Annotated in this window: 186 protein-coding genes and 7 pseudogenes (2 of these 193 only partly in view); 112 read left to right on the plus strand and 81 right to left on the minus strand. The window is 71.8% G+C overall.

Features of this window, described 5'->3' with window-relative positions; translation table 11 throughout:
* The 6 genes from ACIHAA_RS01885 to ACIHAA_RS01910 all read left to right on the plus strand — a co-directional run.
* A protein-coding gene (locus tag ACIHAA_RS01885; protein WP_399811721.1) for a Gfo/Idh/MocA family oxidoreductase crosses the window boundary here: on the plus strand, positions 1 to 1,000 show its 3' portion. Its footprint begins 83 nt before the window's first position; only the last 1,000 of its 1,083 coding nucleotides appear in the window; its start codon lies beyond the left edge, outside the window; its stop codon occupies positions 998 to 1,000.
* Positions 997 to 2,238 (plus strand): hypothetical protein, encoded by a 1,242-nt coding sequence (locus tag ACIHAA_RS01890; RefSeq protein ID WP_399811723.1) that lies wholly within the window; start codon positions 997 to 999, stop codon positions 2,236 to 2,238. Before ACIHAA_RS01885 ends, ACIHAA_RS01890 begins: the two co-directional genes overlap by 4 nt.
* Before the next feature lie 64 nt (positions 2,239 to 2,302).
* The gene (locus ACIHAA_RS01895; protein ID WP_399811725.1) at positions 2,303 to 3,169 is read left to right on the plus strand and encodes a phytanoyl-CoA dioxygenase family protein; all 867 of its coding nucleotides are present in this window, start codon (positions 2,303 to 2,305) and stop codon (positions 3,167 to 3,169) included.
* Positions 3,166 to 3,819: an ATP-binding cassette domain-containing protein gene (locus tag ACIHAA_RS01900; RefSeq protein WP_399811728.1), complete on the plus strand. Its 654-nt coding sequence runs from the start codon at positions 3,166 to 3,168 to the stop codon at positions 3,817 to 3,819. Before ACIHAA_RS01895 ends, ACIHAA_RS01900 begins: the two co-directional genes overlap by 4 nt.
* Positions 3,816 to 4,544 carry a hypothetical protein gene (locus ACIHAA_RS01905; protein ID WP_399811730.1) on the plus strand — a complete coding sequence of 243 codons (729 nt, stop codon included), beginning with the start codon at positions 3,816 to 3,818 and terminating at the stop codon, positions 4,542 to 4,544. The genes ACIHAA_RS01900 and ACIHAA_RS01905 overlap by 4 nt, the downstream gene beginning before the upstream one ends.
* Positions 4,541 to 5,239 carry a hypothetical protein gene (locus tag ACIHAA_RS01910; RefSeq protein ID WP_399811732.1) on the plus strand — a complete coding sequence of 233 codons (699 nt, stop codon included), beginning with the start codon at positions 4,541 to 4,543 and terminating at the stop codon, positions 5,237 to 5,239. The genes ACIHAA_RS01905 and ACIHAA_RS01910 overlap by 4 nt, the downstream gene beginning before the upstream one ends.
* Here the strand turns inward: ACIHAA_RS01910 and ACIHAA_RS01915 are convergent.
* The 7 genes and pseudogenes from ACIHAA_RS01915 to ACIHAA_RS01945 all read right to left on the minus strand — a co-directional run bounded on the left by ACIHAA_RS01915 (position 5,229) and on the right by ACIHAA_RS01945 (position 15,294).
* Positions 5,229 to 7,103, minus strand: a complete 1,875-nt coding sequence (locus ACIHAA_RS01915) for a BTAD domain-containing putative transcriptional regulator (RefSeq protein ID WP_399811735.1) — start codon at positions 7,101 to 7,103, stop codon at positions 5,229 to 5,231. The two genes, ACIHAA_RS01910 and ACIHAA_RS01915, sit on opposite strands and share 11 nt — an antisense overlap.
* Before the next feature lie 393 nt (positions 7,104 to 7,496).
* Positions 7,497 to 8,483 carry a winged helix-turn-helix domain-containing protein gene (locus ACIHAA_RS01920; protein WP_399811737.1) on the minus strand — a complete coding sequence of 329 codons (987 nt, stop codon included), beginning with the start codon at positions 8,481 to 8,483 and terminating at the stop codon, positions 7,497 to 7,499.
* A 33-nt stretch (positions 8,484 to 8,516) separates the two neighbouring features.
* Entirely contained in the window at positions 8,517 to 9,008 is a 492-nt protein-coding gene (locus tag ACIHAA_RS01925; RefSeq protein WP_399811740.1) for an EF-hand domain-containing protein, read from the minus strand.
* Positions 9,009 to 9,239: 231 nt separating this feature from the next.
* On the minus strand, positions 9,240 to 10,397 hold the full coding sequence (locus ACIHAA_RS01930; RefSeq protein WP_399811743.1) for a magnesium and cobalt transport protein CorA: 1,158 nt from the start codon (positions 10,395 to 10,397) through the stop codon (positions 9,240 to 9,242).
* 366 nt (positions 10,398 to 10,763) lie between these two features.
* Positions 10,764 to 11,101 (minus strand): annotated as a pseudogene (locus ACIHAA_RS01935) (trypsin-like serine protease); the annotation flags it as partial.
* A gap of 325 nt (positions 11,102 to 11,426) precedes the next feature.
* Complete coding sequence (locus tag ACIHAA_RS01940) at positions 11,427 to 14,237, minus strand: AAA family ATPase (protein ID WP_399811746.1); 2,811 nt, start codon at positions 14,235 to 14,237, stop codon at positions 11,427 to 11,429.
* A gap of 217 nt (positions 14,238 to 14,454) precedes the next feature.
* Positions 14,455 to 15,294: a LuxR C-terminal-related transcriptional regulator gene (locus ACIHAA_RS01945; RefSeq protein ID WP_399811748.1), complete on the minus strand. Its 840-nt coding sequence runs from the start codon at positions 15,292 to 15,294 to the stop codon at positions 14,455 to 14,457.
* Between the two features lie 113 nt (positions 15,295 to 15,407).
* Between ACIHAA_RS01945 and ACIHAA_RS01950 the strand changes: the two genes are divergently transcribed.
* Together ACIHAA_RS01950 and ACIHAA_RS01955 are read left to right on the plus strand one after the other, a co-directional pair.
* Positions 15,408 to 17,075, plus strand: coding sequence for an AMP-binding protein (locus ACIHAA_RS01950; RefSeq protein WP_399813683.1), 1,668 nt, complete (start codon positions 15,408 to 15,410; stop codon positions 17,073 to 17,075).
* Positions 17,072 to 18,685 carry an AMP-binding protein gene (locus ACIHAA_RS01955; protein ID WP_399811751.1) on the plus strand — a complete coding sequence of 538 codons (1,614 nt, stop codon included), beginning with the start codon at positions 17,072 to 17,074 and terminating at the stop codon, positions 18,683 to 18,685. Before ACIHAA_RS01950 ends, ACIHAA_RS01955 begins: the two co-directional genes overlap by 4 nt.
* A gap of 60 nt (positions 18,686 to 18,745) precedes the next feature.
* On the opposite strand, the gene ACIHAA_RS01960 is transcribed toward ACIHAA_RS01955, so the two are convergent.
* Positions 18,746 to 19,438 carry a hypothetical protein gene (locus tag ACIHAA_RS01960; RefSeq protein ID WP_399811753.1) on the minus strand — a complete coding sequence of 231 codons (693 nt, stop codon included), beginning with the start codon at positions 19,436 to 19,438 and terminating at the stop codon, positions 18,746 to 18,748.
* A gap of 263 nt (positions 19,439 to 19,701) precedes the next feature.
* On the opposite strand from ACIHAA_RS01960, the gene gcl reads away from it, so the two are divergent.
* Positions 19,702 to 21,486, plus strand: coding sequence for a glyoxylate carboligase (gene gcl / locus ACIHAA_RS01965; protein WP_399811755.1), 1,785 nt, complete (start codon positions 19,702 to 19,704; stop codon positions 21,484 to 21,486).
* A gap of 424 nt (positions 21,487 to 21,910) precedes the next feature.
* On the opposite strand, the gene ACIHAA_RS01970 is transcribed toward gcl, so the two are convergent.
* The 3 genes from ACIHAA_RS01970 to ACIHAA_RS01980 form a co-directional block, all read right to left on the minus strand.
* Positions 21,911 to 22,156, minus strand: a complete 246-nt coding sequence (locus tag ACIHAA_RS01970; protein ID WP_399811758.1) for a hypothetical protein — start codon at positions 22,154 to 22,156, stop codon at positions 21,911 to 21,913.
* A 417-nt stretch (positions 22,157 to 22,573) separates the two neighbouring features.
* Entirely contained in the window at positions 22,574 to 23,491 is a 918-nt protein-coding gene (locus ACIHAA_RS01975) for a 2-hydroxy-3-oxopropionate reductase (protein WP_399811761.1), read from the minus strand.
* A gap of 104 nt (positions 23,492 to 23,595) precedes the next feature.
* Complete coding sequence (locus ACIHAA_RS01980) at positions 23,596 to 24,438, minus strand: TIM barrel protein (RefSeq protein ID WP_399811763.1); 843 nt, start codon at positions 24,436 to 24,438, stop codon at positions 23,596 to 23,598.
* 375 nt (positions 24,439 to 24,813) lie between these two features.
* Between ACIHAA_RS01980 and ACIHAA_RS01985 the strand changes: the two genes are divergently transcribed.
* The 7 genes from ACIHAA_RS01985 (at position 24,814) to ACIHAA_RS02015 (ending at position 30,654) form a co-directional block, all read left to right on the plus strand.
* Complete coding sequence (locus tag ACIHAA_RS01985; RefSeq protein ID WP_399811766.1) at positions 24,814 to 25,065, plus strand: hypothetical protein; 252 nt, start codon at positions 24,814 to 24,816, stop codon at positions 25,063 to 25,065.
* Positions 25,062 to 25,430, plus strand: coding sequence for a helix-turn-helix domain-containing protein (locus ACIHAA_RS01990; protein ID WP_399811768.1), 369 nt, complete (start codon positions 25,062 to 25,064; stop codon positions 25,428 to 25,430). Before ACIHAA_RS01985 ends, ACIHAA_RS01990 begins: the two co-directional genes overlap by 4 nt.
* Positions 25,431 to 25,605: 175 nt before the next feature.
* On the plus strand, positions 25,606 to 26,115 hold the full coding sequence (uraD, locus tag ACIHAA_RS01995) for a 2-oxo-4-hydroxy-4-carboxy-5-ureidoimidazoline decarboxylase (RefSeq protein ID WP_399811771.1): 510 nt from the start codon (positions 25,606 to 25,608) through the stop codon (positions 26,113 to 26,115).
* Positions 26,116 to 26,160: 45 nt separating this feature from the next.
* Positions 26,161 to 26,604 carry a hydroxyisourate hydrolase gene (locus tag ACIHAA_RS02000; RefSeq protein ID WP_399811774.1) on the plus strand — a complete coding sequence of 148 codons (444 nt, stop codon included), beginning with the start codon at positions 26,161 to 26,163 and terminating at the stop codon, positions 26,602 to 26,604.
* 4 nt (positions 26,605 to 26,608) lie between these two features.
* Positions 26,609 to 27,538 carry a factor-independent urate hydroxylase gene (gene pucL / locus ACIHAA_RS02005; protein ID WP_399811778.1) on the plus strand — a complete coding sequence of 310 codons (930 nt, stop codon included), beginning with the start codon at positions 26,609 to 26,611 and terminating at the stop codon, positions 27,536 to 27,538.
* Between the two features lie 140 nt (positions 27,539 to 27,678).
* Positions 27,679 to 29,058, plus strand: a complete 1,380-nt coding sequence (locus tag ACIHAA_RS02010; protein ID WP_399811779.1) for an 8-oxoguanine deaminase — start codon at positions 27,679 to 27,681, stop codon at positions 29,056 to 29,058.
* Between the two features lie 213 nt (positions 29,059 to 29,271).
* Positions 29,272 to 30,654, plus strand: a complete 1,383-nt coding sequence (locus ACIHAA_RS02015; protein WP_399811781.1) for a nucleobase:cation symporter-2 family protein — start codon at positions 29,272 to 29,274, stop codon at positions 30,652 to 30,654.
* 52 nt (positions 30,655 to 30,706) lie between these two features.
* Here the strand turns inward: ACIHAA_RS02015 and ACIHAA_RS02020 are convergent, their stop codons facing one another.
* The 3 genes from ACIHAA_RS02020 to ACIHAA_RS02030 form a co-directional block, all read right to left on the minus strand.
* Complete coding sequence (locus ACIHAA_RS02020) at positions 30,707 to 31,345, minus strand: hypothetical protein (protein ID WP_399811783.1); 639 nt, start codon at positions 31,343 to 31,345, stop codon at positions 30,707 to 30,709.
* A 55-nt stretch (positions 31,346 to 31,400) separates the two neighbouring features.
* Positions 31,401 to 32,054, minus strand: a complete 654-nt coding sequence (locus ACIHAA_RS02025; protein ID WP_399811785.1) for a histidine phosphatase family protein — start codon at positions 32,052 to 32,054, stop codon at positions 31,401 to 31,403.
* 215 nt (positions 32,055 to 32,269) lie between these two features.
* On the minus strand, positions 32,270 to 33,478 hold the full coding sequence (locus tag ACIHAA_RS02030; RefSeq protein WP_399811787.1) for a pyridoxal phosphate-dependent aminotransferase: 1,209 nt from the start codon (positions 33,476 to 33,478) through the stop codon (positions 32,270 to 32,272).
* 85 nt (positions 33,479 to 33,563) lie between these two features.
* On the opposite strand from ACIHAA_RS02030, the gene ACIHAA_RS02035 reads away from it, so the two are divergent.
* A complete protein-coding gene (locus ACIHAA_RS02035; RefSeq protein ID WP_399811789.1) occupies positions 33,564 to 34,190 on the plus strand; it encodes a winged helix-turn-helix transcriptional regulator in 627 nt (208 codons plus the stop codon).
* A gap of 223 nt (positions 34,191 to 34,413) precedes the next feature.
* Here the strand turns inward: ACIHAA_RS02035 and ACIHAA_RS02040 are convergent, their stop codons facing one another.
* The 3 genes from ACIHAA_RS02040 to ACIHAA_RS02050 are packed head-to-tail and all read right to left on the minus strand — an operon-like array spanning position 34,414 to position 38,031.
* Positions 34,414 to 35,205: a hypothetical protein gene (locus ACIHAA_RS02040; RefSeq protein WP_399811791.1), complete on the minus strand. Its 792-nt coding sequence runs from the start codon at positions 35,203 to 35,205 to the stop codon at positions 34,414 to 34,416.
* A complete protein-coding gene (locus ACIHAA_RS02045) occupies positions 35,205 to 36,470 on the minus strand; it encodes a VWA domain-containing protein (protein ID WP_399811793.1) in 1,266 nt (421 codons plus the stop codon). Before ACIHAA_RS02045 ends, ACIHAA_RS02040 begins: the two co-directional genes overlap by 1 nt.
* A gap of 43 nt (positions 36,471 to 36,513) precedes the next feature.
* A complete protein-coding gene (locus ACIHAA_RS02050; RefSeq protein WP_399811795.1) occupies positions 36,514 to 38,031 on the minus strand; it encodes an IucA/IucC family protein in 1,518 nt (505 codons plus the stop codon).
* Between the two features lie 85 nt (positions 38,032 to 38,116).
* Here ACIHAA_RS02050 and ACIHAA_RS02055 point away from each other — a divergent pair, with 85 nt between their 5' ends.
* The gene (locus ACIHAA_RS02055) at positions 38,117 to 39,631 is read left to right on the plus strand and encodes an IucA/IucC family protein (protein ID WP_399811797.1); all 1,515 of its coding nucleotides are present in this window, start codon (positions 38,117 to 38,119) and stop codon (positions 39,629 to 39,631) included.
* Positions 39,632 to 40,143: 512 nt separating this feature from the next.
* Here the strand turns inward: ACIHAA_RS02055 and ACIHAA_RS02060 are convergent.
* From ACIHAA_RS02060 to ACIHAA_RS02105, 10 genes are all read right to left on the minus strand, one after another.
* Entirely contained in the window at positions 40,144 to 41,301 is a 1,158-nt protein-coding gene (locus ACIHAA_RS02060; protein WP_399813684.1) for a pyridoxal phosphate-dependent aminotransferase, read from the minus strand.
* 8 nt (positions 41,302 to 41,309) lie between these two features.
* Positions 41,310 to 42,101, minus strand: a complete 792-nt coding sequence (locus ACIHAA_RS02065) for a class I SAM-dependent methyltransferase (protein WP_399811800.1) — start codon at positions 42,099 to 42,101, stop codon at positions 41,310 to 41,312.
* A gap of 273 nt (positions 42,102 to 42,374) precedes the next feature.
* Complete coding sequence (gene acnA, locus ACIHAA_RS02070) at positions 42,375 to 45,053, minus strand: aconitate hydratase AcnA (protein ID WP_399811802.1); 2,679 nt, start codon at positions 45,051 to 45,053, stop codon at positions 42,375 to 42,377.
* Positions 45,054 to 45,123: 70 nt separating this feature from the next.
* Entirely contained in the window at positions 45,124 to 46,716 is a 1,593-nt protein-coding gene (locus tag ACIHAA_RS02075) for an amino acid adenylation domain-containing protein (RefSeq protein ID WP_399811804.1), read from the minus strand.
* A 44-nt stretch (positions 46,717 to 46,760) separates the two neighbouring features.
* Positions 46,761 to 48,470 (minus strand): asparagine synthetase B family protein, encoded by a 1,710-nt coding sequence (locus ACIHAA_RS02080; RefSeq protein ID WP_399811805.1) that lies wholly within the window; start codon positions 48,468 to 48,470, stop codon positions 46,761 to 46,763.
* 21 nt (positions 48,471 to 48,491) lie between these two features.
* On the minus strand, positions 48,492 to 49,286 hold the full coding sequence (locus tag ACIHAA_RS02085; protein ID WP_399811808.1) for a hypothetical protein: 795 nt from the start codon (positions 49,284 to 49,286) through the stop codon (positions 48,492 to 48,494).
* On the minus strand, positions 49,283 to 50,665 hold the full coding sequence (locus ACIHAA_RS02090) for a hypothetical protein (protein WP_399811811.1): 1,383 nt from the start codon (positions 50,663 to 50,665) through the stop codon (positions 49,283 to 49,285). The genes ACIHAA_RS02085 and ACIHAA_RS02090 overlap by 4 nt, the downstream gene beginning before the upstream one ends.
* A gap of 32 nt (positions 50,666 to 50,697) precedes the next feature.
* Entirely contained in the window at positions 50,698 to 51,429 is a 732-nt protein-coding gene (locus ACIHAA_RS02095) for a phytanoyl-CoA dioxygenase family protein (RefSeq protein ID WP_399811813.1), read from the minus strand.
* 6 nt (positions 51,430 to 51,435) lie between these two features.
* Complete coding sequence (locus tag ACIHAA_RS02100; RefSeq protein ID WP_399811815.1) at positions 51,436 to 53,076, minus strand: condensation domain-containing protein; 1,641 nt, start codon at positions 53,074 to 53,076, stop codon at positions 51,436 to 51,438.
* A 21-nt stretch (positions 53,077 to 53,097) separates the two neighbouring features.
* Positions 53,098 to 53,688: an alpha/beta fold hydrolase gene (locus ACIHAA_RS02105; protein WP_399811817.1), complete on the minus strand. Its 591-nt coding sequence runs from the start codon at positions 53,686 to 53,688 to the stop codon at positions 53,098 to 53,100.
* Between ACIHAA_RS02105 and ACIHAA_RS02110 the strand changes: the two genes are divergently transcribed.
* Positions 53,674 to 53,817 carry a hypothetical protein gene (locus ACIHAA_RS02110; RefSeq protein WP_399811820.1) on the plus strand — a complete coding sequence of 48 codons (144 nt, stop codon included), beginning with the start codon at positions 53,674 to 53,676 and terminating at the stop codon, positions 53,815 to 53,817. The two genes, ACIHAA_RS02105 and ACIHAA_RS02110, sit on opposite strands and share 15 nt — an antisense overlap.
* 11 nt (positions 53,818 to 53,828) lie before the next feature.
* Here the strand turns inward: ACIHAA_RS02110 and ACIHAA_RS02115 are convergent, their stop codons facing one another.
* Complete coding sequence (locus ACIHAA_RS02115) at positions 53,829 to 54,803, minus strand: TauD/TfdA family dioxygenase (RefSeq protein WP_399811822.1); 975 nt, start codon at positions 54,801 to 54,803, stop codon at positions 53,829 to 53,831.
* Positions 54,804 to 55,432: 629 nt separating this feature from the next.
* On the opposite strand from ACIHAA_RS02115, the gene metK reads away from it, so the two are divergent.
* The 8 genes from metK (at position 55,433) to ssuE (ending at position 62,975) form a co-directional block, all read left to right on the plus strand.
* Complete coding sequence (gene metK, locus ACIHAA_RS02120) at positions 55,433 to 56,626, plus strand: methionine adenosyltransferase (protein ID WP_399811824.1); 1,194 nt, start codon at positions 55,433 to 55,435, stop codon at positions 56,624 to 56,626.
* Complete coding sequence (gene mtnA, locus ACIHAA_RS02125; protein WP_399811826.1) at positions 56,623 to 58,203, plus strand: S-methyl-5-thioribose-1-phosphate isomerase; 1,581 nt, start codon at positions 56,623 to 56,625, stop codon at positions 58,201 to 58,203. Before metK ends, mtnA begins: the two co-directional genes overlap by 4 nt.
* Positions 58,200 to 58,898 (plus strand): methylthioribulose 1-phosphate dehydratase, encoded by a 699-nt coding sequence (gene mtnB, locus ACIHAA_RS02130; RefSeq protein WP_399811829.1) that lies wholly within the window; start codon positions 58,200 to 58,202, stop codon positions 58,896 to 58,898. Before mtnA ends, mtnB begins: the two co-directional genes overlap by 4 nt.
* On the plus strand, positions 58,895 to 59,473 hold the full coding sequence (locus tag ACIHAA_RS02135) for a 1,2-dihydroxy-3-keto-5-methylthiopentene dioxygenase (RefSeq protein ID WP_399811831.1): 579 nt from the start codon (positions 58,895 to 58,897) through the stop codon (positions 59,471 to 59,473). The genes mtnB and ACIHAA_RS02135 overlap by 4 nt, the downstream gene beginning before the upstream one ends.
* Positions 59,470 to 60,231, plus strand: a complete 762-nt coding sequence (gene mtnC / locus ACIHAA_RS02140; protein ID WP_399811833.1) for an acireductone synthase — start codon at positions 59,470 to 59,472, stop codon at positions 60,229 to 60,231. The genes ACIHAA_RS02135 and mtnC overlap by 4 nt, the downstream gene beginning before the upstream one ends.
* Positions 60,228 to 61,043 (plus strand): S-methyl-5'-thioadenosine phosphorylase, encoded by an 816-nt coding sequence (locus tag ACIHAA_RS02145; protein ID WP_399811836.1) that lies wholly within the window; start codon positions 60,228 to 60,230, stop codon positions 61,041 to 61,043. Before mtnC ends, ACIHAA_RS02145 begins: the two co-directional genes overlap by 4 nt.
* Positions 61,044 to 61,113: 70 nt before the next feature.
* Positions 61,114 to 62,367, plus strand: coding sequence for an MFS transporter (locus ACIHAA_RS02150; RefSeq protein ID WP_399811839.1), 1,254 nt, complete (start codon positions 61,114 to 61,116; stop codon positions 62,365 to 62,367).
* Between the two features lie 44 nt (positions 62,368 to 62,411).
* Positions 62,412 to 62,975 carry an NADPH-dependent FMN reductase gene (ssuE, locus tag ACIHAA_RS02155; RefSeq protein WP_399811841.1) on the plus strand — a complete coding sequence of 188 codons (564 nt, stop codon included), beginning with the start codon at positions 62,412 to 62,414 and terminating at the stop codon, positions 62,973 to 62,975.
* Between the two features lie 119 nt (positions 62,976 to 63,094).
* On the opposite strand, the gene ACIHAA_RS02160 is transcribed toward ssuE, so the two are convergent.
* Entirely contained in the window at positions 63,095 to 64,345 is a 1,251-nt protein-coding gene (locus ACIHAA_RS02160) for an acetyl-CoA carboxylase biotin carboxylase subunit family protein (protein ID WP_399811844.1), read from the minus strand.
* A gap of 288 nt (positions 64,346 to 64,633) precedes the next feature.
* On the opposite strand from ACIHAA_RS02160, the gene ACIHAA_RS02165 reads away from it, so the two are divergent.
* From ACIHAA_RS02165 to ACIHAA_RS02210, 10 genes are all read left to right on the plus strand, one after another.
* Complete coding sequence (locus ACIHAA_RS02165; RefSeq protein ID WP_399811847.1) at positions 64,634 to 65,845, plus strand: hypothetical protein; 1,212 nt, start codon at positions 64,634 to 64,636, stop codon at positions 65,843 to 65,845.
* A 43-nt stretch (positions 65,846 to 65,888) separates the two neighbouring features.
* Positions 65,889 to 66,686, plus strand: a complete 798-nt coding sequence (locus ACIHAA_RS02170; protein ID WP_399811850.1) for a cupin domain-containing protein — start codon at positions 65,889 to 65,891, stop codon at positions 66,684 to 66,686.
* 92 nt (positions 66,687 to 66,778) lie between these two features.
* A complete protein-coding gene (locus ACIHAA_RS02175) occupies positions 66,779 to 66,964 on the plus strand; it encodes a 4-oxalocrotonate tautomerase family protein (protein ID WP_399811853.1) in 186 nt (61 codons plus the stop codon).
* A 64-nt stretch (positions 66,965 to 67,028) separates the two neighbouring features.
* Complete coding sequence (locus ACIHAA_RS02180; protein ID WP_399811855.1) at positions 67,029 to 67,823, plus strand: cupin domain-containing protein; 795 nt, start codon at positions 67,029 to 67,031, stop codon at positions 67,821 to 67,823.
* A 7-nt stretch (positions 67,824 to 67,830) separates the two neighbouring features.
* A complete protein-coding gene (gene asnB, locus ACIHAA_RS02185) occupies positions 67,831 to 69,660 on the plus strand; it encodes an asparagine synthase (glutamine-hydrolyzing) (protein ID WP_399811858.1) in 1,830 nt (609 codons plus the stop codon).
* Positions 69,657 to 70,697: a PrpF domain-containing protein gene (locus ACIHAA_RS02190; protein WP_399811861.1), complete on the plus strand. Its 1,041-nt coding sequence runs from the start codon at positions 69,657 to 69,659 to the stop codon at positions 70,695 to 70,697. Before asnB ends, ACIHAA_RS02190 begins: the two co-directional genes overlap by 4 nt.
* Positions 70,684 to 71,823: an acyl-CoA dehydrogenase family protein gene (locus ACIHAA_RS02195; RefSeq protein WP_399811864.1), complete on the plus strand. Its 1,140-nt coding sequence runs from the start codon at positions 70,684 to 70,686 to the stop codon at positions 71,821 to 71,823. The genes ACIHAA_RS02190 and ACIHAA_RS02195 overlap by 14 nt, the downstream gene beginning before the upstream one ends.
* Entirely contained in the window at positions 71,820 to 73,196 is a 1,377-nt protein-coding gene (locus ACIHAA_RS02200) for a dihydroorotase family protein (RefSeq protein WP_399811866.1), read from the plus strand. Before ACIHAA_RS02195 ends, ACIHAA_RS02200 begins: the two co-directional genes overlap by 4 nt.
* A gap of 160 nt (positions 73,197 to 73,356) precedes the next feature.
* Positions 73,357 to 74,271: a HipA family kinase gene (locus tag ACIHAA_RS02205; protein WP_399811869.1), complete on the plus strand. Its 915-nt coding sequence runs from the start codon at positions 73,357 to 73,359 to the stop codon at positions 74,269 to 74,271.
* The gene (locus tag ACIHAA_RS02210; protein ID WP_399811872.1) at positions 74,268 to 74,567 is read left to right on the plus strand and encodes a SelT/SelW/SelH family protein; all 300 of its coding nucleotides are present in this window, start codon (positions 74,268 to 74,270) and stop codon (positions 74,565 to 74,567) included. Before ACIHAA_RS02205 ends, ACIHAA_RS02210 begins: the two co-directional genes overlap by 4 nt.
* A gap of 22 nt (positions 74,568 to 74,589) precedes the next feature.
* Here the strand turns inward: ACIHAA_RS02210 and aceB are convergent, their stop codons facing one another.
* Together aceB and ACIHAA_RS02220 are read right to left on the minus strand one after the other, a co-directional pair.
* A complete protein-coding gene (aceB, locus tag ACIHAA_RS02215) occupies positions 74,590 to 76,209 on the minus strand; it encodes a malate synthase A (RefSeq protein ID WP_399811874.1) in 1,620 nt (539 codons plus the stop codon).
* Between the two features lie 252 nt (positions 76,210 to 76,461).
* On the minus strand, positions 76,462 to 77,130 hold the full coding sequence (locus ACIHAA_RS02220; protein ID WP_399811876.1) for an NTP transferase domain-containing protein: 669 nt from the start codon (positions 77,128 to 77,130) through the stop codon (positions 76,462 to 76,464).
* A 216-nt stretch (positions 77,131 to 77,346) separates the two neighbouring features.
* Between ACIHAA_RS02220 and ACIHAA_RS02225 the strand changes: the two genes are divergently transcribed.
* The 7 genes from ACIHAA_RS02225 to ACIHAA_RS02255 all read left to right on the plus strand — a co-directional run bounded on the left by ACIHAA_RS02225 (position 77,347) and on the right by ACIHAA_RS02255 (position 83,682).
* Positions 77,347 to 77,661 (plus strand): DUF5955 family protein, encoded by a 315-nt coding sequence (locus ACIHAA_RS02225; protein WP_399811878.1) that lies wholly within the window; start codon positions 77,347 to 77,349, stop codon positions 77,659 to 77,661.
* A gap of 475 nt (positions 77,662 to 78,136) precedes the next feature.
* Complete coding sequence (locus ACIHAA_RS02230; protein WP_399811881.1) at positions 78,137 to 78,667, plus strand: (2Fe-2S)-binding protein; 531 nt, start codon at positions 78,137 to 78,139, stop codon at positions 78,665 to 78,667.
* The gene (locus tag ACIHAA_RS02235) at positions 78,654 to 79,643 is read left to right on the plus strand and encodes an FAD binding domain-containing protein (protein WP_399811884.1); all 990 of its coding nucleotides are present in this window, start codon (positions 78,654 to 78,656) and stop codon (positions 79,641 to 79,643) included. The genes ACIHAA_RS02230 and ACIHAA_RS02235 overlap by 14 nt, the downstream gene beginning before the upstream one ends.
* A complete protein-coding gene (locus tag ACIHAA_RS02240) occupies positions 79,640 to 81,847 on the plus strand; it encodes a xanthine dehydrogenase family protein molybdopterin-binding subunit (protein ID WP_399811886.1) in 2,208 nt (735 codons plus the stop codon). The genes ACIHAA_RS02235 and ACIHAA_RS02240 overlap by 4 nt, the downstream gene beginning before the upstream one ends.
* A gap of 188 nt (positions 81,848 to 82,035) precedes the next feature.
* On the plus strand, positions 82,036 to 82,659 hold the full coding sequence (locus ACIHAA_RS02245) for a DUF6230 family protein (RefSeq protein ID WP_399811888.1): 624 nt from the start codon (positions 82,036 to 82,038) through the stop codon (positions 82,657 to 82,659).
* Between the two features lie 32 nt (positions 82,660 to 82,691).
* Positions 82,692 to 83,210, plus strand: a complete 519-nt coding sequence (locus tag ACIHAA_RS02250) for a DUF6114 domain-containing protein (protein WP_399811891.1) — start codon at positions 82,692 to 82,694, stop codon at positions 83,208 to 83,210.
* Positions 83,211 to 83,340: 130 nt separating this feature from the next.
* The gene (locus ACIHAA_RS02255; protein WP_399811893.1) at positions 83,341 to 83,682 is read left to right on the plus strand and encodes a DUF5713 family protein; all 342 of its coding nucleotides are present in this window, start codon (positions 83,341 to 83,343) and stop codon (positions 83,680 to 83,682) included.
* Positions 83,683 to 83,714: 32 nt separating this feature from the next.
* Here ACIHAA_RS02255 and ACIHAA_RS02260 read toward each other — a convergent pair whose 3' ends face one another.
* Both ACIHAA_RS02260 and ACIHAA_RS02265 read right to left on the minus strand, forming a co-directional pair.
* Complete coding sequence (locus ACIHAA_RS02260; protein WP_399811896.1) at positions 83,715 to 84,347, minus strand: response regulator; 633 nt, start codon at positions 84,345 to 84,347, stop codon at positions 83,715 to 83,717.
* Entirely contained in the window at positions 84,344 to 85,555 is a 1,212-nt protein-coding gene (locus ACIHAA_RS02265) for a sensor histidine kinase (RefSeq protein WP_399811898.1), read from the minus strand. Before ACIHAA_RS02265 ends, ACIHAA_RS02260 begins: the two co-directional genes overlap by 4 nt.
* A gap of 134 nt (positions 85,556 to 85,689) precedes the next feature.
* Between ACIHAA_RS02265 and ACIHAA_RS02270 the strand changes: the two genes are divergently transcribed.
* Together ACIHAA_RS02270 and ACIHAA_RS02275 are read left to right on the plus strand one after the other, a co-directional pair.
* Positions 85,690 to 86,730, plus strand: coding sequence for an ABC transporter permease (locus ACIHAA_RS02270; RefSeq protein WP_399811900.1), 1,041 nt, complete (start codon positions 85,690 to 85,692; stop codon positions 86,728 to 86,730).
* Positions 86,727 to 87,398 (plus strand): ABC transporter ATP-binding protein, encoded by a 672-nt coding sequence (locus ACIHAA_RS02275; protein WP_399811903.1) that lies wholly within the window; start codon positions 86,727 to 86,729, stop codon positions 87,396 to 87,398. Before ACIHAA_RS02270 ends, ACIHAA_RS02275 begins: the two co-directional genes overlap by 4 nt.
* A 12-nt stretch (positions 87,399 to 87,410) precedes the next feature.
* On the opposite strand, the gene ACIHAA_RS02280 is transcribed toward ACIHAA_RS02275, so the two are convergent.
* Positions 87,411 to 88,205, minus strand: coding sequence for an IclR family transcriptional regulator (locus tag ACIHAA_RS02280; protein ID WP_399811906.1), 795 nt, complete (start codon positions 88,203 to 88,205; stop codon positions 87,411 to 87,413).
* Positions 88,206 to 88,478: 273 nt separating this feature from the next.
* On the opposite strand from ACIHAA_RS02280, the gene allB reads away from it, so the two are divergent.
* The 3 genes from allB (at position 88,479) to ACIHAA_RS02295 (ending at position 92,017) form a co-directional block, all read left to right on the plus strand.
* A complete protein-coding gene (allB, locus tag ACIHAA_RS02285; RefSeq protein WP_399811908.1) occupies positions 88,479 to 89,819 on the plus strand; it encodes an allantoinase AllB in 1,341 nt (446 codons plus the stop codon).
* Between the two features lie 43 nt (positions 89,820 to 89,862).
* Entirely contained in the window at positions 89,863 to 91,023 is a 1,161-nt protein-coding gene (gene alc, locus ACIHAA_RS02290) for an allantoicase (protein ID WP_399811910.1), read from the plus strand.
* 178 nt (positions 91,024 to 91,201) lie between these two features.
* The gene (locus tag ACIHAA_RS02295; RefSeq protein ID WP_399811913.1) at positions 91,202 to 92,017 is read left to right on the plus strand and encodes an AIM24 family protein; all 816 of its coding nucleotides are present in this window, start codon (positions 91,202 to 91,204) and stop codon (positions 92,015 to 92,017) included.
* Positions 92,018 to 92,054: 37 nt separating this feature from the next.
* Here the strand turns inward: ACIHAA_RS02295 and ACIHAA_RS02300 are convergent, their stop codons facing one another.
* Positions 92,055 to 93,692, minus strand: coding sequence for an FAD-binding oxidoreductase (locus ACIHAA_RS02300; protein WP_399811915.1), 1,638 nt, complete (start codon positions 93,690 to 93,692; stop codon positions 92,055 to 92,057).
* A 68-nt stretch (positions 93,693 to 93,760) separates the two neighbouring features.
* Here ACIHAA_RS02300 and ACIHAA_RS02305 point away from each other — a divergent pair, with 68 nt between their 5' ends.
* Positions 93,761 to 94,420: a TetR/AcrR family transcriptional regulator gene (locus ACIHAA_RS02305; RefSeq protein WP_399811917.1), complete on the plus strand. Its 660-nt coding sequence runs from the start codon at positions 93,761 to 93,763 to the stop codon at positions 94,418 to 94,420.
* A gap of 108 nt (positions 94,421 to 94,528) precedes the next feature.
* Here ACIHAA_RS02305 and ACIHAA_RS02310 read toward each other — a convergent pair whose 3' ends face one another.
* The gene (locus tag ACIHAA_RS02310; RefSeq protein ID WP_399811919.1) at positions 94,529 to 95,677 is read right to left on the minus strand and encodes an ROK family transcriptional regulator; all 1,149 of its coding nucleotides are present in this window, start codon (positions 95,675 to 95,677) and stop codon (positions 94,529 to 94,531) included.
* Between the two features lie 415 nt (positions 95,678 to 96,092).
* Positions 96,093 to 97,073: a LysR family transcriptional regulator gene (locus ACIHAA_RS02315; RefSeq protein ID WP_399813686.1), complete on the minus strand. Its 981-nt coding sequence runs from the start codon at positions 97,071 to 97,073 to the stop codon at positions 96,093 to 96,095.
* Between the two features lie 538 nt (positions 97,074 to 97,611).
* On the opposite strand from ACIHAA_RS02315, the gene ACIHAA_RS02320 reads away from it, so the two are divergent.
* Entirely contained in the window at positions 97,612 to 98,784 is a 1,173-nt protein-coding gene (locus ACIHAA_RS02320) for a Glu/Leu/Phe/Val dehydrogenase dimerization domain-containing protein (protein WP_399811922.1), read from the plus strand.
* 59 nt (positions 98,785 to 98,843) lie between these two features.
* Here the strand turns inward: ACIHAA_RS02320 and ACIHAA_RS02325 are convergent, their stop codons facing one another.
* Together ACIHAA_RS02325 and ACIHAA_RS02330 are read right to left on the minus strand one after the other, a co-directional pair.
* A complete protein-coding gene (locus ACIHAA_RS02325; protein WP_399811925.1) occupies positions 98,844 to 100,007 on the minus strand; it encodes a beta-1,3-glucanase family protein in 1,164 nt (387 codons plus the stop codon).
* Between the two features lie 131 nt (positions 100,008 to 100,138).
* Positions 100,139 to 100,966: an endo alpha-1,4 polygalactosaminidase gene (locus ACIHAA_RS02330; protein ID WP_399811928.1), complete on the minus strand. Its 828-nt coding sequence runs from the start codon at positions 100,964 to 100,966 to the stop codon at positions 100,139 to 100,141.
* Between the two features lie 341 nt (positions 100,967 to 101,307).
* Between ACIHAA_RS02330 and ACIHAA_RS02335 the strand changes: the two genes are divergently transcribed.
* The gene (locus ACIHAA_RS02335; RefSeq protein WP_399811930.1) at positions 101,308 to 101,553 is read left to right on the plus strand and encodes a hypothetical protein; all 246 of its coding nucleotides are present in this window, start codon (positions 101,308 to 101,310) and stop codon (positions 101,551 to 101,553) included.
* 160 nt (positions 101,554 to 101,713) lie between these two features.
* On the opposite strand, the gene ACIHAA_RS02340 is transcribed toward ACIHAA_RS02335, so the two are convergent.
* Positions 101,714 to 102,721 carry a Gfo/Idh/MocA family oxidoreductase gene (locus ACIHAA_RS02340; protein ID WP_399811932.1) on the minus strand — a complete coding sequence of 336 codons (1,008 nt, stop codon included), beginning with the start codon at positions 102,719 to 102,721 and terminating at the stop codon, positions 101,714 to 101,716.
* 116 nt (positions 102,722 to 102,837) lie between these two features.
* Here ACIHAA_RS02340 and ACIHAA_RS02345 point away from each other — a divergent pair, with 116 nt between their 5' ends.
* The 8 genes from ACIHAA_RS02345 (at position 102,838) to ACIHAA_RS02380 (ending at position 114,133) form a co-directional block, all read left to right on the plus strand.
* A complete protein-coding gene (locus ACIHAA_RS02345) occupies positions 102,838 to 103,587 on the plus strand; it encodes a GntR family transcriptional regulator (protein WP_399813687.1) in 750 nt (249 codons plus the stop codon).
* Between the two features lie 153 nt (positions 103,588 to 103,740).
* On the plus strand, positions 103,741 to 104,745 hold the full coding sequence (locus ACIHAA_RS02350) for a sugar ABC transporter substrate-binding protein (RefSeq protein WP_399811935.1): 1,005 nt from the start codon (positions 103,741 to 103,743) through the stop codon (positions 104,743 to 104,745).
* Positions 104,742 to 105,806 carry an ABC transporter permease gene (locus ACIHAA_RS02355; RefSeq protein WP_399811938.1) on the plus strand — a complete coding sequence of 355 codons (1,065 nt, stop codon included), beginning with the start codon at positions 104,742 to 104,744 and terminating at the stop codon, positions 105,804 to 105,806. Before ACIHAA_RS02350 ends, ACIHAA_RS02355 begins: the two co-directional genes overlap by 4 nt.
* Positions 105,803 to 106,666, plus strand: coding sequence for an ATP-binding cassette domain-containing protein (locus tag ACIHAA_RS02360; RefSeq protein WP_399811940.1), 864 nt, complete (start codon positions 105,803 to 105,805; stop codon positions 106,664 to 106,666). Before ACIHAA_RS02355 ends, ACIHAA_RS02360 begins: the two co-directional genes overlap by 4 nt.
* A gap of 189 nt (positions 106,667 to 106,855) precedes the next feature.
* Positions 106,856 to 108,001, plus strand: coding sequence for an ROK family glucokinase (locus ACIHAA_RS02365; RefSeq protein ID WP_399811943.1), 1,146 nt, complete (start codon positions 106,856 to 106,858; stop codon positions 107,999 to 108,001).
* Positions 107,998 to 108,585: a sugar kinase gene (locus ACIHAA_RS02370; protein ID WP_399811945.1), complete on the plus strand. Its 588-nt coding sequence runs from the start codon at positions 107,998 to 108,000 to the stop codon at positions 108,583 to 108,585. Before ACIHAA_RS02365 ends, ACIHAA_RS02370 begins: the two co-directional genes overlap by 4 nt.
* A 128-nt stretch (positions 108,586 to 108,713) precedes the next feature.
* Positions 108,714 to 111,542 (plus strand): DEAD/DEAH box helicase, encoded by a 2,829-nt coding sequence (locus ACIHAA_RS02375; RefSeq protein ID WP_399811948.1) that lies wholly within the window; start codon positions 108,714 to 108,716, stop codon positions 111,540 to 111,542.
* A gap of 380 nt (positions 111,543 to 111,922) precedes the next feature.
* Positions 111,923 to 114,133 carry an SWIM zinc finger family protein gene (locus ACIHAA_RS02380; protein ID WP_399813689.1) on the plus strand — a complete coding sequence of 737 codons (2,211 nt, stop codon included), beginning with the start codon at positions 111,923 to 111,925 and terminating at the stop codon, positions 114,131 to 114,133.
* Between the two features lie 67 nt (positions 114,134 to 114,200).
* Here ACIHAA_RS02380 and ACIHAA_RS02385 read toward each other — a convergent pair whose 3' ends face one another.
* Positions 114,201 to 114,689 (minus strand): hypothetical protein, encoded by a 489-nt coding sequence (locus ACIHAA_RS02385; protein WP_399811951.1) that lies wholly within the window; start codon positions 114,687 to 114,689, stop codon positions 114,201 to 114,203.
* 207 nt (positions 114,690 to 114,896) lie between these two features.
* A pseudogene (locus ACIHAA_RS02390) lies at positions 114,897 to 115,717 on the minus strand (hypothetical protein); the annotation flags it as partial.
* Positions 115,718 to 116,312: 595 nt separating this feature from the next.
* On the opposite strand from ACIHAA_RS02390, the gene ACIHAA_RS02395 reads away from it, so the two are divergent.
* The 6 genes from ACIHAA_RS02395 (at position 116,313) to ACIHAA_RS02420 (ending at position 120,953) form a co-directional block, all read left to right on the plus strand.
* Positions 116,313 to 116,516 (plus strand): cold-shock protein, encoded by a 204-nt coding sequence (locus ACIHAA_RS02395; RefSeq protein WP_030664939.1) that lies wholly within the window; start codon positions 116,313 to 116,315, stop codon positions 116,514 to 116,516.
* Between the two features lie 342 nt (positions 116,517 to 116,858).
* Positions 116,859 to 118,343, plus strand: coding sequence for a DEAD/DEAH box helicase (locus ACIHAA_RS02400; protein ID WP_399811954.1), 1,485 nt, complete (start codon positions 116,859 to 116,861; stop codon positions 118,341 to 118,343).
* A 46-nt stretch (positions 118,344 to 118,389) separates the two neighbouring features.
* Positions 118,390 to 118,794: a CBS domain-containing protein gene (locus tag ACIHAA_RS02405; protein ID WP_399811957.1), complete on the plus strand. Its 405-nt coding sequence runs from the start codon at positions 118,390 to 118,392 to the stop codon at positions 118,792 to 118,794.
* Between the two features lie 49 nt (positions 118,795 to 118,843).
* Positions 118,844 to 119,152, plus strand: a complete 309-nt coding sequence (locus ACIHAA_RS02410; RefSeq protein ID WP_399811960.1) for an SCO5918 family protein — start codon at positions 118,844 to 118,846, stop codon at positions 119,150 to 119,152.
* A gap of 1,017 nt (positions 119,153 to 120,169) precedes the next feature.
* Positions 120,170 to 120,508, plus strand: coding sequence for a MerR family transcriptional regulator (locus ACIHAA_RS02415; RefSeq protein ID WP_399811962.1), 339 nt, complete (start codon positions 120,170 to 120,172; stop codon positions 120,506 to 120,508).
* A gap of 241 nt (positions 120,509 to 120,749) precedes the next feature.
* On the plus strand, positions 120,750 to 120,953 hold the full coding sequence (locus ACIHAA_RS02420; RefSeq protein ID WP_030052720.1) for a cold-shock protein: 204 nt from the start codon (positions 120,750 to 120,752) through the stop codon (positions 120,951 to 120,953).
* Positions 120,954 to 121,248: 295 nt separating this feature from the next.
* Here ACIHAA_RS02420 and ACIHAA_RS02425 read toward each other — a convergent pair whose 3' ends face one another.
* From ACIHAA_RS02425 to dnaK, 8 genes are read right to left on the minus strand one after another with little or no spacing between them, the layout of a single operon-like run.
* On the minus strand, positions 121,249 to 123,036 hold the full coding sequence (locus ACIHAA_RS02425; RefSeq protein WP_399811965.1) for an FAD-dependent oxidoreductase: 1,788 nt from the start codon (positions 123,034 to 123,036) through the stop codon (positions 121,249 to 121,251).
* Positions 123,036 to 123,299, minus strand: a complete 264-nt coding sequence (locus tag ACIHAA_RS02430; protein ID WP_067378125.1) for a UBP-type zinc finger domain-containing protein — start codon at positions 123,297 to 123,299, stop codon at positions 123,036 to 123,038. Before ACIHAA_RS02430 ends, ACIHAA_RS02425 begins: the two co-directional genes overlap by 1 nt.
* A gap of 5 nt (positions 123,300 to 123,304) precedes the next feature.
* Entirely contained in the window at positions 123,305 to 123,751 is a 447-nt protein-coding gene (gene trxA / locus ACIHAA_RS02435; RefSeq protein ID WP_399811968.1) for a thioredoxin, read from the minus strand.
* Positions 123,748 to 126,387, minus strand: coding sequence for an ATP-dependent chaperone ClpB (clpB, locus tag ACIHAA_RS02440; protein ID WP_399811971.1), 2,640 nt, complete (start codon positions 126,385 to 126,387; stop codon positions 123,748 to 123,750). The genes trxA and clpB overlap by 4 nt, the downstream gene beginning before the upstream one ends.
* On the minus strand, positions 126,378 to 126,785 hold the full coding sequence (locus ACIHAA_RS02445; protein WP_399811973.1) for a chaperone modulator CbpM: 408 nt from the start codon (positions 126,783 to 126,785) through the stop codon (positions 126,378 to 126,380). Before ACIHAA_RS02445 ends, clpB begins: the two co-directional genes overlap by 10 nt.
* A complete protein-coding gene (locus ACIHAA_RS02450) occupies positions 126,782 to 127,735 on the minus strand; it encodes a DnaJ C-terminal domain-containing protein (RefSeq protein WP_399811975.1) in 954 nt (317 codons plus the stop codon). The genes ACIHAA_RS02445 and ACIHAA_RS02450 overlap by 4 nt, the downstream gene beginning before the upstream one ends.
* A gap of 6 nt (positions 127,736 to 127,741) precedes the next feature.
* Positions 127,742 to 128,350: a nucleotide exchange factor GrpE gene (locus ACIHAA_RS02455; RefSeq protein ID WP_399811978.1), complete on the minus strand. Its 609-nt coding sequence runs from the start codon at positions 128,348 to 128,350 to the stop codon at positions 127,742 to 127,744.
* Between the two features lie 8 nt (positions 128,351 to 128,358).
* Complete coding sequence (gene dnaK, locus ACIHAA_RS02460; protein WP_399811981.1) at positions 128,359 to 130,266, minus strand: molecular chaperone DnaK; 1,908 nt, start codon at positions 130,264 to 130,266, stop codon at positions 128,359 to 128,361.
* Between the two features lie 443 nt (positions 130,267 to 130,709).
* On the opposite strand from dnaK, the gene ACIHAA_RS02465 reads away from it, so the two are divergent.
* Positions 130,710 to 132,338: a PucR family transcriptional regulator gene (locus ACIHAA_RS02465; RefSeq protein ID WP_399811984.1), complete on the plus strand. Its 1,629-nt coding sequence runs from the start codon at positions 130,710 to 130,712 to the stop codon at positions 132,336 to 132,338.
* A 340-nt stretch (positions 132,339 to 132,678) separates the two neighbouring features.
* On the opposite strand, the gene ACIHAA_RS02470 is transcribed toward ACIHAA_RS02465, so the two are convergent.
* On the minus strand, positions 132,679 to 133,569 hold the full coding sequence (locus ACIHAA_RS02470; RefSeq protein WP_399811986.1) for a LysR family transcriptional regulator: 891 nt from the start codon (positions 133,567 to 133,569) through the stop codon (positions 132,679 to 132,681).
* A gap of 266 nt (positions 133,570 to 133,835) precedes the next feature.
* Between ACIHAA_RS02470 and ACIHAA_RS02475 the strand changes: the two genes are divergently transcribed.
* Together ACIHAA_RS02475 and ACIHAA_RS02480 are read left to right on the plus strand one after the other, a co-directional pair.
* Positions 133,836 to 135,095, plus strand: a complete 1,260-nt coding sequence (locus tag ACIHAA_RS02475; RefSeq protein WP_399811989.1) for an MFS transporter — start codon at positions 133,836 to 133,838, stop codon at positions 135,093 to 135,095.
* Between the two features lie 310 nt (positions 135,096 to 135,405).
* Positions 135,406 to 135,855 (plus strand): DUF1931 family protein, encoded by a 450-nt coding sequence (locus ACIHAA_RS02480; protein ID WP_399811992.1) that lies wholly within the window; start codon positions 135,406 to 135,408, stop codon positions 135,853 to 135,855.
* A 256-nt stretch (positions 135,856 to 136,111) separates the two neighbouring features.
* Here ACIHAA_RS02480 and uvrA read toward each other — a convergent pair whose 3' ends face one another.
* Positions 136,112 to 138,580: an excinuclease ABC subunit UvrA gene (gene uvrA / locus ACIHAA_RS02485; RefSeq protein WP_399811994.1), complete on the minus strand. Its 2,469-nt coding sequence runs from the start codon at positions 138,578 to 138,580 to the stop codon at positions 136,112 to 136,114.
* 490 nt (positions 138,581 to 139,070) lie between these two features.
* Here uvrA and ACIHAA_RS02490 point away from each other — a divergent pair, with 490 nt between their 5' ends.
* Positions 139,071 to 140,246: a glutathione-independent formaldehyde dehydrogenase gene (locus ACIHAA_RS02490; RefSeq protein WP_399811996.1), complete on the plus strand. Its 1,176-nt coding sequence runs from the start codon at positions 139,071 to 139,073 to the stop codon at positions 140,244 to 140,246.
* A 36-nt stretch (positions 140,247 to 140,282) separates the two neighbouring features.
* Positions 140,283 to 142,460, plus strand: coding sequence for an FUSC family protein (locus ACIHAA_RS02495; RefSeq protein WP_399811999.1), 2,178 nt, complete (start codon positions 140,283 to 140,285; stop codon positions 142,458 to 142,460).
* A gap of 171 nt (positions 142,461 to 142,631) precedes the next feature.
* On the opposite strand, the gene ACIHAA_RS02500 is transcribed toward ACIHAA_RS02495, so the two are convergent.
* The 3 genes from ACIHAA_RS02500 to ACIHAA_RS02510 form a co-directional block, all read right to left on the minus strand.
* A complete protein-coding gene (locus ACIHAA_RS02500) occupies positions 142,632 to 143,069 on the minus strand; it encodes a DUF2267 domain-containing protein (protein ID WP_399812002.1) in 438 nt (145 codons plus the stop codon).
* 58 nt (positions 143,070 to 143,127) lie between these two features.
* A complete protein-coding gene (locus ACIHAA_RS02505; protein ID WP_399812005.1) occupies positions 143,128 to 143,523 on the minus strand; it encodes a DUF2267 domain-containing protein in 396 nt (131 codons plus the stop codon).
* Positions 143,524 to 143,629: 106 nt separating this feature from the next.
* Entirely contained in the window at positions 143,630 to 144,061 is a 432-nt protein-coding gene (locus tag ACIHAA_RS02510; RefSeq protein ID WP_399812008.1) for an Hsp20/alpha crystallin family protein, read from the minus strand.
* A gap of 129 nt (positions 144,062 to 144,190) precedes the next feature.
* Between ACIHAA_RS02510 and ACIHAA_RS02515 the strand changes: the two genes are divergently transcribed.
* Entirely contained in the window at positions 144,191 to 144,844 is a 654-nt protein-coding gene (locus ACIHAA_RS02515) for a type III effector protein (protein ID WP_399812011.1), read from the plus strand.
* Positions 144,845 to 145,314: 470 nt separating this feature from the next.
* Here the strand turns inward: ACIHAA_RS02515 and ACIHAA_RS02520 are convergent.
* Positions 145,315 to 145,506, minus strand: a pseudogene (locus ACIHAA_RS02520) (hypothetical protein); the annotation flags it as partial.
* A gap of 720 nt (positions 145,507 to 146,226) precedes the next feature.
* Between ACIHAA_RS02520 and ACIHAA_RS02525 the strand changes: the two are divergent.
* From ACIHAA_RS02525 to ACIHAA_RS02540, 4 genes are read left to right on the plus strand one after another with little or no spacing between them, the layout of a single operon-like run.
* Positions 146,227 to 147,798, plus strand: coding sequence for an ABC transporter substrate-binding protein (locus tag ACIHAA_RS02525; RefSeq protein WP_399812014.1), 1,572 nt, complete (start codon positions 146,227 to 146,229; stop codon positions 147,796 to 147,798).
* Complete coding sequence (locus tag ACIHAA_RS02530) at positions 147,795 to 148,763, plus strand: ABC transporter permease (RefSeq protein WP_399812017.1); 969 nt, start codon at positions 147,795 to 147,797, stop codon at positions 148,761 to 148,763. Before ACIHAA_RS02525 ends, ACIHAA_RS02530 begins: the two co-directional genes overlap by 4 nt.
* Positions 148,760 to 151,222 (plus strand): ATP-binding cassette domain-containing protein, encoded by a 2,463-nt coding sequence (locus ACIHAA_RS02535; RefSeq protein ID WP_399812020.1) that lies wholly within the window; start codon positions 148,760 to 148,762, stop codon positions 151,220 to 151,222. The genes ACIHAA_RS02530 and ACIHAA_RS02535 overlap by 4 nt, the downstream gene beginning before the upstream one ends.
* Positions 151,219 to 151,971 (plus strand): thioesterase II family protein, encoded by a 753-nt coding sequence (locus tag ACIHAA_RS02540; protein ID WP_399812023.1) that lies wholly within the window; start codon positions 151,219 to 151,221, stop codon positions 151,969 to 151,971. Before ACIHAA_RS02535 ends, ACIHAA_RS02540 begins: the two co-directional genes overlap by 4 nt.
* Here ACIHAA_RS02540 and ACIHAA_RS02545 read toward each other — a convergent pair.
* Positions 151,958 to 153,601 (minus strand): MFS transporter, encoded by a 1,644-nt coding sequence (locus ACIHAA_RS02545; protein ID WP_399812026.1) that lies wholly within the window; start codon positions 153,599 to 153,601, stop codon positions 151,958 to 151,960. The two genes, ACIHAA_RS02540 and ACIHAA_RS02545, sit on opposite strands and share 14 nt — an antisense overlap.
* A gap of 164 nt (positions 153,602 to 153,765) precedes the next feature.
* On the opposite strand from ACIHAA_RS02545, the gene ACIHAA_RS02550 reads away from it, so the two are divergent.
* From ACIHAA_RS02550 to ACIHAA_RS02600, 11 genes are all read left to right on the plus strand, one after another.
* The gene (locus ACIHAA_RS02550) at positions 153,766 to 161,292 is read left to right on the plus strand and encodes an amino acid adenylation domain-containing protein (protein WP_399812030.1); all 7,527 of its coding nucleotides are present in this window, start codon (positions 153,766 to 153,768) and stop codon (positions 161,290 to 161,292) included.
* Positions 161,289 to 162,380, plus strand: a complete 1,092-nt coding sequence (locus ACIHAA_RS02555; protein WP_399812032.1) for a saccharopine dehydrogenase NADP-binding domain-containing protein — start codon at positions 161,289 to 161,291, stop codon at positions 162,378 to 162,380. Before ACIHAA_RS02550 ends, ACIHAA_RS02555 begins: the two co-directional genes overlap by 4 nt.
* Positions 162,377 to 164,581: a Gfo/Idh/MocA family oxidoreductase gene (locus ACIHAA_RS02560; protein ID WP_399812035.1), complete on the plus strand. Its 2,205-nt coding sequence runs from the start codon at positions 162,377 to 162,379 to the stop codon at positions 164,579 to 164,581. Before ACIHAA_RS02555 ends, ACIHAA_RS02560 begins: the two co-directional genes overlap by 4 nt.
* Positions 164,582 to 165,316, plus strand: coding sequence for a VOC family protein (locus tag ACIHAA_RS02565; protein WP_399812038.1), 735 nt, complete (start codon positions 164,582 to 164,584; stop codon positions 165,314 to 165,316).
* 3 nt (positions 165,317 to 165,319) lie between these two features.
* Positions 165,320 to 166,687, plus strand: a complete 1,368-nt coding sequence (locus tag ACIHAA_RS02570) for an FAD-binding oxidoreductase (protein ID WP_399812041.1) — start codon at positions 165,320 to 165,322, stop codon at positions 166,685 to 166,687.
* Positions 166,684 to 172,065 (plus strand): amino acid adenylation domain-containing protein, encoded by a 5,382-nt coding sequence (locus ACIHAA_RS02575; protein ID WP_399812044.1) that lies wholly within the window; start codon positions 166,684 to 166,686, stop codon positions 172,063 to 172,065. The genes ACIHAA_RS02570 and ACIHAA_RS02575 overlap by 4 nt, the downstream gene beginning before the upstream one ends.
* Positions 172,066 to 172,086: 21 nt before the next feature.
* On the plus strand, positions 172,087 to 173,370 hold the full coding sequence (locus ACIHAA_RS02580; protein WP_399812047.1) for a salicylate synthase: 1,284 nt from the start codon (positions 172,087 to 172,089) through the stop codon (positions 173,368 to 173,370).
* Between the two features lie 3 nt (positions 173,371 to 173,373).
* Positions 173,374 to 174,969: a (2,3-dihydroxybenzoyl)adenylate synthase gene (locus tag ACIHAA_RS02585; RefSeq protein ID WP_399812049.1), complete on the plus strand. Its 1,596-nt coding sequence runs from the start codon at positions 173,374 to 173,376 to the stop codon at positions 174,967 to 174,969.
* On the plus strand, positions 174,966 to 176,750 hold the full coding sequence (locus ACIHAA_RS02590) for an ABC transporter ATP-binding protein (RefSeq protein ID WP_399812051.1): 1,785 nt from the start codon (positions 174,966 to 174,968) through the stop codon (positions 176,748 to 176,750). The genes ACIHAA_RS02585 and ACIHAA_RS02590 overlap by 4 nt, the downstream gene beginning before the upstream one ends.
* 17 nt (positions 176,751 to 176,767) lie before the next feature.
* A complete protein-coding gene (locus ACIHAA_RS02595) occupies positions 176,768 to 178,531 on the plus strand; it encodes an ABC transporter ATP-binding protein (RefSeq protein ID WP_399812055.1) in 1,764 nt (587 codons plus the stop codon).
* Positions 178,532 to 179,233: 702 nt separating this feature from the next.
* Positions 179,234 to 179,749: a GTP-binding protein gene (locus tag ACIHAA_RS02600; protein ID WP_399813691.1), complete on the plus strand. Its 516-nt coding sequence runs from the start codon at positions 179,234 to 179,236 to the stop codon at positions 179,747 to 179,749.
* Here ACIHAA_RS02600 and ACIHAA_RS02605 read toward each other — a convergent pair.
* Positions 179,745 to 180,013: pseudogene (locus ACIHAA_RS02605) on the minus strand (ABC transporter ATP-binding protein); the annotation flags it as partial. The gene ACIHAA_RS02600 and the pseudogene ACIHAA_RS02605 overlap by 5 nt on opposite strands.
* On the opposite strand from ACIHAA_RS02605, the pseudogene ACIHAA_RS02610 reads away from it, so the two are divergent.
* A pseudogene (locus ACIHAA_RS02610) lies at positions 179,930 to 180,139 on the plus strand (heavy metal translocating P-type ATPase); the annotation flags it as partial. The pseudogenes ACIHAA_RS02605 and ACIHAA_RS02610 overlap by 84 nt on opposite strands.
* 209 nt (positions 180,140 to 180,348) lie before the next feature.
* Here the strand turns inward: ACIHAA_RS02610 and rpsR are convergent.
* The 4 genes from rpsR to rpmG are packed head-to-tail and all read right to left on the minus strand — an operon-like array spanning position 180,349 to position 182,239.
* Positions 180,349 to 180,585, minus strand: a complete 237-nt coding sequence (gene rpsR, locus ACIHAA_RS02615) for a 30S ribosomal protein S18 (protein ID WP_221753952.1) — start codon at positions 180,583 to 180,585, stop codon at positions 180,349 to 180,351.
* 52 nt (positions 180,586 to 180,637) lie between these two features.
* Positions 180,638 to 181,789, minus strand: a complete 1,152-nt coding sequence (locus ACIHAA_RS02620; protein ID WP_399812059.1) for a CobW family GTP-binding protein — start codon at positions 181,787 to 181,789, stop codon at positions 180,638 to 180,640.
* The gene (locus ACIHAA_RS02625) at positions 181,789 to 182,043 is read right to left on the minus strand and encodes a type B 50S ribosomal protein L31 (protein ID WP_399812063.1); all 255 of its coding nucleotides are present in this window, start codon (positions 182,041 to 182,043) and stop codon (positions 181,789 to 181,791) included. Before ACIHAA_RS02625 ends, ACIHAA_RS02620 begins: the two co-directional genes overlap by 1 nt.
* 31 nt (positions 182,044 to 182,074) lie before the next feature.
* Positions 182,075 to 182,239 carry a 50S ribosomal protein L33 gene (gene rpmG / locus ACIHAA_RS02630; protein ID WP_221753949.1) on the minus strand — a complete coding sequence of 55 codons (165 nt, stop codon included), beginning with the start codon at positions 182,237 to 182,239 and terminating at the stop codon, positions 182,075 to 182,077.
* 70 nt (positions 182,240 to 182,309) lie between these two features.
* Between rpmG and rpmB the strand changes: the two genes are divergently transcribed.
* From rpmB to ACIHAA_RS02645, 3 genes and pseudogenes are all read left to right on the plus strand, one after another.
* A complete protein-coding gene (gene rpmB, locus ACIHAA_RS02635; RefSeq protein ID WP_399812066.1) occupies positions 182,310 to 182,546 on the plus strand; it encodes a 50S ribosomal protein L28 in 237 nt (78 codons plus the stop codon).
* Positions 182,546 to 182,851: a 30S ribosomal protein S14 gene (gene rpsN, locus ACIHAA_RS02640; protein ID WP_399812069.1), complete on the plus strand. Its 306-nt coding sequence runs from the start codon at positions 182,546 to 182,548 to the stop codon at positions 182,849 to 182,851. The genes rpmB and rpsN overlap by 1 nt, the downstream gene beginning before the upstream one ends.
* Positions 182,852 to 182,900: 49 nt before the next feature.
* Positions 182,901 to 183,176, plus strand: a pseudogene (locus ACIHAA_RS02645) (HoxN/HupN/NixA family nickel/cobalt transporter); the annotation flags it as partial.
* 141 nt (positions 183,177 to 183,317) lie between these two features.
* Here the strand turns inward: ACIHAA_RS02645 and ACIHAA_RS02650 are convergent.
* Positions 183,318 to 185,583, minus strand: a pseudogene (locus ACIHAA_RS02650) (cytochrome P450); the annotation flags it as partial.
* Positions 185,584 to 185,792: 209 nt separating this feature from the next.
* Between ACIHAA_RS02650 and pcaC the strand changes: the two are divergent.
* From pcaC to ACIHAA_RS02670, 4 genes are all read left to right on the plus strand, one after another.
* Positions 185,793 to 187,091: a 4-carboxymuconolactone decarboxylase gene (gene pcaC / locus ACIHAA_RS02655; RefSeq protein WP_399812072.1), complete on the plus strand. Its 1,299-nt coding sequence runs from the start codon at positions 185,793 to 185,795 to the stop codon at positions 187,089 to 187,091.
* Between the two features lie 153 nt (positions 187,092 to 187,244).
* Positions 187,245 to 187,880 carry an MBL fold metallo-hydrolase gene (locus ACIHAA_RS02660; protein WP_399812074.1) on the plus strand — a complete coding sequence of 212 codons (636 nt, stop codon included), beginning with the start codon at positions 187,245 to 187,247 and terminating at the stop codon, positions 187,878 to 187,880.
* Positions 187,881 to 188,033: 153 nt separating this feature from the next.
* Positions 188,034 to 188,813, plus strand: a complete 780-nt coding sequence (locus ACIHAA_RS02665) for an exodeoxyribonuclease III (protein WP_399812077.1) — start codon at positions 188,034 to 188,036, stop codon at positions 188,811 to 188,813.
* 77 nt (positions 188,814 to 188,890) lie between these two features.
* Positions 188,891 to 189,331: a DUF6278 family protein gene (locus tag ACIHAA_RS02670; protein ID WP_399812079.1), complete on the plus strand. Its 441-nt coding sequence runs from the start codon at positions 188,891 to 188,893 to the stop codon at positions 189,329 to 189,331.
* Positions 189,332 to 189,505: 174 nt separating this feature from the next.
* Here ACIHAA_RS02670 and ACIHAA_RS02675 read toward each other — a convergent pair whose 3' ends face one another.
* Entirely contained in the window at positions 189,506 to 191,074 is a 1,569-nt protein-coding gene (locus ACIHAA_RS02675; RefSeq protein ID WP_399812082.1) for an alpha/beta fold hydrolase, read from the minus strand.
* A gap of 229 nt (positions 191,075 to 191,303) precedes the next feature.
* On the opposite strand from ACIHAA_RS02675, the gene ggt reads away from it, so the two are divergent.
* Positions 191,304 to 193,112 (plus strand): gamma-glutamyltransferase, encoded by a 1,809-nt coding sequence (gene ggt / locus ACIHAA_RS02680; protein WP_399812084.1) that lies wholly within the window; start codon positions 191,304 to 191,306, stop codon positions 193,110 to 193,112.
* A gap of 69 nt (positions 193,113 to 193,181) precedes the next feature.
* Here ggt and ACIHAA_RS02685 read toward each other — a convergent pair whose 3' ends face one another.
* A complete protein-coding gene (locus ACIHAA_RS02685) occupies positions 193,182 to 195,851 on the minus strand; it encodes an ATP-dependent Clp protease ATP-binding subunit (protein WP_399813693.1) in 2,670 nt (889 codons plus the stop codon).
* Between the two features lie 541 nt (positions 195,852 to 196,392).
* Here ACIHAA_RS02685 and ACIHAA_RS02690 point away from each other — a divergent pair.
* From ACIHAA_RS02690 to ACIHAA_RS02720, 7 genes are all read left to right on the plus strand, one after another.
* Positions 196,393 to 197,235 carry a nitrilase-related carbon-nitrogen hydrolase gene (locus ACIHAA_RS02690; RefSeq protein ID WP_399812086.1) on the plus strand — a complete coding sequence of 281 codons (843 nt, stop codon included), beginning with the start codon at positions 196,393 to 196,395 and terminating at the stop codon, positions 197,233 to 197,235.
* A complete protein-coding gene (locus tag ACIHAA_RS02695) occupies positions 197,232 to 198,515 on the plus strand; it encodes an aspartate aminotransferase family protein (RefSeq protein WP_399812088.1) in 1,284 nt (427 codons plus the stop codon). Before ACIHAA_RS02690 ends, ACIHAA_RS02695 begins: the two co-directional genes overlap by 4 nt.
* A 77-nt stretch (positions 198,516 to 198,592) precedes the next feature.
* Complete coding sequence (locus ACIHAA_RS02700) at positions 198,593 to 200,152, plus strand: PucR family transcriptional regulator (RefSeq protein ID WP_399812090.1); 1,560 nt, start codon at positions 198,593 to 198,595, stop codon at positions 200,150 to 200,152.
* Positions 200,153 to 200,300: 148 nt separating this feature from the next.
* Positions 200,301 to 201,143 carry a nitrilase-related carbon-nitrogen hydrolase gene (locus ACIHAA_RS02705; protein WP_399812093.1) on the plus strand — a complete coding sequence of 281 codons (843 nt, stop codon included), beginning with the start codon at positions 200,301 to 200,303 and terminating at the stop codon, positions 201,141 to 201,143.
* Between the two features lie 118 nt (positions 201,144 to 201,261).
* Positions 201,262 to 202,665: a dihydropyrimidinase gene (gene hydA / locus ACIHAA_RS02710; RefSeq protein WP_399812096.1), complete on the plus strand. Its 1,404-nt coding sequence runs from the start codon at positions 201,262 to 201,264 to the stop codon at positions 202,663 to 202,665.
* A gap of 11 nt (positions 202,666 to 202,676) precedes the next feature.
* Entirely contained in the window at positions 202,677 to 203,699 is a 1,023-nt protein-coding gene (locus ACIHAA_RS02715) for a TIGR03842 family LLM class F420-dependent oxidoreductase (RefSeq protein WP_399812099.1), read from the plus strand.
* A 172-nt stretch (positions 203,700 to 203,871) separates the two neighbouring features.
* Entirely contained in the window at positions 203,872 to 205,401 is a 1,530-nt protein-coding gene (locus ACIHAA_RS02720; protein WP_399812102.1) for an NCS1 family nucleobase:cation symporter-1, read from the plus strand.
* A gap of 34 nt (positions 205,402 to 205,435) precedes the next feature.
* Here the strand turns inward: ACIHAA_RS02720 and ACIHAA_RS02725 are convergent, their stop codons facing one another.
* The 4 genes from ACIHAA_RS02725 to ACIHAA_RS02740 form a co-directional block, all read right to left on the minus strand.
* A complete protein-coding gene (locus tag ACIHAA_RS02725; RefSeq protein WP_399812104.1) occupies positions 205,436 to 206,134 on the minus strand; it encodes a hypothetical protein in 699 nt (232 codons plus the stop codon).
* Between the two features lie 109 nt (positions 206,135 to 206,243).
* Positions 206,244 to 206,531 (minus strand): DUF6480 family protein, encoded by a 288-nt coding sequence (locus ACIHAA_RS02730; RefSeq protein WP_399812107.1) that lies wholly within the window; start codon positions 206,529 to 206,531, stop codon positions 206,244 to 206,246.
* A 116-nt stretch (positions 206,532 to 206,647) separates the two neighbouring features.
* Complete coding sequence (locus ACIHAA_RS02735; protein WP_399812110.1) at positions 206,648 to 207,694, minus strand: FAD-dependent monooxygenase; 1,047 nt, start codon at positions 207,692 to 207,694, stop codon at positions 206,648 to 206,650.
* A gap of 132 nt (positions 207,695 to 207,826) precedes the next feature.
* Complete coding sequence (locus ACIHAA_RS02740; protein WP_399812111.1) at positions 207,827 to 208,819, minus strand: LD-carboxypeptidase; 993 nt, start codon at positions 208,817 to 208,819, stop codon at positions 207,827 to 207,829.
* Between the two features lie 226 nt (positions 208,820 to 209,045).
* Here ACIHAA_RS02740 and ACIHAA_RS02745 point away from each other — a divergent pair, with 226 nt between their 5' ends.
* From ACIHAA_RS02745 to ACIHAA_RS02760, 4 genes are all read left to right on the plus strand, one after another.
* Positions 209,046 to 210,875: a gamma-glutamyltransferase family protein gene (locus tag ACIHAA_RS02745; protein ID WP_399812113.1), complete on the plus strand. Its 1,830-nt coding sequence runs from the start codon at positions 209,046 to 209,048 to the stop codon at positions 210,873 to 210,875.
* 117 nt (positions 210,876 to 210,992) lie between these two features.
* Entirely contained in the window at positions 210,993 to 211,838 is an 846-nt protein-coding gene (locus ACIHAA_RS02750; protein ID WP_399813694.1) for an inositol monophosphatase family protein, read from the plus strand.
* A 386-nt stretch (positions 211,839 to 212,224) separates the two neighbouring features.
* Positions 212,225 to 213,634: a phytoene desaturase family protein gene (locus ACIHAA_RS02755; RefSeq protein ID WP_399812115.1), complete on the plus strand. Its 1,410-nt coding sequence runs from the start codon at positions 212,225 to 212,227 to the stop codon at positions 213,632 to 213,634.
* Positions 213,631 to 214,152, plus strand: coding sequence for an O-acetyl-ADP-ribose deacetylase (locus ACIHAA_RS02760; RefSeq protein ID WP_399812117.1), 522 nt, complete (start codon positions 213,631 to 213,633; stop codon positions 214,150 to 214,152). Before ACIHAA_RS02755 ends, ACIHAA_RS02760 begins: the two co-directional genes overlap by 4 nt.
* Before the next feature lie 473 nt (positions 214,153 to 214,625).
* On the opposite strand, the gene ACIHAA_RS02765 is transcribed toward ACIHAA_RS02760, so the two are convergent.
* Positions 214,626 to 215,621, minus strand: a complete 996-nt coding sequence (locus tag ACIHAA_RS02765) for a LacI family DNA-binding transcriptional regulator (protein ID WP_399812120.1) — start codon at positions 215,619 to 215,621, stop codon at positions 214,626 to 214,628.
* A gap of 138 nt (positions 215,622 to 215,759) precedes the next feature.
* Here ACIHAA_RS02765 and ACIHAA_RS02770 point away from each other — a divergent pair, with 138 nt between their 5' ends.
* Positions 215,760 to 216,704, plus strand: a complete 945-nt coding sequence (locus ACIHAA_RS02770; RefSeq protein WP_399812123.1) for a carbon-nitrogen hydrolase — start codon at positions 215,760 to 215,762, stop codon at positions 216,702 to 216,704.
* 85 nt (positions 216,705 to 216,789) lie between these two features.
* Here ACIHAA_RS02770 and ACIHAA_RS02775 read toward each other — a convergent pair whose 3' ends face one another.
* Entirely contained in the window at positions 216,790 to 216,960 is a 171-nt protein-coding gene (locus ACIHAA_RS02775) for a hydrophobic protein (protein WP_399812125.1), read from the minus strand.
* A 187-nt stretch (positions 216,961 to 217,147) separates the two neighbouring features.
* On the opposite strand from ACIHAA_RS02775, the gene ACIHAA_RS02780 reads away from it, so the two are divergent.
* From ACIHAA_RS02780 to ACIHAA_RS02790, 3 genes are all read left to right on the plus strand, one after another.
* A complete protein-coding gene (locus ACIHAA_RS02780) occupies positions 217,148 to 217,321 on the plus strand; it encodes a CsbD family protein (protein ID WP_399812128.1) in 174 nt (57 codons plus the stop codon).
* A gap of 309 nt (positions 217,322 to 217,630) precedes the next feature.
* Positions 217,631 to 219,097, plus strand: coding sequence for an AlkA N-terminal domain-containing protein (locus ACIHAA_RS02785; protein WP_399813696.1), 1,467 nt, complete (start codon positions 217,631 to 217,633; stop codon positions 219,095 to 219,097).
* Positions 219,098 to 219,106: 9 nt separating this feature from the next.
* Positions 219,107 to 219,589, plus strand: coding sequence for a methylated-DNA--[protein]-cysteine S-methyltransferase (locus tag ACIHAA_RS02790; RefSeq protein WP_399812130.1), 483 nt, complete (start codon positions 219,107 to 219,109; stop codon positions 219,587 to 219,589).
* 44 nt (positions 219,590 to 219,633) lie between these two features.
* On the opposite strand, the gene ACIHAA_RS02795 is transcribed toward ACIHAA_RS02790, so the two are convergent.
* From ACIHAA_RS02795 to ACIHAA_RS02805, 3 genes are read right to left on the minus strand one after another with little or no spacing between them, the layout of a single operon-like run.
* A complete protein-coding gene (locus tag ACIHAA_RS02795) occupies positions 219,634 to 220,359 on the minus strand; it encodes an SIR2 family NAD-dependent protein deacylase (protein WP_399812132.1) in 726 nt (241 codons plus the stop codon).
* Positions 220,360 to 220,418: 59 nt separating this feature from the next.
* Complete coding sequence (locus ACIHAA_RS02800) at positions 220,419 to 220,910, minus strand: NUDIX domain-containing protein (protein ID WP_399812134.1); 492 nt, start codon at positions 220,908 to 220,910, stop codon at positions 220,419 to 220,421.
* Positions 220,911 to 222,017, minus strand: a complete 1,107-nt coding sequence (locus ACIHAA_RS02805) for an ADP-ribosylglycohydrolase family protein (RefSeq protein WP_399812136.1) — start codon at positions 222,015 to 222,017, stop codon at positions 220,911 to 220,913.
* A 160-nt stretch (positions 222,018 to 222,177) separates the two neighbouring features.
* Here ACIHAA_RS02805 and ACIHAA_RS02810 point away from each other — a divergent pair, with 160 nt between their 5' ends.
* On the plus strand, positions 222,178 to 223,341 hold the full coding sequence (locus ACIHAA_RS02810; protein WP_399813698.1) for a glycerate kinase: 1,164 nt from the start codon (positions 222,178 to 222,180) through the stop codon (positions 223,339 to 223,341).
* A 155-nt stretch (positions 223,342 to 223,496) separates the two neighbouring features.
* Here the strand turns inward: ACIHAA_RS02810 and pssA are convergent, their stop codons facing one another.
* The 7 genes from pssA to ccrA form a co-directional block, all read right to left on the minus strand.
* The gene (gene pssA / locus ACIHAA_RS02815) at positions 223,497 to 224,318 is read right to left on the minus strand and encodes a CDP-diacylglycerol--serine O-phosphatidyltransferase (protein ID WP_399813699.1); all 822 of its coding nucleotides are present in this window, start codon (positions 224,316 to 224,318) and stop codon (positions 223,497 to 223,499) included.
* Positions 224,319 to 224,340: 22 nt separating this feature from the next.
* The gene (locus tag ACIHAA_RS02820) at positions 224,341 to 224,997 is read right to left on the minus strand and encodes a phosphatidylserine decarboxylase (protein ID WP_399812138.1); all 657 of its coding nucleotides are present in this window, start codon (positions 224,995 to 224,997) and stop codon (positions 224,341 to 224,343) included.
* Between the two features lie 170 nt (positions 224,998 to 225,167).
* Positions 225,168 to 226,373, minus strand: coding sequence for an acyl-CoA dehydrogenase family protein (locus ACIHAA_RS02825; protein ID WP_399812141.1), 1,206 nt, complete (start codon positions 226,371 to 226,373; stop codon positions 225,168 to 225,170).
* Positions 226,370 to 226,885: a MaoC family dehydratase gene (locus tag ACIHAA_RS02830; RefSeq protein ID WP_399812144.1), complete on the minus strand. Its 516-nt coding sequence runs from the start codon at positions 226,883 to 226,885 to the stop codon at positions 226,370 to 226,372. The genes ACIHAA_RS02825 and ACIHAA_RS02830 overlap by 4 nt, the downstream gene beginning before the upstream one ends.
* A gap of 5 nt (positions 226,886 to 226,890) precedes the next feature.
* Complete coding sequence (locus tag ACIHAA_RS02835) at positions 226,891 to 227,910, minus strand: HpcH/HpaI aldolase/citrate lyase family protein (protein WP_399812146.1); 1,020 nt, start codon at positions 227,908 to 227,910, stop codon at positions 226,891 to 226,893.
* Positions 227,907 to 229,934 (minus strand): protein meaA, encoded by a 2,028-nt coding sequence (locus tag ACIHAA_RS02840; RefSeq protein WP_399812148.1) that lies wholly within the window; start codon positions 229,932 to 229,934, stop codon positions 227,907 to 227,909. The genes ACIHAA_RS02835 and ACIHAA_RS02840 overlap by 4 nt, the downstream gene beginning before the upstream one ends.
* A 9-nt stretch (positions 229,935 to 229,943) precedes the next feature.
* On the minus strand, positions 229,944 to 230,686 hold the 3' portion of the coding sequence (ccrA, locus tag ACIHAA_RS02845) for a crotonyl-CoA carboxylase/reductase (RefSeq protein WP_399812150.1). Its footprint extends 595 nt past the window's final position; 743 of the gene's 1,338 nt are visible here — the last part of the coding sequence; the start codon falls outside the window, past its right edge; it ends in the stop codon at positions 229,944 to 229,946.

The raw sequence follows: 230,686 nt of genomic DNA on the forward strand, positions 1-230,686 counted from the left end.
CGTCGACCGCGCGGCGGACGCGGACTTCCGTGACGTCCGCGAGCTGCCGGACGCACTGGTGGCACGGATCGACGCCTGGGTCGTCTCGACGCCGACCCGCCTGCATCTGCGGACGCTCCGGCAGATCCTCACCCGTGCTCCCGCGGCGCGGGTGCTGCTGGAGAAGCCGGCCGTGATCCCGTCGGAACTCGCCGCCCTCACCCGGACGCTGGACGAGCATCCCGGTGCCCGGGTAGTGGTCAACAACGTCTACGCCCACAGCGCTCCCGTGCGCCATCTGGCCGGGACCGTACTCCGGTTGAGCGCGTCCGATCCGATCGCGCGGATCACCGTCGAGTTCACCAAGAACCGGCTGTCCGACGTCGCCGCGGGCCGCTTCGTGGACAACGACTACGGCGAAGTCGGCTACGAGTGGTTCCACATGCTGGCCATCCTGCGGGAACTCCTCAGCCCCGAGGACTACCGCGCGTATCTGGACACGCCCGGGCCGCGCATCACACGCGAGGTGCGGGTCGGCGTCGCCGGGCGAGGGCTCCCGGACATCGAACTGTACTCATCCATGTGCGGCCGGGTGGGCTTCCCGCGGCTCGCCGGTCCCTACTTCGCCTCCGCGGCCGTGCGGCACGAGATCGCGACGGGGGCCATCGGGTACGGGACCGATCTGCGCTACCGCTTCGCCGACGTCGAACTGGCCTCCGGCACACGGTGCTGCCTGGTGTACGAGCCGTACTACGCGGCCAGGGACGCCTACAAGAACACGCACGCGGTGGTGGTCTCCACGGGCACCGGCGTGGACGTCACCACGGTGGCCGAGAACCAGCTCGCGACCGCGCTCGCAGCCCAACTGCGCGCACTGACCTCGCCGAACGGCGGCACAAACCGCCTCTACCAGGCAGAACACGCCCATATGGCAAGGCTGGCCGCACAACTCGGCCCGTACGAGGCGACGGTGCCGCATCCCGCGGCACTCGCCGGAGACATGAACGGAGCAACCACATGACGATGACGCCGGATTCGGACCTCTCCACCCTGCTGCGGCTCAGCCCCGACCTCTTCTACGAGCTGGGCGACGGAGCCGCCGGAGTGGAGACGCACCGCGAGCGGATCCACCACGCGCTCCGGGACGACGCCCGGGCACGCGAACTGTTCGCCGCCGCCTGCTGCTTCGAGTCCCCCTACGGCGAGAGCTGGATCCACCAGCAGGGGGACGGCTCGCCGTATCTGTCGCTGGAGCTGGCCGCGACCGCGCTCGACCTCACCGGCTACCGGTCCCTGCTCGTACGGATCGTGCTGTCCACGTCGGCCTCGCTGCCCTACGACTACCGGGCACTGGCCGCCGAACGGCTGCTGGCGGCCGGGTTCGAGGACCACCGCGCGCTCCTGGAGGAGGCCGCCGCCGACGCGGTGTCCCCGCGCATGCGGGACCTGCGCGCCAAGGCCCTGATCCGCACCGACGGCATCGATCACCTCTTCGACATTCCCGGCCAGGTGGAGCAGCGTCTCGCCCTGCTGGCCCGCGCCGCCGAACTGAGGACGCGCGAGACCCGTTCGCTGCTCGCGGCCCGGGTCCTGGCGGGCGGTCTGCGCGAGAGCGGCAACCGCCCCGAGGCCCTGGCGTCGTCCCATCTGAGCGCGCGGGCCGAGCAGCTCATCGCCGAGGACACCGGCTGCGACATGGTCGACGCGCGGGACTACCTGGTGCCCTGGGACCAGGTGGTCCCGACCGGCGAGGTGCCGGGTGCCGAGCTGACGCTCGCCGAACTGCTCCGCATCGTTCTGCTCTGCCCGGAGTTCAAGCTTCCCGACGCGACGGTCAGACCGGCGCTGATCGCCTTCTACCGTGCGGTCCTGCGGACCTCGGGCCGGTCGATCATCGGCCTGGGCGCGGGGGTGTTCCACGTCGAGCACGGCACCGCCGCCTACCCGTCCTACTTCTATCTGGGCCGGGACGCCGTCCTGGGGAAGGGGTGCGTCGTGGACTGCGTCGGCGGCGCCGTCATCCAGCGCGGCAGCTTCCTCGGCGGCGGCTTCATGCCGATCCTCATCCACACCCACAAGCACGTACGCGCGCAGGGGGAGCCGGGGGTGGCCGAGCGCAAGCAGGTGCTGCCGTGTGTGTTCGCCGCCGAGGCGGGTGCGCGGCTCCCCATGTCCGCCATCGGCCTGTTCGAGACGGCCGACCATCTCGACACCACGGTCACCCCGTTCGCCGGGATCCGCGCACTGCCGCTGGACTGACGACGCCCGGGAAGCCCCCCCGCACCCTGCGCCGTACCCACTCGACTCGCCCCAGGAAGACGAAGTGACAGCACCGATCCCCGCTCCCCCCGGATTCGACCGCGACGAGTGGGAGACCTTCGAACGCGACGGCATATTGATCCTCGAAGACGTCCTCGGCGCCTCCGAGATCACCGCACTGCGCGACATCGTCGACACCCACGCCACCAAGACGCGCCAGGGGAACATCGTCGCCCTGGACGACCGGTTCGTGCCGCTGATCGACCATCCGCAGCACATCGGGCGGATGTTCGATGTCTACGGAGACATGCTGAAGCTCCTCTCCAGCGAGTTCTTCCGGCGCGAACCCGGCCAGACCATCCGGAACAACTGGCACTTCGACGGCCCCAGGCTGCTGCCCTTCAGTGTGTTCGGCAACCGTGTGCCCCTGCGCATCAAGGTGGGCTACTGGCTCACCGCGCTGCCCGAGAAGGACATGGGCAACCTCGTCTACATCCCGGGCAGCCACCGCTGGGACCACCTGCCGCAGTACCACACCCATGAACCCCACCCGCAGGAGAAGCGCCTGACGGTCAAGGCCGGTGCCATGACGCTCATGTGGGGCGGCCTGTGGCACCGTGTCGACGCCAACCACAGCCGGACCACCCGCCGCAACATCTTCCTGGAGTACGGCCCGTCCTGGCTGGTCGCCAGCGACCGGGTCATCACCGACCCGCGATGGGCCGCCGGGCTTCCCCGGGAACGCCGCATCATCCTGCGGGCCTACGACGACCAGAACCTGTGCGTCAAGCCGCCGGCGGAGGACGTACCGCTCTATCTGGAGCGCGGCGAGGAGCCCGCCCCGGACCCGGAAGGCGCCCGCTACGCCGACCATGTGCCGCTCGAACTGCGCAGGCGCACCACCTGGGTGGAACGGCAGACCCAGGAGTGAGCCCCCTGCTGGAACTGGCGGACCTCTGGTACGCCTACCCCCACGCGGCCGGGCCGGACCCCGTTCCGGTGCTGCGGGGGGTGAGCGCCGAGGTCCACGAAGGGGAGACGCTGAGCATCGTCGGCGGCAACGGATCGGGCAAGAGCACCCTGTTGAAGATCCTCGCCACCCTGCTGCGCCCGACCGCCGGGGAACTGCGCCACCGGGGCCAGCCGATCGGTGCCGTCCCGGCCGCGTACCGGGCCGATGTCAACTATTCCGCGGGCGCCCCGCTCGGCTTCTACCCCCGGCTCACCGCGGCGGAGAACCTCCGCTTCTTCTCCGGGCTCAAGGGCGGCAGCCTCACCTCCGGCCAGGCGGGCGGCCTGCTGGACCGGGTGGGGCTCGCGGACCAGGCCGACGTCCTCTACGCGCGGTTCTCCCTCGGCATGCGCCAGCGTCTGCACCTGGCCCGGCTGCTGCTTGAGCCCTCGGCCCTGTGGATCGTCGACGAGCCCACCAACGGCCTCGACACCGACGGGGTACGCCTGCTGGAGGACCTGCTGCGGAACACCCCGGACCGGACCAAGGTGATCGTCAGCCACGACCGGGAGTTCCTGCACCGGACCGACGCCCGCACCCTGGTGCTGAAGGAGGGGCGAGTCGTATGACGCGCTTCGCCCTCCTGCTGGTCCGGGTGCAGTGGATCGACCGCCGGGCCACCTCCTCGTTCCTGATCGGCATCACGTTGCAGACCGCGGTGCTCACCCTCGCGCTGGCCCGGCGGGCGACCGGGCCGGAACACGCCCTGGTGCTCGCGTGCCGGGCGGCCCTGCTCACCTGCGTGACCATCGTCCTGCTGTCCGCGATGTCCAGCGTCCAGAACGAGTTCCGCTACGGCACCATGGAGAACGTCCTGCTCGGGCAGGTCTCCTTCGGACGGCTGCTGGGCCTCCGGTCGGTCGCCTGCGCGGTCGTCATGTCCCCGGCGCTCTGTGTGCCGTTCGCCGGTGCGGCGGTGGCCTTTCCCTCCGTGCTCGGGCCGAGGACCCTGCTCCTTGTCGCCATGCTCTATGTGTGTCTGGCCGCGATCTGCCATCAATGCACCCTGCTGCTCTGCCAGTTCACCCGCCCGTCCGCCGCCGTCCCCTGGTTCCGGCTGGCCCTGCTCGTCGTCGGCCTGTCGGTAGTGCCCTTCCCCGGCGCCCAGCAGACGGCCCGGCTGCTGCCGACGGGCTGGGTCATCGCCTACGCGTCGGGCACCCGGGCCGCCGTTGCGGTGCCGATGTTCCTCGCCACCGTGTCCCTGTGGACCTGCGCGGTGTGGCTGACCTGCCGCGGCCGACTGCACCGCAGCATCGAACGCAACCTCGTCGACGGGCGGGCGGCGCTGTGAACACCCGCGGTCTGGCCCGTCTGCTGCTCGTCAGCCGGATACGGCAGGAGGGCGCCTCTCAGTTCCTCCTCAGAGTCGCCCCGCTGAGCCTGCTCAACATCCTGCTGCTCTTCGCGATCTTCACCACCGCGGACGGCCACGCACTCGATCTCACCACCTTGACCCTTCAGTACGGCTACTTCATCCCGCTGACCGCGTTGTCGGCAGCGGTCGGTACCTGGGAGGTGGAGCTGATGGCCGGGGTCGCGGAGGAGTTCCTGCTGCGCCCCTCCCGTGGGCTGCGGGCCCGGCTGCTCACCAGCCCGGTGGAGGCACTTCCCCCCTTCGCCCTCTTCACCGTTCTGCTCCTCCTCGCCCCGCTTCCTCTCGCCCAGCGCCTCGCGCACCTGGCGACGGCGACCGGGATGCTGGTGGTCTTCCTGCTGCTGGGCACGGCTCTCGGCTACTGCTTCGGCTTCCGGCACGAGAAGTCGGTGAACAACTTCCTGGCGTCGCTCACCTGGGTGCTCGGCTTCGGCCCCGGCCCCTTCTTCGGCGCCCGGGCGGACGGCCCGGCCCGTCTGTTCCCCGGCGGCTACTCGATGGACGGCGACTTCGGCGCGGAATGGATCAAGCTCGCCGCGTTCACCCTCCTGGCCGTCGGCCTGCTGTACTGGGGCAGCAGGCCGCGGCGGCAGCGGGCCTTCACACGGTGACGCACCGGACCCGGGGGATCCTGGGCGGCAGCGCCCGGGCGAAGGCGCGGACGAGCGGGTGGAACCGGTAGTCGCCGGGTGACGCCGACTCCAGCAGGGCCGCGTCCGTCAAGGATTCGAGCAGGGCCCGGGTCTCCTCGCCGGACAGGGAGAGAGCGGTCGCGGCGTCCCCGGGCCGGATCAGCGGCGCGTCGAGTGCGGCCAGGCGGCGCAGGGCGTCGTCCTGCCACTCGTTCAGAAGGCGGTGACTGCGTGCGAACGAGGCGGTCACCGTGGTGGGTCCATGGCCCAGTTCGCTCAGCCGCAGCCGCTCGTCCTCCAGCCGGTCCGCCAGGTGCGCCACTTCCCACGCGGGCCGTGCCGCCAGCCGGGAACCCGCTATCCGTACCGCCAGCGGCAGGTTTCCGCATGCGGTCACCAGCCGCCGCGCGGCCGGTGTCTCCCGTCCGAGACGTTCCTCGCCGACGATCCGGCCCAGCAGTTCACAGGACTCCTCGATGCCGAAGACGCCCAGGGGCGCGTGCCGGACCACCGCCAGCCCGGTCAGATGATGCCGCCGGGTGGTGACCACCACCGCACACCGGGCCGAGCCCGGCAGCAGCGGCTCGATCTGGGCGGCGTCCCGCGCGTCGTCGAGCACCAGCAGGACTGCCCGGTCCTCCAGCACGCTCCGGAACAGCCGGGCCCGGTCGGCACACTGCGGCGGGACCGCGTGCGCGGGTATTCCGAGTGCCGTGAGGAAGCCGCCCAGTGCCTCTCCCGGATCGAGTGCCTCCCTTCTGCTGCCCCGGAGATCGACATGGAGGCTGCCGCCGGGGAAGCGGTCCTTGACGCGATGCGCCACATGCACCGCGAGCGTGCTCTTGCCGACCCCTGCCATTCCGCTCACCGAGACGACCGGCAGGGCGTGCGGCGGCCCTTCGGCCAGGATGGCGCACAGTTCCGCCACCAGTGTCCGGCGCCCACTGAAGTCGCTGACATCGGGCGCCAGTTGGGCGGGCCGTACCGTGCCGCCCCCGTCGGCCCGGGAGAGCGTCCGCTTCACCGACCAGCCCTCACAGGCGAGTTCCGCCAGCGATTCGGGCAGATGCGGCGCGGCCAGCGTGCGGTCGTCGGCCAGGACCCGTTCATGCAGCGAACGCAGTTGCGGGCCGGGCTCGATGCCCAGCTCTTCCCCCAGGACCCGGCGTGCCCGTGCGAACACCGACAGCGCCTCGGCCTGGCGCCCCGCGGCGTACAGCGCCCGCATGAGTGAGCCGTAGGGGCCCTCCCGGAACGGCTGCTGCTGGGTGAACGCGAGGAGTTCCGGGATCACACGGCCGTACCGGCCCAGTGAGACATCCACGGCCATGCGCTTCTCCTGAAGGGTGAAGCGCAGTTCGCCCAGCCGTTCGCGCTCGGTCTCGGCGAACGGGCCGGGCACCCCCGCCAGGGGGTCTCCGTGCCACAGTGCCACCGCCTGCGCGAGCAACCGGGAACACTCCTCCACCCGGCTGCCGTGCTGCGCCTGCGCCGCACTGTTCACCAAGTCCTGCACACGATGGGCGTCGACATGTTCGGGATCGACCGTGAGCCGGTAGCCGTCGCCCACGGACTCCAGCAGTTCCGGCCCGACCTGACGCCGGATCTGCCAGACATGCGTGCGCAGGATCCGCGCCGCGGAGAGTGGCGACTCATCGCCCCAGACATCGGTGAGGAGCTGGTCGAGACAGACGACTGCTCCGCACCGCAACAGCAACGCGGCCAGTACCGCCTGCCGTTGAGGAGGCCCGCTCGTGACCCGGTCGCCCCCGACCTCGACGGTCACGGCCCCCAGCACCCGGAACCGCGTGGGCTCCGCCGGGCCTTGTGGAATCTTGCTCATTGACTTCGCTTTCCGTACTGCCCGAGATGATCACTCGGTTCCCCATCCGCCGCCGCTCCCGGCAGTCCCGTCCCCTCCTGGCCGGTGAGCCGTCCGACGACGTGCTCGACCCGCGGGCATGGTCACTGCCTCGTCGATGGTCCGGGTGAGCACGTGTGGACGACGTCCGTCGTCGGCGGTGGTCACCAGCCTGGTGCCGACGTCCCGGATCCGGAAGGCGGCTCCCCGAGGACACCCTCGATCATCGATCGTGCGTGGAGCCCTCGGGCACGGACCGCGCCGTTCTGGCACACGACAGGATCGCGGTAACGCTGCGTTGCCCACCAGCTATTAGCCACTGGGCCTAATGGTGAGACCCGGGACCGCAGGTTTCGATCCTCCCCGCCCGTCGGCTCAGGGCTCCCCGCAGCTCAGCAGCAGCTCGTGCCCGAGCGCGGTGAGGCTGTGACGCACCTGCCGTCCTTCACGCTCGGTGATGATCACACCGGCGGTGCGTAGCGCGGCGGCGTGCGCGGACGCGGTCGGCGCGGTGACGCCGAGGCGGCGGGCGAGTTCCGTCGTGGTGCAGGAGGACAGTCCTACGGCGTGCAGGGCGCGCACCCGTGCGGCGCTGATGAGGGTGGGCAGCCCGTGGGCGCGAGGCCCCGGTGTGTCCGCGCCCGGTGACCTGCGGACCGGGTAGCCGATCATGGCCGGGCGGTCCGGGTCGAGCAGGAGGGCGACGCCGTCCTGGAGGAAGAGGTTGGGCTGTAGTTCGAGCCCGCGGCCGCCCAGTTCGTGGGCGGGGACGGGCCAGGGCGCCGCGTACCGCAGGGTGCCGTCGTCCTGCCAGAAGAGGTGCGCATGGAGACCGTCGAGCATGGCACCCTGCCCCGCCTCGGCGTAGACCCGCAGATGGTGCATGACATCGGCCTGGAGGCGGCGCTGGATGTCGGGCCAGTCGGCGGCGAGGCAGGACCGGAAGAAGGACCAGACGGCGTCGGTGATGCGCCGTAGCTCCCGTGTCCCGCCGTCGCGCATCTCCCGGACGATGCGCGGCAGGCCGGGCGCGGAGCCGTAGAAGGCGAGGTCGCGCCGGACGAGGGGTTCGGGCAGGGCCAGCAGGGCGTCGAGTTCGTCGGTGAGCTGTCGGCGGGTGGTGTCCACGTCCGCGCAGAAGAAGTCGGGGACGGACTCGCTGTGGGCGTTGATCAGGTCGAGCAGCGGGGCGGCGCGGTGCGGCACGTTCCGCCGCACCCCGCGCCACCAGCGATCACGACGGAGCGAGCCACCGACGCAGTGGTGTTCCGATGATGCGATACCCGCGATGACGTGCATGATCGGGGATATGCCGTGCCGGACATGCGCCATGTCCTTGATGTCAAATCTGAGTTCGAGCATGGATGCGGGTGTGCTCCCAGGTGGCCCGGTGTGTCAGTCGGTGAAGACGGCGAGGAGCCACTGCTCGGGGGCCGGGTCGGGGGACGCGAGGAAGTGAAGCATCGCGGTGCGCAGGTCGGCGTTGGTGAGCGAGCCGTCGTTGTCACGGTCGAGCTTGGGGAACTCGTCGGCGGCCGAGAGGTTGTGGGCCTTGAGGTACTGCTCGAACTCGCTCTTGCCGACCTTCCCGTTCCCCTCGGTGTCCATGAGGCGGAAGGTCGCGTCCGCGGTCGCGGTGAGATAGGCGGGGATCGTGTCGACGCTCTTCCCGACCACGGCCCGTTCGATGTACGCGAGCAGCTCGTCCTTGCTCACCCTGCCGTCCTTGTTGGCGTCGGCGGCCGTGACGAGGTTGCGCACGAGGTCCGCGGTGACCGCGGTCTCCGGGCGCTGATCCTTCCGCTGGCCGTTTGAGGTGATGTAGCCGGACCTGTCGGTGTCGAGGCGGTCGAAGAGCTGGAGGACCCGCATCGTGTACGCACCCATGGTGGGCACCGTCCTTCCGTGTCGGACTTCCGTGTCGGAGTGTCGGCCAGGCCGTGATCCGCCGACGAACCTAGTGGCCGCCCGGCCCGCGGTGCGGTGGCTCAGCGCCGGGGCCACCCGAGGGGACGGACGCCGGGCCGCGCCCCCGGGCGGACGGCGTATCCGGCACCGCCGAGGCGCCTGCCGGGGTGCTGGACGGCTCCTGCCGGACCTCGTGGACGGGGCCAGGACTCAGAGCCAGTCCTTGCGCTTGAAGATGAAGAACAGACTGGTGCACACGATCGCCATCAGGACGATGGCGAAGGGGTATCCCAGCGCCCAGTGCAACTCCGGCATCTCCGTGAAGTTCATCCCGTAGATCGTTCCGACCAGGGTCGGGGCGAAGAGGATGGCCGCCCAGGAGGAGATCTTCTTGATCTCCTCGTTCTGCTCGAAGCCCGCCTCGGCCAGGGCGCGCATCTCCGCGTTCTGCTGCTGGGTGACGAGGGTGGCGTTGACCGTCAGGATGTCGGTCAGGGCCTGGCGGAAGCCGTCGACGCGTTCGCTGGTGTGGGTGACATGGTCCGCGACGTCCCGCAGATAGCGCTGGAGTTCGTCGTCCGTGCCGTACTTGGTGAAGCCCGCCATCAGGCCGTGGAGCATGCCCACCAGGGGGCGGGTCGCGCGCTGGAACTCGACCACTTCGCGGGACAGTTCGTAGATGCGGCGGGACACCTCGGGGTCGCCGCGGAAGACCTCGGTCTCGATCTCGTCGATGTCGTTCTGCACCCCGGTGACCACGGGCGCGTATCCGTCCACGACCGCGTCCAGGATCGCGTACAGCACCGCCTCCGGGCCCAGCTTCAGCAGCTCCGGCGACTCCTCCATACGGCGGCGGACGGCCGACAGGTCCGGGGCCGCGCCATGGCGGACGGTGATCAGGAAGTCGGGTCCCACGAACACATGCAGCTCGCCGAAGTCGACCTCCTCCGGGGCGTCCAGATAGCGGGCCGCACGCAGCACCACGAACAGCGTCTCGCCGTAGCGTTCCAGCTTCGGGCGCTGGTGGGCCTCCAGCGCGTCCTCCACCGCGAGCGGGTGCAGATCGAATTCGGCCGCCAGGGAGAGCAGCTCGGACTCGGTGGGCCGGGCGAGGCCGATCCAGGCCATGCCGTCCGGGTCGTCCCGCAGCTCGCGGAAGGTCTCGGCCAGCGAGTCGGGGGCGGAGATGCGGACGCCGTCCCGGTACAGGGCCGCCTGGACGACGCTGCCCGTCTCCGCCGGGTCCTGGGGTGCCGGGTCGGACCGGGAGGCCGGTGGGTCCGCGGCCGGTGGCGTCGTCGGATTCTGGGCTCGGCGCCAGACCGGCCTGCGGCCGTTGGCGGCTGGGCGGGCGCGGCGCTCGGACATCGCGGCTGCCTCCCGGGTCGAACGTACGTCTACTGATCTCGGGCAGGATATACCGGGCAAACAGTGCGGTGGTGAGGTGCGTCCCAGGATTCGGTGAGAAGGGGGAGGGTGAGGAGGGGGAGGGCGAGAGGGGTATGGGGGCTTCGGGCGTCCGGCGGCCGGAAAAGAGCCGTGGGGGGGGGCCGGGGGGGGGGGGCGGCGGCGGGGGGGGGGGGGGGCGGGGGGGGGGGGGGGGGCGGGGGGGGCCGCCCCCCCCCCCCCCCCCACCCCACCGGGTGGGTTGCGGCCCGGGCGTTGCGAACCGCTCGTGGAGGCCCGCAACGCCCCCCGGCTTCTACCTGAGGGTTGCTCAGGAGCCTGCTGGGGCTACGAGGTGACCGGTGCGGTCACCGGCGAGGAGACGGTGGTGACCCGGGTGCGGACACCGGGTGCACCGCCTCCGCGCAGCCGTTGCCCCAGGAAGTGATCCCTGCCAGGACGCCCCCGATGAACAGGGGACCGCCGCTGTCGTCCTGGCAGGTGTCCACGCCGCCGGACGGGTGTCCGGCGCAAACCATGTCGGACGTGACGCCGTCCGAACCGTAGGAGCTCTTGCAGCTGGAGTCCGGCACGACCGGGACCGTGGCGGTGCGCAGCCGCTGGGAGGAGCCGCACTTCTCCGGGGTGGCGCCCCGGCCGACGATCCGCGCCGTGGCGCCGACCGCTCCGGGCAGTGCGGCCGCGGTGGCCGTGTGGGCGGCGGCGACCACCGGTCTGGCGCGGGTGAGGCCGGACATGAGTCTCCTCGTGGGGTTGCCGGTGGGGGGTCGCACGGGTGGGGGGTGCTGCACGTCGGTGTCGGCCCGTCCCGCTCGAATGGCCGTCGAGAGGGGTGGGGACCGGCCCCGGTGTGCCCGGCGAGCGGCACGCCCTTACGCTAGAAGCCGCGCCCCTCCCTTCCCAATGAGGGAACCCCCTAAGGGAGTTGAGCAGGGATAACCCTCGGTCTGCGCGCGTAAACCGGTGGCGCGGTACGTCGGCCGAAAGCGGTCAGGCCGAGTGGTGCCCCGCCGCCAGCCGCACGATGTCCACCCGCGACCGGATGCCGAGCTTGCGGTAGACCCGGGTGAGGGTGGCCTCCACGGTCTTCACGCTGATGAACATGCGGGCCGCGATCTCCCGGTTGGTGGCGCCCTCCATGACCAGCGCGGCGACCTGCCGCTCGGTGGCGGCCAGGGTGTCCAGGGCCGCCGCGGCCAGGGGCGGCTGGGCGGCCCCGGTGACGGTGGCCGTCTCCACCTGCCGCAGCCAGGGCATGGCCCGGCAGCGGCGGAAGAGCCGGGCCGCCTCGTCGTAGGCGGAGGGGCCGGGTTTCGGGGCGCGCAGACCCGCCAGCGCATAGGCGGCCCGCGCCTCCTCCAGCCCGTGGCCCAGCTTGCCGAGCTTGTCCTGAGCGGACGTCAGCAGCCTTTGTGCGAAGTCGAGTTCGCCGCGTGCGGCGCGGGACAGTGCCTCGGCGCGGTCCAGTACCGCGAGCACGCTCTCCCGGCCGAGCCGCCGCGCATGGGTGCGGGTGGTGTCGATGACGTCCTGCGCCTCGGCCTGCTCCCCGATGCGCACCAGAGCCTCGGCGAGATCGCCCTGCCAGCGCCCCCGGGCCGGGTCGGTGACCCCGAGCCCCTCCTCCAGCTCCCGGACCCGGCGCAGCGACACCGCGGTGCCCGCCGCGTCCCCGGCCACCAGCTGGGCGTGCCCGAGGGCGGCCAGGGCCCGGGACAGATAGAGCACGTCGCCGTCCTCCTCCGCGCGCCCCACCGCCTCCCGGGCCAGTGTCAGCGCCCGCTCCACCTCACCGCCCGCGGCCTCCGCGAGCGAGGTCAGCATGGCGCTCGCCCCCTCGCCGATGCCGGTGTCCCGGGCGAGCCGCAGACTCTCCCGGGCCAGGTCCAGGGCGCGTCCGCAGTGCCCGGCCCGCAGTTCGGTCTCGGCGAGCCCGCGCAGGAAGTGCACCTCGGCCTCGGCCATCCCGCGCCGCCGCACCTCGCGCAGCAGACCGCTGATCGTCTTGCGCGCCTCGGCCAGCTGATCGCTCATGATCAGCCAGCGGAAGCGTGCGGAGCCCGCGCCGTTGTGGTCGCACGCCACCCGGGGGTCCTGCGGCTCCCGCAGGGCCCGCTTGATGGTGGCGGGCGCGTCCGGGTGCCCCATCAGGGTCTCGGCCTGCGCCTGGAAGGCCAGCGCCAGCAGCTCGCTGCGCCGGTCCCGGGCGCGGGCCGCGAGATCCGCGGCGAGCGCCCCCTCCTCCCGGGCCCGGTCGAAGTCGCCCTCCACGAGCAGCGCCCGCCAGGCGAGTTGGTAGTGCACCAGGGTGAGCAGCCGGGGATCGTCGCCCGCGTCCGTGAGCGCCTGCGGGAAGACCGCATCGACCTCGGCCATGGCGTGCCCGGCCGCGTCGATCACCACCATCCACGCCCGTACCCGGTCCGCCGGCTCGGTCGCCTGGGCCAGCACCTCGTGGGCGATGTCCCGCGCGAAGTCCGTTTCTCCCGCGGTCAGCGCGTCCTCGGCGGCCTGGAGCCGCCGTTCGTCCGCGGCGGGCACGGTGCCGGGCGGGGTGTGCCGGGCCGCCAGCAGTCCGAGTTCCGCCGCCACCGACGGCGCCCCCCGGTCCCGGGCGGCGGCCGCGGCCTCCCCGAGGCGCCCGGCCACCTCGGGGTCGGTGCCGGTGCTGGCGAGGGCGAGATGCCGGGCCCGCTCGATGGGGTCGCCGGCCGCCGACGACAGGGCCGCGTGCGCGTCCCGCCGCTCCTGTGCGCTCGCCTGCGCGTACAGGGCGGCCGATATCAGCGGATGCGCGAACCGTACGCAGGGCGCGTCCCGCTCCGTCACCAGCAGCCCGAGCGCCGCGGCCTGGGCGGTCTCCGGCTCCGCGTTCGACCGCCCCGCGGCGCGCAGCAGGGCCAGCGTGGGCCGGGCCCCGGCGCTCGCCACCAGCAGGGTGCGGCGCGCCTCCGCGGACAGCGCCTCCAGCCGGTTGAGGACCAGCGCACGCAGCGAGGTCGGCACCGGAAGCGGCTCTCCGGGGCTCGGCGGTGTGGTGCTCTCGAAGAGGGCGCGCCCCAGCTCCAGTGCGAAGAGCGGGTTGCCGCCGCTGGTGCGGTGGATGTCCCGGACGGTGGAGCGGGGCAGCCCGGTGTAGCCGCGGTGGTCGAGGAGCGCGGCGACCTGGGCGCGGGGGAGCGGTCCCACCCGGACGGCGAGGGTGCCCGGCGGGGCGGTGCCCAGATAGCGGTCGTGCTCCTGGCCCTGGGGTTCGGTGTCGGTGCGTACAGCGCACAGCATCTGCACCGGGGTGCCGCCGAGCCGCCGTGCGGCGAAGCCGAGCAGTTCGGCGCTGGCCGGATCGAGCCACTGGAGGTCGTCGGCGACGATCAGTACGGGGCCGCGGGCGGCCAGTGCCCGCAGGGTGGAGAGCACTGCGAGGCGCAGCGCGAGACCGTCCCGTTGCAGGGTGGACTCGCCGCGGCCGGTGAGGGCGGACTCCAGGGCGGTGCGCTGGGGGGCGGGCAGCCGGTCGGCGACCTCGTCGACGACCAGGCCGAGCAGGTCCGCGAGGGCCAGGAAGGGGAGATGGGATTCGGACTCGGTCGCCGAGCAGCGCAACACGGTGCGCACCGCTTCGCCGTAATCCGCGGCCAGCGAGCGCAGGACGGTCGACTTTCCTATTCCGGCCGGGCCGTGCACCAGCACGCTCCCGCCGCCGGTGAGTTGCTCATGCGCTCCCGCGAGCAGCTCCTCCCGGCCGATGACCAGGTCGGGGCGGGGTCTGGCAGGCTCCTTGAAGTCCCGTCGCACGGTCACCGCTCCCCTCCGTGTGTCGTGTCCTGGCCAATATTAGGCAACGAGGCTTTGAATTTCGGACAGCCGGTGAGGTGAGGCACATAACAAGGCGGCGGTACGAGGTAATTCTGTGGCGGCCGAATGAATGCGGCCCGGCAATCACGGAGTGCGCAAAAGGTGCGGGTGAGTGCCAATTCACCGGTAACCGGTGCAGATACTGCCAGATGGCCGCCCTGCTCTAAGGAAGCACCCCGGCACGCCGCGCGGCGACCACCGCCTCCCAGCGTGTGTGCGCCCCCAACTTCCGCATGGCGGACCGCAGATACCCCTTGACCGTCTCCGGCTGTAGCCCGAGCCGCTCCGCGGCCGCCGCATTGGTGGCACCGGCCGCCACCCAGGTCAGCACGTCCACCTCCCGCGGCGACAGCCCCGCGCTGCGTTCCGGGGGAGGGCAGCAGGCCGCGCCCGCGAGCCGCCCGCACACCGCCAGCAGCTCCGCCCGCAGCGCCGGGTCCTCGGCCCGCTGGGCCAGCGACCTGAGCGTGCCGTGCGCCTCCCGCACCTGCTCCCAGGCCGCACCGGACGGCGCCCCCGCGGGCTCCCGCACCGCCGTCGGCACCGCCCGCGCCTCGTCCCGCGCGACCAGCGCCTGTTCCACGTCCCGCGCCGCCGCCACCGCCGCGCCCAGGGTGCGGTCGCCCAGCGGCTGGGCCGTCCGCAGCGCGCCGTAGAGCACACCGCGGACCCTGCGCCGCACCACGAGCGGCACCGCGAGCACGCTCCGCAGGCCCTCCGCCGCCACCGCGCCGTCGTACTCGTGGCTGATCTGCCGCGAGGACGAGTAGTCCGTCACCGCACACGGCCGGGCCAGCGCCACCACCTTGCCGCCCAGGCCGTTGCCGGAGGCGACGGCCAGCGACCTGAGCGCCGTCGTCGTATTGCCGCTGAGTTCACTGATCCTGATCTGCGGCCGCCCGGGCTCCACCAGGCCGCCGAAGGCGACCGGCAGTCCGGTGGCGCGCCGCAGCCGCACCAGCGCCCCGCGCATCTCCAACGCCTCGGCTGCGTCTGCTGCCATGTGCCCGTCCCCTCGTCGCGGCGCACCCCCGTCCGGGGGTGGTGAGACCTGCGTCACGGATTACACGATGGTAGGTGGCTGTCCGGCAATGAGGAGGACACGTGACGGCGAAGATCGACCCGACGGACGCTTTCCGGACCGCGCGGGACTTCCTGCTCGCGCACCGGGAGGACTACGCCACGGCGTACGCGGGCTTCCACTGGCCGCGCCCGGCGCACTTCAACTGGGCGCTCGACTGGTTCGACGCCATCGCGGACGGCAATGACCGCACCGCGCTGCACATCGCCGAGGAGGACGGCAGCGAGCTGCGGCTGACCTTCCGCGAGCTGTCCGCCGCCTCCGCCCGGGCCGCCAACTGGCTCCGGGAGCGCGGCGTCCGCGCCGAGGACCGCATCCTCGTCATGCTCGGCAACCAGGCCGAGCTGTGGGTGACGGCACTGGCCGCGATGAAGCTGCGCGCCGTGGTCATCCCCGCCACCCCGCTGCTCGGCCCCGCCGATCTGCGCGACCGGGTCGGCCGCGGCCGGGTCCGGCATGTGATCGCGCGCGCCGCGGACACCGGCAAGTTCGAGCAGGTGCCGGGCGACTACACCCGGATCGCGGTCGGCGGTGCGACCGGCCCCTGGCAGCCCTTCGAGGACCTGTACGGCGCCTCCCCGCTGTTCGTGCCCGACGGACCCACCCCGGCGGACGACCCGCTGATGCTCTACTTCACCTCGGGCACCACCGCGCGCCCCAAGCTGGTGGAGCACACCCATGTGTCCTATCCCATCGGCCATCTGGCGACGATGTACTGGATCGGCCTCCGGCCGGGCGACGTCCACCTCAACATCTCCTCGCCGGGCTGGGCCAAGCACGCCTGGTCGAACCTGTTCGCCCCGTGGAACGCGGAGGCGACCGTCTTCCTGCACAACTACACCCGCTTCGACGCAACCCGGCTGATGGCCGGGATGGACCGGGCGGGCGTCACCACCTTCTGCGCCCCGCCGACCGTGTGGCGCATGCTCATCCAGGCCGACCTGACCCGGCTGGGCACCCCGCCGCGCGAGGCGGTCGCCGCCGGTGAGCCGCTCAACCCCGAGGTCGTCGAGCGGGTGCGGCAGGCCTGGGGAGTGACCGTCCGGGACGGCTTCGGGCAGACCGAGACGGCCGTGCAGATCTCCAACAGCCCCGGCCAGCCGCTGAAGACGGGCTCGATGGGCCGCCCCAGCCCGGGCTTCCGCATCGAACTGCTCGACCCGGTCACCGGGGCGCCGGGAGCGGCGGAGGGCGAGATCGCGCTCGATCTGTCGGCCCGGCCGGTCGGCCTGATGACCGGCTACCACGGCGACGCCGACCGTACGGCGGAGGCCATGGCGGGCGGCTACTACCGCACCGGTGACATCGGCTCGCGGGACGAAGAGGGATACATCACCTATGTCGGGCGGGCCGACGATGTCTTCAAGGCCTCCGACTACAAGATCTCCCCCTTCGAGCTGGAGAGCGCCCTACTGGAACACGAGGCGGTGGCCGAGGCGGCCGTGGTGCCCGCCCCGGACGCGCTGCGCCTGGCCGTGCCCAAGGCGTACATCGTGCTCGCCGCGGGCTGGGAGCCCGGGCCGGACACCGCCAAGGCCCTCTTCGAGCACTCCCGGGAGGTCCTCGCCCCCTACAAACGGGTCCGCCGCCTGGAGTTCGGCGACCTGCCCAAGACCGTGTCCGGCAAGATCCGCCGTATCGAACTGCGCGAGGCCACGGCCGCCGGGTCCGGCGACGAGTACCGCGAGGAGGACTTCCGGTGAGCGCACCGTCCTACGCCCACGGCACCAGCACCACCCCGCTGCTCGGCGACACCATCGGCGCCGATCTGGACCGGACCGTCGCCGCCCACCCCGACCGCGACGCCCTGGTCGACATGGCGTCCGGACGCCGCTGGACCTACGCGGAGTTCGGCGCCGCGGTGGACGAGGTGGCGCTCGGGCTGCTCGCCCGCGGGGTCGGCAAGGGGGACCGGGTCGGCATCTGGGCGGTCAACTGCCCCGAATGGGTTCTGGTCCAGTACGCCACCGCCCGCATCGGCGCGATCATGGTGAACATCAACCCGGCCTATCGCGCCCATGAGCTGGAGTATGTGCTCAGGCAGTCCGGGGTCGGCCTGCTGGTCGCCTCCCTGTCCCACCGGACGAGCGACTACCGCGCCCTGGTCGAGCAGGTGCGCGGCAACTGCCCCGGACTGCGCGAGACGGTCTACATCGACGACCCCGGCTGGGAGGCGCTCCTCGCGGACGGGGCCGCGGTGCCCCGCTCCCGGCTGCGGGCGGCAGAAGCCGGGCTGAGCTGCGACGACCCGGTCAACATCCAGTACACGTCGGGCACCACGGGCTTCCCCAAGGGCGCCACGCTCTCCCACCACAACATCCTCAACAACGGCTACTGGGTGGGCCGTACCGTCGGCTACACCGAACAGGACCGGATCTGCCTGCCCGTCCCCTTCTACCACTGCTTCGGCATGGTCATGGGAAACCTGGGGGCCACCACGCACGGTGCCTGCATCGTGATCCCGGCGCCCTCCTTCGACCCCCGGGCCACCCTGGAGGCGGTCCAGCAGGAGCGCTGCACCTCCCTCTACAGCGTCCCCACCATGTTCATCGCCGAGCTGAACCTGCCCGGCTTCGCGGACTTCGACCTGTCCTCGCTGCGCACCGGCATCATGGCGGGCTCCCCGTGCCCCGTCGAGGTGATGAAACGGGTGGTCGCCGAGATGCACATGCGGGAGGTGTCCATCTGCTACGGCATGACGGAGACCTCCCCCGTGTCGCTCCAGACCCGCAGGGACGACGACCTGGAGCACCGCACCGGGACCGTGGGCCGGGTCCTGCCGCACATCGAGGTGAAGATCGTCGACCCGGCGACCGGAGTGACCCTGCCGCGCGGCGCGGCCGGTGAGCTGTGCACCCGCGGCTACAGCGTGATGCTCGGCTACTGGGACGAGCCCGACCGGACCGCCGAGGCCATCGACCCGGGCCGCTGGATGCACACCGGTGATCTGGCGACGATGCGCGCCAACGGCTATGTCGAGATCGTCGGCCGCATCAAGGACATGATCATCCGGGGCGGGGAGAACGTCTACCCGCGCGAGATCGAGGAGTTCCTCCACGCCCACCCGAAGATCGCCGACGTCCAGGTGGTCGGCATCCCCCATGAGCGCTACGGCGAGGAGGTCATCGCCTGTGTGATCCCCCGCGATCCGGCCGATCCGCCGACCCTGGAGGAGCTGCGGGCCTTCTGCGAGGAGCGGCTCGCCCACTACAAGATCCCGAGCGGACTGCGGATTCTCGGCTCCTTCCCGATGACGGTGTCGGGGAAGGTGCGCAAGGTGGAGCTGAGGGAGACCTGCGCGGAGCGGCGGTAGCGCGACGGTCCGGGGGCTCGCGGAGAGGGGGCCGCGGCGAGGAGGGCCGTGGCGAGGAGGTCAGGTGCGCCCGGCGGCCAGTTCGTCGGCCAGGCCGTTCACCGGCTGGGGCGTGCCGCCGAGGTCGAGGACGAACAGCGGGACCCCTATGCGGTCGGCCGTCTCCCGGGCGTTGTCGGCGTATCCCGCCAGGGAGAAGTAGACACAACGGGCCGACTCGGACAGGGCGGTGAGCCACAGGCACTCCACGTCCCGCAGTGAGGCGGGCCGCACGGCCGGATCCACCTGCGCCAGGATCCCGCGTGCGGCCAGCCCTATCCCGTGCGGCTGCCGCTGGTCGGCGCGCCGTATGTCGCGGTAGCCGAGCCAGCGCAGATAGAGCGCGGCCGCGGTGACGGCATCGCGCGCGGAACGTATCGCCACCGGCCGGAAGGCACTCCGGGGGGCGGGGACCTCGGGCGCCGGGGGAGCGGTCTGTCCCGGCGCGCCGCCCACCGGGACGCGCAGCACGGTCCCGCAGGCGCAGCCCAGTTCCGGCTGCGGCCACTCGTCCTCGCGGTGGCAGGCGCCGCAGCGGACCGTGACCCAGTGGTCGGCCCAGGTGCGATGGGTGACGACGGAGGGCTCCCCGAGCCGGTCCAGGGGCGGGGCCACGGGGGCGCCGCAGACACAGGGGTACCGCGGTGCCGCGTAGAGGTGCTCGCGCCGGCAGACCGGGCAGCGTACGAGGACGCTCTCGGACATGGTCCTCATCCACCCCTTGTGTCGAACAGCGGTCCGCCCTGTCGGACAGCGGTCCCATCCTGCTCCCGCGGGCCCCCGCTTGTCCTCGGCTTCGCACACCGCGCGGCCCGGCTCCCCTCTCTCTTGACGGCCTTCACGACCCCGCCTACATTTCCTTCCAGATAACAGAAGTTGCTTTCCGTATTGTGGAAATATGATCGCGATGCGGCAAGAAGTGCTCACCGCGGGGCGCGACGGGAGCGCGAGTCCGACAGCCGAAGCAGGAGTACTCCATGGCTCGTATGACCGCTGCCCGCGCGGCAGTCGAGATCCTCGAACGCGAGGGCGTCAGCCACGCGTTCGGCGTCCCGGGCGCCGCGATCAACCCCTTCTACGCGGCCCTGAAGGCCTCCGGCGGAGTCCGCCACACCCTCGCCCGCCATGTCGAGGGCGCCTCCCACATGGCGGAGGGCTACACCCGCGCCCGGCCCGGCGCCATCGGTGTGTGCATCGGCACCTCGGGACCGGCCGGCACCGACATGATCACCGGGCTCTACTCGGCGACCGGCGACTCCGTCCCGATCCTCTGCATCACCGGACAGGCCCCCACGGCCGTGATCCACAAGGAGGACTTCCAGGCGGTCGACATCGCCGCCATCGCCGGGCCGGTCACCAAGATGGCCGTCACCGTCCTGGAGGCCGCCCAAGTGCCCGGTGTCTTCCAGAAAGCCTTCCATCTGATGCGCTCGGGGCGGCCCGGGCCGGTCCTGATCGATCTGCCCGTCGACGTCCAGCTCACCGAGATCGAGTTCGACCCGGAGACCTACGCACCGCTCCCCGTCCACCGGCCGAGCGCCACCCGCGCCCAGATCGACAAGGCCATGGCGCTCCTCGCCGCCTCCGAGCGGCCGCTGATCGTCGCGGGCGGCGGCGTCATCACCGCGGACGCCTGCGAATTCCTCACAGAATTCGCCGAGCTGACGGGCACTCCCGTGGTGCCGACCCTGATGGGCTGGGGCGCCCTCCCCGACGACCACGAGCTGAACGCGGGCATGGTCGGACTCCAGACCTCGCACCGCTACGGCAACGCGACCTTCCTGGAGTCCGACTTCGTCCTCGGCATCGGCAACCGCTGGGCCAACCGGCACACCGGCAGGCTCGACGTCTACACCGCGGGCCGGACCTTCGTCCACGTCGACATCGAACCCACCCAGATCGGCAGGATCTTCGCCCCCGACTACGGCATCACCTCCGACGCCCGGGCGGCCCTCGCCCTCTTCGTGGAGGCGGCGCGCGAGTGGCGGGCGGCCGGGCGGCTGCCGGACCGCGCGGACTGGGCCGCCGCCGCCCAGGAGCGCAGGGCCCGCCTCCAGCGCCGTACGCACTTCGACGACATCCCGATCAAGCCGCAGCGCGTCTACGAGGAGATGAACAAGGCCTTCGGGCCCGGGACCCGCTATGTCTCCACGATCGGCCTCTCCCAGATCGCCGGTGCCCAACTGCTGCACGTCTACCGGCCCCGCCACTGGATCAACTGCGGCCAGGCTGGCCCCCTCGGCTGGACCGTCCCGGCCGCACTGGGCGTCGCCACGGCCGACCCGGAGGCACCGGTCGTCGCGCTCTCGGGCGACTACGACTTCCAGTTCATGATCGAGGAGCTGGCCGTGGGCGCCCAGCACAGGATCCCCTACATCCATGTCCTGGTGAACAACGCCTATCTGGGGCTGATCCGCCAGGCGCAGCGCGCGTTCGACATCGACTTCCAGGTCAATCTGGAGTTCGAGAACATCAACTCGCCCGAGCTGGGCTGCTACGGCGTCGACCATGTCAAGGTCGTCGAGGGCCTCGGCTGCAAGGCGCTCCGGGTCACCGACCCCGCCGAACTGGGCGCCGCCTTCGAGCAGGCGGGAAAGCTTGCCGCCGAGCACCGGGTGCCGGTGGTCGTCGAAGTGATCCTGGAACGTGTCACCGACATCTCCATGTCGACCACCAATGACATCGGCGCCGTCGTCGAGTTCGAGGAGACCGCGACCGAGCCGGGTCACACACCCACCGCGGTCAGAACGCTCAAGGTCTGAGGCGGAGCGCTGAAGGTCTGACGCGGAGGGCTGGAGGGCCGGGGCGGAGCGCTGGAGGTCTGGAGCGAGCTGCTGGAGGGCCTGCTGGAGCGCTGAAGTCCGAGGCCCGGTGCGGTGAGGGGCGGCCCGGCGTGACTCGGGTCGCCCCTCGCGGTGTCGCTCCCGGAGAGGGGTCGGCGCGCCGCGTCCCCCGTCGTGGGCGCCGTGCCCGGGGCGCCGCTCGCCGCGCCGCCCCGACCTCTCCGGAGGGGCCCGCCGCCCCCGTGCCGGCGGGCCCCGTATGCCGATAATGTGCCCGCGCGGTACGGGAGTTGAAGCCCTCGGACCGGTGTTCAGAGGTTGACTTGAGGGTTGCGTAGGCCGCCTACGCCGGTGCGCGTAGGCGGCCCTTGTCCGTGCCCCGTGCCCCCGGCCCTGCCCCGGTCTACTCGATCTCCTTGAGGCCGTGCTCCGACAGCCCCGGCCACTCGTCCGGGCCGCCGCCCTGCCACTCGATGAGGTCGCTCTCCTCGACCTCGATCCGGTCCAGGTCGGCGAGGCGCAGGATCTCGACGACATCGTCGAGGTGGCTGGCCAGCCCCAGGGTCACCTCGCCCTCGGTCACCCGCCGGGATCCGTCCAGGGCGGGGGCGTGCACCACGATGTGCGGATGCTGCAACGACTGTTCCATGTCCTCAAGCGTCCTGCCGACGGGCCCGTTCCGCACCCCGGGCACGACAGGAGCGCCGGACACGGAGGGATCCGCGTCCGGCGCTCCCGGTGGGGCGGGTGCCGCGGCGGTGCGACGGCCTCGGGGCGGCCCTCTCTCAGGTCGGGAGGGACGCCCCGGGACCTTCACCACCGCACTGGCTCGCACTCCCCGGTTCTCGGCTCGCCTTGAACAGGAGATTCCGCCGCGGTCCCGCCACCGGACCCGCCGTGCCGAACGGCCACCCCTTGTCCGGGTCGTCCGGCGACGGGCCCGCCTTGTACTGACGTAACGTCAGAAGTGTTGTGGATGTGCAGGGTTCCGGGTGGTGTCGGCGCCTGGGCGCGACAGGACAGATGTCGGCGACGGCACCACCCGGAAGATGTGAGGGTCCCGGGCTCAGACCCGGGTGCCCGAGAGGCGCTCCACGCCCCGCAGCAGCGCCGAGTGGTCCAGGCCGCCGTCGCCCTGCGCCCGCAGGGAGGCGACGAGTTGGGCGACCACGGCGCCGACGGGCAGGGCCGCTCCCACGGAGCGGGCCGCCTCCGTGACGATGCCCATGTCCTTGTGGTGCAGATCGATCCGGAAGCCCGGGGCGAAGTCGCGGTTCAGGAAGTTGTCCTTCTTGCGGGCCAGGACCGTCGACCCCGCCAGGCCGCCGCCCAGTACCTCCAGGGCCGCCCCGAGATCCACCCCGGACCGCTCAAGGAAGACCACGGCCTCCGCGCAGGCCTGGATGTTCACCGCGACCATCAGCTGGTTGGCGGCCTTCACGGTCTGCCCCGCGCCGTGCGGACCGCACAGCACGATGGTCCTGCCCAGCGCCTCGAAGAGCGGCTTCGCCGCCTCGAAGTCCGCCCGCTCGCCGCCGGCCATGATGGACAGTACGCCCTCCACGGCACCGGCCTCGCCGCCGGACACCGGTGCGTCGAGGACGCGGATGCCCTTCTCCCGGGCCCTGCGGGCCAGCTCGACCGAGGTGCCGGGGGTGATCGAGGACATGTCGATCAGCAGGGTGCCGGGTTTCGCGTTCTCCAGGATCCCGTCGGGACCGTAGGCCACCGCCTCGACCTGGGGGGATGCCGGAACCATGGTGAAGACCACGTCGGCAGCGCGTACGGCGTCGGCGACCGAGGAGGCCGCCGTGCCCCCGGCCGCGGTGAGCCGGTCCAGCTTCTCTCGCTCCAGGGTGTGGCCGGTGACGTCGTAGCCCGCCTTGATCAGGTTCTCGGACATGGGGGAGCCCATGATGCCGAGGCCGATCCAGGCGACCGCCGGGCGGTCCGTGCGGGAGGGGGCCGGGGGTGTGCTGCTCATGAGAGTGCCTCTCCGACGGCTCTGCTGCCGTCTTGCGGGTCGGGGCTCGACGGGCGGCGCGGGGGCGGCTGCGGGCGGCCGGGCGAAGGTCTCCGTGCCGGGGTTCAGCGGGCGGCGCGGGCCGCCGGGGGCAGCCAGGCGAAGGCCTCCGCTCCGGTGCGGTCGCCGCCCGGCTTGTACTCCAGGCCGATCCGGCCGTCGTAGCCCGCCTCGGCGAGCCCGTCGAGCAGGTCCGCCAGCGGGAGCGCACCCGTCCCCGGCGCTCCGCGGCCCGGGTTGTCGGCGATCTGGACGTGGCCGGTCCTCGGGGCGTACCGCTCGATCACCGACGGCAGGTCCTCGCCGTTCATCGACAGGTGGTACAGGTCCATCAGGAACTGTGCGTTGCCGAGCCCGGTCGCCTCGTTCACCCGGTCGGCGACGGCGACCGCGGCCGCGGCGGAGACCAGGGGGTAGTGCGGTGACTCCGGCCGGTTGAGCGCCTCGACCAGGAGGATCGCGCCGATCCGGTCGGCGGCGCGGGCCGCGAGCACGAGATTCTCCAGGGCCAGCGCGTCCTGCTCGGCCGGGTCGGCGCCGTCGACGCGGTTGCCGTAGAGGGCGTTGAGCGCCGTACAGCCCAGCGATTCCGCGAAGCCGGCCGCCACCTCGACATTGGCCCGGAATTTCTCCGACTCCTCGCCCGGGACGGACAGGGCGCCGCGGTCCGGGCCCGGCAGCCGTCCGGCGTAGAAGTTGAGGCCCGTCAGCCGCACCCCCGCGGTCTCGACCGCCTTGGCCAGGGCGTCCAGTTCGTACCGCCCGGGGGTGGGGGAGTCGGTCCAGGGCCACCACAGCTCGACCGCGGTGAAGCCCGCCGCCGCGGCGGCCGCGGGCCGTTCCAGGAGCGGGAGTTCGGTGAAGAGGATCGACAGATTGACGGTGAAGCGCTGGTCGGCGAATCCCATCGGGCGGCGCTCCCTCCTTGGGTCCGTGAGTCCGTGAGTCCGTGAGTCCGTGAGTCCGTGAGTCCGTGAGTCCGTGAGTCCGTGAGTCTGCGGGTCCGTGAGTCCGTGGGTCCGTGGATTTTTGGTTCTGCGGTTCCGTGGCCTCACGGTGCATGCTGTATTCCGTATGGCGGAAACAGCTTTTTGCTTGATGGAAGGCTGGCGGTCTTCGGTGGCGCTTGTCAAGGGGTCGGAAGGGGAGCGGCTCTCGCTCCGTGTCGGTTAGGGTCACGTCGTGCCGGGCGGGTGGGAATCCGTCCCGGTGGAGACCCCGACGTGCCCTCGTCCTGGGCGATCCGGATGGCAGTGCAGCTCACGACCGTGCTTGGGGGCACCGTGCGACTGAGAGTGGAGTTCACCACCGAACCCTTCGACCTCGACGAGGCGCCCGCCCATGCGCTGGCCGCCCGTGAGGTCATCGAGGCGGCCGAACTGGACGCGGTGGACGTCGGCCCGTTCGGCAACACCGCGGTGGGCCGCGCCGAGGCGGTGCTCACCGCCGTGGACGCACTGCTGCGCTCCTCCCTGGAGGCGGGCGCCACCCGGATCTCGTTGCAGGTCAACGTGGTCGCGGAGGCGGGGAGATGACCCGGCGGGGGGACGAGCCCTTTATCGCGGCCGTGAAGCCGCTGGTCGATGCCATGGGCGGGGAGATGCTGCCCCCGGACCAGGCCGGTCCCGACGATGTGGTGCTCGTCTGGGAGGGTGCCGACGCCGTCGCCGTGCGCCTGCCGCAGCTGGCCGACTCGCTCGACCACATCCTCGCCGCCATGGAGCGCAAGCACGGGACGTCGCTGGCCGAACTGGACCGCAGGGCCAAGCAGGAGATCGTGCGGACCCTGGAGGCGCGTGGCGCCTTCGCCGTACGTCACGGGGTGGAGACCGTCGCGAGCGCCCTCGGCGTGAGCCGCTTCACCGTCTACAACTACCTCAACCGGGAGAAGAGCCCCTGACCAGGCTTTTTACCAGGCTTTATGCGCCCCTTGGGTGCCCCTGTCGGACCGACCGCCGCCCGGCATCCGGGCGGCGGTTTCTGTTACTCAGAATTTTCAACAAAGTGTTGACGGTGTTCGACGGAGGGCGTTAGCTGTTCGCAGCCCGATCAGCCCCACGGCCAGGGAGGCACCCGTGACGTCGACCCCTACGCCACCGGGCCTCGCCCGGTTCAACGCCCTGGCGGAGCAGGCGGCCTCGGCCGTCCTCCACGAGGCGTGCGCCTCCACGGCATGGGTCGCCCGGCTGCTCGCCGGACGCCCCTATCGCACCGCAGACGACCTCTGCACCGCGAGCGACACCGCCATGGCCGACCTGACCACGGCGGACCTCCAGGAGGCGATGGCCGGGCACCCGCCGATCGGCCGCCCCGCGCCGGGTGACCCCGCGTCGGCCCGGGAGCAGCGCGGTATGGCCGGTGCCTCCGGGGAGCTCAAGGCGGAGATGCTTGCACTCAATCTGGCGTACCAGGAGAAGTTCGGGCATGTCTTCCTGATCTGTGCCACCGGGAGGACCGGAGAGCAGATGCGGGACGCCGCCCGGGAGCGCCTCGGCAACGCGCCGGAGCGGGAACGGGAGATCGTGCGCACCGAGCTGGGCAAGATCAACCGTATCCGGCTCGCCCGGCTGCTCGACACCGTGTGACATCCCGCCGCCCCACCGCTCGACACCCGCCCGGAAGGGACCCGCATGAGCACCGAGACCACCGCTTCCGTGTCCACGCACATCCTGGACACCAGCGTCGGCCGCCCCGCCCCGGGCGTCACCGTCCGCCTCGGCGCCCGCCCCGGCCGGGACGTGGACTGGCAGGCGCTCGGCGGCTCGTCGACCGATGCGGACGGCCGGTGCAAGGACCTCCCGGCCCTGCCGGAGGGAACCACCCAGGTACGGCTCGACTTCGACGTCGAGGCGTACCTCGAAAGGTTCAACAGGCTCGAAAGGTCCGACGGCTTCGAAAGGTCAGAGAAGAAGCAAGCCGATACGCAGCAGGACGCCCCCGCGAATCGGGACAGCGGTCCCCCCGGAGTGTTCTTCCCCGAGGTGACGGTCACCTTCGCCGTCGTACCGGGCGAGCACTACCACGTACCGCTGCTGCTCAACCCGTTCGGCTACTCCGTTTACCGAGGGAGCTAGCTCCATGACCGTCCATTCCCGTCCTGCCCGCCCCGTGCTCCTGGGTCAGAACCAGTACGGCAAGGCCGAGAACCGAATTGTCAGGATCACGCGGGACGGCACCACCCACCACATCAAGGACCTCAATGTCTCCGTCTCCCTCTCGGGCGACATGGACGAGGTCCACTACTCCGGTTCCAACGCCAGGGTGCTGCCGACCGACACCACCAAGAACACGGTGTACGCCTTCGCCAAGGAGCACGGCATCGAGTCCGCCGAACAGTTCGGCATCCATCTCGCGCGGCACTTCGTGACCTCCCAGGAGGCCATCCAGCGGGCCCGGATCCGGATCGAGGAGTACGCCTGGGACCGGATCGAACACGCGGGCCGGGGCGAGCACTCCTTCGTCCGCACCGGCCGGGAGACCCGGCTGGCCCAGATCACCTACGACGGCTCGTCCTGGGAAGTGGTGTCGGGCCTGACCGATCTGACGGTCATGAACTCGACCGACTCCGAGTTCTGGGGCTACGTCAAGGACCGCTACACGACCCTTCCCGAGACCCACGACCGCATCCTGGCCACCTCCGTCACCGGACGCTGGCGCTTCAACTGGACCGACGACACCCAGGAGATGCCGGACTGGGAGACGTCCTACGAGCAGACGCGCGGGCATCTGCTCCGGGCGTTCGCCGAGACCTACTCCCTCTCCTTGCAGCAGACCCTCTACCAGATGGGCGCGCGCATCATCGACGGCCGCGCCGAGATCGACGAGGTCCGCTTCTCGCTCCCCAACAAGCACCACTTCCTGGTGGACCTGGAGCCGTTCGGCCTGAAGAACGACACCCCCGACGGGGCGGTGTACTTCGCCGCGGACCGCCCGTACGGCCTGATCGAGGCCACGGTGGTGCGGGACGGCTGCGAGGCGCGCATCCCGGAGGACCTCACCAACCTGTAGGCGCCCACGGGTGCCTCCGGCGGCCGGGGGCACCCTCCCCCCTCCTCCTCTCCTCCTCTTCGGCACCCGTGGCCCCGCGCCGCGGCACTCACCTCCCGGGTTCCTGCCGTGCCCTCTCCCCAGAGTGAAAAGGACGAACCATGGCCCCAGTCCAGCGCACCGTCATCGAGAACTGCGCGGTCACGACCGTGGACGCCGACGACACCGAATACCCCACGGGCCATGTGGTCGTCGCCGGAAACCGCATCGAGGCGGTCGGTCCGGGCGCCGCCCCCCAGGGCCTTGAGGGTGTCACCCGCCGTATCGACGCCTCGGGCCACCTCGTCACACCCGGCCTGGTCAACACCCACCACCACTTCTACCAGTGGATCACCCGGGGCCTGGCCACGGACCACAATCTCTTCGACTGGCTGGTGGCGCTCTATCCGGTCTGGGCCCGCATCGACGAGCCGATGCTCCACGCGGCCGCGCAGGGCTCGCTCGCCATGATGGCCCGCGGCGGGGCGACCACCGCCATGGACCACCACTACGTCTATCCGCGGGGCTCGGGCGACCTGTCCGGCGCCGTCATCCGTGCCGCCCGCGAGACGGGGGTCCGCTTCACCCTTGCCCGCGGTTCCATGGACCGCGGCGAGAGCGCCGGGGGCCTGCCGCCGGACTTCGCCGTGGAGACCCTCGACGGTGCCCTCGCCGCCACCGAGGCGGCCATCGACGCCCACCACGACCCGTCCTTCGACGCCATGACCCAGGTGGCCGTGGCACCCTGCTCACCCTTCTCCGTGTCCACCGAACTCCTCAGTCAGGGAGCCGAGTTGGCGCGTCGCAGGGGCGTACGGCTGCACACCCACGGCTCGGAGACGGTCGAGGAGGAGAAGTTCTGCCACGAGCTGTTCGGCATGGGCCCCACCGACTACTTCGAGTCGACGGGCTGGCTCGGTGAGGACGTATGGATGGCGCACTGCGTCCATATGAACGACTCCGACATCGCCGCCTTCGCCCGCACCCGGACGGGTGTCGCCCACTGCCCGTCCTCCAACGCCCGCCTGGCCGCGGGTATCGCCCGGGTCCCCGACATGCTCGCCGCGGGCGTCCCGGTCGGCCTCGGCGTCGACGGCACGGCGTCCAACGAGTCCGGCGAACTCCACACCGAACTGCGCAACGCGCTCCTGATCAACCGCCTCGGCGCCCACCGCGAGAAGGCCCTCAACGCCCGCCAGGCGCTGCGCCTCGGCACCTACGGCGGCGCCCAGGTCCTCGGCCGGGCGGCGCAGATCGGCTCCCTGGAACCGGGCAAGCTCGCCGATCTGGTGCTGTGGCGGCTCGACACGCTGGCCCATGCCTCGATCGCCGACCCGGTGACCGCGCTGGTCTTCGGCGCGGCGGCTCCGGTCACGCTGTCCCTGGTCAATGGCGTGCCGGTGGTCGAGAACGGACGGCTGCTGCATGTCGACGAGGACGCCGTCGCCCGCTCCACACGGGACGCGGCCCAGCGCCTCGCGCGGATCGCCGCGCAGGGCTGAGCAGCCGGGAACTCCGGCCGGGAGGGACGGCTCCCGGCCGGAAGCCGTGGACCCGAGCGGGGTCCACGGCGGCCGTCGCCGGGGCACGCGGGGATGCGCGTGCCCCGGAGCGGTCCGCCCCGGCGCCCGGGCCCTCCCCTCGCACCCTGACCGCCGCACCACCTCCTTGACACCCGCGTCAGATCCGACGTGCCACCGACCGGAGGAGCCGCCGTGGCCGCCCATCCCGTAGACGAGAAACTGCCCGCCCTCAAGCTGGCGACCAGCGGCCTTCAGCATGTGGCCGCCATGTACGCGGGGGTCGTCGCCCCGCCCCTGATCGTCGGCGCCGCCGTGGGACTGTCCGGCACCGAACTCACCTTCCTCACCGGCGCCTGCCTGTTCACCGCGGGCCTCGCCACCGTCCTCCAGACCCTCGGCGTCTGGAAGATCGGAGCCCGGCTCCCGTTCGTCAACGGCGTCACCTTCGCCGGTGTGGCGCCCATGACCGCCATCGCGGCCGCCGGCAAGGACCGGTCCGACGCCCTGCCCGTGATCTTCGGCGCGGTGATCGTCGCCGGGTTCCTCGGCTTTCTGGCCGCACCCGTCTTCTGCAAGGCGGTCCGCTTCTTCCCACCGGTCGTCACCGGCACCGTGATCACCCTCATCGGGGTGTCGCTGCTCCCGGTCGCCTTCGGCTGGGCCCAGGGCCCCGATCCCGCCGCCAGGGACTACGGCTCGGCGGCACACCTGGGACTCGCGGGCACCACCCTCGCCCTCGTCCTGCTGCTGCGCCGCTTCACCCGCGGCTTCGTCAAACAGATCGCCGTACTGCTCGGCCTGATCGCCGGTACGGCCGTCGCGATCCCCTTCGGCGCCGCGGACTTCGGACCCGTCGCGGACGCGGCCGTGATCGGCTTCCCCACGCCCTTCCACTTCGGTGCCCCCCGGTTCCATCTGGCGGCGATCCTGTCGATGTGCGTGGTGATGGCGGTGTCGATGACCGAGTCGACCGCCGACATGCTGGCCCTGGGCGAGATCGTCGAACGCCCCGCGGACGAGCGGACCATCGCGGCGGGCCTGCGGGCCGACACCCTCGGCTCGGCACTCAGCCCGCTCTTCAACGGCTTCATGTGCAGCGCCTTCGCCCAGAACATCGGGCTGGTCGCCATGACCCGCATCCGCAGCCGGTACGTCGTCGCCACGGCCGGCGGCTTCCTCGTCCTGATGGGCCTGTGCCCGGTGGCCGCCTCCCTCGTCGCGGTCGTGCCGCGGCCGGTGCTCGGGGGCGCCGGGGTCGTCCTGTTCGGCTCGGTGGCCGCGAGCGGCATCCAGACCCTGGTCCGGGCGGGCCTGGACCAGGACGGCAACGCCCTGGTCGTGGCCGTCTCCCTGGCCGTCGGTATCATCCCGATCACCGCGCCGCACTTCTACCACGCGTTCCCGCAGACGGTCCGGATCGTCCTGGACTCGGGCATCTCCACGGGCTGTGTGGCGGCGGTCCTGCTGAATCTGGTCTTCAACCACCTCGGCAGGGGCCAGGACGGCCGGGAGGTGACGCGCCCGATGCAGCCGGGCGAGGAGATCGCGGGAGCCCGCCCGGCGAACGCGCACTGACCGGACCGAGCCGGACTTGACTTGACCGGACCGGGACTGGCCGGCCCATGCCTCACCGCCGTCGCGGGGAGGCCAGCAGATAGCGGGCCCGGGTGCGCGGCTCCGTGTACTCACCCACCTGCCAGCCCGCCTCCTCCAGCGCGGCCGCCGAGGCGCGCAGTGCGGCAGGATCCGGCCCGTGCACGGCGACCGCCTCCGGCTGCGGGGTCGCCCGCACCCGGTACCCGTCCGCCGCGTCCCCGGTCGCCGGACGGTGCCCGGCCGCCTCCAGGGCGAGCGCCGCCGCCCGTACCAGCTGGGTCCGCTCCCAGCCGCAGGGGCGGTCCACGGCACCGTCCGGATTGGTCATCCGGCGCAGCTCCAGCAGCCCCTGCCAGGCCCCGCGCACCTCTTGCAGCCGGGCCGGTCCGGACTCCGCCCCCACCTCACCCCCGACCCGCGCGGCGAACCCTCCGGAGCCGTCGGGAGCCTCTCCGCTCGACGCGCCGGGAGGCGTCTCCGCACCGGCCCCCTCCCGTATCCGGTGCCCCGCCGGGGTCAGGAAGTGGTCGTGCGGCGGGCGGGGGTGACGGAAGGCCAGCCCGCGTCCGACCAGGGCGGCGAGCTGGGCGTCCGTCCCCCGCAGCCGCCCAGTGGCGGGATCGGCGGCATAGATCAGTCGCTGCTGTACGGCGGTCGGCGGCCGGGTCACGGGCCTGCTCCTTCCCGCAGGGGAGGACACGGGCGCGGACGTGCCCGGATCCCCGTCACTGCTCCTCGGCGGGCCCCGCTTCCCCCGCGGCGAGGGACCCATGGGAACAGTACGCGTCGGGTCTGACATTCCACCCGGCCACCACGTGCCGACGGTGTTCCGTGCCGAGACGGCTCATCGTCCCCGTGGAGAGCTGGAACAGGGCGCCCGCCGCGGGCGACAGCCCCAGCCGCCGCGCGGTCAGCACCCGCAGGAAGTGGCCGTGGGAGACGACGACCACGCTGCCCTCGCCCTCCGCCAGCGCCGCGTCGATCTTGGCGATCATCCGGTCCGCGCGCTCCCCGACCTGCTCCGGGCTCTCCCCGGGGTGCTCCGGGGGACCGGGCGCGACGCCGTCCGTGAAGAGGAACCAGTCCGGCTGCGTCCGGTGGATCTCGACGGTCGTGACGCCCTCGTAGCCGCCGTAGTCCCATTCGGAGAGGTCCACGTCGACGCGGGCGCCCCCGATGCCCGCCAGCCGGGCCGTCTCCCGCGCCCGCAGCATCGGGCTGACGAACGCCGACTCGATGTGGTGCCGGGCGATCAGCGGGGCGAGCCGACGTGCCTGCTCCCGGCCGTTCTCGGTCAGCGGCACGTCCGTCCGCCCGGTGTGCCGCCCGGAGAGCGACCACTCGGTCTCACCGTGCCGGACGAGAATGAGGTCGCCCACGGCCGTCCCCTTCCTGCTCCGCCCCTTTCCTGCCTCCGCCTCCCAGCACCGTGGCACACCCGCGCGGCGGCGCGCAGAACGGATTGGGCCAGACGGCCGCCCGCCGGTCCCGCCACAGGACGGGGGACCGGCCGACGGCAGCCGCGCCACTGGCGGTGGACGCTCAGCTCTCCTGTCGTTAGCCGCTCAGCTTTCCTGGCGGTAGCCGCTCCGCTCTACTGGCGGTAGCCGCTCAGGAAGCGCCCGATCCGTCCGATCGCCGCCTCCAGATCGTCCGCGTGGGGCAGCGTGAGCACCCGGAAGTGGTCGGGGGAGGGCCAGTTGAAGCCGGTGCCCTGGACCACCTGGATCTTCTCCCGCAGCAGCAGGTCCAGTACGAACTTCTCGTCGTCGTGGATCCGGTGCACCGCGGGGTCCAGCCGCGGGAAGGCATACAACGCGCCCTTGGGCTTCACACAGCTGACACCGGGGATCTCGTTGAGCTTGCGCCAGGCCACCTCGCGCTGCTCGTGCAGACGGCCGCCGGGCGCGGTCAGCTCCCCGATGGACTGCCGCCCGCCGAGCGCGGCCTGGATGGCGTACTGGGCGGGGGCGTTGGCGCACAGCCGCATGGAAGCCAGCATCGTCAGGCCCTCCAGATAGCTGCGCGCATGCTGCCGGGGGCCCGACACCACAAGCCAGCCGGAGCGGAACCCCGCGACCCGGTAGGTCTTGGACAGCCCGCAGAAGGTCAGGACCACCAGGTCAGGGGCGAGGGCGGCGGCCGAGTGGTGCACGGCGCCGTCGTAGAGGATCTGGTCGTAGATCTCGTCCGCGAAGACCATCAGACCGTGGCGGCGGGCCAGGTCGAGGATGCCCTCCAGGATCTCCTTCGGATAGACCGCTCCCGTGGGGTTGTTGGGGTTGATGATCACTACGGCCCTGGTGCGGTCCGTGATCTTCGCGGCCATGTCGTCGAGGTCCGGGTACCAGTCGGACTGCTCGTCGCACAGATAGTGCACCGCCTTGCCACCGGCGAGCGTGGTCACGGCCGTCCACAGCGGGAAGTCCGGTGCAGGGATGAGGATTTCGTCGCCGTCCTCCACCAGGGCCTGTACGGCCATCGAGACCAGCTCGGAGACACCGTTGCCGAGGAAGACGTCGTCCACGCCGACCTCCAGCCCCCTGGCCTGGTAGCGCTGGGCCACCGCGCGGCGGGCCGACAGGATGCCCCGCGAGTCCGTGTAGCCGTGCGCCTGCGGCAGCATCCGGATCATGTCCTGGAGGATCTCCTCCGGGGCCTCGAAGCCGAAGAGCGCGGGATTGCCGGTGTTCAGGCGCAGCACGCTGTGGCCCGCCTCCTCCAGCGCGTTGGCGTGCTCGATCACCGGGCCGCGGATCTCGTAACAGACCTCGCTGAGCTTGCTCGACTGCCGGAACTCCATGCGCCGCTTCCCTCCGCCGTCCTGGTTGCTTGGTTTTACCAAGCAGAAGCTTGGAAAGTCCAACAACGTGTCTAGACTGCGTCGTATGTCACCTCGCCGAAGCTACGACCAGTACTGCTCCACGGCCCGGGCCCTCGACGCCGTAGGCGACCGCTGGACCCTGCTGATCGTCCGTGAGCTGCTGGCCGGACCGCGTCGCTACACCGATCTGCACGCGGACCTGCCGGGCGTGAGCACGGACGTCCTGGCGTCCCGGCTGAAGGACATGGAGCGCGACCAGCTGGCCACCCGCCGCAGACTGCCACCGCCGGGCGCCGCCTACGTCTACGAACTCACCCCTCGCGGAGCCGAGTTGCTCCCGGTGATCCAGGCGCTGGGAGCCTGGGGTGCCCCCGCGCTGGCGGAGCGGAGACCCACGGACGCGGTGCGCGCGCACTGGTTCGCCCTGCCGCTGCTGCGTGCCCTGCCGGGCGAGGGACTGCTCGAAGTGCGCCTCGACGAGGGCGAGTTCCACCTGCGGCTCGGCGCCGGGAGCGGCCCGGCCTACGGCGACGGGCCCGCCCCCGAGGAGCCGGACGCCCGGCTGGCCCTGGACGCGGAGACCTGTACCGCGCTAGAAGAAGGCGTCCTGACACTCCCTCAGGCACTGGCCGAGGGGCGCCTCGTGATCTCGGGGGACAGCACCCTGGCCAAGACACTGCGCGGCGAGTGACGAAGCCGGGGGGTACCCGGACCCGACCGGGGTCCGCCGCGCCCCTTGGGCGTGACCGGGGTCCGCCGCGCCCCTTGGGCGTGACCGGGGTCTGTCGCGCCTCTAGGGCCGACCGGGGCCCCGCGCCCGTCGCAACCGGCCGGGGCCCGCCCCCCGGACATGACCGAGGCCCGCCGTGCCTCAAGGGCGCGGCGGGCCTCAAGTCCCCACAGGAGGAGGGACGTCAGGCGCCCGGCGGTATCCGTGACGGCCGTCCCGAACCGCGGGTCAGGGCGTAGCCGCCGATTCCGGCGAGTGCCGCGAGGACACCGCCGATCCCGGTCCACACCCAGCGGTCCGACCACCAGGCGGAGGTGTCGGGCCGCAGCGAGGACAGCGTGGGCGCGTCCGCCGCGGAGTCCGAGACCTTCCGCGCGATCCCCGGCACCAGCGGCTCGGACAGCGAACCGTCCACCGCCGCCGCGCCGCCCATGTCCTTGGAGTCCACCCGGATTTCGGTGCTCACCGGCAGCCCCAGATCGGCCGCGCCGAGCCCGACCGCGGTCAGCCGGACGTAGTACGTGCCCGGCAGCGGGTCGTCGGCCCAGGGCTCGGCCCAGGCGCGGACCGTGCGCAGCGTGCATGCGAGGTCGACCGAGGCCGCCCCCGGCGACGCCGTACGCGTCTGCGCCCCGTACTGGCAGGCCTGACGGCGCCGCAGGCCGTCGTACACGTCGAGCTGCCAGGTCTGCGTCCCACCGCGGGACGACGAGGGCAGCTTCACCGTCGCCTTCACCGTGGGCCGCTGCTCCGCGTCCGCGGGGAACTGCCAGTACAGGTAGTCACCCGTGGAGGCGGCGGCCGTGGCCTGCTGCCCCTGCTCGATCTCGGTCGCCGTACGGAACGAGGTGCCCGCCGAGGTGGGCGCGTCGCCGTCACCGGACGGGCTCGCCGAGGGCGAGGCGTCCGCGAGGGCCGGGGTCGCAGCGGTGCCGAGCAGCAGCGCCGCCGCCGTCAATGCCTTGACGATACGCATCAGTTGGTCCTCCAGACCGCGATCCGCCAGCGCGACAGCCAGCCCCACAGCACACCGGCGAGGAAGCCGGCCAGAACGAGGGCACCGAGCAGCCACCAGCCGCGGCCGAGGCCGAAGGAGGCCACATCGGCCGCACCGTCGGGGCCCTTCACCACATCGACCGTCAGCTCCAGCGGAAGACCGGGCGAGGTCTTCACACCGGCCGCCGGGGAGAAGGAGTTGGCCACTTCGAGGCACACCGTCTCGGCGGGCGCATTCTCGTCGTCGCTCCCGGCCTTCGGATAGCGCAGACCCGTCGACAGGACGTCCGTACGGCCCGAGCCGGTCGCCTCACCGCGGACGATCTCCCGGCCGTGCAGGGTGACGGCCCGGAGTGTCACCCCGTAGTCGGGGCCGACCTGCCGGTCGTCGGAGACGCTCACCGAGGCGCGCAGTTCCTGGCCCGGTTTCACGTCCACCCGGTAGTAGCGGTGCACCCCGAAGTCCTCGCGGTCCGTGAACAGGCCCGACTTCAGCGCGGGCGCCGAGGTGCACTGACCGCTGCCGTCCACCGCGACGGGGGTGACCACCTTGTCCGCCGTGCGGTCCACCAACTGGTTGACCTTGCCGGACAGTTCGGTCTTGTGCTGCACCGAGGTGTAGGTGCCGCCGGTGGCCTCCGCGATACAGCTGAGCTGCTTGCTCAGCTTGGTGTCCGGGACCAGGCCCAGGGTGTCGATGGTCATCCCGATCCCCTTGGCCGCGATCTCCCGGGCCACCTCGCAGGGGTCGAGCGGGGCGCAGGTGTCCTCGCCGTCGGTGATGAGGACGATACGGCGGGTGCCGTTGCCGCCGCTCAGATCGTCCGCCGCCTTCAGCAGGGCCGGCCCGATCGGCGTCCACCCGGTGGGCTGAAGCGTCGCGACGGCCGTCTTGGCGTCGGTCCGGTTCAGCGGGCCCACCGGATACAGCTGCGCGGTGTCCTTGCAGCCCGTTCTGCGGTCGTTGCCCGGATAGTTGGCACCCAGGGTCCGGATGCCGAGCTGCACCTGCTCCGGCGTCGCGTCGAGGACCTCGTTGAACGCCTGCTTCGCCGCTGCCATCCGCGAGTCGCCGTCGATGTCCCGCGCCCGCATCGAGCCGCTGACGTCGAGGACGAGATCGACCTTGGGGGCGTCCTGGGGTGTCGTCTCGTCGGCGACGGCACCGGCCGGGACGGCGATCCCGGCCGTCAGGGCGGCGAGCAGGGCGCAGACTCCCACCGCCAGCCGTTGTCTTGTGATCATCGGCGGATCTTATTGATCAATGGGGGCGCGCTTCAAAACGATCTCATTGACCCCAGGGGGCGGACGCGGGAACGAGGGGGTTGGGCAGCCCGGTCCACTGGTCGCCGGAGCGCCCCGGCGACAGCCGCATCAGCGTCAGCGCCTTGGCGGGCAGGGGCTCTTCGCGCAGCGCCGCCAGATCGGGGCCGTCCGGCAGCTCCCGTACGGCGCTCTCCAGTGCCGTCCCCAGGGCCGGCGCCCCGCCCGCCACGGCGGCCAGCGCGCCCGCGACCAGCGAGCCGAACAGCTTGCGGCGCAGCACCGCCTCCTCGTCGGTGACCATGCGGTCGGCGACCTCCGGGGCCTTGATGCCGTGCCGCGCCAGCCGGGCCGGGCTCACCCGGATGTCGGCGAGATCGCGGTAGACAAGACGCCGCGGCTCCCCGCTGGGCGAGAGCACCACCAGCAGGTTCTGGCCGTGCGCCTCCAACGCCACGCCCAGATCCAGCAGGCACAGCCCCACGGTGAGCGCGAGCCGGGTGAACGCGGCGAGCCAGGCGGGGGACGCCGGGAGCCCGGTGACCGGCAGCGCGGCCACCGGTACCACCCGTTCGCCCGCCGCCAGTTCCGCACAGCTCTCGGGCGACTCCCGCACCACCGCGGCCAGATCGGGGGAGTGGGCGCTGAACGCCCCCAGGGTGCGGGTGATGTGCAGCAGTCCGCCGGTGCGCGCGGCGACCGACTCCGCGAACTGCGAGACCACGAGCGCGGTCTCCACGGACGCGACCGAGATGTCCCGCACGGACGACGTCAGCCGCGCGCTGACCGCGGTCTTCACATGCGGCCCCCCGTCGGGCAGGGCCAGCGTGCGCAGGGACATCAACGGATGCGCGACCGGGCCCTCCTGCGCCCCCCGGCGCAGCACATGCGCCGTCTGCCAGGGATGCACCGGCACCAGCGGGCGCCCCCCGTCCCACAGCCAGTCCGGCCACTCACCGCGCAGCACGCCCTCGTCCGCCGGAACCAGGCCGAGCCGCACCAGCGGCCGGTGCTCAGGACCGTAGGCGAGCTGCTCCGCGGCCGAGAAGCCGGGCCGGGAACGGCAGTTGGGGTGGTACGGATGCCCGTCCACCACCCGCTGCTCCCACGCCCAGCTGCTCTCCGGCGCGGGCGCCTCGTGCGGCTGGGCCGCCCGCGACAGCGCCAACGACGCCGTACTGTTGTCCAGTTCGGCGGCGAACGCAGCACCGTGCGGTATGCCCAGGGCCTCCACCAGCGCCGCCGCACGGTCGTGGCCGCGCCCGTCCAGCAGCACCTCGGTGACATACGCGCCGGTCGCATACGGGTCCGCGGGCGGCCCGTGCAGCCGCCGCCCGTCCGTCAGACGGAGCACCAGCCCCTCCCGTACGGGCTCCCGGCGGGCGATCCACGGCAGCGGCTCATGGGCCAGCGCCCGCCACAGACGCGAGAGCACCGCGGCCCGCGCACCGGGCAGCGCGGCCGCGTACGCCGTGACCAGATCGGGCCGTACGTCCGCCGACTCGCGAGCCAGCGTCGTCTCGACGGAAGAGGATGGGAACACGCCGAAGCTCCTCGGATACGGGCGGTCAACTCGTGGTACCGGACCGCGGCCGACATACTGATCGCCAGTGCACCGTACGGAACGAATGGATCGCATGGATCACCTGCACCCCGGGGACCGGGTTCCCGAGCGGGCCGACGCCTACGCGGCGGCACCGCTGCTCAGCTGTCTGCTCCGGGAAGCGGCGGACCCCGCGGGCGGACAAGGCGTCCACCGGCTGCGCGCGGGCGGCCGGCTGCTCCGGGTGCACGGCGGCCGCCGCCCCCGCGACCCGGAGCTGAACACCGACGGGACCTGGCAGCCGCTCACCCACGCCGACCTGGTCAAACTCACCTCCGAGGAACTGCGCCTTGCCACCGGTCTGTCCAACCCCGAACTGCCCGGGGAGATGCTGGACAGCCGTGACGCGGTCGCCGCGATCCTGGCCGCCCGCGCCCGCGCGACCCCGCCGGACGACCCGTATGTGCGCTCCGAGCAGTCCCTGATCACCGGGCACCCCTACCATCCGGCCCCCAAGGCGCGCGGCGGCGGACCGGTCGCGAGCTGGCTGCCGTACGCGCCGGAGGCGCACGCCTGCTTTCCGCTCACCCTGCTCGCCGTGCGCGAGGACACCGTCGCCGAGGAGGGCGACACCACGGCGCTCGACGCCCTCGGCACGGCCCCGCCCGGCTACCGGCTGCTGCCCGCGCACCCCTGGCAGCTCGAACTGGTCGGCGGCCGTCCGGAGATCCGCGAAGCCTTCGCCGACGGCCGCCTGATACGGCTCGACGGCAGCGCAGGCACCGTATGGCCCACGGCCGCGATCCGCACGGTCTACGACCCCGCCGACGACCGCTTCCTCAAGTTCAGCCTGGACGTGCGGATCACCAATGACATCCGGCGGCTGTGGCGGCACGACCTGCTCGGGCTGCGCCGCACCGACGCGGCGGCGACGGCGGCCTTCGCCGCACACCGCGGCCCAGCCGTCTGGCTGAGCGACCGCGGCTACCGCACGGCCGCCTTCGCCTTCGAGGAACTGGCCGTCCTGGTCCGCGACGGACTGCGCCCCCGGCTGAGGCCCGGCGCCACCCCGCTGCTCGCCGCGGCCCTGGCCGAGGGCTTCGACGGCAGCCCGCTGGACCGGATCACCGACCCCGAGGACTGGTGGGCGGCCTATCTGCGCCAGGTCGTGCCCCCGGCCCTGGAGGTGTTCGACCGGCACGGGGTGGTGCTCGAGGCGCATCTCCAGAACACCCTGGTCGCGGTGGACGACACGGGCCTGCCCGTGCAGGCGCTGTTCCGGGACGCGGAGGGCGTGAAGCTCCTGACGGACGTGGACCGGGCGTCCGGCTGGGAACGGCTCGTCTACTGCCTGGTGGTCAACAACCTGGTCGAGGTGGCCGCCCTGCTGTCGGAACGCCACCCCGGCTGGAACCCCTGGCCCGCCGCCCGCGCCGAGCTGGCCCGGCACCCCCTCCCCGAGATCCCCGCCCTGCTGACCGCACCGGCCCTCCCCGGCAAGACCAATCTGCTGCTCCGCTGGACGGGGGCGGACGGCGCGGACGCCCGGTACGCGCCCCTGCCGAACCCGCTCGCTCACCACTGCCCCCCGGCCACCTGAACGAGGCTGCGCACCAGCGGGCTCCGCGACCCCTTCGGCCAGGCCACGACGAGATCGCTCGGCGACCGGCCGGCGAGCGGAACGCTCACCAGTCCGGCGGGCAGCGGCTGGTCCACCGGGGCGGGAGCGGACGTTCCGTTCCACCGGGCCGTCTGAAGACACTCCAGGATGGTGTGCACGGCCGGGGACGCGTCGTCCGGGCCCTGTGACGGCGACGAAGTACCGGAGCGAACCGAGGTCCACTCGGCACACGATATCCGTGCGGTATCGGAGGCACCGAGACGGACTTGAACGCCGCGGCCCACGGCGGCCCACGATGCTTCCCTGGGCCAACGCCCTGTTCGACCGGAACAGCACCCCGTTCCCCGAGGACTGCTGGCCCTACGGCATCACGGCCAACCGCACCGCCCTCGACACCTGTCTGTGCTGCCACCACGGAAGCGCTGGACACCCAAGAGGGGCGGGGTGCCCGGCCGGAGGCTCTGTCCGCCGGGCACCGGTGGGGGAGGCTCTCAGGCCCGCAGCCGGGCCACCGCCTCCTCCAGGACGGAGGCCTGCTTGCAGAAGGCGAACCGCACCTGGGTGCGTCCGGCGTCCGGGTCGTCGTAGAAGGCCTGGTTCGGCACTCCCACGACACCGCGCCGCCGGGCGAGTTCGCGGCAGAAGGCCCTTCCGTCCACGGCTCCGAGGCGGGCCGCGTCGGTGGTGACGAAGTAGGTGCCCTCGGGGCGGAACACCTCGAAGCCGGTGGCCGAGAGGCCGTCGCAGAGCAGGTCGCGTCTTCGGCGGTGGTCCGTCCTGAGCGCCGTGTAGTAGCCGTCGGGAAGGTCGAGTGCTTCGGCCACCGCGAACTGGAAGGGACCGCCACCGGCGAACGTAAGGTACTGCTTGGCCGTCAGGACCGCGGTGACGTGCTCCGGCGGCGCGGTGACCCAGCCGACCTTCCAGCCGGTGAAGGAGAAGGTCTTGCCCGCCGAGGAGATCGAGACCGTCCGCTCCCGCATGCCGGGGAACGAGGCGAGTGGAAGATGCTCGGTGTCCAGGGCCAGGTGCTCGTAGACCTCGTCGGTGACGATCAGGAGGTCGCGTTCGACGGCCAGTCGCGCGATCGACGTGAGTTCCTCCCGGTTCAGCACCATGCCGGTCGGGTTGTGCGGCGAGTTCAGCAGCAGCAGCCGCGTCCTCGGGGTGACCGCTGCGCGCAGGGCCTCGAGGTCGGGCCGGAAGTCCGGTGCGTGGAGTGTGAGGGGCACGCGGACGGCTCCGGCCATGGCGATGCACGCCGCATAGGAGTCGTAGAAGGGCTCGAAGGTGATCACTTCGTCGCCCGGCTCAAGCAGGGCGAGCATCGTGGCCGCGATGGCCTCGGTCGCGCCGGTGGTGATCAGGACCTCGGTGTCGGGGTCGTAGGAGAGCCCGTAGAAGCGCTTCTGATGGTGGGAGACCGCACGCCGCAGCTCCGGGACGCCCCGGGCGGGCGGGTACTGGTTGCCCCGCCCGTCGCGGATCGCCCGGGCCGCCGCTTCGGCGACCGGGGCCGGACCGTCGGTGTCCGGGAAGCCCTGGCCGAGGTTGATCGCCCCGGTCTCGGCAGCCAGGGCCGACATCTCCGCGAAGACCGAGGTGCCGGTGCCCCGCAGCCTGCTGCTCAGTAACGGGCGAGCGGTCAGCGGGCCGTTCACGCGTCGGTCTCGCGGTCCGCCCTGGCGCAGACGGCCCAGGTCCGGTGCGGGATCCGGAGCATCTCACCAGGGAAGGAGTCGCGCAGGACCGCGGTGAGCCGCTCGGTGAACTCCACGACCTTCTCCGGCGAGAGGCTGGCCCCGACGCCCGCGCTGGCACGGATGCGGCCGGTCCAGTCCTCGGGCGTGTAGGGGATGTCCAGGTCGAAGGAGAAGGTCTCGATGCCGGTGAACCCGGCCGAGGCGAGGTCGGTCAGCCAGCGCGGGTAGAGACCGGTTCCCCCGCCCATGGTCCAGGCGGGGTTGAAGGAGGTGATGAGCTCCTCGGTCGCAGCCACCACGTTGCCGGGGAGGGGCAGCCAGTCGAAGTGCGCAATGGTGACCAGGCCACCGGGACGCAGCAGGCGCCGGATCTCGGCGGTCGCCCTGGGGGCGTCGAACCAGTGCCAGCACTGACCCGCCGAGACGACGTCGAAGCCGGCGTCCGGCAGGCCGGTCGACTCGGCGCTGCCCACGTGGTAATCGATCTCTACGCCCGCGGCCCGGTCGAGCTGCTCGGCCTGCTCGAGGAGCGGCGCCGCGGGGTCGAGCCCGGTGACCCGGGCCCCGGCGAGGGCGAACAGCCGGGCCAGGCTGCCGGTTCCGGTGCCGATGTCGAGGATCGCCTGGTCGGGCAGTCCGATGCCGTAGGGCTTCAGCCGGTTGATCAGCTTGGGCGGGAAGCCGGCCCGGTGGCGGGTGTAGTCCTGGGCGGTCCGTCCGAAGTCCGGATGGAACTCACGGGTCATGTCATTCTCCCTGAGAGGTGTGACGGTGTGGCGGGCGCGCATCGACTCGGGCGGCTCCGGGCTCGGGTGCCGGTCCTTCCGTCTGCCCGGTGCCCTCCGCCCAGTGGGCCACCGCAGGGGCGGTGGGGCCGGTGGCCGCTGGCACGGCAGCCGGGACCGCCCGGCAGGGCCGACCTGACCGATGATCATAAACGTTGCTTCCGGCGGGCCGGACACGCGTGGGCGGCGGGCACGGTGCCCACCCACGGCGCCGGGGCGCCGACCGGGAGCCGGTCACCGCGCCGACTCCCGGACCAGGCGGCCCATGATGAAGGGCAGGACCCCGCCGACCCGCAGGTATTCCACCTCGCGCGCCGTCTCCACCGCGGCGATCGCCTCGAAGACGGTCACCGAGCCGTCCCGGTGGCGCAGCCGGACGGTGACCGGGCCGTGCGGCCGGAGCGTGGACAGCGAGCCGAGGTCCACCTCCTCGGAGCCGTCGATGCCGTAGCCCTCGCGGCTGCCGCCCTCGGGGAAGCGGAGCGGCAGGACGCCCATGCCGACGAGGTTGCTCCGGTGGATCCGCTCGAAACTCTCAGCCAGTACCGCCCGTACGCCGAGCAGGGCGGTGCCCTTGGCGGCCCAGTCACGGGCACTGCCGCAGCCGTACTCCCGTCCCGCGACGACGACCGCAGGGGTGCCGGCGGTCCGGTACCGCTCGGCCGCCTCGTGGATCGACACCAGTTCCCCGGTGGGGTGGTGCCTGGTCCAGGGGCCCTCGCGGCCGTCCGCCAGGGCGTTGCGCAACCGGGGGTTTCCGAAGGTGCCCCTGAGCATCACATGGTGATTGCCCCGGCGGGCGCCGAAACTGTTGAACTCGGCCTCGGGAACGCCGTGTCCGGCCAGGTAGCGCCCCGCCTCGCCGTCGGGTGCGATGGCACCGACCGGCGAGATGTGGTCGGTCGAGACGCTGTCGCCCAGCACGGCGAGCACCCGGGCGCCCACCACCCCGTCCGCCGGAAGGCCGGTGTCCTGCGGGTCGATGTAAGGCGGTTCGAGGATGTAGCCGGAGTCCTCCGGCCAGTCGTAGAGCTCGCCCGTGGGCGCCTCCAGTGCCTGCCAGCGCCCGTCGCCGCGGAAGAGGTCCGCGTACACGGTCTCAAAGAGTTCGGGCCCCGAGGCCGCCTGCACGACCGAGGCGACCTCGGCCGGATCCGGCCAGAGGTCGCGCAGGTACACCCCGCGGCCGTCCGGTGCCACGGCGACCGGCTCCCGGGTCAGGTCGCGGTCGACCGTACCGGCCAGCGCGTAGGCGACCACCAGCCCCGGCGAGGCCAGGTAGGCGGCCCGGACCTGCGGGTGCACGCGTCCCTCGAAGTTCCGGTTGCCGCTCAGCACGGCGACACCCGTGATGCCCTCCTCGGTGACGGCACGCGCGGCCTGCGCCGTGAGCGGTCCGCTCATCCCGTGGCAGGTGGTGCAGCCGAATGCCACCACGCCGAAGCCCAGCCGCTCCAGCGGTTCGAGCACGCCGGCCCGGTCGAGGTAGGTCGGGACGGTGCGACTGCCCGGAGCGAGGCTGGTCTTGACCCAGGAGGGCACCGTCAGGCCCAGTTCCACGGCGCGCCTGGCGATCAGACCCGCGGTGATCATCGATCCGGGATGGGAGGTGTTGGTGCAGCTGGTCAGGGCGGCGATTACCACGGCGCCGTCGGACGGACCCGGTGCGCCGTGCTCCGCGCCCGGGGTCCGCGCCCGGTCCGTGGGCCGTTTGACGGCGCGCAGGCTCTCCGGGACGGCGCTCAGCGGCAGCCGCTGGTCGGGTCGGCTCGGACCGGCCACACAGGGTTCGGCGGCGGAGAGGTCGACCACCAGCTCCTCGGCGTACTGCACGGCCGCCGCGTCGGAGCCGGTGTGGAACAGCCGCTGGGCGCGGCAGTACCGCTCCACCAGCGCCACCTGCTCCGCGCTGCGTCCGGTGGCCCGCAGGAAGCGCAGGGTCTCCTCGTCCACCGGGAAGAACGCGGTGGTGGCGCCGTAGTCGGGTGCCATGTTGGCCACCGTGGCGCGGTCGGGGACGGACAGGCCAGAGACGCCCTCCCCGGTGAACTCGACGATTGCGCCCACCACGCCGTGGGCGCGCAGCAGTTGAGTGATCGTCAGGACGAGGTCGGTGGCGCCGGTCCCGGGGCGCGGCCGGCCGGTCAGCCGGACGCCGACCACCCGGGGCGGAGCCATCAGGACCGGCTCGCCGAGCAGGACGGAGGTGGCCTCGATGCCGCCGACGCCCCACCCGAACACACCGACACCGCCCACCATGGGGGTGTGGGAGTCGGTGCCGAGGACGGTGTCGGGCCGGGCCAGCGGCCGGCCGTCGGACCCGGGCGTGACCCGGACTACCTCGGAGAGCCGTTCCAGGTTGATCTGGTGGATGATTCCCTTCCCCGGCGGTACGACCCGCAGCTCGGGGAAAGCCTGCTCGGCCCAGCGCAGCATGGTGTAGCGCTCACCGTTGCGGGCGTACTCCAGGTCCGTGTTGATGCGGAGCGCGTCGCGGGTGCCGGCCGCGTCCACCCGCACGGTGTGGTCCACCACGAGGTGCGCCGGAATCACGGGACTGACCCGCTGCGCGGGCAGGCCGCGCCGGGCCGCCGCCGTGCGCAGCGCCGCGAGGTCGAGCACCACGGGCACGCCGGAGAAGTCCTGGAGGACCACGCGCGAGGGCCGGAACGGCAGGTCGCTGGTGGGACTTCCGTCGGCGCCCCACCGGGCGACCGCGGCAACCAGCGCCGGGTCGGCCTGCCCGGTGGCGGCCAGATGGGCCGTGTTCTCCAGCAGGATCCGGGCGGTGTACGGCAGAGCGGCGATGTCCACACCGGCCGAGGCGGCGAGTGCGGGCAGCGCGTAGTGGGTCGTGTCGGGTCCGGCACCCGGCAGGGGGCTGCACAGCGGGCTGGAGGGAGGGTGGTTCACGGCAGTCTTCTCTCGCTGACGGGCGTGCGGATCTCGCTGACGGGTGTGCGGAGGGAGGGCGGGGCGGCCGTCAGGTGCCGGCCGGGCACCGGTCAACGGGCGGTCGCGGCTGGTCGGGTGACTGCGGGAGCCCGTCGAGCAGGGCCGCCTGGTCGAGCTTTCCGTTCGCGGTCCGCGGGAAGGAATCGAGTCGGCGTACGGTGGGGGGCACCATGTAGTGCGGCAGCACCTCGGCGAGGCTCCGCTGGAGCCCGGTCGGCTCGGGGGCCCCCGAGCCGCCCCGGTAGAACAGCGCCAGCCGGTCCCAGCCGCCGTCCGGGCCGGGGACGGGTATGACCGCGCACTCCCGCACCCCCGGCAGGCCGAGGGCGGTCTGTTCGATTCCGGCGGGCTCCACGCGATAGCCGGAGATCTTGATCTGCCGGTCCGCGCGCCCGAGGTAGTGCAGCACCCCGTCCGCGTTCCGGCGGCCGAGGTCGCCGGTCCGGTAGAGCAGCGTGGGGGCGCCGTCGACGTTCGCGGTGACGAACTTCTCCGCGGTCGCCTCCGGATTGCCGAGGTAGCCGAGGGCCAGGCCCTCGCCCGCGACGCAGATCTCGCCCGGGGCGTCCTCCGGGACGGGGATGCCGTCGTCGAGCAGCAGCACCGAGGTGCCGGGTACCGGACGGCCGATCGGGATGCCGTCCGCCGCCGTCCAGTCGGCCGGGCGCACCGGGCGGGTGGTGACGAACACACAGCTCTCCACCGGCCCGTAGCCGTTGACCAGCAGGATCTGCGGGTGCCGCTCCTGAAAGGCGCGCACATGCGGCACGGACAGCCGCTCCCCGCCGGTGAGGACCTGCCGGAGGCCCTCGAAGCAGTCCACGTCCTCGTCGACGAGGAGGTTGAACAGCGACGCCGTGAGCCACACAGTGTCCACCCCTGACGACTTGACCAGGTCGCGCAGGTCGTCCGAGAAGAGGTAGTCGTCCTCGACGATCACGCTGGTGCCGCCCGTGGTGAGCATGCCCCACAGTTCCAGCGCGAAGGCATCCCAGGGCACCGGCGCGGCCTGGGCCATCACCCGGCCGCGGCCGAAGTCCGCGAAGGTGCGCCCGTCGAAGAGGCGGGTGGTGGCCCGGTGCGGGGACAGGACCCCCTTGGGTTCGCCCGTCGTCCCCGAGGTGAAGAACACCATGGCGACATCCTCCGGGCTCACCGCGACGGGGTCCGGAACGGCACCGGACTCCGCCGCGGCCGAGAGCTCCGCCCCGGGCGTCCAGACCGGGACGTCCACCGACGGCTGGGCGCGGTCGGTGACCAGCAGCGGCGCGTCCAGGGCGCGCACCACGGCGCCGACCCGCTCGGACGGCCAGCGGTGGTCCAGGGCGGAGTACCCGGCGCCGCACTTGAGCACGGCCAGCAGCACGGCGACCAGCTCCGGTGAGCGCGGCAGCAGGACGGGCACCAGTCGGCCCGGGCCCACTCCGCGGGCCTGGAGGGTCGCCGCGTAGGCGTCGGCCGCGGCATCCAGCTCGGCGTAGCCGAACTGCTGCCCCTTGAACTCCAGCGCGACGGCGTCCGGCCGCTGCCAGGCCTGCCGGGTGACCGCCTGGTGGATCGTCCGCCGGGCGTGGTCCGGACGGGACACGGCGTCGGCGTGGCCGGCGGAGGGATCGGACATGGTGCCCACTTTCGAAGGAGTCGGATCGTTTCGGTGGCCGGACGTCAGGCGGCCAGCCATTCCAGCCAGGCGCCCAGCGTGAGCAGCGGGAACGCGAGCCCGGTTGCGGTGGCGTCGCCCGCGGCGATGCCGTCCAGCAGGCCGCCGAGGGCGTCCGGTCGCAGGCCCGCCGCCTCCAGCCGGTCGCGGTGCCCCGCCAGGCCGGCCCGGACCCGCGCTGCGCGGGGGCCGGTCAGCCAGTCGTCAAGGGGGGCCCGGAACGGCTTCTTCACCTCGTCGAGGAAGTGCGGCAGTTCCGTGGCGTACGCCTGCCGCAGAGCCACCTTGGTCTGGCCGTCGCGGACCAGCTCCCCGAACGGCAGGGACGCGGCGAGGGCGGGCAGCCCGCCGTGCAGGAAGGGGGTGCGCCCCTCCACCCCCTGAGCCATCAGCAGGTGGTCGGCCCGTCGCAGCAGGGGTTCGAGGCTGTGCTCGTATTCGAACTCCCTGACGACGTCGTCGACCGGGCGGCCCGCGGCGGCCGGCAGCGCGTCCAGCAGGGCGTCCCGGGCCGCGTCGTGGGCCGGGACGCCGACCAGCCCGCGGAGCAGCGCGGAACGCTCCTCGGACAGATAGAAGTCGGCGGCGTCGGCTCTCGCGCCCAGACCCAGGTAGCTGCGGTACCCGCCGAACATCTCGTCGGCGCCCTCACCGACCAGCAGGACGACGATCCCGCTCTCCCGGGCCAGCCGGGCCAGCGCCGCGTACATGGGCACGCTGCTGAGCGCGGTCGGCTCACCCAGCGACCGGACGGCATCGGGTATGCCGTCGAGCAGGTCGTCCGGGCCGAAGTCGATCGACCGGTGCCGCCAGCTCTGCCACGAGGTGCCGGGAAGCCGCAGGGCCGCCAGGTCCCGGACGCCGTCGCCGTTTCCGCGTGGCAGCACGCTCACCGTTGACAGGTCGCGCACGCCGCGCCGGGCCAGCTCGGTCGCGAGGACGGTCGAGTCGAGCCCGCCGCTCAGCGCCAGGCCGAGCGGCCGGTCGGACACCAGGACGCGGTCCACCGCGCGCGCGAGGGCGGCGCGGATCCGCTCCGGTCCGGCCGGGGTGTCCGGCCGGACCGGCGGCAGCGCCGCGGAGCCGGTCGACCACTGCTGCACCCGGCCCTCCTTGAGGAGCAACCGGGTCCCGGGCGCGACCGGTTCGATGCCCTCGAAGAAGGTGCCACCGTCCACCACCCGGCCGAACATCAGGAACTGGGTGACGGCCTCCGGCCGGACCGGGGAGGGCCCGAACAGCTCCAGCAGCGCCGGGATCTCCGAGGCCACAGCCACCCCGTCCCGGTGCCGGAGCAGATAGAGCGGCTTGATGCCCAGGGGGTCGCGGGTGACCTCGATTGCGCCGTCCGGGGTGCGGCGCAGAAGCGCGTACATCCCGTCCAGGGCGTCGGGTCCGTGCCCGTCCACCCCCTGGGCCTCGTCGAGGCCGCCCAGCGGGACGTCGACCCGGCCCTCGCCGTACCAGGCGCCCGAACCGGTCGCGTACACCTCGCCGTTGAAGGCGAACGCGGTCGCACCCGCGGGCGCGGCGAACGGCACGGTGTCGGACGCGCGGCTGCGCACGCGCAGCCGGCACATGGCGACCGCCGAGCCGCCGTCACCGACGACCCCGTAGCCGTCCGGGCCGCGGTGCAGCAGTTTTTCGACGGCCGCGGTGGCGAGGCGGTCGGCGGGCGTGCGCCCGGCCCCCGCGACAGCGGGGGCCAGGCACACACCGACAACTCCGCACACCGGTCAGGCGTCCCGTCGTGCGGAGCCGGCCTCGGCGGTGTACATCCGGGTCGCCGGGGCCTGGCCGAAGTCGGTCGCGGAGACCAGACGCAGCGCCCGCTCGCCGACCGCCGCGCTCGCCACCAGGGCCGTGATGTCCTCGTGGTCGAAGCGCTGCTCCTTGCCGCGGCCGCGGTACCACTGGAGCAGCAGCTCGGAGTCGATCTCGCCGTGCGGCAGCAGGGAGTCGGTCAGCACATCCCCGGCCGCGGAGAAGTCGATGACCTTCTTGCCGGAGTCGTAGAAGCGCTCCAGTGAGCCGCGCTCCCGGCCGGTGGTGATCATGCGCTCGTCCATCGGATAGAGCCCGAGCTTGATCGAGGCGCGGATCTGGCCGCCGTCGGCGAGCAGGTCGAGCATGCCCTCGATGCCCTTGCGGGCCTCGGTCTCGCTGAACCTGTTCACCAGGCGGTCGTTGAGGACGAAGTCCTGGGTGCCGCGCAGGTGCTCGGGCGCCGGCCGGGTGATGTCGTGCTGCAGCACCTCACAGGAGCCGGCCGGCAGGGCCGCGCGCAGGTCGGTGCACATGCGCTCGGAGAAGTCGAGGACGGTGACCACGGCACCGAGCGCGATCAGGGCCTCGACCAGGTCCTTGGTGGAGGCGCCCACGACGGTGCAGCGCGAGCCGGGCTGCACGCCGGTCGTGAAGAGAGCGATCTCCTCGTCGCTCGGCTTGGCCGTGGTCCGGCCGGACTCCCAGAAGAGGGACCCGATCAGGTCCCACGCGGTCGACTTCTCGTTGACGGTCTGGCTGGTCATGCGTTGCTCCCGAGGGGGTCGAGCAGGCTGGAGTTGTAGTCGCCCGCGAGGACGTGGTTGAGGTAGGTTCCGGCGCCACCGACGACGCGGTAGCCGTGGGACACACCGGAGGGGATGAAGACGGAGGCCGGGCTCTGCACCGCGAACACCTCGTTGCCGAGGGTCACTTCGACGGACAGGCCCTCGTAGCCGTCCTCCTCCCCGAGGAAGATGAAGAGGCTGTCGCAGTGGTGGACATGGGTGTCGACGTGGCCGGGGCCGTAGTCGTCGAGCTTCGGGATGCGCCGGGCGATGCAGTACTGCTCCGCACCCGGCACGAAGCGGTTGTCGACGAGGACGAAGCGGTCACCCGGGCCCTTGCGGTGGTAGCGCAGCTCGCTGGCAGAGATGATCTTCGGGTCGACGATCCAGTCGGTCGCCGTGCCCGACACGCCCGTCGGCCGGGTGGTGCTGGTACGTCCGAGGAAGGCGGGCTCCAGCCACTCGTACGACCCGGGCTCACGCTCGACGGCCGCGACGTGGAGCTTGGCGACATGGTGGAAGATGTCGCGGCCGACCACGGGCCTGCGGTGGTCGGGCATCGAGCGCGAGTAGGCGCCGACCCGGCGGCTGAGTTCGTTCAGCAGCGTCGGGTCGGCCAGTTGGCGCGTGCCGCGGTACTGCAAGTTGACGGCAAGAGCCGCGTAGTCGGTGATCCCGGCCCGCTCACCCAGGCCGTTGACCGACGTCGAGACCCAGGTCGCACCCGCGTCGACGGCCGCCAGCGCGTTGGCGAGCGCCAGCCCCCGGTCGTCGTGGAGATGCACCTCGATGTCGGTGGTGGGACAGAGCCGTTGCAGCTCGCCGATGCGCTCGCTGATCTGGTGCGGCTCCATGAGGCCCAGGGTGTCGGCGAAGCAGATGCGTTCGGCCCCGGCCTCGGCTGCGATGAGGTAGGCCTCGACGAGTTCGCCGGAGTCGGTGCGGCTGCTGTCCTCGACCGTGAACCGGACCCGCAGACCGAGCCTGCGGGCGTGGGAGACGGACTGCTCCACACGGTCGAAGAGTTCCTTCAGGGTGCGTCCGGGCAGCCGGGAGCGCCGGGTCACCTCGTTCACGCCGAGGAAGATGCCGACCCACGCGGCACCGGTCTTGGCGACGGCCTCGATGTCGGCCACGTCCGCCCGGGCGTGCGCCAGCACCGGGACGTCGCCTGCCGCCTCCACCACCGCGGAGACCCGCAGCAGTTCGTCGGGGCCGATGGCCGGGTGGCCGCACTCAATGGCGTCGGCACCGGAACGCACCAGCAGCGAGGCGACTTCGACACTCTGCTCCAGTGTGAAGCGGCCGTGCGCCGACTGCATGCCCTCACGCAGGGTGCTGTCGATGATGTACGTCACAAGGTCTCCTGCAGATCGTCGGTGAGCCCGGATCAGGCGGTGCCGAGGTCGGCCAGGTCGCTGAGCGGGAAGCTGTCCTTGGCGCGGAACTCGGGGTCCGAGGCGTCTGCGAAGACGACCACCATGCCGCGGCGGTCGTCCGGGGAGGTGTTGGCTGCGCTGCCGTGGGCGAAGTAGCGGTCCCACATGACGGCGTCCCCGGGGGCCAGCTCGAACTGGACCGGCTCGCGCAGGCCGTCCTCGGCCGCGTCGAGGCTGGCGTGCCAGCGGTAGTGCGGCCGGTCGCGGTGCGGGACGTGCCCGTCGGCGTGCGACTCGGGACAGCCGAACAGGCCTCCGTTGGCGGGCGAGACCGGGGTCAGCGCGAACCAGACGCTGAACGCCTTGGGGTAGGTGTACGTCCACAGCGCCTGGTCCTGGTGCAGTGCCACCTCGGTGCCGACCAGGGCGGGCTTGAGGAAGGCCGCGTGGAAGACGACGGCGGCCTGGTCGCCGATGACCTGCCGGGCCAGCTCGGTGGCACCGGTGCGGTTGAGGACGGGGCCCCAGATCTTCGGGTCGTTCCAGAGCAGACGGCGGAGCTTGCGCAGTCGGCGCACGCCGTCCGCCTCGTCGTACTCCGCCTCGTATCCGGGCGCCACGTCGTCCGCGGCGTCGAGGGTGTCGAAGAAGTCGACGGCCCGGCGGTGGTCGTCGGTGCCGAGCAGACCGGGGAGCAGGTGGTAACCGTCCCGGCGGTAGGCGTCGATGTCGATGGTGGGCATGTCTGGTCAGGTTCCTGTCTGCTGGAGAGGTAAGGAGCCGCCGGACCCGAGGACCTCGCGCATGGGCCGGTCGGGTCGGTGGGCGAGTGCCGCGACGGCGGCGAGAAATGTTCTGGCGAACTCATGGACGTATGCGTCCGTGTACTCGGACCGGTAGTGCAGTGCGGTGAACTGCAAGGCGGGACCGTCCCGGAGGAGCCACATGTGCAGGCCGGGGGAGTCGGCGGTCTCCGGCAGGGCGACCGGTTCCACCGTGAGGCCGCCGAGCCGCAGCGACCTGCCCCACAGCTCGTTGAACATGAAGTAGATGCCGGGGTCCTTGCGGAATCCGCTGGGCACCTGGGGCCACATCGCGCGGCGGACGTACCAGGCCGGCAGGTCGCCGTGCGCGGTGGCCGCGAGCGCCGTCTCGGTGACCCGGGCGACGAACCGGTCGAAGGGCAGGTCGAGATCGACGTCGGTGGTCGGGAAGACCCCGTTGGCGAACCAGCCGACGGTGTCCTGGAATTCCGGCTCCAGGCGGTTGGCGGAGCTGGTGAGCAGGGTGACCCGGGACCGGCCGGTCTGCTGGGCGACGAGCGCCTTCAGCGCCGCGATGGTGACACAGTACGGCGTCGCCCGGAGCTTGCGGCAGACGGTGTCCAGCGCCTCGCCGACGTCGGCCGGCACCTCCAGGTGCAGTGCGGCCGGGTCCGACAGCCCCTGATTGGGGCGGTAGCCGGGCAGCCGGACGGCGATCGAAGAGGGATCGTCGCCGAGTTGGGACTTCCAGTAGCCCGCCACCCGGTCGATGCGGCCGTGCTCGAAGCGGTCCCATTGTCGCGCGGACCAGTCCGTGTAGGCGCCGGAGCCGGTGAGTTCGGCAGTGCCGCCGTCGAGCCGGGCCCGGTAGGCGGCGTCGAGATCCGCGGTGAGGACGTCCAGCGACCACCCGTCCGCGCCCATGTGGTCGAAAACCAGGGCGAGGTAGGCGTCGTCGGGCGCGGCGCGCACCAGGTGCGCCCGGACCAGCGGCCCGGCGTACCGGTCGAAGGGACGGCGGACCTCAATGTCGAGTATGCGCAGGGCCTCCCCGGCGCGTTCGCCCTCGGGCAGACGGCGGACGTCCTCCACGAACAGCTCGGGCAGCGCCTCGGGCAGCACGTGCTGGCGTACGGTGCCGTCCTGCACCCGGAACACCGTGCGCAGGGAGGGGTGGTGCGCCGTGAGTGCCTGGAGCGCGCCGCGCAGCGCCGCCAGATCGAGCGGGCCGCGCACCCGGTAGGCGACGTGGAACTGGAGGGCCGGGGCGTCCGGGTCGTCGAGGCTGGACAGGACGGCCCACTCCTGGGCCATCGAGGCCCGCCCCTGGTGGGCCGCCGTGGCGGTGGCGCGGCCACTCGACGCCCCGTCGGCACTGCGTGCCTCCTCGACGCGGTCGGCGAGGTCGCGGATGGAGTCCGCGGTGAAGACCGATCTGGCCGACACGCGGACCCCGAGTCGCTCGGCGGTCCGCTTGATCACCCGGAAGGCGAGCAGGCTGTTGCCGCCCAGGTCGAAGAAGTTGTCGTCGGGGCCGATGTCCTGGGTCTCCAGCACCTCACGGTGGACTCGGAGCAGAACCTCGAGGGTGGTGTCGACGGCGGCGGAAGGTTGATGCACTGTCACGTTCAGGTCTCCAGCTCCGGGTCACCCGAGTGCGGCCTGATAGAAGTCCGAAAGGATGTCGACCGCGGAATCCCGCAGGAATGAGGTATGGCCGCCCCCGGTCAGTACGCAGGAGAATGTCCTGGTTTTCGGGCGGGAGAGCATTCTGGTGCGTTCGCCCTCCGGTACGACCGGACTGTCGCGGGCGATCACCGAGAGAACAGGTATTCCGAGAGAGCCGATGGCGTCGATCAGATGGCTGTAATCGTAATGCCATTTGAGGAAACTTGCCTCTGCCCATTCACCGGCCTCATAGCGCTCCATCAAAGGCTCGAAAGCCTGGTCGAGGAGAGCGACACTGGCAATTCTTGAAGGTCCCAGGGAAACGGCGAGGACCGCCGCGACCAACGCGCCGTAGGAATGTCCGACCACATGCACCGGGCGGGGCAGGGAGTCGGCGATCCGCTGGACGTCGGCGGCGAAGTCCAGCGGTGAATACCCCCACTCCGGAGCCGGGCTGGCGCCGTGGGCGCGAAGCGTCGGATACACCGCGAGCGAGCCCGCCGGGCACAGCGCGTCCCCGAGGGACCGCAGTGCGGTCTTGTCGTCTCCGAAGCCGTGCAGCAGCAGCATGGAGCCCGGGGCTCCGCGCCTGGTGGCGACACCGGGCACACGGTCGTGATCGAGCAGCGGGACGGACCGGACGGCTGCAAGTTCGGGCGGCGCGGCGGTCTGCTGTGGGTCTTCCCCGGGACGCTGTGAAGCGTCCGGCCTCATCCGAGCTGGGAGACGGGTCGGCCGAGGTCGGCGGGGACCGTTCCGGACGGCCACACGCCACCGCGGTAGGAGCCGGCCGCGGTCGCGCCGTACAGCGACGCGTACCCCTCGGGCAGGGCGGGGCTGCCGGAGAAGGCGAGCCAGAGACGGAGCAGCAGGCGGTCCCGTCCGCCGCCGCCCGTGAAGGCGGTCCGGGCGTGCAGGATGCTGAAGTTGTTGATCAGCTGTAGATCGCCCTCCCGCAGCTCCATGTCGAGTGCGACACCGGGGCGCTGGAGGATCTCGTCGACGGCGTCCATGGCGGCCAGCTGGCGCTCGGTGAGCCGGGGTGCGCTGTCGTGTCGCTGGGAACCGGTGATGAAGCGGCGGACGTAGCGCATCGCGAAGTGGCCGTCGGTCCGGCTGAACACGGGGATGCCGGACCACGGCTGTTCGCCGGGTTGTTCCTCGCCGCGCCGGTCGTTCGGGAAGGGCTGGTACAGCTCGGCGAGCAGGTCCGGGTTCTCGGCGAGAAGCAGGTCGTGCACCGCCTTGGAGGACGCGATGCGGCTCAGGCCGCCCGAGTGGGCGCGGCGGATGCACAGCAGTCCGATCACATCGGTGCGGTCGACGTGGAAGGGGAGTTCGGCCGAGCTCTCGTAGCCGCGCTGGACGGGGCTGGAGATGTCGGCGCCGCGGTCCTCGACTCTCCCCAGGAGGTCGCCCTTGCGGCTCTGCGAGACCGGTCGTCCGAGGAGGAGTCCGAGCAGCCAGTAGGCGGTCTCGGCCTCACGCGGGTCGTCGGCCGCCACCGGGAATCCGGTGATCACCACGCACCCGAGGCCGTCCTTGAGCCGGGAGCGGAGTTCGGCGGCGAATGCCGTGCTGTGCGGCAGGTCGGTCGGGCGCGGTGCGCCCAGGTCGGGCCGACGGTTCGCGGCTAATTCGGCACGGGCCGCCGCGATCAGTTCGGCCGCTGCCTCGGGCGGCACCGGGACCCGCCAGAGTCCCTCATCCTTCGCGAGTGTTTCCCCCGCCCATCCGTCACCTAACGGAAGGAATCTGTTCACGTCTGCACCCGTTCACTGGTGAAAATCATCATCGGAGTTGCACGGTGATTCCGAGTCGGAGTTACGTGAAGATTTCGAGAGGAGAATCGAGACCAGTTCGTGACTCCGCTGGGGAACGATAGATCGGCCCAATTGGCCCGTCCATATGACGTACGTCACTCGCCGGGGTTCTGTGGTGGGGCGTCGTCCCACGTCGATCATGTCTTGACCTCGTCAAGTCCAAGATCTACGGTGGGGCGGGAAAAGCGCCTCCCGAGTCTTGGAGAAGCTCCGGCAGGAGCGGCCGCGGGAGTACCGGGGGGTGTCACGTGCTTTGTTTGAGATCCGGGCCGCGGGTGTCCGCCGAACCATTTGCTGTGGAGTCGGCCGCCGATTGCCCTCGCATTCAGCGGGCGTTGGGCCCGCGCCGGGCCGCGCCGGAACGGTGCCCCTGAGCGGCAGACGACACCTCTGCTCCGTGACCGTCCCCGGAGCCGTCGTCATGGACACCGTTCGGCCTCGGCCCGCTCCGTCCGCCGGCGCCGCCCGGCCGCCGATACCCCAGGAGAAGCATGTCTCGCCGCCTGTTCACCTCGGAGTCCGTGACCGAGGGACATCCCGACAAGATCGCTGACCAGATCAGCGACACCATCCTCGACGCACTCCTGCGGGAGGACCCGACGTCCCGGGTCGCCGTGGAGACGCTCATCACCACCGGTCAGGTGCATGTGGCCGGAGAGGTGACCACCAAGGCGTATGCGCCGATCGCCCAACTCGTCCGCGACCGGATCCTGGAGATCGGCTACGACAGCTCCGCGAAGGGCTTCGACGGCGCCTCCTGCGGTGTCTCGGTGTGCATCGGCGCACAGTCGCCCGACATCGCACAGGGAGTGGACGGGTCCCTGGCCGTCGGCACGGACGACCTGGACCGGCAGGGCGCGGGTGATCAGGGCCTGATGTTCGGTTACGCCACCGACGAGACACCCGAGTTAATGCCGCTGCCCATCACCCTGGCGCACCGGCTCGCACGGCGGCTCTCCGCGGTGCGCAGAGACGGGACGGCTCCCTACCTCCGGCCCGACGGCAAGACCCAGGTCACCATCGAGTATGACGGCGACAGGGCCGTCCGCCTCGACACCGTGGTCGTCTCGACCCAGCACGCCGCCGACATCGACCTGGAGGCGTTACTCGCCCCCGACATCCGCACCCACGTGGTCGAGCCGGAGCTGAAGCGCCTGGCCGAGGACGGCATCGCGCTGGAGACCGACGGCTACCGCCTGCTGGTCAACCCCACCGGCCGCTTCGAGATCGGCGGCCCGATGGGCGACGCCGGACTGACCGGCCGCAAGATCATCATCGACACCTACGGCGGCATGGCCCGCCACGGCGGCGGCGCCTTCTCCGGCAAGGACCCGTCCAAGGTGGACCGTTCGGCCGCCTACGCCATGCGCTGGGTCGCCAAGAACATCGTCGCCGCGGGCCTGGCCCGCCGGGCCGAGGTGCAGGTCGCGTACGCGATCGGCAAGGCCGAGCCGGTCGGGCTGTTCGTCGAGACCTTCGGCACCGAGACCGTCCCCGTGCTGCGCATCCAGAAGGCCGTCACCGAGGTCTTCGACCTCCGCCCGGCCGCCATCATCCGCAGCCTCGACCTGCTGCGCCCCATCTACGCCCGGACCGCCGCGTACGGCCACTTCGGCCGCGAACTGCCGGACTTCACCTGGGAGCGGACCGACCGGGTCGAGGAGCTGAAGGCGGCCGTCGCGTGAACCGGCCGACGGAGGACATCCCCGAGGGCCCGTCCAGGCCGTCCATCACCTGGGACGACGGCGCCGTACTCGCCGTGGACCAGCGTGCGCTGCCCCACGCGTACCGGGTGCTGCGGCTGGAAACGGTCGACCAGCTGATCGACGCCATCCGCTCCCTGGCCGTGCGGGGCGCCCCGGCCATCGGACTGGCGGGGGCGCTGGGCGTGGCCCTGTCGGCCCACCTGCACCGGACCCGGCCCGACGGCGCGGTGGACGAGGCGGCGGTGCGCGCCGACAGCGCACGGATCGCCGCGGCCCGGCCCACCGCCGTCAACCTCGCCTGGGCCGTGGAGCGCGCGCTCGGCCGGCTCGCCGACGGGCCCGAGGCCGTCCTGGCGCAAGCCGTGTCCATGCTGGCCGAGGACGCCGCCGTGAACCGGGCTGCCGTACGGAACGCCGCCGACCTGGTGGCGACCCTCACCCCGGACCGGCCGCTGCGCATCCTCACCCACTGCAACACCGGCCGACTGGCCACCGCCGCGGTCGGCACCGCCCTCGGCACGATCCTGGAACTCGCCGCCCGCGGACGGGTCGCCAATGTCCTGGTGGACGAGACCCGACCACTGTTGCAGGGCGCCCGGCTGACCGCGTGGGAACTCGCCGAGGCCCAGGTGCCGTACCAGGTGTGCGTGGACTCTGCCGCGGCCGCCGCGATGTCCCGCGGACTGGTGGACTGCGTGCTGGTGGGCGCGGACCGGATCGCCGCCAACGGCGACACCGCCAACAAGATCGGCACCTACGGCCTGGCTGTGGCGGCCGCCCGGCACGGCATACCGTTCGTGGTGGTCGCCCCCGAGTCGACCTGGGACCGCCGACTGCCCAGCGGCAGCGGCATCCTGATCGAGGAAAGGGCGGCCGCGGAGGTCACCACGGTCGCGGGTGCGCCGACCGCTCCAGCCGACGCGGCCGTCTTCAACCCGGCCTTCGACGTCACCCCGGCCGAACTGGTCACCGCGGTCGTCTCCGAACGGCAGGTGCTCCGGCCGATGGCCGCGGCCGGGCCGCCGGAGGACGAACTCGGTGCGTGCATCACCGAGTTGCTCAGCTGCTTCCCCGACCACCCGCAGCCGGGGATCGTCTTCCGGGACCTGGCCGGTGTCTACGCCGAACCGGGCCTCCTCGGCCGGATCGCGGACCGGGTGGCCGGCACCTACGCCGGGCGGTTCGACCGGATCCTCGCCGTGGAGTCCCGTGGGTTCGTGCTCGGTGCGGCACTCGCCGTCCGGACCGGCATGCCACTCGTCCTGGCTCGCAAGCCGGGCAAGCTCCCCGGGCCCGTCCACCGGGCGTCCTACAGCCTCGAGTACGGCGACGACCTGCTGGAACTCCAGAAGGGCGCCGTCCTGCCCGGCGAGCGGGTGCTCTGTGTGGACGACGTTCTCGCCACCGGAGGCACCCTCGCGGCCACCGCCCGCCTCGTCACCGACGCCGGCGCCGAGGTGGCCGGACTGGCCGCGGTGGTCGAACTGCTCGGCCTCGGCGGAGCAGAACGCTTGTCCGCCCATAGTCTCTCGACCCTGAGCAAGGTGTCCGCATGACCGCCGCCCCCACCGGAACCACGGCCCCCTCCGACACGGACCGCCGACTCCTGGCCGGCAGCCTCGCCGGACTCTCCCTCGACCTCTACCGACGCGGCTGGATGCCCGGCACTTCCGGGAACATCTCTGTCCGGCTCCCGCAGGACCGCCGCGCCCTGATCACCGCCAGCGGGCGGGACAAGGGTGAACTGACGGCCGACGACACGGTCGTGGTGGACACGGTCAGCGGACGCGCCGTCGACCCGGGGGCGCTGCGACCGTCCGCCGAGACCTCGATCCACGCCGCCGTCTACCGGACCACCGGCGCCGGAGCCGTCATCCACGTCCACGCGCCCTACGCGACGACGGCCGCCAGCGGGGCCCGGGCCGACCGGGTGCGGCCGCTGCGGATCGAGCACTTCGAGTTGCTGAAGGGGCTCGGCCTGGCCGATCCCTCCCGGACCGATCTGCCGGTGTTCCCCAACTGGCCGGATGTGGACCGGATCGCCGGCGAGGTCGCGAGTCACCTGGAACGGACCCCGCAGGCACCGCCCGGACTGCTCATCGCCCACCACGGGATCACCACCTGGGGGCGTGACCTCGCCGAAGCCCGCAACCGCCTCGAGTGCCTGGAGGCGATCTGCCAGCTCCTGGTCCTCGGTGCCGGTCCGGCCGGACCGGTCACCGCCCACCCCGCCGAGGAGAACAGCCGATGACCCTGCTCCAGATCATGCCGGACCACGCGCCGGACGAGGTCCTGCTGCGCACGGACGACGAACACCGGATCGCGGAGGCACTGCGGGACTGTGGTGTCGCATTCCGCCGCTGGGACCTTCGGACCACGCTCACCGGGACGGAATCCTCCGAGGACCTCCTCGCGCTCTACCGCTCCGAGGTCGACGACCTGTGCACCCGGGAGGGGCTGCGGGTCGTCGACGTGGCCCAACTCCGGCCCGAACCGGGTCCGGAGTGGGAGGAGAAGGCGCGCCAGGCCCGTTCGACCTTCCTGGCGGAACACCGCCACGCCGAGGACGAGGTGCGCTTCTTCGTCCACGGCACGGGCTGCTTCTACCTCCATGTGGAGGGCACGGTCTACGCGGTCGTCTGCACGGCGGGTGACCTGCTGTCGGTTCCGGCGGGCACCCCCCACTGGTTCGACATGGGCAGCCGCCCGCAGTTCGCCGCCATCCGCTTCTTCCGGGAAGAGGACGGCTGGGTGGGCGACTTCACCGGTGACACCATCGCCGCCCAGTTCCCGGACCTCGACGCGCTGCTGGCGGCGGACGCGTGATCACGGCGAACGTACGGGCGGCCGTCCTGGACATCGAGGGCACCACCGGATCCGCCGCGCACGTGTACGACGTGATGTTCCCGTACGCCCGGGCCCGGCTGGCGGACTGGTTCGCCGACCACCGAGACGACCCGTGCCATGCCGAACTCCTCGTGGAGATAGCGGAGTCGACGGGATCGGTGGTGGACGAGAGGGAGGCCGTCCAGGTGCTCACCGCCTGGGCCGACGCCGACGCCAAGGCCGCCCCGCTCAAGCGGGTCCAAGGGCTGATCTGGGCCGAGGGCTTCGCCGACGGCACCCTCACCGGCCATGTCTACCCGGACGTACCGCCGGCCCTGCGCGCCTGGCACGCGGCCGGCATCGCCGTGTACATCTACTCCTCGGGCTCGGTGAGCGCCCAGCGCAACTGGTTCCGCCGGAGCAGCGAGGGGGACCTGTCCGGCCTGCTGCGCGGCCACTTCGACCTGGGCAACGCGGGCTCCAAAACGGAGGTCGCCTCGTACCGGAGCATCACCCGGGCCATCGCAGTGGAGCCCCACCTCACCGTCTTCCTCAGCGACCGCGTCGGAGAACTCGACGCGGCCGCCGCCGCGGGCTGGCACACGGTGGCCGTGCGTCGCCCCGAGGACCCCAGCGTGCCAACGGGTGACCACCCGCTGGTGACCGCCCTGGACCAGATCGCGCTGACCGCCCACCGGCCGGCCGCACCGGTCGGCCCGGGCTCGCCCACTTCCACAGACGAGGATTCCCCATCATGACCACAGCACCCGGCCGGGTGGCCGACATCGCGGTGATCGGTGGCAGCGGTTTCTACCAACTGCTGGACGCCACTGAGGAGATCGCGGTGACCACGCCCTACGGCGAACCCTCGGAGACCGTTTCCGTCGGCACCGTGGCCGGTCGCGCCGTCGCCTTCCTGCCCCGCCACGGCCGTGGCCACTCACTGCCCCCGCACCGCATCAACTACCGCGCCAATCTGTGGGCCCTGCGCTCGCTCGGCGTGCGCCAGGTGCTCGCTCCCTGCGCGGTCGGCTCGCTGCGGCGCGATCTGGGCCCGGGCAGCATCGTGGTCCCGGACCAACTGGTGGACCGGACCTCCGGGCGCGTCCAGACCTTCTACGAGGAGGGCGCGGTCCATGTGTCCTTCGCGGATCCGTACTGCGCCGACGGCCGGGCCGCGGTGGCCAAGGCGGCCGCCACGACGGGCGACGCCGTCACGGACGGCGGCACCATGGTGGTCATCGAGGGCCCTCGCTTCTCCACCCGCGCGGAGTCGCAGTGGTACGCCTCGGCAGGCTGGTCCCTGGTCAACATGACCGGCCATCCCGAAGCGGTGCTCGCGCGCGAACTCGGTCTCTGCTACACCTCGGTGGCCCTGGTGACCGACCTCGACGCCGGGATCGACTCCACCGAGAGCGTCGCCCAGGACGAGGTGTTCAAGGTCTTCGCCCGGCACACCGAACGCCTGCGCGGACTGGTACTGGAAGCAGTGGCCGGACTGCCTGTGCAGCGCCGGTGCGCCTGCGCCGGGGCGCTCGACGGCGTGACCCTGCCGTTCGCTCTTCCGTAGCCGCTCCGGCCCATCATCGGACCCCCCACACACACGCGTGCCCGGCACGCACGGAACGACAGGAAGACAGATGCCGCATTCCAGGACAGCGCAGCTCTGGCGGTCGGTGATACCGGAACCGGGTCCGGTCCGCGGGCTGGCCGTCGCCGCACTCACCAGCCGGGTCGGCCGCGGCCTCTTCGCCACCGTACTGCCGCTCTATCTGACCCGGTCGGTCGGCCTGCCCGCCGGTCAGGTCGGCGTCGGTCTGACGCTCGCCTCACTGGTGGGCCTCGCCGCCGGAATCCCGGCGGGCTATCTGTCCGACGTCCTCGGGCCGCGCGGGTTGAGGGTCGCCGCACGGACCGCCGAGGCGCTGCTGCTCTGCGGCTATGTGCTGCTGGACAGCTTCGCCGCGTTTCTGGTGGTGGCCTGCCTGGTGACGCTCTTCGAATCCGCGGGACTCGCCGCCGAGGGCGCGCTGATCGCCGGATCCGCGGCGCCCGAACAGCGGGTGCACACCCGCGCCTACCTCCGGTCGGTCAACAACGCGGGCTGGACGCTGGGTGCCGTCATCGCGGGTGGCGCCCTGCTGGCCGACACCACCCGGGCCTATCTGGTGGTGGTGGTGATCGCCGCGGGGTGCTACCTGGTCTCGGCGGCGGCGACGATGAGGGTGCCGGCCGTCGCTCCGGTGCCCAGGACGAAGGACGGTCCGCGCTGGGTCGTCCTTCGTGACCGCCCGTTCGTCCTGCTCACCCTGCTCAACGCCGTCCTCGGCATGAACCTCGGCCTGTTCACGGTGGCCCTGCCGCTGTTCATCACCACGCACACCAAGGTGCCGGTGGCGCTGTACTCGGTGATCGTGCTGATCAACTCGGTCTCGGCCACGGTCTTCCAGGTGCGTGCCAGTAAGGGCTCCGACACCGTGCGCGGCGCCGCCACCGCCCAACTGCGCTCCGGCATCCTGCTCGCCGGATGCTGCGGGCTGTGGGCCCTGGCCGACGGACGGTCGGTGTGGCTGGCCGCAGCCTTCCTGCTGGTCGGCGCCGGGGTGCATGTGGCGGGGGAACTGTTCCAGTCGGCCGGCGCCTGGGGGCTGTCCTTCGAACTTGCCCCCGAACACGCCGTAGGCCAGTACCAGGGGATGTTCGGGGTCGGACGCGACTTGGGGCAGATCCTCACGCCGATGGTCGCCACCACCGCCATGGTCAGCGGGGGCTGGTTCGGCTGCCTGCTCCTGGGCGCGATGTTCCTGGTCGCGGGAACCGCGGTGCCGCCTGCCGCCCGCTGGGCGGAGAACCGGATGGTGCGCGTGGGCGGCGCCCAGGAGGCCGCCGCCTGACCCTCCGCCCCAGTGACCGCACCCCTTCGGCAAAGTGAGAGTTGATGGCTGTCGTCCTGTCCGTCTCGGGAAGTCCCTCAGTGCACTCCCGCACCACCGGCCTGCTGCGCCACGCTGATGTGATGCTGTCCGCCCGGGGGCACACCGTCCTCCCGCTGGACGTCCGGACCCTCTGCCCGGACTCATTGCTCGGCACCGTCCCCGACCATCCCGAACTGGCCCGCGTCGCCGGGCTGTTCGAGATGGCGGACGGCGTGGTGATCGCCTCCCCGGTCCACAATGCGGCGTACTCGGGACTGCTGAAGTGCCTGCTGGACCGGCTCCCGCAGCGTGCCCTCGCGGGGAAGACCGTGCTGCCGCTGGCCACCGGGGGATCCACGGCGCACGTCCTCGCCATCGACTACGCGCTGCGCCCGGTGCTGTCCTCGATGGGGGCGTTCCACGTCGTCCAGGGGTGGTTCGTCCTGGACCGCTGCATCACCTTCGCCGACCGGGCGGGCGTGACCGTCGAACCCGCCGCCGAGGCCGGGCTGCGGGAGGTGGTCGATCGCTTCTCCGCGGTGCTCGACCACCGTGTGCTGCCGGCCGTCCCGGCCGACGTCGGCTGACCGCCGTGGGAACGGAAGCCGTCGGGCCGGAGGCCTGTGCCGTGGCCGTCACAGGCCTCCGGCCGGACCCGGTGTGTGCCGCGCGACCCGCGGGCGGCACACACCGACGGCTGCGGCGGTCAGTCGGCCGGGGCCGTCGGCAGGAGGTCGTCCTCCCGCCGCACCGCGACACTCGCCGTGAACCAGTCGACCAGGTCGTGCAGACGGCGGCCCAACTCGTCCTCGTCCGCCGCCGAGACCACCGCGTGCCCGGCTCGGGGCAGGTAGTCGTCGGCGCCGGTGGTCCGCAGGCTCTCGTCGACGGTGCAGAACACCGTACCGGGACGGGCCATGACCTCGTCGTGGGTCGGCATCGCCCGGAGGGGGACGCCGGGCGGAACCGGCAGGCACGCCGCGCCCATCACCACGTCGTCGGGGTGGCCGGGCTCCGCGGGCAGACCGCAGGGCCTGCCGAGCACCGCGCGGGCCCATTCGTCCCGCAGGTTCACCCGGAAGGCGCGCTGGTAGAGGTCGTCGATCCACAGGCCGCCCACCCGGGCCGCGCATTCGCCGAACACGACGTGACCGTCGGGGTCCCGGAAGGCCTCGAGGTGGAACACGCCGTCCGCGTAGTCCAGGGCGTTCAGAGCCGTCCCGGTGAGGGAGCGCATCGAGCGGTAGAGCTCCTCGTACCGGCCGGACGGAAGGGCCGTGCTCCCGATCAGTCCGCCCGTGGGCATTCCGATGACGTTCTGGTGGTACCGCGACACCCCCAGGGACCGCACCTCACCGTCGCGCACGAGTCCGTCGACGTGGAATTCGGTGCCGGGGACGTACTCCTCCAGGAGCCACGGGCCGCCACTCGCCGCGGCAGCCCGTTGCAGGCATTCCCTGAGGTGGTCGGGACCGAGCGCCACAAAAGTGTTCTGCGATCCTTTTCCATCGAGTGGCTTGAGCACCCTGGGGAATTCTAGGGAATCACAGTCGAGTGCTGCGGGGGAATCGACGGTTTCGCATGCAGCAGTCGCCACACCCGATCCGCGTACTTTCCTCTTCTGGATGAACTTGTCGCGCATGCCGAGCGCCTTCACCGCGGCTCCGCTGGTGAATCCGTAAAGGTCGGAGATGGCGGCCGCGGGTACCACGCAGAACTCCAGGACGCTGCATACGGCGTCGAATTCACTGACCCGGACATCGGCGCGGGCCAGGCCGCCGAGGATCGCCGACACGTTCGTCGGGTCGGTCACGGTCACCGTGGACACGCCTGCTGCCTGGGCCTTTGTGATGTCCTCGGGGGGAACCGCGCAGGTGACCCGGGCTCCGGCGCGGGTCAGCGCGGCCACGGCGCGAGGCATCCAGCCTATGTGGAGAATGTGGGGGAGCTGCGTCATCAATACGCTCCAGAGTTCGGGCGAAACGACTTTTCGGCGAAATCTCGATTGCCCGGTGGATGCTAACAGTCCGTCTCCTGCCGCGCCATCATGAACAATCCAAGAAATTCGCGTGACCCAGGACACAGCTGTCGCGGTATTGCTCAGCTTGAATTCTCGGGTAACTTTTCCGTCGCTGCCCGGGAAAGACGTTCGAAGGGCCACTCGCCGGAGTTGGCGGCCCCATTCCGGGATCGGACAGCCGTCGTATCGTCCGACGCCGTGCCACTGCATCGACAGGAGGACTTCGTGACCACGAAGCACGATCAGGACTCGGGTCCCGCGCTCGGTGAGGTGCTGGGCTCCTTCCGCCCGGCCGGTCCGCCGGACACCGAAGTCCGCGAGCGCCGCCGACAGCTGGCGGAGTTCGTCAGGGCCGCCGAGCCGCGGGTCCACCGGGCGCCGCCCGCCGACCGGGAGCGGATGCGCCGACTGCTGGGGTGGGACGACGAGTCGCTGCACCGGTTCATCGAATCGCCGATGGTCGTGCACACCTCGACCCACGCCAGCCTGAACGCCTACGCCCCCATGCTGGCCTTCCCCTGGTACGTGCTGCGGCTCATCACCCGGGCCACCGGGTCCGCCGACGGCGGCACGCACCTGCGCACCCTGCTGACGCACAACAACGTCACCGACAACCGCTGGAAGCCCAACGCCTGGTGGCGCAGCAACCGGAACGGCCGGCTGGTGCGCACCCAACTGCTCAGCCAGCGGCCCAAGTTCAGACACCAGGTGCTGCTGACCCAGCCCGTCCCGGAGGTCACCGCGGACGACCTCGCCCCGACGGATGCCGAGGCCCTCGAACTTGCCCGGCACGCCACCAACTTCGCCTACTTCGCCATGATCTACCGGATCTCGCTGGAGCGGCAGGTGGGGCTGCATGTCCCGGGCGGCACCGTCGAGGTGCCCATCGACATGATGAACACTTTCTCGCTCAGCCGCGGCGACTACGGCGGCTGGGTCGACGCCCTCTACACCGGCGGCTACGCGCTCCGGGGGATCGGCGCGGACAACAAGCTCGCGGACCTGCCGCGGGAGACCGCTGCGGCGCTGCCCCCGCCCGACGCCCTGGACCTCCGCTCGACCCTCATCTGCCCCAACTACATGAACCTCGGCCACGCCTACCGGATGTCGGTGAGCGCGACCATCGGCGCGGACAGGATGACCTCTTACGAGGCCGAGATGGGTGAGGTGCTGTCGCGCTTCTTCCGGACGCTCGGTGAGGAGTTCGACCGACCGCAGTTCCTGGGGGTCTCCCGCACCGAGATCGACCTGCTCGCACCACTGCCGGGCCGGCTCGTGGCGGATCTCGCCGACCAGGGCGGCCAGCCGTCGTTCCCGCTGTACGCGGCGGCCTACGGAGAGCGTCTCGTGCCCGCGCTCGACGCGGCCCTCGACCACTCGGTGGCAACCGTCGCGACGATCACCGCCCGCGCCTCGGCCGCCCCAGTACTCGGGTGAACCGGAACCCACCGTCTCCCACGCATCGAGAGGAAAAACCGCAGTGACCAGTCTTGACCAGCACGGCGTCGTCATCCGCCGCAGTGAGCTGAAGTTCATCGAGGAGGGCGGCTGCTGGGTGAGCCGCCCGGTCGGCCCCCATGTGGGCGCCGAGTTCGTCTCCGTCGACATCGTGCGCATCCCGCGCGGTGCCAGCTGGAAGCCGGATGTCTACCGGCAGGAGGAGACCACCGCCATCGTCTTCGAGGGAACCGGCACGGCGCAGGTGGGCGACGAGACCAGCCCGGTGGTCAAGGGCTCCACGGCCTACGCGCCGACGGACCTGCTGCTCACCTTTACCGCCGACAGCGACGAGATGACCGTGTACTTCTGGCGGGCGGTGCTGCCCGAGGACAGGGCCCGCAGTGCCGCCCCGACGCTCTTCAACACCGTGTACGACACCTCGAAGGGCATCCACAAGTTCGCCGGCACCGGGGAGATCGCCCCGGTGGACAACGAGCGCCGCGCCTACATGAACTTCCCGCACTGGCCCGGCAACGGGTGTGCCTACCTGTGCATCAACAGCGGCATGGGCGCGCCGGGAAACACCTTCAACATCCACGCCCACCCCGGTGCCGAGGACGCGCTGTTCGCCCTGGACGGAAGCGGGCAGTTCTTCCTCGGCGACCAGTGGCTCGACATGGAGCCCGGCGACGGCGTCTTCGCCCGCTCGGGCACCCTCCACGGCACCCGCAACCCCGACCGCCCGGGCGCTCCCGAGCTGTTCGTCTCCGTCGGCGGGCCCGTCCCGTACGACGCGGACCTCTACCGCGCGGCCGGCCTGTCGCCCGAACTCGTCTGACAGTCCAACGAGTTCACCGGTCGGGGCGCATTCGGCGCCCCGGCTGCCCAACCGGCGGCCAGCCGCCCCATCCGGAGAGAAGGTGTGTGTCCATGCCCGTCGTCACCGTGGACTGGTGGAGCGGAAGCAAGCAGGAGAGCCGGCGCGAACTCGTCGAGGAGGTCACCGCGACCGTGTCCAGGATCGCCGGCTGCCCCCGGGACGCAGTCACCGTGATCGTCCGCGACGTGGAGCAGACCCACTGGGGCAGGGGCGGCCGACTTGCCTCGGACAACTGACAGTTCAACACGGTTCAACACGACGCACGGCGGACGGCCGGTGCGTCAGGGGGAAGGCACACTGATGGCTGTTTCTGAACAGGTCGGCGCGATCGTCCGGGCGTCGGAGCTCGTCTTCCGTCCGGTGGACGGGTGCTCGGTGGCGACCGCGGTGGGCCCGGAGTTGGGCGCCGACATCGTCCGGCTCGACGTCGTCCGGGTCCCCGCGGGTGGACGGTGGGAGCCCGGCGGGTCGGCGGACGAGGAGAACGTTGTCGTCGTGTTCGCCGGGTCCGGCGAGGCGGGCTCCGGCTCCTGCCGTGCGCAGGTGGCCAGGGCCGACGCGGTCTACGCCCCCACGGGCGACCGCTACAGCCTCGCCGCGGCGGACACCGAGGGCCTGACCGCCTATGTCTGGCGCACCCGCCTGCTGCCCGACCGTACCCACGGCGCACAGCAGGAACGCTTCAGTAATCTGTGGCGCACGGACACCCAGCTGCGCGGGTTCGGCGGGACGGGCCAGGTGGCCGCGTCCGACCGGACCGCGACGATGAACTTCCTGTTCTGGCCGGGCACCGGAACCCCGCAACTGTGCCTCCACTGCGGCGTGATGCAGCCCGGAGAGTACTTCAATGTGCACGTTCACCCCGAGAGCGAAGAGGCGTTCATCGCGTTCGAGGGAACAGGGCAGATGTACCTGGCCGACCGATGGATCGACGTCTCGCCCGGTGACGCGCTGTTCGCACCGCCCGGTGTGCCGCACGGCACCCGCCACGACAACGAGGACCCGGCGGCGGCACGATTCGCCACCTGCGGCGGCCCGACCCCCTTCGACCCGGTCCTCTACCAGCGCGCCGGTGTCTCGGCGCAGGTGAGGTGACCCACGGATGTGCCGAATATACGGGCACTTCGAGGCCCAGGTCACCGCGCACGAGATGAGGACCGTCTCCGCCGTCCAACGGCACGGCGGACCGGACGCGCAGGCCCAGGCGGCCGGTCGCGGCTGGGCCCTGGGCATCAACCGGCTGGCCGTCATGGACCTGGCCGGCGGCCGACAGCCGTACCGTCTGGGCGAGCACATCACCGTGGTGTTCAACGGCGAGATCTACAACCACGCCGAGCTGCGCCGACGGCTGGTGGCCCGCGGCCACCGGATCGACGACGACTGCGATGGCTCGGTACTTCCCGCGCTCTACGCCGAGTACGGAGCCGATTTCACCGACCACCTCGACGGGATGTATGCCATCGCCGTCATGGACCTGAGGCACGAGCCGACGCTCGTCCTGGCCACCGACGACGTCGGCATGAAGCCCCTCTACTACCAGTGGGACGCCTACCGCAGGCAGCTGCACTTCTCCTCCGAACTGCCGGCGCTGCTCGCATTCCGCGGCGTGCGGGCGGCCGTGTGGGAACCGGGTCTGGACGAGTACCTCTCCACCAAGACCCCGTTCGGCGAGCAGACCATGTTCGACGGAATCCAGGTGCTGCCCCCGGCGACCACCGCACGGGTCACCCGCTCGGGCGGACTGCGCATGCACCGGCGCGCCGACCCCGCGCGTCCGGAGCCGGACACCGCCCCGGCCGCCGCTGCGGACCGCGTGCTCGCCCTGCTGCGCGAGGAGACGCACCGGCTGATCCACGCCGACGTCCCGGTGGCCGCGATCACCAGCGGAGGCCTGGACTCCAGCCTGGTGTCGGCACTGGCCGCCGAGGCCGCCGAGAACCTGCACAGCTTCAACATCGCCTACACCGGCCGGTGGCCGGGCGACGAGCGGGACTTCGCCCGCGAGGTCGCGGAGCGCAACGGCACCCACCACCATCAGGTGGAGATCGACCCGGAGACCTTCCCCGCACTGCTGCCCGATGTGGTCTGGCACCTCGGGCAGCCCAACGCCGACCCGATCACCCTCAGCACCCACGCGCTGTTCGGCGCGGTGCGCGACGCGGGTTTCACCGTGGCGCTCACCGGAGACGCGGCGGACGAGCTGTTCGGCGGGTACGACCGGATCCGCAAGGCCGCCGGGACTCCGGACGGCGAGGACTGGATCACCGGGTACGTCGATGCCCTCGCAGCGGTTCCCGCGGCACTGCGCACCGAGCTGTACTCGGCGGAGTACCGCCACTACGTCGCGGCCCGGGGTTCGGCGTCCGAACGCATCGCCGGGGAACTGGCCGCCTCGGAGCACGGACGCATGGAGACCCTGACCCGCTTCGAGGTCGGCCGGCGGCTTCCCGCCTACCATCTGCGACGGGTCGACCACCTCAGCATGTCCGCCTCGGTGGAGGTGCGGCTGCCGTTCTGCCAGCCGGCCGTCCAGCGGTACGCCCGCTCGCTCCCGTCGAGCCTGAAGATCGCCCCTGACCGGGGCAAGGACGTGCTGTACCGTGCCGCGGACGGACTGCTGCCCGAGTCGGTGCTCAACCGGCCGAAGCAGCCCTTCACCCTGCCGATCACCGCCATGATCGCTCCCGGTGCGGCGCTCCACGGCTTCGCCCGGGACGTGCTCTCGCCGACGGCGCTGCGCCGGTACGGACTGGTCGAACCGGCGCGGGTGGACCGCCTGTTCGCGGAGCAGACGGCCCGGCCGTCGGAGCGGTCGGCGCTCGCGCTGTGGGCACTGATGGTGCATCAGCTGTGGCTCGACCAGTTCTGCGCCGCCTCCGGCCCGAAGGCGGACGAGGCGGCCGATCCGTTCGGCGACGGGGCGGCCGCGTGATCGCGTACATCGCCAAGGCGGACGGTGCGCCGTGTCCGACGCTGGTGCTCGACGCCGCCGAGCTGCCCTCGGCCGAATCCGAACTGCGGCCGGTGCTCACCGGGGTGCGGAGATGGCTGGAAGCGGACGGGCACGGCGACGTGCTCAAGATCGCCCTCGTGGCGCCGTCCCCGCATCCCCTGTTCGACCTGGACTACCGCTTTGTGCAGTGCCTGCCGGACCGGCTCGACGCGTTCGACTTCCAGGGGAGCTGCGGTCATTCGATCCTCTCCTGCCTGGTGGTCGCCCACGCCCGCCACTGGACACCGCGCCCGGCGCCGGGCGACCGGGTCCGACTGCGGATCCTCAACAACGGCGATCAGGTCGTCTGCGAGGTGGACGAGTCGTGGCGGCACGGCGGCAGCTTCACCGTGTACTTCGTCCAGCCGCCGGGGAAGAGCATCACCCAGGCCCTGATGACCGGCAATCCGGTCGACCGGCTGTCGACCCCCACCGGCTCCTACGAGGTGTCGCTGGTCTCCCTCGGCAACCCCTACGTCTTCGTCGACGCCAGGGAGTTGGGGATCACATCGCGGCACGAGCTGTTCGAGGCCGGGGACGACGTCTTCGACGAGATGCTGTCGATCCGCCGCTCGACCTCGGCCCTGCTGGGCGTACCGGACACCAGCGTGTTCCCCAAGGTCGCGATGGTCGGGGGCTACACCCCCGGCCGACTGAGCGCCCGGGCCATCACGGTGCCCCGCTGGCACCCGACGCTCGCCCTGACCGGCATCACCTGCCTGGCCGCCGCGGCGACCGCCGCGGGCACGGTACCGGCCCGGCTGTTCGAGGAGACCGGGGGACAGCCTCCGCAGGTCGAGATCGAGACACCGGGCGGCCTCGCCGTCGCGACCTCCACAATCGAGGACTCCGCGCGGGGGAGGGTCCTGGAGTGGGTGAGCGTGAGCCGGAAAGAGGCCCGGATCCGGTCCGGTCCCCTTGAGATCGCACCTGCCATGACCATGCTCCCGAGGAGGCTGAACAGTGCCCTTCACTGAAGCCATCGCCCGATCCGACAGCCGCGAGGCGCTGGCCGAACGGTACGCTCCGCTGTACCGGGTCCTGGAGGCGGAAGCCGCCGCCGCGGACACCGCAGGCGAACTGCCCTGCCGGGTGCTTGACGCGCTCCGGTCCTCGGGGATCCTGGGCGCGGCCGTTCCGCGCGAGTACGGCGGCCAGGGCGGCGACGCGGTCCTGACGAACCGTCTGGTAGAGCAGGTGGCCGGACTCGACCCGTCCGTCTCCATCATCCTGTTCCAGCACTTCGCGGTCAGCGCCCGGATCACCGAGTGGGGCACAGCGGCCCAGCGCGAGCACTACCTGCCCCGACTCGCCGACGGCTCGTGGCTCGCCGCCTCCGCGTGGAGCGAGAGCGGCGCCGGAGCGGACAAGCGCAACATCGCGACCAAGGCCGTCCGCGTCGGGGACGACTGGGTCCTCGACGGCGCCAAGGCCTTCACCACCGGCGCCGGCCTGGCACAGGTGTACCTGGTCCTCGCCCAGTCCGCGGCACCGGGCGGCGGGGACCTGGTGTACGGCAGCGACGGTCAGAGTTTCTACCTCGTCGGGGCCGACACTCCGGGACTGGTCGCGGACACCAGCCTGGACCTCGTCGGCATGCGCGCCTCCGCCACGGGCTTCGTCGAACTGCGCTCCTGTCCGGTGCCGGAGAGCGCCCTGCTCGGCCCGGCCGGGAAGGCGGCGGAGATCATCGCCTCGGTGCGCGAGTCCGGGGCCACCCTGGGAGCTGTCGCCGTCGGCATCGCCGACGCGGTCCACCGGATGGCGCTTGCCAAGGCCCGCCAACAGGGCCTGACGGACAACCCGTTGACCCGCGACCGGCTCTCCGACCTGTCCGCCCGGGTGGAGAGCGCCCGGGCGGTCGTCGAGGCGGCGGGCCGGCGCGAGGGGCCGAACCCCGGCCTCACCACGCTGCGCAGCAAGGTGATGGCCTCGACCGCAGCCGAGGAGATCTGCCTCCAGGTGCAGCGCTACCTCGGCAGTGCGGGCTTTGTCGCGGGGCACCCGGTCAACCGGCTGGCCCGCGACGTCCGGGCCGTCTGCCTGATGGGTCCCACCAATGACCTCTGTCGTCAACTGATCTCCGCGGAGCAGCCGTCATGACCGAACACGAAGGACCGTACGATCTGGTGATCCGTGGTGGCCGGGTGGTCACCCCCGAAGGGGTCCGGCCGGGCACGGTCGCGGTGCGCGACGGCCGGATCGGCGCCTTGCTGCCGCCGGACGCGCAGGTCCCGGCCACCGAGACCCTCGACGCGGCTGGTCTCCACGTCATGCCCGGGGTGATCGACTCCCATGTCCACTTCCGCACTCCTGGGCTGACCCACAAGGAGGACTGGGAACACGGCAGCAGGGCGGCGGCTGCGGGCGGTGTGACGACCGTCATCGACATGCCCAACACCCAGCCGCCGCTGCACGACCCGAAGGACGCGTGGGCCAAGGCGGCGCTCATCGAGGGCAAGTCCCTGGTGGACTACCGCTTCCACATGGGTGTCGGCACCGACACCGTGGAGGTGCTCGCCGACCTCGACCCCCGGGTCGCGACCTCCGTCAAGGTGTTCATGGCGGGCCACCACACCGCCCCGCACGTCATCCACGAGCAGAAAGTGCTCGCCAGGATCTTCGAGGTCGCGGCCGACCGCGGGCTGCGGGTGGTCCTGCACGCCGAGGACGGGGGACTGTTCGACCTCCTCGACGGATACCTCCCGGCGCCCGCCAGCTACGGCGCCTACGAGCCCGCCCGCCCGCGCACCGGGGGAATCGTCGCCGTCGCCCGGGTCATCGAACTGGTCCGGGAGTACGGCACCGCCGCCCACATCCTGCACACCTCCTCGGCGGAGGAGTGCGACCTGCTCCTCGCGGCCCGGGAGGCGGGCCTGCCCGTCACCTTCGAGGCCACGCCGCACCATCTGTCCTTCACCCGCCAGGACATCACGCGCCTGGGCGCCCGTATCCGGCTCAGCCCCGCCATCCGGGAGGAACGCGACCGGGAGCGGCTGTGGGAGGCGCTCATCCACGACGGGCTCGCGACCGTGGGCAGCGACCACGCCCCGCACACCGTCGAGGAGAAGACCCGTCCGGCCGCCGACGCGCCTCCGGGACTGCCCGGGGTGCAGGAACTGCTGCCGGCCGTCTTCACGGGAATGCGGCAGCGCTGGCCGGACCGGCCCGTCGACGAACTCCTCGCCCAGCTGGCGCGGTTGTGCAGCGGGCGGCCCGCCGAACTGTTCGGTCTCGGGCGGAGCAAGGGCCGGATCGAGGTCGGGTTCGACGCCGACCTCGTTCTCTTCGACGCCGCCGCCACCTGGTTCCTGACGGCCGGGGACGTGCGGTCCAAGTGCGGCTGGTCGGCCTACGAGGGGGCGACCCTGGCCGGGCGCCCGGAGACGACGGTGCGACGCGGGGAGGTCATCTGGGACCGGCGCAGGGCCGCGTTCGGCAGCCCGAATGGCAGGTGGCTGACGGGCGACGCGTAGGCGACCGGGAGCCGGTACGGCCGTTCCCACCGGTGGGAACGGCGATACCGGCGTGCCCTGTCCGTCCGTCCCGCCTGGCTACTATGGTCACTTCATGCCGGAGGCCGAAAACAGGGGGCGTACCGCCCGTGACGGCACATGACCGATGGGGTCTGGGGAGATGCTGAGAGAGGTCACTGCCACTCGTTATCTTGAGCCTCTCCGCTCCGGTGGTTCCGTGCCCGGCGTCGTCGAGGCCGATGATCTCGGGACGTACGTCGTGAAGTTCACGGGGTCCGCGCAGGGTGTGAAGGCGCTGGTGGCCGAGGTCATCGTGGGGGAGCTGGGGCGAAGGCTGGGGCTGCGGGTGCCCGAGCTGGTGCTGGCGCACTTCGATCCGGCGATCGCCGCGCACGAGCCCCACCAGGAGGTGCGCGATCTGCTGAACGCGAGCCCCGGTGTCAATCTCGGCATGGACTATCTGCCGGGGGCGCGGGACTTCACCCCCGAGGTCGCGCGGGCCTGCACGGTCGACCCGGTGGAGGCGGGCCGGATCATCTGGCTCGACGCGCTGACCGTGAACGTGGACCGTACGGTGCACAGTTCCAACCTCATGGTCTGGCCCACGTTCGGCACCGCGCCCCCGCGGCTGTGGCTGATCGACCACGGTGCCGCTCTGGTCTTCCACCACCGGTGGGATGCCTCCGCGCCGGAAAAGCCGTACGACTTCCGCCACCACGCGCTCGGCCACTTCGCCCCGGACACGCGGGCCGCCGACGCCGATCTGGCGCCCCGGGTGACCGAGGAGCTGCTCCGGGAGATCACCGAGGAGGTGCCGGACCAGTGGCTGACCGGTGAGCCGGGGTTTGCCGCGCCCGGTGACGTCCGCAGGGCCTACGCGGACTATCTCTTCGCGCGGGTGAAGGCGTCCGGCGCCTGGCTGCCCACCGACTTCCCCACCCGGGAGGAGCTGGCCGCCGAGGAGTCCCGGCGCGCGGCACGCACCCAGCGGGGTCGGCCGGACTGGCTCAAGCGGGTACCCGACCTGCACGGAAAACCGGCGGCGGAACAGGATTGGTCGGTGCATCTGGGATGACGGACACCCCCGCGGACGCCGTGCACCGCGTCCAGATCGAGTACTGCACCCAGTGCCGCTGGCTGCCCCGTGCGGCCTGGCTGGCGCAGGAGCTGCTGACGACGTTCGAGGCCGAGCTGACCGAGCTGGCGCTCAAGCCGGGCCGGGGCGGGGTCTTTGTCGTACGGGTGGACGACGAGGTGGTCTGGGACCGCCGGGAGCAGGGCTTCCCCGAGCCCACGGCGGTCAAGCGCCTGGTACGCGACCGAGTGGCCCCGGGAAGGTCCCTGGGCCACTCGGACCGGCCGGGTCCCTGAAGTCGGCCGGAGTCGGCCGGAGTCAGCCTGCGAGCTGCTCGTAGGCCGGAAGGGTGAGGAACTCCGTGTAGTCCTCGTCCAGCGCCGTCTTCAGCAGCAGGTCGTGGGCCTGCTGCCAGTGACCGGCGGTGAAGGCCTCCTCGCCGGTCTCGGTCCGGATGGCGGCGAGTTCCTCCGCGGCCACCGTGCGGACCAGCTCGGCGGTCGCCTTCTCGCCGTTCTCGAACTGGACGCCCGCGTTGATCCACTGCCAGATCTGGGAGCGGGAGATCTCCGCGGTCGCCGCGTCCTCCATCAGATTGAAGATGGCGACCGCGCCGAGGCCGCGCAGCCAGGCCTCGATGTAGCGGATGCCGACCTGGACGGCGTTGACCAGGCCCGCGTACGTCGGCTTGGCGTCCAGGGAGTCGATGGCGATCAGCTCGGCCGCCTTGACGTCCACGTCCTCGCGCAGCCGGTCCTTCTGGTTCGGCCGGTCGCCGAGGACCTTGTCGAAGGACTCCATGGCGAGCGGGACCAGGTCGGGGTGGGCGACCCAGGAGCCGTCGAAGCCGTCGGCCGCCTCGCGGTCCTTGTCGGCGCGGACCTTCTCGAAGGCGACCTTGTTGACCTCGGCGTCGCGCCGGGACGGGATGAAGGCCGCCATGCCGCCGATGGCGTGGGCACCGCGCTTGTGGCAGGTGCGGACGAGGAGTTCGGTGTAGGCGCGCATGAAAGGCGCCGTCATCGTGACCGCGTTGCGGTCCGGCAGCACGAACCGCGGCCCGCCGTCACGGAAGTTCTTGATGATGGAGAAGAGGTAGTCCCACCGGCCCGCGTTCAGCCCCGAGGCGTGGTCGCGGAGTTCGTAGAGGATCTCCTCCATCTCGTAGGCCGCCGTGATCGTCTCGATCAGGACGGTGGCGCGGATGGTGCCCTGCGGGATGCCGAGGTGGTCCTGGGCGAAGACGAAGACATCGTTCCAGAGGCGGGCCTCCAGGTGCGATTCCGTCTTCGGCAGATAGAAGTAGGGGCCCTTGCCGAGGTCGAGCAGACGCTGGGCGTTGTGGAAGAAGTACAGGCCGAAGTCGACGAAGGCGCCCGGCACCTGCTCCCCGTCGACCAGCAGATGACGCTCATTCAGATGCCAGCCGCGCGGGCGCATCACGACGGTCGCCAGCTCGGCGTCGGGGCGCAGGGCGTACGACTTGCCCGACGCCGGGTCGGTGAAGTCGATCGACCGGGTGTAGGCGTTGATCAGGTTGAGCTGGCCGTGGACCACGTTCTCCCAGGTGGGCGCGGAGGCGTCCTCGAAGTCCGCGAGCCAGACCCGGGCTCCCGAGTTGAGGGCGTTGATGGTCATCTTGCGGTCGGTGGGGCCGGTGATCTCGACCCGGCGGTCGTTCAGCGCCTCGGGCGCGGGGGCCACCCGCCAGGAGTCGTCCGCGCGGATCGCGGCGGTCTCCGGGAGGAAGTCGAGGGTCGAGGTGAGGGCGATCTCGGCGCGGCGCTCGGCCCGGCGGGCGAGCAGCTCGTTGCGCCGGGGCGTGAACCGGCGGTGCAGCTCGGCCACGAAGGCGAGGGCCGCGTCGGTGAGGACCTCGTCCTGCCGGGGCAGGGGCTCGGCGTCGAGGACGACGGACGGCGACGCTGGTGCGGACATGAGCTGTCACTTCCTTCGGCGAGCTGATGTGGCCGCCGCGGCACGGGGTGCGGCACCGGGTGCCAGCGGCGTCCGGATACGGCGGTGAGCGCCTGGAGCGGTCAGGTGCTTCTGATCAGTGGATACTAGTTTCCTCATGGTGGAAGTTCAATGATGTGTTGACATCGAGATTCTTCGATTCGAGCGAAGGTGGCGCTCAGTGCCACCGCGAGCGCCGGGTTCGCCGGGTTCGCCCGCAGGAGGCGCCCGGCTTCACTGGAGGTGGGCCAAGTCGCCCTCGGTGTCGATGTCGTAGGGGCGGGCCACATCCCCGCACTCCACCAGCCGGACCGCGCTCCCGTGTTCCTTCAGATAGGCGCGGGCCCCCCGGTCCCCGGTCGCGGACGCCACGATTTCCGGCCAGTGGGCGGACCCGAAGAGGACCGGATGGCCGCGGACGCCTCCGTAGGCGGCCGAGGCGAGCGAGGTCTCGTCCTCGTAGGCGGCGAGCACCCGGGCCGCCGCCTCCGGGCCGATGCCGGGCTGGTCGACGAGCGAGACCAGGGCGGCCCGCGCGCCCGTTCCGGCGAGCGACCCGAGCCCGGCACGCAGCGAGGAGCCCATGCCCTCCTCCCAGCCGGGGTTGTCCACCAGGACGCAGCCGGACAGATCCGCGCGCTCCCGTACGGCATCGGCCGCCGCGCCCAGGACCACATGGACCTGCCCGCACCCCGCCGCCCGCAGCACTCCTGCCGCGTACTCCACCAGCGGCCGCCCGTGATGCAGAAGCAGTGCCTTGGGGCGTCCGCCCAGACGGCGGCCCCCGCCCGCCGCGAGGAGCAGCCCGGCGACACCGCCCCGGCTTCCCTCTCGTTCTCCCTCCCGCGCTCCCTCGCGTTGTCCGTCCAGGAGTCCGTCCCGGTCGTCTTCTCTGCGCGTCATACGTCCTGCATACCCGACCCCGGGCCGGTCGCGGGGCCTCCCGGCGCCGAATTTCGGTCCGATGGCGGTGCCCGGCGCCGGGACCGAATTTCGGCCCCCGCGCTGGCGTCCGCCGCCCCGGTGGCGTTTACTGGCCCGCACCCCTGGCGCCCGACCGGTGTCACGGGGTGCCCGGCAGCGGTACGGAGCCATGCGCACAAGGGTGTGAGGGGAGCTGTGTTGCGGAGCTTGGGGCAGGAGCTGGTGACCGGCGGCGACGAGGATTCCCGGACGCTGGGGCTGCGGACCGCGGTGTCCCGGCTGCGTCGCGAACTCGCCCTGTTACCGGTCGAGTTCACCGACCGGACCATCGCCGAGGACGAACTCGCGGTGCTCGCTGCGATGGCCGCCGGGGGTGCCCCGGAGATACCCCGTCTGCGCCGCTCCCTGCTGCTCATCGTCGGGGCGATCGGCTCGGTCAGCGCCCTCGCCGGAGGTCTCGCCGAGGTCCGCCGGGCGGTCGAACTGTTCGGGGAGGCACCGCGCGGCTGAGCCCGGAGCGCCGCCGAGGGCCGGCCGGGCGCGGTCGGGGGACGGGCGCGGCCGGGCGCGGTCGCAGGGGGCTGCGGTGCGCTGACCGAACGTGACGCCTTCCTGTTCCAGGCGGTCCACCTTCCTGTTCCGAGCGGTCCGCCTTCCTGTTCCGGACGGGCCGCCTCGCTGCTCCGAGCGGGTAGCCGTCCCGCCTCAGTCGCGACCGCCGCCGCCCAGGCCCCCGCCACCCACACCCATCGGCCGCGCTCCCGCGTCAACTCACCCTGGGGAAAACCCTGTTGAGGGCGGCCGGGCATTTCATGCCGAATACCCCGTAAAGCGTATATTTGAAAGCGGCGAGGTATCGGTGGGTGCCGGGCGCGCCCATGGCGCACGCCCGGCGCTCCCGCCCCGCGGTGCCCGACGACTCAACTCACCGGATCCGCCCCAGGAGGGGCCCGAGTCGTACCCGACCCGTCCGGAGGAGGACGCGATGAGGGACGTGGCGAGCGAACGGGACGTGGAGAAGCGTCCCGCGGTCGTGGAACGGGTCGTGACGCTGGAGGTGAACGGCCGCACCTACACCCTGCGCCTGGACACCAGGGTCACCCTGCTCGACGCCCTGCGGGACCGGCTGGGCCTGGTGGGCACGAAGAAGGGCTGCGACCAGGGGGCCTGCGGAGCGTGCACGGTCCACGTCGACGGCAGGCGAGTGCTGTCCTGTCTGACCCTGGCGGCGCAGGCCGAGGGCCGGCGGATCACCACCGTAGAGGGCATCTCCGGCGGTGACGAGCCGCACCCCGTGCAGCGGGCCTTCATGGAACACGACGGCTTCCAGTGCGGCTTCTGCACCCCGGGCCAGATCATGTCCGCGGTGGCGCTGATGGCCGAGGGAAGAGCCGGTTCCGACGAGGAGATCCGGGAGTTCATGAGCGGCAATCTGTGCCGCTGCGGCGCCTATCCCAACATCGTCGCCGCGATACGCGAGGCGGCGTCCGGGGGAGGCCGCGATGCGCACCTTTGACTATGTACGGGCCACCGGGACCCAGGAGGCGGTACGGCTGCTGGCGGACGATCCCGCCGCGTCCTGTCTGGCGGGCGGCACCACACAGCTCGACCTGATGAAGGACGGGGTCCTGGAGCCCCCGCGGCTGATCGACATCACCCGGCTCCCGCTGCACGGCATCGAACGCCGTGGCGAGGCCCTCCATGTGGGTGCGCTGGCCACCATGGAGGAGCTGGCGGCCGACCCCACGGTGGCCGAACGGCTGCCCGTGGTGCGCGAGGCCCTGCTGCTCGGCGCCTCCGTGCAGCTGAGGAACATGGCCACCATCGGGGGCAATCTGCTCCAGCGCACCCGCTGCCGCTACTTCCGTGACCCCGCGGTCCCCGAGTGCAACAAGCGTGCGCCGGGCTCCGGCTGTGCCGCGGTGCAGGGCGCGGCCCGGATGCACGCCGTACTCGGAGTGAGCGAGCGCTGCATCGCGCTGCACGCCTCCGACCTCGCCGTCGCCCTGGTGGCGCTCGACGCGGTGGTCCACATCCAGGGAGTCTCCGGACGCCGGACCGTGCCGCTGACGGAGTTCTATGTGACGGCCGACGAGAGCCCCGAGCGCGAGAACGTACTGGAACACGCCGAGCTGATCACCGAGGTCGAGATCCCGCTGCCGCCCCCGGCCGCCCGCTCCGGTTATCTCAAGGTCCGCGACCGTACGTCCTACGAGTTCGCCCTCACCTCGGCCGCGGTGGTGCTCGTGGTGGACGACGGCACCGTCCGTCAGGCCCGGGTGGGCCTGGGCGGAGTGGGGTCCAAGCCCTGGCGGGCCTACGAGGCCGAGCATGTGCTGACCGGCGCACCGGCCACGGTGGCCGTGTTCCAGGACGCGGCCGAGGCGACGATGCGCGACGCCTGGACCCTGCCGGGCACGGCCTTCAAAGTGCTGCTCGCCCGGCGCACCCTGGTGCGCGAGCTGAAGACAGTGTCAGGAGTGACGGCATGAGCACCGTCGAGAGCAGGCCGCTGATCGGGGCGGGCATCAGCCGGGTGGACGGTCCGCGCAAGGTCACCGGCACCGCCCCGTACCCGATGGACTTCAGCGTGCCCGGACAGGCCTACGGAGCCCTGGTGCAGAGCACGATCTCCGCGGGCCGCATCGTCCGTATGCACACCGGGGAGGCCGAGGGAGCGCCCGGTGTCCTCTGTGTGCTCACCCATGAGAACGCCCCGAAGGTCGGGACCGGACCGACATCGGTACTCGGCGCCTCCCCGCCCCCGCCGCTGCGCAACGACCGGGTCGTCCACCACGGGCAGCACATCGCCTTCGTGGTCGCCGAGACCCCGGAGCAGGCCACCGCTGCGGCCCGCCTGGTGCAGGCCGACTACGAGGCCACGGAGCCGCTGCTCGACCTCCAGGACCCGCGGGCCGAGCATGTCGTCGACCCCTGGGGGATGGACACCTCGCGGGGTGAGCCCGCCGCGGCGCTGGAGAGCGCCGAAGTGACCCTGCGCGCGATGTACACCACGGCGGACAACACCCACAACCCGCTCGGACTGTTCGCCACCCTGGCCGTGTGGGAGGGCGACACGCTGACCGTGCACGACACCAGCCAGTGGCCGTCGATGGTGCGCACCACCCTCGCCACGGTCTTCGGCATCCCCGAGAGCGCCGTACGGGTTCTGGTGCCCTTCGTCGGCGGCGGTTTCGGCTCGGGGCTGCGCGTCTGGCCGCATGTGATCCTGACCGCCATGGCCGCCCGGCTCACCAAGCGGCCGGTCAAACTGGTGCTGACCCGGCCGCAGATGTTCACCTCCGTCGGGCACCGGCCCAGCGGGGTGCAGTGGCTGAGCGTGGGCGTCACCCGCGACGGCGACCTCGTCGCCCTCGACCACCGCAGCCTCAGCTCCCTGAGCATGGAGGACAACGACTACGAGCCCTACACCGCGGGCACCGCCTTCGCCTACGCCTGCCCCCATGTGATCACCCAGGACCAGCAGGCCCGGATCAATGTCGCCGTGCCCACCTCCATGCGCGCCCCGGCCGAGGCGCAGGGCAACTTCGCCCTGGAGTCGGCACTCGACGAACTGGCCTGGACCCTCGGCATGGACCCCCTCGAACTGCGGCTGCGCAACCACACCGACGTCGACCCGCGCAATGGGCTGCCCTGGTCCGGCAAGGCGCTCCTGGAGTGCTACGAGGTGGGGGCGCGCCGGTTCGGCTGGTCCGACCGGATCCCCGAGCCGCGCTCCATGCGCGACGGGAACTGGCTCGTCGGCTACGGCATGGCGAGCGCGATGTTCCCCCACTTCGCCCAGCCCTGCGCGGCGCAGGCCACCGTCAACAGCGACGGCAGCGCGCTGGTGCGCAGCGCGGCCACCGACATCGGCACCGGAACGTACACCGTGATGGCCCAGCTGGCCGCCGAGGAACTGGGGCTGCCCCTGGACCAGGTCCGCTTCGACCTGGGCGACTCCGACATGCCCAACTCGACGATGGCGGGCGGCTCCGGACTGACCGGTGCGCTGGGCAACGCGGTGCACAACGCCTGCCGTCGGCTGGTGCGCTCCTTCGCGGAACTGGCGCACGGCGACGCCGAATCCCCTCTGCTGGGTGTCCCGCCGGACGGCGTGGAGTGCACCGACGGGCGGATCCACCCGGCGGGGCGCCCGGACCGGGGGGAGTCGTACGTCGACATCCTCGCCCGGCACGGCCTGTCCGAACTGACCGCGAACGGGAACAGCACCCCGCCGGACGCCGAGACCCTGGGCATGTCGCCCGCGGGCGCGTACGGCGCGAAGTTCGTGGAGGTGCGGGTCGACGCCGATCTCGGTCTGATCCGGATCGCACGGGTGGTGTCCGCGATCGACGGCGGCCGCATCCTCAACGCCAAGACGGCCCGGAGCCAGATCGTCGGCGGGACCGTCGGCGGCATCGGCATGGCCCTGTACGAGGACACCGTCACCGATCCGCGCACGGGCCGGATCGCCAACGGCACCCTGGCCGACTACCTGGTCGCCGTGAACGCCGACATACCCGAGCTGGACGTGATCTTCGTCGGCGAGCCCGACCGGGCCACCCCCACCGGCACCAAGGGTGTGGGCGAAGTCGGACTGGTCGGCATCGCGCCCGCCATCGCCAACGCCGTGTACCACGCCACCGGGAAGCGCCTCCACACGCTGCCGATCACCCTCGACGCCCTCCTCTGAAGCCGCCGGACCCGGCCGCCCGGGCACATCACCCGACTGTCCGGGCACATCACCCGACTAGGGGCCCTGACGTGCCGTCGGCCGCCGTGTCCGGACGCCTAGACTCCGTTTCCAGCCACCCGCTTCGTCTGCCCGGTCCCCGCCCGGTCCGGCACGGGCGGGGCCGCCGGCGCGACGGAGGAGGCGCCATGCCGCACCACTCCGGCAGGACCAGCTGGAAGCGGTTCGCCGCCGTGCTCCTCCCGTCCGTCCTGGCCGCCGCGGTGCTCGGGGTCGGCATGGCCGAGGGCGCGCTCGCGGCGTCCTTCTTCATCTCCGGCCAGCGCTTCGAGATCGCCGCGGACACCCTGCGCGGCCGCGGTGTGAGCATCTACCCCCTCGTCGACATCACCCGCAAGGGCACCCTGGTGCCGGTCGTGGTCCTGGGGTTCCGGCACGCCGACATCAGCAGACTCTGCCTGTCCGTGGAACTGCCGGTCCCGGGGCTCGGGCCCTACACCCTGCGGCTCACCGGCGACAGCGGGCGGCAGGTGGAGGCAGCGAACCTGTTCATCGACACGACCTCCGTGACCGCCGATCGGTCGACCGCCGACGACATCGACATCGGTGTGGCCGCGGGCTCGATCCACAAGGGGCCCATCGACCCCGGAGACAGGAATTCGCGGTTCTTCGACCCCGATGTCTTTGCCCAGCAGGCGCGTTCGGTGGTCCTGACCGATGTACGGGCGGTCTCGGTCGCCGCCTCGGCCGGCACCCTCAACATTCCCGGCCTCGACCTGCGGATCGTGCAGGGCAGCCACCGCTGCTTCTGAGCCCTCCCGCCCGCCCCACCCCAGGGAGACACGTGTTCAGGGACCCCTTCCCCTTCCCCTTCCCCTTCTCCGTCCGCCGCTTCCCCGTCCGCCGCCCGCGCCGCGCCGCAGTCGTCGGCAGCTGGCAGGCCTTTCGCGTCTGGCGGGGCGAACGCCCTTTCTGGGCCGGCCTGTTCACCGTCGTCGCGGGGCTGCCCATCATGTACTTCCCCTCCACCGGCCTCGACCTTCAGGGCGTCGTACTGGCCCTGTCGACCACATCGGGCGCCGCCTCCCTGGTCATCGGGGTGCTCCTGGTCGTGCTGGGCCTCTGCCTGTGGTTCCAGCGGCACGCGCGCGGGTTCGCCGCCGCGGCCGTCCTGCTGCTCTCCCTGGTCTCCTTCCCGCTGGCGAACTTCGGGGGGCTGTTCCTCGGCCTGCTCTGCGGCCTGATCGGCGGTTCCCTGGCATGCGCCTGGATCCCGCCCGGGGCCACCGCCGGACCGACGCCCGGGGAGGACCCGGCGGGTGCGGCCCGGCCCCCGGCGGACGCGGAGGGCGCGGGGCGGTGACGGACGGCCCTGCGGCCCCGCCGCCCCAGGGCCGCCCCCGTTGTCAGTGGCGTGCTGCATGATCGGCCCATCGGTAGTCGAGACGAATGCGTCCGTGGGGGATGCATTCGAGGGGAATGGGGAAAACGCCGTGCCGATCGCCCATCAGCAGGCCGCGGAGCACACCTTTCTGCGGCAGCTCTACGTGGACAGCTACTACCCCGACCATGTCGTCGACCGGGGCAGGGCGATCCTGCTGCGGCTGTGCGAGCGGATCGAGGCCGAACAGCCACAGGACCTGGCCGCCCTCTATGCGCTGACCCGGGCCGCGACAGAGGAGTTCAACCTGTTGCAGGCGGAGTTCGAGGCGGCCGGGAGCGAGATCGAGACGGTCGCGCGGGAGGAGATAGCCGAGGACTTCTGGTTCATCGCGTCGGCGTACGGCTTCGCGGACGCGGACATCGAGGAACTGATCGCCACCCGCGACTGGTGACCGGCGCCCGCACGGCCCGGCCGTGCCGGGGGTCAGCCCTGCCGCCGGATGAGCCCCCGCTCGCAGGCGGCCGCCACCGCGGCGGTACGGGAGTCGACGCCCAGTTTGGCGTAGATGTGCACCAGATGGGACTTCACCGTGGCCTGGCTCAGGAACAGCCGCTTGCTGATCCCCAGATTGGACAGCCCGTCCCGGACCAGTTCCAGGACCTCCAGCTCGCGGCGGCTGAGCGCGGCGACGGGCGTGCGCATCCGGTGCATCAGCCGGTCGGCGACCGCCGGGGCGAGCGCCGAGTGCCCGGCGGCGGCCGTGCGGACCGCGGCCGCCAGCTCCTCGGGCGGCGCGTCCTTGAGCAGATAGCCCGCCGCGCCCGCCTCCACCGCCGCGAGGATGTCCGCGTCGGTGTCGTAGGTGGTGAGCACCAGGACGCGTGGCGCTCCCGGACGCGCCGTGATCGCGGCCGTGGCCTCGGCGCCGTGCAGCCCCGTCCCGAACTGGAGGTCCATCAGCACCACGTCCACCCCGCCCGCCGCGGCCCGCTCCACGGCGGCCTCCGCCGTGGGAGCCTCGGCGACGACCGCGAAGTCCGGTTCCCCGGACAGCACGGCCCGCAGCCCGGCGCGGACGACGGGATGGTCGTCGGCCAGCAGCAGTCTGATCGTCATGCCGCGCTCTCCACACCCGGGCCGGGGCCGCCGTCCCCCGGCGCGGCCTCACCGTTCCCCGAGGCGGGCAGGGGGAGGGTCACCGCCAGGGCGGTGCCCTGGCCCGGCGCCGACTCCACGCTGAGCCTGCCGCCCAGGGACTCGGCGCGGGCGCGCATCGCGGGCAGCCCGAAGCCTCCGTCCCCGTCCCGGCGTACGTCCGCGGGCGCGAACCCGGCACCGTCGTCCACCACGTCCAGCGATACCGAGGTCTCCATGAAGCTCAGTGTGATCTCCACCCGGGCGGCCCGGGCGTGGCGCAGGGCGTTGCCGAGCGCGGACTGCGCGATGCGCAGCAGCGCCACCTCGTAGGGGGTCGGCAGCGCGACGGGGGTGCCGCTCACCGAGAACGCCACCACCGGGTCCCCGGCCGGGGCGCGGAGCCGCTCCAGCGCGCCCGTCAGGGAGCCGTGCTCCAGCCCGGGCGGGGTCAGGGCGCGGACGAAGCGGCGCGCCTCGGCGAGGTTGTCCTGCGCGGCCGCCCGGGCCTGTTCGATGTGCGGGCCGACCGGGGAGCCCTCGGGCAGCAGCCGCTGGGCGGCCCGCAGCAGCAACTGGATGCTGGACAGCCCCTGCGCGAGGGTGTCGTGGATCTCCTGTGCCAGCCGCTCGCGCTCGGCGAGCACCCCCGCGGTGCGCTCGGCGGCCGCCAGTTCGGCGCGGGTCGCGACCAGCTCCTCGATCAGCGCGCGGCGGCGCTCGCTCTCCCGGTACAGCGCCTCGTAGCCGAGGACCGTGGCGACCGCGACGGCCGCGCCGAGCAGCGGACCGATGAACGCGCCCGCCGTGAGCCGCTCGGTGTGCACCAGGAAGCTGGCGATCGCCGCCGCGGCGGTCGCCGCCACTGCGGGCAGGCTCCAGCGCACGGGCAGCAGATGCAGGTGGAGGAAGTAGAGCGGGAAGGCCGCCCACAGGCCGTCGGGGGAGAGGGCCAGCAGGACCAGCCAGGCCGCGCTGAGCGCCGCCAGCCAGAGGGCGGCCCGGCGCCGGGAGCGGTGCACCGCCCCGCTGAGCGCCCCCGCTGCGAACACCGCGCCCGTGCCGAGCGCCGCGGCCAGCGGGGCGGGACCGTCCGCCCGTACCGCGGCGAGGGCGAGCAGGCCCGCGAAGAGCGCGTACAGACACAGGCGCAGGGCGGTGACGGCGGGGGAGTGGGGGCGGAGGTCCATGGCCCGTCCAGCCTATGCGGACGCCCGCGCGGACCCGTCAACCGAAAGGTTGAACACCGCCTCCCCCCTACGGCCCCGAAGGAGCAGGCCTCGGTGCGATGCCCCCGGCGGCGGTGCGGGCAGAGGCTGGGACCATGTTCGTCGCATGGAGAGACCTCCGGTTCGCCAAGGGGCGGTTCGCCCTGGTGGGAGCCGTGGTCGTACTGCTCACTCTGCTCGTGGGACTGCTGTCCGGGCTGACCGCCGGGCTCGCCCGGGAGAACACCTCGGCGGTGCTCGGACTGCCCGCCGACCATCTCGCCTTCGCCGCACCGCCCGGCGGCCGCCCGGTGTCCTTCACCGACTCCTCGCTGCCGCCCGCCACCTGGCACACCTGGGCCGCACGGCCCGGCGTGGTCTCGGCGCAGCCCCTCGGCATCCGCACCCTTCAGGCGGGCGCCGGAGACCGTACGGCGGCGGTGACGGTCTTCGCGGTCCCGCCCGGCGCGGGGATCGCACCGGACGGGGTCGGCCCCGGACGGGTGGTGCTCAGCGAGAAGGCCGCCGCCGACCTGGGCGCACGGACCGGGGACCGGGTACGCGTCGGCGGCGCGGAGCAGCGGGTCGCCGCGGTCGCGGGCCGCGCCTCGTACAGCCATACGCCCGTCGTCTGGGCCGACCTGGGCGGAGCACGGGCCACCGTCGTCGCGCTGCGCACCCGGGGCGCCGACCTCGCGGCGGGCGACCGGGCGGCGGGCACCCGGACCCTGGCCACCCGGGACGCGCTCACCGCCATCGGCTCCTACCAGGCGGAGAACGGTTCCCTCCAGCTGATGCGCGGCTTTCTGTTCGTCATCTCCGCCCTGGTCACCGGCGCCTTCTTCACCGTATGGACCATCCAGCGCTCGCCGGACGTCGCCGTACTGAAGGCGCTGGGCGCCCCCACCTCCGCCCTACTGCGCGACGCGCTCGGCCAGGCGCTGGTCGTGCTGACCGGCGGGACGCTGCTCGGCGCCGGGCTGGCCGCCCTGACCGGCGCCCTGCTCTCCGGCGGTGATGTGCCCTTCGTGCTCGACGTGCCGACCCTGCTCGGACCGTCCGGGGTGATGATCGCCCTCGGAGCGCTCGGCGCCGCCCTGTCCGTCCGCCGGATCACCACCGTGGATCCCCTGACCGCCCTCGGGAGCGCCCGATGAGCCTTGTCCTCGACGACATCACCCTCAGCTACGCCGACGGAGACGCCCGGCTGGTCGCGCTCGACGGGGTGGACCTGTCCGTGCCCGCGGGCACCACGACCGCCGTCGTCGGGCCGTCCGGCTCCGGCAAGTCCAGCCTGCTCGCGGTCGCCGCCACCCTGGTCGGTCCGGACCGGGGCCGGGTCGTGGTGGCGGGGACGGAGACGGGCCCGCTCGGCCGTGCCGAGCGGGCGGCGCTGCGGCGGCGCGAGATCGGCATCGTCTTCCAGCAGCCGCATCTGCTGCCGTCGTTGACCGCGCTGGAGCAGGTGCAGGTGATGGGCCGCCTGGACGGGCGGCGCGGGACGGCGGACCGCGCCCGGGAACTGCTGGCCGCGGTGGGCCTGGAGCGGCAGGCGCACCGCAGGCCGCACCAGCTCTCCGGCGGCCAGCGCCAGCGGGTGAACATCGCCCGCGCACTGATGAACGAACCCTCGGTGCTGCTGGTGGACGAGCCGACCAGCGCCCTCGACCACGAGCGGGGAGCGGCCGTGGTCGATCTGCTGCTCGGGCTCACCCGTGAGCGCGGTGCGGCGACGGTCCTGGTGACACACGACCGCGCCCACCTCCACCGGGCGGACGCGGTACGGGAGATGCGGGACGGACGGCTGTCCGGCCGGGCCGGCTGAACCGGCGTCGTGTCAGGCGCCGGTGCCGGCCAGGACCTCGGACAGTTCCGCCGCGACCTGCTGGAGCACCGGCACGATCCGCTCCGTGGCCGCGTCGGTGACCCGGCCCGCGGGTCCGGAGATGGAGATCGCCGCGGCCGTGGGGGAGCCGGGCACGGACACCGCGAGGCACCGGACGCCGATCTCCTGCTCGTTGTCGTCCACCGCGTAGCCGAGGCGGCGCACCTCGGCGAGCGCGGTGAGGAAGGCGTCCGGGGTGGTGAGGGTCCGGTCGGTCGCGGCGGGCATGCCGGTGCGGCCGAGCAGGGCGCGCACCTCGTCGTCCGAGGCGGTCGCGAGCAGGGCCTTGCCCACGCCCGTGGAGTGTGGCAGCACCCGGCGGCCCACCTCGGTGAACATCCGCATCGAGTGCTTGGACGGCACCTGCGCCACGTAGACCACCTCGTCGCCGTCGAGCAGCGCCATGTTCGCGGTCTCGCCGGTCTCCTCCACCAGCCGGGCGAGATGGGGGCGCGCCCAGGTGCCGAGCAGCCGGGACGCGGACTCCCCGAGCCGGATCAGCCGGGGGCCGAGCGCATAGCGGCGGTTGGGCTGCTGGCGTACGCAGCCGCAGGCCACCAGGGTGCGCATCAGACGGTGGATCGTCGGCAGCGGCAGCCCGCTGCTCGCGGACAGCTCGCTGAGGCCGACCTCGCCGCCCGCCTCCGCCATCCGCTCCAGCAGGTCGAAGGCACGCTCGAGGGACTGCACCCCGCCGGTGGCGGACTTGGCGGGGGCGTCGCTGGAACTGGACGTCGACGTCGGCACGGCGCGTTCCTTTCGGGGCTGGCGGAAGGGCAGCAGCCTACCCGTCAGCCGGTTGACTCCCTGCTGGTGCATGGCTACGTTCTGCTGATCGGAATTCTAATTCCGCCCTATGGAAACGTCCAGGAGTGGGGCCGGTGTGCCCGCGAAAACGTTCCGCCCTTGACGGGGCGGGGGTGGCGGGGAAGACTTCTTCAACAGAACGTTGAAATTTCGGTCCGTGTGGTGCGCGGATCCGCGGGCCATGCGGAGCGGACGGCGCAGAGAGGGGTCCGGGTGTCCGACGCCGAGCTGGTGCTGCGGTCGAGACAGGTCATCACTCCCGAGGGCACACGCGCCGCGTCCGTCGCGGTCGCCGGGGGCACGATCACAGCCGTAGGACCCTACGACGCCGCCGTGCCGGCTGGTGTGCGGCTGGAGGACCTCGGCGACGACGTGCTGCTGCCCGGCCTGGTCGACACCCATGTGCACATCAACGACCCGGGCCGCAGCGAGTGGGAGGGCTTCTGGACCGCCACCCGGGCGGCCGCGGCGGGTGGCATCACCACCCTCGTCGACATGCCCCTCAATTCCCTGCCGCCCACCACCACCGTCGACCACCTCAGGACGAAGCAGCAGGCCGCGGCCGGACGCACCCATACGGACGTCGGATTCTGGGGCGGGGCGCTGCCCGGCAATGTGAAGGACCTGCGGCCGCTGCACGATGCGGGCGTCTTCGGCTTCAAGGCCTTTCTGTCCCCCTCCGGCGTGGACGAGTTCCCCCACCTCGACGAGGAGCAACTAGCCCGCTCCCTGGCCGAGATCGCCGGATTCGGCGGCCTCCTCGTCGTCCACGCCGAGGACCCCCGCCACCTCTCCGCGGCCCCGCAGCAGGGCGGTCCGAAGTACGCCGACTTCCTCGCCTCCCGGCCCCGGGGCGCCGAGGACAGCGCCGTCGCCCAACTGATCTCCCGGGCCCGGCAGTTCGACGCACGTGTCCATGTGCTGCATCTGTCCTCCAGCGATGCGCTGCCCCAGATCGCCGCCGCGCGGGCCGACGGCGTACGGATCACGGTGGAGACCTGCCCGCACTATCTGACCCTGACCGCCGAGGAAGTGCCCGACGGGGCAAGCGAGTTCAAGTGCTGTCCGCCCATCCGGGAGGCCGCCAACCAGGACCTGCTGTGGCGCGCGCTGGCCGACGGCACCGTCGACTGCGTCGTCACCGACCACTCACCGTCGACCGCCGATCTCAAGACGGGCGACTTCGCCACCGCCTGGGGCGGCATATCGGGGCTCCAGCTGAGCCTGTCCGCGGTGTGGACCGAGGCGCGCCGCCGCGGGCACACCCTGGAGGACGTGGTCCGCTGGATGTCCGCGCGCACCGCCCGGCTGGTGGGCCTGGACTCCCGCAAGGGCGCCATCGCGCCGGGCCATGACGCGGACTTCGCGGTCCTCGCCCCCGACGAGACCTTCACCGTGGACCCGGCCGCGCTCCAGCACCGCAACCGCGTCACCGCCTACGCGGGCCGGACCCTGTACGGCGTGGTCAGGTCGACCTGGCTGCGCGGGGAACGCATCGTGGCCGACGGCGAGTTCACCGAGCCGAAGGGCAGGCTGCTCACCCGGGACCACTGAACCGACCCGCCCCGCCGACTCCCGAAAGGACGACCTGATCACCGTGACGGCGCAGCAGCACACCGGCCCGGCCCGTTTCACCGGCGACGCGCACCCCTACGGAGGAGGCGACCCGTACGCGGACTACCGCACCGCCGACTTCCCCTTCACCCGCCACACCGACCTCGCCGACCGGCGCTTCGGCGCGGCCGTCGTCGCCGCCAACGACGAGTTCTTCGCCCCGCGGGAGAATCTGCTGGTCCCCGGGCGCGCCGAGTTCGACCCCGAGCGCTTCGGGCACAAGGGCAAGATCATGGACGGCTGGGAGACCCGGCGCCGCCGCGGTGTCTCGGCCGGGCAGCCGTGGCCCGCCGCCCAGGACCACGACTGGGCGCTGATCCGGCTGGGCGCGCCCGGTGTCGTACGCGGCATCGTCGTGGACACCGCGCACTTCCGCGGCAATTACCCCCAGGCGGTGTCGGTGGAGGGCGCGTCGGTGCCCGGCTTTCCCTCCCCGGAGGACCTGCTCGCCGACGACGTGAAGTGGACGACGCTCGTCCCGCGGACGCCGGTGGGCGGCCACGCGGCCAACGGCTTCACTGTGGCCGCCGACCAGCTGGTCACCCATCTGCGTCTCAACCAGCACCCCGACGGGGGCATCGCGCGCCTGCGGGTCTACGGCGATGTGGTGCCCGACCCGGGCTGGCTCCAGGCGCTGGGCACCTTCGACGTCGTTGCCCTGGAGAACGGCGGCCGGGTCGAGGACGCCTCCGACCTCTTCTACTCGCCCGCCGTCCACACCATCCAGCCGGGCCGTTCCCAGAAGATGGACGACGGCTGGGAGACACGCCGCCGCCGCGACCGGGGCCACGACTGGATCCGCTACCGGCTGGCGGCCGAGGCACGGATCCGGGCCGTCGAGATCGACACCGCGTATCTGAAGGGGAACGCGGCGGGCTGGGCCTCGGTCTCCGTCGCCTCCGACGACGAGGCAGGCACCGGCAGCGGTGACACGGACGGCACACAATGGCGGGAGATCCTGCCCCCCACCCGCCTCCAGCCCGACACCAACCACCGCTTCGTCCTCCCGGCCCCGGCCGTGGGCACCCGCGCCCGCCTGGACATCCACCCGGACGGCGGCATCTCCCGCCTCCGCCTCCACGGCACCCTGACAGAGGCGGGCGCCGAGACCCTGAAGGCTCGCCACCGGGAGCTGGGCGGCTGAGCGGCCTGCCCGCGGGGACGTGCGGCACGGCTCCCGGGGGTCTGCCGTACGGCCCCGGGCACGGCTCTCGGGAGCCCTGCCGTACGGTCCCGGCGGCGCCCGGTCACGATTCGGCCTCTGCGCCCGTCGATCCGGCCGTTTCCGGAACCATCCGGCTCCCTCGCGGCGTTCTCCCGGCGTGACTCTTCAGCAAGACATCGTCGGCAACGCCATGCAGATGGCGGTCGTCAACCTGTACCCGGGACAGACCGTCTACTGCGAGGCGGGAAAGTTCCTGTTCAAGACCACCAACGTCACCATGGAGACCCGTCTGTCCGGCCCGTCCGGCAGCAACGGGGGCCAGGGCCAGGGCGGCGGCAGCGGCATGGGCGGTCTCCTGCGCCAGGCCATGGGCACCGCCATGCAGGTCGGCCAGCGTGCCCTGGCGGGCGAGTCACTGGCCTTCCAGTACTTCACCGCACAGGGCGGCGAGGGCACCGTCGGCTTCGCGGGCGTGCTGCCCGGCGAGATGCGCGCGCTGGAGCTGGACGGCACCCGGGCCTGGTTCGCGGAGAAGGACGCCTTCGTGGCCGCCGAGTCGACGGTCGACTTCGGTATCGCCTTCCAGGGCGGGCGCACCGGGATGAGCGGCGGCGAGGGCTTCATCCTGGAGAAGTTCACCGGACACGGGACGGTGATCATCGCGGGCGCGGGCAACTTCATCGACCTCAACCCCGCGGACTTCGGCGGCCGCATCGAGGTCGACACCGGATGCGTCGTGGCCTTCGAGGAGGGCATCCAGTACGGAGTCCAGCGCGTCGGCGGCCTCAACCGCCAGGGGATCATGAACATGGTCTTCGGCGGTGAGGGCCTGTCCCTGGCCACCCTGGAGGGCAACGGCCGGGTCATCCTCCAGTCCCTCACCATCGAAAGCCTCGCCAACGCCCTCAAGAAGGCCCAGGGCGGCGACAAGCAGGGACCGACGGGCGGACTCTTCTCGACCAACGCGGGCTGAGGGGGCGGGGGCAGGCGTTCTCGTCCGCCCCCGCTTCTCAGCGGGCGGCCGCTCCCGCCGGTGGCTGCGGGTCGAGCAGCACACCCGGGTTCAGGATCCCCGCCGGGTCGAGCGCCCCCTTCGCGGCACGCAGGGCGAGGGCGAACGGCTCCGGGCGCTGGCGGTCGTAGCCCGGCCGGTGGTCGCGGCCGACCGCGTGATGATGGGTGACGGTCGCGCCCAGGTCGTGCAGGACCTCCATCGCGGCCGACTTGATCCGGTCCCACATGGCGACCTCCGCGCCGCGCCGCGCGGGTGCGACAACGGTGAAGTACGGCGCGGGCCCGTCCGGATAGACATGGGTGAAGCGGCAGTTGACCATAGCCTCGGCGCCCGTCACCTCCCGTACGACAGCGGACAACCGGGCGCGCACCGACTCGTACAGCTCGGGCGCCCGGTCCCAGGTGCAGGCCGTTTCGAAGGTCTCGCTGATCACACTCATCCGGGCGAGCGCATCGCGGAGATAGGGCATCCGCAGAAACGCCGAACGCCAGGTCTCCGCGGCCGAGTCGGCGGAGCCCCGCGCGGCCGGTTCGGGCGAGCCGCCGTGGTCGCGGGCCAGGGCGACGAGTTCCGCCAGCCGTCCGTCGACCGGGACATGGGCGGACTCCACACCGAGGACGAGCGCGCTCCGCCCCTCCCGCGCGACTCCTGCCAGAGAGGCTTCGCCGGGGTCGAGCAGCCGGCAGTTGGCGGGGTGCAGACCCGACTGCGCCACCGCGCGCACGGCGTCCATGGCGGTGTGGACGTCGTCGAACAGCACCGTGGCCGACGCCTTGTGGCGCGGGCGGTCCTGAAGCCGCATCCAGGCCTCGGTGATGACACCGAGCGTGCCCTCGGAGCCCAGGAACAGCCGGTCGGGGGAGGGGCCAGCGCCCGAGCCGGGCAGCCGCAGCGACTCGCTCACCCCGACCGGTGTCACCACGCGCAGCGACTCCACCAGGTCGTCGACATGGGTGTAGAGCGTGGCGTAGTGACCGCCCGCCCGGGTGGCGAGCCAGCCGCCCAGGGTGGAGAACTCGAAGCTCTGCGGGAAGTGGCGCAGGGTGAGCCCGTGCGGCCGCAGCCGGTCCTCCAGCGCGGGGCCGAGGACACCGGCCTGGATCCGGGCGGCCCGGCTGACCCGGTCGATCTCCAGCACCTGATCGAGGGCGGACAGATCCAGGGACACCACGCCCCGGTGCCGGTTCGCGCGGTACTCGGTGCCCCCGACCACCGAACTGCCCGCCCCGTAGGGCACGACGGCGACCTGGACGTCCGCCGCCCAGTCGAGGACCTCGGTCACCTCCTGCTCGCTCCGGGGCCGGGCCACCTGGTCGGGAGCCGCCGTCAGGTCCCCGTTCAGGGCACGGACCACATCGCGGTATGCCTTGCCATAGGTGTGCGAGGCCCGTTCCCGGGGTGCGGAGGACATCACCGGGGCGAGTGCGCGGGGCGGTTCGACACGGACCTTCGGCAGGGTGAGGGCGCCGATGCCGGGCACGGGCAGTGGAGTCTGTGCCGCGCCCGGTACCAGCGCCCCCAGGGCCACGCACTCGGCGTCGGGCAGTGCGCGGTCCACCGTGCCCCAGCCCCACCAGGACCGGGCCCGGAGGGAGTCGGGTGCGGACGCGCGCGGGGTGGATCCGTCGGCCATGAGAACTGACTCCTCTGACTCCTCGGTAATTTACCGCTGGGTAAGTTCCCGTAACGTATAGTCCCCGCATGACGACGGCAAGGCCCTCGGCCGCCCCCGATCCGGTCGCCGCCACCCGGCAGGGCCGCGGCGCGGGGACCAAGGGCGTCCCGCGTGCCCTGCGCGAGGAGCAGATCCTCGGCGCGGCCCTGGAGGAGTTCGGGCGGCACGGCCACGCCGCGGCCTCGATGGCCGAGATCGCCCGCCGGGTCGGCGTCACCAAGCCGATGCTCTACACCTACTTCGGCTCCAAGGACGGCCTCTACGCGGCCTGCGTCGGCCACATCGGCCCCCTCCTGCTCACGGCGATGCGCGAAGCCATGGCGGCGGCGGGCCCCTCGGAGGACCGCCTTCCCCAAGCGGTGCTCACCGCAGTCTTCGAGACACTGGAGGGCCGTCGGCACGCCTGGTTCGTGCTCTACGACCGGACGCTGCCGCACGGCTCCGGACCGTGGCGCGCGGCCCGGCCCCACCGCGAGGCCGTCGACGAACTGGCCGCCTCCGGCACGGCCGCCCTGCTGCGCGACCGCGGAAACACCGACACCCTCGACGCGGACGCCCTCAAACACATGTGGACGGGCACCGTCAGCGCACTGGTCGGCTGGTGGATCTCCCACCCCGAACTGTCCGCACCGGACATGGCGGCCCGCTGCGAACGCCTGCTCTCCGCCGTACGCAACGGGGCCTGAGGGCACCTCCGCGGGGGCGCCGCGCACCCGCCCCGCCACCCGAAAGCTCCGACGGCGATCGCCGGAGGCGTGGACCGACCGGGTGCGAGCGTTCTTCGGGACAGGCCGCTATGCCGAGGGCATCGTGGGGCGAGCCGGTGTGTCCATGCGATGTTCCTCGATGTTGTCCAGGGCGAAGCGCACCGCGCCCAGGGCCACCGCGTCATCGCCGAGTGGGGAGAGCCGGACTTCGGGAGTCCGGATGCACCAGCGTTCCAGTTCCTGCCGGAAGGGCGTGAGGAGCAGGTCCGCGTCGGCGGAGTACGGGCCGCCCAGCACCACCAGGTGCGGATCCAGGGTGAGAATCAGGGCCGCGGCCCCACACGCGAGCTGCTGCGCGTAGACGCCCACCGCCGAGAGTGCCGCCCGGTCGCCCTTCCGTGCGGCTCCGAGCAGGTCCAGCCAGTCCCCGGCGCCGCTGCCCCGCCGCCCCGGCCAACTCGGCCCGGCCGCAGACAGGTTCGTACCGCAGGCTGGCAAGGTGCCCACCTCCCCGGCGGCGTTGCCGTAGCCGCGATGCAGTCTGCCGTTGACGACCAGCCCGGCGCCGACGCGGGAGCCGACGAAGAGGTAGACCATGTCGTCGGCGTAGCGCCCGGCGCCCTGCCAGTGCTCCGCGAGTGCGGCGAGTTTGCTGTCGCTCTCCACCAGGACCGGACGCGACGCGATATGACGCCCTACATGGGCCGCGAGGTCGACGCCCTTCCAGTCGGGCAGCGCTTCCGAGGCCACCCGCCCGTCCCTGTCGACCAGTCCCACGGTCGCGACCCCCGACGCCCAGATGTCGGCGCCCCGCACCCCGGCACCGGCCACGCACGTCTCCACCGCCTCGTCGACGGCGGCGAGCCGGGCCGTGCGGTCCGCGTCCGGATCGACCGCCGTCATGGCGGCGTGGCGGACGCCGCCGTCCAGGTCGGCGACGACCGCCAGCGTCCGGTGGGCGCAGATGTCGACGCCAAGGACCCACCCCGCCTCGGCGTGGAACCGGAACCGGCGCGCGGGGCGGCCCACTTGTCCGGCTGTGGGCTCCTCCTCGGTGACCCAGCCCTGCTCCAGCAGTTCACGGACCACGTCATCGGTGGACGCCCGGGAAAGCCCTGTCCGCACCGATATCTGGGTCAGGGTGAGGGGCGGCCCGCCCTTCAGGGTCTCGACCACCGTGCGTGCGTTGAGCCGGCGGAGTCGGGACAGATCGCCCCCGCTCAGGCCTTCCGCCACCGCGTCTCCTTCTACGTCGTCACCGGCCGCGCCATTGTCTCACCGAACCGGTGCACACGGCCCGACCGCAGCCCTCACCGAACCGGGGCGCAAGGGCCGACCGCAGCTCTCACGGGACCGAAGGGAAAAATGCGGTGTGACGAATTCGATACGCCGTCCGCTCTTTCCCTGATGTGCGTTACCGCCGTGTAAGGCGCTCACGGATAAACGGTGACGTCCGGCGATACGGGCGACGCCAGTTCAATGCGGAGCGGCGCCATGCCGGAGGTGCGCCGCTGTATACGAGCCGGGATCCGGAATAGGTTGACTGTGCACCTCCTGTTCATCATCTAGTGGCCCCTGGTGCGCAGCGTGCTCATTCCCCCCACCGCGATGCGCACCAGGGGTGCGTGCACCGGGCATGGGGGAGGGCTTCTCAGCCCGCGGCTCCCGCGTTGTCGCGCCGGGACAACGGCAGTGGGAGATACGGGCGTTCGGGCCGCCTCGGCCTCAACTGGTGGGCGGCCTCGTTCAGTGCGCCGAGGACGACCTCCAGACGCGTGGGCCCGGACCGCGGATTCCACACCACCGAATAGGCCGTGGCGGGGGAGGCGCACAGGCGCAGGGCCACCGACTCCCCGGGCAGATATGCGGCATAGGAGACGGGCTGAAGCATGACGCCCTGCTCTCCCTGCATTTCCCCATGCCCGACATTCCGCCGCATCTCCCGCAGTCGGGGAGCCGATGCAAGTGAGCCTGCCAGCGCGTGCACGGCATTCCAGTGCCCCGGGCACACGGAACGCGGCCAGCACAGCCAGTCGTAGGCTGCCAGATCGTCGAGATTCACCCAGGGGCGCCCGGCGAGCGGGTGGTGCCGTCCGACGACGGCGCACCAGGGTTCCCCGCTGAGCGGCCGTCCGCCGAGCCCCAGTGCCACCCAGTCCACCTCCAGGCCCACGCCGATGTCCACCTGGCCCTGGAGGATCGCCGTACGCAGTGAATCCTCGGAGTGCTCGGCGGTGTGCAGCCGCAGGGTCGAGTCCACCTTCTCCAGGACGGAGGCGGTCCGGGCCAGCAGATGGGGAGTCAGGTTCGGGGTGTGTCCGACATGGAGCGGCCTGCTGCTGCCGTCCCCGGCCTGCTGCACCAAGTGGAGCGCCCGGTTGAGGATCTGGAGCGCCGGCTCGACCTGATTGCGCATGACCCGGCCCGCGGGCGTCAGACGGACCTGCCGGGTGGTGCGCTCGAACAGCTGCACCCCGAGGGCCCGCTCCAGCGCGCGCACCTGCGACGAGACGGCCTGCTGGGTGAGGAACAGCCGGGCCGCCGCGCGCGTGAAGTTCAACTCCTGCGCCACCACGAGGAACGATCTGACCTGACGTATGTCTATCTGACCCGATTCCATGACGTCACTCATGTCGCTCACGTCGCCCTCCCGGGCGCAGCACTTCTTCGCGCGCCGATTGCTGCCGACGTCGGCAGGTTCATCACTTCAGCAAATAATGATGGTCTCCAGTGAAACTAGTCAAGGCGCTCAACAGGCGCCCACCGAGGCTCAGTTGTGGAAGTGCGAGGGTGCAGGTGCCTCCCGGGGGTACCCGAAGGCGGCTTCGGGCGGCAGCATGGTGGGAGCGGTCCCACAGTGTGCAGTCCTGCTGAACGGTTGGGGCGGACCTCATGAGCGCGGGCAACGGCCGGGAGGCGCCGGGCAGTCGGCGCAAGCACCGGTGCCCCGGCTGCCGCAGCGCCGCAGGCGCGACGGATCCCCACTCCCTGTACGCCGTTGACCAGCCGCTGTTGAACCTTCCCGGGGCCGCCCGCCCCCGAGGAGGATGCGGTGTTCGTGTTCCTTCTCCGTGGCGTTCTGCCACGGCGGGGTACGTCAAGTCCCTGGGTGGAGCGGCGTCCCGGGCTCCCGGCCCGACCGTCATGGTTGTCCCCGAGGAGGTTCCGCAGTGACGACGCCGCTACTCAGCATTTCCTGGACCGATCGGATCACCGGCAGACGTGGCTATCTGGTGATCGACCGGCTGGTGCGCGGGGTCAGCAGCGGCGGTCTGCGCATGCGTGAGGGCTGCACCCTCGCGGAAGTCGCCGGACTGGCACAGGCGATGACCCTCAAGGAGGCCCTGCACTACGACCCGGAGGGCCGGTACATCCCGCTGGGCGGGGCGAAGGGCGGCATCGACATCGATCCACGGCACCCGGACGCCTACGGGGTCCTCGTCCGCTATCTCCGGGCCATGCGGCCGTACGTCGAGCGGTGCTGGACCACCGGCGAGGACCTGGGGCTGACCCAGGACCGGGTGGCGCAGGCGGCCGCCGAGGCGGGCCTGACCAGCACGATCCAGGCGGTCTACCCGCTGCTGGACGACGAGCGGGCGGCCCGCGCCCGGCTGGCGGACGCCCTCGCGATCGAGGTGGAGGGCTTCGGGCTGGACGAACTGGTCGGCGGCTGCGGGGTCGCGGAGTCCGTGCTGACGGTGCTCGACCGGGAGGGCACCCCGTACCGCGAGGCCCGCGCCGCCGTGCAGGGGCTCGGCACCATGGGCGGTGCCACGGCACGGTTCCTCGCCCGTGCCGGACTGAGGATCGTCGCCGTGGCCGATGTCGCGGGCACCATCGCCAATCCCGCCGGTCTCGATGTCGAGGCCCTGCTCGCCGCCCGGGACGCGCACGGCACCGTGGACCGGGCGGCGCTGCGCCCCGGGGACGTCGAACTGAGCGGGGACGCCTGGCTGGAGAGGGGGGCCGATGTCCTGGTGCCCGCGGCGGTGTCGTACTGCATCGATGTCTCCAACCAGGCCCGGATCACCGCTCGTTACATCGCCGAGGCGGCCAATCTGCCCGTACTGCCTGTGGCCGACGCCCTGTTGGCCGGGCGCGGGGTCACGGTACTGCCCGATGTCGTCGTCGGCTCCGGCACGAACGCCTGGTGGTGGTGGACGCTGTTCGGCGATATCCGGGCACATGCCGACGAAGCCTTCGCCAAGGTGCGGCAGGCGACCCGGAGGTTGGTCACCGAGACACTGGACCGCGCCCAGTCCGACGGCACCACCCCGCGGATGGCTGCCCGCGCCGTGGCCGCCGAGAGGCTGCCGCTCATGGCGGAGCAGTTCGGGCGGTAGGTCCCCGACTCCCGGCGCCCGCCACCGGGCCGCCTCCGCGCGTCACGGTGACGGCTCGGTCAGCCGTTGCCCGGGTCGCCCAGGGTGATGGTGCAGGTCGCCGGGTCGGGGTCGGAGATATAGCCCTCGATGGAGGGGGAGCCGGCGGGGTGGACGTCGTCGAAGGGGAAGGCGTAGCCGATGGTGGCGTACGTGTGCACGAGCCGGGCGTACTGGTTGACGGTGCCGCTGGAGTAGTACTGGGACGTGGGCACGCCATTGGGCTGGTTGTCGCCGAGCAGCAGCGTGCCGCGGTTGAAAGCGGCGCCCAGCCGGGCGGACACGGCTCCGCGCTCGTCGTTGGAGTTGGCGAAGGGGCCGCTGTTGCAGCTGAGGATGTCGGCGGTGGCGGGCTTGGTGAAGGGGCTGCCGTTGAGCCCGGCGAAGGTGAGGACGTCGCCGGTGACCTGCCCGGTGTAGCTGCCGCTGTTGGTCGTCACGGTGAGGGTGTTGGTCCGGTAGTGGGACCAGACGGCGTCGACATAGCTGCGGTAGTAGTCGCCGAAGAGGTCCTTCTTCCACTTCTCGGGTGACATGACGCGGACCAGCTTGCCGCCGCCGTCCTTGATGACGAGCTGGTCCCAGGGCAGTCCGTCGGCACCGTGCTGGGTGAGGAGGTCGGCCGCGATCCGGGCGGGGGCCCCATTCGGCAGGGGCTGCACGGACTGGGTCTGGCTGCTGGTGTTGGTCATGTCCACCCTGACGGGCAGGGAGACCATGTCCACATAGCTGATGTTGGCGTGCAGACCGCCGGTGTCGAAGTTGAACTCGAAGAAGGTGTAGGCCTTCAGCCAGTCCTGGTCGTCCGCGGTGTATCCGGGCTGTCTGATGGCGCCGTTGCTGTCCCAGTCGTTCACGAGCCGGGAGCCCAGGGAGAAGTAGATCCGGCCGTCCGTCAGATACTGGCCGAGCGGAATGTTCTTGGCCTGGCCCGCGGGGATCTCGATCGCGTAGTCGGTGGCGCTGGTCAGCGGCCTGAGGTTGCCGCCCTCACCGACGAACATCCAGGAACCGGCGTTGTGGCCGTAGATGTAGGCGTAGGCGGGCAGCCCCGAGGTGTTCTTGAGGGTGAGGGTCACCGAGGTGGACGTGGCGAACGCCGGGCCGGTGAGTACGGCGTTGAGCGCCGTGGCACCGAGGACCGATGCGGAACCGGCGGCTATGAACGTACGTCGCGAAATCATCGAATGCTCCTGCTCTGCGCTGTCCGGGGAGAAGAGAGAAGAAGGGTGCGGGTGATGCGGTCGAAGAGACGGGTCGGGCGGGAGGGGCCGCCGCCCCGGGGCGGGACGGCGGCAGCAACGCCCCGGAGACGTCAGCCGTCGCAGGTCTCGCGGACATAGCCGCCCGAGCCGGGGGTGCTGACGTCCTCGTCGCGCCGGACGATGCTGAAGTGGTCGGACCAGCCGCCGCACGCCTCGCTCAGGCCGGAGTCGGTGTATTCGATGTCGAAGACACGGTCCCCGAACGCGTCCTCGTAGTCGCCGCACTCGGAGGTTCCCCCGCATTCCTCCACCACGGCGAAGTCGATTCCGAGCGCCGAGGCGTCGTCGGCGAGTTCGATGGTGTTCTTCTGGGCGATCGCCAGACCGTCGGCGTGGGCGTGCTGGACCAGCAGGGACATCATCGCCTTTGCGTTGTCCGCGGTCAGCCCCTTGAACCGGGTGAAGGTGTCGTAGTTGTCCGGCTCGACGGCCTTGAAGCCCTTCGCGGCGCACTGGTCGATCCAGGAGCCGACCTTCTGGGCGATCTGCGTCCGCTTGGCCGGGTCGGAGATGTCGAGTACGTACTCGCCCTTCCACTCGGGGTCCTCGACCTTGTTTCCGCGGGAGTCCTTGAGGATCAGGCCGGACGACCAGTCGCCCAGTTCCCCGGGCTGGGTCTGGAAGGCGTTGAGGTAGCAGATGCTGTACAGGCCGGAAGCAGGGCTCTCGGCGTGGTCCCGGCTCACCACCCGCACTCCGGACGGCGGGGTGTAGGCCCCGCCGATCTGGTAGTCGAATCCGCTGTGCAGCGGAGGCGGGGTCACCGAGGCCGGAGCGGCCTGTGCGGCACCGGAGAACAGCACCGGTGCGAGTGCCACGGCGGTGACGGCCGTGGCGGACAGACAGGTGCGCCGTACGCGTGGGGGTGTGACGGACATTTCGATGACTCCAACGAATCGAATCGAATTGCGGGAAATGGCCTCTGGGGGACATGGGGGGGGAGGGGAGGGAGAGTGGGGAGAGACAACTGCGTGCCGGGAGTAGTGAACCCGTAAGCCCTCGGATTCGGCAGTACATCCGGGCGATTCACAAGGCCTTCCTGTCGGTCCCCGGACGGCGCTGTGCGGAACGTGCGGGAGGGGCGGCGGAACCTCGGGGGAACGGCCTGTCACTGTGGGAAATCCGCATGCTTCGGGGCCGAAACGGTGAAGGAAGACCATGCAGCTCTGCAAGGATCCGCTGTTCCGCTGTTCCGCTGCTCCCGCGTGTCCCCGGAGTCGTGAACGCCACGGCGGAGTGTGTGCTGAGGACGTACTTCGGCGGCGGCGAGCAGAAACTCGTGGGGAAGCCGGGACGCCTGACCCCCGAGCAGCAGAGCGCCCTGGCCGTCGCGGACGGCACCGCGCGGTCCGGGGCGCCGCCCGTGGCCCCCGACGCCGCCGCACGCGTCATCGGCCTGCTCCGTGACCAGGTCCGCGCCCCGCTCGCCGAACTGGCGCACCGGCTGCACTGTTCGGAGAGCTGAACGCCGGGAGTACTTCGCGCAGGGCGCCGATTGGGGCACACGGAGCGCTCGGAGCCCGTCGACTACCGGGCCACATCAGCCCCGTCGCGCCCATCAGCCCCGTCAAGCCCCGTCGCGCCCATCGCGCACCCCCCCCGGCCCCTCCGCAGACCCCGCGGTCTCAGCGGACAGGTGCGATCCGGCCGAGGCCGACCGGGCCGCGCTCCCGGCGGGACAGCTCGCAGGCCTCCGCGATCCGCAGGGCCTGGAGTGCCTCATGGCCGTCGCAGGGGTTGGCGCGTTCGCCCCGTACCACTTCCACGAAGGCGGCGATCTCGGCCTCGTAGGCGGGGGCGAACCGCTCCAGGAAGCCGGTCCACGGCTTGTCCGCGGGCGGCGGCCCCGACGGTTCCGTCGAGGTGAGCGGCGTACGCCCGTCCAGGCCCACCGCGACCGTGCCGAGCTCCCCGGCCAGCTCCATCCGGACGTCGTAGCCCGCGCCGTTGGTGCGGGTCGCGGTCGCCGTGGCCAGTGTGCCGTCCTCCAGGGTGAGCACCACCGCCGCGGTGTCCACGTCGTTCGCCTCGCGGTACATCGCCCCGCCCGTGTCCGACCCGGTCGCGTAGACCTCGGTGACCTCGCGGCCGGTGACCCAGCGCAGGATGTCGAAGTCATGGACCAGGCAGTCGCGGTAGATCCCGCCGGACAGGGGCAGATAGGCGGCGGGCGGCGGTGCCGGGTCGGCCGTGGTCGCCCGGACCGTGTGCAGCCGGCCGAGGCGGCCGGACCGTACGGCCTCCCGGGCGGCGGCGTAGCCCCGGTCGAAGCGGCGCTGGAAACCCATCTGGAGCACGGTCCCCGCGGCCTCGACCTCCGCGAGCGCGCCAAGCGTGCCCGGCAGGTCCACCGCGATCGGTTTCTCGCAGAACACCGGGAGCCCCGCGCGCGCCGCCCGGCCGATCAGCTCGGCGTGGGCCGCGGTCGCCGCCGTGACGACCACGGCGTCCACGCCCCAGGTGAAGAGATCGTCCACGCCGGGCGCGGCCGTGGCATCCAGCCGGTCCGCCACTTCCCGGGCCCGGGCCGGGTCGGCGTCGGTGACGATGAGCGAGCCGACCTCGGGGTGACGGCTGAGCGTGGCCGCGTGGAAGGTGCCGATCCGGCCTGCTCCGATGAGTCCGATGCGCATGGGAACAACCTGGGGGCGCACCCCGGGTCCTGTCAATGGTTTGTCCGGACAACCGGACTACACAACTTCCCGTCAACAGGTACCGGAGCTACGCTCGCCCCGTGCCGAAACCAGATGTGGATCCGACCGTCTCACTCCAGCTCGGCGTCGACCGGAACAGTCCGGTACCGCTGTACTTCCAGCTGTCCCAGCAGCTGGAGGCCGCGATCGAGCAGGGGGAGCTGACCCCGGGCAGCCTGCTCGGCAACGAGATCGACCTGGCCGGGCGCCTCGGCCTGTCCCGCCCCACCGTCCGCCAGGCCATCCAGTCGCTCGTCGACAAGGGCCTGCTGGTGCGCCGCCGCGGTGTCGGCACCCAGGTCGTGCACAGCCAGGTCAGGCGCCCCCTGGAACTCAGCAGCCTCTACGACGACCTGGAGGCGGCCGGGCAGCGCCCCGCCACCCGGGTCCTGGTCAACACCGCGGCGCCCGCCCCGGCCGAGGCCGCCGCCGCGCTCGGGGTGCCCGAGGGCGCGGAGGTGCACCGCATCGAGCGGCTGCGCCTCGCCCACGGTGAGCCGATGGCGTATCTGTGCAACTTCCTGCCCGCCGGTCTGCTGGACCTGGACACCGGGCAGCTGGAGGCGACCGGCCTGTACCGGCTGATGCGGGCCGCGGGCATCACCCTGCACAGCGCCCGGCAGACGGTCGGGGCCCGCGCCGCCACCCCGGTCGAGGGGGAGCGGCTGGGGGAGCCCGAGGGCGCCCCGCTGCTGACCATGCAGCGCACGACCTTCGACGACACCGGCCGCGCTGTGGAGTTCGGCACGCACACCTATCGCGCCTCGCGCTACTCGTTCGACTTCCAACTCCTCGTACGCCCCTGAGGTTTCGGGCGTCCGGCGCCCCGCCCGGCCCCCGGCCCGCCCGGCGCCGCAGCGCCTGCCGGGGCTGCGCACCGGCCCCCTGACCAGCGGTGTCGGCGGGCGGTCGGTGATACTGGGTGGTTCCAAGGAACTACTCGGGAAGGGCACGGGCTCGTGGCACGGTTTCGGACCTGGGCAACCATCGCGCTGGCAGGGGCGCTCGGACTGTCCCTGGCGGGGTGCAGCAGCCACGGCGGGAAGCGTGCCGAGGACGCTCGGAAGGCCGCGTCCGCCCAGGGCCACGCCGCGGTGAACACACCTCGCTGGACATTCGCGATGATCACGCATTCCGGCGACGGCGACACCTTCTGGGACATCGTCCAGAGCGGCGCCGAGCAGGCGGCCGTCAAGGACAACATCAACTTCCTGTACTCGCACGACGCCAACGCCCAGCAGCAGGCGCAGCTCGTGGACGCGGCCGTGGACCAGAAGGTCGACGGGATCATCGTCACCCTCGCCAAGCCCGACGCGATGAAGGCCGCCGTGGCCCGCGCCGAGAAGGCCGGCATCCCGGTGGTGACGGTGAACTCCGGCTCCGCCGAGTCCAAGGCCTTCGGCGCGCTGACCCACATAGGCCAGGACGAGACCATCGCGGGCGAGGCGGTCGGCGACGAGCTGAATAAGCGCGGCCGCAAGAAGGCTCTGTGCGTGCTGCACGAGCAGGGGAACGTCGGGCACGAGCAGCGCTGCGCGGGTGTGAAGAAGACCTTCCACGGCACGGTGGAGAACCTCTACGTCAACGGCACCAGCATGCCGGACGTCCAGTCCGCCCTGGAGGCCCGCCTCCAGTCGGACCGCTCCGTCGACACCGTCGTCACCCTCGGCGCCCCCTATGCCGACACCGCCGTGAAGGCCAGGTCGGACGCCGGGAGCCGGGCGGAGGTGGACACCTTCGACCTGAACGCCAAGGTGGCGTCCGAGCTGAAGGACGGCACCCTCGGCTTCGCCGTCGACCAGCAGCCCTACCTCCAGGGCTACGAGGCGGTCGACCAGCTCTGGCTGTACAAGTACAACGCCAACGCCCTCGGCGGCGGCCGCCCGGTCCTCACCGGACCGCAGATCATCACCAAGGACCAGGCCGCGGCACTGGAGCAGTACACGAAGCGGGGGACCCGATGACCGCCACGGCACCGGCCCCCGCGCCGGAGAACCCGACGGCGGCCACCGACGAACGCCTGCTCGGAACCTCACCGCTGAAGCGTCTGCTCGGCCGCCCCGAGCTGGGCTCGGTGGTGGGCGCCCTCGCCGTCTTCGTGTTCTTCTCGCTCGTCGCCGACAGCTTCCTGCGTGCCGGGAGCCTCAGCACCGTCCTGTACGCGTCCTCCACCATCGGCATCATGGCCGTCCCGGTCGCGCTGCTGATGATCGGCGGTGAGTTCGACCTGTCGGCCGGTGTCATGGTGACGACGTCGGCGCTGGTGTCGTCGATGTTCAGCTACCAGATGACCGCCAACGTCTGGGTGGGCTCCGGGGTGTCGCTGCTGGTCACCCTCGCGATCGGGGCCTTCAACGGCTTTGTGCTGAGCCGGACGAAACTGCCCAGCTTCATCGTCACCCTCGGCACCTTCCTGATGCTGACCGGTGTGAATCTCGGCCTCACCAAGCTGATCAGCGGCACCGTCTCCACCAAGTCGATCTCCGACATGGACGGCTTCTCCTCGGCGCAGTCCGTCTTCGCCTCCACGCTCACCCTCGGCGGCGTCCAGTTCAAGATCACCATCCTGTGGTGGTTCGCCCTGGTCGCCCTCGCCTCCTGGATCCTGCTGCGCACCCGCGCCGGAAACTGGATCTTCGCGGTCGGCGGCAACAAGGACGCGGCCCGCGCCGTCGGCGTCCCCGTCGAGCGCACCCGGATCGGCCTCTACATGGGTGTCGCCCTGGGCGCCTGGATCTCCGGCCAGCACCTGCTGTTCTCGTACGACGTCGTGCAGTCCGGCGAGGGCGTGGGCAACGAGCTGATCTACATCATCGCGGCCGTCATCGGCGGCTGTCTGATCACCGGCGGCTACGGCTCCGCGATCGGCTCCGCGGTCGGTGCCTTCCTCTTCGGCATGACCAGCAAGGGCATCGTCTTCGCCGAGTGGAACCCGGACTGGTTCAAGTTCTTCCTCGGAGCGATGCTGCTCCTCGCGACCCTGCTCAACGCCTGGGTCCGCAAGCGCGCGGAGGCCACCCCATGACCACGGACGCCACGGGCCCCGCGGAGGTCACGGATCGCGCGGACGCCACGGATCTTGCGGGCGCCACGGACTCCACGGAGCGCACCGCGCTCGTCTCCCTGGAGGACGTCAGCAAGCGCTACGGCAATGTCCGCGCCCTCGAAGGGGTGTCCCTGGAGGTGCACGCGGGCGACATCACCTGCGTCCTCGGCGACAACGGCGCGGGCAAGTCGACCCTCATCAAGATCGTGGCGGGGCTGCACCGGCACGACGGCGGCTCCTTCCGCATCGACGGCGAGGAGGTCCGTCTCTCCTCCCCGCGCGAGGCCCTGGACCGCGGTATCGCCACGGTCTACCAGGACCTCGCGGTGGTCTCCCTGATGCCGGTGTGGCGCAACTTCTTCCTCGGCTCCGAGCCGCGCCGGGGCGTCGGCCCCTTCAAGCGCCTGGACGTCGACTTCATGCGCCGCACCACGCGCGAGCAGCTGCTGCGCATGGGCATCGACCTGCGCGACGTGGACCAGCCCATCGGCACCCTCTCGGGCGGCGAGCGCCAGTGCGTGGCCATCGCCCGGGCGGTGTACTTCGGCGCCAAGGTGCTGGTCCTCGACGAGCCGACGGCAGCCCTGGGCGTCAAGCAGTCGGGTGTGGTCCTCAAGTACGTGGCCGCCGCCCGGGACGCCGGACTCGGTGTTGTGTTCATCACCCACAACCCGCATCACGCGTATCTGGTGGGCGACCGTTTCGTCCTGCTCAAGCGCGGCACCATGGTGGGCAGCCACCCCCGCGAGGACATCACCCTGGACGACCTCACCCGTCAGATGGCGGGCGGCGACGAGCTGGACGATCTGCGCCATGAACTGGAACGCGCGCCCCTGTAGCGGCGCGGGACGACGGCCCGGGCGGCCCGGCCGCGCGGGCCGTCCCCGCGACGGGCGCCCCGGCCACCCGGGCCCGCCCGGCGACGGCCGCCCCGCACGCACCGCACGGTCCGAGACGGTGCCGCCCCGGAGGGGCCGCCCGGGCTCCGCGATGCACGGCCGCGGCGGCGTAAGGCAGAATCGGGCCCGATGAGCACCTACCGCGATCTCACCCACCGCGGCTCCGCCCGGGCCACCGTCCTGCGGACCGTGGGCACCCGCGAGCGCCGTTCCCATCTGACGGCGCCCCGCGTCCCCACCGTCGGCATCGACATCGGCGGCACCAAGGTGATGGCGGGCGTCGTCGACGCCGACGGCAACATCCTGGAGAAGCTCCGGGCCGAGACGCCCGACAAGTCCAAGAGCCCCAAGGTCGTCGAGGACACCATCGTCGAGCTGGTCCTCGACCTCTCCGACCGGCACGATGTGCACGCCGTCGGCATCGGCGCGGCCGGGTGGGTGGACGCCGACCGCAACCGCGTCCTGTTCGCCCCCCACCTGTCCTGGCGCAACGAGCCCCTGCGCGACCGCCTCGCCGGGCGGCTCGCGGTCCCCGTTCTGGTCGACAACGACGCCAACGCCGCCGCCTGGGCCGAGTGGCGCTTCGGCGCCGGACGCGGCGAGGACCACCTCGTCATGATCACCCTCGGCACCGGCATCGGCGGCGCCATCCTGGAGGACGGCCAGGTCAAGCGCGGCAAGTTCGGTGTCGCCGGAGAGTTCGGCCACATGCAGGTCGTGCCCGGCGGACACCGCTGCCCGTGCGGCAACCGCGGCTGCTGGGAGCAGTACAGCTCCGGCAATGCCCTGGTCCGCGAGGCCCGGGAACTGGCCGCGGCGGACTCCCCGGTGGCCTACGGGATCATCGAGCACGTCAAGGGCAGCATCGCCGACATCAGCGGCCCCATGATCACCGAGCTGGCCCGCGAGGGCGACGCGATGTGCATCGAGCTGCTCCAGGACATCGGCCAGTGGCTCGGCGTGGGCATCGCCAATCTGGCGGCGGCCCTGGACCCGTCCTGCTTTGTGATCGGCGGTGGCGTCAGCGCCGCCGACGACCTGCTGATCGGCCCCGCCCGGGACGCCTTCCGACGCCATCTGACCGGCCGCGGCTACCGCCCCGAGGCCCGTATCGCCCGCGCCCAGCTCGGCCCCGAGGCCGGCATGGTCGGCGCCGCGGACCTCGCCCGGCTCGTCGCCCGCCGCTTCCGGCGCGCCAACCGGCGCCGCGTGGAGCGCTACGAACGCTACGAGCGGTACGCGCAGGCCCGCCGCACCGCCAGGGGGTCCCTGTGACGTCCGCCGTCTCGATACCGCGCCAGGCGACATCGCCGGACGGGCCCCCGCGGCCCCCGGAGAGCCCGGGACGCAAGGTCCGGCGGCGTGCGCTCACCCTGCTGATCATCGGCCTGCTCATCGGCGTCCCCGCCGGCTACCTGGTGATCTCCGCGGACCAGAGCCGCAACAGCGGCAAGGACAAGGAGGCCAAGTACGCGGCGACCGGACTGACCGAGGGCTGGCCCTCCCGCGTGCAGCGCCGCCTCTACCACGTCTGGATCCCGGGAGACGCCACGGGCGTCGCGTCCTACGAGACCAACAACTGGAAGACCAGCCGCCTCTACGTGCAGTTCCGCACGAGCGAGGTCGGTCTGAACCGCTTCCTCGGCACCCTGAAGGCCACGCCCGCCACGCTCGCCAAGGACGACGTCGCCATCGGCGAGCGGGACCGCCATGTCGTCGGCTGGGCCTTCACGAGCCAGGGCTCCTGGTCCGGCCTCACCCACGCCCAGAAGAACCCCGCACCCACCCTGGACGTCATGGTGAACAGGTCCGACCCCGAGCACCCGACGGTCTTCGTGGTGTCGCGCACGATCCCCTGACAGGCCTCCCGGCGCGGGCCCGGCCCCGCGCCGTCCGGTACCGGCCGCCCGCCGGAGCCGGTTGTCAGACCCCGCCCGTAGAGTCGAAGACATTCGATGCGACGCGACGGCGGGAGGTGACCGGACGTATGGCCGAGAAGGTGGCCGAGGGGCCCGTGCCCCTGCGGCTGGCCGCCGTCTTCCTGCCCGACCCGCTGCCCCGCCGCGGCCGGGTCGTCTTCTGGGACCCCGAGGACACCGCCTCCCCCGTGGGCGCGACCGAGGGGACGCCGACGGACGCGACCGAGGACCTGACGGTGGTCCGCAGGCACGGCTCCGGAGTGCGCAGAAGCACCGTGCCCGCCGTGTCCCTGACCGTCGCGGACGCCCTGCCGCTCCTCGTCCGGGCCCGCCGCGATCCCGCCGCCCACCCGGCCACCGCCTGCTGGGGCGCGGCCGCCCTGCACGCCCTCCGGCTCGTCGCCCGGGGCCGCCTGCTGCCCGGACTCACCCCCGGGGGCGACGACGCCTGGCGCGCCGGTCCGCTGGAACCGGACGACATCGGCCACCTCAGAGCCGTCGCCGCCGCCCTGCCCCACGAGGGCCATGCCGTCCCGCTCCCCGGCAAGGGCCCCCTGCTGCTGCCCGAGCCCGAAGCGCTGGTGCGGTCCTTCCTCGACGCGGTCGCGGACACCCTGCCCCGCACCCCGGCGGCCCCGCACGCGGCGGGCGCGCCCTTCGCGGCCGCCGCTCCGCAGCGGCTGCCGGGGGCCCACTCCTGGGCCGCCGAGGTGGCGGCCGGAATGGACGCGGGCGTGCGGATCTCGTTGCGCCTGGACCTGTCGGCGTACGACCTCTTCGACGACGGGGAGGGCGCACGCCGCTCCGGAGCCGCGGTCGTGCAGGTGCACAGCCTGGCCGATCCGACCCTCGTGGTGGACGCGGCCGAGCTGTGGGCGGGCGGCGCGGACACCGCCTTCGGCCCCCGCGCCCGGGTGGACGCGGCCCTCGCCGTCCGCCGTGCGGCCCGTGTCTGGCCCCCGCTGGACCGCCTCGGCGAGCAGGAGGTGCCGGACGTCCTGGCCCTCTCCGAGGAGGAGCTGGGCGACCTGCTGGGTGTCGCGGCCGGGCGGCTGGGCGCGGCCGGGGTCGCGGTGCACTGGCCCCGGGATCTGGCCCAGGACCTCACCGCCACCGCGGTCGTGCGCTCCGCGCCCGGCTCCGCGACCGACGGCACGGGCTTCTTCGAGAGCGAGGAACTGCTCCAGTTCCGCTGGCAGTTGGCGCTCGGCGGGGATCCGCTCACCGAGACGGAGATGGACGCGCTCGCGGAGGCCCACCGCCCGGTGGTCCGGCTGCGCGACCGCTGGGTGCTGGTCGATCCGGCCCTGGTCCGCAAGGCCCGCAAGCGCGAGCTGGGCCTGCTCGACCCGGTCGACGCGCTGTCCGTCGCGCTCACCGGCAGCGCGGAGGTCGACGGCGAGACGGTTCCGGCCGTGCCGGTCGGCGCACTGGCCGCGCTCCGGGACCGGCTGACCACGGGCACCGCCCCGGCCGAGCCGCCCCCGGGCCTCGCCGCCCGGCTGCGGGACTACCAACTGCGCGGCCTCGCCTGGCTCGACCTGATGACCTCCCTCGGGCTGGGCGGCTGCCTCGCCGACGACATGGGACTCGGCAAGACCGTCACGGTCATCGCCCTGCATCTGCGCCGGGCGCACCGTGCACCGACCCTGGTGGTCTGCCCGGCCTCCCTGCTGGGCAACTGGCAGCGGGAGATCAACCGCTTCGCCCCCGGCGTCCCCGTCCGCCGCTTCCACGGCCCCGAACGCACCCTGGACGGACTGGACGGCGGCTTCGTGCTCACCACCTACGGCACCATGCGGTCGGCCGCACCCCGACTCGCCGAGCAGCCCTGGGGCATGGTCGTCGCGGACGAGGCACAACACGTCAAGAATCCCTACTCGGCGACCGCGAAGGCCCTGCGCACCATCCCCTCGCCCGCCCGCGTGGCCCTCACGGGCACCCCCGTGGAGAACAACCTCTCCGAGCTGTGGGCCCTGCTCGACTGGACGACCCCCGGACTGCTCGGCCCGCTGAAGTCCTTCCGCGCCCGCCACGCCCGCGCCGTGGAGAACGGCGAGGACCCCGAGGCCACGGAGCGGCTGGCCCGCCTGGTCCGCCCCTTCCTGCTGCGCCGCAGGAAGTCGGACCCGGGCATCGTCCCGGAGCTGCCGCCGAAGACGGAGACCGACCACCCGGTGCCGCTCACCCATGAACAGGCCGCGCTCTACGAGGCGGTGGTACGGGAATCCATGCTGGCGATCGAGACGGCGGAGGGCATCGCCCGCCGGGGCCTGGTCCTGGGGCTCCTCGGTTCCCTCAAGCAGATCTGCGACCACCCCGCGCTCTATCTGAAGGAGGACACCGGACGGGCGGCGGGCCTCCTCGCGCGCTCCGGGAAGCTCGCCCTCCTCGACGAACTGGTGGACACCCTGCTGACGGAGGACGGCTCGGCCCTGGTCTTCACCCAGTACGTCCGCATGGCCCGCCTGATCACCGCCCATCTGGCCTCCCGCGCGGTCCCCGTCGAACTGCTGCACGGCGGCACCGCGGTGCCCGAGCGGGAGCGCATGGTCGACCGCTTCCAGAGCGGGGCCACCCCCGTCCTGGTCCTCTCCCTCAAGGCCGCGGGCACGGGACTGAACCTCACCCGGGCGGGCCATGTCGTCCACTTCGACCGCTGGTGGAATCCGGCGGTGGAGGAGCAGGCCACGGACCGCGCCTACCGCATCGGCCAGACCCAGCCGGTCCAGGTCCACCGGCTGATCACCGAGGGCACGGTCGAGGACCGCATCGCCGAGATGCTGGAGGCCAAGCGCCAGCTGGCCGACGCGATCCTGGGTTCCGGCGAGTCCTCCCTGACGGAACTGACGGACCGTGAGCTGAGAGACCTGGTGTCGCTGAGGAGGGCGGAGTGAGCGGGACGGAGGAGGAGCGGCACCCCGGGCAGCCGACACCCGGCACGGACGAACGCCCGGCCGACGCGGCCCGCCGAGCCCTGCGCGCCGCGCGGGAACGCGAGCGCGAGCGGGAGCGCCCCGCGAGCGATGATCCGGACGCCGCTCCGGTAAAGGCATCACGCCCCGCCGACGCGGCACGCGCAGCCCTGCGCCGGGCAAACGCGGACCGCCGCAGCGGCCCGGACTCGGCCACGGGCACAGCGTCTTCCATGACCCCGGGGGCCGAGGACCGTGACTCCGGCCCCTTCCGCGCCGTGTCCACGTCGCCTACGGCACCGGGGGCCGAGCCTGGTACCGAGTCCGAGTCCGAGTCCGAGTCCGAGCCCGGGGCCGAGTCCGTGGCCTCGGCCGAGGCCGGGAGCGGAGCCGGGGAACCGGCAGATGTGGCCTCCGTACCCGCCCCCGCAGCACGTCCCGACCTGCAACCCGACCTGCAAGACGCCCCACACTCCGACGCGCAGGACTCTCCGGGCTCCGACCTGCAAGACGTCCCACTCCCCGACGGGCAGGACGCTCCGCATCCCGACCGGCAAGACGCCCCGCACCCCGACCCGCAGGACACCCCACGCTCCGACCCGCAAGGTGCTCCGCACCCCGACCCGCGAGCCGATACGCCTCCCACTGGCCGCCAGGCCCCCCGCCCCTCCGCGCGCCCGGGTGACGCGGCCCGCGAGGCGCTGCGCGCCGCCCGCGCAGAGGCCGCCTCCGCAGAGAACGAACGGACCGGGACTGCCCGGTCGGAAGCACAGCGGCCGGAAGCGCAGTGGCCGGAAGTACAGAGGGGGGCGCCCGCCGGGCGTGGTTCCCGAGGGCTGGGGAAGGCGTCCGCACCGCAGGAGCCGCCCGGTGAGCCGACGCCGCCGACGCCGCCGAGGGATCCGGAGGCGCCGGACGGCGCGGAGACCTCGCACGTCGTTCGGCTGTCCGCCGCCCGGCGGCGCCGGGCGGCACGTACCCGAGCCGCCGGTGAGCGGAGCCGGGAGGTCCGGGATCTGATCGCAGGGGCCTTCGGACTGCCCTCCTCGGCCGACCCGCACGGCGGCACCGAGCCCGCCGCGCGGACCGCCGCTGACCCGTCCGCCCAGACGCAGTCGACCAGGCCCCGGCGCGAAGTGGTGGACCTGGCGTCGAAACGCCGGGACCCGAAGCCGGCCCCGTCCGTGGAACGCCCCGAACCGCCCCCCGCCGCGCGCTACCCCCGCTCCATGGCGGCACCGGACCGCGACGGCGAACTGCGCCGCACCTTCACCTCCTTGCCGACCCGGACCCCGACTCCGACGCCGACCCACACACCGCCCTCGACCCCGCCTTCGCCCCTGGACACAGCGGCGCCCCCGCCCCGGACACCGTCGGCCGAGGACCGCTTCGCCGGGACCTGGTGGGGCGGTGCCTGGGTCGCCGCGTTGGAGGAGGGCGCCCTGGACGCGGCACGGCTCGCGCGGGGCCGGACGTACGCGGACCAGGGGCATGTGGACGCCGTCACCGTCACCCCGGGGCTTCTCCTCGCCTATGTCCAGGGGAGCCGTCCCCGCCCGTACCGGGTGCAGGTGCGGCTGCGGACGTTCTCCGACGAGGAGTGGGACCGCTTCCTGGACGCCGCCGCGGAGCAGCCCGGACATATCGCCGCACTCCTCGACAAACAGGTGCCGCACTCCCTCGCCGAGTGCGGGATCCGGCTGCTGCCAGGGCCCGGTGACCTGGACCCGCGGTGCAGTTGCCCCGACGCCGGGCACCCCTGCAAGCACGCGGCCGCGGTCTGCTACCAGACCGCGCGCCTGCTGGACCAGGATCCCTTTGTGCTGCTTCTGCTCCGCGGCCGTGGCGAGCGGGAGCTGATCGACGCGCTCTCCCGGCGCAACGCCGCGCGCGCGGCCCGCGCCGCCCAGCACCAGGGGCCCGCGCCCATGCCCGGAGTGCGGGCCCGCGACGCCGTGGCGCGGGGTGCGCTGCCGCCGCTCCCGGTGCCGCTGCCACCGCTCGCCCACCCCGAGCAGCCGCCTGTCTACCCGGCGGCCCCGGGTGGCCCGGACCCGCTCGCCCTGGACCAGTTGGCCACGGACGCGGCGGCCCGCGCGTATGCGCTGCTCAGCACCGGAGCGGACCCCGTCGCGGACCTGGGCCTGTGGCAGGACGCGGTACGGCTGGCCGCCGCCCGCCCGGGCTCGGGCCTCACCGCGGCGACCCGGCCGCTGTACTCCTCGCTGGCCGCGGCGACCGGCCGGAGTCCGGCCGATCTGGCACGGGCCGTGGCCGCCTGGCGGCAGGGCGGTCAGGAGGCCCTCGCCGTCCTGGAGGAGCCGTGGGACCCGCCGGCCGGCCGTTTCGACCGGGCCCGCCCCCAGCTCCTCGCCGCGGACCTGCCCGCCTTCCGGCCCTGGCGCAACCGCCTCACCCACCCGGACGGCCGTCTCCAGCTCCGGCTGGGCCGCGACGGCCTCTGGTATGCGTACGAGTCGGAGCCCGGCCAGGAGGACTGGTGGCCCCGCGGCACCCCCGACCAGGACCCGGTCGGCGCGCTGACCGGACTGGAGGCGTCCGCCGAACGATGACCGTCGCCGGGGCAGCCGACCATGTGCGGGCCGCCCCCGCTGCGGACTTGGGCAGGGCGCGCCGCGGTCACCGAGGGCGCTGCCCCCGGTCCGGCTCGGGCTCGGGCTCGGCGTACTCCTCCAGCACCGGTCCGATGAGGACCTGGATGTCGCGGAGGGCCTCTCGGTAGCCGTCGCCGAAGCCGGTGTCCGCGGTGACGGGTTCGCTGGCGATCCAGGCGCGGATCCGGTGGACGGCCTGGGCGCTCTTCAACCGAGCGGCGGGTGAGAGGGTGTTGAGGGTGGCCTCCGGGTCCTCCCTTCTCCCGGGGCCGCGTGACGCGGCCGTACCGAAGAACGCAGGCAGCCGTTCGTCGAAGGCCGCGTGCACGACATCGTCCCGGCTGAGGAGTTCGCGCCGCATGTAGGAGGCGATGCGCCGCCACTGCTCGCGGTCCTCGGCACTGAGGGTGTGCCCGGCAGCGGCACGTTCGGCGCGGTCCACGGACTTCCGGACCTTGGCACGCGCCCAGGCGAGGGCGTCGGGGTCATGGTCGTAGCGGTCGAGAGCGGTCATACGAACTCCTGTGGATCGTCGGTGAGTTCCGTGGTGCCCGCGAAGCTCCGGCACATAACACGGAAGAAGCGCCCACAACCCGCAACCGAGAAAGAAGGCGCGCACAGCACAGAAACGCGCCGCACAACAGCCACACGCGCCTGCCCCGCCCGCCCATGGAAACCGCCCAGAACTCCCCGCTGAGAGGACCGCCGCGACAGGCGGTCTCTAGTTGCTTTCCGGCCCCTCGTCCACCGTTCGTTCGCCGCCCACCGGGCGTGGGCCTCCCCAGTCCATGTGGATCACCGCGTACATCTCGCCGTTCCTCGGCGGGCGGGTCCAGGAGCGGGGAGTGAACGTGTGCAGCCGTTCGTTCACGATGGCGTGACGCGGCAGATGGGCACCGAACTCCCCGGCCACCGCTTCCAGTAGCGACCGTTCCGCCTCGGCACCGGCCTTCGGGCCGCCGGAGAACCGGCCGGGGTCCAGCGCCTGCGGTATCTCCCCGCTCCGCCGGATCTCTCCGTCCGCGTACGTGAACGCGTAGTCCTCGGCGCCGTCCCGCGCCACCGAGAGGTGAAAGTAGGGATCCCCGTGCCAGGTTCTCAGGCCGCTCCACACGACCACCGCGCGGGTACCCGCACTGGCGGCCGTGGCCGGGGAGACAAACCGCTGCTGGAGGAATGGCGCGGGATCGCCATCGAAGGCGAAGCTCCAAAGCGGGTGCCGGCCCTGCCCACCGCCATGACTTCTCTGTCGTCGTAGGACGAGAACTCCCGCTGGTTGTGCGTCGACCTGTGATGCGCCTCCCACAGGGTCATGGGTTCGTTCAGCGCGGTGGCGTCGCCGTCCGCGGGCGCGTACTGCGGGTCCGACACCAGTCCGTCGAAGTACACCATGGAGGTCTGTCCGAGCAGGCGGCGTATCTGGCCGCCCAGCCCCGCGGACCGTGGTCTGCCGTACTCCTTGGCCTCGTCCAGCGCGGCTCTGGCCTGCTCCCAGTTGCCGCGCAGTGCCTCCAGCCGGGCCTCCTCCATCTGGGCGTCCAGCCCCGCAGCCACCTCATAGACGGCTGTCACACCGAGACCGGCCTGACCGTCCAAACCGCATAACCCGCTACGACACCACGAGTTCAACCTCAGTAGGTACGAGGCTGGGGTCATCGCTGGTCACGTAGGCGCCGCTGGCGATGTACGCCGTGTTGCCCCGTACGGCGAGCGAGGTCGGGTTCTCCGGCCCGTCGGTGCCGGTCGGCGGACACGAGTTGCTGGACCCTTCCGAGCAGCGTCTTGTGGAAAGCCGCGTGCATGGGAGCCCTGGTGCGGTTGGCGGCTCTTCCTGAAACATTGCACTTGGGGTGAATCAATATCTGTGCCCGGCAGCTGAGATTTTGACGGACCGCGCAGTGGGAATTTTTGCCGCGAAGGGCAGGGTGGAATTGTTTAATGTACACGGGCTGTTCCGGCGTGCTACTGTCGATCTCGGTTGCAGTTGTGGTTCCCAAAACTTCAAGTGCCCCCACCAGGCTTCGGCCGGTCGGGAGCGCTTCTGTATTTCCGGTCATTTCCGGGCGGGGCAATCATCGCGGCGACACGGCATTCGCACAGTGCGGATGCCGATGCACTGCCCCAAAGGAGATATGACATGGCTGCTGGTACTGTGAAGTGGTTCAACGCGGAAAAGGGCTTCGGCTTCATCGAGCAGGACGGTGGCGGCCCCGACGTGTTCGCCCACTACTCGAACATTGCGGCGCAGGGCTTCCGTGAGCTGCTCGAGGGCCAGAAGGTGAACTTCGACATCGCGCAGGGCCAGAAGGGCCCCACTGCCGAGAACATCGTTCCCGCCTGACGCTCACGCACCATCTGTAGCTGGGGCCCGCATCCTTCGGGGTGCGGGGCCCAGCTACACGCATCTCTCGCGGTGATTTCACCCGCGGGACGACTCGGAGGAATCCGCAGTCCCATCACGCGCGCCTCCTCGTTCGGAGCTGTAGGCGCATCCTGAAGAGCTGCACCGCAGCCGACGCCCGGAGCTTACGACCCCGTCGCGTCACTCATTTCAGCACGTGCACCCCGGAGATTTCCGTCGGTCAGATTGCTGTCTTATGCTACCGGTCCATACTTGTAATTCTCCATGCCGCTCATCGCTGCGGGAATTCCTTGATATGTGCCACATCGAGGAAGGTTCCGCATGAACCGAACACGTACGAACGACCGCTCCGCCCGCATCCGTCAGGGCGGGGGGAAGGGCGGCAGTCGCTTCGGCTCCCCGGCACCGCGCCGTTCCGGCGGACCTGCCCGTTCCGGCGGGTACGGCCGTGGGGCCGCCCCGGTGCAGGGTGAGTTCGCGCTGCCCAGGACGATCACCCCCGCGCTGCCTGCCGTCGAAGGTTTTGCAGATCTCGGTATGCCCAAGCAGCTGCTGGCCGAACTCGGCAGGCAGGGCGTGACCGTGCCGTTCCCGATCCAGGGCGCGACGCTCCCGAACTCCCTGGCGGGCCGAGACGTCCTGGGTCGCGGGCGCACCGGTTCCGGCAAGACCCTCGCCTTCGGCCTCGCCCTGCTCGCCCGTACGGCCGGACGGCGTGCTGAGCCCCGCCAGCCGCTGGGGCTGATCCTCGTACCGACGCGTGAACTGGCGCAGCAGGTGACCGACGCGCTCACTCCGTACGCCCGCTCCGTCAGGCTGCGGCTGGCCACCGTGGTGGGGGGGATGCCGATCGGCAGGCAGGCGGGCGCACTGCGTGGCGGGGCCGAGATCGTCGTCGCCACCCCTGGCCGGCTCAAGGACCTCATCGACCGTGGCGACTGCCGACTGAACCAGGTGGGCGTCACGGTGCTGGACGAGGCCGACCAGATGGCCGACATGGGATTCATGCCGCAGGTCACCGCGCTGCTCGACCAGGTGCGTCCGGAGGGGCAGCGGATGCTGTTCTCCGCCACCTTGGACCGCAACGTCGATCTGTTGGTGCGCCGCTATCTGACCGACCCCGTCGTGCATTCGGTCGACCCCTCGGCCGGTGCGGTCACGACGATGGAGCACCATGTCCTGCACGTCGACGGCGCTGACAAGCACGCCGCCACGGCCGAGATCGCCGCCCGCGACGGTCGGGTGATCATGTTCCTGGACACCAAGCATGCCGTTGACCGGCTGACCCGGGACCTCCTCAACAGCGGGGTACGGGCCGCCGCGCTGCACGGCGGCAAGTCGCAGCCGCAGCGCACCCGCACGCTGGCGCAGTTCAAGGCGGGGCACGTCAGCGTGCTGGTAGCGACCAACGTCGCGGCGCGCGGCATCCACGTCGACAACCTCAGCCTCGTCGTCAACGTCGACCCGCCGACCGACCACAAGGACTACCTCCACCGCGGCGGCCGTACCGCCCGCGCCGGCGAGTCCGGCAGTGTCGTCACCCTCGTCACACCGAACCAGCGCCGCAGTATGGTGCGCCTCATGTCGGACGCCGGGATCCGGCCCCAGACCACCCAGGTCCACTCGGGCGACGAGGCCCTGCGTCGGATCACCGGCGCCCAGGCCCCCTCCGGCATCCCGGTCGTCATCACCGCCCCAGTGGCCGAACGCCCCAAGCGCAGCGCCACCTCCCGAGGCCGGCGCCGCCCCGCTTCGGGAAGCCGGCGCGCGTCCGTACGCAAGTCCGTCCTCGGCGCGGTGGCCTAGGACCTTCGTGATCAAGAAGCTGACCCATCTCTGCAGGAGGCACCTTTTGACGCTGGTCCAGATGCAGCCCCGCCCGGCGAGCGCCGGCCCCGTGCACAGGACGGCGGAGGAGGTCGTGGACGCGGCCGGACCGCAGGTCTGTGACGACATGAGCATCGAGGTTGCGCTGTCCGTCATGGCCGCAGCCCGCACGAGCCGACTGGTCGTCTGTGACCAGGACGACCAGCGCACCGGCCTGGTCACCCGGACAGACCTCACCACCGTCCGCGACAGCTCCGCCTACACGGACCGCGTCCGCCTGCGCGACATCCTCGGCGACCACGGCTCGTTCACCTCACCCGTGACCACGATGGCCGAAGCCGAGCACGCGATGCGCACCCGTGGGCCCGGTGTCCTGCCGGTGGTCGACGGGCAAGGCAGCGCCTCGGACGTCCTCGCCCTCTCCCGCTGAGCCGCCGCACCCTGGTCGGACCGTTCCCCCTTCCCCCCTGTGAGGCCCCATGCGCTGCGTCATCGCCCGCTTCCCCTTCGAGCTCACCAAGAGCGGCGTGCTGGAATCGATGAAGGGCATCAAGCCCGAACCGGTCACCGGCGATTCCGTGATCATTGGCCGTCGTCACTATCCCGTCAAGCAGGTCGGCCAGGTCGTCACCCGCCAGGACCGCCGTGACTTCAGCGCCCTCGAAGTCCTGCGGGCCATGACTCAGCTCGGCTTCACCTGCCGCGCCGTCCCCAAGGCCGCGCCCCCGGGCGTTCTCAGCCCGATGCAGCACGCCTCCTCAATGCTCGGCACCCCCGTTTCCGCCTGACCCGGGGAACAGCACGAACGGACACCTGAACAGCAGTGTGGGCCCGACCGGTACGCCGGTCGGGCCCACACTGCGTGCGGCCGGTTCCTGTCGCCGTCGCTGCCACCGGTGACCACGGTCAGGGACATCTGGTTGCGCTGCGCGGACTCCACCAGGGCCGCGGCGGCAACGAGCAGCGAGGAGCTCGGACACCAGAAAGCCAACGGGTCCGCAGGGTCCACGGCGTGAGTGACCGTCGGCCGAGGAAGCAGATCCTCGTCAAGGCGCTGAGGCGGAAGCAGGAGCGTCAACCGGCGGTGTTCTTCCCGGGGTGCAGTGTTGGCCGGTGCCTGCGAGCGCCGGACTGAGCCTCTGAGCTGCTTGAACCATCCAAGGACCGGCCGAGCAGACAGGTCGAAACGATTACCTCATCTTCGAGCGAGCGAAAATCTATGCCAGCTGAAGTAGACATTGGGTGGCGGTGCAGTTATGGTTTTTCTCGTAGCCAAGATCGAGCGAGCGCGGCAGAGATGAACTGCCGGGCAGCAGTGCACGCAGTTGCAGTACCCGTAAGTGAAGGTTCGCAGTACCCAGCAGTGAAGTCAGTGAGCAGGACCTCGGTGAAGGCGTCAGCTGCGGACGCGCGCACCGGGAGGTTCGGCAGTGGGGTTCCAGGCCCGAGCAGACGCACGACGGGCGACAGGGCCGGCTGCCGAAGAGTGGCGCTGTTCGAGGCCATCAGCAGTTCGCAGTTTCCGTTTCAGTGAGTAGTTGATCAAGAGGGGAGAACGGAGGAGCCGAGCGCCATCAGGATCGCCCGGGTAGAGGTCCTGGACCCGGGTACCGCAGGACATCGATAGTGAGGTGGTCTCCGGTCAAGCAATCGCGATCCCCGCGCCCCCGACAGCATGTCGGTCGGGTCTGCGGAAACAGAGGGCCGGTGCAGTATCAGGGCCGGCAGATGGTGTAGTAGTTCCTTCGGGGCCCTGGTGCCAGTACGGCGCCAGGGCCCCTCCACGCGTTCCGCAGAGAGGTGCAATGACAGCAGACGACACGTTCGGCCGTCTCGATGACGACGACTACCCCGCCTACACCATGGGCCGGGCCGCCGAGATACTCGGCACCACACAGGGTTTCCTCCGCGCCATCGGCGAAGCCCGCCTCATCACCCCGTTGCGCTCCGCAGGCGGCCACCGCCGCTACTCCCGCTACCAGCTGCGCATTGCAGCCCGCGCCCGGGAGCTCGTCGACCAGGGGACCCCCATCGAGGCCGCCTGCCGCATCGTCATCCTCGAAGACCAGCTGGAGGAAGCCCAGCGCCTCAACGCCGAATATCGCCGTGCCGCCGAGTCGGCGAACCCAACGTCAGACACATGAGATGAGCGTGCCCGTCAGTGTCGGCGGGCATGCACGCACGGTCTCGTGTGCGGCGTGATCATTTCCTCTGGTGACGCGGCGTGGGGGCGTGTAGCGTATGAGTCAGCTGTCGTGGTTCGGGATTTCCTCTTGCCCACGCCTCTGGTGTGGGCGTTTTGCTGTGCTGTGCCGCAGGGACCAGGGCGATCACCTCCGTCTGCCACATGGAGTGGGAGGCGTTCATCGACTGGAAGGCATGACCATGGCTACGGGAACCGTGAAGTGGTTCAACGCGGAGAAGGGCTTCGGCTTCATCGCCCAGGACGGCGGCGGCCCGGATGTCTTCGCGCACTACTCGGCGATCAACTCCACAGGCTTTCGTGAGCTCCAGGAGGGTCAGGCCGTGACGTTCGACGTCACCCAGGGCCAGAAGGGTCCACAGGCCGAAAACATCAACCTGGCCTGATCTCGCAGACCTGCCCGAGGGCGCTCGCACGCCGCCTCCGGTGGTCTCCGTCCGTGCGGGGCCCTGCCGACCACCTGGACGAAGTCACCTGATCCGTGGAGGCCGGGGGGGGGTACGACTTCGGCCCGGAACTTCCTGACCTCAGTCGCTGCAAGTGTCGTCGGGCACGGGAGCCGCATGTCCTGCGCCGCGGCCGTGGAGCACCCTCTCCCGCCCCTGGATCGTCCGAGCCCGTTTCCGCGTCATCGCTGTCCGTGGCCGCGTCAGATCCCGCAGGTCCCGCATTTCCTGGGCGTCATGCGAGCCAAGCGGACTCCTTCGGACGGGTGTGCGGTGAGCTGTCGGTGCCGCCGGGCGCGGCCGTGCCGCCCAGGTAGCGGTGCATGAAGTGGATGCTCATCGCGCCTTCGCCGACCGCGGAGGCCACCCGTTTCACCGAGCCGCTACGGACGTCCCCTACCGCGAAGACCCCGGGCAGGCTGGTCTCCAGGGTCATGCACGAGCGTCCGCGGCCGTTCCACACCTCGGGGTAGGCGCAGGCTTCCTGGGCCTCCGGGCCGGTGAGGACGAAGCCGCGGGAGTCGAGGGCGATGACGTCGGCGAGCCACTCGGTGTGGGGGTCGGCGCCGGTGAAGACGAACAGGCCCCGTACCGCGAGTCGGCGGTGTCCGCCCGTACGGTTGTCGACCACGTCGAGCTCCTCCAGCACCCCCTGGCCGATGACCTCGGTGACCTCGGTGTGCAGCATGACCTCCACCCGCGGATGGCGTTCGACCTGGTCGACCAGGTAGCGGGACATGTTGGCCTCAAGGCTGGGTCCTCGGACCAGCAGGTGCACCTTCTGCGCGTACCCGGCGAGGAACAGCACCGCCTGGCCCGCCGAGTTGCCGCCGCCGATGACGGCCACCGGGTCGGTGCGGCACTGCTGGGCCTCGTAGACGGTCGCCGAGTAGTGGACGCTCGTTCCCTCCAGGCGTTCGATGCCGGGCACCTGGAGTCGGCGGTAGCGGGCGCCCGTGGCCAGGACGACGGCGCGGGCGGCGATCTCGCTGCCGTCGGCGAAGGCCACCACGTAGTGGTCCTCGTCCTTGGGATGGAGACCGGTCGCCTCCAGCGGGAGGCTGATCCTGGCGCCGAACTTGTCGGCCTGGAGCACGGCGCGTTCGGTCAGTTCGGCGCCGGAGATGCCGGATGGGAAGCCGAGCAGATTCTCGATGCGGGACGACGTGCCGGCCTGGCCGCCGGTGGCCATCGTCTCCACCACGGTGGTGCTCAGTCCCTCGGAGGCGGCGTACACCGCGGCAGCGAGGCCGGCGGGTCCGGCGCCGACGATGAGGACGTCGCCGTGACGGTTTCCGGCGGGCAGTGACGGCAGGCCGATGAGCCGGGCCAGTTCCGCGTTGCTGGGGTTGCGCAACAGGGTGGTGTCCCGCCAGATGACGAGCGGTGTCTCCTCCGGGCCGACGCCGAAGCGGCGCAGCAGGTTCTCGGCCTCCTCGTCGCTCTCCAGGTCGATCCAGCGGTGCGGCAGCCGGTTGCGGATGGCGAACTCGCGCAGCCGCCGGGTGTCGGGCGAGAAGCGCGAGCCGATGATGCGGAAGCCGGCGCCCTGTCCGACGAGCAGCGCGCGACGGCCCAGACAGGCGCGCAGCACGAGGTCCCCGATGGTGGAGTCCTGGGACACCAGGCGGCGCACGTGGTCCAAGGAGACGACGAGGACCTCGCCGGGCTCCCTGGCGACAGCGGTGTAGAAGGCCACCTGTCCGTGCAGCAGCCCGAGTTCGCCGATGAAGCGACCGGGGCCGTGCGCGCGCAGCACGCGCTCCTCGGGAGTGCCGTAGTCCTCGACGACGGCGACGGTACCGCTGAGGACGACGAAGAACGTCTCGCAGCGCTCCCCCTCCCGGATCAGCACGTCGTTCGGAGCCGTGCTCCGGCGCTGCCCGTGCTCCGCCAGACGTGCTATCTGGTCCTCCGTGAGGCGCGGATACGCGCCGTAGATGTCCGGGGTCTCCCAGAAAGCGGCCTCGTCCGCTTCCTCCGGCACCGGTTCTCCGCCCGGCAGCGGCTGGTCGCCGGACATCAGACGAACGCCTCGTGAACGTAGCACCAGCGCCATTCCTCGCCGGGCTGGAACGACTGCACGATCGGATGAGCGTCGGCTGCCGCGTGCCTACGCGCGTGTTTGTTCGGCGAGGAGTCACAGCAGCCGACGTGCCCGCAGGTCAGGCAGAGCCTCAGGTGGACCCACGGGGAGCCGAGCAGCAGGCACTCCTGACACCCTTCTGGGGTCAGCGGCTGGACCGGTCGGACGAGCGCGAGGTGGGGGTCTGCGTGCAGGGTCATCCGGATCACCCTTTCCGGGTGGTGATCGACTGTTCCACCCACTGGCGCAGAGCGGGGGCGGGCGCTGCCCCCGTCTGCCGGGCGACCGTCTCGCCCTGGTCGAGGACGAGCAGTGTCGGTACGGCCTGGACCTCGAAACGCTGCGACAGCCGGGGGTTCTTGTCGATGTCGACCTTGACGAGTTTGATGCGGCCGGCGAGGTCGGTGGCGACCTTCTCCAGCGCGGGGCTGACCATGCGGCAGGGGCCGCACCAGGTGGCCCACAGGTCGACCACGACGGGGACGTCGGCCCGCTCGGCGACCTCGGTGAAGTCGTCGTCGCCCGCGTCCACCATCCACGGTAGGGGCTGCTTGCAGTGGCCGCACTTGGGGCGGCCCTTCGCGGCCACGGGCACTCGGTTGGTGCGCCCGCAGTGGGGACAACTGACGGTCGTCGCCTGCATCGTGCTCATGCCGCCCGCGCTCCCTTCACGTCCTCGGGCTGGTCGTAGGTGACCACCAGCTCTCCGTGTTCGGCGTCGACGCGGACCGTCGCGCCGTCCTGGACGTCGCCGCGCAGCAGGGCGCGTCCGACCAGTGTCTCGACCTCGTGGGAGATGTAGCGGCGCAGTGGCCGGGCCCCGTACACCGGGTCGTAGCCCTGGTGGGCGATCGCTTCCCGGGCGGCGTCGGTGAGTTCGACGGTGATGCGGCGTTCGGCGAGCCGCTGCCGCAGTTCGTCGAATTGCAGCTCCACGATCCGCTCGATCTGCCGCTCGCCGAGCGGTTTGAACAGCACGATGTCGTCGACGCGGTTGAGGAACTCCGGGCGGAAGTGCCCGCGCAGCTCGCCCATCACCAGGGCGCGGGCGTCGGGCTTGATCTCACCTTCGGCGGTGGCGCCGTCGAGGAGGTGCTCGGAGCCGATGTTGGACGTCATGATGATCACGGTGTTGCGGAAGTCGACGGTGCGGCCCTGCGCATCGGTGATGCGGCCGTCATCGAGGATCTGTAGCAGGGTGTTGAAGACATCGGTGTGCGCCTTCTCGATCTCGTCGAACAGCACAACCGAGTACGGCTTGCGGCGTACGGCCTCGGTGAGCTGGCCGCCTTCCTCGTAGCCGACGTATCCGGGCGGTGCGCCCATGAGCCGGCTGACGGTGTGCCGCTCCTGGTACTCGCTCATGTCGAGGCGGACCATGTTCTCCTCGGAGTCGAACAGGGTCCGGGCGAGGGTCTTGGCCAGCTCGGTCTTCCCGACGCCGGTGGGGCCGAGGAAGATGAACGAGCCGATGGGGCGGCGAGGGTCGCGGATGCCGGAGCGGGCGCGGATGATGGCGTCGGTGACGAGTTTGACGGCTTCGTCCTGGCCGATGACGTGCTCGCGCAGGATCTCGTCGAGGCGCAGCAGTTTCTCGCGTTCGCCCTCCTGGAGGCGTGCGATGGGGATGCCGGTCCAGGCGGCGACGATCTCGGCGATCTCCTCTTCGGTGACGACCTCGCGCAGCAGCCGGTTCTGCCCTTGTTTGGCGGCCAGTTGCTCCTCCTCCGCGGCGAGTCGGCGCTCCAGGTCCTGGAGACGGCCGTAGCGGAGTTCGGCGGCGCGGTTGAGGTCGTAGGCGCGTTCGGCCTCCTCTGCGTCGTGGCGGACCTGCTCCAGTTCCTGGCGCAGGTCCTGCACGCGGCGGATCGCCTGCCGTTCGGCCTCCCACTGGGCGTGTTTGGCGTCGGCCTCGCCGCGCAGGTCGGCCAGTTCCCTGCGCAGCTCCTCCAGGCGGGTTCTGCTGGCGGGGTCGGTCTCCTTGGACAGGGCCGCCTCCTCGATCTCCAGGCGGGTGACGCGGCGGGTGATCTCGTCGAGTTCGGCGGGCATCGAGTCGATCTCGGTACGCAGCCGGGCGCACGCCTCGTCGACGAGGTCGATGGCCTTGTCGGGCAGGAACCGGTCGGTGATGTAGCGGTGGCTGAGGGTGGCCGCGGAGACCAGTGCGGTGTCCTGGATCTTGACGCCGTGGAAGACCTCGAGGCGTTCGCGCAGTCCGCGCAGGATGGAGATGGTGTCCTCCACGCTCGGCTCGTCGACCAGGACCTGCTGGAAGCGGCGTTCGAGGGCGGCGTCCTTCTCGATGTGTTTGCGGTACTCGTCGAGGGTGGTGGCGCCGATCATGTGGAGTTCGCCGCGGGCGAGCATCGGCTTGAGCATGTTGCCCGCGTCCATGGCCCCTTCGGCGGCGCCTGCGCCGACGACGGTGTGGAGTTCGTCGACGAAGAGCAGGATGCGCCCCTGGGCTGCCTTCACCTCGGACAGCACGGCCTTGAGGCGTTCCTCGAACTCGCCGCGGTACTTGGCGCCGGCGACCAGGGAGCCCATGTCGAGGGCGAACACCGTCTTGTCGCGCAGGCCCTCGGGGACGTCGCCGCGGACGATGCGCTGGGCGAGGCCCTCGACGATGGCGGTCTTGCCGACGCCGGGGTCGCCGATGAGGACGGGGTTGTTCTTGGTCTTGCGGCTGAGGATCTGGGTGACGCGTCGGATCTCCGCGTCACGGCCGATGACCGGGTCCAGCCGCCCGGACCGAGCCTCGAGGACCAGGTCGCGGCCGTACTTCTCCAGGGCCTCGTAGGCCACTTCGGGGTTGGCGGAGGTGACGCGCTGGTTGCCGCGGACCTGGGTGAGCCCGCTCAGGAACGAGTCCCTGGTGATGCCGGCCTGTTTGAGCAGTCGCCCGGCGGCGGTTGAAGAGCTCTCCTCAGCCAGGGCGAGCAGGAGGTGTTCCACGGACACGTACTCGTCCTTGAGGCGTTTGGCCTCCCGTTCGGCGGCGTCGAGCAGCTGGGCGAGGCGCTGGGTGACGAAGACCTGGCCGGGTGCCGCGCCGGGGCCGGTGACCTTCGGGCGGCGGGAGAGTTCCTCGCGCACGGCCGCGCGCAGTTCCTTCGGCTCGGTGCCGGCCTGTTGCAGCAACCGCGGGATCAGACCGTCCTCCTGATCGAGAAGTGCGAGCAGCAGGTGTTCCCCGTCGACCTCGGTGTGCCCCATGCGGCCGGCCGCGCTCTGGGCCTCCTGGAGGGCTTCCTGGGACTTCTGGGTGAGACGGTTCATGTCCATGGGGGTGTTTCACTCCTCATGCCGCGGCCGCGCAAGGCGGCTTCGAGCAGGCTGATGCGGTCGAGCAGGTCGAGCACCAGGCCGATGGATGCGTAGTTGAGGCAGAGTCCGGTGCGCAGCCGCTGGATGCGGGCGAGGACCGCCGGGGCCGTGGGGTCGAACACCAGACGCCCCACGGCGTCGCGTTCGGCGTCGACCAAGCCGAGGGCGACGAACCGGCGGATCAGATCGGGGTGGAGGCCCGAGCGACGGGCCACGGCTTCGAGGGAGAGACTGGGGGCGGGCACGAGCGCGTACCGGACAGCCGTCGAGGCGGTGAGGTCGGCGCCCGTTCGTACCGGACGGTTGCCCACGCCGGCCCGGCCGATGCCTGCCGCTCCCGCGGGTCGGTCGTTCATCGCGTCCTCCTGGGGTCGTACGAGGAGGTGGCGGCGAGCTCCTCGAACAATTCGCGCTCCCGGTCGCCGAGGGCGGGTGGCACCACGATGCGGAGTTCGGCGTACAGGTCACCGTTCGCGCCCCGCGGGTTCGGCATGCCCTCGCCGCGCAGCCGCAGCCGCCGGCCGCTGGACGAGCCCGCGGGCACCGTGACCTTCGCCGTGCCGCCACCGGGCGTGGGCACCGGCACGGTCGCACCCAGGGCCGCCTCCCACGGGGTGACCGGGACCTGGACGTACACGTCACGGCCGTCCAGCCGGAACCGGGGGTGGGGCTGGACACGCACCCGCAGGTACAGGTCGCCCGCGGCGGCGTCACCACTGCCCTGGCCACCCTCGCCCGCCAGCCGGATGCGCTGCCCGTCGGTGACGCCCGGCGGCACTTCGACCTCGTACCGCCGCGGCTGCCCGGTGGGACCGGCGAGTGTGACGGTGCGACGGCCGCCTCGGTATGCCTCCTCGACCGTGAGCGGCAGTTCCGCCTCCTGGTCCGCTCCGGGGACGCCGCCTCGGGCGGCGCCGGCTCCGAACATGGAGCCGAGCAGGTCCTCGATGTCGATGCCCTCCGCGCCGAAGTCGTCGCCGAAGCCGGTGGCGTACCGCACGCGAGGACCGCCACCGCCTGCGGTCCTCCGCCCGCGGAAGCCGCCGCCCGCTCCCGCCGCGACCCGTTCGTCGAAGTCCTCCGGGATCTTGCGGAAATCCTCGCCGAAGCGGTCGTAGCGGGCTCGGGTCTTGGGATCGGACAGGACGCTGTATGCCTCGTTGAGGTCCTTGAAACGCTCCTCCGCCTCGGGGTCCTTGTTGACGTCCGGGTGGTACCTGCGGGCGAGTTTGCGGTATGCCTGCTGGATCTCGTCCTGGCTCGCGGTCCGCGACAGGCCCAGCACCTCGTAGAAGTCCCGTGCCATGGCCGGTCACTCCCGCTTCGCGACCGTCACGGCGGCGGGCCTGAGCTGCCGTTCGCCGTCCCCGTAGCCGGGGCGCAGCACCTCGACGACGGTGCCCGGCGGGGCGTCGGGGTCCTGGACGACGCCGACCACCTCGTGCCGGGCCGGGTCGAAGGCGACGCCGGTCTCCGCATGCCGCGGGTAGCCGAGCAGTTCGAGGACGTTCACCGCCTGGTCGCGTACGGCCCGGATGCCCTCCACGATCGCACCCGGATCGGCGCCGGCGTGGGTCAGGGCGAGTTCGAGGTTGTCGAGGACGGGGAGGAAGGCGGCCGCCGTGCGGGACCGCTCGACCGCCCGTTCGCGCTCCAGTTCCCTGGCGTGGCGCTTGCGAAGGTTGTCGAGGTCGGCGAGCGCGCGCCGCCAGCGGTCCTCCAGTTCCTGGATCGCGGTCGTGTATTCGTCCTCGGCAGGCGCGGAGCCGGCGGCATCGGGTCCCGGTTCGCCGTTCGCCGCTTCGGGCCGGGGCGGGCCCGGGTGGGGCAAATCCCCGTGAGGACCAGGTCCGGCGCCTTCCGGGGCCGCTACGCCCGGATCCGACGCGGCCCGGTCGGGTTCCTGGGAGTGGGCGGGCATGGCGCGCCTCAGCTCTTGTCGAATTCGGCGTCGATGACGTCATCGTCACCGCCACCGCCACCGCCACTCGCGGGATCGCCGGTGGCGCCGTCCTGGCCGGGACCGCCCCCGGTGGTGGCGGCGCCCTGATGGGCCGCCAACCCGGCGAGTACCTGCTGGAGTTCGGAGGTCAGGGGCCGCACGCGCTCCACGCCCGCCTCGTCCTTGACCGCCGCCCGGGCGTCGGACACGAGCATTTCGGCGCGTGCCTTCTCGTGCGCGGGCGCTGCGTCACCCAGTTCGGCGAGGCGCTTCTCGACCTGGTACGCGACGGCATCGAGTTCGTTGCGGGCGTCGACGGCCTCGCGGAGTGCCTGGTCCTGGCCCTGGTTGCGCTCGGCCTCCTGGACCATGCGTTCGACCTCACTGCGGTCCAGGTTGGAGCTCTCGCTGATGGTGATGCCCTGTTCCTTGCCGGTGTCTCGGTCGCGGGCCTTGACATTGAGGATGCCGTTGGCGTCGATGTCGAAGGTGACCTCGATCTGTGGTTCGCCCCGCGGTGCCGGCCGGATGTCGGTGAGCTGGAACCGGCCCAGCACCCGGTTGTCGGCGGCCCGCTCGCGCTCGCCCTGGAGGACCACCACATCGACGGCCGGCTGGTTGTCCTCGGCGGTGGAGAAGGTCTCGCTGCGGCGCACGGGGATGGTGGTGTTGCGGTCGATGATCTTCGTCATCACTCCGCCGCGCGTCTCCACGCCCAGCGACAAGGGTGTGACGTCGAGCAGCAGGACGTCCTTGACCTCGCCCTTGAGCACCCCGGCCTGGATCGCGGCGCCCAGGGCCACGACCTCGTCGGGGTTGACACTCATGTTGGGTTCCTTGCCGCCGGTCAGTCGGCGGACCAGAGCCTGGACGGCGGGGATGCGGGTGGAACCGCCGACGAGGATGACCTCGTCGATGTCGCTCTCACCGACCTTGGCGTCGGCCATGGCCTGCTGGACCGGTCCCAGGCAACGCTCCACCAGGTCGCCGGTGAGCTGCTCGAACGTGGACCGCATGACCGAATCGGTGAGGTGCTTGGGGCCCGAGGCGTCAGCGGTGATGAACGGCAGGCTGACCTGCGTCTGCGTCACCGAACTGAGCTCGGTCTTGGCCTTCTCCGCCGCCTCGAACAGTCGTTGCAGCGCCTGCGGGTCCTTGCGCAGGTCGATGCCGTTCTCCTTCTGGAAGTCGTCCGCCAGGTGGTCCACCAGACGCCGATCGAAGTCGTCGCCGCCCAGGTGGCTGTCACCGGCGGTGGAGCGCACCTCCACCACGCCGTCGCCGACGTCGAGGATGCTCACGTCGAAGGTGCCGCCGCCCAGGTCGAAGACGAGGACGGTCTCGTGCTCCTTCTTGTCCATGCCGTACGCGAGGGCGGCCGCCGTCGGCTCGTTGATGATCCGCAGCACGTCCAGTCCGGCGATCCGTCCGGCGTCCTTGGTAGCGGTGCGCTGAGCGTCGTTGAAGTAGGCGGGCACCGTGATGACCGCCTCCGTGACCCGCTCGCCCAGTTGCTTGGAGGCGTCGTCGGCGAGTTTGCGCAGCACCTGTGCGCTGATCTCCTCAGGCGCATAGAGCTTGTCGCGCACCTTGAAACGAGCGGCCCCGCCGTCGCCCTCGACGACGTCGTACGCCACCGCCTTGGCTTCCTCGGAGATCTCGTCGAAATGCCGGCCGATGAACCGCTTGGCCGAGTAGATGGTGCCCTTCGGGTTGAGGATCGCCTGGCGCCGGGCCAGCTGGCCCACCAGACGTTCCCCGGTGTCGGTGAAGGCCACCACGGACGGTGTCGTGCGATGGCCCTCGCTGTTGGGTACGACGGACGGCTCGCCGCTCTCCCACACGGCGATCACCGAGTTGGTGGTGCCCAGGTCGATGCCCACTGCCTTGGCCATGAGGAACTCCTCCCGGTACGGCGCCCGCGTCGACTCTCCGGATCACGTTCGCTCAGTAGGGGTGGGACCTCCGCCGGTTTCCCACCGGTGCGCACGGAGGGTCTCGAGCACCCCCCCAGGGTGACGAACCGGGTGGCTCCACGCCTGCGCCTGGCGAGTCAGGAATGCACGGGTCCGGTAGCCCCACGAGTACGAGAGAAAGAATCCGGACATCTCGGATAAGCCAGCCGGGAGCGGGTATATAAAAGACCGCTCGCCTCCCTGAAGGCTCGGGAGAACGGAGTGATCCCATGGCCGGCAGTCGGACGCGCAGCCCGTACCATCGCTGCCCCGACCGGGTGGGCAGCCTTTCGCGGGGCAGCGCCAGGCGGCACCCCACGGCCGCGCGCAGACAGCCACGCCCACCCGTTCGCACTACGGCCGATCATGACTCTCACGACCTGATGGTGCTCTCCCGCACTCTGTTCGACACACCGGACGAAGGCGAGATCCTGCGGCTGGCCATGGACCACATAGCCGTCGCGGGGCCATACCGCGCCCAGGCCGGATACCTCAAGGTGGGCGGCGACCTGGTCCCCAGCCCGAGGAACGGGCAGACGCATGCTTCGGCCGTGGGCCGGAGGGTGCGGGAGCTGGCCGGGCAGGACGGCCCTGTGACCGTACCCGGCAGGCGCTGGGGCCGGGCGCTGGGGCTGCACGGCCTTGGGGGACTCCACGGCTACCTCGTGGTGACGTCCCGCTCCCGGCCATCCGAGGCCGAACGATTCCTGCTCGCCACGCTCGTCCGGCACACCGCTGTTGCGCTGTCGGTCGCCTCCGCACACCGCCGCCAACGCGAGGACGCGCTGGAGCTGCACCGGCTGAGAGACGAACGCACAGCCCTCCAGCGTCAGCTGCTCTCCGTCGCGGCTGAGCTGGGGTACCAGCGGGCCGTTCACGCGCTCATGGCCGACGTCGCTGCCTCGGGTGGCGGCGAGGAAGCCGTCACCCGCGCGCTGCACGGGCTCACTGGATTCCCCGTGCTGGTCGAGGACCGCTTCGGTCGGCTGAGGTCCTGGACCGGCCCCAGCCGCCCCGACCCCTATCCGGAACCGGACCCGGTGCGCCAGGACGAGATGCTGCACGCCGTCGCCTGCCAGGCCGGGCCGGTGCGGATAAAGGACCGGCTGATCACCCTGGTCCGCCCGCACGGCGAGATCCTGGGCGTGCTGGCCCTGGTCGATGCCCATGACGAGGCCGACGAGCACACCGTGCTGGCGCTGGAACACGCCGCCGCGTTGCTCGCCGCGGAGCTGACGCACCTGCGCAATCTGGCCGAAGTGGAGCTGAGGCTGCACCGCGAGCTGGTCGACGACCTCCTGGCAGGGACGGACGAGGCGAGCGCCTACGCCCGGTCCGAGGCAGTCGGACATGACCTGCACCGCAGCCACTACGTCGTCGTGGTGCAGTGGTCGAACCGGATTGCGGACGAATCCTTCGCGCAGGTCGTGGGCCGGGCGGCCTCTGCCGTGGGCATGCGCTCGCTGCTGACCCGACGTTCCGACCACGTGGTCCTGGTCGCCGACGACAGGCCGCACGCCCGCGCGTTGTACGAGGTGCTCGCCCGGGAGACCGGGACACGGTCGGGGACGATCGGGGTGAGCGCCCCTTGCGACTCTCTGGACGAGATCCCCCACCACTACGAGGAGGCGCAGCGCGCACTGGAAGTACGCCGCCACTCCCGCGAGCACTACGGCACGACGTTCTTCGACGAGCTCGGCCTCTACCGCATCCTGGGACCTGGCAACGATTACCGGGAACTGGAGACGTTCGTCCACGAGTGGCTCGGGCAGCTCATCGACTACGACTCCCGGCATCACACGGCCATGGTGGAGACCCTGTCCCGGTACTTCGACTGCGGCGGCAACTACGACGAGACCGCCGAATCCCTCGCGATCCACCGCAGCACGCTGCGCTATCGGCTCCAGCGCATCCGCGACATCGGCGGCAACGACCTCGCGAATGTCGAGGACCGGCTGAACCTCCAGGTGGCGACCCGAGTGTGGAAGATCGTGCTGGGCGGCCCCGACTGATATTTCGCTGGAACCTTTGCACGAGCGGTGTCAGCAGCAGCTGGGCGGGCCGTGCTGCCCTGCTACAGCGCCGCAGGGGTGGGGTGGCCGTTGCCCCGGTTTGATCCAACGAGGTCGCGTCGCGCCAGAAGAGGGGCGCCTTGGTTCACCACCGCCCTCGCGATGATCGGCGGGGCCTTCGGCACCAGCCTCGAAGAGGACGAGAAGGTGTCCGACGCCGCCTGCGGACGACAGCAGCCTGAGCGTCAGCGGATGCTGCGGCGGATGTCGCGGCCGGAGCGAGTCGGAGGCAGGGGCCGGACACCACCGACGGGTCGGTGCCAGGGCCGCGGCCCTGGCATCACAGGGCGATGACGTGGAGGTCGACCAGGTTGAGCAGCGCCCGCAGGGCCGAGCTGGGCCGCCGGGTCGACGACGTGCCGAGATGCATGCTCCAGCGGAGGATGGGGCCGTGGACGTCCAGGACGTGCAGGCCGGGGGTACGGGCAACGGCGAACGCGGGCAGGAAGGCGATGCCCAGGCCGTGCCGGACCAGTGCCGCCCCCATGTCGATGTCGGGCACTTCCAGTGCCACCCGGCGTACGACGCCCGCCGCCGCGAACGCCCGGTCGACCACCTCGCGGTTGCCGTAACCCGGCGGGAAGTCCACGAAGGGCTCCTCCGTGAGGTCCGCAAGTGCCACCTCCCCCCGCTGCGCGAGCGGATGGGCGGCGCCCACCGCCAGAACGAGCGGCACGGTGGCCAGCTCCCGTGCGTCGATCCCGGCGGGCTTGTGCTCGGGCAGTGACAGGAAGGCCACGTCCAGGTCCCCGCTGAGCAACGCGTGCGCCAGTCCCGCCGAGCCGGTCGTCGCCAGCCGCAGCCGGACGTCGATCGCCGGATGCCGCGCGTGCAGCTGCCCGAGGAGCGCAGGCAGGTCCACCACCTCGACCGAGGCCATGGCGCCCACGTTCACCGTGCCGCGCAGCGTGTCCTGGGCCTCGCGCACGGCGTCCTGGGCCGCCTGGGCGGCGTGCAGGGTGGCCCGAGCCTCCGGCAGCAGCGCCGCGCCCGCCCCGGTGAGCCGGACCTGCTGCGACGTGCGCTCGAACAGCGCGCAGCCGAGCTCGCGCTCCAGGGAGCGGATCGCGGCGGACACCCCCGACTGCACCACGTGCAGCCGACGCGCGGCACGCGTGAAACTCAGCTCCTCGGCGACCGCGATGAAGTGCTCCAGCTGACGTAGCTCCACAGGAGAAGTATCACTCGCCTTGCTCGAGCCCAGCAAAAACATTCGTTGGCATTGATCCCGGCTGGTGAGGAGGATGGAAAACGCCATCCAATTCCGTCCGAGGAGGGGTACCCCTGCCTGCCGTTCCCACGCCGCTGAGCCGTCCCACAGCCGACGCTCCCGGCGACCCGACCCACCGGATCCCAGCACCCGCTCCCGCCGACCTGCCGCCCCGCGTCCCCGCCCGGCGCCGCGCCTCGCACACGACCGGCTTCTGGTTCGTGGCGGTGGCCTTCACCGTGCTGATGGCCTTCGGCACGGCGCCGACCCCGCTGTGGCCGCTGTACGAGGCCCGGGACCACTTCGGCGCGACCACGGTCACGGTGGCGTACGCCTCGATGGTCGTGGGCGCAGCAGCCGCCTTCCTCGGACTGGGCCACCTGTCGGACCGGCTCGGCCGGCGGCGCATCATCGTCCCGGCGCTGCTGGTCGCCATCGTCGCGTCGGTCGTGCTGATCGTGTGGCGGGACCTGCCGGGGCTGATCACGGGCAGGATCCTGAACGGTGTCGGACTGGGGCTGATGGCCTCGACCGCGACGACGTACCTGCACGACCTCCACCAAGAGGCCCGTCCGGAACGGACGAGTACGGTGCTGCCCGGCATCGTGGCCACCGCCGCCAACCTCGGCGGCCTGGCCTCAGGGCCCCTGGTCGCCGGAGCCGCCGCCGAATGGCTTCCCACGCCCCTGATCACCACCCAGGCGATCTTCACGCTCGCCATGGCAGTGTGCCTGGCGCTGGTGCTGTCCACCCCGGAGACCGTGGACCTGGAGCTGCCCGCGGCCGAACAGCCCAGCAGGTTCGTCCTGCGCCCCGGCGGCCGGCGGACGTTCTGCGCGGCCGGCGCGTTGGGCGCCTTCGCCTTCGCGATCCTGGGCCTGATCTCCTCCCTCGGGGCGAGCGTGCTCCACGGCACCCTGCACACCGACTCGCACCTCGTGGTCGGCCTGGCGGCCTTCCTCATGTTCGGTTCCGCGGCGGTCGCCCAGCTGGCGCTGGGGCGCCTCCCACTGGCCCGGGTGCTGACCGTGGGGGCTGTTGTCTTCCCGGTCGGTCTGGTCCTGTGCGCCGTCGTCCTCTACCATCCGGCGCTCTGGCTCTACCTGGTCGCCGTGTCCCTGTCGGGGGCCGGCTCCGGGCTGCTGTTCAAGGGAGGCGTCGAACGTGCCGTTTCAGTGGCCGAGGCCGCCTCACGCGCGGGGGTCCTCGCCGTGTTCTTCGTCGTCGCGTACCTGGGAATGGGCCTGCCCTCCGTCCTGTTCAGCATCGCCCTGCGGCACTTCGCCGTGCAGACCGCGATGATCGGCTTCGCGGCGGTCCTCTCCTGTGGCGCCGTCGTGTCGGTCGCCGTCGCGTTGCGCGACCGCGCAGCCGGTCCCGGCGAGCTCCCGGCGCAGTCCGCTCGCCCCTACTGGCGTCCCTGCGGCGCATGCCACACCGGTTGTGCGGGATGCGCGGACCTGGGCACTCGGCGCGGGCGCGGGTGACACGGATTCACGGCGGACGGGAGGCTCCAGATGTCTGAAGGCGTCGACAGGATGGCGCGCCCCCCGCTCAGCCCGACCCCTGCACCGGTCCCCGGCCCTGTTCCCATCTCGGCGGGGTTCCCTCACGCGGGTGGCCCCATACACTCCCGCACTTCATGCTGCTCTGCCAGGGGAAGAGGGAGTGGCCTTTTTCGGCCTGGGGTGCGGAGGCGTTCAGCAGGGGGCTCTGCGAGCCTCGACCGGGTAACAGCCGACGGCGGCGCGGGCGCGAGGAACGACGCCGTCCGTTCCCCGTGAGGAGGCGAGAGGCATGACCGTGATGGGTGTGTCGAAGTTCGAGAGGTTCTTCCGCGCCGCCGCAGGCCTCGACGTGGACAGGAACGACCTCAAGCGGTACGGCGACTTCGTCGACGCCAAGCTCTACGACCTCCTGGTCGTAGGCCAGGCGTCGGCCAAGGCCAACGGCAGGGACACCGTCGAACCGTGGGACCTACCGATCACCAAGGGCCTCCAGGAGAGCATCCACCGGTTCCGGCGGCTCGACGAGGAGGTCGAGGTGAAGCCGATCCTGGAACAGCTCGCCGCGCACCCTCCCCTTGACAGGACACCCACCCAGGAGGCCGAAGACCGCTTTCCCGAGATCATCGGCGGTCTCAGCGTCGCCCTCGCCGAGACGTTCAAAATCATGTATCCGGATGTCAAGAACCCCCAGACCAGTCACTGGGAGGGCGTGACCGCGGTGTTCGACCGGCTGCTGTAGCAGCCGCGCCCCGGTGCATGCCGGCGGACCTCAACGCGGCGCTGGTTGCAGGACGCGAGCGGTGGGGACACCCGGCAGGGCCTGTCCGCATCCCCTTTTTCCGGACCGCACACCTCATGCCCGGCAGACCCGGCGCAATGGGCCAGACGGGACATCTCGCGAGCGATGTCAGCCACACGCTGGAACGCAGCATGGCGACGCGCGCGTCCCTGCGCCCCGAACCCGGCTGACCGGTGCTCAGGCCCTCGCGCCGTCGTCAGGAGCGCGCGAGCCGAGCCGCGAGATAGGGCGCGGTGGCGCTGCGGCGGGCCCTCGCCACCTTGGCCGGCGGGCCTGCCGCGACCACCCGCCCGCCCGCGTCTCCGCCGCCCGGCCCGAGGTCGATGACCCAGTCGGCGGTGGCGATCGTGTCCAGGTCGTGCTCGACGAGGACGACCGTGTTGCCGGCGTCGACGAGCCGGTGCAGCTGTCGCAGCAGCAGCGCGATGTCCGAGGGGTGCAGTCCCGCTGTCGGCTCGTCGAGCAGGTACAGCGCGTGCCCGCGGCGGGCTCGCTGCAGTTCGGTGGCCAGTTTGATGCGTTGCGCCTCACCACCGCTGAGTTCCGTCGCGGGCTGGCCCAGCCGCAGGTACCCAAGTCCCACCTCGCGCAACGTCTCCAGACTGCGGGAGGCGGCCGGGAGGGCGGACAGGAACTCCGCGGCGGCGTCGACGGACAGCGCCAGCACTTCCGCGATGTTCTTGCCCCGGTAGGTGACTTCCAGCGTTTCGGCGTTGTACCGGGCGCCCTCGCAGGTCGGGCACGGCGCGTAGGTGCCGGGCAGGAACAGCAGTTCCACCGCGACGAATCCTTCGCCCTGGCAGGTCTCGCACCGCCCTTCGGGCACGTTGAAGGAGAACCGTCCGGCCGAGTAGCCGCGCGCCCCGGCCTCGTCCGTCGCCGCGTACAGCTTGCGCACCGCGTCGAACATCCCCGTGTACGTGGCCAGGTTGGAGCGGGGGGTTCGGCCGATGGGCCGTTGGTCGACCCGGACCAGCCGGTCGAACGACTCGACCCCCGACGCGTCCCGGACGTCGACCTCCAGCTGCGCCTCGTCGGGCTCCTCGGGTGAGAGTCCGAGATGGCCGCGGACGACCTCGGCGAGCACCTGCGTCACCAGCGTCGACTTTCCGGAACCGGACACGCCGGTCACCGCCGTCAGGACGCAGAGCGGTACGTCGACGGACACGTCGCGCAGATTGTGGCGGGAGACGCCGCTCAGGTGCAGCCAGCCGTGCGGTGTGCGCGGGCGGTGACCGAGCGGCTGGCCGCGCCCGAACAGGTACTGGCCCGTGGCCGATTCCCCGATCCGCTCAAGACCGGCGACCGGGCCGCTGTACAGCACGCGTCCGCCGCCCTCGCCCGCGCCGGGGCCGATGTCGACCACCCAGTCCGCCCGCCGTACGACGTCCATGTCGTGCTCCACGACGAACAGCGAGTTGCCCGCCGCCTTGAGGCGGTCCAGCACGTCCAGCAGCGGTTCCGCGTCAGCCGGGTGCAGGCCCGCGGAGGGTTCGTCGAGGACGTAGACGACGCCGAACAGCCCCGAGCGCAGCTGGGTGGCGATCCGCAGGCGCTGCGCCTCGCCGGGCGACAGAGTCGTCGAGCGGCGCCCGAGGCTGAGATATCCGAGGCCCAGGTCGAGCAGTACGTCGACCCGTGCGACCAGATCGCCGCAGATCCGGACCGCGACCTCGGTCGTCTCCCCGGACCGGGCGGTCGGCGTGGTGGCGTCGGCCTCGGAACGCCCCGCGACGGGCCGCAGCAGCGCCACGACCTCGGTGAGCGGCATCGCGTTGATCTCGGCGATGGAACGTCCGGCGAAGGTCACGGCGAGCGCCTCGGACCGCAGTCCGCTGCCGTGACACTCGGGGCAGGGCACACTCCTGACGAACCGGAGCGCCCGTTCGCGCATCTTCTCGCTCTTGGAGTCGGCGAGGACGTGCATGACGTGCTTGCGGGCGCTCCAGAACTTGCCCTGGTAGCCGTAGTCGATGCGGTCCTCCTCCGGCTCGATGTACACGGAGGGCTGCTCGTCCGTGTACAGCAGCCAGTCCCGGTCCCTCTTCCTGAGCCTGCGCCACGGCCGGTCGATGTCGATCCCCAGGCCGCTCACGACACTGCGCAGGTTGGCGCCCTGCCAGGCGCCCGGCCAGGCCGCGATCGCCCCCTCGCGGATGCTCAGCGAGGGGTCCGGGACGAGCAGGTCCTCGGCGACGTCGTGCACGACGCCCAGTCCGTGGCACTCCGGGCAGGCGCCGGCCGCGGTGTTGGGTGAGAACGACTCGGCCTCCAGCCGTGCGGCCCCGGGCGGATAGGTGCCGGCGCGGGAGTACAGCATGCGCAGCAGATTGGACAGCGTGGTGATGGTGCCGACCGTCGAGCGCGAGCTGGGCGACCCGCGTCGCTGCTGCAGGGCCACGGCCGGTGGCAGTCCGGTGACTTCCTGCACGTGCGGTGCGCCGACCTGTTGCAACAGCCTTCGGGCGTACGGTGCCACGGACTCGAAATAGCGCCGCTGGGCCTCCGCGTAGAGCGTGCCGAACGCGAGCGAGGACTTGCCCGAACCGGAGACGCCGGTGAAGGCGACCATCGCGTTCCGCGGAACGTCGACATCGATGTTCCGCAGGTTGTTCTCACTGGCGCCCCGGACATGCACGAAGGAGTCGGTCGCGTCGTTGTTCACCGTTCCTGACTACCTGATCGCGCCGGGAACCGCGCGACAGGCGCCGGCACCGGGCCCCGTTCGCCTCCCGGTGGCGCACTCGCCCATGCGGCTCAGCCCGAGGTCGCGGATCCGGTCAGCCGCCCACTCCAAGCGCGAAGGAACGCCGCCACATGCTCCAGGGCGAGCGACCAGTTGGCGACCTGAGTCGGAGATTCGTCGGTGGTTGGTGGTTGGTGGTCGTCCGCGTGCGAAGATTCCGCTGATCGATCGGTGCGTGGCTGTTTCGCGTCGGGGGCCGACGGGGACCCGGACGGTACGCCGCCTGAGCACCGAAGCTCTGACGGGCAGGACCACGGCGGCCCCACCGTTCCGCCTGTACCGGGTGAACGGCCCACAGAGGCGTGCCGGAGCCATGGACGCGGTCGCACCAACTCCCGGAGTCAGACTCGGTACGCCGTCTCCATCGCAGCCGTGCTGCGGCCATGCCGCGGCACCGAAGGAAGCGATCATGAAAGCAGCGGTATATGAAGGCCCGCGGACGGTGACCGTGAAGGACGTACCGGACGCGAAGATCGAACACCCCTGCGACATCATCGTCAAGATCACCACCACCAACATCTGCGGTTCGGACCTGCACATGTACGAGGGCCGCACCTCGTTCGAGTCCGGCCGCACCCTGGGACACGAGAACCTGGGCCAAGTCGTGGAAGTCGGCTCGGCCGTCCGCAAGGTCCAGGTCGGCGAGTATGTGGTGCTGCCCTTCAACATCGCCTGCGGCTTCTGCAAGCAGTGCGAGCGGGGTCTGACCAACTACTGCCTGACCATGCAGCCGGAACCGGCCCTCGCCGGAGCCGCCTACGGATTCGCCGACATGGGCCCCTACCAGGGCGGCCAGGCGGAACTGCTGCGCGTGCCCTACGGCGACTTCAATGCGCTGCGTCTGGGTGAGGACGCCGCCGAGCGGCAGACCGACTACGTGATGCTCGCCGACATCCTCCCCACCGGCTATCACGCCACCGAGATGGCCCACGTCAAACCGGGTGACCAGACGATCGTCTACGGGGCCGGCCCCGTCGGGCTGATGGCGGCCTACTCCGCCCTCCTCAAGGGCGCCGGGCGCGTCTGGGTGGCCGACCACCAGCCCGACCGGCTGCGCAAGGCGGAGCAGATCGGGGCCATCCCGATCAACACCGCCGAGCAGAAGCCGGCGGAGGTCGTCAAGGAGGCCACCCTCGGTCTGGGCGCCGACAACGGCTGTGAGTGCGTCGGATACCAGGCGCACGACCCCGAAGGGCACGAGGACGCCAGCCTCACGCTCAACGGCCTGATCGACTCGGTAAGGTTCACCGGCGACATCGGCGTGGTGGGCGTGTTCCTGCCCCAGGACCCCGGCGGTGCTGAGGCCCAGGGCGAGCTGGAGGCGCAGGGCAAGGTCCCGATCGACTTCGGCATGATGTGGTTCAAGGGCCAGCACATGGGCACCGGGCAGGCGCCGGTGAAGAGGTACAACCGGGCGCTGCGGGATCTGATCGCCGGAGAGAAGGCGAAGCCGAGTTTCGTCGTCTCCCACGAACTCGGCCTGGACGAGGCCCCCACCGCCTACGAGCACTTCGACGCCCGTGACGAGGGCTGGACCAAGGTGGTCCTGCATCCCAACGGACACGGGAACGGCCACAGGCGGTAGGCGAGCCGGGGCCGTGTTCCGGCTGGGCTCACATCCGTGAGGTGGCTGCGGGCCTTCGGAGAGGTCGTGCGCTCCGGGCTCACGATCGAGGAGACGCGGCTGGAGCCCCTGCTCGCGCTGCGCACGGCCGCTGGGGTGGCCATCGTCATCGGGACGGCGCTGTGGCTGGCCTCCCCTGCGTATGCCGCGTCCGCCGCCCTCGGCGCCTACTCCGCGGGTGGGGCCACCTTCCAGCGCACCTGGCGTCCACGCAAGGTGATCGCGCTCGGCGCGGGCGCGGGTCTGGCGCTCAGCACCTTCGTGGGCTACCTGGCCGCGGGTCGACTGGTGACGTTCCTCCCCCTGCTGGCCGTATGGGCCTTCGCCGCGGGGACGGCGTGGGCCGTCGGATCGACTGCTGGGATCGTCGCAGCGACGCTCGTGGGCAGCATGCTGGTGACCGTCACCCTGCCCACGAGCGTCGGGCGCGCCCTGGAGCACGCCGGGGTCATCGCGCTCGGGGGCGTGGTGCAAGCCGTGCTGATCCTGCTGCTCCCGATCCGCCGTTGGGGGGCGCATCGTGACGCCCTCGCCGACGCCCTGGCCGCAGTGGCGGACTACGCCCGCCGGCTGCGGCACGACCCGACCGCCCCGTTCGACCCGGAGCCGTTGATGACGGCCCGGGACGCGGCCGCCGTGACGCCCTCACAGGCCCGCACCCGTCCCCCTGTCCTGCACGGCCCCCGGGGACTCGCCGAGCGTATTCGCCCGGTCGTCGCCGCGCTCGCCGACCCGGACGTCGGCGCCCCGGCGGAGGGACCCGGGCGGGACCGCGCTCGGGAGCTGCTCGCCGCGGCCGCCGACGTCCTGGACGCGGCCGCCCGTACGATCCGCCGCGGCGCTCCCGCCGAGGTGCCGCCCGGGAGCAGGGACGTCCTGCGTCTCGACGAGGAGCACGAGGTGCTGGAGGGGCCCGCGCGGCAGGCGGCCGAGCGGCTCGTGCAACTGCTCGGCGAGGCGCTGGAGATCGCCGGAAGCGGCGGAGCGCGCGGGAGGACGCCCACGCCGCCCGGCCCCGCCGGTGCCCAGTTCCTGGTGCGCCCGACCATGCTCCGGCTGGTCCCGGTCGTCGTCCGAGCGGTCCGCCGTGAGCTCCGGCGGGACTCGCCCGTGTTCCGGCACGCCGTCCGCCTGGCGGCAGTGGCCACGCTCGGATACCTGATCGCCGCCCGGCTGCCCCTGGGCCACAGCTACTGGGCGCCCATCACTTCGGTGATGGTGATGCGGCCGGACTTCCACCGGACGTACGCGCGTGCGGTGGCCCGTCTCGCCGGGACCCTGGCGGGGGTCGCACTCGCCACCGGGATGGTGCGGGCCCTGGGCCCGGACGCCCACGTGTTCGGCGCCCTGGCGGTGGTCTCGGCGGGCCTGTCGTACACGCTGAACCGTACCGGCTACGCCTACTCCCAGTGCTTCACCGCCGCGTACGTCGTCTTCCTGCTCGGCATGGGCGGCCAGGCATGGAAGCAGACGGTCCCGGAGCGGGTGGTGCTCACCCTGCTCGGCGGGGCCCTGGCCATGCTGGCGTACGTGGTGTTCCCCGCATGGGAGACGCCCCGGCTGCCGGGGCGGCTTGCGGACTGGCTCGCCGCCAACGGCCGCTACGCGGCCGCGGTGCTCCGCAGCTACGCCGAACCGACCCGGGAGCATCGCGCCGACATGCGCAGGGCACTGCTGGCGAGCAGGGAGGCACGGGCCGCCTGGCAGGAGGCATACGACCGGGCCAGGCAGGAACCGGTCCGCCCCAGGGGTCTGACGTCGCGCGAGGCGGAGGAGGCGCAGGAGGCGCTCAAGGGGTTCGGCCGGGCGGCGATGCTCATGGAGAGCCACGTCCCGCGGGCCGACAGCCGTGCCGTCTCCGAGGCGGAGCGGTTCGCCGAGGCTCTGGAGGCGGACACCGCGCGGGCGGCAGTCGACGTGCGAGAGCACAGGAATCCGGACTGGGGGCGCGTGGAGGAGGCGCTCCACGCGTGGGAGGACACCACCGCCGGGGACCGGAGCCAGGTCGTGCGGCGCGAGGCGGAACTGCAGAAGCGGGCCTTGGAAGACCTCGCGACGGCCGTGAGCCGCACCCCCCTGGAACGGGACGTCGGCTCTGCTCGCGAGGAGCAGCGGGTGCGGGCGGCCTTGGCGGCGGACGGTGCCGGATCAGGACCCGGGCACCGGGGTGGGTGACGGCTCCGGCGACGGGGAGCGCCGCGCCTCCTGGAGCGGGATGTAGTCTCCCGGCCGCGTCGAGCGCCGTCACACCTACGCCATGCCCGTGGCGCGAGTCCCGTGGGCTCTTTCAACCCGTGTCCGCGTCATCGTGACGAACGCGCCCGGCGCCGGATGCGCACGGTGCGTTCAGGCGGCGGGGGTGAGTTCGGCGCGGCCGAACAGCAGCGCGAACCCGGAAGGGAGCTGCCGCAGGATGCGGGTGAGGAGGGCAGGGCCGGCGATGGCGGCGATGGCGGCGAAGACGGCTCCGGTGTCCCAGCGGGTGGTGGCCAGGGAGGCTTCGGCGCGTGTGGCGAGGTCCTTGACGAAGGCCCAGCCGGTCAAGGGCCGGGTGTCGGGGATCTGAGCGGTGAGGAGGCGTGCGGCTTCGAGGGGGAGACGGGCGGCGAGCTCGACGCGCTCGTCGCCCGTCAGCTGGCGCCCGAGTCCTGCGACGACGAGACGGATGGCCTCCTCGGCCCGCTCGCGGGTGGGGTAGGCGCCTTCGTAGCGGACCTTCTCCACCATCTGTTCGTACGACGTCGCGGGCGCAGGCTGCAGCGGGACGCGCGGGTCGGGGAACACTTGCTGTGGCTTCCTTTCTGCTGACGGGATGGTGGTCACCGGGTGGATGACTGGGTGATCAGGCGGGCTGGGGGCGTCCGAAGAGGAGGTCGTACCCCGCGGGGAGCTGGAACAGGATCTGCCCCAGCAGGTCGTCACCGGCCGCATCGGCGACGGTGCTGAGGACGGCGCTGACGTCCCAGGCCGCGGTCTGGTCGGTGGCCCCCTCGATCCAGGCCGCCGACGCCCGAACGAACCGCTCCGGTGGCAGCGGCTCGGCGCTCTGTAGCGGGTTGAGGAGGATCAAGGCGAAGTCTTCCGGCAGCCGCGCCGCGAGCTGGGCGCGCACCTCGCCGACCAGGTGCGCCCCCAGCAGGCCGAGCACCACACGGGCCGCGCGGGCTGCTTCCTGAAGGCTGTCGTACTCACCGCGTTCCTTCACCCGGTCGAGGAACGCCTCGCGTCGCAGGTTCACCGCCCCCACCTTCTTCGGTCGATGGGACGCGGAGGACGGGAGAGGGGGAGACCGGTGCCCCGCGGTGTCCCGTCCTCCGCTGTTGTTCGGGCCTTGTCGCGTTGAGTCAGCCGGAGATCTCCCTGCGGCCGGATCCGCCGCCGATAGCGATCTTGCGGGGCTTGGCGCGTTCCGCGATCGGGATCCGCAGGGTGAGCACGCCGGCGTCGTAGTCGGCCTCGATGTGCTCGGTGTCCAGCGTGTCGGCCAGCACGATCTGCCGGGAGAAGACACCCAGCGGCCGCTCCGACAGTTCCATCTGGGTGTCGTCGGCCTTCGCCGCGGGCCGGCGCTCGGCCTTGACGGTCAGCATGTTCCGCTCGACGTCGATGTCGAGCGCGTCGGCGCTGACGCCGGGAATGTCGAAGGCCACCACGTACCGGTCGCCCTCGCGGTAGGCATCCATCGGCATCGGGGACGGCCGCGACCAGGTGCCCGGCCCCATCAGCTGCTGCGCCAGCCGGTCCAGCTCACGGAAGGGGTCAGTGCGCATCAACATCGTGAAAACACCTCCAGGAGATTCGGGCAGTTGCTGCCAATGCGCTTCACTGAAACCGTTGTAACATGTCATCCAGTGGATGACAAACACAGCGTCGTCCAGTCGATGACAAGCTCGAGGGAGGTGCCCGTGACAGCAGCCGACCAGCCGGCCCCGGCCAGCGCCGACGGCCGAGGCCCGGCTTCGTTCCTCGCGGCGGCGGCGGCCCTGCACGCCATAGACGAATCCCTGCACGCCGCCCGGCAGGAGACCTCCGACACCCCCGCCGCCAGCCCCGGCGCGGAGCAGGCCCTGGCCTCCCTGCTGCTGTTGCGGCAGGTCCGCGAACAACTCGACGGATGGGAAACCGGCCTGATCGAAACGGCCCGGCGCGCGGGAGCCAGCTGGGCCGACCTCGCCCACCCTCTCGGGGTCGCCAGCCGTCAGGCCGCCGAACGCCGCTACCTGCGAGGCCGGCCCGGCCCCGCCGGTACCACCGCCGAACAACGCGTCCAGGCCACCCGCGAACGCCGCGCCGCGGACCGCACCCAAGCCGAATGGGCCCGCCGCAACGCCGCCGACCTGCGCCGCGTCGCCGGTCAGATCACCGCCCTCACCGACCTCCCCACCGCTGCCCGCGACCCGCTGGGCCAACTCCACGCGGCCCTCGCCCACAACGACCCCGCTCGCCTCATCCACCCCCTCAACGCCACCCGCCCCTACCTGACCACCACCCACCCCGGCCTCGCCGCCCAACTCGACACCCTCACGGGTACCGCCACCGCCCCGCCCTCACCCCACTGACCGAACACCCGCGTCGGAGCGGGCGACCGTTCCGGCATCGGCTACCCCGCGTACTTCCTGGTTCCGGCACGGTGATCCGCACGCAACCACTGCCCACACCGTGTCCGCCCGGCCTGGTCCCGGACGCCGCCGACGTCGACGCCTTCAACCCGCTGCCCCGCACGGGTCGGGTTGCTGGGGGAGCGCCCCGCGATTCAACTGGTTGGGGGTGCACTGCGCAGATCGGGAGGTGCATGCACCCGGGGATGAGGCCGCCCGGGGGGGGCACTGTCCTGGCAGGACCCAAGCTGCCAGCCCGGCGCGGCTTTGGCATGACCGCAGGTTCTGTACGAACTGCTCACCGGCCGACCCCCGTTCCGAGGCACTACCTCGATCGCCGTCTTGCAACAGCACCTCAACGCCGTCCCGCCGCCGCCCGCCCAACAGCGCCCCGGCCCCCGTGGCTGTGTTCGCCGCCCGGCCCGGGGTCCTCAGGGGCCCGCGAGGAGTTCGGGGTGTTCGTGCTCGCAGGTGTCGTCGATTCCGTTGGTCTCCCAGGCGGGGAACGGGTCTGCGGGCGGCAGGTTCTCGCCGTCCAATGCGCCGCTGTCGAGTTCCTCGGTCACGAACGTCCACAGCCGGGCAGGGTGGAAGGGCAGTTCGGCGCGGAAGACGGTCGAGGAGCAGGAGCAGGAGCAGGAGCGGAGCCGGAGGCGTACGGCAGTAGGGGCCACGGCGGGTGAAAGAGGTACGCCCTCATCTCGAAGAGCGTGGCCACGGCCCGGTAGGTCTTCAACCGGGCGATCAGTTGTTCGACCTCGTTCCCGCGGGTGTGGCGTGCCGGGTCAAAGCCTGCGGCCCTGCAGCCGCTGTTGCTCTCACGGGACATGCCGGCGTCCTGTAGTAGAGCTCGGCTTCGCTGCCTCCTGCGGCCAGCGTCGGGAAGGTGATGACAGAGCCGACGGCAGAGCGGGTCACGGCCGTTTTGCCGTGACCCGCTCCCCGCCCATGCCGCCGAGGGAACCCCACCTCCGCCTTCGGCGGCGGCTCCCCGTGAGCGCGACGGGGAGGTCATGCGGTGCGCATCAGCCGGCGCTGAAGGCGCTGACGCCCTCGGGAGTACCCCAGCCGGTCGGACCGTCGTAGCCGGTGCGTGGTGCAGAAGTGCGACGGGGAGCAGTAGCCGTTGTTGCCCTTCTTCGGGGTTCGGCGGTGCCGGTGCCGGTGCCGGTGCCGGTGCCGGTGCCGTGTGGCAGTAGGGCGACAACTGCGTCGTCGTAGCGATCCAGATCCGGTGATTCTCTGCTCCGGCTTATTGAAAATAGTTTTCGTTTCCTGTTAGCTTGCGCGCGGTGGCCTGATACATCCGTCGGGCCGGATCAGTGCAAGCGAAGGGAACGACGGTGGGGGATCAGCGCATGGGGCGCAGGGCGGTGCTGCAGGGCATCGCGGGAGGGGCGACCGTACTCGCGGGCGCCGGGCTGCTCGCCGGCTGTGGCGGCGACGGCGGGAGCGGTCCGCAGCCCGCCGAGGACGACGGCAAGCCGCGGCACGGCGGACGGCTTCGCGCGGCCTTCACGGGGTCGAGCATGGAGTCGGCCAGCGTTGTGCAGGCGACAGCGACGCCCGTCGACTACGTCCGGGCCCGGATCGTGTGGGACACGATCGGCGAGATCGACGGCAGCAAGCCGGTGTGGCGCGTCGCCGAGTCCGTCGAGCCCAACGCCGACGCCACGGTGTGGACGGTGCGCGTCCGCGACGGCATCACCTTCAGCGACGGCACGGCCGTCACCGCCGACGACATCCTGTTCTCGCTGCGCACCTTCGCCTCGCAGCCGACCACGCAGAGCGCCTTCCTGGCGGGGCTGGACGCCAAGGCGTCCAGGGCGCGGGACAAGCGCACCGTCGAACTGCGTCTGAAGAGCGCGGACGGCTTTTTCGACCTCGCGCTCGCGCAGTCGATGTTCGTCTTCCCCGACGGTACGAAGGACTTCGCGAAGGCGCCGGGTTCGGGTCCCTTCGTGCTCAAGCAGTGGTCGCGGGGCAGGAGCAGCCTGCTGACCGCGCGGAAGGACTACTGGGGTGCGGGCGGCCCGTACCTCGACGAGATCGAGCTGCTGTCCGTCACCGACGCCGACGCCCGGCTGAACGGGCTCAAGGCAGGGCAGTTCGACTACGCGGGCGCGCTCACCCTGCCCGCCACCAGGTCCGAGGCGAACAACCCCCGCCTGCGCATCACCACCGCGCCGCGCGAGTTGTGGGGTGAGCTGTCCTTCTCCATGAACCTTTCCACCGACCCCTTCACGCGTGCCCAGGCCGTCGAGGCCGTGCGGTATGCCATCGACCGCGAGGCCATGGTCCGCATCGTCACCCTGGGCAAGGGTGAGGTCGCCGACGATGCCATGGGCCGCCACCAGGCCTGGTACGACAGCTCGCTGCGGCGCGTCGAGTACGACCCCGACCGGGCGCGACGACTGCTGTCCTCAGACGGACTCAAGGGTACGAAGCTGTCGATCCGTACCAGCAACTACGAGTACGGGCCGCTGGAGGCCGCCACCGCCTTCGTCGAGCAGGGGCGGAAGGCGGGCCTGAACGTCGCCGTGGACAAGGTCCCGGCCGCCGACTTCTACACCGACATGAAGTCCCTGCTGGGCGCCCCGATCAAGACCAGCTTCTACCATCCGCTGCCGCTGCCCCTCGCTCTGAACTCGTACTACGGCCCGCAGGCGTCCTACCCCTTCACCGGCCCGTCGGACAGCACCTTGGGCGGGCTGATGCGCGCCATGCACACCGCCGTCGGCGACAAGCGAACCAAGGCCGTGCACGACGTGCAGCAGTACCTGTACCAGCACGGCGGTGACGCGGTGTTCGTGCGCGTGCCCACCGTGGCGGGTGCGTCACCGGCCGTGCGTGGGGTGCAGGCGTACGGTTTCTTCGACTACCCGTCGCTGCGTGACGCCCACCTCGCGTCGTGAACAGTCCGACATCCATGGTGTGGTGGGCGCTCCGGCGGGTGGGCGTCGCCGCCGGGACGCTGCTCGCCGCCTCGGCGCTGGTCTTCGCGGCCACCCAGCTCGCGCCCGGCGACGCGGCGGCCGCACGCCTCGCCGGGCAGGGCGCGAGCCCGGCACAGATCGCCGAGCTGCGGCACAAGCTCGGCCTGGACCGGCCTGCGTGGGAGCGGTACGGCGACTGGCTGTGGAGCGCGCTCCACGGTGACCTGGGCCACTCCTACGCCACCGGCGAGCCGGTCTCCGCTCTGATCGCCGAACGGGCGGGCAACTCCCTGGTGCTGGGCCTTGTCGCAGCCGCGCTGCTGGTGCCCTCGGCCGTCGGACTCGGCCTGTGGGCAGGGCTCCGCGCCGGGCGGAGCGCCGACCGCGTCGTCACCACGGCCACGCTGGCGCTGGTCAGCCTGCCCGAGTTCGTCATCGGCACACTGCTCATCCAGGTCTTCGCCGTCGGCGCCGGGTGGCTGCCGGCCGTGTCGGTGCCCCCCACGGGTCAGGGCCCGTTGTCCCAGCCGCAGATACTGGTGCTGCCGGTGCTCACCCTGCTGTCGGTCTGCATGGCGCAGAACGTGCGTCTGGTCCGGGCGGGCGTGACGGAGGCGGCAGCCTCCGACGCGGCGCGGGCGGCTCGGCTCGGTGGCGTGCCCGAGCACCGCGTGGTGCTGCGCTGGGTGCTGCCGGCCGCGCTCGTCCCGGCCATCCCCGTCCTCGCCCGCTACCTCGCCCATCTGCTCGGCGGGACGCTCGTGGCCGAGACGCTCTTCGGCTACCCCGGGCTGGCGGCAGCGCTGGTCAACGCCACGGCCGCCCGGGACGCCCCCGTCGTCCTGGGCGTCGGCATGCTGGTCGCCGCCGTGACGGTGTTGCTCAACCTGCTGGCGGACGTGCTCGCCACAGCTCTCAATCCGGCTATGAGGAGGCCGAGTTGAACCGTCGGAACCGGTCCGCCGACTGGCTTCGCAGCCGGGCGGGTGCGGTGACCGCGGGCGCCGCGCTCGCCGTCGTCGTGCTGTTCGCCCTGCTCGGCCCGTGGCTCGCGCCGCACGCACCCGGCGCCGTCCTGGACATGCCGTACGCACCGGCCGGAGGCGACGCCCCCCTGGGCACCGACCACCTCGGCTCCGACGTGCTCAGCCGCTTCATGGCCGGCGGACGGTCGCTGGTGCTGTCGGCGGTGGGTGCTCTCGCCGTCGCGTACGTGCTAGGTGCGGGGCTCGGAATGATCGCGGCCCTTCGTGGCAGGGCAGTCGACGCGGCCGTGCTGCGCCTGGTGGACGTACTGCTCAGCCTCCCGTCGTTCCTGCTGCTGAGCGTGGTCGTGGTGGCGGTGGGGCGGGGCAGCGGCGGGGTCGCGGTCGCGACCGCTGTGGTGCTGTTCCCGGAGGTCGTCCGCATGGTGCGGGCGGCCACGCTCCAGGCGTTGCAGCACGACTACGTGGAGGCCGCCGTCGCACGGGGCGAACCGACCCGGTACGTGCTCGTCCGCGAGGTGCTGCCCAACCTGCTGCCGGTGCTCGCCGCCGACGCCGGGGTGCGGTTCGTGGGCGCGGCGTTCACCGTCGCCACCGCCGCGTTCCTCGGGTACGGGGCCCAACCGCCGACAGCCGACTGGGGTTTGATGATCCTGGAGAACCGCGACGGACTTGCGCTCCAGCCCCTCGCCGTCCTGGTTCCGGCGACGGGGATCCTGGTGCTGTTGCTGAGCGCCAACCTCCTCGTCGACGCTGTGCTGCCGACGGCCCGGACGCCCGGACGGCACCGGGGCACCGCGTCCGCCACGACGGCCGCCGCCGAGACCGGCGGCTGCGAGCTGCGCATCCGGGACCTGACCGTCGAGGCCGACGGGACGCGCGTCCTCGACGGTGTCGACCTCGACGTGCCCCGTGGCCGGGTCCTCGCGCTCGTCGGGCCGTCCGGCTCTGGCAAGACGACGATTGCACTCGCCGCGTTCGGCGAGCTGCGGCCAGGGCTGACGCCGGTCTCCGGAGAGGTGCGACTGGCCGGGCTGTCCGTGCTCGGGCTGCGACCTAGGCGGCTGCGGACCGTGCGCGCCCGGCACGCGGCGTACGTGCCCCAGGATCCGCGTACCTCCCTGGCGCCGACACTGCGCGTGGGCGCCCACGTCGGGGAGTTCCTGCGGGCGCGGGGAGTGCCGCGCGCGGAGCGGCGTGGCCGCATCCGGGCGGCGCTGCACATGGTGCAGCTCCCCGATGACGACGCCTTCTTGCGGCGGCGCCCGCACCAGCTCTCCGGCGGACAGCGGCAGCGCGTGGCCCTGGCCGCCGCACTCGCGCACGACCCCGACCTGCTGGTCCTCGACGAACCCACCAGCGCCCTCGACCCGGTCACCGCCGCCTCCCTGCTCGCCGACCTGGCCCGTATCCGGGACCGGGGCGGCCCGGCGATCATCCTGATCGCCCATGACCTCGCGCACGTGGCGGCGGTGGCCGACGACGTCGCGGTCCTGGAGGGCGGCCGAGTGGTAGAACACGGCCCAGTGGGTCAGCTGTTGGCCGACCCGGTGAGCGAGTCGGCCCGGCGTCTCGTTGTCGCCGCACGGTCGGCCGGGACGCCCCGACCCAGGGACTCATCCGGCAGCGGCGAGCCCGCGCTGTCGGTCCGCGGCCTGTCCGCCGACCACGGAGGGCGCACCGTACTCGACGGTATCGACCTGGACGTGACGTCCGGTGGCTGCCTGTCGGTGGTGGGGCCGTCCGGCGGCGGCAAGACCACTTTGCTGCGCTGCCTGGCGGGCCTCCACGCCGACTGGAGAGGCGAACTCCGCCTCGGCACCAATCAGTTGTCACTGCGTCTGCGCTCGCGCCTTCGCGACGACCTGCGTCGGCTCCAGCTCGTGCCGCAGGATCCGTACGCCTCCCTCAACCCCCGCCACACCGTGGAGCGGATCGTCGGCCGCCCGCTGCACCTGTTCCGGCCGGCCTTCGACGCCGACGCGCGCCGCGCCGAGGTGCACCACCTTCTCGAACGCGTCGGACTGAATGCTTCCCACGCCGCGCTGCACCCCGGCCACCTCTCCGGAGGACAGCGCCAACGAGTCGCGCTCGCACGAGCGTTGGCTGCCGAGCCCCGGGTGCTGCTGTGCGACGAGGCGACGAGCGCGCTGGACGCCCCGACTGCAGACACCGTCCTGGCGCTCCTCGACGAGCTGCGCCGCGACCTCGGACTCGCACTGGTCGTCGTCACCCACGACATGACGGTGCCCGTACGGCTGGGCGGGCACCTCGCGGTCCTCGCCGACGGACACATCAGGGAGTCGGGCCCCGTCGAACGCGTCGTGGCCGCTCCCTCCGACGAGGTGACCGCCCGACTCCTGTCAGCCATACCCAAGGTGCCGAGCCCGCCGCCGTACGAGAGGACCGTCAAGTGACCCACCATTCCGCGAACCCCTGGGTGCGCCGCCCCCGCCCGCAGGCGCGCCCGGCGATGCGCCTGCTGTGCCTGCCCCACGCGGGCGGTTCCACCTCGCTCTACCGACTGTGGAAGGACTTGCTGCCGCCCGAGGTGGAACCGGTGTTGGTGTGTCCCCCCGGCCGCGAGGACCGGCTGGACGACCCGCTGCCTGACGGCATACCGGAGCTGGTCGCGGACCTGGGACCGGCCGTGGTGCCGTTGCTCGACCGGCCGTGGGCGGTGTTCGGGCACAGTATGGGCGCGACGGTCGCGCACGAGCTGGTCCTGTGGCTGATCGAGCAGGGCCACCCCGCCCCCGAGCACCTCTTCGTCTCCGCGCGTGAGGCTCCGCAGCACCACCACGGGGGCAGCGTGCACCTGCTGGATGACGACACTCTGGCCGCCGAGCTCATCCGACTCGGCGGAACCGCCCCCGAGCTGCTCGCGATGCCCGAGGTGCGACAGCTCGTCCTGCCGGCGGTGCGCGGCGACTACCGGCTCATCGAGACCTATGCCGCCGCCCCCGCCGGGCCCGTGCCGTGCCCGTTGACCGCGCTCGTCGGCGCCGCCGACACGGAACTGACCGCCGAGGAGGCCGCCGGCTGGGAGAAGTGGACCACCGGTCCCTTCCAGCTGCTCTCCTTCCCCGGCGGCCACTTCTACCTCTCCGAGAGTCCGCATGCGCTCGTCGACGTCGTGTGCCGAGGGCTGATCACGCCTGCGTAGCCGCGGTCTCCGGCTCGGCTTCCGCGGCGTTGTAGGTGTCCCTGTCCCGGACCAGCACCAGGCTGGCCGCAGCCGCCACCAGGGCCGCGATGCCCGCGATCAGGAAGATCTGCGACAGCGCCTCGGTGTAGGCGCTGCGGGCCAGGGCGAGCACCGGATTCCGGGCCGGTTCCGGCACGGCCGCGGCGACCGCGTCGAACCGGCCCGCCGTCACCAGACGTCGCAGCTCCCCGGCGGCGGAGCCGGGAACGGCGTGCTCTCCCAGCGCGGCCGTGGACATCACGCCGTCCACCTTGCCCGACAGCACCACACCGAAGACGGCCACACCCGTGGCCGTACCGAGCGGGAAGAAGCTGTTGGCCGCGCCCGAAGCCGTGCCCGCGCGAGAAGGCGGTACGACGTTCACCGCGAGCGCCAGCAGATGGGGCAGGGTCAGGCCGGCGCCGACGCCGATCAGGACCAGCATGGGCAGCAGCGCCGTCCAGTCGTCGTCCGGCGAGATGCCCACCGTCAGCAGCACGCCCACACCCACCGCGGCCATGCCCAGCGCCAGTACCCGGGCCACGGGCACCCGCTTGGCCAGCAGCCCGCTGAGCGGAGCCCCGATCACGATGGCAACCGACTGTGCGAGGAGGACGAGGCCGATGCGGATGGGCGTCAGATGCAGCATGCCGCCGAGCCAGAGGGTGAGGAACGGCAGCATGCCGAAGCTGAAGATCCGGGCGGCGAAGCTGAGCAGCAGCGCGCCGGCGAAGGTCGGAATCGCGAACAGCCGCAGATCCAGCATCGCCCGCTCGCCCAGCCGCCACTGCACCACCACGAAGACCGCTGCCAGCAGCGCGCCCGCGATCAGTGCGGTCAGCACACGCGGCTCGGACCAGCTGTCCTCCGCGCCCGCCAGCAGGCCGTAGTTGAGGAGGAAGAGTGCAAGCACGGCCAGCACCGCGCCCGCGTAGTCGATCCGGTGCGATCCGCCGCCGGCCCCGCTCTCGGGGACCTTGCGCAGCGTGCCGTAGATGATCAGCAGACCGATCGGCACGTTGACGGCGAACAGCCACGGCCAGCTCAGCCACTCCACGATCGAGCCGCCGACCAGCGGTCCGAGGGCCGCCGACACGGCGCCCCCGGCCGTGAACAGTCCGATGGCCGTCGTACGGGCCCCCGCAGGAGCGCCTTCGAAGACGCCGGAGATGAGGGCCAGCGAGGTGCCGAGCACCATGGCCCCGCCCGCTCCTTGCACGGCGCGGGCCGCGATCAGGGCGCCCGCGTTGGGGGACAGCGCGCAGGCGGCCGAGGCGAGGGTGAACACCGCTACGCCGGTCAGGAATATCCTGCGGCGGCCGATCAGATCCGACACCGATCCCGCGGTCAGCAGCAGGGCGGCGAAGCTCAGCGTGTAGGCGTTGACGATCCACTGCAGGCCGTCCAGGGAGGCTCCCAGGCCGACGCCGATCTCCGGCATCGCCACGTTGACGACGGTGATGTCGAGGGTCATCAGCGCCGCCGCGAGCGCCGTGACGGCGGTTGTCCAGCGCCGTGCGCTCCGTACTTCCGGGGGCGCCTCCCCTGGTGGCCCGGTCCCCAACGCCTTGGCATGGCCGCCGTGTTGGGTGATCTCTGCTTCCGTCATGGACCTTCCTCTCCGGTTGTTCCTGCGGGCGACGCTAGCGGGAAACTCAAGACTTGTAAATGAAAATCGTTTCCATTAGTTTGGGTTCGTGGCCGGCACGGGCCGGGTCCTCGGCCGTGTCTTCACCGGTACTCGATGGTGTCTTTCAAGGGGGATGAATCCAGGTGACGCAGGAACGCGCCGACGCGGCGCTCGATCTGCCCGGAATCGTTGGCGAACTGCTCGGGCTTCCCGTGACGGACATCGACGAGGACGCGCATCTCATCCAGCTCGGGCTGGACTCGCTGTCGATGATGAGGATCGCCGGGCGATGTCGCCGCGCGGGCCTCGACATAGCCTTCGCCGACCTCATGACCGAGCCGACGCTCGCGGCCTGGCGGCGGCTGGTCGAGGAGCGGGGTGCGGGCGGTGAGGCGGCCGTGACCCGGCAGGTGGACGAGACCGAGCCCTTCGAGCTCGCCCTCATGCAGCACGCCTACTGGGTGGGACGCGCCGAAGGGCAGCAACTCGGCGGCGTGGCCGCGCACTTCTACAACGAGTTCGACGGGTGGGACGTGGACCCGGCCCGCCTCGAAGCAGCCGTACGGGCCGTCATCGCGCGGCACGGCATGCTGCGCGTGAGCATCCTCGACGACGGCCGCCAGTGCATCCTCTCCGAGAGCCCCTGGTCCGGACTGCGCGTGCACGACCTGCGCGACCTGGATGCCGCTGACGCGGAACACCGGCTGGACGAGCTGCGCCGGACCCTCTCGCACCGCCGTATGGACATCGCCACCGCCGAGGTCTTCGACGTCCAGCTGTCGCTGCTCGCGGACCGCCGCACGCGCCTGCACGTCAACCTCGACATGGTCGCCGCGGACGCGCTCAGCCTGCGCGTGCTGCTGGCCGACCTGGCCCGCGCCTACTCCGGCGCATCGCTGCCCGCCCTGGCCTACAGCTACCCGCGCTACCTCGCCGAGCGCCGAGCCGCCGCCGAGACGCCTACCCGCAGGGCCGTGCTGGAGGCCGATCGCGCGTACTGGCTCGAGCGGCTGTCCGAGCTGCCTGCCGCGCCCCGACTTCCCGCGTCCACCGGTGAGGCGGAAGCCGTCACCGTCGTACGGCGCCACCTGCACCTCGACGCCGAGCAGACCCGGCGCTTCGAAGAAGCCGCCCGCCGCCACGGGCTCACGCCCGCCATGGCGCTCGCCGCCGTGTTCGCAGAGACACTGCAAGCCTTCAGTGCCGAACCGGACTTCCTGCTGAACCTGCCACTGTTCGACCGCGAGCCGCTGCACGACGACGTGGCCTCGCTCGTGGGCGACTTCACCTCATCGGTACTGCTCGCCTGGCACGGAGCGGCACCCGGCACCTTCGCCGAACGTGCAGCCCGCCTGCAGAAGCGATTCCACGAGGACGCCGCGCACGCCGGCTACTCGGGTGTCGAGGTGCTGCGCGACGCCTCCCGGCTGCACGGCGACCGTGTCCTCGCCCCCGTCGTCTACACCAGCGCCCTCGGCCTGGGCGAACTGTTCGCCGACGCCGTGCGGGAGAGCTTCGGCGAGGCGTCCTGGATCATCTCCCAGGGCCCGCAGGTCTGGCTCGACGCACAGGTCACCGAGGTCGGCGGCGGGCTGCTGGTCAACTGGGACGCGCGCGAGGACGCGTTCGCGCCCGGTGTCCTCGACACGATGTTCGCCGCCTACCAGGCTCTTCTGGAGCGGCTGCCGGACGATCCGGCGGCTTGGACCGCTCCCGTGCCGTCGATGCTGCCCGAAACCCAGCGGGCGGTGCGGACCGCCATCAACGCCACCGACTGGAACGCCGGCACGGCACGCCTCCACGACGGCTTCTTCGAGCAGGCCGCCGCCCACCCCGACGCACCCGCGCTGCTCTGGGGAGGGGACTGCTCACTGTCGTACGGCGAACTTGCGCAGCAGGCACTGAGGCTGGCCGGGAGTCTGCACGCACGTGGCGTCCGGCCGGGGGATCTGGTCGCCGTCACACTGCCCAAGGGACCTGACCAGATCACCGCTGTGCTGGCCGTCCTGGCAGTCGGTGCCGCCTATCTGCCCTTGGGGATCGACCAGCCCGCGGTCCGCCGCGAGCGCATCCACGCATTGGCCGGGATACGTCTGGTCCTGGACGACATCGCTGTGCCGGAAGGGACCGAGCCCCTGACTGCGCCCGTGCCCGGGACCGCGGCCGACCTCGCATACCTCATCTACACGTCGGGCTCCACAGGAGAACCCAAGGGCGTCGAGGTCCCCCACGCGGCCGCCGTCAACACGATCGCAGACCTCAACCACCGCTTTGGCATGGGTGGTTCGGACCGCACCCTGGCCGTCTCCGCGCTCGACTTCGACCTCTCGGTGTACGACATCTTCGGCACACTCGCCGTTGGCGGTGCCGTCGTGTGCGTCGAGGAGCCTGCTCGCAGGGATGCCACTGCCTGGTCCGACCTGATGCGTGCGCACGGGGTGACCGTCGTCAACTGTGTGCCCGCACTGCTGGACATGCTCGTCACCGCGGCCGGAGCCGACGGGCTGCCGTCCCTGCGGCTGGCGCTGCTGGGCGGCGACTGGGTTCCCCTGGACCTTCCGGGGCGGGTGCGCGCGGCGGCGCCCCACTGCCGGTTCGTGGCGCTGGGCGGTACGACCGAGACCGCGATCCACTCCACGGTGTGCGAGGTCGGCGAGGTCCCGGCCGACTGGGTGTCGGTGCCGTACGGGACGCCGCTGCGGGGCGTCAGGTGCCGGGTCGTCGACGCGCTCGGCCGTGACTGCCCGGACTGGGTGCCCGGCGAGCTGTGGATCGGCGGGACAGGGGTGGCGCGCGGCTACCGTGGGGATGCGACGCGGACCGCCGACCGGTTCCTGGAGGCCGACGGGGTGCGCTGGTACCGCTCCGGCGACCGCGCCCGCTACTGGCCCGACGGCACCTTGGAGTTCCTCGGCCGCACCGACCACCAGGTCAAGATACGCGGTCACCGGATCGAACTCGGCGAGATCCAGACCACATTGACCGCCGTGCCCGGTGTGGAGCGGGCACTGGCCATCGTCGGCGAGGACCGGCGGCTCGCCGCCGCCGTGACCGGCGTCGCCGAACCCGCACAGCTGCGTGCCTTCGCCGCAGAGCGGCTGCCGTCCGCGATGGTGCCCGAACGCGTGATCGTCCTCGACGAGTTGCCGCTCACTCCGAACGGGAAGATCGACCGCAAGGCCGTCGCCCGTCGCGTCGCGCAGTGCGCCGAGGCCGCCGCCAGGCCCGTCACCCCACCGCGCGGCGCACGCGAACAGGACGTGGCGCGGGTCTTTGCACACCTGCTCGGCGCCGGCGAGGTCGGACGGGAGGACGACTTCTTCGCCCTCGGCGGCGACTCTCTGCTCGCCACCCGCCTGATCGCCCGACTCCGCGCCGAGGGCTACGGCGAAGTGCGACTGACCGACCTGTTCACCCACCCCGTGCTGGCCGACTTCGCGGCTCGCCTTCACCCCGACGGCACCCGACGCACCGCTCCGACGGTGACTGCCGATGCCGGAAACCGCCACGAACCGTTCCCCCTCACCGACGTGCAGCGCGCCTACTGGCTCGGCCGCGGCGAGGACTTCACGCTCGGCGGCATCGGCTGTCACTTCTACCGTGAGTACGACGTCGAGGACCTGGACGTGGCCCGGTTGGAGTCGGCGCTCAACCGGCTGATCCAGCGACACGAGATGCTGCGTGCGGTCGTCGACGGCAGCGGCGAACAACGCATCCTGCCCGAGGTGCCGCGCCTCACCGTGGAGGTCACCGACGCGGGACCCCACCCGGACACCGCCTTCGCGCGGCTGCGCAAGACCGCATCGCACCAGGTGTTCGACCCGGCCCAGTGGCCGCTGTTCGCCGTGCGCGGGGTTCGCGCCGGCCGCCGTACGAGGCTCGCCATCGGCATCGACAACATCGCGCTCGACGCGCTGAGCATCCTCATCTTCTACGCGGAGCTCGCCGCCCTGTACGCCGACCCGGATGCCGAACTACCGCCCGTCGACGTGTCGTTCCGCGACTACATGTGCTCCACCGCCCCGGATCCCGAGGCGGTCTCCGTCGCCCGCGCCTACTGGACCGACCTGCTGCCGCAGCTGTCGTCGGCGCCCGCGCTGCCTCTCGCAAAGGATCCGGCCGCCGTCGAGCATCCCCGCTTCACGCGTCGCGAGACCCGTGTCGCCCCGGAGCGGTGGCAGGCGCTGACCGAGCGGGCCCGAGTACACGGCCTCACCCCCTCCGGCGTTCTGCTGACCGCCTTCGCCGAGGTGCTCGGCCGGTGGAGCACCCGACCCGACCTCACGCTGAACCTCACGCTGTTCGACCGCCGTGACGTCCACCCGCACATCGGCAACGTCCTCGGAGACTTCACCTCGCTGATGCTGGTCTCCTCGCGCCCGCAGGCGGGAGAGAGCTGGGCGGCGCGTGCCAGGCGGGTCCAGGAGGAGCTGTGGCGCTCCCTGGATCATCGGGAGGTCTCCGCCGTGTGGGTGCTGCGGGAACTCGCCCGCCGGAGCGGTGATGCGGAGACCACCATGCCCGTGGTCTTCACCAGCGCGCTCGGTGTCGGGGGCCGGGTCCCGCAAGCCCCGTTCGACCGGCAGGTCTGGGGGGTCTCGCAGACCCCGCAGGTGTGGCTCGACCACCAGGTCACCGAGGACGGTGACGGCATCCGCCTCAACTGGGACGTCGTCGAGGAACTCTTCCCCGACGGCCTCGTCGACGCGATGTTCGAGGCGTACGTGAGGCTGGTCGACTGGCTGGCCACCGGGGACTGGAACACTCAGGCGCCCGACCTGCTGCCCGCTGCCCAGAGCGCGACGCGCGCCGCCGTCAACGCCACCGGCCCCGACGTCCCAGGACTGCTGCACGCCGGCTTCTTCCGCCGTGCCGCCGACCAGCCTCAGCGCGTTGCGTTGCTGTGGGGCGACGGCGACCGCCTGACCTACGGCGAGCTTGCCGACCGTGCCCTTCGCCTGGCCACCGTCCTTGTGGAGCATGGCGTCCGGCGGGGCGAGACCGTCGCCGTCACCCTGCCCAAGGGGCCCGACCAGATCGTGGCCGTGCTCGGCGTGCTCGCCGCCGGGGCGGCGTACGTGCCCGTCGGCGTCGACCAGCCCAGCGCCCGCCGCGAGCGCATCCATCGCCTCGCGGGCGTCCGCCTCGCCGTCACCGAGCCGGGTGCCCAGTCGGAAGGTGGGGTCACGGCCGTACCCGTCGACGCGGCGCCCTCGATAGACGTGGCAGCCGCTCCCGTCGACGTGCCGACCGACGCGCTCGCCTACGTCATCTTCACCTCCGGCTCCACCGGCGACCCCAAGGGCGTCGAGATCACCCACCAGGCGGCCGCCAACACCGTCACGGACATCAACGAGCGCTACCAGGTCACGGACTCCGACCGGGGCCTGGCGGTGTCCGCGCTGGACTTCGACCTCTCCGTGTACGACATCTTCGGGCCGCTGTCGACGGGCGGCGCAGTCGTCCTGATCGGCGAGGACGAACGGCGCGACGCCCGCCGCTGGCTCGACCTCGTCCGCCGCCGGCGGGTCACCGTCTGGAACACCGTGCCGGCCCTGCTGGACATGCTGCTCGTCACGGCCGAAAGCGGCGCCCAGCCGCCCGACACGCTGCGGCTCGCGCTTGTCTCCGGTGACTGGGTGGGCCTCGACCTGCCGGGGCGGCTGGCCGAGCAGAGTCCGTGGTGCCGGTTCGTCGCCCTGGGCGGGGCGACCGAGGCCGCCATCTGGTCCAACGCCCACGAGGTCGACGCGGTCGACCCGGCCTGGACGTCGATCCCGTACGGGCGGCCACTGCGCGGACAGTGCTTCCGTGTCGTGGACGCGCACGGCCGGGACTGCCCCGACTGGGTACCGGGCGAGCTGTGGATCGGCGGGGCCGGGGTCGCCCTCGGCTACCGCGGCGCACCGGAGTTGACGCGACGCCAGTTCGTGACCGAGAGCGGGATGCGCTGGTACCGGACCGGTGACCTGGGCCGGTACTGGCCCGACGGGACCCTGGAGTTCCTCGGGCGCTCCGACCACCAGGTGAAGATACGCGGCCACCGCATCGAACTCGGTGAGATCGAGGCGGCACTACGAGAGGCACCCGGCGTGGGCCGGGCCCTGGTCACCGTGGCGGGCGAGGGCGCCGCGCGGCGCTTGGCCGCCGCCGTCGTTCCGGCGTCCGATGCGGGACCGGTCGACCTTCGTGGCCCCCAACCGACCACGACGGCACGCCAGTTCCGTGAACGGGCCTGGCGCGTGGAGAGCGCGGTGGCGGAGTCCTTCCTGGCCCGGCTGCTCGGCCTGGGCGATGTGGCCTCCGGGCTCACCGCAGAGGGTTGGGCGGCCCGCCTGGGGGCGACCGAGGCACACCTGCCGGTCCTCCGGCTCTGGCTGCGGTGGCTCACGGAACGCAAGGTGCTCGCAGAGGACGCGGGGGTGTACGCCCCCGGACCCGAGAGCCCCGCAGCGCCACCGTTGGCGAGCACCCACGACGCCTACACCTCCCTGATCGGCCGAGCGCACCAGCGGCTCACCGAGCGGATCGGCGACTACCAGGCGATTCTCGCCGGACAACTGGATGCCTCCGTCCTGCTCGACGACGACATCCTCGCCCCCGCGCGTCTCGCAGCGGCGGACCCGGGCAGTGAGGCTGCCGTGGCGGAAGTGGCCCGGCGCATAGCGCAGTTGGCGCAATCGCTGGGGCGCCCGGCGGAAGTCGCGGAACTCGGCGGCGGGGACGGGACGTGGGCCGCTCGGCTGCTGGGCCGGCTGGCTCCCGAGCAGGTGCGGTACACGCTGCTGGAGGGCGACCCGATCCTCGTAGAGGCCGCACAGCAGCGGTTGGCCGAGCTTCCGCTCGAGTCGGCCTGCCACCGCTTGCACGGTCTGCTCGTCCCCGACGAGCTGCGGCACCGGTTCGACATGGTCCTGGCCGACCAGGTGCTGCACCGCCACGCGGACCCCTCCCACGGCCCCGCCCTCGCCGCCCTGCTGACCCGGCGCGGCGGGGTGCTGCTGGCCGTGGAACGGGCCGAGCTCACGCCGGTCGCCCTGCTGACCGCTGCCCTGCTGGACAGCGGGTACGCAGGCTTCGACAGGGAACGGCGGATCGCGGGCACGCCGATGCTGCCCGCCGAGCGGTGGGCGGAACTGCTGGGCACCGCAGGCTTCCACGACGTCACACACGACTCGCTGGGCGACTCCTTCAGCGAAATGCTGCAAGCCCACCGGCCCGACGACGCCGTCGACCTCGACCCTGCCGCGCTGCGCACCCATGCGGCACAGCGCCTGCCCGCGCACATGGTCCCCGAGCGGATCACCGTTCTGCCGAGGCTGCCGCTCGGCGCCAACGGCAAGGTCGACCGCGCCGTGATCACCGCTCTCGTCACGAGCGCCCAGGAGGGCGAGGACCCCGACGAGCCGCCGCAGGGGGAACTGGAACAGGCCCTGGCCGTGATGTGGACCGAACTGCTCGGCGTACCGGCGGTGGGGCGTCGCCAGAGCTTCTTCACTCTGGGTGGCGACAGCCTCCTCGCGACCCGCTTCCTCGCACACGTCGCCCAGCGCTACGGCGTACAGCTGCCGCTGCGGCGCCTGTTCGCCGGCCCGACGCTGGAACGGGTCGCGGAATCCCTCGCGGCAGGGCTGGCCCAGCTCGGCGAGACCGAGGAGGGCGCGCTGTGATCGGCGTTCTCGGCGGATACGGAGCCGTCGGCCGCCATGCGGCCCGCCTGCTCGCCCGGTGGGGAGCGGGACCCTTGCGCATCGGCGGGCGTGACGACGTACGGGCGAAGCAGCTCGCCGCACAGCTTCCGCACGCGGAGCCGGTCGTGGTCGACACCGGTGAGCCGGCCTCGCTCGCTGCCTTCGTACGGGGCTGCGACCTGGTGGTGAACTGCGCGGGCCCGTCGCACCGCACCTCGCAGCAGGTCACGTTCGCCGCGCTGATGGCGGGCGCCCACCTCGTCGACGCAGGAGGCGGCGGGCGGCTGGACCACGTCCGCCCGGCCGTCGGCGAGCGCACCGCCCTGTACGATGCCGGCGCGCTGCCGGGCCTGTCGGGACTGCTGCCCCGCCATCTGGCGGCGGAGCACTTCGACTCCGTGCATGGACTGACCGCGTACGCCGGTGTGCTGGACCGCTTCACCCCGACCGGGGCCGACGACTACCTGGACGGCGTCCTCGACGGCGCCAACGAGCCGCTGGCCGCCTGGCGCGACGGCGCCCGCCGCTCGGGCACACTCCACCGCCTGACCGATCACCGGCTGCCGTACTTCGTCCGCGAGGTGACGGCCTTCCCCTACCTGGACGCAGAGGCCGAGCGGCTCGCCCACGGCCTGTCGCTCACGTACGGCGACTGGTACACGGCGGTGGACGGCGGACACTTGGCCGCTGCGCTCGCCGAAGCCCGTACGGCGGACCGCGCCGAGGCAGTGGCGGCCCTGTGCCGGGCCGCCGCCCTCGACACAGCGGGCCGCACCCCGTACGTGACGCTCCTCGTCCAGCTCGACGGCGTCCGCGCCGGACGGCCCACGACCCGTACGGCGGTCCTGCGCGCGCCGGGCATCGCCCGGCTCACCGGCGCCGTCACCGCGGTCGCGGCCCTGGCGGTCCTGCGTGGCGAGGTGCCGCACGGAACGCACTGGGCGGACACGGCACTCGATCCGGTCAGCGCACTCGCGCACCTGACGGACAAGCCGGGTCTGTGCGACCTCCATGTGCACGAGTCGGCGATCCATGAACTCACCACGGTTGAGGAAGGTGCCCTGTGAAGCGGCTTCGGACGGTTGTGTGCGGCACGACCTTCGGCCAGTTCTACCTCGCCGCCCTGGCGATGCTGCCCGACGAGTTCGAAATCCTCGGCGTGCTCGCCGCCGGAAGCGAACGGTCCGTCGCATGTGCCGCCCGGCACGGCGTACCGCTGTATACGGACGTGGACCACCTGCCCGACGATGTGGACTTCGCCTGCGTCGTCGTCCGCTCCGGTGTGCTCGGCGGCACCGGCACCGACCTGGCGCTGCGGTTGCTGCGCCGCGGCATCCATGTGGCCCAGGAACAGCCCGTGCACCACGACGACCTGGCCGCCTGCCTGCGCGAGGCACGCAAGCACCGGGTGCGCTACCGGCTCGGCGACCTCTACGTGCGGCTGCCGGAGGTGCGGCGCTTCGTCCAGGCCGCCCGCACGGCGCGCGAACGACAGCCCGTCGCCTACGTGGACGCCGCCTGCGCCTCGCAGGTCGCCTTCCCGCTGCTGCACATTCTCGGCGAGTCCCTCGGCACCGTACGGCCCTGGCGGGTCACCGCTGCCGACGCGGACCCCGACGCGCTGTTCACCGTCCTGACCGGCCTGATCGGCGGGGCACCCCTGACCCTGCGCGTGCACAACCAGGTCGACCCCGACGATCCCGACAACCACCTGCACCTGCTGCACCGCGTCACCCTCGGCACCGCGGGCGGCAGCCTCACCCTCACCGACCCGCACGGCCCGGTGCTGTGGAGCCCGCGGCTGCACATCCCCGAAGCGGTCAAGGACCGCTTCGACTTCGACGCCCCGGGCACCGGACACCTCACCGAACCCAGCACCTCCGTACTGAGCAGCGGAGCCCCGGCCGCCTACCGACACCTGCTGAGGGAGCAGTGGCCGGCCGCCATCGGCGAGGACCTGCGAGCCGCCCGTGCGGCGATCCTCGGCGAGGCGCAGGCCGAACGGCCGGACCAGTACCACTTGACCGTGTGCCGGATGTGGCAGGACCTCACCAAGGAGCTGGGTTACCCGACTCTGCGACCGGGACAGGCCCACCAGCCGCTCTCCGCAGGTGAGTTGACTGGTGAAGGCGGCGTAGCCGACCTGATCCGGCACGCCACCGCCCAGGCGGATCTCCACGTCGGCACCGTGGACCGCCGTCTGGTGGACGACTTCGTACGACAGCTCGACGACGCGGTTCTCCTGTCGATGCTGGCCGCACTCCAGGAGGCCGGAGCCCTGCTCGACCCCCAATCGACTTACTCGGCCGAGGAGATCCTGGCCGACGCGCGGGTGGCGCCCCGCCACGACACGCTGATCCGGCGCTGGCTGCGGGTCCTCGCCGACCGCGGGGCGATCGCGCGGGACGGGGAGCGGTTCCGGGGCACGGCGCGGGTGGACTCCAAGGCGGTGGACCAGGCGTGGTGTCTGGCTGCCCTCACCTGGCAACAGGCCCTGGGCACCAGCGAGTTCGTCGCATACCTGCGGCGCAACGCCGAATGCCTGCGCCAGCTGATGAGAGACGAACAGCAGGCGGCCCTTCTGCTCTTTCCGGAAGGCCGGACCGACGTCGCGGACGCGGTGTACCGCGAGACCATCACCGCCCGCTACCTCAACACCGCCATCGCCGCTGCCGTACGCTCCCTGGCCGCCGTACGCAACGCCACGCACCCGCTGCGGATTATCGAGGTCGGGGCGGGCACCGGCGCGACGACGGAAGCGATCACCACGGCCCTGACCGAGGACGGTCGCAAGAGGCCGCCTGTGGACTACCTGTTCACCGACGTCTCCCACTTCTTCGTCACCGTCGCCAAGGAACGCCACGCCGACCATCCCTGGATCCGGCACGGCCTGTACGACGTCGACCAGGATCCGGCAGGTCAGGGGCTGGAGCCCGGCACCGCAGACGTCGTCGTGGCCGCCGGCGTCCTGAACAACGCCCGCGACACCGACGCGACGATGCGCTACCTGGCCGGGTTGCTGGCCCCGGGAGGCTGGCTGCTGGTCACCGAACCGGTCCGCGAACACCTGGAGATCCTCGCCTCGCAGGCGTTCATGATGACCGCCGCCGAGGACGCGCGGCGGGCCGACGACACCACGTTCCTCACCCGGGGGCAGTGGCTGGCGGCCCTGGAAGGAGCCGGGTTCCGGCAGATCGTCACCGCGCCGGACGAGGACCACCCGCTGGCGCCGCTGGGACAGCGGCTGTTCGCGGCCCGAATCAACTGAGTGCACCGTCCCAAGGGGGAGTTGAAGATCGTGCTGCGTTGCAGCCATGTCCTGTGCAAGGTCGACGATGTCCGGTCGGTCGTACGGGACTACGAAGAGCTGGGCTTCACCGTCGAGTACGGCAGCGCTCCCGAGCGCGCCCACAACGCCCTGCTGTGGTTCGAGGAGGGACCGTTCGTCGAGTTCTTTCAACTGCCACCCGTCTTCCGCCTCGTGAAGTGGCCCATGGCGGCTGTGAACGGCAGGGCGGCAGGGGACCGGCTGGCCCGCTGGGCCCGTCCGGGCGAGGGCTGGCGGGACCTTGCCCTGGAGACCGACGACGTCGAACTGCTACGTGTCCATGCGGCGCTGAGCGCCGGGGGAGTGCGGGTGTCACGCGCGATGAAGGGCCGCCGTACCCGCCCGGACGGCGACTTGGTGCGCTACCAGTTCCTCGCCACGCGCCCCGTCCGGCTTCCGTTCGTGGTCTCCGCCTACGACCCGCCCCAACGCCCCGCCTTCGTGCACCACCCCAATGGGGCAAGGCGCATCAGCCGGGTCCGGGTGGGCATTGCGGAGCGCGACCGTGCCGCCTTCAACACCCTCGCCGCCCACGTCGAACCGGATGGCCCGCTCGCCGTCGAAGTCGCCCCCGACACCGGTGTCGTCGCCGTCGAACTCGAAGGTCTCACCGGCCCGTTGAATCCGGCCAGGCTGCACGGCGCGGTCCTGACCACGCCGGCCCGGACGGAGTAGCCCGTGAACACCCTTCCTGGATTCCGTGGTCGGCTCCTCACTCCGGGCTCCCCCGGCTACGACAGGGCTCGCCGCGTCCGCAACGCCCGCGCCGACCGGCGCCCCGCCCTGATAGCCCGCTGCACCGACGCCGACGACGTGATCGCCGTCCTCGCCCACGCCCGCAGCCACGGCCTGCCCGTCGCCGTCCGGGGCGGCGGGGCCCACGTGGCGGGCTGGGGCACCTGCGACGACGGCGTGGTCGTCGACCTCGGCGGCATGAAGCGGATCGACATCGACCCCCTCGCCCGTACCGCCGTCGCTGAGCCCGGACTGACCTGGGGCGAGTTCGACGCCGCCACACAGGAGCACGGCCTCGCCGTGCCCGGTCCCCGCAACACCGACGTCGGCATCGCCGGCCACACCCTCGGCGGAGGCGTCGGCGACCTGTCCCGCCAGTACGGGCTCACCAGCGACAACGTCACCTTCTTCGACCTGGTCACCGCCGACGGGCGGCACATGCGGGCGGATGCCGAGACCCACCCGGACCTGTTCTGGGCACTGCGCGGAGGCGGCGGCAACTTCGGCGTCGTCACCCGCCTCGGCTTCCGCCTGCACCCGGTGGACGGCGTCGTCGCAGGGGCTCTGGTCCACCCGGCCCCCCAGGCGCGCACCGCCCTGCGCACGGCCCGCGACTGGCTGGCCACGGCACCCGACGCGGCATCGCTGATCGCCATCGTCTGGACCGCGCCGCCGTTGCCGCTCATACCCGAGCACCTGCACTTCGAGCGGTGCGCGGTACTGATCCCCAGCTGGTTCGGGCCGCCCGACCAGGCGGACGAGGTGCTCGCCCCCCTGCGGCACGGCGCGGTCGCCGACGGCATCACTCACCTGCCGTACACCGCATACCAGCGCCTGCTCCCCTCGCCGCCCGACGTCACCCGCCAGCACGTGTACAACCGCGGCGAATTCCTCACCGACCTCACCGACGCCACCCTCGGCCGCCTGCTCGGCCACTGGGAGGCGGCGGGCCCGAACTTCTCCGTGGTCCTCGGCGCCCTCGGCGGCGCCATCAGCCGCGCACCGGCCGGGCCCACCGCCTTCACGCACCGTGGCGCACGCTGGTTCGTGGAGCTGTGCGCCCAGTGGTACGGCGATGCCGACAGCCCCGAGCACCTTCAACCGGCCCGCAGCGCCTGGCAGTCGCTCCAGGACGTCACCGAAGGCCCCTACGTCAACCTCCTGCCCGACCCGGAGCCCCACTGGGTGCGCGCCGCCTACCCGGACGCCGCGTACGCGCGTCTGGGCCGCGTGAAAAACACCTGGGACCCGGGCAACCTCTTCCGCTTCAACGCCAACATCCCGCCCCGCACGGCCAAGGAGAACGCATGACCACCGCACCCATCCCGGCCGACCTGATAGCGGACCTGCGCCAGGCGGGCGTCCAGCTGTGGGAGGAGAGCGGGACCCTTCGCTACCGCGCGCCCAAGGGGACCCTGAGCGCCGGGCAGCTCCAGTCGCTGAAGGACATCAAGGCAGCCGTACTGGAGTGTCTGCGCGCCGAGGCCCGGCCCACCACGCTCCCCCCCCACCCGGGCGCCCGGCACGAGCCGTTCCCGCTCACCGACGTGCAGGCCGCCTACCTGCTCGGCCGCAACGAGGTCTTCGGATACGGCGGCGTCGCCTGTCACGTATACCTCGAGGTGAACTACCCCGACCTGGACCCGGCCCGCACCGAGGACGCCTGGAACCGGCTCGTCGCCCGCCACGACATGCTGCGGGCCGTCATCGACCCGGCGGGCCACCAGCGCGTCCTGCCGACCGTACCCCGGCTGACCGTCCCCGTGGGCGAGACAGAAGAAGACCTCCTGCGGTCTCGCGAGGAGATGGGCCACCGCGTGTACGACACCACGCGCTGGCCCCTGTTCGACGTCCGCCTCACCCGTACGGCGGACCGTGCGGTGCTGCATCTCTCGATGGACTTCCTGATCGCGGACTGGGCGAGCATCTGGCTCCTGCTCGGCGAGTTCGAGACCCTGCATGCCGAACCCGACGCCGAACTCACGCCGCTCGACGTCCAGTTCCGTGACTACCTGCTGGCCGAGCGCGCCCTGCGTGACCTTCCGACCCATCAGCGTGACAAGGACTACTGGTGGTCCCGGCTGGACACCCTGCCGCCCGCCCCGGACCTTCCACTCGCCGAGACGAACCAGGAGCCTCGTTTCCGCCGCCGTTTCCTGAAACTCGACACAGCCGCCTGGGAGTGCCTGAAGGACTGCGCCCAGCGGCGCGGTCTGACCCCTTCCTCGGTCGTGCTCGCCGCCTACGCCGCCGTGATCGGCCGCTGGAGCCGCAGCCCGCGCTTCTGCCTCAACCTCACCGTCCTCAACCGCCTGCCGCTGCACGAGCAGATCGACCGCGTCGTGGGCGACTTCACCACCGTGAACCTGCTCGCCGTCGAACCGACGCCCGAGAGCACCTTCGCGGAGCGGGCCGGCGCGCTGTCCGGACAGCTCTTCGACGACCTCGACCACCGGCTGTACTCCGGCGTGGAGGTGCTGCGCGAACTCGCCCGCCGCCGGGGCCGCGAAGCCGCTCTCATGCCGGTGGTATTCACCAGCGCCATCGGTCTCGGCGACGACGGCACCGGCCGCCGCGCCGAGGGCCGCCTGGACGGCTTCGGCATCACCCAGACCCCTCAGGTCTTCATCGACTGCCAGGCCATGGACGACACTGAAGGACTGCAGGTCAACTGGGACATCCGTGACGGGGTGTTCCCCAAGGGCCTCGCGGACGACATGTTCGACGCCTTCGACACACTCATACGGGCCCTCGCCGACGGGGAAGACCTCTGGGACGCGCACGACGTGGTGCCCCTGCCGGCCTGGCAGACCGAGGAGCGCCGCCGCGCCAACGACACGGCGGACGAACTCCCCGACACCCTCCTGCACCATGCCGTCCTCGACCAGGCGGACCGCATCCCCGACCGGCCCGCCGTCATCGCTCCGCACACGACCCTCAGCTACGGCGACCTCGCGGCCCGCGCCACCGCCGTCGCCGAGCAGCTGCGGGCCGCCGGCTGCACCGCAGGGGCACGCGTCGCCGTCGTCATGGACAAGGGTCCCGAGCAGATCGTCGCCGTCCTCGGCGCCCTCCTCGCGGATGCCGTGTACCTCCCCGTCGACACCACGCAACCGCCCCTGCGCCGTGCCGCCATGCTCGCCGACGCCGGCGTACGGCATGTCCTGACGCAGTCCTGGGTGGACACCGACGGCCCGGCGATCGCCGTCGACACGCTCACGCCCGCCTCCCGCCTGGCCCAACCCCCGCAGGACGGCGACCCGGACGCCCCTGCCTACGTCATCTACACCTCCGGCTCGACGGGTCGCCCCAAGGGCGTCGTCATCAGCCACCGGGCCGCCCTCAACACCATCGAGGACGTGAACCGTCGCTTCGGCGTCACCGCCGACGACCGCGTGCTGGGCCTGGCCGGCCTCGGCTTCGACCTGTCGGTGTACGACATCTTCGGCCCCCTGTCGGTCGGTGGCGCCCTCGTCCTGCCCGACCCCGAGCGCCGAACCGACCCCTCCCACTGGACCGAGTTGATCGCCGAGCACGGCGTGGCCGTCTGGAACTCGGTACCCGCGCTCATGCAGATGCTCGCGACCTACCTGGAGACCGAGCCGGGCCGTGGGCTCCCCACCCTCCGCCTCGCTCTCCTGTCCGGCGACTGGATTCCCGTCACCCTGCCCGGCACCCTCGCCGCCAGGCTGCCCGGCCTGGAGCTGATCGCGCTGGGTGGTGCGACCGAGGCGGCCATCTGGTCCAACTACCACCACTGCGGGGGACGTTACGACAGCCACCGCAGCATCCCGTACGGCCTGCCGCTCGCCAACCAGGGCTTCCGGGTGCTGGACGCCGACCTGTGCGACTGCCCGGTGTGGGTCGCGGGGGAGCTGTACATCAGCGGCCACGGTCTCGCCCAGGGATACCTGGGCGACCCGGAGACCACCAACCGCTGCTTCGTCACGCGAGACGGACAGCGCCTCTACCGCACCGGCGACCTGGGCCGCTACCTGCCCGGGGGCGAGATCGAGTTCCTCGGCCGCGAGGACACCCAGGTGAAGGTGCGCGGGCACCGCATCGAGCTGGGTGAGATCGAGGCGGCGCTGCTGGAGCACCCGGCCGTGGCCTCAGCGGCAGTCGTCGTGGACGGTACGGGCGAGGATCGCGCGCTCCTCGGCGCGGTCGTCCCAGCGCCCACGGATCCGGCGGTCCCCGGTGCCGTATCCCTGAAGCCCGCGGTGAGCGAGGCTGCCGACGCCGCGGTCCCCGGCCTGGACGGCGACCGGGTGGCCGCGCACGTCGACTCTTTCGACGCCGCCGTCCTGTCATCGATGGCCTGCGCGCTCGGTGAGCTGGGCCTGTTCCCGGCGGAGGACGGCAAGCCGTCGCAGCAGGCTCTCACGGAGGCCGGCATCGCCCCGCGCCACCACTGGCTGGTACGCCGCTGGCTCGCAGTGCTCGACGACCACGGCATCAGCGAGGCCGACGCACCGACCACCGGCCGCCTGTGGCAGCGGGCCCAGCAGACCTGGAGCGACGAGGTCGCCTCCCGCGACTTCCTGACGTACGTCAAGAACCACGCCGACCGCCTGCCCGACCTGATGACCGGCCGCCAGGACCCCGTCGAACTCCTCTTCCCGCACGGGGACTTCACCACCGCGCACGCCCTCTACCGCCGGAACGCCACAGCCCGCTACCTCAACCGTGCCGTCGCATCGGTGCTGGAGGAGGTGACCGCCGCCCGCCCGCTGCGAGTCCTCGAAGTGGGCGCAGGCACCGGCGGCACCACCGAGGACGCCCTGGCCGCCCTGGCAGACCGGGACGGCACGTACCTCTTCACGGACGTGACGGGCTTCTTCCTGCCCGAGGCCCGCCGCCGCTTCGGCGACCGCGAGCGCCCGCAGCTGCGCTTCGGCGTCTTCGACGTGGATGCCGACCACCGCGCCCAGGGCCTGGCCCCCAACGCGTACGACGTCGTACTGGCCGCCGGCGTGCTGGAGAACGCCCGCGACATTCGCGCCTCCCTGACCCGCCTCACCGAACTCGTCGCGCCGGGCGGCTGGTTGATCCTCACCGAACCCACGCGCGAGCACCCGTGGATCCTGGCCTCCCAGGCGTTCATGATGACCGAGCCCGCGGACGACCGTGCCCTCGGCGGCAGCTCCTATCTCGACCGCGACCAGTGGCTCGCGCTGCTGCGCGAGGCGGGCGCCGAGCAGGTGCTGTGCCTGCCGGACGACGGGCACGCACTGGCCCCGCAGCACGTCCACCTCTTCGCGGCTCGCCTCAAGACGGACCGGGCGCAGGTCACCGAGGAAGACCTCACGGCGTTCCTGCGCGACCGGCTGCCCGCCCACATGATCCCCTCGCACCTGCAAATCGTCGACGCGCTCCCGCTGACCGGCAACGGCAAGGTCGACCGCCGCGCGCTTGCCGGCTGGCGGCCCACAGCCACCGACACCGCACCCCGGCCCGCCGACGAGACACCGGCGGACGCGCTGGAGTCCCGGCTCACGGCCCTGTGGTCCGAGGCACTGCCCAGCGGACGTGTGGGCCGCACCGACAGCTTCTACGACCACGGCGCCGACTCTCTGATCACGGCGCGGATGGCCGGACGACTGCGCGAGGAGGTCCCCGAGGCGTCCGGTATCCCCTTCGACACGCTGTTGCGGCAGCTCCTCAACCATCCGACCATCGCTGAACTGGCTGCCTTCCTGCGCGACCGCGCGGACTCACCGGCCGAGACCACCATGCGCCGCGCCGCGACCGGCAGCAACGCGGCCCTGATGTCCTTCAGCAGCACCGGCGACGGCCCGCTGCGGGTGATGTTCCACGCCGGGCTCGGCACGATGGACTGCTACCGACCGCTCGCCGCCCGCCTGGTCGAGCAGGACCTCGGCCCGGTCCTCGGCGTCGTCATCGACGACAGCGAGCGCTACCTCGCCCAGGACCCGGCCACCGTCATCGAGCGCGCCGCCGACGACTACGCCGAGCGCCTGCTCACCGAGGGCCACGACCGGCTCCAGCTCATCGGCTACTGCCTGGGCGGCCTGTACGCCACCGAGGTCGCCCGCCGTCTTGAGGAGCGCGGGGTGACGGTGGAGGACCTGGTGCTCATCAGCAGCCACCCGGCCGTCGTGGACGTCGAGGACGACCTGATGATCGAGATCCTCTTCGTGCCCAACCTGCACATCTCCCTCGCCCAGACCGGGTTCGGCGACATCGAGGCGGACACCGTCGTCCGCGGGTTCATGCAGGTCATCGAACGCAACGGCGGCAAGGTCCCGCTCGGCTCACTGGCCGAGGTCGAAGGTCCCGCCGGGGAGTTCTTCCGGCGCTTGTCCTCGTGCACGAGGGAGGAGAGGTTCGCCGAGTACGCCCGCGCCGCCACGGAGGCCGGCGGGGAGACGGTACCGCCGGAGATGGTCGCCGGGATGTTCCGCGTCTTCCGGCAGAGCTTCCTGTCCGCCCGCTTCACCCCCGAGCCGTATGCCGGCGACATCCGCTTCCTGCTGCCGCGGGGCGCCTCCGGCTTCGCACCCGGCATGGACGACACCACCCTCGCCTTCTGGCGGGACGTATGCATCGGCGACCTGCCCGTCACCGGGATCGAGGGCAACCACTTCAGCTGCATCGAAGAGCCGAACGTCGCCCATGTCGCCGACCTCGTCGCCGCCCCGCTGCGCGCGCCGCACCGCCGCTGACCAGGAGACCAGGAGACCAGCATGCATCAGCACTATCAGCACACCCGTATCGAGGGCGCGTTCGCACCGTTGGCCGTCGTAGCTCAGCTCGCCGACTCCGGCCTGCTCACCGACCACGTCGTCTACGAGCAGGACCACCGGTGGTACATCGCCGGCAACCCGATCCACGAAGTACGCCTCGACGCAGGGAACATACGTGTCGGCGAGAGGACCTTCGCCTGGTCCGGAACGCCCTGGGAACCCCTGCACTCCGCTCTGCACGAGGCACCGGCGGCCGACTGGCACGCCTACGGCTGGCTGTCCTTCGAGCTGGCGAGCGGCGTCCGTACGGACCTGCCCCTGGCCCACCTCATCGTCCCCAGCACCGAGGTGACGGTGACCAAGACGGAACTGAGCGTCCGTACCCTCGACCCGGACTTCCCGGACCGCCTCCGTACGCTGGTGGCCCGGGCCCCGAAGCCCGCATGCGCCCCGAAGCCGGTCGACGTCCACAACCTCCCGCGCACCTACCAGGTCCGTGTCGCCCACACCGTCACCGAGATCGGCCGCGGCAGGCTCGACAAGGCCGTCCTCTCGCGCACCGTCCCCGTGCCCTTCCCCGTCGACATGACAGCCACGTACGTCGCGGGCCGCACGGCCAACAACCCCGCTCGCTCCTTCCTCCTCGACCTCGGCGGCATCCAGGCCGCCGGCTTCAGCCCGGAGACGGTGATCGAGGCACCGGGCGACGGCACCGCCACCACCCAGCCGCTGGCCGGAACCCGCGCGCTGACCGGTGACCCGGACACGGACGCCGCCCTGCGCACGGACCTGCACCGCGATCCGAAGGAGGTGTACGAGCACGCCACTTCCGTGAAGTTGGCGGTGGAGGAGTTGTCGTCGGTGGGCGTGCCGGGTGCCACCCACGTGACGGATTTCCTCAGCGTCAAGCCGCGCGGCAGCGTCCAGCACCTCGCCTCCCGCGTCACCACCGAACTGGCCCAGGGCCGCACCGCCTGGGACGCTCTCGGCGCGGTCTTCCCGCCGGTCACCGCCTCCGGCATCCCCAAGTCGGCCGCCTACCGTCTGATCCGCGAACTGGAGGACGAACCGCGCGGACTGTACGCGGGCGCGGTCCTGCGGGCCGGAGCCGACGGTTCGCTGGACGCGGCACTCGTGCTGCGTGCCGTCTACCAGCAGGGCGGCCGGGCCTGGCTGCGCGCCGGCGCGGGCGTCGTCGGGGCGTCCCGACCGGCCCGCGAGTACGAGGAGACCTGCGAGAAGCTCCGTAGCGTCGCCCCCTACGTGGTCCCGAAGGAGGGCTGAGCCATGCAGGAGGGATTCACTCCCTGGCCGCAGGAGTTCGCCGACTGCTACCGGGAACGCGGCTACTGGCGGGGCCGCACCCTGGGCTCCCTGCTCCGGGACCGGGCCGAGGCCACACCGGAAGCGGTCGCCGTCGTGGACGGACAGCGCCGCTGGACGTACCGCGAACTCGACCTGCGTGCCGACCGGCTGGCAGCCGGGCTGCACGGGCTCGGGCTCACGCCGGGCGACCGAGTCCTCGTCCACCTGCCGAACACCGCCGAGTTCCTGGAGCTGTCCTTCGCTCTGTTCCGGCTCGGCGCGGTACCCGTCATGGCGCTGCCCGCCCATCGCGAGGCCGAGATCGCCCACCTGCTCGCCCTCTCGGAGGCGGTGGCGTACGTCATCCCCGACACCCACCTCGGCTTCGACCATCGCCGGCTCGCCCGCTCAGTAAGGGAGAAGGCGCCAAGTCTGCGACACATCCTGGTCGTCGGGGACGCGGAGGAGTTCACCAGCCTGGCGTCCATACCCGCCACGCCCCGACCGCTGCCGGAACCCGACCCCTCCTACGTAGCCGTGCTGCTCCTGTCCGGCGGCACCACAGGCGCACCCAAGCTGATCCCCCGCACCCACGACGACTACCTCTGCAACGTCTCCGCCAGCGCCGAAGTGACCGGTCTGACTGCAGACTCCCGCTACCTCGCCGCGCTCCCCGTGGCCCACAACTTCCCGCTCGCCTGCCCGGGAATCCTGGGCACCCTCCACGCGGGCGGCACGGTGGTGATGTGCCCCACCCCGGGCCCGGACACCGCCTTCCCGCTGATCGCCCGCGAACGCGTCACCGTCACCGCGCTCGTCCCCTCGCTCGTCCTGCTGTGGCTGGAGGCGGCCGAGTGGGCGGAGGACGATCTGAGCAGCCTGGAACTGCTCCAGGTCGGCGGCTCCCGCCTCAAGGCCGAGACCGCCCGGCGTGTCGCCCCCGAACTGGGCTGCCGCCTCCAGCAGGTGTTCGGAATGGCCGAGGGGCTGCTCTGCTACACGCGCCTCGACGACCCCGAGGACCTGGTCATCGACTCCCAGGGCCGACCACTGTGCACGGACGACGAGATACGCATCGTGGACACCGGCGACCGCGACGTACCGCATGGCGAGGTCGGCGAGCTGCTGGTCCGGGGCCCGTACACCCTGCGCGGCTACTACCGGGCCGACGACCACAACGCCCGGGCGTTCACGGCGGACGGCTTCTACCGCAGCGGCGACCTGGTACGGCGCCTTCCCACCGGACACCTCGTCGTGGAAGGCCGCATCAAGGACGTCATCAACCGCGGCGGAGAGAAGGTCCCCGTCGAGGAGGTCGAGAATCACCTGCTCGCCCACCCGGCCGTCCACGACACGGCCCTGGTCGGCCTGCCCGACGAGCATCTGGGGGAGCGCTCCTGCGCCTGCCTGATCTCCCGCGGCACCCCGCCCACACGCACCGACGTCACCGCTCACCTCACGGCACGCGGCTTGGCCGCCTACAAACTCCCGGACGAGGTAAGGGCGTTGAAGTCCTTCCCCCGCACAGCACTGGGCAAGGTCGACAAGGCGGCACTGGCCCGGCAGGTGAGCGCATGAGCGGCCTCAGCACCGTCATGAGCCTCACCACGGCCTCCGCGCGGGTACGGCGGCGCCTGCAACAGGCGGCGGCACTCGGCCTGGTGAGCGGAGTCCTCAACGTCGTGGGCCTCGTCTGCGTGGCCTACGCCGTCGGGGAACTCCTCGCCGACCACCCCTCCGGTGCCGTCGTCACCCGCTGGGCCCTCGGGGCGCTAGCCGGACTTGTGGGCGGCTTCGGCGCCCGCTGGCTCGCCGAACACCTCGCGCACGAGGCCAGCTACGAACTCGAGGTCGTACTGCGCCGCCGCCTCGCCGACAGCCTGGCGCGCATCCCGCTGGGCGAGGTGCAGCGGCTCGGCGCCGGACGCATCAAGAAGATCGTCCAGGACGACGTCAAGTCCCTGCACAACGTGGTCGCCGACGCAGTGCCGTTCCTCGGCTCGGGCGTCGCCCAGCCGATCGCGGCCCTGCTGGCTCTGGGCGTCGTCCAGTGGCGGTTGCTGCTCGCCGTCCTGCTGATCGTTCCCGTCGCCTTCGTCTGCTTGTCACTGATGGCCCGCGACTACGGGACTCAGCGCGAGCGCTACAACAGTGCCAACGAGAACGTGAACGCCGCTGTCGTCGAGTTCGTCCAGGGCATGCCGGTCGTGCGCACCTTCGACGACGGGCGCGCGTCCTTCGGCCGGTTCGCCACCGCCGTGGAGGAGTTCACGGACGCGGTCGCCGCCTGGATGGCCACCACTCGCTCCTCCGGCCTGCTGCACCGGCTGTTCATCGTGCCGCTGCCCACCCTGCTCATCGTCGCCGCCACGGGCGTCCCGATGCTCGAAGCCGGATGGATCTCCCTCACCGACCTCCTGCTCGCCCTGCTCATAGGGACCCTGCCCATCGAGGCCGTCTCACCCCTGATGCACCTGACGAACCACATCAACGACGCCACGGCCGGTGCCGTCCGCGTACAGGATCTCCTGGACGCACCGCCCCTCCCCGAGCCCGACGAACCGCGTGAACCGGAAGGCGCGTCGATCGTCTTCGAGAACGTCACCTTCCACTACCCGGGCCGCTCGAGCAGCCCCGCCCTGGACGGCATCGACCTGACGGTCCCCGAGGGCACGGTGTGCGCCCTGGTCGGCGCCTCGGGCTCCGGCAAGTCCACGCTGGCACGCCTGATCCCACGCTTCCACGACGTCGCCTCGGGCGCGGTGCGCGTCGGTGGCGTGGACGTCCGCGACATCGCGAGCGACGTCCTGCTGCGGCAGATCGCGCTCGTCTTCCAGGAGCCGTTCCTCGTCACCGGCACCGTCGCCGAGAACATCCGGCTCGCCCGCCCGCACGCCACGGACGCCGAGGTTCGGGCAGCGGCCGAGGCCGCCGCCGCCCACGACTTCATCGTCCGCGACCTGCCCGACGGCTACGACACCCAGGTCGGCGAACGCGGCACCCGCCTCTCCGGCGGACAGCGCCAACGCATCACCATCGCCCGCGCCATCATCTCCGACGCCCCGATCGTCATCCTCGACGAAGCCACCGCGTTCACCGACCCCGAGACCGAAGGCGTCATCCAGCAGGCAATCGCCCGCCTCACCCGGGGCCGCACCGTTCTCGTCATCGCCCACCGTCTGTCCACCATCACGGACGCGGACCAGATCGCCGTCCTCGACCACGGTCGTATCGCCGAACGCGGCGGCCACGCCGACCTCGTCGCCGCCGGCGGCCGCTACGCCCGCCTCTGGGCAAGCCACCAGCAGGCCGCCACCTGGGGCATGACCGGCCACCGCACCCAGGAGGTCACTTCGTGAAGCGCATCCTGCACCTTATGCTCACTACCGCAGGCCCGTACGCCCCGCAGTTCCGCGCCACACTCCGCGTCTCCCTCGCGGCGACCGTCCTCCAGGCCGCCGCCTACGCCTGCTTCGTCCCGCTGCTCGCGGAGCTGACCCGCGACGATGTGCGCACCGGCCGCGCCTGGGGCTGGGTGGCTCTGCTGGCCGCACTCGTGGCCGCAGAAGGCGCCCTGCGGATGCGGGAGATGACGTTCACGTACGACTACTGGCACCTGGTCACCGGCTCCACGCGCCTCCGCCTGGGCGCCGCCCTGCGCGCCATGCCCCAGCAGGAGCTGAACCGCCGCGCGGCCGGGGATCTGACCCAGGTCGTCGGCGGCAACGCCGCCACTGCCGCCACTGCCGTCTCCTCTCTGGCCGCCCTGTTCGTGCAACTGGTCACCGTGCCCGCCGTACTCGGCCTCGTCGTCCTGGTGCTGGACTGGCGCCTCGGCCTGGTCCTCCTCGCCGGCACGTGCGCGGCGCTGCCGCTCGTACGGCAGATCCAGCGCCGCTCCGGCTCCGGCTTCCGCGAGGTCGACGAGGCGGAAGGGGAGACGGCGGCGAGGATCGTGGAGCATGTCCAGGGGCTGCCGGTCCTCAAGGCCACCGGCCAGGCGGGCGCCGACTCACCACGCCTGCTGCCCGTCCTGACCCGCCAGCGGCACACCCAGGCCGCCACCAACCGCTCCGCCGCCCTGCCCGTGGCCGGTGCCCAGCTCATCGTGCAACTCGCACTCGTGGCGCTGGTGTCACTCGGCGCCGCTCTCGTTCTCGACGCCCGGCTCACTCCCGCCACGCTCCTCGCCATCACGGTGGCCGCCGCCCGCTTCGCCGAACCCCTGAGCCTGGCCGCCGTCATGACCAAGCTCTTCGAACTGTCCGAGGCGGCCCTGGCCCGCATCGACGACGTCCTCTCGGTACGACCGCTGCCGGTCCCCGCGGGTGGACAACCGCCGACCTCCCACGACATCCGCTTCGAACACGTCAGCTTCACGTACGACGGCCGGAACGAACCCACCCTGAACGACGTCGACTTCACCGTCCCCGAACGCAGCCTGACGGCGCTGGTCGGCCCCTCCGGCTCAGGCAAGACGACGGTGACCCGGCTCATCGGCCGCTACGCCGACCCGCAGCGCGGCAGGGTCCGCATCGGCGGCGTCGACCTGAGCCGTCTCGACCCCGACGAGGTCCTCACACACATCGCCGTCGTCTTCCAGGACGTGTACCTCTTCGACGACACGATCCGCGCCAACATCGCCCTCGCCCGCCCGGACGTCACCGACGCGGAGATCCAGGAGGCGGCACGCGCCGCCGGCATCCACGACTTCGTCGCGACATTGCCTGACGGCTACGCCACCCGCGTCGGCGAGATCGGCTCAGCCCTCTCCGGCGGCGAACGCCAGCGCATCTCCATCGCCCGGGCCTTCCTCAAGGACGCCCCGATCGTGCTGCTCGACGAGCCGACCGCCGCCCTCGACAGCACCTCGGAGACGGTGGTCCAGGAGGCCATCGACCGGCTGGTGGACGGCAAGACGGTGATCGTCGTGGCCCACCGCCTGTCCACCGTCGTCGGCGCCGACCAGATCCTCGTCGTCGAGGACGGCCGCATCACCCAGCGCGGCAATCACACCGACCTGCTCGCGGCCTCCGACGGGCGCTACGCCCGCATGTGGGCGGCGCAGGCCGCGGCGCGCCACTGGCAGCTCCCGGTGACCGCGGCACGTACGGGACGAACGGAAGGAACGCACACGTGAGCCCCACCGCACGTGACCCCGGGAGCACTCCCTTCACCCTGGTCGTCTGCACCTCCTGCCAGGACAGCGGCGACGAACACGTGATGGATGCGTTGCGCTGGGCCGTCCGCGCCTGCTCGCACGGCGTCATGGTCTCCACCGGATGCCTGGACCGGTTCCCGCAGTGCCGTGCCGACCGGGGGCTGTACGCGGCCGTACAGCCGTGCGCAGCGGACCGGCGGCCCACCGGTGCGGTGGTGCGGCTCGGCCCGATCGCCACCCGGACGGACGCGGAGACGGTCGCCGTGTGGCTGCAAGCGGGAATGCCGCTTCCTGTCCGGCACGGGCACGAGCGCGCGGGAATAGAGTCCGCAAGGTGTGACGGGGGACCCGGTGGTGGTCCTGCGCCAGGACCTCCTGGGGCTGCGGCGGGCGGCGGGCCCGGGGCGGACACATGTCGTACTGGCCCTCCCCGCCACCGTCGAAGTCATCCCCTTCCTGGCGGAGTTGTGGCGCGCGCGGGTTGCGAGCGGCCCTCTGACGGACTTCTACGACCCGGCTCCCGTCGTGGTCGGCGTAGACCCGGCCACGTTCATGGCCGACCTCGGCTGTGTACACCGGTCCGTACGCCTGTGGAACGGGCGCGACCTCGGCGAGCCGCTGACCACCGCCGAGACCGTGGGCCGCCAGGTGGAATCGGCGGACGCGGTGGTGGTGCGGGCCATGCCGACCGGAGACGACCGCAAGGCGTCCGGCGCCGCCGCCCTCATCGGCCACCTGAACGGGAAGGCACTGGTTGTCACGTCACCCGGCGGAGACGCGCCGACGCCGGCATCGCTCGCCGAGGCCCTGCCGTCCAGCACGGCCCACGCATGGCAGGCGCGGCTGGAGCCGGTCCTCGCGCCGCGGTCGCCGCGGGTGGCCAGGCACGGCGTGGAGTCGGTGCTCTGGCGGGCCCGCCGTCCTCTGCATCCCGGGCGGCTGGCCGACGCGCTCGACGCCGTGATGCACGGCGTGGTGCGCGGCCTCGGTCACCTGTGGCTGTGCAGCAGCCCCGACGCGGTCGTGAGCTGGCATTCGGCCGGCGCGTACCTGGAGCTGAGGGAGGCAGACCGCTGGCTGGAGGCGCACGACACGATTGCCGCCGCCCGCTACGAGGAGACCGTGATCGGGGCCGAGGGGTGGGCCGACAGCCTCGGGCTGAACCGCCCCCTGGACGCTGCCGTCTCGACCACCTGACGACGTCGACCTGGGTGCCGTACAGCCGGGACAGCGACTCGGAAATCAGGACTTCCTCCGGCGTACCGACCCGGTGACCTCCCGGCGTCAGGTAGAGCACCCGGTCCACCAGGTCGAGCACCGGGTTGATCTCGTGGGGCACGAAGACAACCGCCGTGTCGTGGGGCGGCGCCGGGCGTCGATCAGTTCGGTGACGGCCCGCTGGTGGTTGAGGCCGAGGGAGAGCAGCGGTTCGTCGCACAGCAGGGGCTGTTCATCGCCGGCCTCGTCATCTGGGACCTGGCCGGCCACCTGCTGCTGCCCCTCGGTGTCGCGGGCCACGAGGGCTCGACCGTTGTCGTCGGCCTCAACGGACTGCGCCTGCTGCGAGACGGAAGCGGCCGCGTCGCAGGACACCGGGTGAGCCGTTGCGGCGACTCACCGTCACCCAGCAGTCGACCAGTTCCTGCCTCAGGCCGGAGGCCAGCTCGTGGGGCCGGGTGATCTGTGTGAACTCAGGTGACCTCACTGTCTTGAGCGCTCCCATGGTGATCAGCCTGCCAGACAGGCCCCGTAGGCGGGCCGGTCCGGCGGTGTCCACTGACCTCCACAGCGTCCTGTCACTTGCTGGAGTACGGGAGGAGGGCCATTTCGCGGGCGTTCTTGATGGCTGCGGCGAGTTGGCGCTGCTGTTGAGCGGTGACGTGGGTGACGCGCCGGCTGCGGATCTTTCCCCGGTCGGAGATGAACCTGCGCAGCAGGTCGGTGTCCTTGTAGTCGATGTAGGTGATGCCGGCCGCGAGGAGGGGATTGGTGCGGGGCTTCACGGGCTTGCGGGTGTTGACGCGTCGGGTCATGCGGATTCCTCGGGTGGGGGTGTGACGGGCGACGGGTGGAGGGGGCGGTGGGTCACGCGGCGTCGAGCAGGGAGTCGAAGGCCGCCGGCAGGCGCTGCCATCCCTCGGGTCCGGCCGCGTATTCGGCGTCGGTGAGCAGACAGGAGTCGAGGAACTGCTCGATGCCGGAGCGGTCGAGTCCGGGTGAGGTGAAGACGAGGTGCTGGCAGCGGTCGCCGTGTTCGGGATGCCAGTCCAGTGCGGCGGCCGCTCGCCGTACCGGGGGGACCAGCTCCCATGCGGCGTCGGGCAGGGAGGCGAGCCACGGGCCCGCGCTCTCGACGCACAGGGCGCCGCCGGCCGCGTCCCAGGAGAGCAGGGTGCCGGGGCGGTCGGCGAGCCAGAAGCGGCCCCTGCTGCGGGCGGCGGCGCAGCAGAGGTCCTCCAGCGCCTGGTAGAGGCGCTCGGGGTGGAAGGGGCGGGTGCGGTGCCAGACCAGCGTCGTGACGCCTGCGTCGTCGGCCTCCTGGGGCAGGAGTGCACAGGCCGGGTGCTGAGCCGTGGCCGCCGCCTCCACATCGAAGCCGGCGAAGGCCAGATGCGCGAGTTCACCTGAGAGCGCGTCGACGTGGCGGGCGGTGGGGTGCAGCTGGGCCAGCAGGGCGTGGTCGTGTTCGTCCGCGTCCTCGCTGTCCACGAGAGCGAGGACCGGCGCGTACTCCAGCTGGCGGGCCCAGGTGTCGCCGACGGTGCGCTGGTCCGTCGCCGCCGCCGCGAGTCCCGCCTCGGCCAGGTCGTCCCCGTTGGAGAGGTACGGCAGGACCAGTGCCGGGTCCACCGCGGTGATCACGTTGGTGAGCGTCAGGTCGTCGCCGCTGTGTGCCGCCACGACCTCGGCCATGGCCTTGGGCTCGACCGAGTCCCACAACTCGACGATCGCCAGCCGTGTCAGACCGTGGTGGGCCAGCCGCTCCAGCTCCGGAACGAGGTCCTCGCGCAGTGCGCAGCAGGCGCAGTCGTTGACCAGCGGCGTCTGGCCCGACGCGAGCACGCCGGACGCGTCGCGCAGGAGCCGTCGTACCGTCCCCTCGCCCGCGGTGGCGAGGTCGTGGTGAAGGGCGACGCTGCCCGGCACCGCTCGGAGAAGTCGGTCGACCACGTGCCGCCGGGCGTCCGCGTGCAGGCCGGCGACGATGACGACCGGCAGTCGGCCTTCCTCGCGCATCACCGGCCCCCGGATCGGCCGTAGCGGCGTTCGAAGCGCTCGACGCGGCCCGCGGTGTCGAGGACCCGGGCGGTACCGGTGTAGAAGGGGTGGCTCGCCGACGAGATCTCGACGTCCACGACGGGATAGGTGTTGCCGTCCTCCCACTCGATGCGCTTGTCACTGGAGAGCGTCGAGCGGGTCAGGAAGGCGAAGTCGGCGGTCTTGTCGCGGAAGACGACAGGGCCGTAGGCGGGGTGGATGCCGGGCTTCATGGCGGGCTCCCTGGAGGGATGGGTGGGCGGATCAGCGTTCTTCACGGAAGTCGACGTGCCGGCCGACGACCGGGTCGTACTTGCGCAGGACCATGCGGTCCGGGTCGTTCCGGCGGTTCTTCCGGGTCACGTAGGTGTAGCCGGTCCCCGCGGTGGAGCGGAGCTTGATGACCGGGCGGAGTTCGTTGCGAGCCATGAGCGCTACTATATGGGAACGGTTTCCATTATCGATAGTCACCCCGTCCCGGGGAGAGGCAGGTCACCCCATGTCCGCCCACTGCCAACTGACCGGCGTCCAGCCGGGCTTCGGCAACCACATTTCCCACTCGCACCGGCGCACCTCCCGCCGCTTCAACCCCAACATCCAGCGCAAGCGGTACTGGCTTCCCAGTGAGTCCCGACATGTGCGGCTGACGCTGAGCACCCGGGGAATCAAGATCGTCGACACCATCGGCGTGGAAGCGGCGGTCGCGCGCATCCGTGCCCGGGGAGGAAAGGTCTGATGGCCAAGCAAAGCAAGATCGCGAAGAACGAGAAGCGCAAGGCCGTCGTGGAGCGGTACGCCGCCCGGCGGGCCGAACTCAAAGAGATCATTCGACGTCCTTCCTCGACGGAAGCCGAGCGCAGTGCCGCGATCGCCGAACTGCGCAGGCAGCCCCGCGACGCCAGCGCCACCCGCGTCCGTAACCGTGACAGCGTCGACGGCCGCCCCCGGGGGCATCTGCGCAGGTTCGGGCTCTCCCGTGTCCGCGTGAGGGAACAGGCGCACGCGGGTTTCCTGCCCGGTGTCACCAAGTCCTCCTGGTGACGGCGGTTCCCACGTACTCGCGGAGGAAGACCAGGGGGCGCGTCTCAGCATGAACTTCGTCTACCAGGGGGCATTCTCGAATCCGGTCCGCAAGCTCTTCTGCAACCTCACCATCACCGGCCTGTCCATCGCCGTGGCCTTCCTGATCGGCACCATCGAACTCGTGGGCGTGCTGCACGAGAAGCCCGACATGCGCGACGCCCTGACCGACTGGATCGCCGGCCTTGACCTGGACAACGTCGGCTACCTGATCGTCGGTCTGTTCGTCGTGGTGTGGGCCGCCGCGGTGGCGTACAGGAGGCTGGCCGGGGTGGAGCAGCGGTGAGCGGCTCGGCTGGGTGAGAGCGGCTGACACCGCGATACCGTCTGCGGGCCGGGAAGCCTCGACGTTTCCCGGCCCGTCGCTTCGTGTGTCTCCCAGAAGTAGAGCGGCATCGACGGCATGGGGCGGGTGACGACCAGTTCCCCCGACGCCCAGGTCGCAGTGCAGGGCGAGGGTCTTGAGGTGTTCGAGCAGGACGCCGCCGTGTCCGTGGACAATGCCTCTGGGCAGGCCGGTGGTGCTGGAGGAGAAGACGATCCACAACGGGTGGTCGAAGGGCACCGGGGTAAGGGTGAGGTGCTGGGTGCGGCCGGCCGCGTCCTGCCAGGGAATCGTCAGCCCCGAGGTCTGGGTTTCGGGCCAGCCAAGGCCCGCGTGGTTCACGGAGATTGTGGCCTGGCCGCGACGGAGGCGACCGGGGCGCGCAGTTGCCGGCCCGTGATCTCGTAGCAGGCACCGGTCTCGTCCAGCGCGGTGATCGCGGGAGCGTCCGGGTGCAGGTTGCGCAGTGCGTGGTGGGCGTAGTTGAGGGTGGCGCCCGGGAACCAGCGTGCGCCGGGCATGGCTTCCTCGGCCAGCACCCGCTCGTACGGAGTGGTGGCGTCGATGCCGAAGTACTCCCACACCGCGGCCCAGAATCCTTCCAGGTCCGTGACGGACCAGGGGTGCAGGGCCTGGTAGTCGGTGGGTTCCTGGATCCCTTCGGCGCCCCGGTGCCGGGCGGCCCAGCCGACGGCGACCGCGACACGGATCACGTGGCGGGCGTGCGGCTCGCGCTCCTGCTGGTATGTGTCCAGCAGCCGGTCGTCCGCGCCCTGCTGAAGGACGCGGACGACTTCCAGGTGAGGTTACGGGCGTCGCGCAGGCCCGCGCACAGGCCCTGCCCGATGAAGGGCGGGGTGAGGTGGGCCGCGTCGCCCAGCAGGAAGACGCGCCCACGGCGCCACCGGTCGGCGAGGCGGGCCCGGAAGGCGTACCGCGCCTGCCGGATCACCTCGAAGTCGTCGCCCTCGCCCGCATGGGCAGCGGACGGCAGGTCGACCCAGGGGGCGACCAGCTCGTGCAGCTGGTCCAGCTCGTTCGGGCCTTCCAAGGTCTCACCCTCGGCCAATCGGAACTCCCAGCGGTAGCGGTCTTCGCCGATTCGCATCAAGGTGGCCGGGCGGGTGGGGCAGCAAATCTGCTCGGCGCCTTCCCAGGTGCGCACCGGGAGGCTCGTGCGCACGTCGATGACCCGCCAGCTCTCCTCGAAATGCCGGTCTTCCCACACGGCGCCGATGGCGTCGCGGGTGATGCTGCCCGCACCGTCGCAGCCGAGGACGGCGTCGGCCCACACGTGCTCGTCCTCATCGCTGCCGTCGCGGCGGAAAGTGACCCGGACCGGAGCAGCTCGGTCGGTGGCCCGACTGACGGACACGACCTCCACCCCGCCTCGCAGCTCGCACTCGGGGCGACGGGCCAGGGCGTCGCGCAGCAGCCGTTCCAGCTCTGGCTGGTCGAACATGCTGGTCTGCGGGAAGCCGTGGTGGCCGTGCAGGGACCGTGGGAACTCGGCGATCACGCGGCGCCGGGCGTCCAGCAGCCGCAAGCCGGGCGCCGGCCTGGCGAGAGTGGCGAACTCCTCATGGACGCCGACGCTCTTCAGGATCCGGCGAACCTCGTCGTCCACGACGACGGCGCGCGGCAGGGGGTCGGTGGCCTCCAGCATCAGACCCAGCAGGTCCTCCTCGCCGGTCCCCTTCCCCTCGCGGCGCTCCTTGATCACGCGCTCGACCAGGTTCTGCATCAGCCGGATGTTGTCGCGGTACTTACGGTCGTCCGCCTTGCGGAGCTTGGTCATCATCGGCAGCTCCTGGGAGCGCCGCAGCGACTCGATCAGTGCTTCCAGCAGCGCGTTGAGGAGGGGGTGCAGCTCCTCCTTGTCGAAGGACTGGAACCGGTAGCCGAATCCCGACAGGGCGATGGTGTCCAGCGTCAGGCGGGTGTAGTCGTCGGTGATGTTGACCGACTGCCCCTCCCTGCGCTCCCACTTGCCCGCCAGGTTCTGGGCGATCTCCAGCATCTGCCCGAAGTACGCCTTCATGGCCCGCTGGCTGAACGCCGGCAGCGGGACACGGTGTGCCATGCCCCACTCCTGTTCGTACTGGTGGGCGGTGAACAGGCCCGCCCCGGCGAAGTCCCGGACGTGGTGCAGCGGTGTCTTGTCGATCTGCTTGAAGAACCGCGTCTCGTCGCAGACCTCGGCCACCAGGTCCGGGTCGTAGACGAAGACCAGCTCGATGCCGGCGATGTCCATGCCGTAGATGCCCTAGGGGAACTGCTGGGACAGCTTGTTGAAGTACTCCACCGGGTTGGTGTCGGGGATCTGCGGCGTGTTGCCGAGCAGGGGGACCCCACGCGGGGACCGGATGGGGCGAACGGCTCATGGGGCTGTGGGGTGTGCGCCAACTGTCGTCAGGGAAGAGAGAACTACTGTCAGAACCTCGCCGGTCAGGGCCCGGGCCTGGGAGGTGGCCACGACGGCGGATATGCCGCCCGTGAGGCCTTCAACCTGGTCAGACCGGTTGCCCACGCCCCCGCGTGAGAGGGGCGTCCGTGAGACGTGAGAGGGTCTGGGACGTGAGTGAGACACCGCCGAACACCCTGCAATACCGCTTTGACGGGCCAGAAGACGCGCCGGTCCTGATCCTGGGTCCCTCACTGGGTACCACATGGCACATGTGGGACCGCCAGATTCCCGAGCTCACCCGGCAGCGGCGGGTCTTCCGTTACGACCTGCCGGGTCACGGCGGTGCCCCCGCGCACCCCGCGGTCTCCGTCGCCGACCTCACCACCCGGCTGCTGGCCACGCTCGACGGGCTCGGAGTGCAGCGCTTCGGCTATGCGGGCTGTGCCCTGGGCGGCGCCGTCGGTATCGAGCTGGCGCTGCGCCACCCCGAGCGGCTCTCCTCGCTGGTCCTGATCGCCGCGTCGCCCCGCTTCGGCACGGCCGACGAGTTCCGCCAGCGCGGTGTGATCGTCCGGTCGAACGGTCTGGACCCCATCGCCCGCACCTCCCCCGAACGCTGGTTCACCGGAGGGTTCGCGGCCGCCCAGCCCGCGATCACCGAGTGGGCCGTGCAGATGGTGCGCACCACCGACCCCGGCTGCTACATCGCGGCCTGCGAGGCGCTCGCCGCCTTCGACGCCCGGGCCGAGCTGGGGCGCATCGGCGTGCCCACCCTGGTCCTGGTGGGCTCGGAGGACCAGGTCACCGGACCGGCGGAGGCCCGCACCCTGGTCGCCGGGATCCCGGACGCCCGGCTCGCGGTCGTCCCCGGCGCCTCCCACCTGGTGCCCGTCGAGCAGCCCGCGGCGGTCACCGATCTGCTCGTCCACCACTTCTCGACCGCCTGGCAGTCCGCCGTCGACCCGTCGACCGGCCAGCTCGCGGCGATCGCCGCACCCCCGGTCAAGCCGGTGCTCTCCGCGCCCGTGCCGGGAACGCCCGTGGCCGAGATCGCCCCGGCCGCCGCCGCGCCCGAGCCGGAGAGCCGCACCGACCCGTACGAGGTGGGGCTGAAGGTCCGCCGCGAGGTGCTCGGCGACGCACATGTGGACCGGGCGCTCGCCTCGGCGGACGACTTCTCCGGGGACTTCCAGGAGTTCGTCACGCGGTACGCGTGGGGTGAGATCTGGGACCGGCCCGGCCTGGACCGGCGCAGCCGCAGCTGTGTGACGCTCACCGCCCTGGTCGCGGGCGGCCACCTGGAGGAACTCGCCTTCCACACCCGGGCGGCCCTGCGCAACGGGCTGACTCCGATCGAGATCAAGGAAGTGCTGCTCCAGACGGCGGTCTACTGCGGTGTGCCCGCCGCGAACAGCGCGTTCGCGGTGGCCCAGCAGGTGATCCGGGAGGAGACGACTCCCCAGGAGTGAGGGGCCTCTCGGTAGGGGGACGCGGCTCCTCCGGGAGCGGGGCGAAGGCGGCGCCCCCAGCGGCCCCCCGGGAGCGGGCGGTCGTCAGCCAGGTGGCGGGAGCACCACGCCAGGGGCGTCCCCCGGCGCCCGGGCGGGGGCAGGATGGTGACCATGAAGCTCACCAAGAAGTCGCACGCCTGCATCCGGCTCGAGAAGGACGGGCGCACGCTCGTCATCGACCCCGGCACCTTCAGCGAGGAGGACGCGGCGGCCGGTGCCGACGTCATCCTGGTCACGCACGAACACCTCGACCACTTCAACGAGGAGCGGCTGCGGGCCGGGATGGAGGCCCGTCCGGACGCGGAGATCTGGACCCTCGCCCCGGTCGCGGAGCAGATCTCGGCGGCCTTCCCGGGCCGGGTGCACACCGTCGGCCACGGCGACACCTTCACCGCGGCGGGCTTCGACGTGCAGGTGCACGGAGAACTCCACGCGGTGATCCACCCGGACATTCCGCGGATCAGGAATGTCGGGTTTCTGATCGACGGCGGAAAGGTCTTCCACCCGGGCGACGCCCTGACGGTCCCCGACCACCCGGTGGAGACCCTGATGCTGCCCGTGATGGCTCCCTGGAGCAAGATCTCCGAAGTGATCGACTACGTCCGCGAGGTCAAGCCGCAGCGCGCCTACGACATCCACGACGCCCTCCTCACCGACCTCGCCCGCCCGATCTACGACTCCCAGATCGGCGCGCTGGGCGGCGCCGAGCACCTGCGGCTGACCCCGGGCGCCTCCGCGGACGTCTGACGGCCCGGGGCGGCCTCAGGGCGGCCCCAGGGGTGCCCCAGCGGCGCCTGCGACCCGTCTGACCTGCGCCTTCCCGCCCTCTCCCGGAGCCGGATCCGGCCCCGGGAGCGGCCGTGCCCCCGGCTGTCGTACCCGCCCGGTAGGTTGTGGGGCATGCGCATCGCCACCTGGAACGTGAACTCGATCACCGCCCGCCTGCCGAGGCTCCTCGCCTGGCTGGAGAGCAGCGGCACGGATGTGCTGTGCCTCCAGGAGGCCAAGGTCGCCGAGGAGCAGTTCCCCCACGACCAGCTGCGCGAGCTGGGATACGAGGCGGCGGTCCACGCCACCGGCCGGTGGAACGGGGTGGCGGTGCTCTCCCGCGTCGGCATCGAGGACGTGGTCAAGGGCCTGCCCGGCGATCCGGGCTACGACGGGGTCCAGGAGCCCCGCGCCATCTCCGCGACCTGCGGCCCGGTCCGCGTCTGGTCGGTGTATGTGCCGAACGGCCGCGAGGTGGAGCACCCGCACTACGCGTACAAGCTCCAGTGGTTCGAGGCCCTCAAGGCGGCCGTGGCGGGCGACGCGGGCGGCAGCCGCCCCTTCGCGGTGCTCGGCGACTACAACGTGGCGCCCACGGACGACGACGTCTTCGACATCGCCGCCTTCGAGGGCCTGACCCATGTCACCCCCGCCGAGCGTGCCGCGCTGGCGTCCCTGCGCGAGACGGGCCTCACGGACGTGGTCCCGCGCCCGCTGAAGTACGACCGTCCCTTCACCTACTGGGACTACCGCCAGCTCGGCTTCCCCAAGAACCGCGGAATGCGCATCGACCTGGTGTACGGGAACGAGCCGTTCGCGAAGGCCGTCAAGGACGCCCATGTGGACCGGGAGGAACGCAAGGGCAAGGGCGCCTCGGACCACGCGCCGGTCGTGGTCGACCTGTCGCTCTAGGGGCCAGGCGCGGGGCGCGTGGGCCGAAGTCCGCGCGCCCTGTAGTGCGAGCAGTGGCGCGGTGCCAGTCTGGGCCCATGAACATCCCTTTCTTGGGCAACCGGCGCAAGAAACATGGCCTCGCATCCGGCGTCGGGGTGGTCACGAGCGGTGATCCCGACCCGGACAGCGTCGCCGAACTCCTTTCCGAGTGCGGGCTGCTGCGCTCCCAGGCCGAGCAGGCAGGTGTCGAACTGGACGATTCGGCGGCGTCGTTGGAGGCACTCGACCAGATCCTGCCGCGCTGGCGCGACGACGAGGAGACCCTGCCCTGGCTCGGGAACGACGCGGGTCTGTATCTGGGCACGGTGATTGTCCGCACGGTCCCGGATGCCGCCTGGGTGGTCTGGCCGGGCGGCCAGCCGGTGGTGCGGCTGGCCTCCGGACGCCGGATCGACGTCGTCGGAGTCGGCCAGACCTGGGCGTCGACCGGCGCCCCCGAACTGACCCAGGTCTACGCCGAGGTGGCGGAGGCCTGACCCGGGGGACGCTCCGCACGGCCCGGCGGACCGTCTCCCGGAACCTCGACTAGGATGGGCCGTTCGTCCCCGCGGTCCCGGTGGACGCGGACCGCATGTCCCGCGTCCGCCGGGACCGCAGGGAAGGGCAGCACCGGTTCTACCGGGGCGCGCCCGGTCGGTGGCAGCCGATGATCAGTTCTCGCGCAGTGGAACGGACAGGTAGGACGGGTCCCCCGCGGGTGAGGAGAAGGTCAGCTGCGCGCCGGACGGGTTGTGCTCGATATAGAGCGGGTCGACCGTGTCGACGACCACCGCGAGCCGGTGCCCGGCCGGGACGTCGTAGGCCGTGGAGAACAGCTCCAGGTCGACGCCGAACGGCTTGCCGGGCGTCAGCCCGTGCCAGGTGTACGGCGCGTTGCTGACCAGCTTGCCGAGGCCGAGCGGGCCCACGTCGTACAGATAGGCGACGAGGGTGCCGCTCTCCTCGGTGGGGGTCAGCGTGGTGTGCAGCTTGGCCGTGCCGCGGATGTGCTGGGCCTCGGCGTACCTCTGCGACTGCCAGACGGCCGCGTAACGGCGCGGCAGCAGCGGCATGGACGCGATCGGCGGCACCCGGACCAACTGGTCGAGGACGCTGGACAGGAAGACCACCCCGCCGTCCGCTCCGGAGTCCACATTGGCGTGGATCGTGGTGGTGCCCGCGAGGTCGATCTTCTTCTGTGTCCTGCCCACCGACTTCCAGTCGGGGTAACCCTCGTAGCCGCCCGTGGAACGGGACTTCAGCTGCACCGGCTGCTCCCGGTCGATGCCGTTGTCCTCGCCCTTGAGGTAGTGGTCGAACCAGCGCCCGGTGTCGGTCCACACGTCGTTGGGAAGCCCGAACAGCCCGCTCATCTCGGCCGTGGCGTGGTCGCCGGGGCGCAGCTCCAGCCGCTTCGGGACCGTCAGCTTCTGGTAGAAGTCCGCGTACTGGTTGGGCGGGAAGACCGTGTCGCCCCAGGCGTTGGCGAGCATCAGTGCCGGTCCGTTCTTGTTCAACTGGCCGACATAGGTGTCCGCGGAGCGTTTTCTGCCCCAGGCCAGCATGTCCGGCTCCTTCGCCAGGTTGGAGGCGAAGAAGTCCTTGAACACCTGCTTGAGTTCGGGCCCGGGGCGGCCGGTGAGGGCTCCGGCGCCGTTCAGCAGGGCGGCGGCCTGGACATGCTGGGTGCGCCCGGAGTAGATCGAGTCGATCAGGTCGGCCCAGCCGCTCAGCGCGGCGACCGCCTTGACGCGCCGGTCGTGCGCGGCCGTGATCAGGCTGATGCCGGCGCCGTAGGAGACGCCCGCCATGCCGATGTGCCGGGCGTCCGAAGGGGTGTGGGCGAGCGCCCAGTCGATGACCCGGGAGGCGTCGGCCACATCCGGCGGCCCCGCCACTTCTATCTCGCCGCCGGACTGCCAGAATCCCCGCACGTTGTAAGTGACCACGACATAGCCGGAGTCCGCGAGTTTCTGCGCCTGGGCCAGATACTCGATCTGCGGCAGACCCCAGCTCGTGGGGAGCACGATCAGCGGATACCGGTGCGTGCCGTCGGCGCCCGCGGGGGTGACGACGTTCCCCTTGAGCACCGTTCCGCCGTCCCCGGCGATGTCGACGAAGCGGATGCCGTTCGACGCGGCCTGCGTGGCCGGGGCGGTCCCGAGCACGCCCCCGGCGACCAGCGTCGCCGAGAGCGCCCCCACGGCGGTCGTACGCAGGGCCTTGCGGTGGTTTCCCATGGGTCACTCCTGATACGCCGGTGCAAAGTGACCAGACGGTAACCTCGCACCTTTACCAGGGGTAACCCATCGGTAAGTTACGTGGGAGTAACGATTGTTGACGGATCGACAAACCCGGGGTACCCGTGCGGAGCCGCCCGGAACGGTGTTCGATCCGGTGTTCGATGGGACTGACGAGACCATGGCAATACGGTTACGCTGCGTGGGAGGAAGTCGACTGGAGGTACGAATGCGTCGCCCTGTCGGACGGAAACTCGCGGTAATGGCGGTCTCGGCCGCCGTGGTCTCGGTGGGAGCGGCGGCACCGCCCTCCCCGTCGGCGCACTCCACCGCGGCGCCGGACAAGGTCCCCGTGGCCGTGGGCTACGGCGGGGCCGTGGCCAGTGTCGACGCGGACGCCTCGGCCGCCGGGATCGAGGTCCTGAAAAAGGGCGGCAACGCGGTGGACGCGGCCGTCGCCACGGCCGCCGCGCTCGGCGTCACCGAGCCCTACTCCGCGGGCGTGGGCGGAGGCGGCTACTTCGTCTACTACGACGCCCGCACCCGCACCGTACACACCATCGACGGCCGCGAGACCGCCCCGCTCACCGCGGACTCCGACCTCTTCGTGGAGCACGGCAAGCCGCTGTCCTTCGCCGACGCGGTCAGCAGCGGCCTGAGCGTCGGCACCCCCGGCACCCCCGCCACCTGGCAGAAGGCCCTGGACCAGTGGGGCAGCGAGCGGCTCTCCACGGTCCTGAAACCGGCCGAGCGCATAGCGCGCAACGGTTTCACCGTCGATGACACCTTCCGCTCCCAGACGGCGTCCAACGAGACCCGCTTCCGCTACTTCCCGGCCACCGCCAAGCTCTTCCTGCCGGGCGGCGCGCTCCCCGCGGTCGGCTCCACCTTCAAGAACCCGGACCTCGCCCGCACCTACGCGGAGCTGGGCCGCAAGGGCATCGGCGCGATCTACCACGGCGACCTGGGCGACGACATCGTCTCCGCCGTGGAGAAGCCGCCCGTGGACCCGGCCTCCGGCTGGAAGGCCCGCCCCGGCAAACTCTCCGAGAAGGACCTCGCCGCCTACCACGCCAAGCTCCAGGCGCCCACCCGGACCTCCTACCGCGGTCTGGACGTCTACTCCATCGCCCCCTCCTCCTCCGGCGGCACCACGGTCGGGGAGGCGCTCAACATCCTGGAGAAGACCAACCTCTCCAAGGCGAGCGAGGTGCAGTATCTGCACCACTACATCGAGGCCAGCCGCATCGCCTTCGCCGACCGCGGACGCTGGGTCGGCGACCCCTCCTTCGAGAACGTGCCCACCCGACAGCTGCTCTCCCAGAAGTTCGCCGACTCCCGGGCCTGCCTGATCAAGGACAACGCGGTCCTCACCAGCCCGCTCGCGCCCGGCGACCCGCGCCACCCGAAGGCCTGCGGTACCGGCGGAAAGGCCGCCCCGACGACCTACGAGGGCGAGAACACCACGCACCTCACCGTCGCCGACAAGTGGGGCAACGTCGTCTCCTACACGCTCACCATCGAGCAGACCGGCGGCAGCGCCATCACCGTCCCCGGCCGCGGCTTCCTGCTGAACAACGAGCTGACGGACTTCTCCTTCACCCCCGCCAGCCCGGGCGTCCCCGACCCGAACCTGCCCGGCCCGGGCAAGCGGCCCCGCTCGTCCATCTCGCCGACCATCGTGCTCGACAAGCAGGGCCGCCCGGTGGTCGCGCTCGGCTCGCCCGGCGGCGCGACCATCATCACCACCGTGCTCCAGACCCTCACCGAGTTCCTCGACAGGCATCTGCCGCTCGTCGACGCGATCGCCGCACCACGCGCCAGCCAGCGCAACGCGGCGGCCACCGAACTCGAACCCGCCCTCTACAAAAGCGCGTTGCGGACCCGGCTGGAGGCGATCGGGCACTCCTTCACCCTCAACCCGGAGATCGGCGCCGCCACCGGAGTGCAGCGCCTGCCCGGCGGCAAGTGGCTGGCCGCCGCCGAGAAGGTACGCCGCGGCGGCGGATCCGCGATGGTGGTGAACCCGGCCCCGTAGCGGGACGGTGTGAACCCGGCCCCGTGACGGGGACGGTGGTGCATCGCGGCCCGTAGCGGCCGGCCGGTCTCACTCGGAGCGGGCGGTCCCGTCCCCCTCGGGGCGGGCCGTCTCGCCGCCCTGCACCGCAGGCGGCCCGGCGTCGTCCCCGTCTGACCGCGCGGCCGGGCCCCCACCGAACCCCTCGGCCGAGGGCGGCATCCCCGGCGCCGCGTCCGACTCCGGCCGGAAGTCCAGCTGCCCGTCCTCGGCGTCCACCAGGACCCGGCCGCCCCGCCCGATCCGGCCGTCCAGCAGCAGCCGGGACAGCCGGTTGTCGACCTCCCGCTGGATGGTCCGGCGCAACGGCCGTGCCCCGTACTCCGGCTGGAAGCCGTGCTGCGCCAGCCAGTCCACGGCCCGCTCGGTGAAGTCGACCCCGATGTCCTGCGCCTGGAGCCGCTGCCGCGTCTTGTCCAGCATCAGATCGGTGATTCGGCGCAGTTGCTCGGGCGTCAGCTGACGGAAGATCACCACCTCGTCGATGCGGTTGAGGAACTCGGGCCGGAAGTGCTCGCGCAGCGGACGCAGGATCTGCTCCCGGCGCGCCTCCTCGTCCGCGTCGGCCCCGCCCGGCCCGAAGCCGATGCCCGCGCCGCGGCGGGTGATCGCCTCCGAGCCGAGATTGCTCGTCATCACGATCACGGTGTTGGTGAAGTCCACCGTGCGACCCTGGGAGTCGGTAAGCCGCCCGTCGTCGAGGACCTGGAGCAGGATGTTGAAGACGTCCGGGTGCGCCTTCTCCACCTCGTCGAGCAGCAGCAGCGAGTACGGATGGCGCCGTACCACCTCGGTGAGCTGGCCCGCCTCCTCGTGGCCGACATAGCCGGGCGGCGCGCCCACCAGACGGCTGACGGTGTGGCGCTCCTGGTACTCGCTCATGTCCAGGCGGACCATGCGTTCCTCGCTGCCGAACAGCACCTCCGCCAGGGCCCGGGCCAGCTCCGTCTTGCCGACACCGGTCGGGCCGAGGAAGAGGAAACTGCCGATCGGCCGTTCCGGACTGGACAGCCCGGCGCGCGAGCGCATCACCGCGTCGGCGACCGCGCTCACCGCCTCGTCCTGCCCGACGACCCGCTCGTGCAGATGACTCTCCAGACCGAGCAGCCGCTGCTTCTCCTCCTCGGTGAGGCGGCTGACGGGAATGCCGGTCAGCCGGGACACCACTTCCGCGATCGATTCGGCGGTGACCTCCAACTGCCCCTCGTCCGCCTCGCTCTCCCCGGACGCCGCCCCGATCCGCTCCTTCAGCTTGGTGATGCGGTCGCGCAACTGGGTGGCGTGCTCGTACTGTTCGTCGGCCACCGCCTGGTCCTTGTCCCGGGTGAGCTGCTCCACCTCGCGCTCCATGGTCCGCACATCGGCGCCCTTGGTGCGCGCCCGCAGCCGCACCCGCGCCCCGGCCTGGTCGATCAGGTCGATCGCCTTGTCCGGCAGATGGCGGTCGGTGAGATAGCGGTCGGACAGCTCCACGGCAGCCACCAGTGCCTCGTCGGTGTAGCGGACCTGGTGGTGGGCCTCGTAGCGGTCGCGGAGCCCCCGCAGGATCTCGATCGCGTCGGCCACGGACGGCTCAGGCACCAGGATCGGCTGGAACCGGCGGGCCAGCGCCGCGTCCTTCTCGATCCTGCGGTACTCCTCCAGCGTCGTGGCGCCCACGATGTGCAGCTCCCCGCGGGCCAGGGCGGGCTTGAGGATGTTGCCCGCGTCCATGGACCCGCCGCCCTCCGTGCCGCCCCCCGCCCCGACGACCGTGTGCAGCTCGTCGATGAAGACGATCAGTTCGCCGGAGTGCGCGCGGATCTCGCCCACGATGGTGGTGAGCCGCTCCTCGAAGTCCCCGCGGTAGCGGGTGCCGGCCACCACACCGGCCAGGTCCAGGGCGAACACCCGGCGGCCGAGCAGGACGTCCGGCACGTCCCCGTCGGCGATGCGCTCGGCGAGGCCCTCGACGATGGCGGTCTTGCCGACGCCCGCGTCACCGATGAGCACGGGGTTGTTCTTGCCCCGGCGGGAGAGCACCTCGATGGTCTGCTCGATCTCCTCGTCCCGCCCGATCACCGGGTCGACACGGCCCTGGCGCGCAAGATCGGTCAGATCGCGGCCGTACTTGTCCAGGGTCGGTGTGGAGGCGGGGCGCGGCCGCTCCGGGCGCGCCGGGGCCTTGTCGGCCGCCTCGGGCGGCGGGGAGGGCGGCGCGTAGTGCGCCGAGTGCAGGATGTGCCCGGCCGCGGAGTCGGGGTTCGCGGCGAGGGCGGTGAGCACGTGTTCGGGCCCGATGTACCCGGCGCCGCTGGACCGGGCCAGGTCGTGCGCGTCCAGCAGGGCGCGTTTGACGGCGGGGGTCAGCGAGAGCGAGGCGGGGGAGGGGGCGTCCTCGGACGTCTGGGCCGGGCCGGAGCGCTCGTCGATCGCGGAGGCCAGCGAGTCCGGGTCGGCCCCGGCGCGGCTCAGCAGGCTCCTGGTCGGTTCGGCGGACAGGGCGGCCCGCAGCAGATGCTGGGTGTCCAGGTCGCGGGCGCCGTGCTCGACGGCGTAGCGGGCGGCCCCGGCGACCAGTTCCCGGGCGGGCTCGCTCAGCAGCCGCCCCAGGTCGATCTGGCGCGGACCGGGACGCTGGCCACCGCCGAAGATACGCCGGAAGAACTCTTGGAAGGGGTCCGAGCCGTAGCCCTGCGAACCGTCGAAGCCGCTGGTCATGGCCATCCGTTCCGGCGTCCCGGCGGGGCCCGGGACACGCGCGTTGATCGACGTGCCGGTGCCGGGTGTCCGGGCGGGGCCCGGCTACACCTTTCAAAGGGCGCGCGCGGCGCTCGTACCCCACGATGGCACGAACCCCCTGCGGCGGCACGTCCAGGAACGCGGGCACGCGTACGCCTCGCGCACACCCCCCGCCCGGGCGCTCCGGGCGCACCCCGCGCACCCCCGACGCCCGAGGGACGCTCACCCGCCGCGTACCCCGGCACCCGAGGACGCTCACCGCCGCGTACCCCGGCACCCGAGGACGCTCACCGCCGCGCACCCCGGCACCCGGGAATGCGCACCGTCACGCCCGAGAATCCGTCGACAATCCGACCGCTTCACCCGGGGGAGTGCGAAACGTGATCGACTCAGCGGGTTCACGACGATGGTCTTGGCAAGGCCGCCCCGGAGGCTTACGTTCGTGCCTCTACCTCCTGTTCTACGGGCGTAGAGGCTCGCTGACGTCCGCACCGGGGACTTGAGGCAAAGGAGCGCCGCCATGGCCCATGTCGTACGCGCCGCACTGGTCCAGGCGACCTGGACCGGCGACACCGCATCCATGATCGACAAGCATGTGGCGCACGCCCGGGAGGCGGCCCGGCAGGGCGCGCGGATCATCGGCTTCCAGGAGGTCTTCAACGCCCCCTACTTCTGCCAGGTCCAGGACCCCGAGCACTACCGCTGGGCCGAGCCCGTCCCCGACGGCCCCACGGTCACCCGGATGCGGGAACTGGCCCGCGAGACCGGCATGGTGATCGTCGTCCCCGTCTTCGAGATCGAGCAGTCCGGCCTCTACTTCAACACCGCCGCCGTGATCGACGCCGACGGCGGCTATCTGGGCAAGTACCGCAAGCACCACATCCCCCAGGTCAACGGCTTCTGGGAGAAGTACTACTTCAGGCCGGGCAACCTCGGCTGGCCCGTCTTCGACACCGCGGTCGGCAAGGTCGGCGTCTACATCTGCTACGACCGCCACTTCCCCGAGGGCTGGCGTCAACTGGGGCTCAACGGAGCCCAGTTGGTATACAACCCGTCCGCCACCTCACGCGGTCTGTCCGCCTACCTCTGGCAGCTGGAGCAGCCCGCAGCGGCCGTCGCCAACGAGTACTTCGTCGCCGCGATCAACCGGGTGGGCCGCGAGGAGTACGGCGACAACGACTTCTACGGCACGAGCTACTTCGTCGACCCCCGCGGGCAGTTCGTGGGAGAGACCGCGGGCGACAAGGGGGAGGAACTGCTCGTCCGGGACCTCGACTTCGACCTCATCGAAGAAGTGCGGCAGCAGTGGGCGTTCTACCGCGACCGCCGCCCCGACGCGTACGAAGGACTGGTGAAGCCGTGACCGACCTGTACGCCCGCCACCGGGCCGCCCTGCCCGACTGGCTCGCGCTGTACTACAAGGACCCGCTGGAGATCACCCACGGCGAGGGCCGCCACGTCTGGGACGCGGACGGCAGGAAGTACCTCGACTTCTTCGGCGGCATCCTCACCACCATGACCGCGCACGCCCTGCCCGAGGTCACCAAGGCGGTGAGCGAGCAGGCCGGGCGGATCATCCACTCCTCGACCCTCTACCTCAACCGCCCGATGGTCGAACTCGCCGAGCGCATCGCGCAGTTGAGCGGCATCCCGGACGCCCGTGTCTTCTTCACCACCTCCGGCACCGAGGCCAACGACACCGCCCTGCTGCTCGCGACCACCCACCGGCGCAGCAACGGCATCCTGGCCATGCGCAACAGCTACCACGGCCGGTCCTTCAGCTCGGTCGGCATCACCGGCAACCGCAGCTGGTCCCCGACCTCGCTGTCCCCCCTCGTCACCCAGTACGTCCACGGCGGCGTCCGCACCCGGGGCCCCTTCGCCCACCTCGGCGACGCCGACTTCATCGCGGCCTGCGTCGCGGACCTCAGGGACCTGCTCGGCCAGGGCCGCCCGCCCGCGGCGCTGATCGCCGAACCCATCCAGGGCGTAGGCGGGTTCACCTCCCCGCCCGACGGGCTCTACGCGGCCTTCCGCGAGGTGCTCGGGGACCACGGCATCCTGTGGATCTCCGACGAGGTGCAGACCGGCTGGGGCCGCACCGGCGACCACTTCTGGGGCTGGCAGGCACATGGACGGAGCGGCCCGCCCGACATCCTCACCTTCGCCAAGGGCATCGGCAACGGCATGTCCATCGGCGGTGTCGTCGCCCGCGCCGACATCATGAACTGCCTGGACGCCAACTCCATTTCGACCTTCGGCGGCACCCAGATCACCATGGCCGCGGGCCTCGCCAATCTGACCTATCTGCTGGAGCACGACCTCCAGGGCAACGCCCGGCGGGTCGGCGGGCTGCTCATCGAGCGGCTGCGGGCCGTCGCCGCCCAGCTCCCTGCCGTCCGGGAGGTCCGCGGACGCGGACTGATGACCGGGATCGAACTGGTCCGCCCCGGCACCGACGAGGCCGACCCCGACGCGGCCGCCGCCGTGCTGGAGGCCGCCCGCGAGGGCGGACTGCTGATCGGCAAGGGCGGCGGGCACAACACCAGCGTGCTGCGCATCGCCCCGCCGCTCACCCTCACCGTCGCGGAGGCCGAGGAGGGCGCCTCGATCCTGGAGCAGGCCCTGCGGAGCGTGCGGTGACCGCCCGGCCGCCCGCCGCCCCGACCGCGTCGGCCTGAGGAGCCTTCGTCGACCGCCAGAGCCAAGGGAACACCGCCATGACCACCGCCCCGGAACCCGCCCTGTCGGTACGCCAGGTCCTCACCCTGGACCGGGTGCTCGCCGGAGAGCCCGAGGTGGTGGCCGGTGCGGTCCACCTCGACCGGCCCGTGCGCTGGGTGCACGTCGCCGAGGCACCCGACGTCGGAGTGATGCTCAGCGGCGGCGAGATGGTCCTCACCACCGGAGTGCTGCTCGCCGGTGACACCGGGAAGCAGGCCGAGTACATCCGCTCCCTGCACCGCGCGGAGGCCGCGGCCGTCGTCCTCGGGCTCGGCCGCGCCTTCCCCACGCCCCCGGACGTGATGCGCCGGGCCGCCGAGCGCTGCGGACTGCCCCTGGTGGTCCTGCACCGGCCCTTCCCGTTCGCCGAACTCACCGAGGAGGTCCAGTCCCGCCTGGTGCGGCAGAAGTTCGCCGCGGTGAGCCTGTCGGAGGCCGTCCGTACGGCCCTCACGGGACTCATCACCGCGGGCGCCCCGCTGCAACGGCTGCTCGACGAGATCGCCGTGCACGCGGGCTGCCCGGTGGTCCTCGCCAACCTCGCCCACCGGGTGCTCGCCACCGCGGGGGAGCGGCCCGCCGTCGACGATGTGCTGCGCGACTGGGAGCGCATCGCCCGGCAGGCAGGCGGCAGCGAGGGCGACGGCTGGGTCCGCGCCGAACTGGGCGGCCGGGGGGAGCACTGGGGCAGGATCGTGCTGTGCGGCTACCGCGGCGAGGGCCCCATCGGGCGCCTGCTCGCCGAGCGCGCCGCCGAGGCCCTCGTCCTGCACCGCATGCTCGACGGCCCGGCGCACTCCTGGGAGGAGCAGTCCGCGCAGAGCCTGCTGACCGACCTCGTCTCCGGCGCCGTACCGGCCCGACGGCTGCTGCCCCGGGCCCGCGCCGCCGGACTCCCCGTCAACCACCGCGTCTTCGTGCCCCTTGTCGTGCGCGACGGCGAACCGGCCGCCCTCGACCGGGTACTGAGGCTGCTGGGGCTGCCCGGACTCGTCGCGGAACTCGCCGACGGCGCCACCGCCGTACTGCTCAGCCTCGCCCGGGACCAGGACGCCGAGGCACTCACCGGACACCTCGCCGCCCGGCTGCGCGGCGGCCCGGAGAGCCCCGGGCCGGTCGTCGCTGCCGCGGACGGCCGCACCGCCTGGGAGGAGGTGCCCGCCGGACTGCGGGAGGCCCGGCATGTCGCCGACGCCGTCGCGGACCACTCCGCCGCCCAGGACCTCCCGGCCGTCGTACGGCTGCGGGACGTCCATCTGCGCGGCCTCGTACGGCTGTTGCGCGACGATCCGCATGTGCAGTCCTTCGCCGAACGGGAGTTGGACGGGCTGCTGTGCGGTCGCGAGGCCGGGCACGAACTGCTGCCCGTGCTGCGGACCTATCTCGCCACCGGCCGCAACAAGTCCCGCACCGCACAGCTGCACCATGTCAGCAGGCCCGCCCTCTACCGCCGTCTGGAGGCCATAGAAGCCTGTCTCGGGGTCGACCTCGACGACTTCGAGCAGGCCGCCTCCGTGCACATCGCGCTGCTCGCGCACGACGCCCAACACGGGTGAGACACCATGGGAACGCGCGGGGAACCGTCGTGCACCGGACGGGGTGACACGGTGGAACGCGGTGCGCCCGGGGACGTGACACGGTGCACCTCAAACCCGGGCCGCCGCCTCCCTAGGCTCGGCGCACACCGAGCGACCGGAGGTCCCGATGAGCAGAGTGATCCGCGCCGCCGTCTTCCAGACCGCCTGGACCGGCGACAAGGAGTCGATGATCCAGGCCCACGAGCAGGCGGCCCGCGACGCGGCCGCGCAGGGTGCTCAGGTCCTGTGCTTCCAGGAGCTGTTCTACGGGCCGTACTTCTGCCAGGTCCAGGACCCGGCCTTCTACGAGTACGCCGAGCGGATCCCGGACGGCCCCGTGGTCGAGCGCTTCCAGGCGCTGGCCAGGGAACTGGGCATCGTCCTCGTCCTGCCCATGTACGAGGAGGAGCAGCCCGGCGTGCTCTACAACACCGCCGCAGTGATCGACGCGGACGGCTCCTACCTCGGCAAGTACCGCAAGACCCATATCCCGCAGGTGAAGGGGTTCTGGGAGAAGTTCTACTTCCGCCCGGGCAACTCCGGCTGGCCCGTCTTCGACACCGCGGTCGGCAGGATCGGCGTCTACATCTGCTACGACCGCCACTTCCCGGAGGGCTGGCGCGCCCTGGGCCTCGCGGGCGCGGAGATCGTGTTCAACCCCTCGGCCACCTCCCGCGGACTGTCCGGCTATCTGTGGCAGCTGGAACAGCCTGCCGCGGCCGCCGCCAACGAGTACTTCGTGGGGGCGATCAACCGGGTGGGCGTCGAGGAACTGGGCGACAACGACTTCTACGGGACCTCGTACTTCGTGGACCCGGAGGCGCAGTTCGTCGGGGAGGTGGCGAGCGACAAGGAGACGGAACTGGTGGTGCGCGACCTGGACCTGGCCAAGCTGCGGGAGGTCCGCGACCGCTGGCAGTTCTACCGGGACCGGGCACCGGGCGCCTACGGGCCGCTGACCGCTCCCTGACCGGCCCGGGATCCGCCGGTCCGGCCCCGCGGGGACCGGACCGGCGGCGGCGCAGTCCGCCCCGCACGGAGGCCACGACACCAGAGTTGACCACGCCAGCCAAGGGAGCAGAGGCAGCATGAGCAGCCGTACCGTCATCCGCGGTGGCCTCGTCGTCACCGCGTCCGACGAGATCCACGCCGACGTCCTGATCGAGGACGGCCGCATCGCCGCCCTCGCCGCGTCCGGTACCCCGGCCGCCGAGGCCTTCACGGCCGAGCGGACCATCGACGCGACCGGCAAGTACGTCATCCCGGGCGGCGTCGACGCCCACACCCATATGGAGCTGCCCTTCGGCGGCACCTTTGCCTCCGACACCTTCGAGACCGGCACCCGCGCCGCCGCCTGGGGCGGCACCACCACCATCGTCGACTTCGCGGTGCAGGGCGTGGGCCGCACCCTGCGCGAGGGCCTGGACGCCTGGCACGCCAAGGCCGAGGGCAACTGCGCCATCGACTACGGCTTCCACATGATCGTCTCCGATGTGAACCAGGAGACGCTGAAGGAGATGGACCTGCTGGTCGAGGAGGGCGTCACCTCCTTCAAGCAGTTCATGGCCTATCCCGGCGTCTTCTACAGCGACGACGGCCAGATCCTGCGCGCCATGCAGCGCTCCGCCGAGAACGGCGGACTGATCATGATGCACGCCGAGAACGGCATCGCCATCGATGTGCTGGTCGAGCAGGCGCTCGCCCGCGGCGAAACCGACCCCCGCTACCACGGCGAGGTCCGCAAGGCCCTGCTGGAGGCCGAGGCCACCCACCGCGCCATCCGGCTCGCCCAGGTCGCCGGGGCACCCCTGTATGTCGTGCATGTCTCCGCGCAGGAGGCGGTCGCCGAACTGGTCCGGGCCCGCGACGAGGGACTGAACGTCTTCGGCGAGACCTGCCCGCAGTATCTGTTCCTGTCCACCGACAACCTGGCCGAGCCGGACTTCGAGGGCGCCAAGTACGTGTGCTCCACGCCCCTGCGGCCCCGGGAGCACCAGGCGGCCCTGTGGCGGGGCCTGCGCACCAACGACCTCCAGGTGGTCTCCACCGACCACTGCCCGTTCTGCTTCACGGGCCAGAAGGAGCTGGGCCGGGGCGACTTCTCCAAGATCCCCAACGGCCTCCCGGGCGTCGAGAACCGGATGGACCTGCTGCACCAGGCCGTCGTCGACGGACACATCTCGCGCCGCCGCTGGATCGAGATCGCCTGCGCCACCCCGGCCCGGATGTTCGGCCTCTATCCGAAGAAGGGCACCATCGCGCCCGGTGCGGACGCCGACGTCGTGATCTACGACCCGCACGCCGAGCAGGTGATGTCGGCCTCGACGCACCACATGAACGTCGACTACTCGGCGTACGAGGGCAGGCGCACCACCGGCCGGGTCGAGACCGTCCTCTCGCGCGGCGAACCCGTCATCACCGAGCGGGAGTTCACCGGGCGCGCGGGCCACGGCGTCTACACCCCCCGCTCCACCTGTCAGTACCTCAACTAGGAGTGGCGCTCATGGACTTCGGACTCGTCCTCCAGACCGACCCGCCGGCCTCCCGGGTCGTCAGCCTGATGAAGCGGGCCGAACGCAACGGCTTCCGCTACGGCTGGACCTTCGACTCGGCCGTGCTGTGGCAGGAACCCTTTGTGATCTACAGCCAGATCCTGGCGAACACCCAGAAGCTGACCGTCGGCCCGATGGTGACCAACCCGGGCACCCGCACCTGGGAGGTCACGGCCTCCACCTTCGCCACCCTCAACGACATGTTCGGCAACCGCACAGTCTGCGGCATCGGCCGCGGCGACTCGGCGATGCGGGTGGCGGGCCGCAAGCCCAACACCCTGGCCCGGATCAGCGAGGCCATGAAGGTCATCCGCGCCCTCGGCCGCGGCGACGAGGCCGACCTCGGCGGCGGCACCGTCGTCAAGTTCCCCTGGGTCGGGCCCGGCGCCCAACTGCCAGTGTGGATGGCCGCGTACGGCCCGAAGGCGCTGAAGATGACCGGTGAGGAGGCCGACGGCTTCATTCTCCAGCTCGCCGACCTCTATCTCACCGAGTACATGGTCAAGGCGGTGAAGGACGCGGCGGTGGCGGCCGGCCGGGACCCCGGCGAGGTGACGATCTGCGTCGCCGCCCCCGCCTATGTCACCGAGGACGACTCGCCCGAGGCGCTTGCCCATGCGCGGGAGCAGTGCCGCTGGTTCGGCGGGATGGTGGGCAACCATGTCGCCGACCTCGTCGCCAAGTACGGCGAGCACTCCGCCTCCGTACCCGAGGTGCTCACCGACTACATCAAGGCCCGCGAGGGCTACGACTACGCCCACCACGGGCGCAGCGGCAACCCCGACACCCGCTTCGTGCCCGACGAGATCGTGGACCGGTTCTGCCTGATCGGCCCGGCCGAACGGCACATCGAGAAACTCGCCGCACTGCGGGACCTCGGCGTCGACCAGTTCGCCCTCTACGACATGCACGACGCGCAGGAGGCCGTGATCGACGCCTACGGTTCCCGGATCATCCCGGCGGTCAACGGCTAGCCGCTCCCTCCGGGGAGGATCCCCAGGGTTCCCCCGTCCCTCTCCGTCCCCTTCCCGCTCCCCCGGGAAGGGGACCGGGGCGCTCCCGCGGCCTCGTCCTCCGGGCGCACCCCAACCCCCCATCGGCGCCACCGCACGGCGTTTCCCACCTCACCTCACGATGGGCCTGCCCATGACCGACACCGTCCCCCCGGCCATACCGATGTCCGCCCAAGTCACCCGCCCCGACGGCCGCGTGGAGTTCGCCCCCGGCTCCCCGCCGCCGAGCGGCCCCTACGCCAACGAGGACCTGCTGCCGGTCCCCGTCGACAAGCGCACCTGGACCACGTACAACTTCTCGGCGCTGTGGGTGGGCATGGCCCACAACACGGCCTCCTGGACGCTGGCCTCCGGTCTGATCGCCGTGGGCATGGACTGGAAGCAGGCGGTGTTCACCATCGCCCTGGCCAATGTGATCGTGCTGGTCCCGATGCTGCTGACCGGGCACGCGGGCCCCCGGTACGGCATCCCCTTCCCGGTCTTCGCCCGGTCCTCCTTCGGGGTGCGGGGCGCCAACCTGCCTGCGGTCGTACGGGCGTTGGTGGCCTGCGGCTGGTTCGGCATCCAGACCTGGATCGGCGGCGAGGCCATCTTCTTCCTCGCCGGGAAGCTGATCGGAGGTCGCTGGGCGAACGCCTCCGAGATCGGCGGCTACGCCTGGACGATGTGGCTGTCCTTCGCGGTCTTCTGGGCGATCCAGGTCGCCATCATCCACCGGGGCATGGAGACCATCCGCCGCTTCGAGAACTGGGCGGCCCCCTTCGTGCTGGTCGGCGCGTTCGTGATGCTGTGGTGGATGGCCGACAAGGCCGGGGGTCTCGGCCCGCTCCTGAACCAGCCCTCCAGACTCGGCTGGGGCGGCTCCTTCTGGAAGCTGTTCTGGCCCTCCCTCATGGGCATGATCGGCTTCTGGTCGACCCTCTCCCTCAACATCCCCGACTTCACCCGCTACGGCAGGAGCCAGAAGGCCCAGACCTGGGGCCAGGCCCTCGGCCTGCCGACCACGATGACCCTGTTCGCGTTTCTGTCGGTCCTGGTGACCTCCGGCTCCCAGGCCGTCTACGGCAAGCCCGTCTGGGACCCGGTGCAACTCGCCGCCAGGACGGACAGTGTGGCCGGACTGCTCTACGCGCTGGTGACGGTGCTGGTGGCGACGCTGTCCGTGAACATCGCGGCCAATCTGGTCTCCCCGGCGTTCGACTTCTCCAATGTCGCGCCGCGCAGGATCAGTTTCCGCACCGGCGCCCTCATCACCTGTGTACTCGGGGTGCTGATCTTCCCGTGGAAGCTCTACTCCGACCCGCAGGGCTACATCTTCACCTGGCTCGGTCTCGTCGGCGGGCTGCTCGGGACGGTGGCCGGGATCCTCATCGCCGACTACTGGATCCTGCGCCGCGCCCGCCTGGACCTCACCGACCTCTACCGCGCGGGCGGCGGCCGCTACTGGTACGACGGCGGCTGGAACTGGCGGGCCGTGCTGGCCTTTGTGATCGGCGGTGTGCTGGCGGTCGGCGGCGCCGACTTCCACCCCCTGGTCGACGGCCGCCCCATCCCGGCCCTCAAACCCCTCGCGGACTACGGCTGGGCGGTGGGCCTGGCCACCTCCCTGGTGGTCTATCTGGCGCTGATGCTGCCCGGGCGCCGGGCGGAGTCCGCCAACTGACGCGCCCCGGCCGCGCGGAGGACGGTCGGCACGGTCAGCCCTGCTTCTTGCCGTTCTCCAGCGCGGTCACCGCGTCCCGCGCGGCCTTGATGGCGCCCTTGTTGATCTCATCGGTGCCGGGCGCCTTCTTGGTCTCGAAGTCGCTGCCGTTGTAGGTGACGGACACCAGCGCGTTGGAGGAGCGGATGAGCACCACGCCCTCCCGGGTCTGCTGCTTGTCGTCCGTGGTCAGGTTGACCACCGAGTACCCGCCGTCGCCGAGACCGGGGACCGGGCCGCCGCCGCTCTTCTCCGAGGTGCGCTGGGTGTACGTCTTCTGCGCCGAGGCCGCGGAGTCCATGATCTCGAAGGTCACGTCGAGCCAGCGGTAGTCGTAGCCCTTGAGCGCGTTCCAGGAGCAGGTGCGGCGCAGGGCGGAGTCCGTGGAGGGGATCTCCTTGCCGTCCGGCTTGGCGCCGGGCACCAGCGAGGTGATCGTGTCCTTGGCCAGGGCGGTGCACGGCGCGGGCGCGGCGGCGTAGGCCTTGACGGCGGCCTCCGAGGCCGCGGGCGACGGAGACCCGGGAGAGCCGCCCGCGGTGTCCTGCGGGGCAGGGCTGTCCTGCGCGGACTTCTGGCCGGTGGCAGGGGCCGCGGCGAGCGGGCCGGAGGACATGGCCCAGCCGGCCGAGGCGAGCACGGCGACCGGCAGCAGACGCGCGGTCAGAGCGAGCGGCAGAGGCAGCGAAAGCACGGCGCACTTCTCGTGGGGGGACGGTGCGGAGGGATCCGCACTGCGGTCGGGACGCCAGTCTCACATGACTCCCTGTGAGGCGGAAGGCCGAACCCCGCTTGCCGCCGGGCTAGCGGAGCATCAACGACACCGCGTACGCCAGGAAGAACCCCGCCACCAGCAGGGAGAGAAACATGATCGCGATCACCGGGCCCTTGGCCCAGCCGCGCGTCCGGTCGTAGACCACGTCATGGGTGACACCCGAGGTGCTGCCCTCGCCGGGCGGAGTCTCACCCGGCGGGACCCCGCCCGGCTCCACGCGCGGGTTCCGGGCCGACTCGGGGTCCGGGCCGCCGTACTGGCTGTCCCGCATCTCGTCCGCCTCACTCTCCCGGTCGATGTGACTCGGGGATGACACGCATCCCTAACCCCTTATATACCGCTTATGCGACATTTAATAACAAAAGTATGGTACGGGGCGGCGGGCGGTCGCGGCTGCGGCCGGATGTTTCCCGCCGCAGCCCTCCGACCCCCTCAGCCCGCGAGGCGCTTCGCTCCTTCCACGCCGATCTCCTGGTTCTCCGTCACGTACGGGCGCATCTCCCGCTCATAGCCCTCGAAGGCCTTGGTGTGGTCGGTGCCGGACTGCGCGAGGTGCCGGGCCAGGGTGCTCGCGCCGATCAGCGCCTGCGAGGTGCCGAGGCCGGAGGAGGGGGAGGCGCAGTAGCCCGCGTCGCCCAGCAGCACCACCCGGCCCGCGGACCAGCGGTCGATCCGCACCTGGGCGGTGGAGAAGAAGTAGAAGTCGGAGGCGGCGGCCATGTCCTCCAGCAGCCGGGGCATGAGCCAGCCGACGTCCGCCATCCGCTCCCGGACGGCCTGCTCCTGCTCGTCCCGCCCGAGCAGGTCCAGTGCCGGGGAGTCGGTGGTGAAGAAGACGTTGGCGGACATCCGGGCGGGATCCGCCGCGCTGTACATGTAGGACATGCGCCGGCCGGGGATCTGCCACAGGGCTCCCCGGTGGTCCAGCTGGAGATGGTTCGCGGTGCTGAACCCGGCACCGGACCGGCCGAGATGGTGAACCGCCTCGGCGTGCGGTCCGAAGACCAGACGGCGCACCACCGAGTAGATGCCGTCGGCGCCGACGACGAGGTCGTAGGTGTCCGGTTCGGCCAGCTCGAAGCCGACCCGTACCCCGTTGTCGTCCTGGTCGATGCGGTTGATCGAATCGCCGAAGACATAACGCACCGTGTTCGCGGTGTGCGCGTGCAGGATGCGGGTCAGCTCGCGCTTGGGCACCTCCAGCTCGCCGGAGAAGACCTCGGCGGGCAGTTCGCCGACCCGGTTGCCCTCGGCGTCCAGCAGGTCGGTGCCGGTCATCCCGGTCGCGTGCGCCCGCACCTCCGCCAGGATGCCCAGCTCCTCCAGCACCTCGAAGACCGCGCCCCGGAAGTCGATGGCCCAGCCGCTCCGGCGCAAGGACGGAGCGCGCTCCACCACGGTCACCTGGTGCCCGTCACGGTGCAGCAAGCGGGCCAGTGCCGGGCCCGCGACACTCGCTCCGGAGATCAGGATCTTCATGTGCGTGCCCCCATGGTCGGTCCGTGCCGTTTCGTCCGAGTCTTCAGCTTCCTCCTGGTCCGCACCGGTGATCAACAGCGCTTTCGGCCATCGGCGCCCCCGCCGGACACGCGCGCCGACGCCCGACCCGCCTCAGGCTTCCGCGACCGCCGGTTCGAGCAGGGTCAGGGTCCGGTTGTCCGCGTCCACGGCCGCACGGACGCCGAGCGGCAGCGGCAGGTTCGGCGAGGTGTGGCCGAAGTCGACCTGGGCGAGGACCGGAATGTCACGCCGATCCAGGACATCGAGCACCACATCGCGCAGGCCGACCCGGTCCGTGCCGCCGTCCTCGTAGGGCGTGACCTCGGTCGGGATGCCGACCACCATGCCCGCGATCCGGTCCAGCACGCCGGACAGCCGCAGGGTGTGCAGGTCGCACCAGATCCGCGAGACCGGCCGCTGCAACTCCTCCCAGAACAGCACGGCGCCGTCGAACCGTTCGGCGGCCAGGGCGAACGGTGTCGACTGGAGTTGGACCATGCGGTTCAGCAGGCCTCCGACCAGCGGCCCCTGCGCCCGTCCCGGCCGCCAGCTTTCCCAGGCCCCCATCGGCGGCAGCACGCCCGGTGCCTCGGCCCTGGTGAGCACACGGGTGTAGAGGTCGACGAGCTCGGAGCGTCGCGCCGCGTCGCCCAGCGTGTACCAGTCGCCGCCGAAACCGTGGGTGGCGATGTCGGCGTGGAAGCCGACGAGACCGGTCCTGGCGTGCAGGGCCATGTGCAGCAGCGATATGTCGCTGTAGCCGACGATGGGCTTCGGGTCGGCCCGGATCGCATCCAGATCGATCAAGTCGAGATAGCCGATGGCCGCCTGTCCACCGGTGTGCGCGACGATGGCCCGTACGTCCGGGTCCCGGAGCAGAGCATTGAGCTCGGCGGCCTGCTCCGCCGGAGTGCCCGACGCCCACCAGCGCTTCCGCGCCGGGTCGACCATCGGGCTGACCCGCACGCGGAAACCCATCCGCTCCAGAATCGCCACACCACGGGCGAGCAGCGGCTCCTCACCGGGCTCAAGCCGTCCCGAGGGCGCGGTGACGGCCACGAGGTCGCCGGACCGCAGCGCGCGGGGCCGAAGGATCGTGAACACAGGGCCTCCTTGTTGATCGACAACGTTGATCAACACGTCCTGACGGCCCCGGCATTCCGCCTCCCCGGCCAGGGTCTTTCGTTTGGATCGGGCGAGCCCGGCATGATCCAAACGAGACGCCCCAGGCCGGGCCAAGCCCCGGATTCCCCGGCAGGACCCGCCCGGCCGCCTCTACGCTGACAGGACCGTGACCCGCCACCGGCTTGCACCCACACCGAGGTCAGATATGCGTTTCACGAGCCGTCCCACCCTTCAGGGCACCTTCGGCATGGTGTCCTCCACCCACTGGCTGGCCTCGCAGTCGGCGATGGCGGTTCTGGAGGACGGGGGTACGGCGTTCGACGCGGCCGTGGCCGGGGCCTTCGTGCTGCATGTAGTGGAGCCGCATCTGAACGGACCGGCCGGGGAGGTCCCCATCCTCCTCGCCCCGGCGGGCGGCGAGGTGCGGGTGCTGTGCGGGCAGGGTGTGGCGCCCGCCGGGGCCACCGTCGCCCACTACCGGGACCTGGGGCTGACCCTCGTCCCCGGCACCGGCCCGCTCGCCGCAGCCGTCCCCGGCGCGTTCGACGCCTGGATGCTGCTGCTCCGCGACCACGGCACCAAGTCCCTCGCCGACGTCCTCCGCCACGCCATCGGCTACGCGGAGCACGGGCACCCGCCGGTGGAGCAGGTCGGCGAGACCGTCGAGCGCGTACGGCGGCTGTTCGAGAGCGAGTGGACCTCCTCAGCCGATGTCTATCTGCCCGGCGGACGGGCGCCCCGGCCCGGGACGCTGCTGCGCAACCCCGCACTGGCCGCCACCTGGAAGAGGCTGCTGGCCGAGGTGTCCGGCGCCGGTGACCGGGTCGCGCAGATCGAGGCCGCCCGTGAGGTGTGGCGCTCCGGATTCATCGCCGAGGCCCTGGTGCGGCAGGCGCGGCGGCCCACCCTGGACGTGACCGGCGAGCGCCGCACCGGCACCCTCACGGCCGACGACCTCGCCTCCTGGTCCGCCACCTACGAGTCGCCCGCGACGTACACCTGGAACGGCTGGACGGTCTGCAAGCCCGGCCCCTGGAGCCAGGGCCCCGCCCTGCTCCAGCAGCTCGCCCTGCTCCCGTCCGACCTGCCCGAGGAGGGCAGCGCCGAGTACCTCCATCTGCTGATCGAGGGCTGCAAGCTCGCCATGGCGGACCGCGAGGCCTGGTACGGCGACGCCGCCCGGGTCCCCCTGGACGACCTGCTGTCGGACACCTACAACGCCGGGCGGCGCGTCCTGATCGGCGAGGCGGCCTCGTACGAGCTGCGCCCCGGCGCACCCGCGGGCCGCCCCCCGCGACTGAGCGGACAGGCGCACCTGCTGGCCTCCGACAACCCCGCCTTCGACGCGATGGGCATCGGCGAGCCGACGGCCGCGCGGCACGGTGGACCCCGGGCGCCCGGCGAACCGGAGGTCACCGCCGAGGGGCTGACCCGTGGCGACACCTGCCACCTCGATGTCGTCGACCGCTGGGGCAACATGGTGGCGGCCACCCCCAGCGGCGGCTGGCTCCAGTCGAACCCGGTCGTGCCCGAGCTGGGCTTTCCGCTCGGCACCCGGCTCCAGATGACCTGGCTGGACGAGGGCCTGCCCAACTCCCTGACGCCCGGCCGCCGCCCGCGGACCACCCTCAGCCCCTCGATGGCACTGCGCGACGGTGCGCCGCTGCTGGCCTTCGGCACGCCCGGCGGCGACCAGCAGGACCAGTGGCAGCTGCACTTCCTCCTCGCCCTCGCGCTGCGCCCGCCGGTCCGCGGCGGCCTCGACCTCCAGGGCGCCATCGACGCCCCGAACTGGCACAACGACAGCTTCCCCGGCTCCTTCCACCCGCGCGGTATGCGGCCCGGCAGTGTCACGGTCGAGTCCCGCACCGATCCGGCGGCGGTCGAGGGACTGCGACGGCGCGGCCATGACGTCACGGTCGGCGCCCCCTGGTCCGAGGGGCGGCTGTGCGCCGTCGCACGCGACCCGGAGACCGGCGTCCTGTCGGCGGCGGCGAACCCGCGCGGGATGCAGGGCTACGCGGTCGGACGCTGAGCACCGGCGCCCGAGCACCGGCGCCGAGCACCCGGAACCCCGAATTCATGCCGATTCCACCGCATGTCCACCGGAGCGGCGGGGATTGTCAGTGCCGCGTGCTCTCATGGACACATGATGATCGGAGACATCGAAACCATCGACGAGTTTCTTGCCCACCGTACGTCCGACGTGGAGGAAGCCCTCCGCACGGCGGCCGCCGCCGAGATCATGCCGCGCTTCCGCCGCCTGGCCGAGCACGAGGTCGACGAGAAGAGCGGCCCCCACGACCTGGTCACCGATGCCGACCGCAAGGCCGAGGAGTATCTGACCGAGGTGCTCCCCAAGCTGCTGCCCGGCTCGGTCGTGGTCGGCGAGGAGGCGGTGCACGCCAATCCGGCGACCTATGACGCGGTGCGCGGCGAGGCCCCCGTGTGGATCGTCGACCCCGTCGACGGCACCCGCCAGTTCGTGCACGGCGACCCCGGCTTCTGCACCCTGGTCGCGCTCGCCCTGAACGGGGTGGTGCGCGCGTCGTGGACCTACGCCCCGGCCCGCGACCAGCTCGCCACGGCGGTCCGCGGCGGGGGCGCGTTCCTCGACGGCAGGCGCCTGCGGTCCGGCTCGCCCGCCCCGGACCGCGACCTGGAAGTGGCCACCTCCCACCCCTTCTACACGACGGACGAGCAGAAGCACGCACTCCTCGGCCTCCAGACGGCGGGCGTCCGCCCGCGGGCCTGCGGCTCGGCCGGGCTGGAGTATCTGTCCATCGCCCAGGGCCTGCTGGACGCCACGGCGTTCTGCTGGGAAGCGGCCTGGGACCACGCCGCCGGACTGCTCCTGGTCGAGGAGGCGGGCGGCACCCACCGCACGGTGGCGGGCGAGCCGTTCCGCATCACCGGAGGCAACACCCTGCCCTTCACCGCGGCCCGCGACGAGGCCACGGCCCGCAGGGTGGTGGAGCTGCTCTCCGGAGCGGCCTGAGGCCGCCCTCGGCCTGGGGCCGCTCCCGGACTGGGATCGCTCTCGGCCTGGGGCCGTCCTCGGCCTGGGGCCGTCCTCGGCCTGGGGCCGCTCTCGGCCTGGGGCCGCTCTCGGCCTGGGGCCGCTCTCGGCCTGGGGCCGCTCTCCGCGCGAGACCGCACTCGGCCCCTGGGACCGTTCTCGGCCTGAGGCCGCTACTCGGGCTGGGACCGTTCTCGGCCCGCGGCCGCCCTCCGCCCGAGGTCGCTCTCGGCCTCGGACCGAGGCCGCCCGCGCGTGCCCTCCACCGCGGCCCGAAGCAGCCCGCGCGGCGGCGCCGTCGGACCCCCGGCATATCCTGATGGCCACAGGCCGTCGGCTGACGAAGGAGTCCGAAGGTGCCGTCGATGCTCGATGCGGTCGTGGTGGGGGCCGGGCCCAACGGGCTGACGGCTGCCGTGGAGCTGGCCCGCCGGGGCTTCTCCGTGGCCGTCTTCGAGGCCAACGACACCATCGGGGGCGGTGCCCGCACCGAGGAGCTGACGCTGCCCGGCTTCCGGCACGACCCGTGCTCCGCCGCGCACCCCCTCGGTATCAACTCGCCCGCCTTCCGCGCCCTGCCCCTGGAGCGCTACGGCCTCGAATGGCTGCACGCCGACCTGCCGATGGCACACCCCTTCCCGGACGGTACGGCCGCGGTGCTGTCCCGCTCCGTCGCCGAGACGGCGGCCTCCTTCGGACCGCGTGACGCCGGGACGTACCGCAGGCTGGTCGAGCCCTTCCTGCACCGCTGGGACACCCTGGCCCGCGACTTCATGTCCCTGCCGCTCACCACGCTGCCGCGGGACCCCGTCACCCTGGCCCGCTTCGGCCTGGTCGGCCTCCCCCCGTCGACCTGGCTGATGCGCCGTTTCCGCGACGAGCGGGCCAGAACCCTGTTCGCCGGGCTGGTCGCCCATGTGATCGCCCCCCTCTCCGGCCTCGGCACCGGCGCGGTCGGCCTGGTCTTCGCGCTCGCCGCGCACGCCCGCGGCTGGCCGGTGGCCCGCGGCGGCTCCCAGTCCATCTCGGACGCGCTCGCCGCGTATCTGAAGGACCTCGGCGGGACCGTCCACACGGACTACCCGGTCAAGCGCCTGGACGACCTCCCCCCGGCGCGCGCCTACGTCTTCGACACCTCGCCCACCGCCCTGGCCCGGATCGCGGGCCTCGGCCGGTACTACGACCACTATCGCTACGGCGCCGGTGTCTTCAAGATCGACTACGCGCTGGACGGGCCCGTGCCGTGGACCGCGGAGGAAGCACGCGTCGCGGGCACCGTGCAGATCGGCGCGAACAGGGGGGAGATCGACACCGCCCTGCGCGCGGCCGCCCGCCGGGGCCGGGCACCCGAGCGCCCCTTCCTGATCACCGTGCAGCCCGGCGTCGCCGACCCCACCCGGGCGCCCGAGGGCAAGCAGGTCTTCTGGGCGTACGGCCATGTGCCCAACGGCTGGCAGGGCGACCTCACCGACGCGATGGAACGCCAACTGGAGCGCTTCGCACCGGGGTTCCGCGACCGTGTCCTGGCCCGCGCCGTCGCCGGGCCGCCGCAACTGGCCGCCCGCAACGCCAACTACGTCGGCGGCGACATCGCTTCCGGAGCGGTCTCCGGACTCCAGCTCCTGCTGCGCCCGAAGCCCACCCTGTTTCCGTACCGGACCCCGCATCCGGCCGTCTTCATCTGCTCGTCGGCCACCCCGCCGGGCCCCGGTGTGCACGGCATGTCCGGCCACAACGCGGCGAAGGCCGTCTGGAGGAGGCTCCGGCAGACATGACCACCCGCATCACCCTCGTCCAGGGGGACATCACCCGGCAGAGCACCGACGCGATCGTCAACGCGGCCAACTCCTCCCTGCTCGGCGGGGGAGGGGTGGACGGCGCGATCCACCGGCGCGGCGGCCCCGCGGTCCTGGCGGCCTGCCGCGACCTGCGCGTCTCCTCCTACGGCGGCGGCCTGCCCACGGGCCGGGCGGTCGCCACCACGGCGGGCGAACTGGACGCCCACTGGGTGATCCACACGGTCGGCCCGGTCTGGTCCGCCACCGAGGACCGCGGACATCTGCTGGCGTCCTGCTACCGCGAATCCCTGAGGGTCGCCGACCAACTCGGCGCCCGCACCGTCGCCTTCCCGGCGGTCTCCACCGGCGTCTACCGCTGGCCCATGGAGGACGCGGCCCGCATCGCCCTGGAGACGGTCCGCGCCGCGGAGACGGCCGTGGAGGAGATCAGATTCGTCCTCTACGACGACCACGCCTACGCGGCGTTCGCCGGGCACCTCGACCGACTCGACTGAGACGAGGCGGGGCGGGGGAGTCGGGCTCCGACCGCGAAATGTCCGCCCCGACGGGGCGCCCGCCCGCGGGAGTGCCCGCCGGGGGGGAGCACGTGGGAGGCGCCCGTGCGTGAGGCGCCCGTGCGTGAGGGGCTCACCCGTGAGGCGCCCGTGCGTGAGGCGCCCGTGCGTGAGGGGCTCACCCGTGAGGCGCCCGTGCGTGAGGCGCCCGTGCGGGGGCTCACCCGTGAGGCGCTCGACTGCGAAGGGCACACCCGCGACCGGGCCCGGCCGCGGGGAGCCCGACCACGCGAGGGCTTGCCCGCGAAGAGACGCCGCCCGCGAAGAGACGCCGCTCGCGAAGAGGCGCGCCGCTGGCGAAAAGGCCCTGCCCGCGAAGAGGCGTCGCCCGCCAAGAGGCGCCGCCCGCGAAAAGGCCCTGCCCGCCAAGAGGCCCCGCCCGCAAAAATGCTCCGCCCGTATGGGCGGCCCCCTCAGCCGACCGTCGAGGCCCGCACCTCCAGCCCCCAGTCGTGCCGCCGGGTCGTGTCCGTGGCGGTGCGCCCGGCGAGGATGTCGCAGAGGAGTTCCACGCAGGCCCGCCCGTACGCCTTGGGGCGCAGGTCGATCGCGGTGACGGCCGGGTGGCCGCCGCGAGCGGCGGCCCCGTCGACACAGGACGCGACCAGCAGATCCCGCCCCACCGTGCGTCCCACCGCGGCGGCCGCGTGCACCACCCCCAGGGCCGCGCCGTCCGGGGCGCAGATCACGGCGTCCGTCTCCGGCCGCTCGGCGAGCAGGGCCGAGGTGGCCTGCTCGGCCTCCCGCGCGGTGGCCGCGAAGGACACCGTACGGATGCCGACCGGCACCGAGTGGGCGCGGGACCAGTCACCGGCGGTGGCATGCAGCGCGGCGGCCCACGCGGAGGTGTCCACGGGGGCGAGCAGGGCGGGGTGGCGGGCGCCGCGGGCCCCGACATGGTCGAGCAGGGCGGTCAGCGAGGCGGCGTTGTCGCAGACGACCGAGCCCACGGGGACCGGCGTCCGCCCCAGATAGCGCTCCCCGGTGACGACCGGAACACCGGATTCCAGCAGGGCGGGCACCGCCGGGTCATCCGTCTCCGGGTCGATGACGAGGAGCCCGTCGACCCGTGAGGCGAGCCGCCCATGGGCTCCGGTGGCGGGCGTCAGCAGCATGACGTCGAGCCCCTCCTCCTGTGCGCGGTCGACGGCCCCGAAGGCGAGGTTCATGTAGTAGTCGAGCCGCGTGGCGGTCTGCGGCAGGTACAGCCCGACCGCCCCCGTGCTGGCCCGACGCAGTCGGCGAGCGGCGCTGTTGGGACGGTAGCCGAGCCGGTCGGCGACCTCCCGGACCCGGTCACGGGTGGTTTCGGCGACCCGGCCGGACCCCTGGAGGGCGTCGGAGGCGGTGCTCTTGGACACCCCGGCGGCGCGGGCGACATCGAGAAGGGTCACGGTGCGAGCGTTCACGGTGCGGAAGTCTAGTCAGGATCCGGGGACCTTGCCGGAACGTTCCGGCGTCCGCTAGCGTGCGTCCCTGCCGGAACGTTCCGGCGGGGGCGGCGCAGCAGGTGCCGCCACCCTCCCGCACAGCGTCTGGACAGCGACATGCGTCTGATCACCGCGTACAACCCGCCCGCGTCCCCGACACGGACCCGTCCCGCCGACCGCGCACCGCTGCGGATCGCAGCCGTCCAGCAGCGGTGGCACCGCGACCCCGAGGAGCACCGCGCCGCCCTGCGGGAAGGCATCCGGCTCGCGGCGGCCGAGGAGGCGCGGGTGGTGTGCCTCCAGGAGCTGACCCTGTCGCCGTACTTCGCGGTCGTCCGCAAGGCCGACCACCCGGCACCGGCGGAACCCGAGGAGCTGCTGACCGGCCCGACCTTCACCTTCGCCGCCGAGGCCGCGCGCGAGTACGGGCTCTACGTCCACGCCTCCCTCTACGAGAAGGCGCCCGCGCCCACCGGCGAGGACGACGGCCTGGGCTACAACACCGCCATCCTCGTCGCCCCCGACGGCACCCTCGCCCAGCGGACCCGCAAGACCCACATCCCGGTCTCCGAGGGCTACTACGAGGACCACTGGTTCCGCCAGGGCCCGGCCGGTGACGACGCCTTCCCCCTGGTCGACGTCGACGGGGCGAGCCTCGGACTGCCGACCTGCTGGGACCAGTGGTTCCCGGAACTCGCCCGCGCCTACTCCCTGGCGGGCGCCGACGTCCTCGTCTACCCGACCGCCATCGGCTCCGAGCCCGGCCACCCCGGCTTCGACACCCAGCCGATCTGGCAGAAGGTCATCACGGGCAACGCCATCGCCAACGCCACCTTCATGGTCGTACCCAACCGCATCGGCGCCGAGAACGGCCTCACCTTCTACGGCAGTTCGTTCATCGTCGACCCCTACGGCCGGGTCCTCGCCCAGGCGCCCCGCGACGAACCCGCCGTCCTCGTGGCCGACCTCGACCTGGACGCCCGCCGTGACTGGCTGGAGCTCTTCCCCTTCCTCGCCACCCGCCGTCCGGACGCCTACGTCCCGCTGACGCAGGAGTCCTGAGCCGGGCCCCCGCCCCACCGGAGCAGCACAGGAAGGGCCCGGCCGCCGTCGGCCGGGCCCTTCCTGTGGGGGAGCGGGTGTCAGATCACCATCGGTACCAGCGGCCACGGCCGCCACCGGGGCTGGTGGAGCGCATCACGAAGCCGAGCAGCCACAGTACGAGGACGGCGACCGCCACCCACCAAAGGATCTTCACGGCGAAACCGGCACCGAAGAGAATGAGCGCGAGAAGCAGAACAAGAAGCAGGGGAACCATTTTTATCAACCTCCTGGCGCTCCGTATGTCCCGCCGTTGCGCCTTCATGCATGGAACTTCGCGCACTTTCCGAGCCGAGGATTCCGCCGAACGGGCACCGTGCGCAGAGCCCTGTTTATGGAGGGAAGGCCGGGGCACCAGGACGTCACCGCGACAGCGGCTCAGACACTACGAGGAGGCGTGTTCCATGACTGCCGGCGAGAAGGCCAAGGCGAAGACCGAGCAGGCCAAGGGCAAGCTCAAGGAGACCCTGGGCGACGCCCTCGGCAACGACCGCATGGCCGTCGAGGGGCAGGCGGAAAAGAGCAAGGGCGACGCCCGCGAGGCCAAGGAGAAGACCAAGGACGCATTCCGGCCCTGACGTCGGCTTTCCCCTTCCCCCTTTCATCAAGGGCCTTCCTGGAAAAGGAAGGCCCTTGCTTCCGTGTAATCCCCGGGCCTTCGTCCGGGAGAAGGCGGCCGTGAGCATGTGGGCGGAGGCGGCCGTGAGCGCTTGAGTGGAGGCGGCCGTGAGCGTTCTCGCTCGGGCCGGGTCGACGGCGCGAGCGCGTGTCCTCCCTGCGCGGTAAGCGGGGGTGATCGGAACAGGAGCAGGTCGGCCCACCTCCATGTCGGATTCCCGCCAGCCCGGGCCCCGCCGATGGCGGATGCTGGAGGCATGCGGAACGGGATGCACACCGACAGGGAGCGCTGCGTACGCGCCGTCCAGTCCAAGGACGCGCGCTTCGACGGCTGGTTCTTCACAGCCGTTCTGACCACCCGGATCTACTGCCGCCCCAGCTGCCCGGTGGTGCCGCCGAAGCCGGAGAACATGACGTTCTACCCGAGCGCCGCCGCCTGCCAGCAGGCCGGATTCCGGGCCTGCAAGCGGTGCCGCCCCGACACCAGCCCCGGCTCGCCCGCCTGGAACGAACGCGCCGACCTGGTCGCCCGCGCCATGCGGCTGATCGCCGACGGTGTCGTGGACCGGGAGGGGGTCCCCGGGCTCGCCGGACGCCTCGGCTACAGCACCCGCCAGATCGAACGGCAGCTCCTCGCCGAGCTGGGCGCGGGGCCCCTCGCGCTCGCCCGGGCCCAGCGCGCCCAGACCGCCCGGCTGCTCATCGAGACGACCTCGCTGCCGATGGGGGAGATCGCGTTCGCGGCGGGATTCTCCTCGATCCGTACGTTCAACGACACCGTCCGCGAGGTCTTCGCGCTCTCCCCGAGCGAGCTGCGCGGCCGTCTCCCCAAGCACACGGTGATCGCCCCCGGCACCCTGAGCCTGCGGCTGCCCTTCCGGGCCCCGCTCAACCCCGACAATCTCTTCGGCCATCTCGCCGCGACCGCCGTCCCCGGAGTGGAGGAGTGGCGCGACGGCGCCTACCGCCGCACCCTCCGGCTGCCGTACGGGCACGGAATCGTGGCATTGACCCCGCGCCCCGAGCACATCGCCTGCCGGCTCACCCTCAGCGACCTGCGGGACCTCCCGGTCGCGATCAGCCGCTGCCGCCGTCTGCTCGACCTGGACGCCGACCCGGTGGCGATCGACGATCTGCTGCGCACGGACCCGCTGCTCACCCCGTTGGTCGACAAGGCCCCCGGCCGCCGGGTGCCGCGCACCGTCGACGAGGCCGAGTTCGCCGTACGGGCCGTGCTGGGCCAGCAGGTCTCCACGGCCGCCGCCCGCACCCACGCCGCCCGCCTGGTCACCGCGCACGGCGAACCGGTCGAGGATCCCGAGGGCGGCCTCACCCATCTCTTCCCGGCACCCGGGGCACTCGCCGCGCTGGACCCCGAGTCTCTCGCGATGCCCCGCACCCGCCGCACCACCTTTACCACCCTGGTGCGCCAACTCGCCGACGGATCACTCCACTTGGGTGTCGAGAGCGACTGGGAAGAAAGCCGGGCCCGGCTGCTCTCGCTGCCCGGCTTCGGCCCCTGGACGGTCGAGGTGATCGCGATGCGCGCGCTCGGCGACCCCGACGCCTTCCTGCCGACCGACCTCGGCATCCGGCGCGCCGCACAGGAACTGGGTCTGCCGTCCACCCCGGCCGCACTCACCGCCCGCGCGGCGGCCTGGCGGCCCTGGCGGGCGTACGCGGTCCAGTACCTGTGGGCGACCGACAGCCACCCGATCAACTTCCTCCCGGTGTAAGGACCTTCCATGAAGCAGCACACGGTCATCGACAGCCCCTACGGCCCGCTCACCCTGGTCGCCGACGACGGCGTACTGTGCGGCCTGTACATGGTCGCCCAGCGCCACCGCCCGCCAGAGGAGACCTTCGGCGACCGCGACACGACACCCTTCGGCGAGGCCACCGAACAACTCGGGGCCTACTTCGCGGGCGAGTTGAAGGAGTTCACCCTCGAACTCCGGCTGAACGGAACCCCGTTCCAGCGCAGCGTCTGGGACCGGCTGCGCGGGATCCCCTACGGCGAGACCCGCTCGTACGGTGAACTGGCCGACGTCCTCGGCAGCCCGGGCGCCTCCCGCGCGGTCGGGCTCGCCAACGGCAAGAACCCCATCGGCATCATCGTGCCCTGCCACCGTGTCGTCGGCGCCACCGGCAGCCTCACGGGCTACGGCGGCGGCCTGGACCGCAAAAAGCGCCTCCTGGACTTCGAGAGCGGCACGGCCCTCTTCTGAACCGGCCCGCCTCGGCGCGCGCCACCCGGGAGCGCGCTCCGCGCCTACGCGGCCAGCGCGCCCAGCAACGCGGGCAGCGCCGTACCGATCGGTTCCCGTACGACCTCGTCGGCGAGTCCGTCATACGGCGTGGGTTCCGCGTTGACGATGACGAGCCGGGCGCCGTGGTCGGTGGCGATGCCCGCGAGGGCGGCGGCGGGCTGGACCTGGAGGCTGGTGCCGACGGCGATGAAGATCTGACAGGCCTTGGTGATGGCGACCGCCTCGCCCAGGACGACCGGGTCGAGCTGTTCGCCGAACATCACCGTCGCCGACTTCAGGATCCCGCCGCACTCCAGGCACGGCGGGTCGTCCTCCCCGGCCTCGACCCGGGCGAGCGCGTCCTCCATGGGGCCGCGGGCATGGCATGCGGTGCAGACGACGCTGCGCACCGTGCCGTGCAGTTCCAGCACCTTGCGGGCGGGCATCCCGGCCAGCTGGTGGAGCCCGTCCACGTTCTGCGTGATCACCCGGACCGGCACCCCGGACCGCTCCAGCTCGGCCACGGCCCGGTGCGCGGCGTTCGGCTCGGCCGCGAGAGCCCGGTTCCTGCGCCGCAGCTGCCAGGAACGCCGCCGGATCTCCGGGTCCCCCATGTAGTACGCGTACGTCACGAGCTTCTCGGCCTCGGGATCCTTCCGCCACAGCCCGTTGGGGCCCCGGTAGTCGGGAATCCCGGAGTCGGTGGAGATCCCGGCGCCGCTCAGCAGCGCGACGAGGGGCTTGTTCATGTCATCGAGGGTAGGACCGTCGGTCGTGTCCCGGCCAACGGATTTCGCGGTGACGCGGGTCAGCCCACCCGGTGGCCGTCCTCCAGTTCCGCTGTCGCGGCGCCGTCGGTGAGGACGTCGAGGGCGGCCAGGACCCGGCGGCCGAAGGCGCCCGGCAGGCGGTCGGTGATCTCCTCGCGCGGGACCAGGCACCAGGACAGCAGCTCCTCCTCCTGGAGGCGGATCGCCTTGAGGTCGTCCTCGCCGAGGACCCCGCCGTCGTAGAGATACGCCACCAGCGGCGGCCGGGCCGTCCCGTGCACCCAGTCCACGGCGAGCAGCCGCCCGGGCTCCACGTCGAGGCCGATCTCCTCCAGGGTCTCCCGGCGCGCGCCCTGGCGCGGGGTCTCGCCGTCGTCCGACTCGACCGTGCCGCCCGGAAGGGTCCAGCCGTCACGGTAGTTGGGTTCGACGAGCAGCACCCGCCCCGCGGTGTCGCGGAAGAGGACGGCGGCACCGGCGAGGACGCGCGGCAGGCCCGCGATGTATGCGGCGTAGTCCGGAGTGGTCATTCAGGAAGGGTAACCAGCGGGCGCGGCCGTCCCCGGCAGTGGTCCGGCTCCGGGGTCCCCGGACTCCGCCAGCCGCAGCGTGCGGTCCGCGAGTTCGCTGATACGGATCCCGTCGAAGCCGAAGACGGCGCTGCGGACCGTGTCCTGGAGGGGGTCCTTCCGCTGTGCGGGGATCGCCCGGGCGCCCGCCAGGACACCCGCGAACGAGCCCGCGGTGGCCCCGTTGGAGTCGGTGTCCAGGCCGCCGCGGACGGTCAGCGCGATGGTCCGGGTGAAGTCCCCGCCGCCGAACAGCAGCCCGGCGGTGAGCACCGCGGCGTTCGGGACGGTGTGGATCCAGCCGAGCCCGGCCGTCTCCGCCATCACCGTGTCGAGCGTGTCCTCCCAGCTCAGCCCCGCGTCGCACAGCGAGATCACCCGGCGCACGGTGCGCGCGAGGCGGCTGCTCGCGGGAACCGGCGCCAGCGCGGCGTCCAGGGCGCGGCGGACCGTGGGCGCGGTGAACGCCGAGGAGATCAGCGCGGCCGCGAACATCGCGCCGTACACCCCGTTGCCGGTGTGCGACAGGACCGCGTCCCGGCGGGCCCGGTCCGGGGCGCCGGGGTGGGTCCAGCCGTGGATGTCGGCGCGGATCAGCGCGCCGATCCACTCCTGGCAGGGGTTGTCGCAGGTGGCCGTGAGCGGCGGCCGGAGACCGTTCGCGAGATTGCGGTACGCGACCCGTTCGGCGGTGAACGTCTGGAGATACGGCAGCCGCCGCAGCCACAGGTCGCCCACCTGTTCGGTGCTGAAGCCGAAGCCGTGCGTCTCCAGCAGGTCCAGCCCGAGGATCGCGTAGTCGATGTCGTCGTCGCGGCAGCTGCCGTGGACGCGGCCGCGTACGCACTGGCGCCACTCGGGGCGCAGCGCGTCGCGGTCGGCCCCGGTGACCGGCCCGGGGAGGTAGTCGGTGAGCGGCAGGGCGTCGGCCGCCCGCAGATAGCCGTCGATGCGTCCGCGGGTCCACACCTCGCCCCGCTCGACGGGCTTGCCCAGCATGTTGCCCGCGATCCGGCCCAGCCAGCCGCCGTGGACGCGGTCGGCGAGTGAGGTGCCCAGGAGGGTCATGGCTCCGGTCTACCCCATTCCACGGCCGCTGCGCGGTGTCCCGGAAGCCGGACAGGGGCATGACGGGGGCGGCGCGCGCCGGTTAGGGTCGCAGCGGCGCGACTGCCTTGACGTGCGCAAGGCCTGATGAGCTAGGGGAGTGCAGGTGGCAGACGCTGCGATGGACGGCACCCGGACGGCGCCGGAGGGGCGATCGGTCCGGCGGGTGCTCGTCGCCGCCGACAAGTTCAAGGGGTCGCTGACGGCCGTGCAGGTCGCGGAGCGGGTGGCCGCGGGCCTGTGCAGAGCCGTGCCGGGGCTGGAGGTCGAGGCCTTGCCGGTGGCCGACGGGGGCGACGGGACCGTGGACGCGGCCCTCGCCGCCGGGTTCGGGCGCCACCAGGCGCGGGTCGCGGGCCCCCTCGGCGAGGAGGTGACGGCGGCGTTCGCGCTGCGCGACGGCACCGCGGTGGTGGAGATGGCGCAGGCGAGCGGCTTGCAGCTGCTCCCCGACGGGGTCCAGGCACCGCTGACCGCGTCCACCTACGGCACCGGGGAGCTGTTGCGGGCCGCGCTGGACGCCGGGGCGCGGACGATCGTGTTCGGGGTCGGCGGGAGCGCGACGACGGACGGGGGCGCGGGCATGCTGTCCGCGCTCGGGGCGCGCTTCCTGGACGCGGAGGGTGCGCCGGTGCCGCCGGGTGGCGGGGGACTGGCCCGGCTGGCCTCCGCCGACCTCACGGGCCTGGACCCCCGGCTGTCCTCGGTGGATCTGGTGCTCGCCAGCGATGTCGACAATCCGCTGACCGGCCCGAAGGGCGCGGCCGCGGTCTACGGCCCGCAGAAGGGCGCCTCGCCGGACGAGGTGACGGCCCTGGACACCGCGCTCGCGCACTGCGCGAAGGTGCTGGAGGGGGCGATCGGTCCACGGGCGGCGCGGTACGCGGTGTCGCCCGGTGCGGGCGCGGCGGGCGGTGTCGGGTTCGGCGCGCTGGTCCTCGGGGCCCGCTTCCGGCCCGGTATCGAGGTCATGCTCGATGTCCTGGGCTTCGCGCCGGCCCTGGAGCGGGCCTCGCTGGTGATCACCGGGGAGGGCTCGCTGGACCGGCAGACCCTGCACGGGAAGGCCCCGGCCGGGGTGGCGGCGGCGGCCCGGGCGGCGGGCAAGGAGGTCGTCGCGGTGTGCGGGCGGCTGGCGCTGCCGCCGCAGGAGCTGGGGCGTGCCGGGATCCGCCGGGCCTACCCGCTGACCGACGCCGAACCGGACCTCGCCCGGTGCATCGCCGACGCGGGACCCATCCTGGAGCGGGTGGCGGAACGGATCGCCCGCGACTTCCTGACCTGAGCATGAAGCGAATGGCCTGAGTATGAGTGGCCTGAGCATGAAGTGAGCGGCCGGGCCGGGCGGACGTCGAGGGCGTCGGCGTACAACCCGAAGGGCCCCGAACCGTCCGGTTCGGGGCCCTTCACTGGAATCCGTGGCTACGGCTGCTACGACCGCTACGGCAGCTGCGCGGCGCGCGCCTCGCGCCGGTTGTCGCGGAAGTTGTTCACCCGGCGGGCCGTAGCGAACAGGGGGATCACCGCACCCATGACCAGCTGGAGCGCACAGCCCGTCTGGAGGAGCAGCTGACCGCTCGGGGCGTCGAAGGCCCAGGCCGCCAGGAGACCCATCGACAGGACGATCCAGGACAGCATCGCGCCCGCGAGGCGGCCGCGGGGCTTCGGGTACTCCACCCGGCTCACCATCAGCCAGGCGGTGCCGAGGATGGCCAGCAGGGTGGCGAAGAAGGGCAGCTCCAGCAGGACGATGGAGACCACCGTCAGCGCGCCGAACGGCGAGGGCATGCCCTGGAACGTGCCGTCCTTCACCGTCACGCAGGAGAACCGGGCAAGCCTGAGCACCACCGCGAGCAGCACCACGATCGCCCCGACCGCGGCCACCCGCTGGTGCGCGTCGTCGGCCACCATGCCGTAGACCAGGACGAAGTACGCCGGGGCCAGGCCGAAGCTGATCAGGTCCGAGAGGTTGTCCAGCTCGGCACCCATCGGCGACGAGCGGAGCTTACGGGCGACCAGGCCGTCGAACAGGTCGAAGACGGCCGCGCAGAGCATCAGGATCACGGCGGTGGCGGCGCTGTGCCGGGCCATGCCCGTCGACTCGTCGTTGCCCGTGAGGTGCGGGATCAGAATGCCGGTGGTGGTGAAGTACACCGCCATGAAGCCGCACGTGGCGTTGCCGAGCGTGAGGGTGTCCGCTATCGACAGGCGAAGCGAGAGAGGCATCTCCTCCTCGTCGCCCATGTCGTCGGCCTCCGGCACCCAGCCGGCCTTGGTATCCGGATCAATCACGGTCAAGACGAGTCACCCCAGCCACGGTCTTCTGGCCGACCTCGACCGCGACCTCCACGCCCTCCGGCAGATAGAGGTCGACACGCGAGCCGAAGCGGATCAGACCGATACGGTCGCCCTGCTCGACCTTCGTGCCCCGGGGGATGTAGGGGACGATGCGACGGGCCACCGCGCCGGCGATCTGGATCATTTCGATGTCGCCGAGTTCGGTGTCGAAATGCCAGACTACGCGCTCGTTGTTCTCGCTCTCTTTGTTGAACGCAGGAACAAAGCCGCCGGGGACATGCTCGACCGAGGAAACCGTGCCGGAGAGCGGAGCGCGGTTCACATGGACGTTGAGCGGGCTCATGAAGATCGCGACGCGGGTGCGGCCGTCCTTCCAGGGCATGATGCTCTGCACCACGCCGTCGGCGGGCGAGATGACCCGGCCCCGGGTGATCTCGCGCTCCGGGTCGCGGAAGAACCACAGCATTCCGGCCGCGAGAGCGGTGGCGGGGACGGCCACGGCCTTGGCGGCGCCGGAGCGGCGGGCCCGGGCCAGGCTGAGGGCTGCGGTGGCAACGGTCGGGAGGAGCCACGGCGATGCTCCGCGTGCGAGGCGTGTGCCGACCAGGCTGTCTCGGTGTGCAGAGGTTTTGCTGTGGGGCATGGATGACCTTCGTAGCGAATGATGCCGCGCTTCGACGGGGGACGGCGGCTTTCCGGCGATCGTACCGGGCGCGGCCCGCAACTCGGCAAGCCAGGAAGCCGAGTCGGCGGCCGAACAGTGTTGACGGGGTGTGATCTTCTTCGCGGAGAAAACGCCGCGAATTCGGACAACTAACCTTGGACTCGATACTCTTCGAGCAGGCGGCGCCCGATGATCATTTTCTGGATTTCGGCGGTACCTTCACCGATCAGCAGCATCGGGGCCTCGCGATAGAGGCGCTCGATCTCGTACTCCTTGGAGAAGCCGTATCCGCCGTGGATCCGGAAGGCATCCTCCACGACCTCCTTGCAGTACTCGGAGGCGAGATACTTCGCCATGCCCGCTTCGAGGTCATTGCGCCGACCGGAGTCCTTGGTGCGTGCCGCGTTCACCATCATGGCATGGGCGGCCTCGACCTTGGTGGCCATTTCCGCCAGTTTGAACTGAATCGCCTGATGCTGGGCGATCGGCTTGCCGAAGGTGTGCCGCTGCTGCGCATAGGCCACACCCAGCTCAAAGGCACGCTGGGCGACACCGCAGCCACGGGCGGCGACATTCACCCGGCCGACCTCGACCCCGTCCATCATCTGGTAGAAACCCCGGCCGGTGACCCCGCCGAGGACCCGGTCGGCCGGCAGGCGCAGACCGTCCATGACGAGCTCCGTCGTGTCGACGCCCTTGTAGCCCATCTTGTCGATCTTCCCCGGAATGGTGAGGCCCGGGCGGACCTCGCCGAAGCCGGGCTCCTTCTCGATCAGGAAGGTCGTCATCGACTTGTGCGGCGCGGTGCCCTCCGGGTGTCCTTCGTCACTCCGGACCAGTACGGCCACGAGTGAGGACGTGCCGCCGTTGGTCAGCCACATCTTCTGGCCGGACAGCACATAGTCCTCGCCGTCCCTGACCGCCCTGGACGTGATCGCCGACACATCGGAGCCGAGCGCGGGCTCCGACATCGAGAAGGCGCCGCGGACCTCGCCGAGCGCCATCCTCGGCAGGAAGTGGTCCTTCTGCTCCTGGGTGCCGTGCTGCTTCAGCATGTACGCCACGATGAAGTGCGTATTGATGATGCCGGAGACCGACATCCAGCCGCGGGCGATCTCCTCCACACACAGGGCGTAGGTCAGCAGCGACTCGCCGAGGCCCCCGTACTCCTCGGGAATCATCAGACCGAACAGGCCCAGCTCCTTCAGGCCGTCGACGATGCCCTGCGGGTACTCGTCGCGGTGCTCCAGCTCGGTCGCGACCGGGATGATCTCCTTGTCCACGAAGTCGCGGACGGTGGACAGGATCTCCTCCTGCACGTCCGTCAGACCGTGTGTCCGGGCGAGGCGGCTCATCGCGTCTCCTGCGGCTCGGGCTCGGGGCGTCCGGGCTGCTCGCCGCCGCGCTCCTTGATGTACGTCGCGGTCGGCACCATCACCTTGCGGCGGAACACGCACACCAGCGTGCCGTCCTGCTTGTAGCCCCGGGTCTCGACCTGGACGATGCCGCGGTCGTCCTTCGACTTCGAGGGCCACTTGTCGAGCACGGTGGTCTCGCCGTAGACCGTGTCGCCGTGGAACGTCGGCGCCACATGGCGCAGCGACTCGACCTCCAGGTTGGCGATCGCCTTTCCGGAGACGTCCGGCACGGACATCCCGAGGAGCAGCGAGTAGACGTAGTTGCCCACCACCACGTTCCTGCCGAAGTCCGTGGTGCTCTCGGCGTAGTGCGCGTCCAGGTGGAGCGGGTGGTGGTTCATGGTCAGGAGGCAGAACAGATGGTCGTCGTACTCCGTGACCGTCTTGCCCGGCCAGTGCTTGTACACCGCCCCGACCTCGAACTCCTCGTAGGTCCTGCCGAACTGCATGGCTCTTACGCCTCCGGGATCTCGAACGTGCTGGTGCGCCGCATACCGGCGGCCCGGCCCTTGCCCGCGACGACCAGCGCCATCTTGCGGCTGGCCTCGTCGATCATCTCGTCGCCGAGCATCGCGGAACCCTTCTTGCCGCCGGCCTCGGACGTGCAGTACGCGTACGCGTCCAGGATCAGCTCCGCGTGGTCGTAGTCCTCCTGGGCGGGGGAGAAGACCTCGTTGGCGGCCTCGACCTGGCCCGGGTGGAGCACCCACTTGCCGTCGAAGCCGAGCGCGGCGGCCCGGCCGGCCACCTCGCGGAAGCCGTCCACGTTGCGGATCTGGAGATAGGGGCCGTCGATCGCCTGGAGGTCGTTGGCGCGGGCGGCTATCAGAATCCTCATCAGGATGTAGTGGTAGGCGTCCGCCGGGTAGCCGGGCGGCTGCTCGCCCACGACCAGGGACTTCATATTGATGGAGGCCATGAAGTCGGCCGGGCCGAAGATGATGGTCTCGAGCCGCGGCGACGCCTCAGCGATCGCGTTGACGTTGTTCAGGCCCCGCGCGTTCTCGATCTGCGCCTCGATGCCGATCCGGCCCACCTCGAAGCCCATCGTCTTCTCGATCTGCGTCAGCAGCAGGTCGAGGGCGACGATCTGCTCGGCGCTCTGCACCTTCGGCAGCATGATGCAGTCGAGGTGGGGGCCCGCGCCCTCGACCACCGTCACCACATCGCGGTACGTCCACTCGGTCGTCCAGTCGTTCACCCGGACCACCCGCGTCTTGCCCGTCCAGTCGCCCTCGTTGAGGAACTTGACGACGGTGTGCCGCGCCTCGGGCTTCGCCAGCGGGGCGCACGCGTCCTCCAGGTCCAGGAAGACCTGGTCGGCGGGCAGGCCCTGGGCCTTCTCCAGGAAGCGGGGGTTGCTCCCGGGGACCGCGAGGCACGAGCGCCGCGGACGCAGCCGGTTCACCGGGGAGAGGGGCGCGGCGGTTCCGCTCGCCGAAGGGGTGGCGGCGGGCGACGGGCGGTCGGTCATGCGAGGACCTCCAGGGGGTCGAGCTTGTTCGCGGTACGGATCTCGTCGACGATACGGCCGATGATCCCCGTGATGTCGAAGTCCTTGGGAGTGAAGACCGCCGCCACTCCGGCCGCCCTGAGCTGCTCGGCGTCGGCGTTCGGGATGATTCCGCCCGCGACCACCGGAATGTCCGCCGCGCCCGCCTCCTTCAGCCGCTCCAGCACATCCGGCACCAGCTGCGCGTGCGAGCCGGAGAGGATCGACAGCCCCACCGCGTGCACGTCCTCCGCGAGGGCCGCCTCCACGATCTGCTCCGGGGTCAGCCGGATGCCCTGGTAGACCACTTCGAACCCGGCGTCCCTGGCCCGCACGGCGATCTGCTCGGCACCGTTGGAGTGCCCGTCCAGGCCCGGCTTGCCGACCAGGAAGCGCAGCTTGCCCACCCCGAGGTCACGGGCCGTCAGGTGCACCTTGTCGCGCACCCGGGCCATCGCGGTGCCCTCCTCGGCGGTCACCGCGACCGGCGCCGACGACACCCCGGTCGGCGCGCGGAACTCGCCGAACACCTCGCGCAGCGCCCCGGCCCACTCGCCCGTGGTGACACCGGCGCGGGCGCACTCGAGTGTGGCCTCCATGAGGTTCTCGGTGCCCTTGGCGGCCTCCTTCAGCCGGTCCAGCGCCTTGCAGGGGCGCGGATGGTTGAAGGGCGGCTGGTAACGGGTGTCGCGCCACCGCTGGAGCGCGGCGACGACACGGGCCTCGACCCGCGGGTCGACCGTCTGGATCGCGGTGTCCAGATCGGCCGTCAGCGGGTTCGGCTCGGTGGTCTCGTAGACATTGACGCCGACGATCTTCTCCTGGCCGGACTCGATCCGGGCCCGGCGCTCGGCATGGGAGGCCACCAGCCGGGACTTGAGATAGCCCGACTCGACGGCGGCCAGCGCGCCGCCCATCTGTTGGATCCGCTCGATCTCCGCGAGCGACTCCTCGACCAGCGCGTCCACCGTGGCCTCGACGACCTTCGAGCCCTCGAAGATGTCGTCGTACTCCAGCAGGTCGCTCTCGTGCGCCAGCACCTGCTGGATGCGCAGCGACCACTGCTGGTCCCAGGGCCGGGGCAGGCCCAGCGCCTCGTTCCAGGCCGGGAGCTGCACGGCCCGCGCGCGGGCGTCCTTCGACAGGGTCACCGCCAGCATCTCCAGCACGATCCGCTGGACGTTGTTCTCCGGCTGCGCCTCCGTCAGGCCCAGGGAGTTGACCTGGACGCCGTAGCGGAAACGGCGGTGCTTGGGGTTCTCGATGCCGTACCGCTCACGGGTGACCGTGTCCCAGATCCGGCCGAAGGCGCGCATCTTGCACATCTCCTCGATGAAGCGGACGCCCGCGTTCACGAAGAAGGAGATCCGGCCGACGACCTCGCCCATCCGCTCCTGCGGGACCTGCCCGCTGTCGCGCACCGCGTCCAGGACGGCGATCGCCGTGGACATCGCGTACGCGATCTCCTGCACCGGCGTGGCGCCCGCCTCCTGGAGGTGGTAACTACAGATGTTGATCGGGTTCCACTTCGGCAGGTGGAGGACCGTGTACGCGATCAGGTCCGTGGTCAGCCGCAGCGAGGGCCCCGGCGGGAAGACATGCGTCCCCCGCGAAAGGTACTCCTTGACGATGTCGTTCTGGGTCGTGCCCTGGAGCCGGGTGAGGTCCGCGCCCTGCTCCTCGGCGACGACCTGGTAGAGCGCCAGCAGCCACATGGCGGTGGCGTTGATGGTCATCGAGGTGTTCATCTGCTCCAGGGGTATGTCCTGGAACAGCTTGCGCATGTCACCGAGGTGCGCGACCGGCACCCCGACCCGGCCGACCTCGCCGCGGGCGAGGACGTGGTCGGAGTCGTAGCCGGTCTGCGTCGGCAGGTCGAACGCGACCGACAGGCCGGTCTGGCCCTTGTCGAGATTGCGCCGGTACAGCTCGTTGGACGCCTCCGCGGTGGAGTGCCCGGCGTAGGTGCGCATCAGCCACGGCCGGTCCTTCTGACGCTCGCTCATGGGGGCCTCTCACACGTTCCGGAAGCGGTTGATGGCATCGAGGTGCCGGGCGCGCATCTCCTCGTCGCGCACGCCGAGCCCCTCACGGGGGGCCAGGCACAGCACGCCGACCTTGCCCTGGTGCAGATTGCGGTGCACGTCATGCGCTGCCTGGCCGGTCTCCTGGAGGGGGTACACCCGTGACAGCGTCGGGTGGATCCGTCCCTTGGCGACGAGCCGGTTGGCCTCCCAGGCCTCGCGGTAGTTGGCGAAGTGGGAGCCGATGATCCGCTTCAGTGACATCCATAGATAGCGGTTGTCGTACTCGTGCCGGTAGCCCGACGTCGAGGCGCAGGTGACGATCGTGCCGCCCTTGCGGGTGACGTAGACGGAGGCGCCGAAGGTCTCCCGGCCGGGGTGCTCGAAGACGATGTCGACATCCTCGCCGCCGGTCAGTTCGCGGATGCGCTTGCCGAAGCGCTTCCACTCCCCGGGGTCCTGGTGGTGCTCGTCCTTCCAGAACCGGTAGCCCTCGGCATTGCGGTCGATGACCGCCTCCGCGCCCATCGAGCGGCAGATCTCCGCCTTGGCGGGGGAGGAGACGACACAGATCGGGGTGGCGCCGCCCGCCAGCGCGAACTGGGTGGCGTAACTGCCGAGTCCGCCGCTCGCACCCCAGATCAGCACGTTGTCGCCCTGCTTCAGCTGGGCGCCGTTGCGGGAGACCAACTGCCGGTAGGCGGTGGAGTTGACCAGGCCGGGGGAGGCGGCCT

The organism is Streptomyces sp. NPDC052040 (genome assembly GCF_044548405.1).
In the GTDB taxonomy this organism is placed as follows: Bacteria; Actinomycetota; Actinomycetes; order Streptomycetales; family Streptomycetaceae; genus Streptomyces.

Coding starts and splice junctions, on each gene's coding strand:
- ACIHAA_RS02735 (WP_399812110.1), bottom strand. CDS start 207,694: ATGAAGATCCTGATCTCCGGAGCGAGTGTCGCGGGCCCGGCACTGGCC.
- ACIHAA_RS02580 (WP_399812047.1), top strand. CDS start 172,087: ATGCATCAGCACTATCAGCACACCCGTATCGAGGGCGCGTTCGCACCG.
- dnaK (WP_399811981.1), bottom strand. CDS start 130,266: ATGGCCAAGGCAGTGGGCATCGACCTGGGCACCACCAACTCGGTGATC.
- ACIHAA_RS02625 (WP_399812063.1), bottom strand. CDS start 182,043: ATGAAGCCCGGCATCCACCCCGCCTACGGCCCTGTCGTCTTCCGCGAC.
- ACIHAA_RS02450 (WP_399811975.1), bottom strand. CDS start 127,735: ATGGCACGGGACTTCTACGAGGTGCTGGGCCTGTCGCGGACCGCGAGC.
- ACIHAA_RS02315 (WP_399813686.1), bottom strand. CDS start 97,073: ATGAGTGACGTCATGGAATCGGGTCAGATAGACATACGTCAGGTCAGA.
- ACIHAA_RS02820 (WP_399812138.1), bottom strand. CDS start 224,997: ATGCCCCACAGCAAAACCTCTGCACACCGAGACAGCCTGGTCGGCACA.
- ACIHAA_RS02465 (WP_399811984.1), top strand. CDS start 130,710: ATGGTGCTCTCCCGCACTCTGTTCGACACACCGGACGAAGGCGAGATC.
- ACIHAA_RS02805 (WP_399812136.1), bottom strand. CDS start 222,017: ATGACCCTCCTGGGCACCTCACTCGCCGACCGCGTCCACGGCGGCTGG.
- ACIHAA_RS02430 (WP_067378125.1), bottom strand. CDS start 123,299: ATGACCCTGCACGCAGACCCCCACCTCGCGCTCGTCCGACCGGTCCAG.
- pucL (WP_399811778.1), top strand. CDS start 26,609: ATGACCGTCCATTCCCGTCCTGCCCGCCCCGTGCTCCTGGGTCAGAAC.
- ACIHAA_RS02040 (WP_399811791.1), bottom strand. CDS start 35,205: ATGCGTATCGTCAAGGCATTGACGGCGGCGGCGCTGCTGCTCGGCACC.
- ACIHAA_RS02455 (WP_399811978.1), bottom strand. CDS start 128,350: ATGCCCGCCCACTCCCAGGAACCCGACCGGGCCGCGTCGGATCCGGGC.
- ACIHAA_RS02810 (WP_399813698.1), top strand. CDS start 222,178: ATGGACGGCACCCGGACGGCGCCGGAGGGGCGATCGGTCCGGCGGGTG.
- ACIHAA_RS01945 (WP_399811748.1), bottom strand. CDS start 15,294: ATGGCAGCAGACGCAGCCGAGGCGTTGGAGATGCGCGGGGCGCTGGTG.
- ACIHAA_RS02220 (WP_399811876.1), bottom strand. CDS start 77,130: ATGACGCGCAGAGAAGACGACCGGGACGGACTCCTGGACGGACAACGC.
- rpmG (WP_221753949.1), bottom strand. CDS start 182,239: ATGGCTCGCAACGAACTCCGCCCGGTCATCAAGCTCCGCTCCACCGCG.
- ACIHAA_RS02395 (WP_030664939.1), top strand. CDS start 116,313: ATGGCTGCTGGTACTGTGAAGTGGTTCAACGCGGAAAAGGGCTTCGGC.
- ACIHAA_RS02245 (WP_399811888.1), top strand. CDS start 82,036: ATGCCGCACCACTCCGGCAGGACCAGCTGGAAGCGGTTCGCCGCCGTG.
- ACIHAA_RS01915 (WP_399811735.1), bottom strand. CDS start 7,103: ATGAGCAAGATTCCACAAGGCCCGGCGGAGCCCACGCGGTTCCGGGTG.
- ACIHAA_RS02795 (WP_399812132.1), bottom strand. CDS start 220,359: ATGAACAAGCCCCTCGTCGCGCTGCTGAGCGGCGCCGGGATCTCCACC.
- ACIHAA_RS02755 (WP_399812115.1), top strand. CDS start 212,225: ATGCTCGATGCGGTCGTGGTGGGGGCCGGGCCCAACGGGCTGACGGCT.
- ACIHAA_RS02300 (WP_399811915.1), bottom strand. CDS start 93,692: ATGGCCGACGGATCCACCCCGCGCGCGTCCGCACCCGACTCCCTCCGG.
- ACIHAA_RS02490 (WP_399811996.1), top strand. CDS start 139,071: ATGAAAGCAGCGGTATATGAAGGCCCGCGGACGGTGACCGTGAAGGAC.
- ACIHAA_RS02585 (WP_399812049.1), top strand. CDS start 173,374: ATGCAGGAGGGATTCACTCCCTGGCCGCAGGAGTTCGCCGACTGCTAC.
- rpsR (WP_221753952.1), bottom strand. CDS start 180,585: ATGACCCGACGCGTCAACACCCGCAAGCCCGTGAAGCCCCGCACCAAT.
- ACIHAA_RS02760 (WP_399812117.1), top strand. CDS start 213,631: ATGACCACCCGCATCACCCTCGTCCAGGGGGACATCACCCGGCAGAGC.
- ACIHAA_RS02385 (WP_399811951.1), bottom strand. CDS start 114,689: ATGACCGCTCTCGACCGCTACGACCATGACCCCGACGCCCTCGCCTGG.
- ACIHAA_RS02055 (WP_399811797.1), top strand. CDS start 38,117: ATGGATCGCATGGATCACCTGCACCCCGGGGACCGGGTTCCCGAGCGG.
- rpsN (WP_399812069.1), top strand. CDS start 182,546: ATGGCCAAGCAAAGCAAGATCGCGAAGAACGAGAAGCGCAAGGCCGTC.
- ACIHAA_RS02045 (WP_399811793.1), bottom strand. CDS start 36,470: ATGATCACAAGACAACGGCTGGCGGTGGGAGTCTGCGCCCTGCTCGCC.
- ACIHAA_RS02360 (WP_399811940.1), top strand. CDS start 105,803: ATGACCACGGACGCCACGGGCCCCGCGGAGGTCACGGATCGCGCGGAC.
- ACIHAA_RS02065 (WP_399811800.1), bottom strand. CDS start 42,101: ATGACCCGTGAGTTCCATCCGGACTTCGGACGGACCGCCCAGGACTAC.
- ACIHAA_RS02410 (WP_399811960.1), top strand. CDS start 118,844: ATGCGCTGCGTCATCGCCCGCTTCCCCTTCGAGCTCACCAAGAGCGGC.
- ACIHAA_RS02260 (WP_399811896.1), bottom strand. CDS start 84,347: ATGACGATCAGACTGCTGCTGGCCGACGACCATCCCGTCGTCCGCGCC.
- ACIHAA_RS01990 (WP_399811768.1), top strand. CDS start 25,062: ATGACCCGGCGGGGGGACGAGCCCTTTATCGCGGCCGTGAAGCCGCTG.
- ACIHAA_RS02700 (WP_399812090.1), top strand. CDS start 198,593: ATGACCACCGCCCCGGAACCCGCCCTGTCGGTACGCCAGGTCCTCACC.
- ACIHAA_RS02780 (WP_399812128.1), top strand. CDS start 217,148: ATGACTGCCGGCGAGAAGGCCAAGGCGAAGACCGAGCAGGCCAAGGGC.
- ACIHAA_RS02750 (WP_399813694.1), top strand. CDS start 210,993: ATGATCGGAGACATCGAAACCATCGACGAGTTTCTTGCCCACCGTACG.
- ACIHAA_RS02825 (WP_399812141.1), bottom strand. CDS start 226,373: ATGAGCCGCCTCGCCCGGACACACGGTCTGACGGACGTGCAGGAGGAG.
- ACIHAA_RS02835 (WP_399812146.1), bottom strand. CDS start 227,910: ATGACCGACCGCCCGTCGCCCGCCGCCACCCCTTCGGCGAGCGGAACC.
- ACIHAA_RS01930 (WP_399811743.1), bottom strand. CDS start 10,397: ATGTCCGAGCGCCGCGCCCGCCCAGCCGCCAACGGCCGCAGGCCGGTC.
- aceB (WP_399811874.1), bottom strand. CDS start 76,209: ATGTCCGCACCAGCGTCGCCGTCCGTCGTCCTCGACGCCGAGCCCCTG.
- ACIHAA_RS02445 (WP_399811973.1), bottom strand. CDS start 126,785: ATGAACGACCGACCCGCGGGAGCGGCAGGCATCGGCCGGGCCGGCGTG.
- ACIHAA_RS02325 (WP_399811925.1), bottom strand. CDS start 100,007: ATGATTTCGCGACGTACGTTCATAGCCGCCGGTTCCGCATCGGTCCTC.
- rpmB (WP_399812066.1), top strand. CDS start 182,310: ATGTCCGCCCACTGCCAACTGACCGGCGTCCAGCCGGGCTTCGGCAAC.
- ACIHAA_RS01925 (WP_399811740.1), bottom strand. CDS start 9,008: ATGGGTGCGTACACGATGCGGGTCCTCCAGCTCTTCGACCGCCTCGAC.
- ACIHAA_RS02010 (WP_399811779.1), top strand. CDS start 27,679: ATGGCCCCAGTCCAGCGCACCGTCATCGAGAACTGCGCGGTCACGACC.
- ACIHAA_RS02715 (WP_399812099.1), top strand. CDS start 202,677: ATGGACTTCGGACTCGTCCTCCAGACCGACCCGCCGGCCTCCCGGGTC.
- ACIHAA_RS02365 (WP_399811943.1), top strand. CDS start 106,856: ATGAGCACCTACCGCGATCTCACCCACCGCGGCTCCGCCCGGGCCACC.
- ACIHAA_RS02085 (WP_399811808.1), bottom strand. CDS start 49,286: ATGACCAGCCAGACCGTCAACGAGAAGTCGACCGCGTGGGACCTGATC.
- ACIHAA_RS02720 (WP_399812102.1), top strand. CDS start 203,872: ATGACCGACACCGTCCCCCCGGCCATACCGATGTCCGCCCAAGTCACC.
- ACIHAA_RS02240 (WP_399811886.1), top strand. CDS start 79,640: ATGAGCACCGTCGAGAGCAGGCCGCTGATCGGGGCGGGCATCAGCCGG.
- ACIHAA_RS02620 (WP_399812059.1), bottom strand. CDS start 181,789: ATGCGCGAGGAAGGCCGACTGCCGGTCGTCATCGTCGCCGGCCTGCAC.
- ACIHAA_RS02210 (WP_399811872.1), top strand. CDS start 74,268: ATGACGGACACCCCCGCGGACGCCGTGCACCGCGTCCAGATCGAGTAC.
- ACIHAA_RS01975 (WP_399811761.1), bottom strand. CDS start 23,491: ATGAGCAGCACACCCCCGGCCCCCTCCCGCACGGACCGCCCGGCGGTC.
- ACIHAA_RS02600 (WP_399813691.1), top strand. CDS start 179,234: ATGCCGACCGGAGACGACCGCAAGGCGTCCGGCGCCGCCGCCCTCATC.
- ACIHAA_RS01960 (WP_399811753.1), bottom strand. CDS start 19,438: ATGAGGACCATGTCCGAGAGCGTCCTCGTACGCTGCCCGGTCTGCCGG.
- ACIHAA_RS02675 (WP_399812082.1), bottom strand. CDS start 191,074: ATGGGAAACCACCGCAAGGCCCTGCGTACGACCGCCGTGGGGGCGCTC.
- ACIHAA_RS02660 (WP_399812074.1), top strand. CDS start 187,245: ATGAAGCTCACCAAGAAGTCGCACGCCTGCATCCGGCTCGAGAAGGAC.
- ACIHAA_RS02400 (WP_399811954.1), top strand. CDS start 116,859: ATGAACCGAACACGTACGAACGACCGCTCCGCCCGCATCCGTCAGGGC.
- ACIHAA_RS02340 (WP_399811932.1), bottom strand. CDS start 102,721: ATGCGCATCGGACTCATCGGAGCAGGCCGGATCGGCACCTTCCACGCG.
- ACIHAA_RS01970 (WP_399811758.1), bottom strand. CDS start 22,156: ATGGAACAGTCGTTGCAGCATCCGCACATCGTGGTGCACGCCCCCGCC.
- ACIHAA_RS02690 (WP_399812086.1), top strand. CDS start 196,393: ATGGCCCATGTCGTACGCGCCGCACTGGTCCAGGCGACCTGGACCGGC.
- ACIHAA_RS02785 (WP_399813696.1), top strand. CDS start 217,631: ATGCACACCGACAGGGAGCGCTGCGTACGCGCCGTCCAGTCCAAGGAC.
- ACIHAA_RS02150 (WP_399811839.1), top strand. CDS start 61,114: ATGCCGCATTCCAGGACAGCGCAGCTCTGGCGGTCGGTGATACCGGAA.
- ACIHAA_RS02075 (WP_399811804.1), bottom strand. CDS start 46,716: ATGTCCGATCCCTCCGCCGGCCACGCCGACGCCGTGTCCCGTCCGGAC.
- ACIHAA_RS02840 (WP_399812148.1), bottom strand. CDS start 229,934: ATGAGCGAGCGTCAGAAGGACCGGCCGTGGCTGATGCGCACCTACGCC.
- ACIHAA_RS02575 (WP_399812044.1), top strand. CDS start 166,684: ATGACCACCGCACCCATCCCGGCCGACCTGATAGCGGACCTGCGCCAG.
- ACIHAA_RS02355 (WP_399811938.1), top strand. CDS start 104,742: ATGACCGCCACGGCACCGGCCCCCGCGCCGGAGAACCCGACGGCGGCC.
- ACIHAA_RS02330 (WP_399811928.1), bottom strand. CDS start 100,966: ATGTCCGTCACACCCCCACGCGTACGGCGCACCTGTCTGTCCGCCACG.
- metK (WP_399811824.1), top strand. CDS start 55,433: ATGTCTCGCCGCCTGTTCACCTCGGAGTCCGTGACCGAGGGACATCCC.
- ACIHAA_RS02770 (WP_399812123.1), top strand. CDS start 215,760: ATGCGTCTGATCACCGCGTACAACCCGCCCGCGTCCCCGACACGGACC.
- ACIHAA_RS02030 (WP_399811787.1), bottom strand. CDS start 33,478: ATGGAGTTCCGGCAGTCGAGCAAGCTCAGCGAGGTCTGTTACGAGATC.
- ACIHAA_RS01980 (WP_399811763.1), bottom strand. CDS start 24,438: ATGGGATTCGCCGACCAGCGCTTCACCGTCAATCTGTCGATCCTCTTC.
- mtnB (WP_399811829.1), top strand. CDS start 58,200: ATGACCGCCGCCCCCACCGGAACCACGGCCCCCTCCGACACGGACCGC.
- ACIHAA_RS02790 (WP_399812130.1), top strand. CDS start 219,107: ATGAAGCAGCACACGGTCATCGACAGCCCCTACGGCCCGCTCACCCTG.
- ACIHAA_RS02235 (WP_399811884.1), top strand. CDS start 78,654: ATGCGCACCTTTGACTATGTACGGGCCACCGGGACCCAGGAGGCGGTA.
- gcl (WP_399811755.1), top strand. CDS start 19,702: ATGGCTCGTATGACCGCTGCCCGCGCGGCAGTCGAGATCCTCGAACGC.
- ACIHAA_RS02200 (WP_399811866.1), top strand. CDS start 71,820: ATGACCGAACACGAAGGACCGTACGATCTGGTGATCCGTGGTGGCCGG.
- ACIHAA_RS02180 (WP_399811855.1), top strand. CDS start 67,029: ATGGCTGTTTCTGAACAGGTCGGCGCGATCGTCCGGGCGTCGGAGCTC.
- ACIHAA_RS02265 (WP_399811898.1), bottom strand. CDS start 85,555: ATGGACCTCCGCCCCCACTCCCCCGCCGTCACCGCCCTGCGCCTGTGT.
- ACIHAA_RS02270 (WP_399811900.1), top strand. CDS start 85,690: ATGTTCGTCGCATGGAGAGACCTCCGGTTCGCCAAGGGGCGGTTCGCC.
- ACIHAA_RS02175 (WP_399811853.1), top strand. CDS start 66,779: ATGCCCGTCGTCACCGTGGACTGGTGGAGCGGAAGCAAGCAGGAGAGC.
- ACIHAA_RS02705 (WP_399812093.1), top strand. CDS start 200,301: ATGAGCAGAGTGATCCGCGCCGCCGTCTTCCAGACCGCCTGGACCGGC.
- ACIHAA_RS02145 (WP_399811836.1), top strand. CDS start 60,228: ATGACCACAGCACCCGGCCGGGTGGCCGACATCGCGGTGATCGGTGGC.
- ACIHAA_RS02745 (WP_399812113.1), top strand. CDS start 209,046: ATGCGTTTCACGAGCCGTCCCACCCTTCAGGGCACCTTCGGCATGGTG.
- ACIHAA_RS02480 (WP_399811992.1), top strand. CDS start 135,406: ATGACCGTGATGGGTGTGTCGAAGTTCGAGAGGTTCTTCCGCGCCGCC.
- ACIHAA_RS02105 (WP_399811817.1), bottom strand. CDS start 53,688: ATGCTGCTGCTGCACGGCTTCGGAGACGACAAGACCGCACTGCGGTCC.
- trxA (WP_399811968.1), bottom strand. CDS start 123,751: ATGAGCACGATGCAGGCGACGACCGTCAGTTGTCCCCACTGCGGGCGC.
- ACIHAA_RS02205 (WP_399811869.1), top strand. CDS start 73,357: ATGCTGAGAGAGGTCACTGCCACTCGTTATCTTGAGCCTCTCCGCTCC.
- ACIHAA_RS02000 (WP_399811774.1), top strand. CDS start 26,161: ATGAGCACCGAGACCACCGCTTCCGTGTCCACGCACATCCTGGACACC.
- ACIHAA_RS02545 (WP_399812026.1), bottom strand. CDS start 153,601: ATGACGGAAGCAGAGATCACCCAACACGGCGGCCATGCCAAGGCGTTG.
- ACIHAA_RS02095 (WP_399811813.1), bottom strand. CDS start 51,429: ATGCCCACCATCGACATCGACGCCTACCGCCGGGACGGTTACCACCTG.
- ACIHAA_RS02035 (WP_399811789.1), top strand. CDS start 33,564: ATGTCACCTCGCCGAAGCTACGACCAGTACTGCTCCACGGCCCGGGCC.
- ggt (WP_399812084.1), top strand. CDS start 191,304: ATGCGTCGCCCTGTCGGACGGAAACTCGCGGTAATGGCGGTCTCGGCC.
- ACIHAA_RS02670 (WP_399812079.1), top strand. CDS start 188,891: ATGAACATCCCTTTCTTGGGCAACCGGCGCAAGAAACATGGCCTCGCA.
- ACIHAA_RS02275 (WP_399811903.1), top strand. CDS start 86,727: ATGAGCCTTGTCCTCGACGACATCACCCTCAGCTACGCCGACGGAGAC.
- ACIHAA_RS01905 (WP_399811730.1), top strand. CDS start 3,816: ATGACGCGCTTCGCCCTCCTGCTGGTCCGGGTGCAGTGGATCGACCGC.
- ACIHAA_RS02830 (WP_399812144.1), bottom strand. CDS start 226,885: ATGCAGTTCGGCAGGACCTACGAGGAGTTCGAGGTCGGGGCGGTGTAC.
- ACIHAA_RS02230 (WP_399811881.1), top strand. CDS start 78,137: ATGAGGGACGTGGCGAGCGAACGGGACGTGGAGAAGCGTCCCGCGGTC.
- ACIHAA_RS02685 (WP_399813693.1), bottom strand. CDS start 195,851: ATGACCAGCGGCTTCGACGGTTCGCAGGGCTACGGCTCGGACCCCTTC.
- ACIHAA_RS02800 (WP_399812134.1), bottom strand. CDS start 220,910: ATGACCACTCCGGACTACGCCGCATACATCGCGGGCCTGCCGCGCGTC.
- ACIHAA_RS02425 (WP_399811965.1), bottom strand. CDS start 123,036: ATGTCCGGCGACCAGCCGCTGCCGGGCGGAGAACCGGTGCCGGAGGAA.
- ACIHAA_RS02590 (WP_399812051.1), top strand. CDS start 174,966: ATGAGCGGCCTCAGCACCGTCATGAGCCTCACCACGGCCTCCGCGCGG.
- ACIHAA_RS02160 (WP_399811844.1), bottom strand. CDS start 64,345: ATGACGCAGCTCCCCCACATTCTCCACATAGGCTGGATGCCTCGCGCC.
- ACIHAA_RS02375 (WP_399811948.1), top strand. CDS start 108,714: ATGGCCGAGAAGGTGGCCGAGGGGCCCGTGCCCCTGCGGCTGGCCGCC.
- ACIHAA_RS02775 (WP_399812125.1), bottom strand. CDS start 216,960: ATGGTTCCCCTGCTTCTTGTTCTGCTTCTCGCGCTCATTCTCTTCGGT.
- ACIHAA_RS02135 (WP_399811831.1), top strand. CDS start 58,895: ATGACCCTGCTCCAGATCATGCCGGACCACGCGCCGGACGAGGTCCTG.
- ACIHAA_RS02595 (WP_399812055.1), top strand. CDS start 176,768: ATGCTCACTACCGCAGGCCCGTACGCCCCGCAGTTCCGCGCCACACTC.
- hydA (WP_399812096.1), top strand. CDS start 201,262: ATGAGCAGCCGTACCGTCATCCGCGGTGGCCTCGTCGTCACCGCGTCC.
- ACIHAA_RS02415 (WP_399811962.1), top strand. CDS start 120,170: ATGACAGCAGACGACACGTTCGGCCGTCTCGATGACGACGACTACCCC.
- clpB (WP_399811971.1), bottom strand. CDS start 126,387: ATGGACATGAACCGTCTCACCCAGAAGTCCCAGGAAGCCCTCCAGGAG.
- ACIHAA_RS01920 (WP_399811737.1), bottom strand. CDS start 8,483: ATGCTCGAACTCAGATTTGACATCAAGGACATGGCGCATGTCCGGCAC.
- ACIHAA_RS02420 (WP_030052720.1), top strand. CDS start 120,750: ATGGCTACGGGAACCGTGAAGTGGTTCAACGCGGAGAAGGGCTTCGGC.
- asnB (WP_399811858.1), top strand. CDS start 67,831: ATGTGCCGAATATACGGGCACTTCGAGGCCCAGGTCACCGCGCACGAG.
- ACIHAA_RS02510 (WP_399812008.1), bottom strand. CDS start 144,061: ATGTTGATGCGCACTGACCCCTTCCGTGAGCTGGACCGGCTGGCGCAG.
- ACIHAA_RS02305 (WP_399811917.1), top strand. CDS start 93,761: ATGACGACGGCAAGGCCCTCGGCCGCCCCCGATCCGGTCGCCGCCACC.
- ssuE (WP_399811841.1), top strand. CDS start 62,412: ATGGCTGTCGTCCTGTCCGTCTCGGGAAGTCCCTCAGTGCACTCCCGC.
- ACIHAA_RS02665 (WP_399812077.1), top strand. CDS start 188,034: ATGCGCATCGCCACCTGGAACGTGAACTCGATCACCGCCCGCCTGCCG.
- ACIHAA_RS01890 (WP_399811723.1), top strand. CDS start 997: ATGACGATGACGCCGGATTCGGACCTCTCCACCCTGCTGCGGCTCAGC.